This window comes from Arthrobacter sp. Y3222053, assembly GCF_059092805.1.
The window spans coordinates 1-226,349 of record NZ_JBNHIA010000004.1 but is presented as its reverse complement, the minus strand read 5'-3'; the positions used below and the strand labels follow the sequence as shown (position 1 = coordinate 226,349).

Here is a 226,349-nt window from a genome sequence, read left to right as displayed (position 1 = left end):
TGGTCGCGGTGAATACGCCCTTCTCCGGCTCGGTCTACGCACGTTTCTTCCTCAGCCCCGCCATCCGGGCGTTCTCCCCACGCAACCCGTATCTGCGCCGGCTCCAGTCGAGCCTGGAGGTGAACGAGCGGATCACCAGCGTCTACGCCTCCTTCGACCCGCATATTCCCGGCGGCAGCCGGCTCGACGGCGCGCACAACATCGTGCTGGAGTCCTCGGGACACTTCCGCCCGATCGGTGATCCGCGGCTGCACGCGATCGTCGCGCAGGAGCTGGCGGAGGCATAGCCGGTCCTTCCGCAGCGGCGGGGGGGTGCCCGGCGCGGGCCGCCGCCGGACACCCGGCGCGCTTAGGACGCGCCCCTGGCCAGTGCCTGCTCGACGGCGGACGCGGCGCCGTCCAGATACGGCTCGCCGTGCCCGGTCAGCAGGGTGGGTGCGCCGGTAGCGGCGAGCCGTTCCAGCGAGGCGAGGGCTTCGGTGCTGTCCGCCGTGGCGGCGCCCGACACGATCTGCGGACCGTGCCGTCCCGTGTACGGGTCCAGCGTCACCAGGGCGTCGCCGGTGATGAGCACTCCCCGGTCCGGGAAGTGCAGCGCCACGTGGCCCGCGGTGTGGCCCGGGGTATGCAGCAGCTCCGGAGCACCGGGCAGCGCCGCCGCCGCCGGCGCGTCCAGTGAATGGACGTCGGTCACGCCGCGCACCGTCAGGGCTCCGGCCAGCGTCATGGCGCCGAGCGTCCGCAGTGCGCCCGGATGCTGGACGGGATAGCGCAGGCGAGCATTCTCGTGCAGATAGCGGTAGGGGTGCGCGGCCAGGCGGCGGTCCGCGTCGTGGACGAGGATGGGGGTGCGGTACTCCCGGCGCAGTTTCGCCGCCGTACCCACATGGTCGAAATGCGCGTGGGTCAGGACCAGGGCGCGGACGGAGCCGGGGGAATAGCCCAGCCTCGTCAGCGCGCGCACCAGATGCGGCCACATGCCCGGCAGGCCGGCGTCCACCACCATCACGCCGCCGTCGTCCTCGACGAGGTAGCTGTTGACGTATGCGTGCTCAATCCGGTGGACTCCGTCGGCAACGCTGCGCTGGAACATGGTGCCTCCTGCTCTGTTGGGCGGGCGGTTCTGCCCCTATCGTAAGCATGCTGGCAATCCGGGCGGGAACCCGGCCGCCGCTGCCTGCCGCGCCCGGCATCAGCGCAGCCCGGCGCGGACACATTCCCCGGCGGCGGCGCGTGCCGGCCCTAGACTGCTCTGGTGCCCCGACTGCTAGCCGACCTGACCCCCGTCCGGGAGAGCCCGGAATACCGCCGCCTCTGGCTCGGCACCGCGCTGTCCGCCGTCGGCACCCAGCTGACCCTGACCGCCGTGAGCCTGGAGGTCTTCGCGCTCACCGGCTCCAGCCTCTATGTCGGCCTGCTCGGGTTCGTCGGGCTGGCGCCGCTGGTGCTGGCCGGTCTGTACGGCGGGTCCGTGGTGGATGCCTACGACCGGCGCAAGGTCGCGCTCGTTTCGGCGCTGGTGCTTTGGGGAACCACGATCGGCATCGCCGCGCAGGCCTGGCTGGGGCTGGGCAACGTCTGGCTGCTCTACGCGCTGGTGGCGGTCCATGCGGCCGCCGGCGGCATCAACCACCCGGCACGCAGCGCGATCATCCCGCACCTGGTCCGACCCGAACTGCTGCCGGCGGCAAACGCCCTGAACATGATCACCTTCGGCCTGGCCGCGGCCGTCGGCCCGCTGGCCGCCGGCGTGCTGGTCGGGTCCGTCGGATACGGCTGGACCTACACGATCGACGTGCTCACCTTCACCGCCGCAATGAACGCGCTGTACCGGCTGCGCGCCCTGCCGCCGGAGGGAGAAGTGAACCGGGCGGGTCTGCGGTCGGTCCTGGAGGGCCTGCGCTTCCTGGGCACCAGGCCCAACGTCCGCATGACCTTCCTGGTGGATCTGGCCGCCATGGTTCTGGCCAACCCCCGTGCGCTGCTGCCCGCCGTCGGGGCGGTGGTGCTCGGCGGCGGTGCGGAAACCGTCGGCCTGCTGCTGGCCGCCGCCGCCGTGGGTTCCGTCCTCGCCGGACTGTTCTCCGGGCCTCTCGGAGCGGTCAGGCGGCAGGGGGTTGCGGTCGCCTGGTCGATCACCGCCTGGGGCATGACCGTGGCCGCGTTCGGCGCTGTCGTCGTCCTGGCCGGGGCGCAGGACGGCCCGGCGCATCCCGGGTGGCTCTGGGCCGCCGCCGCCTGCATGGCGGCCGGCGGAGCGGCGGACTCCATCAGCGCGGTCTTCCGCACCACCATCCTGCAGTCGGCCACCCCGGACCACATGCGCGGACGGCTGCAGGGGGTGTTCGTCGTGGTCGTCGCGGGCGGGCCGCGGCTCGGGGACCTGGTGGCCGGGTTCGGCGCGACGGTGCTGGGGGAAGGCGGGGCGGCCGTCGCCGGAGGCCTGGCCTGCATCGGCGTCCTGCTGCTGCTCCTGCGCCTGCAGCCCGGCTTCGCGGCTTATGACGCCAGGCATCCGCTGCCCTGACCGGAACAGGGGGACGGTACAAAGCGTTGTACATGGTGGACCAATCCACCCCCCAGTTCAGACGCGGCGCCGACAGGGGTGCCGCATGGAAGGAAACGTGGCTACGTGCACCGTCATTTCAACGGCCTGAAGACCGCGGCGCTGTTCGGCGTGCTCTTCGCCGTCCTGCTCATCATCGGCGGGCTGCTCTCGAGCGGCACCGGCAACTCCGCCTTCATCTGGATCTTCCTGCTGATCGGCCTGGCCACCACCGCCTACAGCTACTGGAACAGCGACAAGCTGGCCATCCGCGCCATGCACGCCGTGCCGGTCACCGAGGCCCAAGCGCCGGAAATGTACCGGATTGTGCGCGAACTCTCCGCCAAGGCCGGGCAGCCCATGCCCCGCCTGTACGTTTCGCCGACCATGGCTCCCAACGCCTTCGCGACGGGACGGAACCCGCAGCACGCGGCGGTCTGCTGCACGCAGGGCATCCTCGCCCTGCTCAATGAGCGCGAGCTCCGCGGCGTGCTGGGCCATGAATTGATGCACGTCTACAACCGGGACATCCTCACCAGCTCCGTGGCGGCGGCCATCGCCGGCGTCATCACCTCGCTGGGCCAGTTCCTGCTCTTCTTCGGCGGCGGCGACCGGCGGAACGCGAATCCGCTGGCCACGATCGCCATGGCGCTGCTGGCCCCGCTGGCGGCGTCGCTGATCCAGATGGGCATCAGCCGCACCCGTGAGTACGACGCCGACGAGGACGGCGCGAAGCTGACCGACGATCCGCTGGCCCTGGCCTCCGCGCTGCGCAAGCTCGAAACCGGCACCCAGCGGGCGCCCCTGCCCAAGGAGGACCAGCGCCTGGCCAATGTCTCGCACCTGATGATCGCGAACCCGTTTCGGGCCGGCGTCCGGGGCCTGCTCTCCACCCACCCGCCCATGGATGACCGGGTCCGCCGCCTCGAGCGGATGGCCGGCCGTCCGCTGGGCTACTAGGAGCACGGCGTGCGCCTTATCCTGGTCCGTCACGGGCAGACGCCCTCGAATGTCCGCCGGCTGCTGGACACCGGTGCGCCGGGTCCCGGCCTGACCGACCTTGGCAGGGAGCAGGCCCGGGCCGTGCCCGCGGCGCTCGGTGAAGAGCCCGTGGACGGCCTCTTCGCGTCCAATCTGGTGCGCACCCAGCACACCGCGGCGCCGCTCGCCCGGGAACGGGACCTGTCCGTGGAGGTCGACCCCGGGCTGCGGGAGATCAGCGCCGGCTCGCTGGAGATGCGCGGCGACGATGCGGCTATCCGGGCCTACCTGGAGACGGTGTACGCCTGGGTCAGCGGCGATCTGGCAGCGCGGATGCCGGCGGGTCCCGACGGCGCCGAGACCCTGGGCCGCTTCGATGAGGCCGTCGACCGGATGCTGCGGGCCGGCCTGCGCTCGCCGGTGGTCTTCAGCCACGGAGCCATCATCCGCGCCTGGTCCACCGCCCGGGCAGGGAACGTGGCACCGGACTTCATCACCGCGAATCCGCTGAGCAACACCGGCATCGTGGTCCTGGAGCACGGCGGTTCCGGGTGGGAGCTGCTGACCTGGATGGGCGAGGCCGTCGGCGGCCGGGCGCTTCAGGACGACGGGGAGGACGGCCCCGCCGCCGAGGGCCTGGCCTCGTAGCCGGTCCGGGCGGGACGCTTCCGACAGCTGCAGACGACCGGTCGAACGACGACGGCGGTGCCTCCCGGGAAGGGGAGGCACCGCCGTCGCGCATCCGTTGCCGGGCCGTCGCGGCCCGCGGGATCAGCGCAGGTTCACGAACTGCAGGTCGACCTCGAGGTCTGAGCCCTTGAGCAGGGCCATGACGGCCTGCAGGTCGTCGCGCGACTTGGAGCTGACCCGCAGCTCATCGCCCTGGATCTGGGACTTGACGCCCTTGGGCCCTTCGTCGCGGATCAGCTTGTTGATCTTCTTCGCCGCGTCCTGGGCGATGCCCTCCTTGATGGAGGCCTCGATGCGGTACTCCTTGCCCGAGGCATAGGGCTCGCCCGCATCGAGCGACTTCAGGGAGATTCCGCGCTTGATCAGCTTGGACTCGAAGACATCCAGCACGGCCTTCACCCGGTCCTCGGAGTTGGCCTTCATCAGGATCTTCTCGCCGCTGAAGTCGATCTCCGCGCCGACGCCCTTGAAGTCGTACCGCTGGGCGATCTCCTTCTGGGCCTGGTTGAGGGCGTTGGCGACCTCCTGCTTGTCGACCTTGCTGACGACGTCGAACGATGACTCGCTTGCCATGGCTTCTCCTTCTGTACGTTCTTGCCTGCCTCCAGCGTACTGGCTGGGTCCCGGCCCATCACGGCCCGGTCCGTTTCACAGCCTGCGTTCAGGTTCTGTTGGGATTCGCTTAACCCTGGCGGGGCACTGTGGAGTCCGTGAGACAGAACACCTCCTTGAACCGCCACCGCCTTGACCGCTCCGCCGTCGACCCGCACCCGTTTCCCGCCCCCGCCCTCCGCTCCTTCCCGGTCCTCCACAGCGCTCTGATGCCCCCGGTGCGCCCGGCTCCCGACGCCGCCGAGCGGCTGGACGGCATCCGCCGGGACCTGGCCAACGCCGTCGCCTGGGGCACCGTCACCGAGGAGCAGGCCGCCGATTTCTACGCCCGGCTCCAGGCCCGGATCGCCCACGGGCACTAGGGTTTCGGAGCCCGATTTCGAAACTGGAGGATTGTTCTGTAAAGTTGTCTTGCCGCGTTGTTGCGGCAGGTCTTCTCAGAAGACGTTCGGCAGATTACCCGAGCGGCCAAAGGGGGCTGACTGTAAATCAGCTGGCACAGCCTACGGGGGTTCGAATCCCTCATCTGCCACCGAACGGAAGGGCCCGGAACCACTTGGTTCCGGGCCCTTCGCCTTTTTCCCCGCAACGCGGTCCAGCACGGCGGGAGCTTCACCGGAAAGCGAACAGCGGCAGACAGCAGGCTGACGGACCGCTAGCGTGGAGGGATGGCAACTATCGACATCACCGAGGCTAACTTCAACGAAACGGTCGAGGGCAACGACATCGTGTTCGTTGACTTCTGGGCGGACTGGTGCGGACCGTGCAAGCAGTTCGCTCCGGTCTACGACAAGGTCTCCGACGAGTACCAGGACATCGTCTTTGCGAAGGTGGACACCGAGGCCCAGCAGGGCCTCGCCGCGGCCGCGGGCATCACCTCGATCCCGACGCTGATGGCTTTCCGCGAGCAGGTCCTGGTCTTCTCCCAGCCCGGTGCGCTGAACGCCACCCAGTTCAGCGGCCTGGTGGAGGCCGTCAAGGGACTGGACATGAAGGCCGTCCACGAGCAGCTGGCCGCGCAGGAGCGCGAGGCGCAGGCCGGTTCCGACGCCGCCGGGCAGTCCTAGTCCGGCCCCGGCAGCCGCACCCCAAAGACCAGGCCGGAAGCCCTCCTGAAGGAGGGCTTCCGGCTCTTTTTGTGCCTCTGGTTCCAGCCCCGTTCAAGGAGTAGTGTTCCCGACACCACGGACGACGCCGCCTGCCGGCAGGCGCCGCCACAGGGCAGGCAGGGCAGGGACGCCTTGGACCCTCTGCCGCCTGTCACCCCACGGACAGGAGCAGGAGCGCACATGAGTTCAAATCGCGGAGTAGCGTACATCGAGCCGGGCGTGGTCGAGGTGCAGGACATCGATTATCCGGCCTTCGAGCTTCGGGACGGGCCCGGGGTGCACCCGGACAACGTGGGCAGGAAGCTGCCGCACGCCGCCATCCTCAAGGTGGTCACCACCAATATCTGCGGCTCCGACCAGCACATGGTCCGCGGCCGCACCACGGCACCGCCGAACCTGGTGCTCGGGCATGAAATCACCGGTGAGGTGGTGGAGACCGGCCCGGACGTCGAGTTCATCAAGGTGGGAGACCTGGTCTCGGTGCCGTTCAACATTTCCTGCGGGCGCTGCCGCAACTGCAAGGAGCGGAAGACCGGCATCTGCCTGAACGTGAATCCCGACCGCCCGGGCAGCGCCTACGGCTACGTGGACATGGGCGGATGGGTCGGCGGGCAGGCCGAGTACGCGCTGGTTCCCTACGCGGACTGGAACCTGCTGCGCTTTCCGGACAAGGACCAGGCCATGGAGAAGATCCTGGACCTGACCATGCTCTCCGACATTTTCCCGACCGGCTACCACGGCGCCGTCACCGCGGGTACCCGCGTCGGCTCCACCGTCTACATTGCCGGTGCCGGCCCGGTGGGACTGGCCGCCGCGGCGAGCGCCCAGCTGCTTGGCGCCGCCGTCGTGATCGTGGGAGACCTCAATGCGGACCGTCTCGCCCAGGCGCGCAGCTTCGGCTGCGAAACGGTGGATGTCTCGCAGGGGGATCCGCGGGAGCAGATTGAGCAGATCCTGGGCGTGCCGGAAGTGGACTGCGCGGTCGACGCCGTCGGTTTCGAGGCGCGCGGGCACGGAGCCGACGCCGCCCGGGAGGCCCCGGCGACGGTGCTTAACTCCCTCATGGACATCACGGCCGCCGGCGGAGCCCTGGGCATCCCCGGACTGTATGTCACCGGTGATCCCGGCGGAGTCGATGAAGCCGCCAAGGTCGGCTCGCTCTCGCTGAACCTGGGCACCGGATGGGCGAAGTCCCTGTCCTTCACCACCGGCCAGTGTCCGGTGATGAAGTACAACCGGGAGCTGATGATGGCGATCCTCAACGACAAGGTGCAGATTGCACAGGCCGTCGGTGCCACCCCCATCAGCCTCGACGACGCCCCGCAGGCCTACCGGGAGTTCGACTCCGGGGTGGCCCGGAAGTACGTGATCGATCCCAACGGCATGCTCAACGGAGCCGCGGGGTGAGCTGACCCGCAGGCCGGCACGGCAGGCACAGCCGGGCACAGTAAGCACCGCCAAACACAGTCAGGGTGGCGGGAGCACGTCCGCTCCCGCCGCCCTTTCCGGTCCGCCCGCCGTTTTGGCGCCTCCCCGCCCGTTATGCCCGGCTGCCCTTCTGCCTGCCCCGAGGCCAGCGGTACGCTCATTGGGCCCGAACAGCCCGGCCGACCGCCGCGGCGTTCGCCTGGGGCCCGTCCCAGGCACCATGACGCCTGCGGGCGGGCGCCCGGCCAAGGCCCAGCCGAAAGCGGGGAGCCATGGCAACTGAAAGCACATCGTTCCGACAGCAGCCAGGTCCGGCGGGAACCGCGCAAAGGCATCAGCGCACCCGCGGCGGGGCAGGCCCCCGATGAACGGCGGCGATACCGCCTGGGTGCTGATCTGCGCCGGGTTGGTGCTGTTCATGACTCCGGGCCTGGCCCTGTTCTACGGAGGCATGGTTCCGGTCCGCAACGTGCTGACCATGATGATGCAGAACATCATTCCGCTCGGCATCATCTCCGTGACCTGGGTACTGGTCGGGTACACCCTCGCCTTCAGCAACGAAGGGGACTCCGTCTTCGGCCGGTTCGACGCCTTCGCCCTGGTCGACGTCGACACTCCCGAATTCCACACCGTCACCGCGGGCGTCACGATTCCGGCGCTCGCCTTCGTGGCGTATCAGATGATGTTCGCCGTCATCACCCCGGCGCTGCTCACCGGTGCCACCGCAGGCCGGCTGAAGTTCGCCGGCTGGACCGTGTTCCTGGCGGCCTGGTCCATCCTGGTCTATCCGCAGGTCGCGCGCTGGCTGTGGCATCCCGACGGCTGGCTGGTCCGGCTCGGCGCCCAGGACTGGGCCGGAGGGATGGTGGTGCACGCCGCCGCGGGCGCCGCCGCGATTGCCGTCCTGCTGGTCGTCGGGCGGCGCCGCGGCTGGCCGAATCCGAAGACCTCGCCCAACAACCTGCCGCTGATGCTCGCCGGGGCCGGCATCCTCTGGTTCGGGTGGTTCGGGTTCAACGCCGGCGACGGGCTGCAGGCCAACGCCGTCGCCGCCCAGGCCCTGATGAACACCCATATTGCCGGAGCCGCCGCGATGCTGACCTGGCTGCTGGTGGAGCGGTTCACCAGCGGCCATTCCACCCTGGTGGGAGCGGCCTCGGGGGCCATCGCCGGACTGGCCACCATCACGCCCTGCGCCGGGTTCGTCAACACGGGCTCGGCCCTGATCATCGGCCTGATCGCCGGGTGCGTGTGCTGCTTCGCCGTCCGGGCCAAGCGGCGGCTGCACTACGACGACGCACTCGACGTCATCGCCGTGCACTTCGTGGGCGGCGTGCTCGGCTCCTTCCTCCTCGGCTTCTTTGCCGACAGCACCATCAACCCGGTCAGCGCGGACGGTCTGTTCGTCGGCGGAGGCGGGAGGCTGCTCTGGCACCAGGTGGTGGCCATCCTCTCCGTGGTGGCTTTCTCCTTTATCCTGAGCTGGATCATCGCCGCCCTGATCAGCCGCACCATGGGCCTGCGCGAACCGGGCCCGGAGCAGGACGACCTGGACCGTGTCCAGCAGGGCGCCTCCGGCTACGCCCTCAGCGGCATCCTGGCCCGCCCGACGACGAGCGGCCGCGGTGCGAAAGCCGACGGCGGGGCGCCGCCCGCCGACGTCGGCGCAGGAGGCAGCGACGGCACGCAGCATCCCGCCGCATCCGGCACCGGCAGGATGCAGCCCGCCCGGCCCGCGGGCACGGACGGCAGCGCAGGTGCGGCCGGAGGGGCGGGCAGGGGCGGCTCCGTCCGGGCACACGGCGACGCGCTGGACGTGCACCACCTGATCAGCGCCGTCGTCAACACCTCCCGCGTGGACGGACTGCGGGACGCGCTGCTGATGGCCGGCGCGCGGTCCGTTGAGCTCTCGGAAACCACCGTCTACACCGGCCGCATCCGCACCGAGCTCTTCCGGTCCGAGAAACGGACGCTGGACTTCGATGACCGGCTGCGGGTGCAGGCCGGGGTCGACGATGAGCACGAGGAGGCGGTGGTGGCTGTCCTCAAGCGCTTCGGGGCTGAGCCCCACACCATCCACCGCCTGGACGTCACCCCGTACTGAGCAGCGCTGTGGGACTGGCCCTCAGCGCCGGCGGTGGTCCTCGGGGGCGAGCTTCGGACCGTAGGCCTGCTTCCGGAAACCGCTGAGCATCAGCATCCGCACCACCCGCTGCCGGTGCCCGCGCCAGGGCTCGAGCAGGGCCAGCATGCCGGCGTCGTCCGTCCGGCGGCCGGTCAGCGCCGCCCCCACGAACTTGGCCAGGTGGAAATCGCCCACCGAGACGGTGTCCGGGGCGCCGTGCGTGCGCTGTACGGTCTCCGCCACGGTCCACGGGCCGATGCCCGGCACCGTACGCAGCCGGGCCTCGAGGTCGGCGCCCACGGGAGCCTCCGCCAACCGTTCCAGGCCCGACGCCGCGGCGCAGGCCCGCATGACGGCCCCGGAACGGGAGGAGTCGACGCCGGCGCGGTGCCACTCCCAGCTGGGTACGCGGCGCCAGCCGGCGGCGTCGGGCGCCACGCGCAGGTGCGCCGGCCCGGGGCCCGGGGCGGGCCGGCCGAACTTCGTCACCAGGTACCGCCAGGCGGAGTAGGCCTCCATCAGGGTGACCTTCTGCTCCAGGATCACCGGCACCAGCGTGTCCAGCATCCGCCCGCAGGCCGGCAGGCGCAGCCCGGGGTTCCGCCGCCGGGTCTCGGTGACCAGGCGGGGCAGCGTGGCGAGGAAGCCGGCGTCGTCGAAGCCGGACCAGTCGTCGTCGGCACCCAGCAGCCGCGGCACGCGGGCCAGGGCAGCCTCCGCTCCCGGGCCCCAGGCGGACGCCCGGACCAGCACCGGCCCGGCGGCGGGCCCGGTGCGCGGGGAGGCAGCGCCGGAGGATGGAAGGACGGCCAGGCGCAGGGTCGCGTCGCCGTCGGCGGTGGCGAACGCCAGCCAGGCTTCGCCCGCCCCCACAAGAGTGGTGGGGTCCCGCCGCCCGTGGGCCAGCGGGGCCAGGGAAGCACCCAGGCTGTAGGGGCCCGGCAGCTCAACGAGGGCGGACAGACCGGTCCCCGAGGCAGGCAGCGCAGACACCGGCAGGGACATGGCTTCATCCTTTCACGGGACACCCCCGTCAAGCCGCGTCGTCCGGGCTCCGCCGGGTGTGGCGTTCGCTACCGGCGGCGGCCATTGCTACGCCGGATGCCGCCGAGGCTGACCCCGGGCAGCGGCTGCCAGTAACGTGGAGCCCATGAAGTATGCCAACACCGTCCTGGACCTGATCGGCAACACCCCGCTGGTGAAGCTCAACCACGTCACGGAGGGCATCGACGCCACCGTGCTCGTGAAGCTGGAGTACCTGAACCCGGGCGGCTCCATCAAGGACCGCATCGCCGTGAAGATGATCGAGGAGGCCGAGAAGCAGGGCAGGCTGCAGCCCGGCGGCACCGTCATCGAACCGACCAGCGGCAACACCGGCGTCGGGCTGGCCCTGGTCGCCCAGCAGAAGGGCTACAAGACCATCTTTGTCACCCCCGACAAGGTGGGCGTCGAGAAGCGGGACGTGCTGCGCGCCTACGGCGCCGACGTCGTCGTCACCCCCACCGCCGTCGCACCGGACAGCCCCGAGTCCTACTACGGCGTCTCGGACCGGCTGGTGCGGGAAACCCCCGGCGGCTTCAAGCCCGACCAGTTCTCCAACCCGGCCGCCCCGGCCAGCCACTATGAGAGCACCGGCCCGGAGATCTGGCAGGACACCGACGGGCGGATCACCCACTTCGTCGCCGGCGCCGGCACCGGCGGCACCATCACCGGCACCGGTCGGTACCTCAAGGACATCTCCGCCGACCGCGCCTCCGGTCCGGTGCGGATCATCGCCGCCGATCCCGAGGGCTCGGTCTACTCCGGCGGCACCGGACGCCCCTACTTCGTCGAGGGCGTCGGCGAGGACATGTGGCCGGACAACTACGATCCCTCCGTGCCGGATGAGGTGATCGCCGTGAACGACGCCGAGTCCTTCGCCATGACCCGCCGTCTGGCCCGCGAGGAAGGCCTGCTCGTCGGCGGCTCCTCCGGCATGGCCGTGGTGGCCGGCCTCCGCGCGGCGCGGGACCTGGGCCCGGACGACGTCATGGTGATCGTGCTGCCGGACAGCGGCCGCGGCTACATGGGCAAGATCTTCAACGACGGCTGGATGCGCTCCTACGGTTTCCTCGGCCGGGAAGAGGACGGCACCGTGGTGGCCGACGTGCTCGCCGGCGACGGCGGCGCGCCGGAGCTGCCCTGGCTCAGCCCTGAGACGACCGTCCGCGACGCGATTGCCCGCCTGGCCAAGGAATCCCTGCCCGCACTGCCGGTGCTGGCGGCCGAGCCTCCCGTCCGCACCGGCGAAGTCCGCGGGGCGGTGACTGAGCGCAGCCTCACCGACAAGCTGTTCCGCGGCGAGGCTGCAGCCTCCGACCCGGTTGCGCTCCACCTGGACCCCGCCCTGCCCGTGATCGGCGCCTCGGCCCCCGTGGCCGCCGCCGTCGAGGCCCTTGCCGACGCCGATGCTGTCCTGGTGATGCGCGACGGCGAGACGCTGGGAATACTGGCGCGCCGCGATCTGCTTGCCTTCCTGGGCGCCTGAGCAGGGACCGCCGAAGAGACTTCCAACCGCACCAGCCGGGAGCACCCGGAAAGGAGCACCATGACCAACGGCTTCAACACCCGCGCCATCCACGCCGGCCAGGCCCCCGACCCGAGCACCGGCGCCGTCATTCCGCCGCTGTACCAGAGCACCACGTACGCGCAGGACGGCATCGGCGGACTGCGCAACGGATACGAGTACGGCCGCGGCACCAACCCCACCCGCGACGCCCTGCAGGAACAGCTGGCTGCCCTGGAGGGCGGCGCCCACGCCTTCTCGTTCAGCTCCGGCCTCGCCGCCGAGGACGCCCTGATCCGGGCGCTGCTGGCGCCGGGGGACCACATCGTGCTCGGCAACGACGCGTACGGCGGCACCTACCGGCTGATCGACCGGGTGCTCTCCGGCTGGGGCATCACCAATGCCGCCGTCGACATGGCCGATATGGAGGCGCTCACCGCCGCCATCGCGGCCGGCAACACCAAGATGGTGTGGCTGGAGACCCCGTCGAACCCGATGATGAAGATCTCCGACATCGCCGCCGTCGCGCAGGCCGCGCACGACGCCGGTGCCTGGCTGGTCGTCGACAACACCTTCGCCTCGCCGTACCTGCAGCAGCCGCTGGCCCTGGGCGCGGACATCGTGGTGCACTCCACCACCAAGTACATCGGGGGGCACTCCGACGCCGTCGGCGGTGCGGTCATCCTCAACGACGACGCCGCCGCAGAGAAGATCGGCTTCATCCAGTTCGCGGTCGGGGCGGTTTCGGCTCCGATGGAGGCCTGGTTGACCACCCGCGGCCTGAAGACCCTGGGCGTGCGCATGGACCGGCACTCCGCCAACGCGATGGCGGTGGCCCGCTGGCTGAAGGAGCACCCCGCCGTCGAGTCCGTCCTGTACCCGGGGCTGGAGGACCATCCCGGCCACGAGCTGGCCAGGGCCCAGATGAAGGACTTCGGGGGCATGGTCTCCGTGGCGTTCAAGGGCGGGGAGGCGGCGGCGCGCACCGTGGCCGAAGCGACCCGGGTGTTCACCCTGGCCGAGTCGCTGGGCGGCGTCGAGTCGCTGATGAATTACCCGTCCGAAATGACCCACGCCTCGGTCAAGGGCACCGAACTGGCCGTGCCCGAGAACCTCATCCGGCTCTCCGTGGGCATCGAAGACGTGGAGGACCTGATCGCCGACCTGGACCAGGCCCTCGGGCAGCTCCAGGCGGGCTGAGCCGGCGGGCCGGCCCGTTTCGCGCGGAACGGCACGGCGGCCGGCGGGGCAACCGCCGGCCGCCGTGCCGTTTAAGGGGCTGCCCCGGCCGCCGTCAGCGCGGGGGAAGGGGGCGGCCGCGGCGCCGCGGCGGGCGCGGGTCGGTGGTCCGCAGGTGGCGCACGCTCTCCGGAAGCCAGAGCAGCGCCGCGCAGGCCAGGAGCAGCACGCCCAGCGCGGCGAGCGACGCGCCGCGGAACAGCAGGGGAACCCCGAGAAGGACGCCGAGGCTGGTCAGGGTCTCCCGCCCGCTGCGCTGGCTGCGGCGCAGCTGCAGGGCTCCCCAGGCGGCCACCAGTCCCAGGACCAGGCTGAGGACCCCAAGGCTCATCAGCCCGGGGCCGTCGTCGCCGCCGGTCCGTGCGGACAGGATGAAGGAGACCCCGACGGCGCCCAGCAGCAGAGCGGACAGCAGCCACCCGGTGCAGGCGAGGCGGAGGGTTCGTGGCAGGGGAGGACGCGGCGCTTTCATCTCCTCCAACCTACCCGGGCGGCGCTGTTTGCGGGCCCGGGGGTCCTCGGCATGGAGAGCCGCCGGTAGACTGGTCGTCGCGGCCCGTCGGGCGGCACCAAAGCGAAGGCAGGAGGGCCGCGTGGCAGCAGTCGGCGGATCCCGCGGCGTGGCCATGCTTGCGCTGACCGCGGCGGCTGCCCTCTCAGCCACCGGCCTGGTCTGGCTCGGATACCTGGCGGCACCCGCGGACGGCTTGGACTTCCGGGTCTACCTGCTGGGCGGGCAGAGCGTCATCGACGCACGGGGCGAGCTGTACACCCGCTCCATCCCCAACGGCGAGAACCCGCCGCTGATGTTCACCTATCCGCCGTTCGCCGCCCTGGTCTTCGCCCTCCTGGCGCCTTTCGGCGACTCGCTCGGCTTCCTGCTCTTCCGCATCCTTTCCTACCTCCTCACCTTCCTCGCCGCGGTCTGGCTGACCGGCTGGCTCGCCGGGCGGCGGAGCCCGCTGCAGGTGCTGGCGCATCCGTGGCTGCGACCTGCCGCAATCTTCGGCTTCGGACTGCTGGCAGCCCTCGGCCCGTGGCGGGAGACCATCGCATTCGGCCAGATCAACATCCTGCTCTTCATGCTGATCCTCGGGGACAACCTTTCCCGCCGCCCCGGCCGGCCCACCGGGCTGCTCACCGGCATCGCCGCCGGCATCAAACTGACCCCGCTTGTCTTCGGCCTCTACTACCTGCTCCGGGGTGATTGGCGGGGCCTGCGCAACATGGCGGTCGGGTTCCTGGCCACCTTCGCCCTCGGTTTCCTGGTGCTCCCGCGCGAGTCACGCACCTACTGGGGTGAGCTGCTGCCCGAAACCGAGCGGATCGGCGGCCCCGGATACGTGGACAATCTGTCCCTGCGCGGGGCCATCGCGCACATCGCCGGTCCGGACTTTCCAGGCACCGGCGTGTGGCTCGTCTTGGCGGCGGCTGCCCTGGCGGCGGTCGCGGTCCTGATCCGCCGCGCGGACGTCGCGGGCCGGCCCATGACGGCCCTGGCGGGGACGGCGCTGCTGATGCTCCTTGTCTCCCCGGTCTCCTGGTCCCACCACTGGGTCTGGGTGGCGCTGCTGGGCGCGGTCCTGCTGCGCGACCTGATGGACCTGCCCGCCGGCCACCGGCGCCTGCGCGGCGCCGGGGCCGCCCTGCTCGCCGCAGGCGCCGTCATCTTCTACCTGTCGCCCAAGAAGACCGCGCTGCTGCTGGGCGCGCAGGACCTGGACGCCCAGCAGCCGCAGCTGTGGCTGATCGCGGCGAGCCTGGGGGTGTTCTGGGGCGTGTCCGTGCTGGCCTGGCTGCTGTGCGCCTACCAGCGCAGACGCCGTTGGAACCGACGGCCCGTGTACCTGCCCGGCGCCGCCGTCGAAGGCGCGCAGCCGGGAGTGCGGGAAAGCCGGTCATAAGCCGGTGCAGGCCGCGCGGCCTCGTCTAGGATGGGCACCATGACCGCCGGAACCGTGCTGGCCGTGTGCCGCGTCCATCAGCTGCATCCCACCCGGGACACCGTGGGAGTGACCGCCATCGACAAGCGCCCGGTGGACGGCCCGGTCCAGGTCTACGACCTGGGCCTCACCGGCGACGTCCAGGTCAGCCGCCGGCACCACGGCGGCGAGACGAAGGCGGTCTACGCGTACAGCCAGGCCGACGCCGAATACTGGGCCGCGGAACTGGGCCGGGAGATCCCGCCTGGGCTGTTCGGCGAGAATCTGCGTCTGGCCGGCATTGACGCCTCCAACGCACTGGTGGGGGAGCGGTGGCGGATCGGCGGGGCAGTGGAACTGGAGGTCACCGGCCCGCGTACCCCCTGCCGGAACTTCCAGGATCGGATGGGAGAGCCGCGTTTCACCGCCCGGTTCACCCGCGCCGCCCGCACCGGCGCCTATCTGCGGGTGCTGAAGACCGGGCCCGTCGCCGCCGGAGACGCCGTCGAGGTCCTCTCGAAGCCCGGGCACGGCGTCAGCATCGCGCAGGTCTTCCGCGGTCCGGACGAAGACCAGATCCAGGCGCTGTTCGACGCCCAGGCCGCCGGCCTGAAGCTCGCCCCGGAGCTGGTGCGCAGCCTGCGTCGGGCATCTCGGCGCCATGCCGCCGCGCCCGGCGTGGAACCCGCGGCTGAACCGGCGGGCCTGAAGCGGGCCTGAGTCGCCGGCTGTGCCCAAGCTCACCGGCCCGGTGGACCGGCTCCGGCCGTACATGGCGTACACTTGAAACATCCCCCACTCCGGTATCCCTGTTTTTCCGCCAGTACCGGCGGAGCGTTGTGTTGGGGCCCGCATCCTTTTTGCGGGCAGATTCATCTCCTGGGGAAGGCCGGCAAAGAAATCGCCACACCGGCTGCGCGCACAACCCAGTGCCTTCGGCCACCAGCTGTGGCGGAAAGTCCTGCCTGGGATTGGAACAGCGCCGGACTTGCGTCCTGCAGCCACCGTGCTGCCCGGTTCCATCCCCGTGAGGAATAATCTCCGTGCCTGAGAGCATCAACGAAAACCTGCCCGAAACCGCCTCCCTCGAGGCCGAGTCCGGTGCCGCCGTCGACGACGCGCAGCCGGAAGCGGACAGCACTCCCCGCTTCACCGACTTCAACCTGGATGCCCGCGTCCTGGCCGCCCTGACCGACGTCGGCTACGAGAAGCCCTCGCCGATCCAGGCCGCCACCATTCCGGTGCTGCTCGAAGGCCGCGACGTCGTCGGCCTGGCCCAGACCGGCACCGGCAAGACCGCCGCCTTCGCCGTCCCGGCCCTGTCCCGCCTGGCCGAACTGGCCGAGGTCAACGGCCCCAGCCGCGACACCCAGGTCCTGGTCCTCGCCCCGACCCGCGAGCTTGCCCTGCAGGTTGCCGAAGCCTTCACCTCCTACGCAAAGCACATGGAGGACTTCACCGTCCTGCCCGTCTACGGCGGCTCCCCCTACGGCCCGCAGCTGGCCGGCCTGCGCCGCGGCGCCCAGGTCGTCGTCGGCACGCCGGGCCGCGTGATCGACCACATCGCCAAGGGTTCCCTGGACCTGTCCAACCTGCAGTACGTGGTCCTGGACGAGGCCGACGAGATGTTGCGCATGGGCTTTGCCGACGACGTGGAGCAGATCCTCTCCTCCACCCCGGACGAGAAGCAGGTGGCCCTGTTCTCGGCCACCATGCCCGGCGCCATCCGCAAGATCGCCAAGCAGTACCTGAAGAACCCTGCGGAGATCACGGTCAAGTCCTCGGTCACCACCGGCTCCAACATCCGCCAGCGCTACGTGCAGGTCATGGGCCCGCACAAGCTCGACGCGATGACCCGCATCTTCGAAGCTGAGCAGTTCGACGGCGTCATCGCCTTCGTCCGCACCAAGATGGCCACCGAGGACCTCGCCGACAAGCTCAAGGCCCGCGGCTACAAGGCCGCCGCGATCAACGGCGACATCCCGCAGGCCCAGCGCGAGCGGACCGTGGAGGCCCTGCGCGACGGCAAGATCGACATCCTGGTCGCCACCGACGTCGCCGCCCGCGGCCTCGACGTCGAGCGCATCTCCCTGGTTGTGAACTACGACATCCCGCACGACACCGAGTCCTACGTGCACCGCATCGGCCGTACCGGCCGCGCCGGCCGCACCGGCGACGCGATCCTGTTCATGACCCCGCGCGAGAAGTACCTGCTGCGGGCCATCGAGAAGGCCACCCGCCAGCCGGTGGAGCACATGCCGCTGCCGTCCGTTGACGTGGTGAACAACAAGCGTCTGGCCAAGTTCGCCGAGCGGATCACCGAGACCATCGCCTCGCAGGACCTGACCGTCTTCCGCGACCTCGTCAACAGCTACGTGGCCGACAACGCCGAGGTCACCGCCGAGGAAGTCGCTGCAGCCCTGGCCCTGATGGCCCAGAACGGCCGCCCGCTGCTGCTCGAGGAACTGCCGCAGGCTCCGGCCCGCCAGCGTGACCGCGCCGACGGCAAGCGGGACAGCTTCAACTCCCGCGGCCCGTCCCGCACCCTGACCGAGGGCAACGCGACCTACCGGATCGCCGTCGGACGCCGCAACCGTGTCATGCCGGGCTCCATCGTCGGCGCCATTGCCAACGAGGGCGGCCTGTCCGCCGCGCAGATCGGCGGCATCGACATCCGCTCGGACCACAGCCTGGTGGAGCTGCCCGCGGACCTGTCCCAGGACCAGCTGCGCGCTCTGTCCCGTACCCGGATCGGCGGCGAGCTGATCCACCTGGAACTGGACAAGGGACGCCGTCCTGTCCGTGACCGTGACGGCGGCGCGCCCCGCGGCGGCGGCTACAAGAAGCGCGACGGCGAGCGGTCCTTCGGTGACCGCGGCAGCGACCGTCCGCAGCGCAAGCGCTTCGACGGCGACCGCGGCGGCAACAAGTTCGCCCGCAAGCCCCGCTACCAGGACTGAGCACAGGCCGGGCCCAGCCGGCCGGCCACACGTGGACATGAGAAAGGCCCCCGCCGTCCGGCGGGGGCCTTTCCCCATGCGGCGCCCGGCCCGTATGCGGCCGGTCGGGGCTCGGCCTGCCGCCGGGTCAGACCCGGCCGGCGGTACGGGCGTGCTCGGCCGTCGAACGCAGCATCAGCACGTCCATCACCACCGCGGCCAGGTCCTTCAGGGTTGCCTCCTGCTCACCGGTCAGGCTGCGTGCCCGCCGGTCCATCACACACAGGGTGCCCACGGCACGGCCCTCGGCATCCCGGAGCGGGACGCCGGCGTAAAAGCCGAACCCGGGGGAGCTGCGCACCAGCTCGTCGTCGCAGGTACGGGGATCGTTCTGCACATCGTCGACGATGAACGGGCCGTCCTGCCTGACGGTCACCGGGCACAGCGAGGATTCAAGGGGAGCCGGGCCCCGGGTGGCTCCGGTACCGGCAATGGTCCACACCTTGTCCCGCCCCACCATGGAGACCGCTGCCACCGGCACGTTGAGCAGCCGGGCAGTGAGCGAGGTGAGCCTGTCCAGGGTGGGATCCTCACCGCGGTCAATGACGTCGAGATTGCCCAGCGCCTGCAGGCGGTCCTGCTCCTCCGCGGAGGCCGGGTCTTCAGCCCGCCGTCGGCCGCGGCCCGCGGACGCCATGTCCGACAACACCTCGGACGCGTCATGCGCGCTGGTACGATCCGACGGGTCCAGCGCGGTCATTGCACGCAGCAGCTGCGCCCAGTCGGGATCGAGCCAATCGGGAATCTCGGGGGACCGGAACAGCCGGGAGAGGGCGCTTTCCAGCGCGGGGCCGGGAAAAGCCCGCTCGCCCGTCAGGCACTGCAGCAGCACCAAACCCAGCGAATACACGTCGCTCTGCGGGCCGGCCGCTTCCCCGCGGGCCTGCTCGGGGCTCATGAACCCTGCAGTGCCGGTGAACGGGCCCTTTTGGGGATGGGGTTCCCCGGCCAGCTGGGCCACACCGAAATCGGTGAGCTTGGCCCTCAGCCGGGACTCGTCGTCCCGGTAGTCGAAAAGCAGGATGTTGGCCGGTTTGATGTCCCGATGCACGATGGAGCTGCGGTGCATGTAGTCCAGTCCAATGGCCAAGTCGTAGCCCAGCAGCGCCACCTGCCGGCTCGGCAGCCGCCCCTGGGACAGCCGGCGGCTCAGATCCGGGCCCTGCACGAGCTCCATGGCCAGCCACACGATGGAGGTCCCTGAAGGAGAGACATCGGTTCCGGCATCGAACAGCGTAATCAGGCTGTGGTGGCTCAGCCGGGCCAGGACCTTGGCCTCCGCCTCATCGCTGCGGCGCTGCTCCTCGGTGCGGGCCGTGGAGGCAATCAGCTTGACGGCGACCTCGCGGTCCAGGAACTCATCAACCGCTCGGTGTACCGCACCCATGGAACCCGAACCGATGCGCCCCACAAGCCGATATCGTCCGCCCAGGACGGTGCCGGCCCCCATGTGCCTTGGCATTTGTGCCCCACACTCCCGTCATCCCCGAACCCCGTCCGGGGCTCGGCGGGGACGCTGTTGTCCCCTCTTCTGGAGTTTACGCCGTACGTCTCGTCGGGAAGCCGGAAAAACGCCCGCTGACAAGGAGAAATCGTGTGTTCAGTCACATCCGGCAGGATTTGGCTGCTTCGATTCGCGCAGCGGAAAAACTGCTGGTAGAGTCTTATGTCGTTGCCCCGGTAGGGGGCGATGCCCCGATAGCTCAGTGGTAGAGCGCCATCTTGGTAAGATGGAGGTCCCGGGATCGATTCCCGGTCGGGGCTCTCAAGAGAGCGCCCGCGTGGCCAAGGATGCAGAAACAGCATAGGCCTTGCGCGCGGGTTTTCCTCATTCTTGGCGGTGTAGCTCAGTTGGTTAGAGCGCACGACTCATAATCGTGAGGTCGGGAGATCGAGCCTCCCCACCGCTACGGACAAACCCCCGGGAAACCGGGGGTTTTTTCGTTAACCGGTGCTTCCGGACCCGCTGGGTACAGCCAGTGCAGCCATGACTCCAGCCGACCCCGACCCGCCCCCGCCGGCGGTTTTTCGGTAGTGTGGGAAGGTCGTTAATCGCCTGGGGGAGCGTAGGGGGCGTGCGGCATGCATCTGCATGCGTGCGCCCCGCGTCCAGCCAATCGCCGAATCCCCGGAACGAAAGACACAGACATGCGCGAGACCAGCCCCGAGTCCGATGCTGCCCACGAGCCGCTGACCAGGCGCCGCCGACGTGAGGCGGAAGGGTCGGAGGGAATGGATTTCAGTCCACGGGAAGACCAGGCCGTCCCCGAATATCCCGCCGACGAGCAATCGTGGCGTGCGCCCGCCTTTGCCCTCGCAGACACCCCCGATGCCCTCGGCCTCTACGACGGCATTGGAGGAGAGGCGGGCCACGCACCTGCCGCCGGCCCCTCCGTCACCGCGCCGGTGCCCCCTCGGCAGCCGCCGGCCGCCCCGATGCCCGGTGCCGCTGACCTGCCTGAGCCGTCGGCCGCCCCGGTGTCGGTGGCTGCTGACCGGCCCGAACCGCCGGCCGGCCGTGGGCAGGCCGCTGAATGGACGGATCTGCAGCAGGGGTGGTCCGAAACCGCCGCCGCTGAGCTGCCGGCGACCCGGCGGGAAGCCCGCCGTCGTGCCTCCTTCCTCGATACCCAGGCCCCCACGCCGCCCGCGGCCCGCGGCCTTCGCGGAGTGCTGGCCGGGCTGGGGCTGAAGCTCGGCCCCTCGCAGGCGGAGCTGGAGGAGCGGCACGACACCTCGGTCGTCAGCAGGCACTGGCCCGGACCCCGTACCATCTCCGTTGTCAACGGCAAGGGCGGCGCCAACAAGACGCCCACCACCGTGATGCTGGCCGCGGTGTTCGCCCGCAACGGCGGCGGTCCCGTGCTCGCCTGGGACAACAACGAAACCCGGGGCACCCTGGGCTGGCGCACCGAACAGGGCCCGCACGATAGCACCGTCATGGACCTGCTGCCGCAGACCGGGGAGCTGCTCTCGCCGTCGGCCCAGTCCGCGCTGCTGGCCCGGTTCGTGCACCATCAGACGGAGGACAAGTTCGACGTCCTGCGCTCCAAGCCCGATGTGCTGGCCTCAGAGCAGAAAATCACTGCGGCGGACTTCGACGCCCTCCACGAAGTGGCCTCGAAGTACTTCCGGCTGAACATCATCGACTCCGGAAACGATGAAAGCGCCGAACGGTGGCTGCGGATGATCGACCACACCGATCAGCTGGTCATCGCCACGACCACCATGGAGGAACACGCCGAGGCCGGAGCGCTCCTGCTCGAGGCGCTGCAGGCCAGGGGCGGGCACTACGCCATGCTCGCGGAGCAGTCCGTGGTCATCGTCAGCCAGGCGGACCGGAACGGGGGAACCGCGCAGGCCGACGGCGTCGCCGCCGGATTCGGTCCGCTGGCACGTGCGGCAGTGACCATCCCGTATGACCCGGCGCTGCGCAAGGGGCAGATCCGATGGTCCGGCCTGCATCCACGCACCCGCCGGGCCTGGCTTGCCGCAGCGGCGGCCGTCGCAGAGGGCCTGTAGCCTCCCGGCAGCCTGCTCGCCAGGGCGGAAGAAGGGCAGCCTGCAGGGAGACATCAGCTTGCTTACTATTGGTGTTTTTTCCTAGGGTAGGAAGCGGAAGGGGCCGCAGCGGCCCCGGCCGCCCCACCGGGCGGCATCCATCGTGGAACGGAGGAAAACATGGCTAAGCATGATATTTCCGGCAAGAAGGTCGCCTTCCTGCTCACTGACGGCGTGGAGCAGGTCGAACTCACCAGCCCCTGGGAAGCGGTGAAGGACGCCGGCGGGCAGCCCGTCCTGGTCTCGCCCAAGGAGGGCACCGTCCAGGGCTTCGAAGGCACCGAGAAGGGCGACACCTTCACCGTGGATCTCCAGGTCTCCGCCGCGGACGCCTCCGACTTCGACGCCCTGGTCCTGCCCGGCGGCGTCGTCAACGCCGACTACCTCCGCGTGGACAAGGACGCCCAGGCCTTCGCCCGGGCCTTCTTTGAACAGCACAAGCCGGTGGCCTCCATCTGCCACGGCCCCTGGCTGCTCATCGACGCCGACGTGGTCAAGGGCCGCGACCTCACCTCCTACCACACGCTGGCCACCGACCTGAGGAACGCCGGTGCCAACTGGAGCGACGAGGAAGTGGTCGTGGACGCCGGGTTCGTCACCAGCCGCAACCCCGATGACCTGCCGGCCTTCAACGACAAGCTCCTTGAGGAGATCGCCGAAGGCGAGCATGAGGCCCAGCACGCCTGATCAGGCCCAGGACTAAGGCGGGGTAGCGTGGAAAGCGCTGCCCCGCTTTTCCTTGCCCGCCCCGCCGGGGCGCCGGGGCCGCCGGAACAGGAAACACACCATGGCAGAGCCTGCAGCGGGTGCCGAGCCGGGATCCGCCGGCGGGGGTTCCCCTGCCGGGCTCGGCGGAACCGGCACCGACCGCCGTTTTCTCTGCTCCGGCCCGGCCTGGCGGTCAGGCCGGCCGGTGCTGGCACTGCACACACCCGACGGCCGGCCGGCCCCGCTGCCCCTGGCGCCGGACAGCGCGCTGGGCTGGCGGGTGCTGGCGGAGGACACCCGCTGGTGCCTGGGCTGGTGGTCGGTGACCGACGTCGACAGCCGCCGCCATCATCCCTGTCCCGCCCAGCGTCCCGCGGAGAGTGGGTACGCCTGCGCCGGGTGCGCCGACCGTGACGAGGTCCGCCCACAGCATGACAGCCACCGCAGCGGACGCATGGGCGCCGGCCTGCGCCGCTACCTCGCCCAGCCGCACTGGCTGTACGTCGCAACCTTCGCCGACGGCACGACCAAGATCGGCACCGCTTCCGACACCAGTCGGCATCACCGGCTGGTCGAGCAGGGGGCCCTGCACGCACGGTACGTAGCCCGCGCCCGCGACGGACTGGTGGTCCGGGTCCTGGAGGATGCGGTCAGCGCCGCCCTCGGGCTGCCGCAGGCGGCGCGCTCCGCGGCGAAGGCGGCGGCCCTGGCCGCGTTCCCGTCCCCGGCCGACCTGCCCGGCGCCGATGGGCAGGGCGGGCCGGCGGAGGCCGACGACGGGCTGGCCCGGATCAACGCGCAGGCAGCCGAACGGGTGCGGTCCGTCCTCGGGGACGTCGCCGTGGACGGTTTCGCTGTGGTGGGCCGGCGCTGGGAACGGCCGCCCGCCTTTGCGCAGTTCCTGGCCGGGCTGCCGGCTCCGGTCTATCCGCTGGACCCGGCTGCGGGGGAGCACGGCGTCCGCGTGCTGGCGGTGCTCGGGCCGACGCTGCTTGCCGCCGTACCGCCGACGGGGGAGAGATTCCTCATCGATCTGGCGCGGCTCAGGGGCAGGCGGCTGCAGTTGGGCGGCTACTCCGCCGTGCTGCCGGCACGGCAGCCGACCCTCTTCGAGGCACCCGGGCTTTGAAGCCCGCCGCCGGCTCCACGGTAAGCTGAAACCATGCTCAACACCCCGTGGGAAGCCGGTTCGCCGCTGTACCGAAAAATCGTGATCGCCGCGCTGATCCTCTCCGGAGCCGGTGTGCTGCTGGTGGTCCTCGGAGCGTTCACCGGCTCCCAGGCCCTGATGTACACGGCGCTGCCGTTCATCGTGCTCGGCATGGCCGCGCACCTGGGCGGCCTCGCCGTCCGGGCCCGCGACGCCCGCCGCCGGGTGGGAGCGCTGACCAAGGACGCACCGAAGAAGGGCCGGCCATGAGCATCAACCCCGAGCTGCAGGGACGCAGCTACCCGGCCATCGGGCCGTACCAGGTCTCCCGGGAGAAGATCCGCGAGTTCGCCCGCGCCGTGCAGGCCGCACACCCGGCCCACTTCGACCCCGCGGAGGCAGCCAAGCTCGGCTACGCAGACGTCGTGGCACCGCCCACGTTCGCGGTGTTGATCGCCCAGCAGGCCGACGCCGAACTGGTCCGGGACCCGGAGGCGGGCATCGACTTCAGCCGGGTGGTGCACGCCGACCAGCGGTTCACGCACCATCGGCCGATCGTCGCCGGCGACGACATCTTCGCCGAACTGCACGTCGACGGCGTCCGCGCCATGGGCGCCGGCGCCCTGATCACCACCCGCGCGGAGCTGTCCGACGCCGCCGGGCAGCGTGTTGCCACCACCGTCTCATCCATCCTCGTCCGCGGAGAGGGGCAGTAAGCCATGGCACCCGCACTCGACACCCTGGCCGTCGGCGACAGCATCGGCAGCCGGACGATCTCCGTCTCCCGCGCCGACCTCGTCCGCTACGCCGGCGCATCCGGCGACTTCAACCCCATTCACTGGCATGAGGGCTTCGCCCGCTCCGTGGAGCTGCCCGGCGTGATCGCGCACGGCATGTTCACCATGGGCGCCGCCGTCCAGCTGGTCACCGACTGGGCGCAGGACCCGGGCGCCGTCGTCGACTACCAGACACGCTTCACCCGCCCGGTGGTCGTGGCCGACACGCCCTCGGATCCGTCCGCGCCCGGCGCGCAGATCGAAGTCGGCGGGACGGTGGGAGCGCTCGACGCCGACGCCGGCACCGCCCGCATCGACCTCACCGTCACCTTCGAGGGCCAGAAGGTCCTGATGAAGTCGCAGGCCCTGGTCCGCCTCCCGTGAGCACCGGTACGTCCCTGAAGCTGTCCGGACTGACCACCTCACGGGTGGGCGGCCCTGCCCGCCGCTGGTTCGAGGCCGAGACGGAGGAGGAGCTGATCGTCGCGGTCCGTGCCGCCGACGAGGCTGGCGAACCGCTGCTGGTGATCGGCGGCGGCTCCAACCTGGTCATCTCCGACGAAGGTTTCGACGGCGCCGTCGTCCACATTGCCACCCGCGGCCGGGAGCTGCGCGAAAAGCGTGACGGCACCGTAGTCCTACACGCCCAGGCAGGCGAACCCTGGGACGCACTGGTCGCCTCCACCCTGTCCGAGGGCTGGGCCGGGCTTGAGGCGCTGTCCGGCATTCCCGGACTGGCCGGCGCCACCCCCGTGCAGAACGTGGGAGCCTACGGCGCCGACGTCTCCCAGAGCATCACCGAGGTGCGCGTGTGGGACCGGGCGGAGCGTCAGATCCACGTGTTCTCCAACGCCGACCTCGAGTTCGGGTACCGCACCTCGCTGCTCAAGCGGACCACCACCGACGGGACCCCACGGTATGTGGTGCTCAGCGTCGATTTCCAGCTGCACCGCGGGCCGCTGGGAGCGGCGGTGCGTTACGCCGAACTGGCCCGCGTGCTGGGAGTGGAGCCGGGGCAACCGGCTCCGGCCGACGACATCCGTGAGGCGGTGCTCGAACTCCGGGCCGGAAAGGGCATGGTGCTGGACGCCCGGGACCCTGACACCTGGAGCACCGGCTCGTTCTTCACCAACCCCATCGTCGACGCCGCGGCGGCGGCCGCCCTGCCTGCGGAGGCGCCGCGCTGGCCCGCCGCCGACGGGCAGGTCAAGCTCAGCGCCGCCTGGCTGATCGACCGGGCCGGGTTCGGGAAGGGCTTCGGCCTGCCCGGCACGGAAGGGGAGCAGCTGGCCGGCGGCCGCGCGTCCCTGTCCACCCGGCACACCCTCGCCGTGACCAACCGGGGCACCGCCACGGCCCGGGACCTGCTGGCCGTGGCCGGAGCCGTGGCCGACGGCGTGGAGGACGCCTTCGGGATCCGGCTGCGCCCCGAACCGCTGCTCATCGGCTGCTCGCTGCCTGGGCGCAGCTGACCTACGCGGTCCCCGGCGCGGGTTGCACTGCGGTCCGACGCCCGCCCGAGGGCGGATGGTTGGCAGCGGTCCGGGCCGGGGATGGCCAGGTCCTGCCTGGGATGATCAGCGGGCGCGGCCGCCGTGCCGAGGGGCGGCTGACCGGCGTCGGCGGCTGAGCCACCCGGAAGCGACGGCTCCTGCAAAGACAATCAGTCCGGACAGCAGCGCAGGCAGCAGCCGGCTTCCTTCAGGGCTGGCAACCAGCCAAGCTGAGGTTCCTGCCAATGCCAGCAGGCCTGCGGCGAGCAGCAGAATCATTGCCTTCACATCGTCCCCCGGTACGCGTTCAGCAGGTGCCGGCGGGTCCGGCTCCTGCCGACAGTCTATGCGACACAGCTGCTGTCCCGGGGAAACCTTCACCGTCGGCAGGGAACGCGAAAGCCCGCCGCTGCAGTGCAGCGGCGGGCTTTCGCGTTTGCGGCGTCGGGCCGCCCGGCGAAAGGGGCCTACAGGGTGCCGGTGGCGATCCGCAGCATGCGGCGCAGCGGCTCTGCGGCGCCCCAAAGCAGCTGGTCACCGATGGTGAAGGCGCTGATGTACTCCGGGCCCATCTCCAGCTTGCGGATGCGGCCCACGGGAATGTCCAGCGTGCCCGTGACGGCGACCGGGGTCAGCTGCTCCATGGTCGCCTCCTTGGTGTTCGGCACTACCTTGGCCCACTGATTGTCGGCGTCGATGATCCGTTCGATCTCGGCGATGCTCAGGTCTTCGGTGAGCTTGAGGGTCAGTGCCTGGGAATGCGAACGCATCGCACCGATCCGCACGCACAGCCCGTCGAAGGGAATGCGTGAGTCGGAGCCGCGGCCGAGGATCTTGTTGGTCTCAACTCCGCCCTTCCATTCCTCCTTGGACTGGCCGTTGCCCAGGTCCGCGTCGATCCACGGGATCACGGAACCGGCCAGCGGCACGCCGAACTGCGAGGCGTCCATGGCCGGATCCTTCTGCTGGGCCAGCACCGCGCGGTCTATCTCCAGGATGGCCGACGCCGGGTCGGCCAGGTTCGCGGCGACGGCGGAGTTGAGCGCACCGAACTGGTTGAGCAGCTCGCGCATGTGCCGGGCGCCGCCGCCGGAGGCGGCCTGGTAGGTCATGGAGGTGCCCCACTCGACCAGGCCGTTGCGGAACAGGCCGCCCAGGCCCATCAGCATGCAGGAGACGGTGCAGTTGCCGCCCACGAAGTTCTTCACTCCCGAGGCCAGCCCGGCGTCGATCACGTCGCGGTTGACCGGGTCAAGCACGATGATCGCGCTGTCGTCCATCCGCAGCGTGGAGGCGGCGTCGATCCACAGCCCGTCCCAGCCGGCGTCGCGCAGCTTGGGGAACACCTCGGCGGTGTAGTCACCGCCCTGGGCGGTGACGATGATCGGCAGCTTCGCCAGCGTCTCGATATCGTAGGCGTCCTGCAGGGGGCCCGCACCGTCGGCGAAGGCCGGCGCTGCGCCGCCGGCGTTGGAGGTGGAGAAGAACACCGGGTTGATGCGGTCGAAGTCGCCTTCGTCCTGCATGCGCTGCATGAGGACGGAACCGACCATGCCCCGCCAGCCGACGAAGCCTGCGGTGGGCACGGAGGAAGCTGCAGAAGTCATGCGGACCATTCTAGGCCAGCGGCCCGCATCCGGTCTGTGGGTTACGTCTCCGTACGCTGCGGGCAGAGGACCGGCGGGGTTACGCCGCCCGGCCGGACTGGCTATCCGGCGGCGTCCTGCCCGGCCCTGGTCCACAGGGCGAACCGGTAGTTCAGGCCGTTCGCGGAGGTGTGCCAGCCGCTGGCGGGATTGACGCCGACGAAGGTCCAGTCCGGGCCCAGCCGCGGGGCGAAGGTGTCGCCTTCGGCGGTGGTGTCGATGACGGTGACGACGGCGACGTGCGCCAGCGTGGCCGTCTCCTCGAAGAGGGCGGCACCGCCGATGAGCCAGATTTCGTCGCCGCCGGGGCTCTGCCAGGCGGTGTCCAGCGCCTTGTCCACGGAGTCGACGACGACGGCGCGCCCGTCCAGTTCCTCCCCGAGGGTCGGGGAGGAGGAGACCACGATGTTGGTCCGCCCCGGCAGCGGCCGGTACTGCTCGGGGAAGGACTCCCAGGTGCGCCGGCCCATGATCACGGGGTGGCCCTCGGTCACGGCCTTGAAGTGGGCGAGGTCCTCGGGCAGGTGCCAGGGCATGCCGCCGCCGGCGCCGATGACGCCGTCGGCGGTCTGCGCCCAGATCATGCCGATGACGGGGGAGGGCACCGGCCCGCCGGTGCGGGCGAGGGCATCGGTCAGGGTGAAGTCGGCTGCCTGGTCCCCGGCGGGCACGGGAAAGAAACGTGTGGGTTCAGTGGGCACGGATAGTCCTTTCAGACCGCGATGGGGGCCTTGATGCCGGGGTGGTGCCGGTAGTCGAGGACGTCGAAGTCCTCCAGCCGGTAGTCGAAGATGCTCTCCGGGCGCCGGGCCAGGCGCAGCTGCGGATAGGGGAACGGCTCCCGGGTCAGCTGCTCGTGGACCTGGTCCATGTGGTTGTCGTAGATGTGCACGTCGCCGCCGGTCCACACGAACTCGCCGGGCTCCAGGCCGGTCTGCTGGGCCACCATCAGGGTGAGCAGGGCGTAGGAGGCGATGTTGAACGGCACGCCCAGGAAGAGGTCCGCGGAGCGCTGGTAGAGCTGGCAGGAGAGCCGCCCGTCGGCGACGTAGAACTGGAACATGGCGTGGCACGGCGGCAGCGCCATGTTGTCCACTTCGGCCGGGTTCCAGGCGGTGACGATGTGCCGGCGCGAGTCGGGGTTGGTCTTGAGGCCGTCGATGAGCTTGGCGATCTGGTCGATCTGCCCGCCGTCGGGGGTGGGCCAGGAGCGCCACTGCACGCCGTAGACCGGGCCGAGCTCGCCGTCGTCGTCGGCCCACTCGTCCCAGATGGTCACGCCGCGCTCCTGCAGCCAGCGGACGTTGGAGTCTCCGCGCAGGAACCAGAGCAGCTCCAGGGCCACGGACTTGAAGTGCACGCGCTTGGTGGTGATCAGCGGGAAGGACTCCGCGAGGTCAAAGCGCATCTGCCGGCCGAACACGCTGCGGGTGCCGGTGCCGGTGCGGTCCGACTTCTGCGTTCCGTTCGCCAACACGTCGCGCAGCAGGTCTTCGTACGGGGTAGGAATGCTCACCCCGACAGTCTAGTTCAGGAAGCTGGAGGGCTGCCGGGGGCCTGCCGGCGTCCGGGCAGCCCCCGTCCGTTCAGTCGTCGAAGGCCCGGTACTGCTCCAGGGAAAGCACCAGGGACGTGTCGCGCCGGCTGACCTGGCAGATGACCGCCTCGCCGGGCGCCAGATAGGGGTCCTTCTTCGGCAGCTGCCCGGCCATGTCCGCGGGCATGTGCCCGGCCAGGACCTCAAAGACCAGCGGCAGCACCGGGCGGTGCGTGCACAGCACCACCGGCTTGCCCTTATCGAACAGGCCCTCGACGGCGGCCCGGGCCTTGCCCGGTTTGCGCCGGGCATTGTGCTCGGTCACCGCGTCCACGGTCTTGAACCGCGGGTTCTCGGCCTTCACGTAGGGGCGCACCGTCTGCACGCAGCGCACCCACGGGCTGGTCAGCACCCGTCCGGGCCGCCAGGCCAGCAGCAGCCGCGATACGGCCTTCGCCTGGCGCAGCCCGGTGGCCACCAGCGGCCGGTCGCCTTCGGCCCGTGACCAGGCGGAGCGCGGCTTGGCCTTGGCGTGGCGCACGATGATCAGCGGAAAGGTGTCCAGCCGGCCGGCGTCGAACGCCTGGACGAGGGCATCGAGCGGTTCCCGGTCGGTCGGGTTCGTGAGCAGGGTCCGGGCGGTTCCCGGATCCTGCCAGCGCGCCTCATCCACTTCTTTGCCGTCCGGTTCGGGCCGTCCGCGCTCAACCTTGGCCGCCCAGTAGTGCACCACCTTCAACCCCGAACCCACGAGGTAGCGGGTCGAGGGCAGGGGGACCCCCAGCCGGATCTGCAGGCCCACTTCCTCCCGCACCTCGCGCACGGCGCACTCGGGGGTGGTCTCGCCGGCGTCGAGCTTGCCCTTGGGCCAGGACCAGTCGTCATATCGGGGACGGTGGATGAGCAGCACCTGCAGCGCCCCGTCCCGGACCCGCCAGCAGAGCGCACCTGCGGCCACGACCTTCGGCTCCCCGCCGAGGGGCTCCGGACCGTCAGCGGGCATCGAAGCCACCGGGACGTCGTCCGCAATTGGTCCTGCGTGCGGCGGGGACTGCGGCGCCGCCCCGGGCGCGGCGGCGCCCGTATCCGGCTGCTGCCGGGGCTCGACGGTCACCGGCGGCTTCCGGTGCGCTGCCGGGAATGCTGCGCCAGCAGCCAGGACTGGACGTCGCTGAGCGGAGTGCCGTCGGGATCCTTGTGGTGCCGGGTCCAGATGCCCTTTTCGTCCAGGTGCCAGCTGGAGGTGCCCGGATCCAGGTACCGGTCCATCAGCTCGATCAGCTCGTCGATGTCCTCCTTCGCGCGCAGCTGCACCAGCGCCTCCACCCGGCGGTCCAGGTTGCGGTGCATCATGTCCGCGGAGCCGATGTACACCACCGGATCTCCGCCGTTCGCAAAGGCGAAGACCCGGGAATGCTCCAGGAACCGGCCGAGGATGGAGCGCACGGTGATGTTCTCGCTCAGGCCGGGCACGCCGGGACGCACCGAGCAGATGCCGCGGACGATGACGTCCACCTTCACCCCCGCCTGCGAGGCGCGGTAGAGGGAATCGATGATCGCCTCATCGACCATGGAGTTGACCTTGATGATCACCCGGGCGTCGAGGCCGGCCTTCCGGTTCGCGATCTCGCGTTCAATCCGGTCAATGAGTCCCGAGCGCACGGAGCGCGGCGCCACCAGCAGGCGCTTGAACGTCGACTTCGGCGCGTATCCGGAGAGCTGGTTGAACAGCTTCGTCAGGTCCTCGCCGACCTGCTCGTTGGCGGTCAGCAGGCCCAGGTCCTCGTAGTACCGGGCCGTGCGGGGGTGGTAGTTGCCGGTGCCGATGTGGCAGTAGCGGCGCAGCCCGTCCACTTCCTGGCGGACCACCAGGGAGAGCTTGCAGTGCGTCTTCAGGCCGACGATGCCGTACACCACGTGCACCCCGGCCTGCTCCAGCTTGCGGGCCCAGGAGATGTTCGCCTGCTCGTCAAAGCGGGCCTTGATCTCCACCAGGGCCAGGACCTGCTTGCCGGCCTCCGCTGCGTCGATCAGCGCATCAACGATGGGGGAATCGCCGGAGGTGCGGTAGAGGGTCTGCTTGATGGCCTGCACCCGCGGGTCCGCGGCGGCCTGCTCCAGGAAGGCCTGCACCGACGTTGAGAACGAATCGTAGGGATGGTGCAGCAGGATGTCGCGGCGGCGCATCGCGGCGAATACGTTCGCCGGCTTTGAGGTCTCCGATTCCTTCAGGTGCGTGCTGGTGTGCGGCACGTGCTTGGGGTAGTGCAGGTCCGCCCGGTCGATGTCGCTGATCCGGGAGAGCCCGCGGAGGTCCAGCGGCGCCGGCAGCGCGTAGACCTCATCCTCCTCCACGCCGAGCTCGCGGACCAGCAGCTCGCGGATGCTCGGGTTGATGTCGGTGGTAACTTCCAGGCGCACGGGCGGGCCGAAGCGGCGCCGCAGCAGCTCCTTCTCGAGGGCCTGCAGGAGGTTCTCGGCGTCGTCCTCCTCCACCTCCAGGTCCTCGTTGCGGGTGACCCGGAAGGTGTGGTGCTCGACGACGTCCATGCCGGGGAAGAGCTGGTCCAGGTGCTCGGCGATCACGTCCTCCAGCGGAATGAACCGCGCGGTGCGTCCGGCCACGTTGCCGGCGCGGGCGCCGTCGACCGACACCAGCCGGGGCAGCTGGTCCGGCACCTTCACCCGGGCGAAGAACTCCTTGCCGCTGACCGGATTGCGCACCACCACGGCCAGGTTCAGCGAGAGCCCGGAGATATAGGGGAACGGGTGGGCCGGATCCACTGCCAGCGGCGTCAGGATGGGGAACACCTTGGAGGCGAACTGCCGGTGCAGATACGCCTTGGACGCGTCGTCGAGTTCGTCCCAGCTGACCAGGTAGATCTGCTCGCGGGCCAGGGCGGGACGGATCTGCTTGGCGAACACGTCGGCGTGCCGCTGCTGCAGCCGGTACCCGGCCTCCATGATTTCCTCCAGCTGTTCCACCGGGCTCAGCCCGGCGGCGGAGGGAACGGCCAGTCCGGTGGCGACGCGCCGCTTCAGCCCGGCGACCCGCACCATGAAGAACTCGTCCAGGTTGGACGCGAAGATCGACAGGAAATTGACACGCTCCAGCAGGTACAGGTCCGGATCCTCGGCGAGCTCGAGCACCCGGGCGTTGAAATGCAGCCAGCTGATCTCGCGGTCGAGGAACCGCTCAGGGGTGATGTCCCCGCTGGGCAGCAGGGCCGGCCCGAAGTCGGGCAGGTCGATGCGGTCCTGGGTGGCACGCGGCGCTGACATCGCATCGGCCGAGCCGAAGCCCGACCGCGCGTCTGCGGCGATATCGGAGTCCATCTTTTCTCCTGACTGCTGGGGGCATGGCCGGCACGGCCCGGTGCGCGGAGGCCCGGGCCGCCGGCCCTCACCTCAACATTACAAGCGACACGGCTCCGGGAAGGGTTGCTGCTTCGCGTACATCACGTCGACGTCCCAGCGCACGAACCCGAGGCGCCGGTACAGGGCGACGGCGGGTGCATTGTCGGCGTCGACGTACAGCATGATCGACTCCAGTCCCGCCCGGTGCAGGTGGTCGATCCCGGCCAGCGTCAGCGCCTTCCCGAGTCCCGTTCCCTGGGCCTCGGGCACCACTCCCACCACATACACCTCGCCGACGTCGGGATGTCCGGCGGAGCCTGCGTGCACCTTGGTCCAATGGAAGCCGAGCAGCGCGCCGTCGTCCTCCCGCACGGCCAGCAGGAAGCCGGCCGGGTCGAACCAGTCCTCGGCCATGCGGGCGTCCAGATCCGCGCGGGTGAGGCTGCCCTGCTCCGGGTGGTGTGCAAATGCGGCGGCATTGGCGGCCAGCCAGGCCTCCTCGTCGCGGCCGGGCTCGAAGGCGCGCAGGGCTGTCGCGGGCGGCAGGACCGGCGCGGGCAGCGGTTCGTCCAGGGAAGACCGGGTCAGGCGCATCTTCCACAGTTCGCGGACCGGAGCGTAGCCGAACCGTGCGGCCAGCTGTCCGGCCGCCTCATGGTTTCCGTGGGACCAGGCCTGGGGGGCCGCCCCGGTCGCCAGCACGGCCGAGGCGAGAGCGGTTCCGGCGCCCTGGCTCCGGTAGGCCGGGTGCACGGCCAGCTCCGCCACGGCCGGGCCGTCCCCGCCGGGGACGAGGACGGCGGCGCCGGCCAAAGGCGCGCCGGAGGGCCGTACACCGTCGTCGGGGCGGCAGACGAACAGGTGCCCCGGGAAGCCGGGCGAGCGCAGGTCCAGCAGGGTCTGCTCGGAGAAGGGCGGGTTTCCGTCCGCCTCCCGTGACTCCTCCGCCAGCCGAAGCACCTCCTGCAGGAGCTCGGGCGCGGGCGCTCCGGCGGATTCCTCCACCGGCCAGTTGGTCAGATCATTGGTGGCAGTCGGCTCGCTCATTGCAGCAGCCTAGCGCGGGCGGCGTTGGAGGCGACAGGCCGCCGGGCAGCGGCGGGATCAGCCCTTGGCGTCGCGGCCGGCGCTGCTCACCGGATCCTCCGTCAGGCGCGGCCGGGCGAACCGGTAGCCGACGTTGCGCACGGTGCCGATCAGGTTCTCATGGTCCGGGCCCAGCTTGGCGCGCAGCCGCCGCACGTGCACGTCCACGGTGCGCGTGCCGCCGTAGTAGTCATAGCCCCAGACCTCGTGCAGCAGCTGGTCCCGGGTGAAGACCCTGCCCGGGTGCTGGGCCAGGTACTTCAGGAGCTCGAACTCCTTGTAGGTGAGGTTCAGCGCCGAGCCGTTGACGCGGGCCGTGTACGAGGCCTCGTCAATGACGACCCCGGAGGCATGGATCTCGGTACCGGTGTCGTTCGCGGCGGCGGTGGCACGGGCGATGAGCAGCCGGAGCCGGGCTTCCAGCTCCGCAGGGCCGGCGCTGTCAAGGATCACGTCGTCGGCCTGCCAGTTCGCCGCCACGGCAGCCATGCCGCCTTCGGTGAGCACCAGCATCAGCGGGGTGCTCAGGCCGGTGGCCTTGAGCAGCTGGGTGAGGGAACGCGCCCCGACAAGGTCGCGGCGGGCATCGACGAGGACGGCGTCGCAGGGATCGGTATCCAGCAGCGCAGTGGGCTCCGCGGGCACCACGTGCACCTGGTGGTTGAGCAGTTCCAGGGCGGGCAGGACTTCGACGGACGGGCCGGAACCGTTGGTCAAGAGCAGTATGTGCGACATAGGTCCTCCAAGAGTCGGGGCGCACATCGTCGGGCACTGTCTGAGCCCGGTCCTCGCCGGCCTGAGAGTGGTTGAAAGTATACCCACGCCCGGCCGGACGCCCCGTAGCTTTCGACCCATCCGCGTCATAAGGCAGGATGGCTAGGGTGAAATACTGGAGCCTGGCACTGGGGACGGCCGCTGCCCTCGTCGCGGTCGTTGCCGCATCCTTCTGGAATGAATGGGCGGTGGCAGGCGTCAGCGCCGCCGCCGCGGCCGCCGTCGGGCTGGCCTGGCCGCATCTGCTCGACATTCCCGCCCGGAAGAGCCAGGGCGCCGCCCTGGCCCTCGTCGGAGCCGGTTCCGTCGCCGGGGCGGCGTTCGCTCCGCCCACCTCGCTGATGTCCTGGATGCCGGCCGCCGCCGCCGTCGGAGTCGGCGCGATCTTCCTGATCCAGCTGCTGCGCGGCACCGGGCAGGCGCACCGGCTGGAATCGACCATCGGAGCCGTCTCCGGGGCCCTCGTCGTTGTCCTGGGCTCCGGCTGGGTCGCCCTGGACCGGCTGCCGCACCTGGCCGACGGCGAACCGCTGGCCGCCGTCACCGGCGCCGCCGGAGCGCTGGTGGCCCTCGCGGCGGCCATGATCCCCCTTCCGGACCGGATGCTGGCTCCGCTGGGGGTGCTCGCCGGGGCCATCGCCTCCGGGCTGGCCGCGGTCCTGCTGGATTCCTCCGTGCTGCTGCCCTGCGCGGTTATCGGCGCGGTGGGCGCAGCGGTCATCATGGCGGTGCGCCGGCTCGTGCTGTCCCGGGACGAAGCGCTGAACCTGGGCGGCAAGGTGGCCGTCGCCCTCGGACCGGTGCTGGTGCTGGGTGCGGGCACCTACTTCCTGGGCCGGCTGCTGCTGCCCTGACCCCCGCACTCCCGGGACCACCCCGGGACCTGCACTCTCCTGCGGGCGCGTGTCACAGGCAACGGATCCGCTCCAACTCCACGCTAGGATGTAGGCATGTCGCTTCTTGCTCTCGAAATCTTCTTCATCGTCCTGCTGGGTCTCGCCGGCCTGGGTATGGCCGGCTTCGCCGGGCTCGTCATCTCCCGGCTGTACAAGGGACAGAAGTAACCTTCTTCCCCTGCGCCCCGCCTGCGGGCCGGACAACCGCATAACGGCGCCTGCGCGGCGCGAATGACCGAAGGGACGGATCAGCAATGCCCATGGAAATCCCCACCGATCTGACGCCCGAACTGGTTCCCCTGTCCTGGCTGCTGGGCACCTGGGAGGGTGCCGGGCGCCTGGGAGAAGGCGAAGCCGACTCCGAGCACTTCGGACAGCGGGTGACGTTCACCCAGAACGGGCTGCCGTACCTGCAGTACACCGCCGAAAGCTGGCTCACTGACGAGGAGGGTACCTTCCTGCGTCCGCTGGCCGTGGAGACCGGATTCTGGGCGCTGGACCGTCCGCTCAACGAGGCCGACGCCGGCCCGGGCCTGGTGCCCGGAGACATCGTCCCGGCGCTGCGCAGCGCCGACGAGGTCGAAGCCCTGCGCAACGAGAACGGCGGGTTCGACATCACCGCCACGATCGTTCACCCCGGCGGCATAGCCGAGCTGTACTACGGGCAGATCAAGGGCCCGCAGATCCAGCTCACCACCGACCTGGTGATGCGCGGGCAGAACTCCAAGGAGTACTCGGCCGCGACCCGCATCTTCGGCCTGGTCAACGGAGACCTGTACTGGCGCTGGGACACCGCCGCCGAAGGCGCGTCCCTGAAGGCGCACGCCTCCGCCATCCTGAAGAAGCAGGCCTGAGCCGGGATTACCCGGACGGTGCGATGCGTTGGACCTGTCATGACGTACTCCAGCCCCCTGCTCTCCCGCCCCGGCGCCGTTGAGGCCTCCGGCGCCGACGCCGGCGTCGCGGCCCACTACGGCCGCCCCCTGCCCGAACAGCGTGCCCTGGCGGCAGGGCAGGCCGTGGTCGACCTGTCCCACCTCGGCGTGGTGACCGTGACCGGTCCCGACCGGCTCAGCTGGCTGCATACGCTTTCCTCCCAGCAGCTCACCGGCCTGGCTCCCGGGACCTCCACCGAACTGCTGCTGCTCAGCGTCCAGGGCCGCATCGATTACCAAGCGCGGGTGCTCGACGACGGCGAGCGGACCTGGCTGATCGTCGAACCGCACCTCGCGGCGCCGCTTGCGGCGTGGCTGGAGTCCATGAAGTTCATGCTCCGCGTGGAGGTCGCCGATGTGTCGGCACAGTGGGCCGTCCTGGGCAGCACCGTTCAGGTGCCCGCCTGGTCGGATGGTCTGATGTGGGCGGATCCCTGGCCCCGGGTCGCCCCGGGCGGTTGGGCCTACACCGCGGTGGCGGAGGAATCCCATCCCGGCCACGAGCGCAGCTGGCACGAGTATCTGGTGCCGGCGGACGGGCTGGAGAGCGCGGTGGAGGCCTCCGGACTTCCGCTGGCCGGCAGCATGGCCGCGGAGGCGCTTCGGATCGCCGCGTGGCGGCCCCGGCAGGGACTCGACACCGATGAAAAGACCATTCCGCACGAGCTGGACCTGCTCCGCACGGCGGTCCATCTGTCCAAGGGCTGCTACAAGGGGCAGGAGACCGTGGCCCGCGTCCACAACCTCGGCCACCCGCCGCGGCGGCTGGTGTTCCTGCAGCTGGACGGTTCGCTGCACACCCTTCCCGCCGCAGGCAGCGAGGTCGTGGCCGGCGGGCGCACCGTCGGCCGGGTGACCAGCGCCGCCCAGCACTACGAGATGGGCGCTGTGGCGCTGGCCGTGGTCAAGCGGTCCACCGATCCGGCGGTCACGCTCCAGGTGCGTGACGGTGAGGAGATCTACGCCGCCGCCCAGGAACTGATTGTCGCTCCCGACGCCGGGCAGGTGGTCGGACGCCCCGCCGGGCTGCTGCGCGGGGTCCGCACGCCGCGCTGACCGTCGTGCGAAACTGGTAACCGCAGAGACAGCAGCCGGCCCGGACGGGGCGGTACGCGGAAACCGTGCCGCCGGAACGGCGCGGTGAGGAGAGGACCGATCAATGAGTGAGCATCCGGACACCGGGGCCCAGGCCCCCGCCGGCGGCCCGAACGAAGATGAGCAGATGCTGGAGCTGGCGGCACGCCTGTTCGATGCCGCACGTGCCGGCCATGCCTCGGTTCTGGTGCCCTACCTCGACGCCGGTGTTCCGGTGAACCTCACCAGCTCGACCGGTGACACCCTGCTGATGCTCGCCGCGTACCACGGCCATGCGCCGCTGGTGGAGCTGCTGCTGCGCCGCGGCGCCGATCCGGACACCCTCAACGACCGGGGCCAGTCGCCCCTGGCCGGAGCGGTGTTCAAGGGGTACTCGGAGGTCGTGGAGGTCCTGGTCGCCGCCGGCGCGGACCCCGACGCCGGCACGCCCTCCGCCCGCGAGGCGGCCGCGTTCTTCAACCGCCCGGACCTGGCGGCCCTGCTGGGCTCCGGCCCGGCAGAGCAGGCCTAGGCTGCCGGCAGGGCGACCGAGGCGCGCAGTCCGGCCGCTATGAATCCGCTGCTGACGGCCGTGCGTGCGGCGCCCACATTTCCGGATTCCACCCGCCACTGAGGGATCAGGCCCGCCGCCATGGCATCTTCCACAGCCACCGCGCTGATGTAGCTGCCCAGTCCGCGGCGGCGTACGGCCGGCGCCGTCAGGACGGACATGTCGGCCAGGATCCCCTCGCTGAGCGAATAGCCGGCCCCGGACAGGACCCGTTCCTCCCCGGCGGAGTCGTCGACCAGGGTGAACACCGAGTCCCGCGCGCTCAGCCCGGCCTCGGAAACGTCGTCGGGCGGGCAGAGCCGCTCAAGCGCGCCCACCAGCAGGGGATCCTCGCCCACCGCGTAGTCCTCGGCGGGGAACAGGGTGGGAAACGTGTCTGCGAAATACAGCAGCTCGGTGCCCAGCGCCCGGCCGCCCACGTCGTGAGAAAGCCGCATGAGGGTGGAGCCGCGGGTCAGTTCCGACAGGGATTTGGACCGGACGTACTCCGCGGCCCACTCCGGCCCGCAGAATACCTCCCGCCCGAACAGGCGGACGAAGGAAAGCCGCCGCGGTTCGGCGGTGACGTGGTAGATGCGCTCGTTCGCGTCGGCATCAGCGAGGGCACCGTCATCGAGGCCGAGGCCCCGGGACCATGCCAGCTGGATGATGGCGATTGTTCCCGGATCAAGATCCATAGGTGCCAACCTACACCCGCAGGCCGTCCGTCACGGGAAACCCACAGGGTGCGCGGCCTACCCGAAAAGGATTGCGGCTTCCTCGTAGCGGGACTGCGGAACCCGCTTGAGGTTGCCCAGTGCCTTCTCAAAGCCGACGTTGACGATGTTGGTTCCACTGAGCGAAACCATGGTGCCCCACAGCCCCTGCATCACCGAATCCACCGAGGCCATGCCCAGCCTGGTCGCGAGCACCCGGTCGTAGGCCGTGGGAACCCCGCCGCGCTGGATGTGGCCGAGCACGGTGGCGCGGGTCTCGATGCCGGTCCGGGCTTCGATTTCCGGCGCCAGCAGCTCGCCGATGCCGCCGAGCCGCGGGCGGCCGAAGCTGTCCAGGCCGCGCTCGGAGTGCGGGGTTTCCATGTCGGTGGTGACGAAGCCCTCCGCCACGACCACCAGCGGCGCACGGCCGCGGGCCCAGGCCTCGTTGACCCACTGCGCCACCTGGTCCAGGCTCGCGGGATGCTCGGGAATGAGGATGGCGTGCGCACCGGCCGCCATCCCGGAATGCAGGGCAATCCAGCCGACGTGGCGGCCCATCACCTCGGCAACCATGCAGCGGTGATGGGACTCGCCGGTGGTGCGCAGCCGGTCGCAGGCCTCCGTGGCGATCTGCACCGCGGTGTCGAAGCCGAAGGTGTAATCGGTGGCGTCGAGGTCGTTGTCCACCGTCTTGGGCACGCCGACAATCTGCAGGCCGGCATCGGTCAGGCGCTGCGCGGCCGCGAGCGTGCCTTCACCGCCGATCGCGATGATCGCGTCGATGCCCAGCCGGGCCAGGGTCGCCTTGATGTTCTCCGGCCCGCCGTTGGGGCCTTCAAAGGGGTTGGTGCGCGAGGTGCCGAGGATGGTACCGCCCTGCTTCGAGATGCCGCGCACCATCTGGCGGGGCAGATCCATGACATCACCGTCGACGACGCCGCGCCAGCCGTCGCGGAACCCGACGAACTCAACGCCGTCGTACTCTTTGATGCCTTTGAGCACCGCGCCGCGGATCACCGCGTTGAGGCCGGGGCAGTCGCCGCCGCTGGTCAGAATCCCGATCTTCATACTGCACACCCCTGCTGTCGTAAGCGCCGGACTTCCCGCCATTCTAGCCACGGGAACGGCGGGAAGGACTCAGGCGGCGCCGGTGCGACGGATCCGGAGCCTAATGACCCGGGCCGGGGCGCGTCGTGCGGCCCACGATGCTTTCCAAGAGGATCCGGCCGTCATACCTGGGCAGCAGCAGCCAGGCCACCAGGTACGTTCCCACTCCGATGAACGGCAGCAGGAAGCTGAGCAGCACACCGACCCGGACCAGGGCCACATCCCATCTGAAGTAGGCAGCTATACCGGCGCAGACGCCCCCGAGCCAGCCCCGACCGCGGCGGATGGGGGAGCGGCGGAGGAAATTGAAGAAGCTGTCCATGGCGGCGAAGTTCCTAACTGCGGCCGCAGCCGCGTTCGTCTTAACGGTTCCGGGCCGGGCGGCCGCGGTCCGGTGTGCTGCCGGAGCGTCAGCTCCGGCGGTTCACAGCTGTCAGCAGCCCGCCGACCACCAGTGCGGTACCCGCACCGATGGTCAGGCCCAACGCCACAAGCCCGGCGTCCAGCTGCACATCGGCCACCCGCACGGCCAGCAGGAGGGAGGCCAGCGAAATCAGGACCAGGCCCCAGACTATTGTGCCCACGCGCATCGGCCGGCGCTCCCCGACAGGCCCGTTCCCGGGCTGCAGTCCGGCGCTTTCGGGTCCGGCACCCGGCACGTGCTCCGGATCGGGGAGGAAGCCCCCGCTGTCGCTGTTCATGCTGCTGCTCATCGGTTGATCCCGCTTTCATTCGTGGTGACCAGGACGTTGCTGACGATGCCCTGGACTTCAATGACCAGCCGGCTGCCCTCTTCTTCGGCATTGAGCCGCTTCTCCTCGCCGCCGGTCCAGATGCCGGCGGAGGTCTGCTGTGAGCCGCCTTCTTCAAGGGAGACGTTTCCGAGCACCATCTCCGAGCGGACACTCACCGGCACGTCGTCGGGCACGAGGATGGCCACGTCACCGGCGGCCACGGACACCGGCACGGTGACCGTGCCGTCCCGCAGCTCATCCGTCAGGCCGGTGAGGTCCAGATTGCCCTGTGCTGCGGCCACGGTGTAGCCGTCGGCGGCCCTGCCGACGGAGTCCACGGTCCAGGTCGACTGGTTGGCCACCACGACATTTGAGTGGAGCAGGTTTCCGCCTGCGGCCGCGGCGCCGGCCAGGGCCAGGACCGCCAGGACTCCGGACGGGCCCGAGGACCGCCCGAGGCAGCCCAGCACGACGATCCCCAGGCCCAGGACCCCGGCTGCCGCCGCGAGGGCGGTGGCAGCCGGCTCCTCGAACATCAGCGAGCCGGTGTAGTCCAGGGCGAGCAGGACGCCTGCCGTCAGCAGGCCGGACCCGAGCAGGAGCATGGTCCACCCCGCCGGCGGAGTGGACGAGCAGGTTTCCGAAGCGGGTTCGCTCGCCGCCGGACCGTAGGCTGCTCCCCAGCCGTCGCGACCGTTCCGGGTGCCGGCGTCGCCTGCGGCCCCGTGGCCGTAGGACCCCGTTCCGTAGCCGCCGGTTCCGTTGGCCGCCGCCCCGTAGGAGCCCGCCCCGTAGCCGTCGGCTCCGCCCGGGCTGGCCGGAGCGGCGTCGGCGGCGGAAGCAGCGGTCCCGGCGGGAAGCCCGGGCAGGGCATGGCCGGCAGCAGAGGCATCCGGGCCGGTTCTCCCGTGCTGGTCCACGCGCCCGCCCTCGGGGGCAGCAAAGTCGTTCGGCGGCCGGTCGCCGCCGGCTTCACCCGGACGGCGGTTCCGGGTGGAGAGCCAGTACACCAGCACAATGACGCCGGCGATCCAGAAGACCCCCCAGTAGGCGCCGGACAGCCAGCCGTCCCGGGCCCAGAAGGAGATCCCCGGACCGCCCAGGCCCAGCACCGAGAACACGAGGGCACCGGTCATGCCTGCGCTCCAGCGACCGGCGGCCGCCTCCTCGACCTGGATCCGTCCGTCCGGTTCGGGAAGCAGGGCCCAGGCCACGCCGTAGGCCAGCAGCCCGACGCCGAAGAGTCCGAACACGATGAACAGCCCGCGGACCAGGGCGGGGTCAAGGCCGGTCCGGACGGCGATACCCTCGGCGACGCCGGCGATCCACCGGTTCTCCGAACGCACGACGCCGAGCCCGCGCAGCCAGGCGAAGAAGGCGCCGGCCGGCGGCCGACCGGGGGAGCCGGCGGGGCGGCCGCCTGCCGGGGAAGGGGAGTCGTGGGTGCCGGCTGCTCCCGGCACGGAGGATTCGTTCATGGATACCAGTCAACCGGGCGCGGATGTCCGGCGCATCGGGGATGTCCCTGAGACCGTCCCTGAACCTGCCCTGAACGTTCGGCAAAGAACCGGCGAAACCGCATTCCGGGGCGCGGCGCGTGCTTGGATGGAGACGTGAAAGCTCCCCTCGTCCGTCCTTCCCGTGCCCCCGTGGCCGGAGTCTGCGCCGGGTTGGCCGCCCATCTCGGCTGGGAGCCGGGCCTGGTGCGCGCAGGCATGGTGGCGCTGACCCTGGCCGGCGGCGCCGGAGCGGTCCTGTACGCCTGGCTGTGGGTGAGCGTTCCGACGGCCGAGGAGTCGGCGGCGGGCGCCGGCCGCAATCCGCGCAGCGTGGCGGAGAACTTCGCCCGTTATCTCCAGCAGGCCGGCAGCGGATCGGCGGGCCGCCGGACGGCGGCCCTCGGGAACCGGGATGTCCTCATCGGAGCGGCGCTGCTGCTGCTGGCCGGGGCCGTCATCGCCCAGCGCTTCGGGGCAGGCATCGACCTGGGCATGCTGGTCCCGGTCGCGGCGGTTGCGGGCGGCGCGGTGCTCGCCTGGTCCCAGCTTGATGCCAGCCGCCGGGCCGAACTGGTCCAGGGCGCCGGCGCCAACCGGGCCGCAGGACTCGTCCGGCTGCTCCTCGGGCTGCTGCTGGCCATCTTCGGCCTGCTGCTGATCGTGGCCGGCTCCATGACCTGGGACGTGCTGGCGGCGGGAATGCTGGCCTCCCTGGCCGTGGTTGCCGGGGCGGCCCTGGTGCTGGCTCCGTGGGCCGTGAAGTACTGGCGGGAACTGCAGCGGGAACGGTCCGGGCGGATCCGCGAGGCGGAACGGGCGGAAATCGCCGCGCATCTGCATGACTCCGTGCTGCAGACCCTGGCCCTGATCCAGAACCGGGCCGGCTCGGAGGCCGAGGTGACCAGGCTGGCCCGCGCGCAGGAACGCGAACTGCGGCAATGGCTCTACGCGGACCGCAGCCGCACCGCAGGACGGCTGGCCGACGTCCTCGGCACCATTGCGGCCGAGGTCGAGGATGCGTACGGGCACCCGGTGGAAGTGATCGCTGTGGGGGAGGAAGCGCCCGGCACCGACACCGGTGCGCTGGCCCAGGCCGCCCGTGCCGCCCTGCTCAACGCCGCGCAGCACGCGGGCGGGCCGATCTCCGTCTACCTGGAGTGCGGGCCGGAGACGCTGGAGGTCTTCATCCGGGACCGGGGCACCGGGTTCGATCCGGACACCGTTCCGGAGGACCGCCTCGGCGTCCGTGAATCGATCGTGGGCCGGATGCGGCGCCATGGCGGCCAGGCGAGGATCAGGAGCGGGGCGGAAGGCACCGAGGTCCACCTCAGCCAGCCGGTCACGGTCCCGCCGCCGGACCCTGCACAGGGCCAGCCTCCGTCGGACCCGGGACAGGGCCGGCGGCCGGCGCCCGACGGCGGGACAGCCGCAGGGCGGCCTGCGGCAGGCGGATTTCGAACCGGTACGACGACGGAGGACAAGTGAACACGGGGGAACCGATCAGCGTGGTGGTCGTCGACGACCATGCCATTTTCCGCTCCGGCCTGCGGGCGGACCTGGACGGGCGGGTCCGGGTGGTGGGTGAGGCGGACACCGTTGAGTCGGCGGTCGCGGCCATCCGCACCGCCCGGCCCCGGGTGGTGCTGCTGGATGTGCATCTGCCCGGCGGGTCGGGCGGCGGCGGCGCCGAGGTGATCGCCGGCTGCTCCGACCTCCTGCCCGCCACCCGATTCCTGGCGCTCAGCGTGTCCGATGCGGCGGAGGACGTCGTCACGGTCATCCGGGCCGGCGCCCGCGGCTACGTAACCAAGACCGTGTCCGGAGCCGAGATCTCCGATGCCGTGGCCAGGGTCGCCGAGGGCGACGCTGTCTTTTCGCCGCGCCTGGCGGGCTTCGTGCTCGATGCCTTCGGCACGGCCCCTGCCCCCGCGGCGGCCTCCGACGATGAGCTGGACCGGCTCTCGGCCCGCGAGCTGGAAGTGATGCGGCTGATCGCCCGGGGCTACAGCTACAAGGAGACCGCCAAAGAACTGTTCATCTCCGTCAAGACGGTCGAAACGCATGTCTCCGCCGTCCTGCGCAAGCTCCAGCTCTCCTCGCGCCACGAGCTCACCCGATGGGCGGCCGCCCGGCGGCTGCTCTGACCCGGGCCGGGGCCTGTCCCCGGAGGGCAGGCAGCACAAAGCCCCGGTCCGCCTCAACGGCCGGGGCTTTGTGCTGCTGCGGGGCTGTTCGAAGCTGCGGGACTACCGGCCGCGGCCGAGGTAGTCCTGCAGCCGCTGCATGCCCGTCGCCAGGTCGTCGTCGCCGAGGGCGTAGGACAGCCGCAGGAAACCGGACGGGCCGAACGCCTCACCCGGTACGACGGCGACCTCTGCCTCGTCCAGGATCAGCGCCGCCAGTTCGGCCGAGGTCTGCGGACGCACCGGGCCCGCAGCGGCCGGAAATTCACGGCCGAGCAGCCCGCGCACGTCGGGATAGGCGTAGAACGCGCCCTGCGGAACGGGGCAGTCCACGCCGTCGATGCTGTTCAGGGCCGTCACCATCGCCCGGCGCCGGCGGTCGAAGGCAAGCTTCATCTCCTCCACCTCGGTCAGCGGCCCGGAGACGGCGGCCAGCGCCGCCATCTGGGACACGTTGGAGACGTTCGAGGACAGGTGCGACTGGAGGTTGGTCGCTGCCTTGACGACGTCGTTCGCGGCGATCATCCAACCGACCCGCCAGCCGGTCATTGCATACGTCTTGGCGACGCCGTTGAGCACCACGACCTTGTCGCCCAGCTCGGGGGAGCGGGTGGCGATGGAGGTGAACGGCACGCCGTCGTACGTCAGGTGCTCATAGATTTCGTCCGTGATCACCCACAGCCCGTGGTCGGCGGCCCACATGCCGATCTCGGCAACCTGGTCGGGAGGATAGACGGCACCGGTGGGGTTCGAGGGGGAGACGAACAGCAGGACCTTGGTGCGGTCGGTGCGGGCCTGGTCAAGCTGCTCCACGGTGACCATGTAGCCCTGCTCGGGGCCGGCGAAGACCTCGACGGGAACGCCGCCAGCCAGCCGGATGGCCTCCGGGTAGGTGGTCCAGTAGGGGGTGGGGACGAGGACCTCGTCACCCGGGTCCAGCAGCGTCGCGAACGCCTCGTAGACAGCCTGCTTGCCCCCGTTGGTGACCAGCACCTGCGACGGATCCACCTCGTAACCGGAGTCCCGGCGGGTCTTTTCGGCAATGGCCTGCTTCAGCTCCGGCAGGCCCCCGGCGGGGGAGTACCGGTGGAAGCGGGCTTCCCGGGCGGCGGCGACGGCCGCCTCCACGATGTAGCCGGGGGTGGGGAAATCCGGCTCTCCCGCTCCGAAGCCGATCACGGGGCGCCCGGCGGCCTTCAGCGCCTTGGCCTTGGCGTCCACGGCCAGGGTGGCGGATTCGGTGATGGCGGCGATGCGCTGTGAGATGCGCCCGGTGGATGGCATTGCGTTCCCGTCTGTGCTGGAGCAGGTACTTGGTGGTGCGGTTCCGGACAGGGGTCCGGGCCGGTTCCAGCTTAGGACTGTGCGGCGGCGCACACCACTCGCAGGGCGGGCGACGGCGCCCCCGGGCGCCACAAACCGGTGCCTGCGGGGAGGCCGGTTCGACGTGGCGGGAAAAAGTGCGTAAAGTGGATGAGCGGTGCGAAAGACACCCACTGACCTGTGCCCGCAGGACAGGCGAAACCGGGGTAATCCGCCCGGTTCGCCGAACGGCAGGTGCAGGCGGTAGAGTGGTTTCCTCCAAAGGGTAGTGGCGCAATTGGTAGCGCAGCGGTCTCCAAAACCGCAGGTTGCAGGTTCGAGTCCTGTCTGCCCTGCGCACGGCTGTCGACGAGGCAGCATTCGCAGTCCAACATGCAGCAGCAGTCATCAGCGCTCGTGCTGGGGCTGTGAACCGACACAGAGTGAGGCGGAAGGTGACCGAAACGGCTGCCAGCAGCTCGAAGGGGCGCCCCTCCAGAGAGCCCGGGAAGCGGGGCTTCTTCGCGTCGATCGCACTCTTCCTGCGCCAGGTCATCGCTGAACTGAAGAAGGTCGTTACGCCGACCCGCGCGGAACTGCTGCGGTACACGCTCGTCGTCCTGGCCTTCGTGGTCGTCATGATGCTCATCGTGACGGCACTGGACTTTGTCTTTGGCACGGGGGCTCTGTGGATCTTCGGCTCGGGCGGCGGCGAAAGCTAGCCGACCCTGTCCGCCAGGCCCGGAGAGACGCCCGAGGCCCTGAGCTGGTGACAAATTCGGAGCTCTGAAGCAGAAAGCAGGAATCTACGTGTCCGAGCAGGAACTCGAAGCACAGACGAACGAGGGCCACGCCGGCCTTGACGCCGAGCCCGAGGTGGCCGCCGCCATCGACGAGGCCGCCGCGGGCGACACCGCCGAGGAGACCGTCGTCGACGCGACCGGCGAGGACGCCGAGGATCAGGCCGACGCCGGCGAACCGGACGAGGGTGGGGACGCCGAGACGGCCGCCGAGCCCGAGGAAGAGGATCCCGCCGTCGCCTTCAAGGCGAAGCTCCGCCGCCAGGAGGGTGACTGGTACGTCATCCACTCCTACGCCGGCTACGAAAACCGCGTGAAGGCCAACCTCGAAACCCGCATCCAGACCCTGGACATGGAAGAGCAGATCTTCGAAATCCAGGTCCCGATGGAGGAAGTCGTCGAGATCAAGAACACCACGCGCAAGATCGTAAACCGGGTGCGCATCCCGGGTTACGTCCTGGTCCGCATGGAGCTCACCGACGAGTCCTGGGGCGTCGTCCGCCACACGCCCGGCGTCACCGGCTTCGTGGGCAACGCCCACAACCCGGTCCCGCTGAGCCTCAACGAGGTGTTCTCCATGCTGGAGCACACCATCGCCAAGCCGAAGGCTGAGGCAGGCAAGGCCGCCGCAAAGGCCCAGGCCAGCGCCGTGACCGTCGACTTCGAGGTCGGCGAGTCCGTCACGGTCAACGACGGACCGTTCGAGACCCTCCCCGCTACGATCTCGGAGATCAAGCCGGAGTCCCAGCAGCTGGTGGTCCTCGTGACCATCTTCGAGCGTGAGACCCCAGTGACCCTGTCCTTCAGCCAGGTCACCAAGATCCAGTAGCCGAAGACTTCGCCGCCCGAGGGAGTGCTTTACCCGCGGGCGGCGTTCGGCCGCCGCGCCACGGCGGCCACCAACCCGGCCGGACGCTCCTGTCCTCCGGGAACAAAATGAAGAGAAGGACCCTTTCATGGCCCCCAAGAAAAAGGTCACCGGCCTCATCAAGCTGCAGATCCAGGCAGGCGCCGCCAACCCGGCTCCTCCGATCGGTCCTGCGCTTGGCCAGCACGGTGTCAACATCATGGAGTTCTGCAAGGCGTACAACGCCGCCACGGAATCCCAGCGCGGAAACGTCATCCCGGTGGAGATCACGGTCTACGAGGACCGCTCGTTCACCTTCATCACCAAGACCCCGCCGGCCGCTGAGCTGATCAAGAAGGCTGCGGGCGTTGCGAAGGGCTCCGCCACTCCGCACACCGTCAAGGTCGCCAAGCTGACCCAGGCGCAGGTCGACGAGATCGCCGCCACCAAGATGGAAGATCTGAACGCCAACGATGTCCAGGCCGCGGCCAAGATCATCGCCGGCACCGCCCGTTCCATGGGCATCACCGTCGAGGGCTAGTACCCCTCCGCCGCTTCCGCGGCAACCGTCCGCCCCCAAGCGGACATCAACCGAAACGCCGCCGCAGGGCGGCACGTGGCAGGGCCCGGCGCGGTCCGACAGACCACAACTGCACAAGGAGAATAAGCAGATGGCAAAGCGCAGCAAAGCATATGAAGCGGCTGTGGCCAAGATCGATGCGGACAAGCTGTACGCACCGGCCGAGGCCGTAGCCCTGGCGAAGGAAACCAACCCTTCGAAGACCGACGCCACCGTCGAGGTCGCCTTCCGCCTGGGCGTCGACCCCCGCAAGGCCGACCAGATGATCCGCGGCACGGTCAACCTGCCCAACGGCACCGGCAAGACCGCCCGCGTCCTGGTCTTCGCCACCGGCGAGAAGGCTGAAGCGGCCCTGGCCGCCGGCGCCGACTTCGTGGGCTCCGACGACATGATCGAGAAGGTCGCGGCCGGCTGGACCGACTTCGACGCCGCCGTCGCCACCCCGGACATGATGGGCAAGGTCGGCCGCCTGGGCCGCGTGCTCGGCCCGCGTAACCTGATGCCGAACCCGAAGACCGGCACGGTGACCCCCAACGTCGCCAAGGCTGTCTCCGACATCAAGGGCGGCAAGATCGACTTCCGCGTCGACAAGCACTCGAACCTGCACTTCATCATCGGCAAGACCTCGTTCGACGCCCAGAAGCTGGCCGAGAACTACGCCGCCGCCCTGGAGGAAGTGCTCCGCCTGAAGCCGTCCGCGGCCAAGGGACGCTACATCCAGAAGGCCACCGTGACCACCACCTTCGGCCCCGGCATCTCCGTGGACCCGAGCGTGACCAAGGTCCTCGCCGACGCTTAGTCCGGCTGCCGGATCCTGCATCCGGCTCCGCCTGAAGGCGGCCGCAGCATTCGCTGCGGCCGCCTTTTTGCTGCCCCCGGCTCCCTGGGGCAGGATGTGGGCCATGACACAGCTTCCCATCGCCGTCGAGGCCCTGCCCATCCCGCGATCTCTGGACGACGCCGGCCCGGCCGCCGCGGATTTCGCTGCGGCCGTCGCCCTGGTCAACGAGTCGATGCGGCATCTGTGGGGCAGCAGCGACTTCGATGAGTCGGTGCGGACCCAGCTGGCAGCGCACCGGCCGAGCCCGATGCGTCGGCGCCTGCTCCTGGCGGCGCGCCACGGGGACGCCATCGTGGGGGTCGCGACGGCACGGCTGCCGCTGCTGGACAACACCCGGTCGGCCTACGTGCACGTCACGGTGTCGCCGCGGGCCCGCCGGTCCGGAGTGGGCCGCAGGCTGTACGCAGCCATCGAGGAGGCGGTGAAGGCCGAGGGCAGGACCACGCTCCTGGCGGAGACCGAACACCCCGGTCGGCGGCCCGTCCCGGCAGGAGGTCCGGCCCCCGCGGCCGGAGCCGCCGCACCGGCTGATGCAGCCGCGGGCCTGACGCCCGCAAGTGCGGCCGGATCCGTTCCCCGGGACGCGGCAGCGGGCTTCGCGCTGGCCGCCGGGTTCGGTCTCGAGCAGGTGGAACGGGTCAGCAGGCTGGACCTGGCCGGCGGCCGGCCGACACGCGCACAGCTCGAAGCCGCGGTCGCCGAAGCAGGTTCCGACTATGCCGTGGAGTTCTGGCAGGGCGCCTGCCCCGAGGAAACCGTTGCCGGTTACGCCTATTTGAAGCAGCGGATGAGCACCGATGCTCCGATGGCCGACCTGGACCTGGAGGAGGAACAGTGGGATGCAGCCCGGGTCCGGGAGGGGGAGCGCAGAATCGCGGCGATGGGCGCCCGCGAGCTGGTCAGCGCGGTCCGGCACCTGCCGTCGGGAACTCTGGTGGGACACACGGTGCTGATGGTCTTTGACGCCGTCCCGGCTGCCGCCTTCCAGGACGACACGCTGGTGCTGCGCGGGCACCGCGGCCACCGGCTGGGAACCGTGCTCAAGGCAGCCAACCTGCTGCGCCTGGACGAGGAGCTCCCGGCCGTGGAGCGGATCTGGACCTGGAACGCCGTCGAGAACCGGCACATGCTGGACATCAATGAAGCGCTCGGCTTCCGGGCCGTCGGTGCCTCCGGGGAATGGCAGAAGGTGCTCCGCCGCTGACCCGGGTCCGGCCCGCAGGTGGGCGAACCCGTCCCGCACCCGGCGGATTTGTCCCGGCAGAGGATCTCCCGTAGTCTGGATCTACCAAAGACCGTCGGTCGATGCTGTTCACACCCCCTTCGCAAAAGCCAGCCTGGCCGCTGCGCGGGATACACGGGATGGACAGGATCCGAAAGTCCCCGCACCGGGGCGGCCTGCGCAGGTGAACGAAGGAAGCTTTCCGGCATGCCGTGCATGCCCTCCGGCGCCCCGTGCATCTGCCCGGGGCGTTTCTTATGTTCGGGACCCGATCCACCGGCACCAATTCCCCGGAAGGAGGGTTATGGCAACGCCAACCAAGGTGTCAGCCGTCGAGGAAATCGCCAGCGATTTCAAGGACTCGACCGCTGCTGTCCTAACCGAATACCGCGGGCTCTCCGTTGCACAGCTCAAGGAGCTGCGTCGTTCGCTCGGCCAGGACACCAAGTACTCGGTCGTGAAGAACACCCTGACCGGCATTGCAGCCAAGGAAGCCGGCATCGACGCGTTCGACGGCCAGCTGTCCGGCCCCACTGCAATCGCCTTCATCAAGGGTGACGCAGTTGCTGCCGCCAAGAGCCTCACGGACTTTGCCAAGGCAAACCCGCAGCTGATCATCAAGACCGGTCTCTTCGAGGGCAAGGCCCTCGACGCCTCCGGTGTTGCTGAACTGGCTGCGCTCGAGTCCCGCGAGTTCCAGCTCGCCCGGGTGGCCGGTGTCCTCAAGGCACCGATGTCCGCTCTGGCCCGCACCATGGACGCTCTGCGCCTGAAGCTCGAGGAAGAGGGCGGCGCCGCCGCTGCTCCCGCTGCGGAAGAGGCCCCGGCCGCCGCAGAAGAAGCTCCGGCTGCCGAAGCCGCCACCGAAGAGTAAGCACTCTTCTTTTCAAACTCCCGGTGCTGAGCACCACTTACTAGGAAGGACGCCACACCATGGCGAAGCTCACCAACGAAGAGCTCCTCGAAGCTTTCAAGGAAATGACCATCATCGAGCTCTCCGACTTCGTTAAGGTCTTCGAGGAGACCTTCGACGTCACCGCCGCCGCCGTTGCCGTTGCCGGCCCGGCTGCCGGTGGCGGAGATGCCGCTGCCGCTGAGGAGAAGTCCGAGTTCGACGTCGTCCTCGAAGCCGCCGGCGACAAGAAGATCGCCGTCATCAAGGAGGTCCGCGCGCTGACTTCCCTGGGTCTGAAGGAAGCCAAGGACCTGGTCGACTCCGCTCCGAAGGCCGTGCTGGAAGGCGCGAACAAGGAGACCGCCGACAAGGCCAAGGAAGCCCTCGAGGCCGCCGGCGCCACCGTCACCCTCAAGTAGTTTCCTGCCGGTCCGCCGGCAGCTGCTTACGGGAAAGACCCCGCTCCCGATGGGAGCGGGGTCTTTCCCGTTTAACCTGCTGTGAAACCTGCCTGGGCCGCAGCCGGCTCGGTGATGTCCGTGACGACGGCGCCCAGGGCCCGCAGCAGGTCATCAGCGGCCACGAACAGGTTCACGCCGTGGGCGCCCGCTCCCATCGAGACGCGGCGGCCGCGGATCCGCTCGTCGGCGTACACCGGCCAGGTGCGGCTGCTGCCCAGGGGAGTGATGGTGCCGCGCTCATATCCGGTCGCCTCGAGCGCGAGCGCGGGTGAAGGCATTGACAGCTTGCTGACGCCGACGGCGGCGCGCAGCTTCGGCCAGGAGATCTGCCGGTCCCCGGGGACGAGGGCGAACAGGTATTCACCCTCGCTGCGGCGTACCACCAGCGACTTCACGACATCGGCGGCTGTGATGCCGAGCAGTGCGGCAGCTTCCGGCAGGCTTGCCGCCGGCGGCCGGACGACGAACTCGACATCGAGCCCGGCGTCGTGGACGGCGCGGACCACCCTCGGGTTCGCCGCCAGCGGCCCCGGCGGGGTGTGCGGTCCGTCCGGCCCGTGCGTCGCCTGCGTCGCCTGCGGAGCCATCGGAGCGCCGGGAGCGCCTGAAGCATCCTTACCGGAAGCCTCCGCGCCGCCCGGTGCCCGGCCGGCGGGGGTGCTCACTCTCCGTCGCGGTAGAGCAGCAGCGCCTCACCCTGGCCGCCGCCGCCGCAGAGCGAGACGCCGGCGCGGCCCGAACCGCGCCGGAACAGTTCGTGGGCGGCATGGAGGGCAAGGCGGGCACCGGAGGCACCGATCGGATGGCCCAGCGCAATGGCGCCGCCATGGATGTTGCACCGGTCCAGGTCGATGCCCAGTTCGTTCAGGGACTGCACTGCCACCGCGCCGAAGGCTTCGTTGATCTCAATGAAATCGAGGTCGGACGTCGTCCAGCCTGCGCGCTCCAGCGCCTGGAACAGTGCGTTGGACGGCTGCGAGTGGAGCGTGTTGTCGGGCCCGGCAACCTGGCCCGGGAGGCCGACGGAGGCGAGGACCTGCAGGCCGTGCGCGTCGGCGTATTCCCGGGTCGCCAGCACCAGCGCGCTGGCACCGTCGGACAGGGGCGAGGAGTTGCCGGCCGTGATCGTGCCCTCCGGATCGAAGGCGGGGCGCAGGGACGCCAGCGTATCCACCGTGGTGTTCGGCCGCACGCCCTCGTCGGTGGAGAGCACCAGCGGCTCGCCGCGGCGCTGCGGCACGGTCAGGGGCACGATTTCGACGTCGAAGACTCCCGCGGCCGCGGCGGCGGCGGCGCGCTGATGCGATGCCGCTGCGACCTCGTCCTGTTCCAGCCGCTTGATCGCGAGCCGGGTGTTGCCGCGCTCGGTGGAGACGCCCATGGAGTCGCCGTCGAACGCATCCGTCAGGCCGTCGTGCGCCACGGAGTCGAGCACCGAGATGTTGCCGTAGTTCCAGCCCTGGCGCGAGCCGGGGAGCAGGTGCGGGCCCCGGGTCATGGACTCCTGGCCGCCGGCGACCACGACCGTGGCTTCGCCGCCGCGGATCAGGCGGGCGGCGTCGATCACCGCAGCCAGCCCGGAAAGGCAGACCTTGTTGACGGTCACAGCGGGCACATTCCAGCCGATGCCCGCAGCCAGGGAGGCCTGCCGGGCCGGATTCTGCCCGCAGCCGGCCTGCACCACGTGCCCCATGATGACGGAATCGACGTCGGCGGCCGGAACCCCGGCACGCTCCAGGGCGCCGGAAATCGCGAAGGAACCCAGCTCGACGGCGGTGAACGCAGCGAGCTGCCCCTTCAGCCGGCCCTGCGGGGTGCGTGCCCCGCCGACGATGACCACTTCAGGCGTCGCGGGTCCTGTGCCCTGCGGGGGAATACTCATGTGCGTCGAATCACTTTCGTCGTCGAAACGGATGCTGCCCCTTAGAGTACAGGCGCGCCCGACGATGGGGGAGTGGTTTCCCGGAGGGTGGGCGACGCCGGATGAGGCCGATCAGGGCGGCGACGGCGGACGGCGGCGATGGGTAGTGCTCCCGGTATCGCCGCCGGGCGGTCCGCCGGCCGGGTTATCCCCGGAAACGCCGGAAATGAGGCGCCCGAGCGGAATCTGGGGTACTCTGTCTGTTGTCCGGTGCGTCAGCGGTGCGTCCGGCAGGTCGGTGCAAGCCGGCAGTTCGAAGCGAACATCCCGCAGCTCCCCGGCAGCGCGCCGCGGCAGTACTGTCCTTCCCGGTCACCGTCCGGGACCGGCTCCTTGCAGAGGGAAGCCCGGAGACAGGAACCCGGCGCAGCAACGAGGTTGAGCGCACCGGGATCGCGGGACCGGGTAGACTTCTGTGCCCGAAAAGCCTATAGTAGGTATTTGCTTCCCTCTGTTAACCTTCAGCCTTCATATAGCGGTGGGCTTTGTTCCGCCGGTCCGTTGCCGGCCGGCGCCATGCGTGCGGACTCTGTCCGCAGCGGGCAGGGGGAGAAGCGCGAAACACGCCTGAAGGTCTGTGGAAGGATCCCTCTTGGTCGCCTCGAGCACCTCTAATATTTCAACCGCTAGCAATGCCGGGAACATCGGCTCCCGGATTTCATTCGCCAAGATTCACGAACCGCTGGACGTTCCCAATCTTCTGGCCCTGCAGACGGACAGCTTCGACTGGCTCGTCGGCAACGAGCGCTGGAAGGCGCGGGTTGCCAAGGCCCAGGAAACCGGTGAGCAGGGTGTCGCCACCACCTCCGGACTCGCGGACATCTTCGAGGAAATCTCCCCGATCGAAGACTTCCAGGGCACCATGTCCCTGAGCTTCTCGGAGCCGGAGTTCGCCGATCCGAAGTACACGATGGCCGAGTGCAAGGACCGCGACGCGACCTACTCAGCCCCGCTGTACGTCAAGGCCGAGTTCATGAACAACAACACGGGCGAGATCAAGCAGCAGACCGTGTTCATGGGCGACTTCCCGCTGATGACCGACAAGGGAACCTTCGTCATCAACGGCACCGAGCGCGTCGTCGTGTCGCAGCTGGTGCGTTCCCCGGGCGCCTACTTCGAGCGCGCCGCGGACAAGACCAGCGACAAGGACATCTACACCGCGAAGATCATTCCTTCCCGCGGTGCCTGGTTCGAGCTGGAGATCGACAAGCGCGACCAGGTCGGCGTCCGCCTCGACCGCAAGCGCAAGCAGTCCGTCACCGTGCTGCTCAAGGCCCTGGGCTGGACCGAAGGCCAGATCCTGGAGACCTTCGGCGAGTACGACTCCATCCGCGCCACGCTGGAGAAGGACACCACCGAAACCCGCGAGGATGCCCTGCTGGACATCTACCGCAAGCTGCGCCCGGGAGAGCCGCCGACGGTCGAGGCCGCGCAGGCGCTGCTGGAGAACCTCTACTTCAACCCGAAGCGCTACGACCTGGCCAAGGTCGGCCGGTACAAGATCAACCGCAAGCTCGGCGTCGACAAGCCGATCGATGCTCCGGAGTCCTCGGTGCTCGACACCGACGACATCGTCGCGATGATCAAGTTCCTGGTCGCGCTGCACGCCGGTGAGAAGACCATCCCGGGCAAGCGTGACGGCGAGGACGTCGAAATCCGCGTCGAGGTCGACGACATCGACCACTTCGGCAACCGCCGCATCCGCGCCGTGGGCGAGCTGATCGAGAACCAGATCCGCACCGGCCTGAGCCGCATGGAGCGCGTGGTCCGCGAACGCATGACCACCCAGGACGTCGAGGCCATCACGCCGCAGACCCTGATCAACATCCGCCCGGTCGTGGCCGCGATCAAGGAGTTCTTCGGAACCTCCCAGCTCTCGCAGTTCATGGACCAGAACAACCCGCTGGCCGGGCTGACGCACAAGCGCCGCCTGTCCGCGCTGGGCCCGGGCGGCCTGTCCCGCGACCGCGCCGGCATGGAGGTCCGTGACGTCCACCCGTCGCACTACGGCCGCATGTGCCCCATCGAAACCCCTGAAGGCCCGAACATCGGCCTGATCGGTTCGCTGGCCTCCTACGGGCGGATCAACGCGTTCGGCTTCATCGAGACCCCGTACCGCAAGGTCGTCGACGGCGTCGTCACCGATCAGGTGGACTACCTGACCGCCGACGACGAGGTGGAGCGCACCATCGCCCAGGCGAACGCCCCGCTGCGCGCCGACAACCACTTCGAAGAGGACCTGGTCCTCGTCCGTGCCCGCGGCGGATCCGGCGAGCCCGTGCTCGTCGAGCCCAACGAGGTCGAGTACATGGACGTCTCCCCGCGCCAGATGGTGTCGGTGGCGACCGCCTTGATTCCGTTCCTCGAGCACGACGACGCCAACCGCGCCCTCATGGGTGCGAACATGCAGCGCCAGGCCGTGCCGCTGCTCCGTTCCGAGCGTCCCGTCGTGGGCACCGGCATGGAGAAGTACGCCGCGGTTGACGCCGGCGACTCCGTCGTGGCCGCCAAGCCCGGCGTCGTCACCGAGGTCTCCGCCGACCTGGTGACCGTGCTGAACGACGACGGCACCGAGACCAGCTACCCGATCATGAAGTTCGCGCGCTCCAACCAGGGCAACGCGTACAACCAGCGGGTGCTCGTCTCCGAGGGCCAGCGTGTCGAGGTCAACAGCATCATCGCCGACGGACCCTCCACCGACCAGGGCGAACTGGCGCTGGGCAAGAACCTGCTCGTCGCGTTCATGTCCTGGGAAGGCCACAACTACGAGGATGCGATCATCCTCTCCCAGCGCATGGTCTCCGACGACGTCCTCACCTCGATCCACATCGAGGAGCACGAGGTCGACGCCCGCGACACCAAGCTGGGCGCCGAGGAAATCACCCGCGACATCCCCAACGTGTCCGAGGAGGTGCTCTCGCAGCTCGATGAGCGCGGCATCATCCACATCGGCGCCGAGGTTGAAGCCGGCGACATCCTGGTCGGCCGTGTCACCCCGAAGGGCGAAACGGAACTGACCCCGGAGGAGCGCCTGCTGCGCGCGATCTTCGGCGAGAAGTCCCGCGAAGTCCGCGACACTTCCCTGAAGGTTCCGCACGGCGAGTCCGGAACTGTCATCGGCGTGCGCATCTTCGACCGCGACAACGACGACGAGCTGCCCCCGGGCGTGAACCAGCTGGTGCGCGTCTACGTTGCCCACAAGCGCAAGATCACCGACGGCGACAAGCTGGCCGGCCGCCACGGCAACAAGGGCGTCATCTCCAAGATCCTCCCGATCGAGGACATGCCGTTCCTGGAAGACGGCACCCCCGTCGACGTCGTCCTGAACCCGCTGGGTGTTCCGGGCCGCATGAACGTCGGCCAGGTCCTGGAGATCCACCTGGGCTGGGCCGCCAAGCAGGGCTGGAAGATCGAGGGCGACCCCGAGTGGGCCCGCGCGCTGACCAACCTGCCGCGCGAAACCGGTCCGACCACCGTCGCGACCCCGGTCTTCGACGGCGCCAGCGAGCACGAGATCACCGGCCTGCTGGATTCGACCAACGTGACCCGCGACGGGGACCGCCTGATCGACGCCTCCGGCAAGGCACGCCTGTTCGACGGCCGCTCCGGCCAGCCGTTCCCGGAGCCGGTCTCCGTGGGCTACATGTACATCCTGAAGCTCCACCACCTGGTGGACGACAAGATCCACGCCCGCTCCACCGGCCCGTACTCGATGATCACCCAGCAGCCGCTGGGCGGTAAGGCGCAGTTCGGCGGCCAGCGCTTCGGTGAAATGGAAGTCTGGGCCCTGGAGGCGTACGGCGCCGCCTACACCCTGCAGGAACTGCTCACCATCAAGTCCGATGACATCCACGGCCGCGTCAAGGTCTACGAGGCCATCGTCAAGGGCGAGAACATCCCGGAGCCGGGCGTTCCGGAATCGTTCAAGGTGCTCATCAAGGAAATGCAGTCGCTGTGCCTGAACGTCGAGGTCCTCTCGACCGAAGGCAACACGATTGAAATGCGTGACTCGGATGAAGAAGTCTTCCGGGCCGCGGAGGAACTGGGCATCGATCTGTCCCGCGCAGAGCCCAGCTCCGTCGAAGAGGTTTAGCAGGAGCGGCAGGCCCGGGTTGAACGCCCGGGCCTGCCACCGGCCCCGAAGGGGCTTGGAGGAAGGCGGCTTTAATATTTCCCGCGAGCTCTGCGAGCGCGGAAATGTCGTTGCCGCCGTTCCAAGCCCCGCAGGGGCCGCCCGAAACCTCTTCCGCACCCGAGACATTCAGATTTAGAGAACAAGAGAGAACAGGGACCCATGTCCAACGATTCCACGTTCGGCCTCATGCGCATCGGCCTGGCCACTGCGGACGAAATCCGCAACTGGTCTTACGGCGAGGTGAAGAAGCCCGAGACCATCAACTACCGCACCCTGAAGCCGGAGAAGGACGGTCTTTTCTGCGAAAAGATCTTCGGCCCCTCCCGCGACTGGGAATGCTACTGCGGCAAGTACAAGCGTGTCCGCTTCAAGGGCATCATCTGTGAGCGCTGCGGCGTCGAGGTCACCCGTGCCAAGGTCCGCCGCGAGCGGATGGGCCACATCGAGCTCGCTGCTCCCGTCACGCACATCTGGTACTTCAAGGGCGTGCCGTCGCGCCTGGGCTACCTGCTGGACCTGGCCCCGAAGGACCTGGAGAAGGTCATCTACTTCGCGGCCTACATGATCACCGGCGTCGACGAGGAGAACCGCCACGCCGAGCTGCCGAACCTGCAGGCCGAGCACGACCTGGAGCGCAAGCAGCTGGTGGACCAGCGCGACGCCGACATCGCCGCGATCGCCCGCGACCTCGAGGACGAGCTTGCCCGCCTCGAGGGCGAAGGCGCCAAGGCCGCCGACAAGAAGAAGGCCCGCGACTCCGCCGACCGCCAGATGGCCAAGGTCCGCCGCGACGCCGACGCCAACATCGAGCGCCTCGAGCAGGTCTGGGACCGCTTCAAGAACCTCAAGGTCGGCGACCTCGAGGGCGATGAGGGCCTGTACCGCGAACTGCGGGACCGCTACGGCCTGTACTTCGACGGTGCAATGGGCGCCGAGGCCATCAAGAAGCGCCTGGAGGACTTCGACCTGCAGGCAGAGGCCGACTCGCTGCGCGAGATCATCCAGAACGGCAAGGGCCAGCGCAAGACCCGCGCGCTGAAGCGCCTGAAGGTCGTCAACGCGTTCCTGACCACCACCAACAGCCCGCTGGGCATGGTGCTCGACGCCGTTCCGGTGATCCCGCCGGAACTGCGCCCGATGGTCCAGCTCGACGGCGGCCGCTTCGCGACCTCCGACCTGAACGACCTGTACCGCCGCGTCATCAACCGCAACAACCGCCTGAAGCGCCTGCTGGATCTCGGTGCCCCCGAGATCATCGTGAACAACGAAAAGCGCATGCTGCAGGAAGCCGTTGACTCGCTGTTCGACAACGGCCGCCGCGGCCGCCCGGTCACCGGGCCGGGCAACCGTCCGCTGAAGTCGCTGTCCGACATGCTCAAGGGCAAGCAGGGCCGCTTCCGCCAGAACCTGCTGGGCAAGCGCGTCGACTACTCGGGCCGTTCGGTCATCGTCGTCGGCCCGCAGCTGAAGCTGCACCAGTGCGGCCTGCCGAAGCAGATGGCGCTGGAGCTGTTCAAGCCGTTCGTGATGAAGCGCCTGGTTGACCTCAACCACGCCCAGAACATCAAGAGCGCCAAGCGCATGGTCGAGCGTTTCCGCCCGCAGGTCTGGGACGTGCTGGAAGAGATCATCACCGAACACCCGGTGCTGCTCAACCGTGCACCCACCCTGCACCGCCTGGGCATCCAGGCGTTCGAGCCGCAGCTGGTCGAAGGCAAGGCCCTCCAGCTGCACCCGCTCGTCTGCGGCGCGTTCAACGCCGACTTCGACGGTGACCAGATGGCCGTGCACCTGCCGCTGAGCCCCGAGGCCCAGGCCGAGGCCCGCATCCTGATGCTGTCCTCGAACAACATCCTGAAGCCCTCGGACGGCCGTCCGGTGACCCTGCCCTCGCAGGACATGATCATCGGCCTGCACCACCTCACCACCAAGCGCGAGGGTGCAGCCGGCGAAGGCCGCGTCTTCACCTCCCCGGCCGAGGCCATGATGGCCTTCGACCTGGGCGAGCTGGACCTGAACGCCGTCGTGAAGATGCGGATCGAAGGCTTCGTGCCCAGCGCGGACCAGCCCGCTCCGGAGGGGTGGACCGAGGGTGAGCCGGCGCTGATCGAGACCTCCCTCGGGCAGGTCATCTTCAACCAGACCCTGCCCGTGGACTACCCGTGGGTGGAGAAGGTTGCCGACAAGGGCCAGCTCTCCGCGATCGTCAACGACCTGGCCGAGCGCTACCCGAAGGTCGTCACCGCGGCAACGCTGGACAACCTGAAGGACGCCGGCTTCTACTGGGCCACCCGCTCCGGCGTGACCGTGGCCATCTCCGATATCGCCGCCCCGATCGACAAGCCCGCCATCATGGCCGGCTACGAGACGCAGGCCGCGAAGGTGGAGAGCCAGTACGGCAAGGGCCTGATCGCTGAAGACGAGCGCCGCCAGGAGCTCATCGACATCTGGAACAAGGCGACCAACGAGGTTGCCGCGGCCATGCGCGCCAACATGCCCACGGGCAACAACATCAACCGCATGGTCTCCTCCGGTGCACGAGGCAACTGGCTGCAGGTCCGGCAGATCGCCGGTATCCGCGGCCTGGTGGCCAACCCGAAGGGCGAGATCATCCCGCGTCCGATCAAGTCCTCCTACCGTGAGGGCCTGTCGGTGCTGGAGTACTTCATCGCCACCCACGGTGCCCGCAAGGGCCTGGCCGATACCGCTCTGCGTACCGCCAACTCGGGTTACCTGACCCGTCGTCTGGTGGACGTGTCCCAGGACGTCATCGTCCGTGAAGAGGACTGCGGTACCGAGCGCGGCCTGAACGTCACCATCGCGGTGCCGGACGCCAACGGCGAGCTGCAGCTGCACGAAGAGGTCGAGAACTCGGCCTACGCCCGGACGCTGGCGGCCGACGTCGTCGACGCCTCGGGCACCGTGCTGGCCAAGGCGGGCGACGATGTCGGAGACGTGCTGATCGGCAAGCTGTTCGAGGCCGGCATCACCGACATCAAGATCCGCTCCGTGCTGACCTGCGAGTCCGCCGTCGGAACCTGCGCGCTGTGCTACGGCCGTTCGCTGGCCACCGGCAAGACGGTGGACATCGGTGAAGCCGTGGGCATCATCGCCGCGCAGTCCATCGGCGAGCCCGGTACCCAGCTGACCATGCGTACCTTCCACACGGGCGGCATCGCCTCCGCGGAAGACATCACCCAGGGTCTGCCCCGTATCCAGGAGCTCTTCGAAGCCCGTACCCCGAAGGGTGTGGCTCCGATTTCGGAGGTCGCCGGACGGGTCACCATCGAGGAGACCGACCGCCAGCTGCGCGTCATCATCACTCCCGATGACGGCTCCGAGGAGATCGCCTACCCGGTCCTGCGCCGTGCCCGCCTCCTGGTCGCCGACGGCGACCACGTCGAGGTCGGCCAGCAGCTGGTCACCGGTGCGGTGGATCCGAAGCAGATCCTGCGCATCCTCGGCCCGCGCAAGGCCCAGGAGTTCCTGGTGGACGAGGTCCAGCGCGTGTACCGCAGCCAGGGCGTCGGCATCCACGACAAGCACGTGGAGGTCATTGTCCGGCAGATGCTGCGCCGCGTGACCGTGATCGAGTCCGGTGACTCCGAGCTGCTTCCGGGCGAGCTCGCCGAGCGCCGCCGGTTCGAGAGCGAGAACCGCCGCGTGGTGTCCGAGGGCCTGCGGCCGGCTTCCGGCCGTCCCGAGCTCATGGGCATCACCAAGGCCTCGCTGGCCACCGAGTCCTGGCTCTCCGCGGCCTCCTTCCAGGAGACCACCCGGGTCCTCACCCAGGCAGCGATGGAAGGCAAGTCCGACCCGCTGCTGGGCCTGAAGGAGAACGTGATCATCGGCAAGCTGATCCCGGCCGGCACCGGCCTGCCGCGGTACACCGAGGTCACGGTCGAGCCGACCGAGGAAGCGAAGGCCAGCCTGTTCACCGGCCCGAGCGCCTTCAGCGACTTCGACTACGCCGGAGTCGACGGCGGCCTCAGCCCCGAGTTCCACGCCATCCCGCTGGATGACTACGACATGGGCAGCGAGTTCCGCTAAACCCCGCAGGTCCGAAGGGCCCCGCCTCCCCGCACCGGGGGAGCGGGGCCCTTCGGCCGTTGTGAAAGACTTATCGGCATGGCCAATTCACCATCCGGGGAGTCAATGACCACCCGGATCGTCCGGATCATCAGCGCCTTCGACGCCGGCCACCCCGCCCTGCCGGTGGCCGCCCTGGCCCGCCGCGCCGGCCTGCCGCTGTCCACGGCGCATCGGCTCGTCCGCGAACTCACCGGCCACCAGCTGCTGCAGCGCGACGCGGACGGGCAGGTGCGCCTGGGCCTGCGGCTCTGGGAACTGGCCAACCGCAGCTCCGCCGCCGCGGACCTGAAGCAGGTGGCACAGCCCTTCATGGAGGACATCCAGGCGGTGGTGCGCCAGCACACCCAGCTGTCGGTGCTGCAGGACGGCGAGGTGCTGTTCATCGAGCGGCTCTCCAGCCGCGGGTCGGTGCTCAACCAGGCGAAGGTGGCCGGCCGCCTGCCGGTGCACATCTCATCCTCGGGCATGGTCCTGATGGCCCATTCGCCCCGCCATGTCCAGGAAGCCTACCTGGAGCGCAGCACGGAGCAGCCCGACCCGTTCCCCGCAGCCGAGGACCTGCGGCGGCAGTGGGGCGAGATCCGGCGCAGCGGCTTTGCAGCCCTGCCCGGGACGGTGATCGCCGAGACCACGGGAATCGCGGTTCCGGTCTTTGGGCGCCAGGGGAGCGCAGCGGCGGCGCTTGGGGTGGTGGTGCCGACCGGGCGCGAGAACATCGCCGCCACGGTTCCGGCACTCATGACCGCCGCACGGGGCATTTCCCGCGCCCTGGGGGTGCACACCGGTGCGGCGGGGCCCCACCATGCCGGGCAGGCCGCCTCCTCGCCTCAGCCGTCGTCATGAGGCGTGCGTCATCTCAATGAATGAGAACCGCCTGTGTATGCGGCTGTGCAGCCCATCACACTGGAGGCAGACCTTTCCCCTCTTTCAAGGAGTTCCCGCATGGGCGAGAAGCGCACCGTCCTCAGGACCAAAGTCGGCATCGTGGGCGGCGGCCCCGCCGGCCTCATGCTCTCCCACCTGCTCGGCCGGGCCGGCATCGAGAGCATCGTCGTCGAAAAGCGCGATCATGAGACCATCCGCACCACCCACCGCGCCGGCATCCTCGAGCACGGCTCGGTCCGCATGCTCACCGAGGGTGGCGTCAGTGACCGCGTGCTCCGGGACGGGTACCGGCACGACGGCATCGACCTGCGCTTCAGCGGTGAAAGCCACCGCGTGGACTTCCAGGAGCTGGTGGGCGAGTCGGTCTGGCTGTACCCGCAGAACGAGGTCTTCGTCGACCTTGCCGCGGCCCGGGAGCGCGACGGCGGCGACGTGCGGTACGCCGTCACCGGCACGGAGGTGCTGGACCAGGCCACGGACCGCCCGAAGATCCGCTTCACCGACGCCGACGGCGCGGACTACGAGGTCCACTGCGACATCCTCGTCGGCGCCGACGGGTCGCAGGGCATCTGCCGCCGCTCGATTCCCGCCGATCTGCGCAACGACCACTTCATCGAATACCCGTTCGCCTGGTTCGGCATCCTGACCGAAGCTCCGCCGAGCGCCCCCGAGCTGATCTACGCCAACTCCGACCATGGCTTCGCGCTGATCAGCCAGCGCAGCGACACGGTCCAGCGGATGTACTTCCAGTCCGATCCGAACGAGAATCCGGACGACTGGAGCGAGGACCGGATCTGGGATGAGCTGCAGCGCCGGGTCGACGGACCGGACGGCTTCGAGCTCAAGCGCGGCCCGATCTTCGACAAGACCGTGCTCAGGTTCCGCAGCTACGTCTGTGAGCCGATGTGCTACGGCAACATGTTCCTGGCCGGCGACGCCGGGCACACCGTGCCGCCCACCGGCGCCAAGGGCCTGAACCTCGCCCTGGCCGACGTGTCCGTGCTCTTCCAAGCGATCGAGTCCTTCTACGCCTCCGGTTCCCGGGACCTGCTGGAGGGCTACAGCGACAAGGCCCTGCAGCGCGTGTGGCGCGCCCAGAACTTCTCCTACTGGATGACCTCCATGCTCCACACCCGCCCCGACGCCTCCGCCTTCGAGCGCCGCCGCGCCCTCGGCGAGCTGAGCGGCGTAGTCGCCTCCCGGCACGGACAGGCTTACCTCGCGGAGGCCTACACCGGCTGGCCGCACGCCTGACCGGCGCGGCACAGCAGCCTTGTAACCTTCGATGTTCGCTTAGTGAACATCTGTACTCAAAGTGAACGCGGGTGTACTGTTAGGGAACCCGCCTGGAACCCGGCAGGACGCGACGAAGCGTCCGAAGAGGAAAGGAAGCACCACCATGGAGAACGACCCCATGGACGTCAGCGGCGAGATGGCCGATGACCTGTTCCGGAACAGCCACGTCGTGGAGGGACCGGACTCGGCCCAGGCCTCCCAGGACGAGATTTCCGCCGAGATCGGCCAGCTGCACTCCGCCTACCGCAAGGGCGTGGAGGACGGCGCGGCGGAGGAGACCCAGCCGCGGCTGGACTTCCGGCCGTACCGCAGCTCCATCCTGCGCCACCCCACCAAGGACCCGCACCACACCGACCCCGAGACCATCGAGCTGTGGTCTCCGGCCTTCGGGCACCAGGACGTGCATCCGCTGGAAGCGGACCTCACCATCCAGCACAACGGCGAACCGCTGGGCGAGCGCATCATCGTGCGCGGGCGGGTGCTCGACGGCGACGGCCGCCCGGTCAGCGGCCAGCTGATCGAGGTCTGGCAGGCCAACTCCGCCGGCCGCTACATCCACAAGCGCGACCAGCACCCGGCTCCGATCGATCCGAACTTCACCGGCGTGGGCCGCGCCATCACCGGTGCGGACGGCTCCTACGAGTTCACCACGATCAAGCCCGGGCCCTACCCGTGGAAGAACCACTACAACGCCTGGCGCCCGGCGCACATCCATTTCTCGCTGTTCGGCACCGACTTCACCCAGCGCATGATCACCCAGATGTATTTCCCGGGCGATCCGCTCTTCGCCCTGGACCCCATCTACCAGTCGATTACCGATCAGAAGGCGCGCGACCGCCTCGTGGCCACCTACGACCACAACATCACTTCGCATGAGTGGGCCACCGGCTACAACTGGGACATCGTGCTCACCGGCAGCAACCGCACCTGGATGGAAGAAGAGGACGCAGAGTAATGAGCGAAAAACTCGTGGCCACCCCGGGCCAGACGATCGGCCCCTTCTACGGATATGCGCTGCCCTTCGACAAGGGCGGTGAGCTGCTCGCTCCCGGCCTGCCCGGCGCCATCCGTCTCCAGGGCACCGTCCGCGACGGCGCCGGCGAGGTCGTCCCCGACGCCCTGCTGGAAATCTGGCAGCCGGACGCCGAGGGCAACATTCCGCAGCGCACCGGTTCGCTGGTCCGCGACGGCTACACCTTCACCGGCTGGGGCCGGGTTCCGGTGGACAACACCGGAAACTACACCTTCACCACGGTGAATCCGGGCCCGGTCCGCGAGGGCGCCGCCCCGTTCATCTCGCTGCTCGTCTTTGCCCGCGGCCTGCTCAACAAGCTGCACACGCGCATCTACCTGCCCGAGGACGAGGCCGCCCTGGCCGCCGACCCGCTGCTGTCCTCGCTGCCCGAGGAACGCCGCCGTACCCTGATCGCCACCCGTGAAGCCGACGGCGGCCTGCGGTTCGACATCTTCCTCCAGGGGGAGAACGAGACCGTCTTCCTGGCCTACCCGGGAGCCTGACCATGGCGCCCGCCGAGAGCGCAGACCACGGATTGCTGTCCCCGGCCTGGGCCGGAACCGAGGCGGCCGCCCTGACGTCCGACGTCCGGGTCCTGCAGGCGATGCTCGACGTCGAGCGCACCTGGCTGCAGGTCCTGGCCTCGGCGGGCCTGATCGACTCCGGGATACCGGAGCAGGCCGCCGACGCCTTCCGGGCCGAAAGCTACGATGTCGCCGACATCGCGGCCCGCGCCCAGGGCGGCGGCAACCCGGTGATCCCGATGCTGGCGGACCTGCGTGCCATGCTGCGGCGCGAGGCCCCGGCGGCCGCGGCAGCCGTGCACCGGGCGGCCACCAGCCAGGACATCCTCGACACCGCCCTGATGGTGATGTCGGCGCAGGCCCTGGACGCGCTGCAGTCCGACGTCGCCCGGGCCGCCGACGCCCTCGCCGCTCTGGCACGGGAACATGCCGCCACGCTCAGTGTCGCCCGCACCCTGACACAGCACTCGCTGCCCTCCACTTTCGGGCTCAAGGCCGCGCAGTGGCTGCACGGGCTCGGCCAGGCCGCCGAAGCGCTTGCCGCCGCACGCGCGGAACTGCCGCTGCAGTGGGGCGGTGCCTCCGGCACCATGGCCGCCCTGCGCAGCACGGTCGACGCCGCCGCAGGGAACGGCCGGCCGGTCCCCGGGCCGGTCGAGTTGGCCGCCGACCTGGCGTCCCGGCTCGGCCTCGCCGCCCCGGCCGCCCCCTGGCAGACCAACCGGCTGCCCGTCACCCGCCTGGGCGGGGCCCTGCAGGAGCTGCTGGCAGCGGCCGGCCGCATCGCCAACGACGTCCTGCTGCTCAGCCGACCCGAGGTGGGGGAGGTGTCGGAGCCGCGCGCCGCCGGACGCGGCGGCAGCTCCGCCATGCCGCAGAAACAGAACCCGGTGCTGTCCGTGCTGATCCGCAGCGCGGCGCTGGCCGCCCCCGGGTACGGCGCCCAGCTGCAGCTGGCCGCCGCCGCAGCCGACGACGAACGCCCCTCCGGATCCTGGCACGTGGAGTGGCAGGCGCTGCGCTCCCTCCTGCGCCTGGCCGGGGGAGCGGCCGCCAAGCTGGCCGAGCTGGCCGAGGGACTCGAAGTGGACCGCGCCCGGATCGCCTCCAACCTCGCCGCGGCCGGCCCGCTGGTCGTCAGCGAGAAACTGATGCTCACCGTCGCTCCGCTGCTCGACGACGGCACGCCGGGCCGCGGCAAGGCCCTCATCCAGGACGCGGTGAACCGCTCCCTGGCCGGCGAGGGCGCCTTCGCGCAGCTGCTGCGCAAGGCAGTGCCCGCCGACGTGCTCTCCGACGATGAGCTCGAAAGCGCACTGGACCCGGCCAACTACACAGGGGAAGCGCATGCCCTGATCGAGAGCATCGTGACCGCCTACCCCGGAAGGAAGGACCACGCATGAGCGTGCCCCAGATCAAGGCCACCCGGCTCGCCGACGCCGGCCCGGCCGCCCCCGTCGTCATCGCCGGACCGTCGCTGGGCACCTCCGCCGCGGCCCTCTGGTCCCGTGCGGCCGCCGGTCTGGCCGGCTTCACCGTCATCGGCTGGGACCTGCCCGGCCACGGCGCCGCTCCGGCGGCCGCCGAGGGCTTTACCATGGCCGAGCTGGCCGACGCCGTCGCCGGCTTCGTCCGCGCCGCCCGTGAGGCCGGCGACATCGCGGCCGACGTTCCCCTGCATTACGCCGGGGTCTCGATCGGCGGGGCAACCGGCCTGCAGCTGGGCGTGGACCACCCCGGCCTCTTCGACTCCCTGGCGATCATCTGCTCCGGCGCGAAGATCGGCGAGCCGGAGGCCTGGCGGGAGCGCGCGGCCACCGTCAGCGGCCAGGGCACCCCGGCGGTGCTGGTCGGCTCGGCGCAGCGCTGGTTCGCCCCCGGATTCATTGAGCGGGAGCCCGAGGCCTCGGCCCGCCTGCTGCACAGCCTGCAGGACGCCGACCGCTTCTCCTACGCCTTCTGCTGCGAAGCGCTGGCGGACTACGACGTCCGGGAACGGCTGCCACAGATCACCGTGCCCGTGCTCGCCCTGGCCGGCGCCGAGGACCAGGCCACCCCGCCGTCCTCCTCGTCGTTCATCGCCGACGGCGTGGCTGACGGGCGCGCCGTCGTCGTCGCCGACGCCGCGCACCTTGTGCCGGCCGAGAAGCCCGCCGAGGCGGCCCGGCTGCTTACCGACTTCTTCACCGCGACCGAAGGGACCGCACGACCGTGACCACCCAGCCCGACGCCTCCAAGAGCCAGCAGCAGGTCTACGACGAGGGCATGGCCGTGCGCCGCGAGGTGCTCGGCGACGCGCACGTGGACCGCGCCAACGCCGGCAAGGACGCCTTCACCGAGGACTTCCAGGACATGATCACCCGGTATGCGTGGGGAACCATCTGGACCCGCCCGGGACTGCCGCGCACCATGCGCAGCGCGATCACGCTGACCGCCCTCATCGCCCACGGGCACCTCGAGGAACTGGCGATGCACGTCCGCGCGGCGCTGCGCAACGGCCTGAGCCGGGACGAGATCAAGGAAGTCCTGCTGCAGTCGGCCATCTACTGCTCAGTGCCCTCGGCCAACTCGGCGTTCAAGACCGCCCAGCGGGTTTTCGCCGAGATCGACGCCGAGGCCGACGCAGCCGACAGCCGCCCGGCGGGCTGAACTCCCGTCCCGACTCCGACCCCCGACATTCAGTGCGCCGGCAGGCGCAGCAATCCTGTAAGGAGCAAGGTGAACCAGGCCTACATCTACGACGCGGTGCGCACGCCCTTCGGCCGCTTCGGCGGCGCCCTCGCCTCCGTGCGACCCGACGACCTCGCCGCCCAGGTGGTGCGGGCCAGCGTCCAGCGGGCCCCCGGGCTCGATCCCGAACGCGTTGACGAAGTGATCTTCGGCAACGCCAACGGCGCCGGCGAGGAGAACCGCAACGTCGCGCGCATGGCGACGCTGCTGGCCGGGCTGCCCGTCTCGGTGCCCGGCACCACGGTCAACCGCCTGTGCGGCTCTTCCCTCGACGCTGCGATCATCGCCTCCCGGCAGATCAACACCGGCGAGGCGGACCTCATGCTGGTCGGCGGCGTCGAATCCATGAGCCGCGCCCCCTGGGTGCTGCCCAAGACCGAAAAGCCCTACCCGGCCGGGGACCAGACCCTGGCCTCCACCACCCTGGGCTGGCGCCTGGTCAACCCCAAGATGCCCGCCGAGTGGACCGTGTCCCTCGGTGAAGCCACGGAGCAGCTGCGCGAGAGGCACGGCATCACCCGTGAACGGCAGGACGAGTTCGCCGCCCGCTCCCACGAACTGGCCGCCAAGGCCTGGGACGATGGCCGTTACGCGGACCTGACGATCGCCGTCGAGGGCGTCGCCCTGGACCGGGACGAGAGCATCCGGCCCGGTTCCACCGTGGAAAAGCTGGCCACCCTGAAGACAGTCTTCCGCCCCGTCGCGGACGGCCCCTCCGGCGGCACCGTGACGGCGGGCAACGCATCACCGCTGAACGACGGCGCCTCCGCCGCCTGGCTGGGCAGCGAAGCCGCCGAAGAGCTCCTGGGCCTGGCGCCGCTGGCGCGGATCGCCGGACGCGGCGCGGCCGCCAACGAACCGCAGTTCTTCGGCTACGCCCCGGTGGAAGCCGCCAACCTCGCCCTGAAGCGCGCCGGCATCGGCTGGGGCGACGTCGGCGCCGTCGAACTGAACGAGGCCTTCGCGGCCCAGTCGCTGGCTTGCCTGGATGCCTGGGACATCGACCCTGGGATCGTCAACGCCTGGGGCGGCGCCGTGGCCGTCGGCCATCCCCTGGGCGCATCGGGCACCCGCATCCTCGGCACGCTCGCCCGCCGCCTGCAGGCCTCCGGCGAACGCTGGGGCGTGGCCGCCATCTGCATCGGCGTCGGCCAGGGCCTGGCCGTCGTCCTCGAAAACACCCGGACCCGGTAGGAGAGATCACGTGCTGAACATCGTCCAGGACGCCGACGAAGCCGTCGCATCCATCCACGACGGGGCCACCGTCATGATCGGCGGCTTCGGCCGGGCCGGCCAGCCGGTGGAACTCATCGAGGCGCTGCTGCGCCGGGGGGCCACTGACCTGACGGTCGTGAACAACAACGCCGGCAACGGCGAGGAGGGACTGGCAGCGCTCATCGGCGCCGGCCGGGTGAAGAAGATCATCTGCTCCTTCCCCCGCCAGTCCGACTCGCACATCTTCGACGCGAAGTTCCGCGCCGGCGAGATCGAGCTCGAACTGGTGCCCCAGGGCAACCTGGCCGAGCGCATCCGCGCCGCAGGCGCCGGCATCGGCGGCTTCTTCACCCCCACCGCCTACGGCACCCCGCTGGCGGAGGGCAAGGAGACCCGGATCATCGACGGCCGCGGCTACGTCTTCGAAACCCCGCTCCACGCGGACTTCGCCCTGGTCAAGGCACTGAAGGCCGACACCGCCGGCAACCTGCTCTACCGGAAGACAGCCCGGAACTTCGGGCCGATCATGGCCGCCGCGGCGAAGAACGCCATCGTGCAGGTCAAGGACATCGTCGAGGTCGGCGGCATCGACCCCGAAACGGTGGCCACCCCCGGCATCTACGTCAACACGCTCGTGAAGGTGGCCTCGGAAAAGGCGCCGGCAGCGGCATGAGCAACGGAAACGGAACCCCGACAGTGACTGAAACCAGCACCGCCGCAGGCGAACGCCTCGGCCGCAACGAACTGGCCGAACTGGTGGCCCGGGACATCGCTCCCGGTTCCTTCGTCAACCTCGGGATCGGACAGCCGACCCTGGTCTCGAACTACCTGCAGCCGGAGCAGAACGTCACCCTGCACACCGAGAACGGCATGCTCGGCATGGGCCGGGAGGCCCGCGGCGAGGAGATCGACGGCGACCTGATCAACGCCGGCAAGATCCCCGTTACCGAAAACCCGGGAGCCTCCTACTTCCACCACGCCGACTCCTTCGCCATCATGCGCGGCGGCCACCTGGATGTCTGCGTCCTCGGCGCGTTCCAGGTCTCCGCCGCCGGCGACCTGGCGAACTGGCACACCGGCGCACCCGACGCGATTCCCGCCGTCGGGGGAGCGATGGACCTGGCCACCGGTGCCAAGGAGGTCTACGTGATGATGTCCCTGTTCGCCAAGGACGGCTCCGCCAAGCTGGTTCCGGAGTGCACGTATCCGCTGACGGGACTGGGCTGCGTGACGCGCGTCTACACTAATGAGGCGGTGTTCCTCATCACCGCTGACGGCGTCAGGGTCCGGGAGACCTACGGCATGTCCTTCGAAGAGCTCGCCGAGCGCATGGACGTGCCGCTGCTGCCGCCGTCCGCAGGCTAGCCCGCCAGGGCACATCACCTAGGGAGAGCAGTGCGGGAAATCATCGCGGACGGAGCCGACGGGTCCGGGGCCGGGGGCGCGCCGGCTCCCGTCGGCGCCAGCGACCACTTTGTCCAGTCGCTGGCCCGCGGGCTCGCCGTGATCCGGGCGTTCGACGCCGAGCACGTGCGCATGAGCCTGAGCGAGGTGGCCCGGCGGACCGGCCTCACCCGCGCCACCGCCCGCCGCTTCCTGCTCACCCTCACCGAGCTCGGCTACGTCCGCACCGACGGGCGCAGCTTCGAGCTCACCGCGCTGGTTCTGCAGCTGGGCTACGCCTACCTTTCCGGGCAGAGCCTGCCGCAGCTGGCCCAGCCGCTGCTGGAGGACCTCTCCCGGGAGATCCACGAATCCACGTCCGCCTCCGTCCTGGACGGCAACGAGATCGTCTACGTGGCGCGGATCCACACCCGGCGTCTGATGACCGTGGGCATCGCCGTCGGCACCCGGTTCCCCGCCTACGCCACGTCGATGGGCCGGGTGCTGCTGGCCGGCCTGCCGGAGGAGAAGCTCGAACGGTACATCGCCGACGTCGAGCTGGCGCCCCTGACCGAGCGGACCATCACGGATCCGCAGCGGCTGCGCGAGGAGATCGCCAAGGTGCGGGAGCGCGGCTGGGCCGTCGTGGACCAAGAGCTGGAAATCGGGCTGCGCTCGGTGGCGGTGCCGATCTTCAGCCCCACCGGAGCGGTGGTGGCGGCGCTGAACACCTCCATGCAGGCGACCATGGGCCTCGGCGCCCCCGGCCTTGACGAGGCGGCGGACCGGGTGCTGCCGCATCTGCAGGCGGCGTCGGCTAAGATTACCGCTGCGCTGGCGGCCCGATCCTGAGCGGAACGTGACGTTGATCTTCCGGCCACCCCTCGGCGCGGATGCGTGGTAGACTGAAAGCCAATTGTTTGTGTGGCAGTGGATGAAGGCCGCTTGGGAACCTCCGGGTTCATGGGCGGGGCCTGTTTCCGGGTTGCGGGGTTCTTGCGCAACGGATGCCACACTTTTGCACGCCTACGGTCGCTTTCGGCGCGAGTTCCGGAACTTTTCGGGGCAATGCGGCAATGGAACGCCTCCCCGGTTGCCCGGCAGCGGGGCGGGGCAAGCAGAGATTTATCTCGAGAAAAAACGGAGAACTAACCAGTGCCTACAATTCAGCAGCTGGTCCGAAAGGGCCGCTCACCCAAGGTCGCAAAGACCAAGGCTCCCGCGCTCAAGGGCTCCCCGATGCGCCGTGGCGTCTGCACCCGTGTCTACACCACCACCCCCAAGAAGCCGAACTCCGCGCTGCGCAAGGTTGCCCGCGTCCGCCTCAACGGCGGCGTGGAAGTCACCGCGTACATCCCCGGCGTCGGTCACAACCTGCAGGAACACTCCATCGTGCTGGTGCGCGGCGGCCGTGTGAAGGACCTGCCCGGTGTCCGCTACAAGATCGTCCGTGGTGCCCTTGACACCCAGGGTGTGAAGAACCGCAAGCAGGCTCGCAGCCGCTACGGCGCGAAGATGGAGAAGAAGTAATATGCCCCGCAAGGGTCCGGCCCCCAAGCGGCCGCTCGTACAGGATCCCGTTTACGGCTCCCCGCTGGTCACTCAGCTGATCAACAAGGTGCTCGTCGACGGCAAGAAGTCCACCGCTGAGCGCATCGTTTACGGTGCCCTCGCCGGTGCCCAGGAGAAGACCGGGCAGGACCCGGTTGCCGCCCTGAAGAAGGCCATGGACAACATCAAGCCGAGCCTTGAGGTCAAGTCCCGCCGCGTCGGCGGCGCCACCTACCAGGTTCCGGTTGAGGTCAAGCCGGGCCGCTCCACCGCGCTGGCGCTGCGCTGGCTGGTCGGTTACGCCAAGGCCCGTCGCGAGAAGACGATGACCGAGCGTCTGCGCAACGAAATCCTCGACGCCTCCAACGGTCTTGGTGCTGCTGTGAAGCGCCGTGAGGACACCCACAAGATGGCTGAGTCCAACAAGGCCTTCGCCCACTACCGCTGGTAATAAGCCTGGCAGTGGACGTTTGATTCGGATGGCCCTGCTTCCCGCCTCGGGCGGGCAGCAGGGCCACAACCGGATCAGCGCCCGGCAGGCCAACCAAAAAAGGGAGAAACCGTGGCACTGGACGTGCTTACCGACCTGAACAAGGTCCGCAACATCGGCATCATGGCGCACATCGATGCCGGCAAGACCACCACTACCGAGCGCATCCTGTTCTACACGGGCGTCAACCACAAGATCGGTGAGACCCACGACGGTGCGTCCACGATGGACTGGATGGCGCAGGAGCAGGAGCGGGGTATCACCATTACCTCCGCAGCCACCACCTGCTACTGGGATAACAACCAGATCAACATCATCGATACCCCGGGCCACGTCGACTTCACCGTCGAGGTCGAGCGCTCCCTGCGCGTGCTCGACGGCGCCGTCGCGGTCTTCGATGGCAAGGAAGGCGTGGAGCCGCAGTCCGAGACTGTGTGGCGCCAGGCTGACAAGTACAACGTCCCGCGTATCTGCTTCGTCAACAAGATGGACAAGCTGGGCGCTGACTTCTACTTCACCGTCGACACCATCATCAACCGCCTGGGTGCCAAGCCGCTGGTCCTCCAGCTGCCGATCGGCTCCGAGAGCGAGTTCGAGGGCGTCGTCGACCTGCTCGAAATGCGTGCGCTCACCTGGCGCGGCGACGCCAAGGGCGACGTCACCATGGGTGCAAAGTACGAAGTCGAGCCGATTCCCGCAGACCTGCAGGAAAAGGCCGAAGAGTACCGCGCCATGCTCGTCGAGACCGTGGCCGAGGCCAGCGAAGAGCTGATGGAGAAGTACCTGGAGGGTGAGGAGCTCACCCTCGAGGAACTGAAGGCCGGCATCCGCAAGCTGACCGTCAACTCCGAGGTCTACCCGGTGCTGTGCGGCTCCGCGTTCAAGAACCGCGGCGTGCAGCCGATGCTTGACGCCGTCGTCGCCTACCTGCCGAGCCCGCTCGACGTTCCGAACATCAAGGGCCACGACGTCCGCGACGAAGAGGTCATCCTCGAGCGCAGCGCCGACGCCGATGCCCCGTTCTCCGCGCTGGCGTTCAAGGTCGTGACCCACCCGTTCTTCGGGCGTCTGACCTACATTCGCGTCTACTCCGGCAAGGCTGCTTCCGGTGCCCAGGTCATGAACTCGACCAAGCAGAAGAAGGAGCGCATCGGAAAGCTCTTCCAGATGCACGCCAACAAGGAGAACCCGGTGGAGGAAATCACCACCGGTCACATCTACGCGGCGATCGGCCTGAAGGACACCACCACCGGTGACACCCTGTGCGATCCGGCGAACCCCATCGTCCTCGAGTCGATGAGCTTCCCGGAGCCGGTTATCCGCGTGGCCATCGAGCCGAAGACCAAGGGTGACCAGGAGAAGCTCTCCGTGGCCATCCAGAAGCTCTCGGAAGAGGACCCGACGTTCACCGTCGAACTCGACGAGGACACCGGCCAGACCATCATCGCCGGCATGGGCGAGCTCCACCTGGACATCCTGGTGGACCGCATGCGCCGCGAGTTCAAGGTCGAAGCCAACGTGGGCAAGCCGCAGGTCGCGTACCGCGAGACCATCCGCCGCACGGTGGACAAGTACGACTACACCCACAAGAAGCAGACCGGTGGTTCCGGCCAGTTCGCAAAGGTGCAGATCGCACTGGCGCCGCTGGACACCTCCGAGGGCACCTTCTACGAGTTCGAGAACAAGGTCACCGGTGGCCGCGTTCCGCGCGAGTACATCCCCTCGGTGGATCAGGGCATCCAGTCGGCGCTGTCCGACGGCGTGCTCGCGGGCTACCCGGTGGTCGGCATCAAGGCGACGCTGCTTGACGGCGCCTACCACGACGTCGACTCCTCGGAAATGGCGTTCAAGATCGCTGGCCGCCAGGCCTTCAAGGAAGCTGCCCGCATGGCCAGCCCCGTGCTGCTTGAGCCCATGATGGATGTCGAAGTCCGCACTCCCGAGGAGTACATGGGCGAGGTCATCGGCGATATCAACTCCCGCCGTGGCCAGATGCAGTCCATGGAGGACGCTTCCGGCGTGAAGGTCATCCGTGCGCTGGTTCCGCTGTCCGGCATGTTCGGCTACATCGGCGACCTGCGGTCCAAGACCCAGGGCCGTGCGGTGTACTCGATGCAGTTCAGCACCTACGCGGAGGTCCCGAAGGCTGTCGCCGACGAGATCATCCAGAAGACGCGCGGCGAGTAAATAAACCCCGGCGGCGGTTCCCGCGGACCGCCGCCGCGTGCAGCCGGTTCCGGCCTTCGGGCCGGGACCGGCGGCACAGCCAGACTGAGGCGGCCCAGCCAGGCTGCTGGCAGCCGGCAATTTCAAATAAACATCAGCCCCCGAGTAGACTTACATCAGTTTCAGCTGCGAAAAGCGTGGCTGGAGACCGAGTCTTCTAACCTTTCTAGGAGGAACCCGTGGCGAAGGCAAAGTTCGAGCGGACTAAGCCGCACGTCAACATCGGCACCATCGGTCACGTTGACCATGGCAAGACGACGCTGACCGCTGCCATTTCCAAGGTGCTTGCTGACAAGTACCCCGACCTGAACGAGCAGCGCGACTTCGCGGCCATCGACTCCGCTCCGGAAGAGCGCCAGCGCGGCATTACCATCAACATCTCGCACATCGAGTACCAGACCGAGAAGCGCCACTACGCGCACGTTGATGCTCCCGGCCACGCCGACTACATCAAGAACATGATCACCGGTGCCGCCCAGATGGACGGCGCGATCCTCGTGGTTGCCGCTACCGACGGCCCGATGGCTCAGACCCGTGAGCACGTTCTGCTGGCCCGCCAGGTTGGTGTCCCCTACCTGCTGGTCGCACTGAACAAGTCCGACATGGTTGAGGACGAGGAACTCCTCGACCTCGTGGAGATGGAAGTCCGTGAGCTGCTCAGCTCCCAGGACTTCGACGGCGACAACGCTCCCGTCGTGCGCGTCTCCGGCCTGAAGGCTCTGGAAGGCGACCCCAAGTGGGTTGCTTCCGTCGAGGAGCTCATGGAAGCCGTTGACAACAACGTGCCGGACCCCGTCCGCGACAAGGACAAGCCGTTCCTGATGCCGATCGAGGACGTCTTCACGATCACCGGTCGTGGCACCGTCGTCACCGGCCGCGCCGAGCGCGGTACCCTGGCCATCAACTCCGAGGTCGAGATCGTCGGCATCCGTCCGGTCCAGAAGACCACGGTTACCGGTATCGAGATGTTCCACAAGCAGCTCGACGAGGCCTGGGCCGGCGAGAACTGTGGCCTGCTGCTCCGCGGCATCAAGCGCGAAGACGTCGAGCGTGGCCAGGTTGTGGTGAAGCCGGGTTCCATCACCCCGCACACCAACTTCGAGGCCAACGTCTACATCCTCTCCAAGGATGAAGGCGGCCGCCACAACCCGTTCTACTCGAACTACCGCCCGCAGTTCTACTTCCGCACCACCGACGTGACCGGCGTCATCACCCTCCCCGAGGGCACTGAAATGGTCATGCCGGGCGATAACACTGAGATGACCGTTGAGCTCATCCAGCCCATCGCCATGGAAGAGGGCCTGGGCTTCGCTATCCGTGAAGGCGGCCGCACCGTTGGTTCGGGCCGTGTCACCAAGATCATCAAGTAATTTGATGCATCTGTAGGGATACCGGATAACGGTTTTCCCGGAAGGCTCCTGCTGCTTCGTGCAGCGGGAGCCTTTCGCTTTTAAGGGCCGGTCGTGGGGTGGTTGTGCACAGGCGGGGCGCCTCGGGGACGTCACAGAGCGGACCCGACCCTAGGATGGGGGGCGTCGGTTCACCTGGAGAGAGCAGTGTCACATGGGGGTCATCCTGTTCCTTGCCGCGCTCGGCGGAGTCTTCGCGCTGGGCATGGCCGTCGGCCGGTCGCGCGAACGGCGCCGGACCGCGGGAGCGCTGCCAACCGCGGCACGCGCCTACGATGAGGGCTTCCACGCCGGATACCTGGCGGCAAGGCAGGACGCGGGAAGGCAGGACAGCCCCGTCCGGTACCCGGACCAGCGGGCGGCAGGGCAGAGCGCCGCCGCCTGGCCGGGCAGTGCCACACCGGACCCCGCCGCCGGGCGGGCTGACTCGCCGCCTTCCTCGCTGACGGCCGCAGAAGGTCCGCCGCTGCCGCCTCCGGGCACGGCAGCGGGGGAAGAGGGGCCCGCCGTGCAGGTCCCGCCCGTCGGCCGGCCGGGACCCCTCCCGGTTTTCCCTGCTGGCCAAGTACAGCTATCGGCCCCGGTACAGCCTCCGGGCCTGGTACAGCCTTTGGTTCCCGGACAGCCATTGGCTTCCGGCGAGCCTTCGGTCCCGGTGCAGCCGCCGGGCGAGATGCAGTCATTGGCTCCCGCACAGCCGTCGGCTCCCGGGCAGCCGTTGGTCCCCGGGCAGCTCCCGGGGAACTTCCTGTTCGGCCTTGGCCAGATGGGGGCCGGCGGCCGGCAGGAGGACGACGAGCCTTCCCCGGAGGAGCTGCAGGCCCGAAAACGGCGCCGCGACCTGCGCAACATCAACATCACCCTTTATACGGCCAGCCTGCTCCTCGTCGCCGCGGCGGGACTTTTCATCGGTACGGCGGTGCCGGAGCCGGCGCGCTTTGGCGGCGTGCTGCTGGCCACGGGGCTGTTCTACGCAGCCGGCCTGCTGGTCCATGCCCGCAGCAAACGCCTGCGGCCGGCCGCGACGGCGTTCACCGGTACCGGCCTTGCCCTGATCCCCGTTACCGGGGTGGCCCTTTACAGCTTCGTGGTTCCCGACGGGCCGGTGGCGTGGCTGCTGACTTCCGCCGCGGGGACAGTGACGTTCGCCTACGCGGCCGCCAAACTCGACAGCAGGGTGGTTGCCTACCTGGGCGTCACGTTCCTGCTGTCCACCGGGCTCGCGTTCGGCGCGGCACTCCGCGGCGGCCTGATCTGGTATTTCCTGCTCACCGTTGTCCTTGCCACGCTCATCAGCCTCGCCGCGGTCCGTCGTCCCCGCTGGGTCCACCGGCTCTATCTAGAGGCGTTCGTGGCCTCCCACCGCTTCCTGGTGCCGGCGGTCGCCGTGGGCGTGGTCCTGACCGCCGGAGAAACCGGCAGGTGGCCCTTTGCCCTGGTCTTCCTGGCCTTCGCCGCCTACTACGCGGTGCAGCTAGCCACGGGTCCGGCCGCAGAGCACCGCGTCAACGGGTATGCGCTGAGGGCCGCGCTGACGGTCGCCGCCGCGGCGTTGGCCTATGCAGCCACCGCCGAACCGCCTGCAGCGGCCGCCGCCGTCGTCGGTGCGTCGGCAGGGCAGCTGCTCCTGGTGCTTCGCAGGCCTGAAAGCTATCCCGGCTCAGCAGTTCCCTTCCCCGCCCGATGGTATGGCAATGCGCTGGCCAGGCAGGGTAGCGGGAACCTTGCCGGGGCTGCGGTGCGGGCAGACGCAGGGGTGCTGCTGGCGGCGTCGGTTCTCGCGCTGATCCTGCTGGCGGCCTGGGCGGCGGGGGATACCCGGCCATGGTTCGTACCCGTGTTCGTCGTCTGTGCCGGGCTCCTGCAGGGGCTCTTCCTCGCCGCCGGGAAATTCGGCACTGGATTCGAACGGGCCGCCCTGGCGGTGCCGCTGGTGGCGCTGTTGCCCAGGCTGGCTGCGCCCGACACCGGTACGCTGTGGGGCGGGATATGGGCATTGGCGGTGCTGTGCGCCTGGTACGCAGCAGCAGCCATCCGCACACAGGCAGCGGAGGCTGCCCCCGTCCTTCTGGCACGTGCGGCAGGTGTTCTCCTGGCACCGCTCACGGTGTTTGCGTTGCTGGAGCCGGCACCGGAAGCGGGTGAATACGCCCTCGGTGCGGGTGCTGCCGCCGCACTGGCCGTCCTGCTGACGGCGGCCGGCCGGGTCGCCGTCGGACGCACTGAGCACTATGCCGCCCCGGCGACAGCGGCGGCGGGCTTCCTCGCCGCACTGCTGGCGTGGGTCGTCCGCGCGGCGGAATACCCGCAGGCCACAGTCAGCGGAGTGCTCCTGTGGGTCCTGGCCGGCGTGGGCATCGCCGCGTCCCTCCTGCTCACCGTCCGCCGGGGAACCAACGAGGGCATGCACCTGCTGATCGTCGGAACGGTCCTGGCGCCGGCCGGGCTCGTGACGGCGGCACTGATCGGCGGCGGCATCCTGGGGTGGGGCGGCTACACTCTGCTGACCGCGGCCGGGCTCCTGTACTTCGCCGTGATGGCCGTGCGGGCCGCGGAGGCAGAACAGCGCGGCGTCTACCTGCTGGTGTCACAGCTGCTGCTGGCACTGACCGTCGTGCTCGCAGCAGGCTGGCGGCACGCTGAACCCGGTGTGCTCTACCTCGCGGGCACCCTGACGCTCGTCCTGGCGCAGGGCATCCGGACCCGTCTGGACGCCACCGGCCGGTTCGGCCTGCCGGAGCCGCCCCGCTGGGCCAGCGCCGCGCTGCTTCTGCTGGCTGCCGCCGTCGGCGTCTTCGATGGCCGGGTGGGGGAGCAGCATGCTGTCGCTCTTGCGGTCCTGGCCGTGGGCTCGCCGGTTGCATGGGAGCTGTTCGCGCGGCTGAGACGGGGACGTGGCTCGGGCGAGTGGACCGACGCCGACCTGTATATCTTCAGCGCAGCCGGCGGCCTCGCCCTGATGCTGCCCGTGCTGGGGCAGTCCATCGACCGGAACGTCACGCTGGCCCTCATCTGGGCCTGGCTCGCCGGGAACCTTGCGGTTGCGGGATCCTGCCGGTCGCGGAGGCCGGAACTGCTGGCCCCCGCCGGGTTCATCTGGTCCGCCCTGGCCGGCGTGGGCGTGCTGGGGGTCCGCGGGTACCTGCTGCTGTCCGCCGCGGCCCTGCTGTGGTTCGGCTGGCGCAGCCTCGCACCGGGTCCCCTCCGGGGCATCCAGCTGCTGACCGCCCAGGCCCTGGCGGCGGTAACGGCAGGACTGGCCGCCTCGGAGGCCGGCGGCGGTCCGGGGGCAGTGTTCGTCACGGCGGCCGCTGTCACGGCGGCCCTGCACCTGGCACGCGAGCTGTTCTTCTCCCGCCTGGCCGCCCTGGGGGCGGCGCAGTCCGCCCGATGGGTGATGCTGCTGCTGCTCCTGGTTCTTCCGCTGATCTTCAGTACTGTTCCGGAGGCCGAGGCGGGGGACCTGCGCGTGCTGATCTTCCTCGCAGCGGGCGCAGCAGCCGCAACCCAGATGAGCGCCGCCGTCCGCGTGGCCGGAACGCTTCGCACGCCGGAAGTTGGCGCCCCGGATGCACCGCCGGCCGGCGGGCACGCTCCCGGGCCCGAACCGCGCAGGGCATCCGCGGGCGCCGGCGCCGTGTACACCGCTGCTGCGGCCGCGGCTGCGGGCTGGGCGGCGGTCGGCACGGACCGCTGGTTCCGCTTTGGGGACACGGGCCCTTCTGTGGCCCTGTTGTGGAGTGTGCTTGCCGTGGGAACGCTGGCCGCCGCTGTGCTCTGGCGGTCTGCGGAGCCGGCGCGTGGAGACGGGGCCGTGCCCGGCAGCACCGCTCGATCTGCCGGCTCCGCCGGTATCCTCGGCGGTTCGGACGCCGCCGCGTCGCAGCCTGCAGGGGGATCCGGCGCCCCCGACGGTATCGGCGGAGGAACGCGTGGATACGGTCCGGGCGGATCCTTCCGGAGTCTTGCCGCGGCATGGGGAACAGTGATGGGAGCCGCCGGGTTCCCGGCCGCCGCCGCAGGCGGAGCCGGCCTCCTGGGACTGCGCGGCTATGAACTCCTGGTCGGGGTGGCGCTCACGTACTGCCTGGCCTACATCACGGTCTCCGGGCCACGCTTCCGCGCACTGCATGGCCTTGGCGTGCAGGGACTCGCGGTCCTGCTGGCCGGGCTGGCGGCCGCCGACCTTTTCGCTGCCGAAGCCGGCGTCGGCCGGGAAGCCGGGGACGGTGGAGCGGTGTGGCTCGGTGCCGGTGCCCTGGCAGCGACGCTGCAGGTCCTGCGCGTCGTCTTCCAGCCACGGCTCCGATCCGCGCATCTGGCAGCCGGCGGCGTCCAGCATGCGGCGGAGTACGCAACCTACGCACTCCTGGCAGCGCTGCCGCTCGTCTACCAGGCTGCCGCTGCCGGGCAGGCCCGCCGCGACACGACCGCTGCCTTGGTCCTGCTCCTGGTCCTGACCGCAGGAGTCGGGGCACTGCGCGGCAGGAGCGTCGGCGGACTTGTCACAGCACTGGCAGCGGCCCCGGCCGTACCTCTGCTGCTGGCCGGCTTCCCGCCCCTGGCCAATTCTGATCTGCTGCCGAAGCCTGTCCCGGGGTGGGCGGCCGCTCTCCTCTTGGCCGGATTGACTGCGGCGGTGCTGCGCGGACATGTGGTCTGCGTCGAATCCCGACGGGCAGGCGCTGTGCCCGGTGCCGCCGCACGCGCCGCACATGCCCCCGGCGCCGGCACGGCGTATCTGGCCGCAGCCTGCCTGTACCCCCTCCTCACCGTGCTGCCGGCGCTCCGCGACTCCGATCCGCTGCCGACGGCGATCGGCGCAGGTGCCGTGGCCGCGGTGCTGCTGACGGTGTCCTTCACCGCACGGCTGCCGTGGCTGGCAGCAGGCTTCGTCGCCGCCGTCTGCTGCAGCGGGGCGGCATTCTTCGCCTGGTTCCGGACCGACCTGCTGCAGGCCCGGGTACAACCGGACACCGCGCTGCTCTGGCAGGCCTGGATCGCGGCCCTGGTCCTCGCCGCCGCACGCCTGCTGCTGTCCCTGCGCGGAGATAACCCGGAGAACGCCCTGCGCGCACGGATCACCGGTGCTGCCGGCTCACCGCTGCTTGCCGCGGCCGGAACCGCGGCCATGGCCGGCTACGGCAGCAGCGCCGTCGTCGGGTCCTTCACCCTGATGGTGGCACTGGCGGCAGCCGTGGCCGAGGTGCCGTCCCACCGCCGCGAAGCCGCGGCGGAGGCCGCCGTCTTCCCGGCGGCGCTCGCCGTAGAGCGGATCCTCTGGTTCTTCCTCGGCGTCGATTGGTTCTGGTCCCTCCAGTACTGGGTCCTCATCCTGGCGCTGCTCGCAGCCTGGGAGCTTCGCCGCGGCAGGGGCAGGCGGGGGAGCGGCTTCCTGGTGGCGGCCGGCACCATACTGTCCGGCGCGGGACTCATCACCGTGGTGGACGGCGATACCGACAGGCAGCTGTGGGCGCTGCTGGGACATGCCGGGCTGCTCGTTTTTGGCCTGCTGAATGCGCGGCGCCTGTTCGCGGTCTGGGGTGCGGCCGGCATCGCCCTGGCCGTGCTGTGGTACCTCCGCGGCTACACCTTCGTGCTGCTGGCGCTGCTGGCGGTCACACTGATCGCGCTGGCGGTGTGGCGGCTCGTACGTGTACGGAGCGACGGACCCGACGAGCCGGGCAGCCGGGGCGGCGATGGTCCGCCGCCGCCTGCGCCGGAACACGGCCCGTTCGCTGCGGCGGACCCGCGGATGCACGCGTCCGGTTCGTGGTCCGCGCAGCAGCGGAAGCAGGATGAACCGGGGCCGCCGTGGCATCGGCCGGCGCAAACGGGACAGTCCGGGCAGGGGCCGTTCGCTGTCCCTGACCATGGCGGTGCCCCTGACCATGGCGGTGCCCCTGACCAAGGCGGTGCCTCGGACCGAGGGAATGCGCCCGACCGATGGAATGCGCCCGGCCAGGGGAGCCCGTCCGGCTTAGGCAGCGCGTCCGGACCGTGGGCGCCACCGGGGGAGGGGAGCAGCGGAGGGCGGCGAAGCTGACAATGTGCCGGGTCCACGGCGGCTCCGGTTCCGGTAGGCTCGCTGCATGGAATTGTTGATAGTCCTTGGCGCCGCTGCCGCCGTCGCCGGCGGCGCGGTGTGGGTGCGCCGGAACTTCCGCGGCGAGATCGACCGCGCCAAGCGCATCAGGCGCGCCAGGCGCGGCGACGGCAGGTAAGCAGCGCATGGCGTGCCGGCGGCGCCATCACCCTGGCCTGCATGGCTCCACAGCGCTGGACGGCTTCGCTGCGCCGGACCGATCCTCTGCGCTGCGCGGCTCCGCCGGCCCGCAGCCCGGAGCGACGGCACGGCCCGCACCGCAGTTCGATCCGGCTCGGCGGCTGCGCTAGACTGGACAGCGCGCCGCATCCTGTGCGGCGCGGGAAAAACTGCACCCGTCAACGACGGTGCACATATCAACGGGACACTTCTTCGGCCCGGTGCCCAACGGCACCGAACCGGGCGGGCGGAGAGGCCGATTGGCCATCCGTGCCGGTTTCTGGCACACTGGAGAAGTTGTTCAAGCGCTTTTGTGCCCGCACGTGCCCTCAGATCGACTTCGGATGCACGTGATGAGATCTAGTCCCGGCCGGGATAATGCCCGGCGCAGGGTCGGGTCCTTCAGGGGAAGAGCCCAAATATAACCCGCCCCCATTCTTGCCGGGCGCCGGTTTCGGACCGGCGACACGCCCGAGCGCGGGGGTCGGAGCCTCGGCAGGGTGAGGAACCCGGATTTATCCGGATTCAGTCTGTCGGAGGGGTGCCGGGTCCGCCAGGACGCCGGGCACGACAACTGTACAGAGCAAGACTCGAAGAAAGAGGCACGACGCCATGGCGGGACAAAAAATCCGCATCCGGCTGAAGTCGTACGACCACGAGGTCATCGACGTATCAGCCCGGAAGATCGTTGAGACGGTCACGCGTGCAGGCGCAACGGTGGTAGGCCCGGTGCCGCTGCCCACGGAGAAGAACGTTTACGTTGTCATCCGTTCGCCGCACAAGTACAAGGACAGCCGCGAGCACTTCGAAATGCGCACGCACAAGCGTCTGATCGACATTATTGACCCCACGCCGAAGGCCGTTGACTCGCTGATGCGTCTTGACCTGCCCGCAGACGTGAACATCGAAATCAAGCTGTAGGGGAGGAGAGGATACATATGTCTACTTCGCTTACACGCCAGGTCAAGGGCCTGCTGGGCACCAAGCTGGGCATGACCCAGGTCTGGGACGAGAACAACAAGCTCATCCCGGTCACCGTGGTCCAGGCTGACTCCAACGTCATCACGCAGCTGCGCAACGCAGACAAGGACGGCTACACCGCAGTGCAGATCGGCTACGGCCAGATCGACCCGCGCAAGGTGACCAAGCCGCTCGCCGGCCACTTCGAAAAGGCAGGCGTGACCCCGCGCCGCCACGTCGTCGAGCTGCGCACCGCTGACGCCGACTCCTACGAGCTGGGCCAGGAACTCTCCGTCGAGATGTTCGAAGCCGGCCAGAAGGTCGACGTCGTCGGTACCTCCAAGGGCAAGGGCTTTGCCGGTGTCATGAAGCGTCACGGCTTCTCCGGCGTCGGTGCCTCCCACGGTGCCCACAAGAACCACCGCAAGCCCGGCTCCATCGGCGGTGCCTCCACCCCCGGCCGCGTCTTCAAGGGTCTTCGGATGGCCGGCCGCATGGGCGCCGTCCGTCACACCACCATGAACCTCACGGTTCACGGTGTGGATGCCGAGAAGTCGCTGCTGCTGATCAAGGGCGCCGTCCCCGGTGCCCGCGGCCAGGTCGTCCTCGTACGCAGCGCCGTGAAGGGAGCTTAGTCTCATGGCAAACGTAACCACTGTCGAATTCCCCGCGGAGATCTTCGACGTCCAGACCAACGTCCCGCTGCTGCACCAGGTTGTCGTGGCCCAGCTGGCCGCTGCACGCCAGGGTACGCACAAGACCAAGACCCGCGCCGAGGTTTCGGGCGCCGGCCGCAAGCCCTTCAAGCAGAAGGGCACCGGCCGTGCCCGCCAGGGCTCCATCCGGGCCCCGCACATGACCGGCGGCGGCGTCGTCCACGGTCCCGTGCCGCGTGACTACAGCCAGCGCACCCCCAAGAAGATGAAGGCCGCCGCCCTGCGCGGAGCCCTCTCGGACCGGGCACGCAACGGCCGTATCCACGTCCTCGAGTCCCTGGTCTCCGGCGAGAAGCCGTCCACCAAGGATGCACTGGGCGCCCTGCGCTCGGTTTCCGACCGCAAGAACCTGCTCGTTGTCATCGAGCGCGCCAACGACGTTGCCGCACTGTCCGTGCGCAACCTCGCCGAGGTCCACGTGATCTATGTAGATCAGCTGAACACCTACGACGTGCTTGTTTCCGACGATGTGGTCTTCACCAAGGCTGCCTACGACGAGTTCGTCGGCAAGAACACTGTCAAGGAGGACGCCAAGTGAGCGCGACCACCGGCAAGGATCCGCGCGACGTCGTCATTGCACCCGTCGTCTCGGAAAAGAGCTACGGCCTGATCGACGAAGGTAAGTACACCTTCCTGGTCGACCCCCGCTCGAACAAGACCGAGATCAAGCTGGCCGTGGAGAAGATTTTCTCCGTCAAGGTCGACTCGATCAACACCATCAACCGTGCAGGGAAGCGCAAGCGGACCAAGTTCGGATGGGGACAGCGCAAGAACACCAAGCGCGCGATTGTCACCCTGAAGGAAGGCACGATCGACATCTTCGGCGGTCCGCTCAGCTAGGGCGGAGACCACTTTAACGAGGAATAAATAATGGGAATCCGTAAGTACAAGCCGACTACCCCGGGCCGTCGCGGCTCGAGCGTAGCCGACTTCATTGAAATCACGCGGTCGACGCCGGAGAAGTCCCTGGTGCGTCCGCTGCCCAAGAGCGGCGGCCGGAACAACACCGGTAAGATCACGACCCGTCACAAGGGCGGTGGCCACAAGCGCCAGTACCGCGTGATCGACTTCCGCCGGCATGACAAGGACGGCGTTGCCGCCCGCGTCGCCGAGATCGAGTACGATCCGAACCGCACCGCGCGCATTGCGCTGCTGCACTACGTTGATGGCACCAAGCGTTACATCCTGGCTCCGAGCAAGCTCAAGCAGGGCGACCAGATTGAGGCCGGTGCAGGCGCCGACATCAAGCCGGGCAACAACCTGCCGCTGCGCAACATCCCGCTGGGTACCGTGATCCACGCTGTGGAGCTGCGTCCGGGCGGCGGTGCCAAGATGGCCCGCTCTGCAGGCGCCTCCGTGCAGCTGGTCGCCAAGGAAGGCCGCTTCGCGCAGCTTCGCCTGCCCTCGGGTGAAATCCGCAACGTGGACATCCGCTGCCGCGCCACCGTTGGAGAGGTCGGCAACGCCGAGCAGTCCAACATCAACTGGGGCAAGGCCGGCCGTATGCGCTGGAAGGGCGTCCGCCCGACCGTCCGTGGCGTTGCCATGAACCCGGTCGACCACCCGCACGGTGGTGGCGAAGGCAAGACCTCCGGTGGCCGTCACCCGGTCAACCCGAACGGCAAGCCCGAAGGCCGTACCCGGCGCCCCAATAAAGAGAGCGACAAGCTTATTGTGCGTCGCCGTCGTTCCGGCAAGAACAAGCGATAGGAGCCTGGGAACATGCCACGCAGCCTGAAGAAAGGCCCCTTCGTCGACCAGCACCTCTTCGTGAAGGTGCAGGCCGAAAATGAGAAGGGCACCAAGAACGTCATCAAGACGTGGTCCCGTCGCTCGATGATCGTCCCCGACATGATCGGGCACACGATTGCCGTGCATGACGGACGCAAGCACATTCCGGTGTTTGTCACCGAGTCGATGGTCGGGCACAAGCTCGGCGAGTTCGCTCTGACGCGGACCTTCCGCGGCCATGTGAAGGACGACCGCAAGGGCAAGCGCCGCTAGGCGCCGCTCTTTCGGCAGAAGACGAGAGAAGGAAAGCAATGGAAGCCAAGGCAATTGCGCGCCATATCCGCGTAACGCCTATGAAGGCCCGGCGCGTCGTCAACCTTGTTCGTGGCAAGCAGGCGAATGAGGCTCTGGCAATTCTGAAGTTTGCCCCGCAGGCAGCTTCGGAGCCGGTCTACAAGGTGGTCGCGTCGGCCATGGCCAACGCCCGGGTCCTCGCGGACCGCGACGGCGTGGCCTTCGACGAGTCCGACCTCTACATCAGCGAGGCATTCGTTGACGAGGGTCCGACCATGAAGCGGTTCCAGCCGCGTGCCCAGGGCCGCGCGTACCGCATCAACAAGCGCACCAGCCACGTCACCGTGGTTGTTGCCACCCCCCAGAACGAGGAGGAACGCTAAGTGGGACAGAAGGTAAACCCGCACGGGTTCCGACTCGGCATCACCACGGACCACGTCTCGCACTGGTTCGCCGACAGCAACAAGCCGGGCCAGCGCTACAAGGACTTCGTCCGCGAAGACGTGAAGATCCGCCAGCTCATGTCCACGGGCATGGACCGCGCCGGCATCGCCAAGGTTGAGATCGAGCGCACCCGCGACCGTGTCCGCGTGGACATCCACACGGCACGTCCGGGCATCGTCATCGGCCGCCGCGGCGCCGAGGCCGACCGCATCCGCGGCGAGCTCGAGAAGCTCACCGGCAAGCAGGTCCAGCTGAACATCCTCGAGGTCCGCAACCCGGAGATCGAGGCCCAGCTGGTCGCCCAGGGTGTTGCAGAGCAGCTTTCCTCCCGCGTGGCCTTCCGCCGCGCGATGAAGAAGGCCATCCAGTCCGCGCAGCGCGCCGGCGCCAAGGGTATCCGTATCCAGTGCTCCGGCCGTCTGGGCGGCGCCGAAATGAGCCGTTCCGAGTTCTACCGCGAAGGCCGTGTGCCCCTGCACACCCTGCGTGCGAACATCGACTACGGCTTCTTCGAGGCGAAGACCACCTTCGGCCGCATCGGCGTGAAGGTCTGGATCTACAAGGGCGACATCACGTCCAAGGAACTGGCTGCCCAGCAGGCCGCCGCCCCGTCCCGCGGCCGCACCGGCGACCGTCCGGGCCGCAGCGGCGGTGGCGAGCGTCGCCGTCGCAACGACCGCGGTGACCGTGCCGGAGCGCCTGCCGCAGAGGCTTCGGCCGCTGCGCCTGCCGCAGAAGGAGGACAGGCTTAAATGCTTATCCCACGTCGAGTCAAGTACCGCAAGCAGCACCACCCGGGTCGTTCCGGCGCTGCGACCGGCGGCACCCAGGTCAGCTTCGGTGAGTGGGGCATCCAGGCCCTGACCCCTGCCTACGTCACGAACCGGCAGATCGAAGCGGCCCGTATCGCCATGACCCGTCACATCAAGCGTGGCGGCAAGGTCTGGATCAACATCTACCCGGACCGTCCGCTGACCAAGAAGCCTGCCGAAACCCGTATGGGTTCCGGTAAGGGTTCGCCGGAGTGGTGGGTTGCAAACGTCAAGCCGGGGCGGGTTCTGTTCGAACTCTCCGGCGTCAATGAAGAGGTAGCTCGCGAGGCCCTGCGCCTGGCAATCCACAAGCTGCCGCTGAAGGCACGCATCGTGCGTCGCGAGGGTGGTGAATAGTCATGGCAGTTGGATCCAAGGATCTGGCCGTTGAGCAGCTGGATGGTTTCGATCGGGACCGTCTCGTGGAGGAACTCCGCAAGGCCAAGGAGGAACTGTTCAACCTCCGCTTCCAGTCGGCCACCGGCCAGCTGGAAAGCCACGGGCGCCTGAAGGCCGTCAAGCGCGACATCGCCCGCATCTACACGGTGCTGCGCGAGCGCGAGCTCGGCATTCGTCCCGAGGTTGCCGCCCCCGTCGAGGAGGCAGCGACCGAGAAGGCTTCGAAGAAGTCCAAGAAGAAGGCCGCCGAGTCCGAAGCTCCCGCGGAGGATGATGCCAAGTGAGCGAAAACATGAATGAGGCAGCAGTGACCACTGACGCAAACGGCGCCGATACCCGCGGGTACCGGAAGACCGCACGCGGCTACGTCGTCTCCGACAAGATGGACAAGACCATCGTCGTCGAGGTCGAGGACCGCGTGAAGCACGCGCTGTACGGCAAGGTTATCCGCCGCACCGAGAAGCGGAAGGCGCACGACGAGCAGAACTCTGCCGGCGTCGGCGACCTCGTGCTGATCGCCGAGACCCGGCCGCTGTCCGCCACCAAGCGGTGGCGCCTGGTCGAGATCATCGAGAAGGCCAAGTAACCAAGCAGTACCAGGACCGGCCGGCCCGCCGCCGGATCCGCTGCGGGGAGCCCCGCTCCCCGCAGCGGACGAAGGCGGCACCGTCCACACCGCGTCAGGGCCCCGGCCGCGAACTCATCCGTGATTTCGCTTCCGGGGCCCTTTCGCGGTACACTTGAAATCTTGTCTGTGCGGTGCGGAAGTGTGCCCAGTTTAGGGTGCCGGGCTTCCTCACCGCCGCTACGACAAAAGCCCGATAATCTTGTTCAGCCTTCCTTCCCGTGCCCGCGTGCCGGAGGGGCGCTGAGTACCAGTATTACGGGGTCCACCCATATCCGTTCCGCAAGGCTCAGCAATGAGAACCGGCGCGACGACAGGAGTAATAAGTGATTCAGCAGGAGTCGCGACTGAAGGTCGCCGACAACACGGGGGCCAAGGAAATCTTGACCATCCGCGTTCTCGGTGGTTCCGGCCGTCGCTACGCAGGCATTGGCGACACCATCGTTGCCACCGTCAAGGATGCAATCCCGGGCGGCAACGTCAAGAAGGGCGACGTGGTCAAGGCCGTCATCGTCCGCACGAAGAAGGAACGCCGCCGCCAGGACGGTTCCTACATCAAGTTCGATGAGAACGCAGCAGTGATCCTGAAGAACGACGGCGACCCCCGCGGTACCCGTATCTTCGGCCCGGTCGGCCGCGAGCTTCGTGACAAGAAGTTCATGAAGATCATTTCGCTGGCTCCGGAGGTGCTGTAGTCCATGGCAAAGATCAAGAAGGGTGACCTGGTTCAGGTCATCACCGGCGCAAAGGCTGAGCGCGGCGGCGACCGCGGCAAGCAGGGCAAGGTCCTGAAGGTCTTCCCGGAGACCAACCGCGTGCTGGTCGAAGGCATCAACCGGATCACCAAGCACACCAAGGTGGGCCAGTCCTCCCGCGGGTCCAAGACCGGCGGCATCGAGGTCATGGAAGCCCCCATCCACGTCTCCAACGTCGCGATCGTCGACCCCGAGACCAAGAAGCCGACCCGCGTCGGCTACCGCATCGAGACCCAGACCCGCGAGGACGGCACCGAGCGTACCGTCCGGATCCGCGTCTCCAAGGCCACCGGGAAGGACATCTAATGACTGAGACTGTCACCAGGACCGTTCCCCGTCTGAAGGCCCGCTACGCTGCGGAAATCAAGCAGGCGCTGCAGGACGAGTTCAACTACGCGAACGTCAACCAGGTTCCGCGCCTGGTCAAGGTTGTCGTGAACATGGGCGTCGGCGACGCCGCCAAGGACTCCAAGCTGATCGACGGCGCCGTCCGCGACCTGACCCAGATCACGGGCCAGAAGCCGCAGATCACCAAGGCCCGCAAGTCCATCGCGCAGTTCAAGCTGCGTGAAGGCATGCCGATCGGTGCGCACGCAACTCTGCGCGGCGACCGCATGTGGGAGTTCGTCGACCGCCTGGTCACCCTGGCCCTGCCCCGTATCCGCGACTTCCGCGGCCTGAACGGCAAGCAGTTCGACGGCAACGGCAACTACACGTTCGGCCTGACCGAACAGTCGATGTTCCACGAGATCGACCAGGACAAGATCGATCGCGTGCGGGGCATGGACATCACCGTGGTTACCACCGCCAAGACCGACGACGAGGGCCGCGCCCTGCTGCGCAACCTCGGCTTCCCGTTCAAATCCGAAGATTAATTACTACGTATCAGGTCTGAAGGACCACCCCCGGCACATACCGGGGCAGTCCCGCAGGAAACCGATACGAGGGAGGGCCAGAGCCCAATGACTATGACAGATCCTGTCGCAGACATGCTTACGCGTCTGCGCAATGCAAACTCGGCATACCACGATTCCGTGTCCATGCCTTACAGCAAGCTCAAGGCACGCGTTGCCGACATCCTCAAGGCCGAAGGCTACATCGCCGGCTGGAAGGAAGAAGAGGGAGAGGGCGGCTTCAAGAAGCTGACCCTGGACCTCAAGTTCGGTCCGAACCGTGAGCGCTCCATCGCAGGTGTCCGCCGCATCTCCAAGCCCGGCCTGCGCGTCTACGCCAAGTCCACCAACCTGCCGCACGTGCTGGGTGGCCTGGGCATCGCAATCCTGTCGACGTCGTCAGGTCTCCTGACCGACCGCCAGGCCGCCAAGAAGGGTGTGGGTGGGGAAGTCCTCGCCTACGTCTGGTAGCAGGGAAGGGGAAAGAAAAATGTCACGTATTGGACGTCTGCCCATCCCGGTTCCTGCCGGAGTCGATATCGCCATCAACGGCAACGTTGTGACCGTCAAGGGCGCCAAGGGCGAGCTGAGCCACACTGTGCCCAGCCCGATCACGGTTTCCCAGGAAGACGGCACGCTTACCGTTGCCCGCCCGAACGACGAGCGCGAATCCCGCTCCCTCCACGGCCTGACCCGCACCCTGATCGCCAACATGATCACCGGTGTGACCGAAGGCTTCAAGAAGGACCTGGAGATCGTCGGTACCGGTTACCGCGTGCTGGCCAAGGGTTCGGACCTCGAGTTCGCCCTGGGTTACAGCCACCCGGTCAACGTGAAGGCCCCCGAGGGCATCACCCTGACCGTCAACGGCCCCACCAAGATCACGGTGTCCGGCATCGACAAGCAGCTGGTCGGCGAGGTTTCCGCCAACATCCGCAAGCTGCGCAAGCCCGACCCGTACAAGGGCAAGGGCATCCGTTACGCCGGCGAGATTGTCCGCCGCAAGGTCGGAAAGGCTGGTAAGTAATCATGGCGATCAGCATCAACAAGAAGCGGACCAACAAGAGCAAGTCCGCAGCCCGTACCCGGCGCCAGCTGCGTATCCGCAAGCGTATTGCGGGTACCCCGGCACGTCCGCGCCTGGTCGTGAACCGTTCCGCACGCCACATCTTCGTCCAGGTTGTCGACGACACCAAGGGCGTCACCGTGGCTTCCGCCTCCACCATGGAAGCGGACCTGCGGGCCATGGAGGCCGACAAGACCGCGAAGGCCCGCCGCGTCGGCGAGCTCGTGGCCGAGCGTTCCAAGGCTGCCGGCATTGAAGCGGTCGTCTTCGACCGTGGCGGCAACCGCTACCACGGCCGCATCGCGGCTGTTGCAGACGGCGCACGTGAAGGTGGGCTGGCACTGTGACCGAGGTTAACAAGGAAAAGGAAAATCAGGTGACTGAAGCTACAGCTGCTGAGGCAACTGAGTCCAAGGACGCCGCAGCCCCCAGCACCGATGACCGCCGCGGCGGTCGCCGGGACGGCCAGCGCAACGAGCGCGGCGGCCGTGGTGACCGCGGCGGCCGTGGCGGCCGTGACGGCGGACGCGGCGATGACAAGGACAAGTTCATCGAGCGTGTCGTGACCATCAACCGCGTCGCCAAGGTCGTCAAGGGCGGTCGTCGCTTCAGCTTCACCGCCCTGGTGGTTGTCGGCGACGGCAACGGCCTGGTCGGCGTCGGCTACGGCAAGGCCAAGGAAGTTCCCTCGGCCATCGCCAAGGCCGTGGAAGAGGCCAAGAAGTCCTTCTTCCGCGTCCCGCGCATCGGCAGCACCATCCCGCACCTGGTGCAGGGTGAGGCAGCCGCCGGCGTCGTGCTCCTGCGTCCGGCTTCCCCGGGTACCGGTGTTATCGCCGGCGGTCCGGTCCGCGCCATCCTCGAGTGCGCCGGTATCCACGACGTTCTGTCCAAGTCGCTGGGTTCCTCCAACGCGATCAACATCGTGCAGGCCACGGTTGCCGCGCTGAAGGGCCTCGAAGAGCCGCAGGCCGTGGCTGCCCGCCGCGGACTGCCGCTGGACGAGGTTGCCTCGGCGGCGATGATTCGCAACATGCAGAAGGCTGGTGCCTGATGACTACTCCCAAGCGCGTTGCCGTCAGCTCGGCACAGCTGCACATCACTCAGATCAAGTCCGCCATTGGCGGCAAGCAGAACCAGCGCGACACGCTGCGTTCACTGGGCCTGAAGCACATCGGCGACTCCGTCGTCCGTACCGCGGATGCAGTGACCGTCGGCATGATCTCCACGGTTCCGCACCTCGTGAAGGTTGAGGAGGCGAAGTAACATGGCCGAACAGAACGAACAGCAGAAGACGCTGAAGGTCCACCACCTGCGCCCGGCTCCCGGCTCGCGCACGGCGAAGACCCGTGTCGGCCGTGGTGAAGGCTCCAAGGGCAAGACCGCAGGCCGCGGTACCAAGGGCACCGCAGCGCGGTACCAGGTCAAGGCCGGCTTCGCGGGCGGGCAGCTGCCGCTGCACATGCGCCTGCCGAAGCTGCGCGGCTTCAAGAACCCGTTCAAGGTGACCTACCAGGTGGTGAACCTGGACCGCATCTCGGAGCTCTTCCCCGAGGGCGGCCAGGTCACCGTCGAGGCCCTGGCCGAGAAGGGTGCGGTCCGCCGCAACCAGCCGGTCAAGGTTCTGGGCACCGGCGACATCACGGTCAAGGTTGAGGTTACGGCCAACGCCTTCTCCGCAAGCGCGGTCGAGAAGATCGCTGCCGCCGGCGGGTCCACGACCACCCTGTAGCAGCCTTGGCAGACGGCATCCGGGGCGCCCGCCGCGCACTGCGCGGCGGGAAGCCCCCGGAAGCCGGCGCCGAAGCGTCAACGCTGAACTCCCGGCAGGACCCGAACGGGCCCGGCCGGGAGTTCGGCGCGTTAAGGCACCAATCCGGCGGGCGGCCCGTTAACGCAACAGGCAGCCACACCGGTTAGACTCTCACTGTCACCAGTCCGATCGGACTATTTCTTACCTCAGGAGGACGCTTGCTCAGCGCTATTGGCCGGGCCTTCCGGACGCCAGATCTGCGACGCAAGCTGTTGTTTACGCTGGGAATCATCACCCTTTACCGGATGGGTACGTTTATCCCGGCGCCGGGCGTCGACTACGGCAATGTTCAGCAGTGCCTCGCACTCGGCGCCACCACCGGCGGCCTGTACGAGTTCGTTAACCTCTTCAGCGGCGGCGCACTGCTCCAGGTGTCGGTCTTTGCGCTGGGCATCATGCCCTACATCACCGCGAGCATCATCGTGCAGCTGCTGCGTGTGGTGATTCCCCGGTTCCAGGCCCTGCATGAGGAAGGCCAGCAGGGGCAGGCCAGGCTGACGCAGTACACCCGGTACCTGACGATCGCACTGGGCCTGCTGAACGCGACGACCGTGGTGTCGCTGGCCCGCTCGGGTGCGCTGTTCAACAACCAGTGCTCGCTGGACATCATCCCGGACGACAGCCTGATCATGGTCCTGCTGATCATCATCACGCTCACGGCAGGCACCGGCCTGATCATGTGGATGGGCGAGCTGGTCACTGAGAAGGGTGTCGGCAACGGCATCTCGCTGCTGATCTTCACCTCCATCGCCGCCTCCTTCCCGAGCTCCCTCGGTGCGATCCTGACCTCGCAGGGGTGGACCGTCTTCCTCGGCGTGCTGGCGATCGGCGTCCTCGTCGTCGCCCTGGTCATTTTCGTCGAGCAGTCCCAGCGCCGTGTTCCCGTGCAGTACGCGAAGCGCATGATCGGCCGCCGCACCGTGGGCGGTACGAACACCTACATTCCGATCAAGGTGAACATGGCCGGCGTGATCCCCGTCATCTTCGCCTCCTCGATGCTCTACCTGCCGGCGCTGGTGGCCCAGTTCAACACCCCGGCCGACGGCACTCCGCCGGAATGGGTCGTGTGGATCAACAACTACTTCGTCACCGGCGACCACCCGCTCTACATGGCGGTGTACTTCCTGCTGATTGTCTTCTTCACCTACTTCTACGTCTCCATCACCTTCAACCCGGAGGAAGTCTCGGAGAACATGAAGAAGTACGGCGGCTTCATCCCGGGCATCCGGGCCGGCCGTCCCACCGCCGAATACCTGCAGTACGTGCTGTCCCGCATTACCCTGCCCGGCGCTCTCTACCTGGGCATTGTTGCCCTCATCCCGCTGATCGCCCTGGTGCTCGTCGGAGCCAACCAGAACTTCCCGTTCGGCGGGACCTCGATCCTCATCATGGTTGGTGTGGGCCTCGAGACGGTCAAACAAATCGACGCACAGCTTCAGCAGCGTCACTACGAAGGGTTACTGCGATGACACGCCTGCTTATTATTGGACCTCCCGGCGCCGGCAAAGGCACTCAGGCCGCCAGGATCTCCGAGCGGCTCGGAGTCAGCGCGATCTCCACCGGCGACATCTTCCGGTACAACGTGAAGGAACTGACCCCGCTGGGCCTGGAGGCCAAGAAGTACATCGACGCCGGCAACTTCGTGCCGGACTCGGTCACCAACAACATGGTCCGTGACCGGCTGGCCAACGACGACGTCGTCGACGGCTTCCTGCTGGACGGATACCCGCGCACCACCGCCCAGGTGGAGGAGCTGGACCGCATCCTCGCGGAGAGCGGGCAGAAGCTCGACGCCGTCCTCCAGCTGACCGCCGACGACGAGGAGCTCGTGCAGCGTCTGCTGCGCCGGGCCGAGATCGAAGGCCGCGCCGACGACAACGAAGACGTCATCCGCCACCGGCTGGACCTGTACAAGAAGGAGACGGCGGACGTCGTCGCCCGCTACCAGGACCGCGGCATCGTCACCCAGGTGGACGGGCTCGGAGACATCGACGAGGTCACCGAGCGCATCATGGCCGCGCTCAGCGACCTCCGGTAACCGGGAGGTGCTGCGCGCTCGGCGCGCAGCACCTCAGCAAGCTCAGCTCGACAGTAAGCAGGAGAAATTTGGGCCAGCCCAAAATCCAGTACAAGACCAATGCGCAGATGCGCACCATGCGGGAGGCGGGGCTCGTGCTGAGCCGCGCGCTTGACGCCGCCTGCGCGGCAGCGGTTCCCGGTGCACGGACCCGCGACCTCGACGCAGTGTTCGCCGGCGTCCTCAAGGAGGCCGGCGCCACCTCGAACTTCCTCGGCTACCACGGCTTTCCGGCGACGATCTGCACCTCGGTCAACGAAGAGGTCGTGCACGGCATCCCGGGGGACAAGATCCTGGCGGACGGAGACATCATCTCCATTGACGGCGGCGCCGTCGTGGACGGCTGGCATGCCGATTCCGCGCGGACCGTCATTGTGGGAGAAGCGGACCCGGCGGACCGGCGCCTCTCCGACGTCACCGAAGAGGCGATGTGGCGCGGCATCGCGGCTGCGGCGAAGGGCCGCTTCGTAGGGGACATCGGCAACGCCATCGACGATTACGTCTCCGGCGTGCCGGGGGAGAAGCTGGGCATCCTCGAGGACTATGTCGGTCACGGCATCGGTTCCGAGATGCACCAGGCACCGGACGTGCTGAACTACCGCACCGGCCACCGCGGCCCGAAGCTGAAGCCCGGCATGTGCCTGGCGATCGAGCCGATGCTGGTGCGCGGCGACATCGAGACCGCGGTGCTGGAGGACGAATGGACCGTCATCACCGTGGACGGCAGCCGCTCCTGCCAGTGGGAGCACTCGGTGGCGATCCACGAGAAGGGAATCTGGGTGCTGACCGCGCCCGACGGCGGAGCGTCGCGGCTTGAACCCCTCGGCGTGACGCCGGTGCCGATCCCGTAGCGGGACGCCGCCCGTCTGCGGGCCGCAAACGGACTGACGGAAAACCCGGATCGCCATCGGCGTCCGGGTTTTCCGCGTTCCGGGGCCGGCGGTGTGACGGCAGGTTCGGGAGATGCGGACGGCGGCGGGCCGTGTCCGGACCGGCTGCCGTGCCGCTGCCGGCGGAGATTTAACTTTCCCGGGCCCTTGGAGTACAGTTATCTGTTGGTTGTCTCTACACCCGTGCCCAATTTCCACCTCGGTGGGGGCCTGGTTGGGGACCATCAAACCCGAAAACCGTCCTCCCCGCCAAACGGAGGACACAGACGTTAGCGGAGGATATGGCCAAGAAAGACGGCGTCATTGAGATTGAGGGCTCGGTCAACGAAGCCCTGCCCAACGCGATGTTCCGCGTTGAGCTGGCGAACGGGCACATTGTGCTTGCCCACATCTCGGGAAAGATGCGTCAACACTACATTCGCATCCTCCCCGGAGACCGCGTTGTAGTGGAGCTTAGCCCTTACGACCTCACCCGAGGTCGCATCGTTTACCGCTACAAGTAAATCCTGCAACCACGCAAAGGAACGCCATGAAGGTTCAGCCGAGCGTCAAGCAGATCTGCGATAAGTGCAAGGTGATCCGCCGTAACGGGCGGGTCATGGTGATCTGCGAGAACCCGCGCCACAAGCAGCGCCAGGGCTAAGAACCCGCTGATCCGGGAGCTTCGGCCCCGGTCAACGGGTCCCGTGAGGGACGCCCACGCGTAGTAATCGAATAACAGGCAGTGCAGCGTCGGTACGCGTGACGCACACCCCCGGTACGGAGGCCGGGGACCTGGCAACAGGGAATGCGCTGCTCCAGACCTCCGGAGCAACAAGAGGAGAACCGCCATATGGCACGTCTCGCCGGCGTAGACATTCCCCGCGAAAAGCGGGTAGTGATCGCGCTTACCTACATCTACGGCGTGGGCAAGACCCGTGCAGAGCAGACCCTCGCGGAAACCGGCATCAGCCCGGACACCCGCGTCAAGGATCTCACCGACGCTGAGCTCGTTCAGCTGCGTGACTACATTGAGGGCAACTTCAAGGTCGAGGGTGACCTCCGCCGTGAGGTGGCCGCCGACATCCGCCGCAAGGTGGAGATCGGCAGCTACCAGGGCATCCGCCACCGCCGCGGCATGCCCGTGCACGGCCAGCGCACGAAGACCAACGCCCGTACCCGCAAGGGTCCGAAGCGCACCGTTGCCGGTAAGAAGAAGGCCGGCCGCTAACAGCGGCTGACGCCGGGCCCTTCCGGGGCCACCCCAAAACCAAACTCTTTGTAGGAGAAGTAATGCCCCCTAAGACTCGTGGAGCGGTGCGCAAGCCGCGTCGCAAGGATAAGAAGAATGTTGCGCTGGGCCAGGCGCACATCAAGAGCACGTTCAACAACACCATTGTTTCCATCACGGACCCGTCCGGCGACGTCATCGCCTGGGCTTCCTCCGGTGAGGTTGGATTCAAGGGTTCGCGCAAGTCGACTCCGTTCGCCGCTCAGATGGCTGCCGAGACCGCTGCGAAGCGTGCACAGGAGCACGGCGTCCGCAAGGTCGACGTCTTCGTGAAGGGTCCGGGCTCCGGCCGCGAGACCGCCATCCGTTCGCTGCAGGCCACCGGCCTGGAGGTCGGGTCCATCCAGGATGTGACCCCGAGCGCGCACAACGGCTGCCGTCCCCCGAAGCGCCGCCGCGTCTAATCGGCTTTCCGGCTGACCGGTCCGGACGAACCACCCTGGTGCCGCTGCCGCCTTTGGCGGCCGCGGCACCGGTGGGTGGATCCTCCAGGAGGCCGGCGACGGGATCCAGCCGTCCAAGACGCCCGCGGGAGACCCCGTCGTCGTCGTTTCCACCAATTGTGCTGCGTCATATAGCGGACGCTCGCTGAAAGGAAATGCAAGTGCTCATTGCACAGCGCCCCACCCTCACTGAAGAAGTCGTAGCCGACAACCGGTCCCGGTTCATCATCGAACCGCTGGAGCCCGGCTTCGGCTACACCCTCGGCAACTCGCTCCGCCGCACGCTGCTGTCCTCCATTCCCGGTGCTGCGGTAACCAGCATCCGGATCGACGGCGTGCTGCATGAGTTCACCACGGTCCCCGGTGTGAAGGAGGATGTCACTGAGATCATCCTGAACATCAAGAACCTGTCGGTGTCCTCCGAGCACGACGAGCCCGTGGTCGCCTACCTGCGCAAGCAGGGCCCCGGCGTCGTCACCGCTGCGGACATCGCTCCGCCGGCCGGTGTCGAATTCCACAACCCGGATCTGCACATCGCCACCCTGAACTCGAAGGGCAAGTTCGAGCTCGAACTGACCATCGAGCGCGGGCGCGGCTACGTTTCCGCGGCCCAGAACAAGTCCGGCGACCAGGAGATCGGCCGCATCCCGGTCGACTCCATCTACTCGCCGGTGCTGAAGGTGACCTTCCGCGTGGAGGCCACCCGTGTTGAGCAGCGCACCGACTTCGACCGCCTGATCGTCGATGTCGAAACCAAGGATGCCATTGCCCCGCGCGACGCCGTCGCGTCCGCAGGCACCACCCTGGTTGAACTGTTCGGCCTGGCCCGCGAACTGAACACCGCAGCCGAGGGCATCGAGATCGGCCCCAGCCCCACCGACGCCGCGCTTGCGGCCGACATGGCGCTGCCGATCGAGGACCTCGAGCTGACCGTGCGTTCCTACAACTGCCTCAAGCGTGAGGGCATCCACACCGTGGGTGAACTCGTCGCCCGCTCCGAGGCTGACCTGATGGACATCCGCAACTTCGGCGCGAAGTCCATCGACGAGGTGAAGGCGAAGCTGGTTGAACTGGGCCTGTCCCTGAAGGATTCCCCTCCCGGGTTCGACCTGGCAGCCCGTGCCGCAGCCATTGACGAGGACGAGACCGAGTTCTCGGACGACGAGCTCTAACTAGCAAATTTCTGCCGTCCGGCTTTCTCCAGAGCCGTCGGCACCGTTTGAGGAGAAAATGTAATGCCTACACCCACCAAGGGTAAGCGCCTCGGAGGCAGCCCGGCCCACCAGCGCCTGATGCTGGCGAACCTGGCTTCGCAGCTGTTCGAGCACAAGCGGATCACCACCACGGTGACCAAGGCCAAGCGCCTGAGCCCGTACGCCGAGCGCCTGATCACCTTCGCCAAGCGCGGAGACCTGGCTGCCCGCCGCCGCGTGCTGACCATGATCACCGACAAGGGGATCGTGCACGAGCTGTTCACCGAGATCGCTCCGGCCGTCGCCAACCGCGAGGGCGGCTACACCCGCATCACCAAGATCGGCAACCGCCAGGGCGACAACGCGCCCATGGCCGTGATCGAACTGGTGCTGGAGCCGGTTTCCGCCAAGCAGGCCGTGGTTGCCGAGGCATCGGCCGCCGCTGCCGCCGCCGCTCCGGCCGCCGAGTCGGCCGAGTCCGCTGATTCCCCCGAGTCCGCTGACTCGCCGGAGTCCGCAGACAGCGCCGATTCGGCTGAGTCTGCTGACGAGGCGCCGGAGACCGCTCAGGCCGACGTCGAGGCCAAGCAGGCCGCGCAGGAGTCCGCTGCTGCTGCTGCAACCGAGGCTGCAGTCAACAACGCGCCCAACGCGCAGCCGGACCCCCGTCAGTCCTACTGACCTCTGCTGCTGCGCTCCCGCCCCCGGCGGAACCGCGTAGCATGGTAGTCATGACGATCGAAGGACCCGCCGCTCCCCATGGGGACGGCGGGTCTCTTCGTATCCGGCTTGACCTGGCCTACGACGGCGCCGCGTTCTCGGGGTGGGCCGCGCAGCCGGGCCTGAGGACCGTCCAGGGCACCCTTGAGGACTCGCTTGCCGTACTGCTCCGCCGGCCCGTGCGCCTCACGGTCGCCGGGCGTACGGATGCCGGTGTCCACGCCCGCGGGCAGGTGGCGCACCTGGACCTGGCACCTGACGAGTGGGAAGGCCTGACGCGGGGGCACGAGCTCGACCCCGAACACGCAATGCTGCGCCGGCTGCGCGGGGTGCTGAACCGGGAGCTCACCATGCCGCTGCGGGAGTCCGGCATGCCCCGGCGGATGGCCGAAGCCATGGCCGGAGCGATCCATGTGTTCTCCGCCCGTCCGGCCCCGGCCGGATTCGACGCCCGTTTTTCCGCCCTGTGGCGGCGCTACAGCTACCGGATTGCCGACCGGCTGCAGGACCAGGACCCGCTGACACGCGGCATCACCCTCTGGCACCGCAGCAAACTGGACGTGGACCGCATGAACGAAGGCGCCGCCGCCGTGCTGGGCGTCCACGACTTCCTGTCCTTCTGCAAGCCGCGCCTCGGCGCCACCACCATCCGCGAGCTGCAGGCCTTCGGCTTCGCCCGCGGAGCCGACGGGGTGATCACTGCGTCGCTGCGCGCAGACGCCTTCTGCCACAGCATGGTCCGCTCCCTGATCGGCGCAGCGCTCAGGGTCGGATCGGGGGAGCGGGCCCCGACATGGCTGGCCGAGAGGCTCTTTGCCCAGGTCCGCGACTCGAAGTCGCTGCTGGCCCCGCCCCACCCGCTGGTGCTGGAAGAGGTGCGGTACCCCGACGACGACGGCCTGCGGGCCCGTGCCGACCGCACCCGTGCGCTGCGCGACAGCGCGGCGCTGTCCGGGCCCTTTTGACCTGACCGGGCCGAGCGGCTATCGTTTATAGTCGTTGTGCGTGTCCTACCTCGATAGGTCTATGCCCACGGGAGCGGCTTAAGTTGCAGAGCCACCTGGCCCCGGGGAATAGTCGAGAAACTTTGGACCACTGGTACGAGCAGTCCTCACCTGACACTCCGGTAGCGCATAGATGAAGCTGCGAAGCACATGGCTTGCCATGTGCAGCCACCTAAGAAGAAGAAACGAAGGCAAAAAACGTGCGTACGTACACCCCGAAGCCCGGCGACATCAACCGCCAGTGGCACGTCATTGACGCCACCGACGTTGTCCTGGGTCGTCTTGCCAGCCAGACCGCAACACTGCTGCGCGGAAAGCACAAGCCGACCTTTGCTCCCCACATGGACATGGGCGATTTCGTCATCATCATCAACGCAGAGAAGGTCGCCCTGACCGGCGCCAAGCTCGAGCAGAAGCGCGCTTACCGCCACTCCGGTTTCCCGGGCGGTCTCTCCTCCGTCAACTATGCCGAGCTGCTCGCGAAGAACCCGGTTCGCGCCGTCGAGAAGGCGATCCGCGGCATGCTCCCCAAGAACTCCCTGGCTGCCCAGCAGATGGGCAAGCTGAAGGTCTACGCAGGTGCCGAGCACCCGCACGCTGCCCAGCAGCCGAAGACCTTCGAAATCACCCAGGTCGCTCAGTAGTTCCGGCCCGTTAGCTAAGAAAAGAATTCAAGGAGAATCGTGGCTCAGAACGAAGAGCTCAATGAAAGCACCGAGGAGCTCACCAGCTACACCTCGGAAACCCCGGCGGAGTCCACTGTGGCTGTCGCCGAGCGTCCCGCGCTGACCGTTGCCGGTTCCGCCGTTGGTCGCCGTAAGGAAGCCATCGCCCGCGTGCGCGTTGTCCCCGGCTCCGGCCAGTGGAACATCAACGGCCGCGAGCTGTCGGACTACTTCCCGAACAAGCTGCACCAGCAGGAAGTCGCCGAGCCCTTCAAGGTCCTGGAGCTTGAAGGCGCCTACGACGTCATCGCCCGCATCCACGGCGGCGGCCCCTCCGGCCAGGCCGGTGCGCTGCGCCTGGGCATTGCCCGCTCGCTGAACGAGATCGACCGCGAGAACAACCGCCCGACCCTGAAGAAGGCCGGCTTCCTGACTCGTGACGCCCGCGTCATCGAGCGCAAGAAGGCAGGCCTCAAGAAGGCCCGCAAGGCTCCGCAGTACTCCAAGCGCTAAAAAGCGCCTTCCCAAGATGCATTCGCTGGGGCGAATGCATCTTGGGGCCCGCGGCGCTTTTTGGCGCTTGGCTCCACAAGCGCTGATTCAGCGCTTGGGTCCACAAGCGCCCTTCGGCGCCTGGGTCCACAAGCGCCCTTCGGCGCCGCACAGCAACAGCCCCCGCTGCAGAGCGGGGGCTGTTGCTGTTTAAGGCGCCGTCCGGCAGACCGAGGGCCCGGGTAGGCGCCGCACGGCGGCGTCTCCCTCCGCTTCGGTGTGGCTCCCTCCGCTTTGTCCGTAGCCTCCGCTTCAGGCCGGAGGGATTGAACGAAGCGGAGGGAAAGAGCGCAAACCGGAGGGCTGACCCAAAAGTGGAGGGTGGCTCCGGTCGAAATGGGTGCGCTGAGCAGTCGCCGGGGCCCCCTGCATGGGATCAATGGTCAGAGCCGGACGCGCCGTACACCGGCGTCGGGTTAGGGAGGCCCAGTGCGCCGGATACCCTGCACAGGAGGGAAATCACCTGCCCTGCGGGCCCGCTGCGGGCCTTCGATTTCACGATCGGGGGTATACCGGTGGCAGAATAGCCCGGTAAGCCTGCCGCCTGCGGCCCCTCATTGAGGTGAAAAAGCGTGTCTTAGGATTGTGTGCGATGAGCAGATTGTTTGGAACAGACGGCGTGCGGGGCCTCGCGAACGGCCTGATTACCGCGGAGGTCGCGCTCAGCCTGGCCCAGGCCGCCGCCGTCGTCCTCGGCCACCGCCGCTCCGACGGCCGCCGCCCCACCGCCGTCGTCGCACGCGATCCGCGCATCAGCGGAGACTTCATCTCCGCAGCGGTGGAAGCCGGCCTCGCCAGCTCGGGCGTCGACGTCCACGACGCCGGCGTGCTGCCCACCCCCGCGGCCGCCTTCCTGGTGGCGGACCTCGGCGCCGACTTCGGCGTCATGATCTCCGCCAGCCACAACGCCGCCCCGGACAACGGCATCAAGTTCCTGGCCCGCGGCGGACAGAAGCTCGACGACGCCCTCGAGGATGAGATCGAGCTGGAGATGAGCCAGCCGTCGCTGCGTCCCACGGGCGCCGAGGTAGGCCGGATCAACCGGTTCGCGGACGCCGAAGACCGCTACGTGCTCCACCTGCTGCAGACCCTGCCGAACCGGCTCGACGGCCTCAAGGTGGTCCTGGACTGCGCGCACGGCGCCGCCAGCGGCTGCTCACCGCAGGTCTTCGCCGACGCCGGCGCCCAGGTCGTGGTGATCGGCGCCGATCCGGACGGCATCAACATCAACGACGGGTACGGCTCCACGCACCTGGGCCCGCTCCAGGCCGCCGTGGTGGAACACGGAGCGGACCTGGGCATCGCCCACGACGGCGACGCCGACCGCTGCCTGGCCGTCGACCATGAGGGCAACATGGTGGACGGCGACCAGATCATGGCCATCATGGCCACCGCCTTCAAGGCCGCCGGAAAGCTGAAGGACGACGCCCTCGTCGCCACCGTGATGAGCAACCTGGGCCTCAAGCTCGCCCTGCGCGAAGCCGGCATCTCCCTGCGCGAAACCGCCGTCGGAGACCGGTACGTGCTCGAGGCGATGCGCGAAGGCGGGTACAGCCTCGGCGGCGAGCAGTCCGGCCACGTCATCTTCTCGGAGTACGCCACCACGGGCGACGGCGTCCTGACCGGCCTCCAGCTGGCGGCCCAGGTCGCCCGCACCGGCCGGCCGCTGAAGCAGCTGGCCACCGTGATGAACAAGCTGCCGCAGGTCCTCATCAACGTGCGCGGCGTCGACAAGGCCGGCGTCAGCACCAATGAAGCGGTCAGCCGGGCAGTGGAAGCCGCGCAGGCGCAGCTGGGGGAGACCGGGCGCGTCCTGCTCCGTCCCTCCGGAACCGAGCCGGTGGTCCGCGTCATGGTAGAGGCCGCGGACATGGACACGGCTTCGGCCGTCGCAGGCCGGTTGGCCGAGACCGTGGAGACCCACCTGTCGCTGAAGCCCACTGAGGGTGCCGCGGTCTAAGCCGAACCCCTTCCGCTCCGCAGGCGTACCGGCCGGCAGCCTACGTCTTGCGCAGGAGCATCCTGGTCACCGAATGATTGGCGTCCTTGGATAGGACCAGCTGCGCCCGGCCCCGGGTGGGCAGCACATTGGTGACCAGGTTCGGCTCGTTGATCCGCTTCCAGATCCCCAGGGCCGTTTCGCGCGCTTCCTCGTCGCTCAGATCGGCGTAGCGGTGGAAGTAGGACGCCGGATCGGCGAAGGCCCCGCTGCGCAGCTTCTGGAACCTGCGCACGTACCATTCCTCGATGTAGGTGGTGCGGGCGTCCACGTAGATCGAGAAGTCGAAGAAGTCGCTCAGGGCGAGACCGGCCCGCCCATCGGCGCGGACCCGGGCCGGGGCCAGCACGTTCAGCCCCTCCACAATGAGGACGTCGGGGCGGCGCACGACGATCTCCTCGCCGGGAACGATGTCGTAGGTCAGGTGCGAGTACTTGGGGGCACGGACCTCGTCGGCCCCGCTCTTGACCGCACTCACGAAGCGCAGCAGCGCCCGGCGGTCGTAGGACTCCGGAAAGCCCTTGCGCTGCATCAGGCCACGGCGCTCCAGCTCGGCGTTGGGGTAGAGGAAGCCGTCGGTGGTGACCAGTTCGACGTTGGGGGTCTCCGGCCAGCGGCGTAGCATCTCCCGCAGCACGCGCGCCGTCGTCGATTTTCCAACAGCCACCGAGCCGGCGACGCCGATCACGAACGGCGTGCGGCTGGTTTTTTCGCCCAGGAAGGTGGTGGTGGCGTTGTGCAGCTCGCCGGCCGCCGCGACGTAAAGGTTCAGCAGGCGGGAGAGGGGAAGGTAGACCTCGCGGATCTCCTCGAGGCTGAGCTCGTCGCCGATGCCGCGCAGCCGGACAATGTCCTCCTGGTTCAGCGGGGACTTGATCTCGTTCGCGAGGCGCGCCCAGGTGCTCCTGTCGAGCTCGACAAAGGGTGTGAAGTTGCCCTCAGACCCGTTGGACGGCAGCGGCCGGGGCAATGGTTCACTCACCCTGTGCATTCTGCCCTGCCGGGCCCGTCAATCCCAAACACGCGTCAAACATATCCGGAGCACGGGAAATGCCGCGGCTGTGACCGTGCGGGCCTGCCGTGCACGGGGGCGGGCGCGGCTGCCGGTACGCTTAGGGCTATGTGTGGAATTGTTGGATATACCGGCCGCCCCGGCGCGGCAGCGGAGCTGCGCGAAGCCGGCTCCCACAGTGCCCTCGACGTCGTCATGGAGGGCCTGCGGCGGCTTGAATACCGCGGCTATGACTCCGCCGGCGTCGCCGTCCTGACCGAAGACGGCGTCCAGAGCCGCAAGAAGTCCGGCAAGCTGGCGAACCTGGCGGCGGTCCTGGAAGCGGACCCGCTGCCCGTCGCGGCCACCGGCATCGGGCACACCCGCTGGGCCACCCACGGCGGCCCGACCGACGAGAACGCCCACCCGCACCTGGCCGACGGCGGACGCCTGGCCGTGATCCACAACGGCATCATCGAGAACTTCGCCGAGATCAAGGCGGAGCTGCTGCAGGCGGGCGCGGAGTTCCTGAGCGAAACCGACACCGAAGTTGCAGCCGTGCTGCTCGGCACCCTCTTCCGCGGCGAGGCCGGGGGAGACCTGCGCCGGGCCATGCAGCTGGCGTGCCAGCGCCTTGAGGGTGCCTTCACCCTCCTCGCCGTCCACGCCGACGCCCCGGACATGGTCGTCGCCGCCCGCCGGAACTCGCCGCTCGTCGTCGGGCTCGGCGAGAACGAGAACTTCCTCGGCTCCGATGTTTCCGGCTTCATCGACTTCACCCGGCGCGCCGTCGAGCTCGGCCAGGACCAGATCGTCACCATCACCCCCGAGACGATGGAGATCACCGACTTCTTTGGCGGGCCCGCCGAAGGCACCGAGTTCGAGGTGAACTGGGATGCCAAGGCTGCGGAAAAGGGCGGCTACGGCTCCTTCATGGAGAAGGAGATCAACGACCAGCCGCAGGCCGTGGGCGACACCCTGCTCGGCCGTTCCGACTCCGAGGGACGCCTCACGCTCGATGAGCTGCGCGTCGATCCCGAGGCGTTGAAGTCGATCAACAAGATCATGGTCCTCGCCTGCGGCACTTCCGCGTACGCCGGCCAGGTCGCCAAGTACACCATCGAGCACTGGTGCAGGATTCCGGTCGAGGTCGAGCTCAGCCACGAGTTCCGTTACCGCGATCCGATCGTCGACGCCAACACGCTGATCGTGGCCATCAGCCAGTCCGGCGAAACGATGGACACCCTGATGGCGGTCCGCTACGCCAAGGAGCAGGGCGCGAAGGTCCTGGCCATCTGCAACACGCACGGCTCCACCATTCCGCGCGAATCCGATGCGGTGCTCTACACCCACGCCGGCCCGGAAATCGCCGTGGCCTCCACCAAGGCGTTCCTGGCGCAGATCACCGCCGCCTATCTGCTCGGCCTGTACCTGGCCCAGCTGCGCGGCAACAAGTTCCAGGGCGAAATTAAGGACATCCTGGCCGACCTCGCCGCGATTCCCGGCAAGATCCAGCAGGTCCTCGACGGCTCCGGCCAGGTCCGCGAACTCGCCGAAATGATGGCCGACACGCGCTCGGTGCTGTTCCTAGGCCGCCACGTCGGTTTCCCGATCGCTATGGAGGGTGCGCTGAAGCTCAAGGAGCTGGCGTACATCCACGCCGAGGGCTTTGCCGCCGGCGAGCTGAAGCACGGCCCGATCGCCCTGATCGAGGAGGGCCAGCCGGTGTTCGTGGTGGTTCCGTCCCCGCGCGGCCGGAACTCGCTGCACGCCAAGGTGGTCTCCAACATCCAGGAGATCCGTGCCCGCGGCGCCCGCACCATTGTGATCGCCGAAGAGGGCGACGACGCCGTCAAGGACTACGCGGAGCACGTGTTCTACGTGCCGGAGGCCGCGCCGCTGCTCGCGCCGCTGCTGACCGTCGTCCCGCTGCAGATCTTCGCCTGTGCCCTCGCCACGGCGAAGGGCTACGACGTCGACCAGCCGCGCAACCTGGCCAAGTCCGTCACCGTCGAGTAGCCCGGTGATCGTCGGGATCGGCGTCGACGTCGTCGACGTGCCGCGGTTCGGCCGCCAGCTGGAACGCACGCCCGGGCTGCGCGCCCGGCTGTTCACTCCCGCCGAGCGGGAGCTGAACCTGCGTTCCCTGGCGGCCCGGTTCGCCGCCAAGGAAGCGGTCGCGAAGGCGCTCGGCGCGCCGGCCGGCATGAACTGGCAGGACTGCCAAGTCGGCATCGACGGCGCCGGCGCCCCCTTCGTGCAGGCCAGCGGGACCGTCGCTGCCGCGGCCGAGGAACGCGGCGTGCGGCGCTGGCACCTCTCGCTCAGCCACGACGGGGACGTCGCCACCGCGATGGTGGTCGCCGAAGACTGAGGCGGCGGGACGGTACTAGGCTGGTCGACATGATCAGCGCGTACTCCGGAACCGCCGTCCGTGCCGCCGAGGAGCCGCTGCTGCGCCAAGGCCTGGGACCGGTGCTGATGCAGCGGGCCGCCCACGGGCTGTATACGGCCGCAGCCCGACAGCTGCGCAGCCGCCGGGGCAGGGTCTACGGGGCCGGCGTCACGGTGCTGGCCGGTGCCGGCAACAACGGCGGCGACGCTCTCTACGCCGGCGCCCGGCTGGCTGCCCGCGGTGCCTCCGTTATCGCTCTGCTGTTCGCCGAGCGGGCCCACCCGGAGGCGTTGGCGGAGTTGGTCCGGTGCGGCGGCACCGTCCGGACCGTTTCGGATGCGCGGAGCGCCGCCGGGCTCTGCCGTTCCGCTGACCTGGTCCTCGACGGCCTGCTCGGCACCGGCGGCAGGGGCGGGCTCCGCGGCCCGGCGGCCGAGGTTGCCGAGGCCCTCGTTCCCGCCCGTGAAAGCCAGGGGACGGGCCCCTTTCTCCTGGCCACGGACCTGCCCAGCGGCATCGACGCAGACACCGGAGCCGCTGCGGGCCCGCACATCCGGGCCGATGCCACCGTGACCTTCGGCGCCTGGAAGACCGGGCTGATGGCCGGCCCCGGCGCCGCCGCGGCCGGCAGCGTCGAATGCGTCGACATCGGCCTCGGCCCGCACCTGGGGGAGCCCGAACTGCGCCGGCTGGAAGCCGCCGACGTCGCCGCGGCCCTCTACCGGCCCCGCGCCACCGACCATAAGTACACCCGCGGCGTCCTCGGCGTCGCCGCCGGCTCGGCCACCTATCCGGGAGCCGCCGTGCTGGCCGTCGGCGCCGCCCTGGCCACCGGCGTCGGCATGGTCCGCTACCTCGGCGCGCCCGACGTCGCCCGGCTGATCAACATCGCCCATCCGGAGGCGGTCTGCAGTGGGGGCCGGGTGGATGAGACCCACGTCCAGGCCTGGCTGGCCGGCCCGGGGGCCGGAACCGATGAGGAGCAGCGGCTGCGGGCCCGCGCCGCCATGGCCGCGGGCCTGCCCGCCGTCATCGACGCCGACGCCCTCTCCGAAGTGCATCCGGGACTGGGCGCGCAGACCGTACTCACCCCGCATGCCGGGGAACTTGCACGCCTGCTCGGCACCCTGGGCGAGTCGGTGGACCGTGCCCGGATCGAGGAGGATCCGTTGTCCTGGGCCCGGCGGGCGGCCGGACTGACCGGAGCCACCGTTTTGCTGAAAGGCTGGGCCACCCTCGCGGTCGGCCCGGACGGCACCGCCTACAGCCAGGCCGACGCCACCGCCGGGCTCGCCACGGCCGGCAGCGGGGACACCCTAGCCGGGATCCTCGGCGCCCTGCTGGCCACCGACCACACCGCCCCGGACGAGCGGACTCCCGACCACTACGCCCGCCTGGCCGCAGCCGCCGCCAGCCTGCACGGGCTCGCCGGATCCCGGGCCGCCCGCAGGGGGCCCGTCGAGCCGTCGAAACTGCCGGCGGAGATCCGTTCGGTGGTGGCCGAGCTCACCACCGGGGACGGCTCCGGCCGGGGTAAGGTGTGAAACTAAGCAGGCATACTAAATTGGTGTCCTGCACACCACCGACGTCAGGAGCACAGATGGAAGTTTGGCCGGGTGATGCCTATCCGTTGGGCGCGACCTATGACGGGCACGGCACCAACTTCGCCCTCTACAGCGAGGCCGCCGAATCGGTGACCCTCTGCCTGTTCGACGACGAGGGCAGGGAGGAGCAGATCCGCCTGCACGAAGTCGACGGGTATGTCTGGCACTGCTACCTGCCCAACGTCATCCCCGGGCAGAAGTACGGCTTCCGGGTGGACGGCCCCTACGATCCGGCCAACGGCTGCCGCTGCAACCCGAACAAGCTGCTGCTGGATCCCTATGCCAAGGCCGTGGCCGGTGAAATCGACTGGGACCAGGCGCTGTTCGGCTACAACTTCGGCGACGAGGACTCCCGCAACGACGAGGATTCCGCCGCCCACATGATGCTCGGCGTCGTCGTCAATCCCTTCTTCGACTGGGACGGGGACCGGCTGCCGCGCATTCCGTACCACAAGTCGGTCATCTACGAGGCCCACGTCAAGGGCCTGACCATGCTGCACCCGGAGGTTCCCGAGGCCGAGCGCGGCACCTATGCCGGCATCGCGCATCCGGCCGTCATCGAACACCTGCAGAAACTCGGCGTCACGGCGATCGAACTGATGCCCGTGCACCAGTTCGTCAACGACTCCACGCTGCAGGAGAAGGGCCTGTCCAACTACTGGGGCTACAACACCATCGGCTTCTTCGCCCCGCACAACAAGTACAGCGCCACCGGCGACGCCGGGCAGCAGGTGCAGGAGTTCAAGGCCATGGTCCGCGCCCTGCACCGGGCCGGAATCGAAGTGATCCTCGACGTCGTCTACAACCACACAGCCGAGGGCAACCACCTGGGCCCCACCCTGTCCTTCCGTGGCATCGACAACAAGTCGTACTACCGCCTGGTCGAGGACGACCAGCGGTACTACATGGACTACACCGGCACCGGAAACTCGCTGAATGTGCGGACCCCGCATTCGCTGCAGCTGATCATGGACTCGCTGCGCTACTGGGTCACCGAAATGCACGTGGACGGGTTCCGGTTCGACCTCGCCTCAACCCTGGCCCGCGAGTTCTACGACGTCGACCGGCTCTCCAGCTTCTTCGAACTCGTCCAGCAGGACCCGGTGGTTTCCCAGGTCAAGCTGATCGCCGAGCCCTGGGACATCGGTCCCGGCGGCTACCAGGTCGGCAACTTCCCGCCCCTGTGGACGGAATGGAACGGCAAGTTCCGCGACACCGTGCGGGACTTCTGGCGCGGCGAGCCCTCCACCCTGGGCGAGTTCGCCTCCCGGATCACCGGCTCCGCGGACCTCTACGAGTCCTCCGCCCGCCGCCCGGTCGCGTCGATCAACTTCGTCACCGCGCACGACGGGTTCACCCTGCGTGACCTGGTGTCCTACAACGAGAAGCACAACGAGGCCAACGGCGAGGACAACAACGACGGCGAGTCCCACAACCGCTCCTGGAACTGCGGCGTCGAGGGCCCCACGGACGACCCGACGGTGCTCTCGCTGCGGGCCCGGCAGCAGCGGAACTTCCTCGCCACCCTGCTGCTGTCCCAGGGCGTGCCCATGCTGCTGCACGGCGATGAACTGGGCCGCACCCAGCACGGCAACAACAACACGTACGCCCAGGACTCCGAGCTCACCTGGGTCAACTGGGACGCCATGGACACCCCGCTGGTGGAATTCACCGCCGCCGTGAACCGGCTGCGCGCCGAGCACCCCACCTTCCGCCGCCGGCGTTTCTTCGACGGCCGTCCGGTGCGCCGCGGCGAGGGCGAAGTCCTGCCGGACATCGCCTGGCTGCGCGAGGACGGAACCCCCATGGAACCGGAGGACTGGGACGCCCAGCTCAGCCGCTCCCTCGGTGTCTTCCTCAACGGCCAGGGCATCCCCGGCCGCGACGAGCGCGGCCAGCGGATCGTCGACGCGAATTTCCTGCTCTACTTCAACGCCGACGACGACACGGTGAAGTTCACCGTCCCGGGCAAGGAGTACGGTCCGCTCTGGGACCGGGTCATCGACACGGCCGGCGGATACGAGACCGAGGAGACGGTCGCCCCGGACTCGCCGCTGAACGTTGCCGCCAAGTCCCTGGTCATCCTCCGCGCCCATCCCGAGGAGGAAGAGGACCACGACCACTCAGTGGCCGCGTCCCTCGCCGTCCTCGCAGCGGCGGACGAAGCAGCCGCCGACGCGGCCGCGGACACCGCCGTGGAAGAGGGCGACGCGTGAGGACACCGGTCTCCACTTACCGCCTGCAGATCACGCCGTCCTTCACCCTCCACGACGCCGCCGCCCTGGTACCGTACCTGGCGGACCTCGGCGCGGACTGGGTCTACCTGTCGCCGATCCTGACCGCGGAGCCCGGCTCCGACCACGGCTACGACGTCGTCGATCCGTCGGCCGTCGACCCCGCCCGCGGCGGAGCCGAGGGCCTGCGCGCGCTGTCCGAGGCGGCGCATGCAGCCGGGCTCGGCGTGCTGGTGGACATCGTGCCCAATCACATGGGCGTGGCGACGCCGCGCGCCAACGCCTGGTGGTGGTCGCTGCTGCGGGAGGGGCCCGGCTCCCCGTATGCGTCCGCGTTCGATATCGATTGGGACGCCGCCGGCGGCCGTATCCGCCTGCCGGTGCTCGGCGACGGGGACGATGAGCTGGCGAACCTCCAGCTGGTCGACGGCACGCTGCGCTACTACGACCACGTCTTCCCGGTCGCAGAGGGCACGGCCGACGACGGGGCCGGCGCCCGCGAGGTGCACGGCCGCCAGCACTACGAGCTGGTCAGCTGGCGGCGGGCCGACAGTGAGCTGAACTACCGCCGGTTCTTCGGCGTCAACACGCTCGCCGGAATCCGCGTTGAGGAGCCCGAGGTCTTCGAGCAGGCGCATGCCGAGGTCCGCCGCTGGTTCGAGGCCGGGCTGGTGGACGGGCTGCGGATCGACCACCCGGACGGCCTTGCCGACCCCGGCGGCTACCTTGAGCAGCTGCAGAAGCTGACCGGCGGCGCCTACGTCCTGGTGGAGAAGATCCTCGAGCCCGGCGAAGTCCTTCCGGACGGCTGGGAAACGGCGGGCACCACCGGCTACGACGCCCTGGCCGCCGTCGACCGCCTCTTCGTCGATCCCGCCGCGGAACAGGCGCTGACCGCCGTCGCGCCCGCCCGGGACTACCGCCGGATGATCCACGACACCAAGCGCGCCATCGCCGACGGGATGCTCAACTCGGAGGTGCAGCGCCTGGTGCGCCTGCTGCCGCCGGACACCGGCCTCGACCCGGCGACCGCCGCGGACGCGCTCGCCGAGCTGCTCGCCTGCTTCCCGGTCTACCGCAGCTACCTGCCCGACGGCGCCGCGTACCTCGCCGAGGCCGTGGACCTGGCCATGGTGCACCGCCCGGACCTGGCCCCCGCACTGGAGGCCCTGCACCCGCTGCTGAACCCCGCGCTCGCAGGAGGAACCGGCCCGCTTCCCGAGCTGCCCGTCCGGTTCCAGCAGACCAGCGGCATGGTCATGGCCAAGGGCGTGGAGGACACCGCGTTCTACCGGTACAGCAGGCTGGTCTCCCTGAACGAAGTCGGCGCCGATCCGTCCGTCTTCGCCCTGGACCCCTTCGACCTGCACCTGGAGCTGCTCCGGCGCCAGCGCGAACGTCCGGCGGCGATGACCACGCTCACCACGCACGACACCAAGCGCAGCGAGGACACCCGCGCCCGGATCAGCGTCCTGTCCGAACTGCCCGGCGACTGGGCCGCGGCCTTCGCCCGGCTGCAGGAGGCAGCGCCGATCCCCGACGCTCCGTTCGCCAACCTGCTCTGGCAGTCGCTGCTGGGAGCCTGGCCGCTGTCGCGCGAACGCGCCCACGCCTATGCGGAGAAAGCCGCACGGGAGGCCGGCAGCTCAACCACCTGGACCGACGTCGACCAGGCGTTCGAAGACGCCATGCACGCCGCCGTCGACGCCGCGTTCGACGACCCGAGGGTCCGTGGGGAACTCGAACGCCTGGACGCGCGGATCACCGCCGCCGGCTGGTCCAATTCCCTGTCCGCGAAGCTGCTGCAGCTGGCGATGCCGGGCGTGCCCGACGTCTACCAGGGCACCGAGTACTGGGACCGCTCGCTGGTGGACCCGGACAACCGGCGGCCGGTGGACTATGCGGAGCGAGCCCGGACGCTCGCCGCCCTGGCGGACGGAGCGGCCCCCGCGCCCGACGCCGACGGGCGGGCCAAGCTGCTGCTGACCTCCCGGGCGCTCCAGCTGCGCCGGGCCCGGCCCGAACTGTTCACCGGTTACGCCGCGGTGCCTGCCCGGGGCGCGGCCGCCGACCACGTCTTCGCCTTCGACCGCGGCGGCGCAGTCGCTGCCGTGACGCGGCTGCCGGTCGGCCTGGCGGCTGCAGGCGGCTGGGGCGACACCGTGCTGCAGCTGCCGGCCGGCAGCTGGCGCGAGGTGGTGACCGGGGCACTGCACGAGTCCGACGGGACCATCGCCGTGCAGGACCTGTTCAGCACGTATCCGGCCGCTCTGCTCGTACGGGAGGACAACTGATGCGCACCGACTTCACGGTCTGGGCTCCGGACGCCGACACCATGACGCTGCTGGCGGACGGCCGCAGGCTGCCCATGAGCCGCGGGGAGGGCGGCTGGTGGCATGTCCAGCACGCCCAGCTGACCGAGGACATCGACTACGGCTACCTGATCAACGGCGCCGACACGCCCGTTCCGGACCCGCGGTCCCGACGGCAGCCGGAGGGCGTGCACGGGCTCTCCCGCACCTTCGACCCGGCGGCCTACCAATGGCACGACGCCGGCTGGCGCTCGCCGGGACTCGACGGGCAGGCCATCTACGAGCTGCACGTGGGCACCTTCACCCCCGAAGGCACCTTGGACGCCGCCGCCGGGAAACTGCCCTACCTGCGGGACCTGGGCGTGCAGTACATCGAGCTGCTGCCCGTGAACGCCTTCAACGGCACCCACAACTGGGGTTACGACGGCGTCCTCTGGTACGCGGTCCAGGAGACCTACGGCGGGCCGGAGGCCTACCAGCGGTTCGTGGACGCCGCGCATCAGGCCGGTCTGGGCGTCATCCAGGACGTCGTCTACAACCACCTCGGGCCGAGCGGCAACTATCTGCCCATGTTCGGCCCCTACCTCTCGCAGGGAAAGTCGAACACCTGGGGAGATTCGATCAACCTCGACGGACCGCTCTCCGACGACGTCCGCCGCTACATCCTGGACAATGTGGCCATGTGGTTCCGCGACTACCATGTCGACGGGCTGCGGCTGGACGCCGTGCACGCGCTGCATGACGAGCGGGCGGTGCACATCCTCGAGGAGATGGCGGCCGAAACGGACCGGCTGGCCGCGGAGCTGGACAAGCCGCTGTTCCTCATCGCCGAGTCGGACCTGAACAACCCCCGCCTGATCACCGGACGGGACCGGGGCGGCTACGGGCTGGCCGGGCAGTGGTCGGACGACTTCCATCACGCCGCCCACAGCAACCTCACGGGGGAGACCATCGGCTACTACGCCGACTTTGGCTCCCTCGGTGCGCTGGCCAAGGTGCTGGAGAAAGGGTTCTACCACGACGGGACCTTCTCCTCCTTCCGGGAGCGCAGCCACGGCCGGCCGCTGGACCCGGACGCGAACACAGCCCGCCAGCTGGTGACGTTCATCCAGGACCACGACCAGGTGGGCAACCGTGCGGCCGGAGACCGGCTCAGCCCGGCGCTGGGATATGACCGCCTCGCGCTCGGCGCGGTGCTGTACCTGACCGGCCCCTTCACGCCCATGCTGTTCATGGGGGAGGAGTTCGGCGCCTCCACGCCATGGCAGTTCTTCACCTCCCACCCCGAGCCGGAGCTGGGCAGGGCCACCGCGGAGGGCCGGCTGAAGGAATTCGAGAAGATGGGCTGGGACCCGGAGACGGTGCCCAACCCGCAGGACCCGGAGACCTTCCGGCGCTCCAAGCTCGACTGGAACGAAGCCGGGCAGGGCGACCATGCCCGGCTGCTGGACCTGTACCGCCGGCTGCTGCAGCTGCGGCGGTCCCTCCCCGAACTGACGGACCCGGACCTGCGGCACACCGGCGTCGAGTACGACGAGGATCAGGGGTGGCTGGTGGTCCGGCGCGGCGACGTGGGGATCGTGCTCAACTTCGCCGACACTGAACGGCTCGTTCCGGTCCCGGCCGGTGCGCCGGGCGGGGGCGGGGTCCTGCTGGAGACCGTGCCGGCCGCGGTGTCCGCCGAGGGGATCAGGCTGCCGCCGCACGGAGCCGCCGTGCTGCGCCTGGCGGGCGAAGGCTGACACGCGCAGGAGAAGCTGAGCCGGCGGCGGTTCAGCTCCGTCGCTGCCGCCGCACCGCGGCGGCGGCGACGGCAGCCGCCGGGAGCAGGGCAGCCAGGGTGTTTCGCCGCGCCGTCCGTGCCCGTCCATGCCAGCCGCCGTCGACCGAGCCCGCGGCATCGGCGGCAGCGGGCCCGTAAAGGGAGCCGGGTGACGGCGCGGCCGGCTCGCGGCGGGAGAGCTGGCCGCGGTCCACCTGCACCGCCATGAAGGCCTCCACGGGGCGCGGCATGAGCCGATGCTGCGCAACCAGCGAGCGGCCGATCAGCCCCACGACCGCCTCCGGGCGGGGGCGGCCGAGCAGGCGGACGATCTGCCGGGCCACGGCGTCGGCCGTGTACACCGGCGGCATCGCCAGGGCACGCCGTCCGCTGTAGTTGGCGCCGTGCTGGAAGAACGGCGTGTCGATGGTCGGCGGCAGGACCGTGCAGACATGGATGTTCCGTGCCCGGGCCAGCCGCAGCTCCGAGCGGAGGCTGACGCCCAGCGCCCGGACCGCGGCCTTGGACATGGAGTAGGGCGCGGTGTAGGGCTGGGGCACTTCACCCACGATCGAGGCCACGTTGATCACCGTGCCGGCCCCCTGCGCGCCCATCTGTTCCAGCGCCTGCCGGCAGCCGTACACATACCCCATGACGTTGACGTCCAGAACCCGCCGGACATCAGCCAGGGGTGTCTGCAGGAAGGGCGCGAAGGAGCCCACGGCGGCATTGTTGATCCAGACATCGATCCGGCCGAATTCCTCCCGGGCGCGCTCGGCGAGGGCACGGACGGCGCGCTCATCGGCAACGTCGGTGGGCACGGCAAGGCTTCGCACCCCGTGCCGGCGGCACTGCGCCGCCACCTCCTCCAGCGCCTCACCGCGGCGGGCGGCCAGGACGACGTCGGCCCCCCGGCGGGCCAGGCGGAGGGCCGTGGCCCTGCCGATGCCGCTGGAGGCTCCGGTCACGACGGCGACTGATCCACGGATCTTCACGGCTGGCTCCTGTTCGTGCCCGGGGCGGGCGGAGAGGTGATGGCTGGCGGGGAGGCGGCGGCGTCGGGCCGACGGCGGCGGGCGCGGGAGCTGCGGCGCTACAGGATCGGGTTGCCGCCGGTGACGGCGATGCGGGCACCTGACATGTAGCTGCCGTCGTCGGAGGCCAGCAGGACGTAGGCCGGGGCGAGCTCAGCCGGTTGGCCCGGACGGCCCAGCGGAACATCGGAACCGAAGCTCTCCACCTTCTCGGGCGGCATGGTGGACGGGATCAGCGGAGTCCAGATCGGGCCCGGCGCGACGCTGTTCACCCGGATGCCGCGCCCGCCGAGCAGCTGCGCCAGGCTGGCGGAGAGGTTGGCGATAGCCGCCTTCGTCGCCGAGTACGGGGCCAGGGTGGGCACCGGGTTGTCCGAGTTGACGGAGGAGCTGCCGATGATCGAGGACCCGGGGCCCATGTGCGGCAGGGCCGCCTTGATCAGGTAGAACATCGCATTGATGTTGACCTTGAAGGTGTATTCCCACTCCTCATCGGAGATCTCCTCCAGGGTGGGCCGGTCCATCTGGAAGGCGGCGTTGTGCACCAGCACGTCGATGCGGCCGAATTCCTGCACCGCGGTGTCGATGACCTTGCGGCACTGGGCGGCGGTGTCGAGGTCGCCGGGCACCAGGACGGCCTTCTGCCCGGCCTCCTCCACCAGGCGGGCGGTGTTGCGCGCGTCGTCGTCCTCGTTGAGGTAGGAGATCAGCACATCGGCCCCCTCGCGGGCGAAGGCGATCGCCACCGCACGGCCGATGCCGCTGTCGGCGCCGGTGATCACGGCCTTCTTGCCCTTGAGCTTGCCGGACCCGCGGTAGCTCTGCTCACCGCAGTCGGGGACCGGCTCCATTTTCGACTGGATACCGGGAACGTCCTGTTGCTGCGCCGGCTGGCTCATTGTGGTCCTTCCTGTCGGGGTAACACGGTAACTCCACAAACCTAAGCAGGCTTAGTAGTTTTCGGCAAGGCGCAGGCCCTTGTCCCGCGGCCGGGCGACCGTCGGCCCGTGCTCGGCTCGCCCCGGCGACACGCGCACTGACGGGCCGCCGGCTCCGGGTGGCAGGATAGGGCCCATGACATATGTTGCTGCCGACAACCGATATGAATCCATGCCCTATCGACGGGTGGGCCGCAGCGGGCTCCAGCTGCCCGCGGTCTCCCTGGGCCTCTGGCACAACTTTGGCGATGACCGGGAGTTCGAGACCCAGCGGCAGATCCTGCGACGGGCCTTCGACCTGGGCGTGACCCACTTCGACCTCGCCAACAACTACGGACCGCCCTACGGCTCCGCCGAGACGAACTTCGGCCGGCACCTGCGCGACGATTTCCGCCCCTACCGGGACCAGCTGGTGATCTCCACCAAGGCCGGATACGACATGTGGCCCGGGCCCTACGGCAACTGGGGCTCGCGCAAGTACCTGCTCTCCAGCCTGGACCAGTCACTGGAACGGATGGGCCTGGACTACGTCGACATCTTCTACAGCCACCGGCCGGACCCGGACACGCCCCTGGAGGAGACCATGGGTGCGCTGGACACCGCTGTCCGCTCCGGGCGGGCGCTCTACGCCGGCATTTCCTCCTACTCCCCGGAAAAGACCCTGGAAGCGGCGCGGATCCTGCGCGGGATGGGTACCCCGCTGCTGATCCACCAGCCCTCCTACTCGATGTTCAACCGGTGGGTGGAGCAGGGCGATCCCAACCTCTTCGCGGCCCTGGACGAAGCGGGCGCCGGATCGATCGCGTTCTCGCCGCTGGCCCAGGGCCTGCTCACCGGCAGGTACCTGAACGGTGTGCCGGAGGGGTCCCGGGCGTCGGCCGGAAAGTCGCTGGACCCCGGGATGATCACCGATGAAAACCTCGCCCGGGTGCGTGCGCTCAACGAAATCGCCGAGTCGCGGGGCCAGACCCTGGCGCAGATGGCCATCGCCTGGGTGCTGCGCCCCCAGGCCGCCGGCGGGCAGGTCACTTCGGCGCTGATCGGGGCATCCTCGGTGCGGCAGCTGGAGGACAGCCTCGCCGCCGTGCAGAAGCTGCAGTTCAGCGACGAGGAACTGCGCCGCATCGACGAGCACGCCGTCGACGCCGGCATCAACCTGTGGGCGAAGGCCCTCGACGCATGAGCGACGCGGCGCATCCGCAGCCGGACACCCTGCAGGTGCGCCGCGCCGTCGACGGCGACTGGCCCGGGATCTGGGCCGTGATGGAACCGATCGTCCGCGCGGGGGAGACCTACTGCTGGGACCGGGACATGGATGAGGGCACCGCCCGCGGCGAATGGATGGAGCCGGCCCCGGCCGCGGTGTACGTCGCGGTGGACGGGGACGGAACAGTGGTGGGCACCGCCCTGCTGCACCCCAACCGGTCCGGCCCCGGCGACCACGTGGCCAACGCCTCCTTCATGACGCATGCCGCCCACGGCGGCCGGGGCATCGCCCGCAGGCTGGCCGGGCATGTCCTCGCCGAGGCCCGGGCCCAGGGCTATACGGCAATGCAGTTCAACGCCGTCGTCGAGGCCAACCGGCGCGCCGTCGCCCTCTGGCAGTCGCTGGGCTTCCGCATCCTGGCCACGGTGCCCGAGGCCTTCCGGCATCCGACCGAAGGCCTGACCGGACTGCACATCATGTACCGTGCGCTGGAGCCGGAAGCGGCCGGTCCGGGCGAATAGCCCGGCGGCGGGTGGAACAATGGAGGGCGTGAACTACCTGGAAACCGCTCCCGCCTCCGAACGCCGGGCCATCGTCGACCTGGCCGCCATCCGGCACAACGTGCACCGTTTCGCCGAGATCGCCAGCCCTGCCCGCATCATGGCGGTGGTCAAGGCCGACGCCTACGGCCACGGGGCGGTGCCCGTCGCACAGGCCGCACTCGCCGCCGGCGCGGCCTGGCTGGGAACCGCGCACATCTCCGAGGCCCTGGAGCTGCGCAGCGCCGGCATCACTGCTCCCGTGCTCGCCTGGCTGCACACCGTCGAGAGCGACTTCTCCGCCGGCATCAGCGCGGACATCGACCTCGGCATCTCCGGATGGGAGCTGGAGTCCGTGGTGGCGGCCGCCCGCTCGCTGGAAATGCCCGCCCGGGTGCACCTGAAAATCGACACCGGCCTGGGCCGCAACGGCTGCCCGCCCGACCTCTGGGAGGCCTTCGTCGGCCGCGCCCTGGCCTACCAGGAGGAGGGGCTGCTGCGCGTCGTCGGGATCTTCTCGCACTTCGCCGTGGCGGACGAGCCGGACCGGCCCGAGACCGATGAACAGCTGGACGCGTTCCGCACCGCCGTCGCCGTGGCGGAGGACGCCGGGGTGGACGTGGAGGTGCGCCACATCGCCAACACCCCCGCCGTCCTGGCCCGGCCCGACACCCACTTCGACCTGGTCCGCGTGGGCCTGGGCCTCTACGGACTGTCGCCGTTCCCGGGACAGACCTCGGCGGAGCTGGGCCTGCGCCCGGCGATGACGCTGGCGACCACCGTGGCCAACTGCAAGGAGGTGCCGGCCGGCCAGGGCGTGTCCTACGGCTTCCGCTACCGGACCCCGGAGGCGACCACGCTGGCCCTGATACCGGTGGGCTACGGCGACGGCATTCCGCGCACGGCCGCCGGAGGCGTGGTCAGCATCGACGGCACCGTCCACGAAGTGGTGGGACGGATTGCCATGGACCAGATGGTCGTCGATCTGGGGACCACCGGCATCGCCGGCACCGAACGGACCCTCATCGGCCGTGAAGCGGTGCTGTTCGGGGGGCCGGGCCACCCGAGCGTCGACGCATGGGCTGAGGCCGCCGGCACCATCAACTACGAGATCATCACCCGCATCGGCTCCCGGGTGACCCGCGTGCACATCGACAGCGAGCAGGCCGCCCGGCAGGACGCCGACGCGGGCGCGTCCTCGCTGTCCGCCGACACCCCTGCCAACGTGGCCGTCTCCGCGCCGGACGCGGACGGCCCGCAGGAGATCTCCGCCGACACCGCCGCGGCAGGCAACCGGTGACGGGCGGCGGGTTCCCGGCATGGGAACGGGAGTACCGGACCGCCGGGGCGGACGCCACACGCAGCTTCGCCGAACGCCTCGCCGGCTTCCTCGGGCGTGGAGACCTGCTCCTGCTCACCGGTGAGCTCGGCGCCGGCAAGACCACCTTCACCCAGGGGCTGGGCAGGGGGCTGGGGGTGCGTCCGGGCATCATTTCGCCCACCTTCGTCCTCGTCCGCCAGCACCCGAACCTGGGCGACGGTCCCGACCTGGTGCACGTCGACGCCTACCGCCTGGGCTCTGAGGGGGAGATCGACGACATCGACCTCGAGTCCACCATGGACCGTGCGGTGACGGTCGTGGAGTGGGGACGCGGGCTCGTGGAGCACCTGGCCGAGAGCAGGCTCGAAGTGGTCCTGCTGCGTGCCGTCGGCGGCGACGGCGCGCCCGGCGGCAGCGACGCCGGCCTGGACTTCTCCGCCGATGACGACGACGAGGAGCGGGTCATCCGGATCGCCGGCTACGGGCCGCGCTGGGAACAGGCGCCGGACCTGGACTGACTGCGGCCCCCGGGGACGGACGATCCCGGCGGCCCGCCGCTCCGTGCCGGGCCCGGAGCCGGGGGACGTAAAATAGGCACCGTGCTGATTCTCTGCCTCGATACCTCCGCCATTGCAAGCGCCGCGCTGCTGACCGGGGAGGGAGAGATCCTGGCCGAGTTCGCGACCGAGGACACCCGCAGCCATGCCGAGGTGCTCGCCCCGGCCATCCGCGACCTGCTCGCCGCAAGCGGTACCGCGCCGGCCGAGCTCGACGCGCTGGTCGTCGGCGTCGGCCCCGGCCCCTTCACCGGGCTCCGGGCGGGAATCGCCACCGCCCGCACCCTCGCATTCGCCTGGGGCAAGCCGCTGCACGGAATGATGAGCCTTGACGCGCTGGCCTTCGACGCGGCGCTGGACGCGTGGCGCTCCGGCGTCGACGAGTTCCTGGTGGCCACCGACGCCCGCCGCCGCGAGGTCTACTGGGCCCGCTACCGGAGCACCGGCGGCACCGCCCATCTGATCGACGGCCCGCACGTGGGCGCCGCCGGAGAACTGCCGCAGCTGCCGGCCTACGGCGCCGGTGCCGGCCTCTACAACGGGGTGCTGCCCGCCGTCCCGGCCTTCGCCGCCGCCCAGCCCACCGCCGCCGCCCTGGGCCGGGCCGCCGTCGTGCCGCTGACCCGGGGCCTGCCGCTGCCCGAGCCCGCGCCCCTCTACCTGCGTGAATCCGATGCCAAGGTTCCCGGGCCCCGGAAGCGCGCGCTGTGAGTGCGTCCCTGCGCCCCATGACCGCCGCGGACCTGCCGGAGGTGCACCGGCTGGAAACCGCGCTGTTCCCCGTCGACGCCTGGCCGCTGCAGATGTTCCGGGATGAACTCGCCCACGCCGACACCCGCGCCTACTACGTGGCCGAGGACGGGGACGGGCGGATCATCGGCTACGCCGGGCTGATGTGCGTGCTGCCCATCGCCGACGTGCAGACCATCGCCGTCGTGCCGGAACGGGAGGGCGCCGGCGTCGGCTCGCGCCTGCTGACACTGCTCATCGAGGAAGCGCGCCGGCGGGGTGCGGCGGACGTGCTGCTCGAGGTGCGCCGCGACAACCCCCGTGCCCAGCGCCTGTACCAATGGTTCGGCTTCCGGCAGATCCACGTCCGGCCGCGCTATTACCGCGACGGCGTGGACGCGCTGATCATGCAGCTGCCGCTCCACGAGTGGCAGGGCCCGCCCGCCCGCCGCGGCGCGGACCCCGCCGAACCCCATGGACCCCTCACCGAAAAGGACCCCTCATGAACCGCACCGAACCGCTGGTGCTCGGCATCGAATCCTCCTGCGACGAGACGGGCGTGGGCATCGTCCGGGGAGAAACGCTGCTGACCAACACGGTCTCGTCCTCCATGGAGGAGCATGTACGGTTCGGCGGCGTGATCCCCGAGATCGCCTCGCGCGCCCACCTGGAGGCCTTCATTCCCACGCTGCAGGCCGCCCTCGACGAGGCGGGCGTGACCCTGGCGGACCTTGACGCCATCGCCGTGACCTCCGGACCGGGGCTGTCCGGGGCCCTGATGGTGGGCGTGGCCGCCGCGAAGGCCCTGGCGGTGGCCACCGGCAAGCCGCTGTACGCCATCAACCACCTGGTCGCGCACGTGGGAGTCGGGGTGCTCGACGGCGGGGCGCTGCCGGAGAACCTCGGCGCCCTCCTGGTTTCCGGCGGGCACACCGAAATCCTGCGGGTGCGCTCGCTGGCCTCCGACGTCGAGCTGCTCGGCTCCACCATTGACGACGCCGCCGGGGAGGCCTACGACAAGGTGGCCCGCATCCTGGGCCTTGGCTACCCGGGCGGACCGGTCATCGACAAACTGGCGCGGGAGGGAAACCCGACGGCGATCCGCTTCCCGCGCGGCCTCACCCAGCCCAAGTACATGGGGACGGCCCAGGAGCCGGGCCCGCACCGGTACGACTGGTCCTTCTCCGGCCTGAAGACCGCCGTCGCCCGCTGCGTGGAGCAGTACGAGGCCGCCGGCGAACCGCTGCCGGTGGCCGATATCGCCGCGTCCTTCCAGGAGGCCGTGGTCGACGTGATCACCGCGAAGGCGGTGCTGGCCTGCAGCGAGCACGGCATCACGCATCTGCTGCTCGGCGGGGGAGTGGCGGCCAACTCCCGCCTGCGCGCCCTGGCCGAAGAGCGCTGCGCGGCGGCCGGCATCAAGCTGCGGGTCCCGCCGATCAGCCTGTGCACCGACAACGGGGCGATGATCGCCGCGCTGGGCGCCCAGGTGGTGACGGCCGGGGTGCAGCCAAGCGACCTGGGCTTCGCTCCGGACCCGTCGCAGCCGGTGTCGCAGATCAGCCTCTGAGCACTTCTGGACGGTACTTCCCCGGACAGCCGCCCGCTTTGGGAGCGCCGGTAACGCTAGGCTTCGCCGCGCAGCTGCCGGACGTTGTCCCGGACGACGGCGCGCAGGTCCCCGCCGTTCTCTTCGGCGGCGCGGCGCTGGCGCTGGTAGCCGGCGCCGCGCTCGATGATGCGCGCCACGTCGGCCAGTTCCTGCGGGCAGCCGAGCTTGTCCGCGACCGGTGCCAGCCGCGGAAGGACGTCCTCGAGCAGATGGTCGGTGACCAGCTTTTCGTTGCCCGCCGCGTCGAGGATGATGATGGCGTCCAGCCCGTACCGGGCCGCCCGCCACTTGTTTTCCTGCACGTGCCAGGGCGGCATGGTGGGAATGCTGCCGCCGTTGTCCAGGATGGTGGAGAACTCATCGACCAGGCACTGAGTCAGTGCGGCGACGGCGCCGACCTCCTCCAGGGTCGCCAGGCCGTCACAGACGCGCATCTCGATGGTGCCCAGGCCCGGCACGGGGCGGATATCCCAGCGGATCTCGCTGATCGCGTCGATGACCCCGGTGGTGAACATGTCCTGCACGTAGCCCTCGTACTCGGACCAGGTGCGGAACTGGAACGGCAGCCCGGCGGTGGGCAGCTGCTGGAACATCAGCGCCCGCTGCGAGGCGTATCCGGTGTCTTCGCCGCCCCAGAACGGGGAGGAGGCGGACAGGGCCTGGAAGTGCGGGAAATAGTTGACCAGACCGTCCAGGACCGGAAGCGCCTTGTCCCGGGAGTCCAGGCCCACATGCACGTGCACGCCGTAGATGAGCATCTGCTGGCCCCACCACTGCGTGCGGTCGATCAGCTTTGCGTAGCGTTCCTTGTCCGTGACCGGCTGGGAGCGCGGGGCCGCGAACGGGTGCGTTCCGGCGCAGAAGAGCTCAACTCCCATGGGATCGGTGACCCGCCGGACGGCGGCCATGGAGCGGGCCAGGTCCGCCTTCGCTTCGGCAACGGTGGTGCAGACGCCGGTGACCAGTTCGACGGTGTTTTCCAGCAGCTCCTGCTTGACCTGGGGATGTTCGCTGCCCGGTTCCAGGCCGGCGTCGGCGCACAGCCGCGCCAGGACCTCGTCGGCCACGGAGACCAGTCCGCCGTCGGCGCGGTCCACCAGCGCCAGCTCCCATTCCACGCCCAGGGTCGACTGCGCGGACGCGGCGAACTCTATTTCCACAAATGTCTCCCGGCTGCTCGGTGGTTGGATCCGGTGACCGGTGCTGCTGTGAGCCCGGAAGAACCGGTTTCAATCCTATCGGCGGCCGGGGCACTGCCGATCCACCTCCCGTAAGGCCGGGCAGGAGGCGGCGGCCGCCATAATGGTCAGATGCCGATCCTGAACAAAGACATGGTCCTGTGCATCTCGCTGGCAGCCCGGCCCAGCAACATCGGAACCAGGTTCCACAACTACCTGTACGAAAAACTCGGCCTGAACTACGTCTACAAGGCCTTCGCCCCGGCGAACCTCGGGCAGGCGATTGCCGGAGTGCGCGGGCTGCCGATCCGGGGCTGCGCGGTGTCCATGCCGTACAAGGAGGAGGTCATTGCGCTGGTGGACCGCATGGACCCCTCCGCGCAGGCGATCGATTCGGTCAACACGATCGTCAATGACGACGGCGTGCTGACCGCGTACAACACGGATTACCTGGCGGTTGCCCGGCTGCTGGCCGAACACGGGGTGCCGACGTCGTCCTCCGTCCTGCTCCGCGGCTCCGGCGGCATGGCCAAGGCGGTGGCCGCCGCCCTGCGGGACGCCGGGTTCAGCCGGGTGACCATCCTGGCACGCAACCCGAAGACCGGTCCGGCGCTCGCGGAACGGTACGGCTTCACCTGGGCCGCCGACGGTGCAGGATTGACCGCCGATCTGCTGATCAACGTCACCCCGCTGGGCATGGCCGGAGCCGACGAGGACGTCCAGTCGTTCAGCGACGAGGCGGTCGCCGCAGCGGCCACGGTGTTCGACGTGGTCGCCCTGCCCGCCGAAACGCCGCTGATCAGGGCAGCGCGGGCTGCCGGCAAACCGGTGATCACCGGCGCCGAGGTCATCGCAGGCCAGGCGGAGGAACAGTTCGTGCTCTACACCGGGGTCCGGCCCGCACCCGAACTCGTGCGTGAAGCCGGCGAGTTCTCACGGGCCTGACCGCGTACGGCAGCGGGAGAACAGACAGGAACCCAACGGACAGAGAGGGCGGAGCGATGACGGACCGGGACTGGACCGAGTCTGAGTGGACGGAGATGCAGATGCAGGAGATGCGCGAGCACGTGATCCTGCGCCTGATGGGACGGCAGCCGATCTGGATGCGGCCGGACGTCATCACGCCCGACCTCGACGCGGCGGACGCCTGGCCGGAACTTTGTGCTGACCTTTCCGAGGACGCACGGCGTGCGGTCCGCGAGGCCTACGCCGGATCCAGCCTGGCAGCGCGCGGCCTGGGGCGCCCGGCGCCCACGCGGACTATGGTTGCTGAGCTCGCTGCCGAGGCCCGGGAGCGGGTGGCCGGAGACGACAGCTGGCCCTCTCCCGGCAACCGGCGCAGATGACCGCCGCAGCTCCCGCTTTCCCCTAAGCCGAGGGCAGCGGCTCGACGACGATCGCGACCCGCTCCTCGCCGATCCGGGTCAGCACCAGCGTCGCCTTGTTCGGGCCCTTGGCCCCGCCGGACAGCAGCTGCCGGCGCAGCTCCTCGGGCGTCACGGACATGCCGCGCTTCTTGATGTCCAGCACCCCGATGCCTTCCTCCCGCACCCAGGCCTTCAGCGACCGCACGTTGTAGGGACGCACGTGGTCGATCCGGTACCCGCGCGCGAACGGCGAATACATGGCTTCGGGCGCCGCAATGTAGGCGATCTGATCATCCAGCAGGTGCCCGCCCAGGGCGCGGGCGACGTCGGCCACCAGTCCGGCGCGGATCACCGCGCCGTCCGGCTCGTACAGGAACCCCTCGGCCGGCCCGGTCTCCACGTCCTGGGCTGCGGGGTCGTAGTCCACCTGGCTGGTCAGCTCGGCCGCGCCGCCGTCGCTGATGACCAGCGCGGCCCGCCGTACGCCCTCGCGCGCCAGGGTGTTGAACCACAGCGTGGCTTCGGTGACGTCGCCGTCCACCGACACCCACTGGGCCTCGCAGCCGGCCGGCAACGACTCGTGCGGAATGCCCGGCCCCATCTTTACGCCCACCGGCATGCCGGTGTCCGCGAGCCGCTCCACGAAGGACAGCGGCGGGGAAAACGCCTCGGGGTCGAAGATCCGCCGGGTGCCCGACGACGAGGTGGACCGGCGCGCCGGATCCATCCACACGCCGTCGAACCCCGAGACGTCGAAGTGCTCCGCATCGCCCTGGACCACTTTCGCGTTGGGCCAGGGCATCAGGTTGATGGTCGCGGCCGCGGCGGTGATTTCGTCGAGCTCGACGGCGGTGACCTGCCGGTCCAGGGTGGCCAGGGCCAGCGAGTCGGCGCCGATGCCGCAGCCCAGGTCCGCCACCTTCTGCAGGCCGGCCTGCTGGAAACGCTGCGCGTGCAGCGCGGCGACGTTCAGCCGGGTGGCCTGCTCCAGGCCGGGAGCGGTGAAAAGCATGTGCTCGGCGAACGGACCGAACTTGGCCCGGGCCTTCATGCGCAGCTTCGCCTGGGTCAGCACCGCCGCCACCAGCTCGGGGGAGTGCCCGGCCCGGCGCAGGTCGGTGTTCAGCTTCAGGGACTCGGACTCCAGATAGGGGCCGAGCGAGTTGAGCAGTTCCCATCCCTCCGGGGTCAGGACATGGGCGAGGGAAGTATCGGGCATGCCTACAAGCCTAGTGGCTGCCGGAGCGGCCCGGGCGTGCGGCGGCCCTCGGAGCGGGTGCCCCGGGCGCACGGGTTCGATAGGTTGGGGCCATGAGCAACCTTGCCGCTGATCCCCTTGACGTCCTGCGCCGGCGCACCAGCGCCAAGTGGCGCACCTACTCCGAGGATGTGCTGCCGCTGTTCGTGGCGGAAATGGACTTTCCGCTGGCGCCGGCGGTCAGCGCCGCGATGATCGGCCGGATCGAAGCCTCCGACGTCGGCTACGTCTCCGGTCCCGGTCCGGTGGGACCTGCCTTTGCCGGGTTCGCGGCGCGCCGGTGGGGCTGGCAGGTGGACCCGGCGGATGTGCGCACCACCACCGATGTCAGCGTCGCCATCGTCGAGGCCCTCCGGCAGGCCGTGCGCCCGGGCGGGGAAGTGGTCATCACGCCGCCGGTCTATCCGCCGTTCTTCGAACTGCCGGTCGAGGCCGGGGCCGTGGTGCGCGAGGTGCCGCTGCTTGACGGCCCGGACGGCTGGTCGCTGGACCTGGCCGGGCTGGAGGCGGCCTTTGCCGACGACGGTGTCGAGGCGTTCCTGCTGTGCAACCCGCACAACCCGCTGGGCCTGGTGCACGACCGGCACACCCTGGCACGGGTGGCGGACCTGGCCGGGCGGTACGGGGTGCGGGTGGTCAGTGACGAGATCCACGCCCCGCTCGTGTACCGGCCGAGCGAGTTCACGCCGTTCCTCTCGGTGTCCGACGCCGCCCGGGCGGTGGGTGTGTGCGTCACCGCTGCGAGCAAGGGCTGGAACATCGCCGGGGCCAAATGTGCCCTGATGATTGCCTCCGATGACCGCACCCGGCTGCTGCTGGATGCGATGCCGGCCGAGGTCGGCTTCCGGACCAGCATCCTTGGCCTGGCCGGGACCACGGCCGCCTACACCGACGCCGATCCCTGGCTGGATGATGTCCTGGCGGCACTGGACGCGAACCGGAGGCTGCTGGCCGACCTGCTGGCCGCGGAACTGCCGCAGGTCCGGTATCGGATTCCCGACGCCGGCTACCTGGCCTGGCTGGATTTCCGTGGCCTGGGCTGGGGCGAGGACCCGGCCGGAACCGCGCTGGAGCAGGCGCAGGTGGCGCTGGAATCCGGGCTGAAGTTCGGCTCGGAAGGCACCGGGCGGGCCCGGCTCAACTTCGGCTGCTCGCCGGAGGTGCTTCAGGAGGCGCTGCGCCGGCTGGCGGCGGTCCCGGCGTCGGGAGCCTGACTCAGGACGGGTTCCACCCGGCCGGGCGGCCGCTACGCGAAGTAGACGCCGATCCGGTTGCCCTCGATGTCCTCGATGCGGATGTCGATCTCGTAGATGTCCTGCAGCACCTCGGGCCGCATGATCTGCTCCGGCGTGCCCTGGTGCAGCAGGCGTCCGTCGGCCATGGCGATGATGTTGTCGGAGTAGCAGGACGCGAAGTTGATGTCGTGGATGACCAGCACCACGGTCTTGCCGAAGTCGTCGGCCAGGCGGCGCAGCAGGCGCATCATCTCCACCGAGTGCTTCATGTCCAGGTTGTTCAGCGGCTCGTCCAGGAGCAGGTAGTCGGTGTCCTGGGCCAGCACCATGGCGATGAAGGCGCGCTGGCGCTGGCCGCCGGACAGCTCGTCGACGAACTTGTCGGCCAGCGCGGTCAGGTCCAGGTACTCCATGGCCCGCTCGATGTGGCCCTTGTCCTCCAGCGTCGGCCGGCCGCCGTTGTGCGGGTAGCGGCCGAAACCGACCAGGTCCCGCACGGTCAGGCGCACGGTCAGCTGGTTGTCCTGGCGCAGGATGGCCATGCGGCGGGCCAGGTCGCGTCCGGGGGTGGCGACGACGTCGAGCCCGTCCACGGAGACCGATCCCGCGTCCAGCGGCAGCAGGCGGCTGATCATGGACAGTAGCGTGGACTTGCCGGCCCCGTTGGGGCCGATGATCGAGGTGATGCCGCCGTCGGCGATGGAGCAGGTGACCTCGTCCACCACGGTCTGCGTTCCGTACCGCTTGGTAACGCCGGAGACCTGGATCATTTGATGGAGCCTTTCAGCAGCAGGAGGATGAAGACGATTCCTCCGACGAATTCGATGATGATGCTGAGCGCGGTGTCGAAGGCGAACACCTGCTCGAGGACCAGCTGGCCGCCGACGAGGGCGATGATGCCCAGGAAGACGGCGATGGGCAGCACGGCGGCGTGCCGGAAGCGGGAGCACAGCTGGTAGGCCAGCGAGGCGATCAGCAGGCCGAAGAACGTGATCGGCCCGACCAGCGCGGTGGACACGGCCACCAGCACCGAGCAGATCAGCAGTGTCCTGGTGACGGCGCTGCGGTGTTCCACGCCCAGGTTGATGGCTGTTTCACGGCCCAGGGAAAGGACGTCGAACTGGTGGCGCATCCGCCAGGCGACCACGGACACGGCGGCGACGGCGACGATCGAGACGCCCAGCAGGGTGGGGTTGACCCGGTTGAAGCTGGCGAAGAACAGGTCCTGCAGGATGATGAACTCGCTGGGGTCGATCAGCCGCTGCAGCAGCGAGTTGAAGCCGCGGAACATGGTGCCGAAGACGATGCCCACCAGCAGCATCAGGTGCAGGCTGCGCCCGCCGCCGGTGAACAGCCAGCGGTAGAGCAGGAACGAGAAGCCGACCATGAGGGCGATCTCGAGGAGGAAGCGGACGGACTCGGGGGCGGAGAGCAGCGCCTGCCCGCCGAGGGCGAAGACGAGGACCGTCTGGATCAGCAGGTACAGGGCGTCGAAGCCCATGATCGACGGTGTCAGGATCCGGTTGCCGGTCACGGTCTGGAACAGCACGGTGGACACGGCCACGGCGTAGGCCACCAGGATCATGGTGCCGACCTTGATCGCGCGCCGGGGCAGGACGTATCCGAGGTTGCCGCGCAGGTCGATGGTCATGAACAGCAGCACCAGGACGGCGGCGGCGATGCCGAGGATGAGGATCCAGGTCCGCGGGGAGACGGAGCGGACCGGCTTGCGCCGGGTCGCCGTCATGGCCTGGGGCAGCGGGGAAACCGCCGAGTCGGGGGAGGGCTTAGCCACGGGCGGAGCGCTTTCGCAGGAGCAGGTACAGGAACAGGGCGCTGCCCAGGGCGGAGACGATGACGCCCACCGGGATTTCGTAGGGGAAGCGGATGGTGCGGCTGATGATGTCGCAGAGCAGCACGAATCCGGCTCCGAAGACGGCGACCCAGGGCACGGCGCGGCGCACGTTGTCGCCGATCATCAAGGACACGAGGTTCGGCACGATCAGGCCGAGGAAGGGAATGGAACCGACCGATACGACGACGACGGCGCTGATCAGGGACACGATGACCAGGCCCAGGCGCATCACCTGGTTGTAGTTCAGACCGAGGTTGGTGGTGAACTCCTGGCCCATGCCGGCCACCGTGAAGCGGTTGGCGGCCAGGTAGCCGACGAGGGTCAGGGCGGCCACGATCCAGAGCAGTTCGTAGCGGCCGCGCAGCACGCCGGAGAAGTCGCCGATGGTCCAGCTGTTGAGGGTCTGCAGCAGGTCCCAGCGGTAGGCGAAGAAGGTCGTGACCGCGGCGATCACGCCGCCGAGCATGATGCCGACCAGGGGCACCAGCAGGGTGTTGCGCAGCGGGATTCGGCGCAGCACGAGCAGGAACAGGGCGGTGCCGGCCATGGCGAAGACGGAGGCGACGCCCATCTTGAGGAACAGGGACGCACCGGGAAGCAGCACCGTGACGACCAGGATGCCCAGGGAGGCGGACTCCACCGTGCCGACGGTCGAGGGCTCCACGAACTTGTTGCGGGCCATCAGCTGCATGATCAGCCCGGCCACGCTCAGCGCCATGCCCGCCAGTACCACGGCCAGGGTCCGGGGGAGGCGGGAGATCCAGAACATGTCCCATGCATGGGCGTCCCCGGCGAGCAGTGCGCCCAGCGAGACATCGGAGACGCCGATGAACATGCTGGCTACGGCCAGCGCCAGGACGGCGAGCCCGGACACGGCAAGGGCCCCGGCCTGGGTAAAGCGGCGGGGCCTGGGCGGTTCTCCGGCCGGTGCCGGAGTCGGGGGAGCGGTGAGCGCTGCGGTCATGTCACGATCCGTGGGAAGTGCCGCGGTTCCGGCCCGGCCGGGCCGGAACCGCGGGAGCGGGGGTGCTAGGAAATGGCTTCCAGGATGGTGTCGACCTGGGACTGCACGTTGTTCAGCCCGTAGCCGACCAGGTACCAGCTGGAGGAATCCAGCATGGTGATCTTCCCGTTCTTCGCGGCGTTGGTGCCCTTCACCAGTTCGTTGTCGAGCACGGCGGAGGCTGCCTCGCCGGCCTGGCCGACGGCGGCGTCGCGGTCGATCACGAACAGGTGGTCCGGGTTGGTGTCGGCGATGTACTCGAAGGACACGGCCTCGCCGTGCTTGCCGTCCGAAGCGATGTCCGCAGCGGTCTGGACGCCCAGCACATCGTGGATCAGGCCGAAGCGGGAGCCGGCGCCGTAAGCGGTCATCTCGCCGCCGCTGGTCATCACGATCAGGCCGGTGCCGGCGTCGGCAGCTGCCGCCTTGGTCTCTTCGACGGACTCGTCCAGGGCGGCCAGGGCCTCGGCGGCTTCCTCTTCCTTGTCGAAGATCTGGCCGAGGATCTCGGTGTTCTCCTCGAAGGAGGCCCACGGGTCCTCGTTCGAGACGCTGAGGTTGATGGTCGGGGCGATCTTGCTGAGCTCCTCGTAGGAGTCGGCGACGCGGCCGGACATGATGATCAGGTCCGGAGCGCCTGCGCTGATGGCCTCGAAGTCCGGCTCCTTCATGCTGCCGATCTTCTCGTATTCCTCGCCGTCGTACTTGGACAGGCTCCCGGGGAAGTTGGCGGCCGGAACGCCGTCCACCTCGACGCCGAGGGCGTCCAGGGTGTCCAGGGCGCCCAGGTCGAAGGCGTAGACGGTCTCGGGGTTCACGGGAACCTCGGTGGTGCCCTGCTCGTGCTCGACGGAGATGGTCGACGGCGTTGTCGACGATGCCTCGGCGTCGGCGGACGCGCTCTCGGTGGAGCAGGCGCTCAGGGCCAGCAGGGACACGAGGGCGGTGCCGGCCAGCAGGCGGGACTTGGCGATCATGGGGGCTCCGTGGATCTCAGGGTGACTTACCGCCGGTGCGGAGAATAGGTCACGCAAATGTTTGCTAATTGGTGCGCGCAGTTGAAAGCTACATGGGTTAGGCAAGGCTAAGCAACTTTCAGTCCCACTCTGTGACACCGGCGTCTTCCGGCTTGACGGAGGCCCGCTTGATGTGCGCTCCGAAGGGGTGCCGCCGTTGCTGGCACTCTGCTTGACCGAGTGCTAACCAGTGCATAAAGTCTCAACTAGCACTCCCGCTGTGCGGGTGCTAATTCCGTAAGGGAAGCGCCAACCGGCACCGCGACGACGGCCAGCGCCAACTTTCGGTCCACAGTCCGTTAGCAGAACTACGCAAAGGAGAGCCCGAGTGTCGGTCTCTATCAAGCCCCTTGAGGATCGTATTGTTGTCCGTCCGCTCGAAGCCGAGCAGACCACCGCTTCCGGCCTGGTGATCCCGGATACCGCGAAGGAGAAGCCCCAGGAGGGGCAGGTCGTCGCGGTTGGACCGGGCCGTGTCGATGACAACGGCAACCGCGTCCCCGTCGATGTTGCCGAGGGCGACGTCGTCATCTACTCCAAGTACGGCGGAACCGAGGTCAAGCACGGCGGCGAGGAGTACCTCATCCTTTCCGCCCGCGACGTCCTCGCTGTCGTCACCAAGTAGTTCCACGGGAGAACCCCGGCCCGATGCGGCCGGGGTTTTCTGACGCAGTTCTCGGAAGGGACACATATGTCTAAGCAGTTGGAGTTCAACGACTCCGCCCGGCGCTCTCTGGAAGCCGGCGTCGACAAGCTGGCCAACACCGTCAAGGTGACCCTGGGCCCGCGCGGCCGCAATGTGGTGCTCGCCAAGACCTGGGGCGCCCCCACCATCACCAATGACGGCGTGACCATCGCCCGCGAGGTGGAGCTGGAGGATCCGTACGAGAACCTCGGCGCCCAGCTGGCGAAGGAAGTCGCGACCAAGACCAACGACGTCGCCGGCGACGGCACCACCACCGCCACCGTGCTCGCACAGGCCCTGGTCAAGGAAGGCCTGCGCAACGTGGCCGCCGGCGCCGCCCCGGGCGCGCTGAAGCGCGGCATCGAGGTGTCCGTGGACGCCGTCGCCAACCGCCTGCTGGAGAACGCCAAGGCCGTCGAAGGCAACCAGGTTGCCCACGTCGCCGCCATCTCGGCACAGAGCATGGAGATCGGCGAGCTGCTGGCCCAGGCCTTCGAGAAGGTCGGCCAGGAAGGCGTCATCACCATCGAGGAATCCTCCTCGACCCAGACCGACCTGGTCGTCACCGAGGGTATGCAGTTCGACAAGGGCTACCTGTCCCCGCACTTCGTCACCGACCCGGAGCGCCAGGAAGCCGTCCTCGAGGACGCGCTCATCCTCATCAACTCCGGCAAGATCTCCTCCGTGGCGGAGTTCCTGCCGCTGCTGGAGAAGGTCCTGCAGGCCGGCAAGCCGCTGTTCATCATCGCCGAGGACGTCGACGGCGAAGCGCTCTCCACCCTCGTGGTCAACAAGCTGCGCGGCACCCTGAACGTCGTGGCCGTCAAGGCCCCGGGCTTCGGAGACCGCCGCAAGGCCATGATGCAGGACATCGCCGTGCTGACCGGCGCCCAGGTCGTGTCCCCGGACCTCGGCCTGAAGCTCGACGCCGTCGGCCTTGAGGTGCTGGGCTCCGCCCGCCGCGTGACCGTCACCAAGGACACCACCACCATCGTCGACGGCGCCGGATCCGAAGCCGACGTCGCCGAGCGGGTCGCCCAGATCCGCGCCGAGGTGGAGCGCACCGACTCCGACTGGGACCGCGAGAAGCTGCAGGAACGCCTGGCCAAGCTCTCCGGCGGCGTCGGCGTCATCCGCGTGGGTGCCGCCACCGAGGTGGAGCTGAAGGAAAAGAAGCACCGCATCGAAGATGCCGTGTCCTCCACCCGCGCCGCCCTCGAAGAAGGCATCGTCGCCGGCGGCGGTTCCGCCCTGGTGCACGCCGCGAAGGCCCTCGACACCGATCCGGAGGTGGCCAAGCTGGAAGGCGACGCCGCCACCGCCGTCGGCCTGGTCCGCCGCGCGCTGGCCCAGCCGCTGCGCTGGATCGCCGAGAACGCCGGGGCCGAAGGCATGGTCGTGGTCTCCAAGGTCGGCGACCTGGAGGTCAACAACGGCTTCAACGCCGCGACCGGCGAATACGGCAACATGATCGACGCCGGCGTCATCGACCCGGTGAAGGTCACCCGCTCGGCGCTGCGCAACGCGGCCTCGATCGCGGCCCTGGTGCTGACCACCGAAGCCCTCGTCGTGGAGAAGCCCTCCGACGACGCGGACGATCACGGCCACCAGCACTAAGCAACACCGCTGAAGAGGAAGTCCCCGCCCGGCAGCCGCCGGGCGGGGACTTTTTCGTCCTCAGGCCGCGGTTCCGGTGCCTGTGACGGCGCTCTCGGTCCCTCCGCACCGGGGGCCGATTTGCACCACGCCGATAAACTCGTGAGGTTGTCCACCGACCGAAAGGGACCCCTCCGTGTCCGCATCCCGGCTCCAGGCGCCAGCCCGGCCTGCCTCCGGCAATCCCGACGCGGCACCCCGCAGCGTGTACCGACCGGAGGTGCAGGGCCTCCGGGCCCTGGCCGTCGTCCTGGTGGTGCTCTACCACGTCTGGCTCGGCCGGGTCTCCGGCGGGGTGGACATCTTCCTGCTGATCTCCGCATTCCTGCTCACCGGATCCTTCGCCCGCCGGCTTGAGGCCGGCCGCCCGCTGGAGCTGGCCCGGTACTGGGCCCGCGCGTTCAAGCGCCTGGTACCGGCGGCCGGCCTGGTCCTGCTGGCGGTGCTGGCGGGTGCGGCGCTGCTGCTGCCGGTCAGCACCTGGAGCGGCCTGTTCCGGCAGGGCTGGGCGTCACTGCTGTACGTCCAGAACTGGGTCCTGGCCAACAGCGCCGTCGACTACTACGAACGGGACAACAGCACCGCCAGCCCGCTGCAGCACTTCTGGTCCCTGTCGGTGCAGGGCCAGGTCTTCGTCCTGTGGCCGCTGCTGTTCGCCGCGGCGGCGTTCGCCGTGCGCCGGTTCGGGCTGCGCCCCCGGCCGCTGCTGGTTGCGGTGTTCGGAGCCGTGTTTGCCGCTTCGCTCGCCTTCTCGGTCCAGCAGACGGCGACCAACCAGGCCTACGCCTACTTCGATACCCGGACCCGGCTGTGGGAGTTCGCGCTGGGTTCGCTCCTGGCGCTGCTGCTGCCGTATCTGCGCCTGCCGGCCGCAGTGCGCGGAGCCATGGCCTGGATCGGCCTGGCCGCGATGCTCAGCTGCGGCCTCCTCCTGCAGGTCCAGCAGCAGTTCCCGGGATGGATCGCCCTGTGGCCCCTGCTGGCGGCCGCCCTGATCATTGCCGCAGGACACACAGGCCTGCGCTGGGGAGCCGATCGGCTCCTGGCCTGGGCGCCGCTGGTGAAGCTGGGGGACAACTCCTATGCGCTGTACCTGTGGCACTGGCCGCTGCTGGTGTTCTGGCTCGCCTGGAGCAACCAGCCGAGGGCTGGGCTGGCGGACGGCGCGGTGATCATCGCGGCCTCCCTGGTACTGGCCCTGCTGACCACCCGGCTGGTGGAGCGCCCCCTGCGCGGCTGGCACTGGTCCGAGGCCACCACTCGGCGCAGCGCCGTCGTCACCGCCGCGTGCGCCGCCCTCGTGGCCCTGCCGCTGGCCGGTGCCCAGGCGAAGGCCCACGCGGACGCCCGCCAGCTGCAGCAGCAGAGCATCGCGGACAATCCCGGAGCCCGGGTGCTGGACCCGGACTTCGAACACGCCGGCTCCACCCAGGCACTGGTCAAGCCCGCAGCCGCCAACCTGGACAGCGAATGGGCCCGCTTCGACGGCCCCTGCCCCACGGACATCGCCCCGGCGGAGGACTCCGTGCTCGACGGGCACTGCCAGCAGATCGGCGCCGCCGAGGGAGCCGAAAAGACCATCCTGGTCCTGGGTGACTCGCACGCCATGCAGTGGTCCGCCGCGCTGCGGCCCGCGGCGCTGGCCAACGACTGGCACGTCGTCGCCATCCTGAAGATGGGATGCCGCTACGGCGCCGAGGACCCCGAACGCTCCGCGGAGTGCAACGCGCACAACGCCGCGGCCCGGGACTTTGTGCTCGAACGCAGGCCCGACGCCGTGTACACGGTGGCCTCCGTCACCCGCGAATCCAGTCCGGACGAGATCCTGGCCGGCGGCTACGAGGACGGTGTCCGCCCGTTCACCGAGGCCGGGATCACGGTCCTGGCGATGCGGGACAATCCGCGGTTCGAGTTCGACATGTTCAAGTGCCTCGAAGCCAACGACCTCGACGTCCAAGCCTGCCGGGTGCCGCGCAGCGGGCTGCTCGCCGACGTGTCACCGCTCGAGGACCTGCCCGGGCGGATTCCCGGCGTCAAGGTGCTTGACATGACCGACCAGCTCTGCACGGCGGAGGAGTGCCCCGGCATCATCGGCAACGTCGCCGTCTACATGGACCACGACCACGTCACCCGCACCTATGCCGAGAGCACCGCCGAAGTGTTCGCCGAGCGGGTCCGCGCCGCCACCGGCTGGGAGGCGGAGGCGCCGGAAGCCGTCCTGCCGGATTCCCTGCAGGAATAGGGAGGGCCGCCGGATCGTTCTAGGATGGAAAGAAGCCCGTTTATAACGGCCACATCCCCTCCCGGTCCGTCGCGAAAGAGGCGCAGCTTTGTCCCAGCAGTCCCCAGAACATGACCCGTTCGGCTTCGTCGGCCTGACCTATGACGACGTCCTCCTGCTGCCCGGCTTCACGGACGTCATTCCGTCCGAGGCGGACACCAGCTCCCGGCTGACCCGGCGCATCACCGTCCAGACCCCGCTGATCTCCGCGGCCATGGACACCGTCACCGAGTCCCGGATGGCCATCGCCATGGCCCGCCAGGGCGGCCTGGGCGTGATCCACCGCAACCTGTCCATCGAGGACCAGGCCGAGCACGTGGACCGCGTCAAGCGCAGCGAATCCGGCATGATCACCAATCCGGTGACCGTCTCCCCGGACGCCACCCTGCAGGAACTGGACGACCTGTGCGCCCACTTCCGCGTCTCCGGGCTGCCGGTCACCGACGACGAGAAGCGCCTGCTGGGCATCGTCACCAACCGCGACACCCGCTTCATCCCGCGCTCCGACTATCCGCTGCGCAAGGTCGCCGAAGTGATGACGCCGATGCCGCTGATCACCGGACGGGTCGGCATCACGCCCGAAGAGACCATGGAGCTGCTGGACAAGCACCGCATCGAGAAGCTGCCGCTGGTCGATGACGCCGGCCGGCTGCAGGGCCTGATCACGGTCAAGGACTTCGACAAGGCCGAGCAGTATCCGCTGGCCACCAAGGACGATGAGGGCCGCCTGCGTGTCGGCGCCGCCGTCGGGTTCTTCGGTGACGGGTACGAGCGGGCCATGGCCCTGGTCGAGGCCGGCGTGGACGTGCTGGTCGTGGACACCGCCAACGGCCACAGCTCCGGCGTGCTGGATATGATCGCCCGGCTGAAGAAGGATCCCGCCGCCGCCCACGTCGACGTCATCGGCGGGCAGGCCGCGACCCGCGAGGGCGCCCAGGCGCTGATCGACGCGGGCGCCGACGCCATCAAGGTCGGCGTGGGCCCCGGCTCGATCTGCACCACCCGCGTCGTCGCCGGCGTCGGCGTTCCCCAGGTGACCGCCATCTACGAGGCCGCCCGCGCCGCGATTCCGGCCGGCGTGCCGGTCATCGCCGACGGCGGCCTGCAGTACTCAGGAGACATCGGCAAGGCCATCGTCGCCGGCGCCGACACCGTGATGCTCGGGTCCCTGCTCGCCGGCTCCGCCGAGAGCCCCGGCGAACTGGTGCTGGTGCAGGGCAAGCAGTTCAAGGCGTACCGCGGCATGGGCTCCCTGGGCGCCATGCAGACCCGCGGCCGGAACACCTCCTACTCCAAGGACCGCTACTTCCAGGCCGACGTGCCCAGCGACGAAAAGCTGATCCCTGAGGGCATTGAAGGCCAGGTGCCCTATCGCGGCCCGCTGTCCGCCGTCGCGCACCAGCTGGTCGGCGGCCTGCGCCAGACCATGTTCTACACCGGCGCGCACACGATCCCCGAGCTGAAGGCCAAGGGCAAGTTCGTCCGGATCACCTCCGCGGGCCTGCGGGAGTCCCACCCGCACGACATCACCATGACCGTGGAGGCGCCGAACTACGGCACCAAGCGCTCCTAGCGCCCGCACTAAGCGCATCAAGGCGCCGCCCGCACTGCGGGCGGCGCCTTCGTGGCAATAAGACCCTCTCCCTGTGAGCGTGGACGCGCTTTCCCGGCGGGCGGGCAGGTGACTGGGATAACCTAGAGGCGTGAGTACTGAGATTGAGATCGGCCGTGGCAAGCGCGGGCGCAGAGCCTTTTCCCTGGACGACGTTGCGATCGTCCCCTCCCGCCGGACCCGCGACCCGCAGGACGTGTCCATCGACTGGCAGATCGACGCCTACCGCTTCGACATGCCGGTGATCGGCGCGCCGATGGACTCGGTCATGTCCCCCGCCACCGCGATCGCCCTGGGCCGCCTCGGCGGGCTCGGCGTGCTCAACCTCGAAGGCCTTTGGACCCGGTACGAGGACCCCCAGCCGGTCCTCGACGAAATTGCGCAGCTGAAGGGGGACAACTTCAACCCCCAGGCCACCCGCCGGCTCCAGGAAATCTATGCGGCGCCCATCCAGGCCGAGCTGATCACCTCCCGGCTCGCCGAGATCCGCGAAGCCGGCGTCACCGTGGCCGGGTCCCTCACCCCGCAGCGCACCCAGGAGTTCTACAAGACCGTCCTGGCCGCCGGCGTCGACGTCTTCGTCATCCGCGGCACCACGGTCTCGGCCGAGCACGTGTCCAAGAACGTGGAGCCGCTGAACCTGAAGCAGTTCATCTACGAGCTCGATGTCCCGGTCATCGTCGGCGGCGCCGCCGGCTACACCCCGGCCCTGCACCTGATGCGCACCGGCGCCGCCGGTGTCCTGGTCGGGTTCGGCGGGGGAGCGACCACCACCACCCGCCGCGCCCTGGGCATCCACGCGCCCATGGCCACCGCCATCTCCGACATCGCCGAAGCGCGGCGGGACTACATGGACGAGTCCGGCGGCCGTTACGTCCACGTCATTGCCGACGGCGGCATGGGCACCAGCGGCGACATTATCAAGGCCATCGCCATGGGCGCCGACGCCGTGATGCTCGGCTCCGCGCTGGCCCGCGCCGACGAGGCCCCCGGCCACGGCTGGCACTGGGGCCAGGAGGCCCACCACAGCGAGCTGCCGCGCGGCGACCGGGTGCACCTGGACACCGTCGGACCCCTGAAGGAAGTCCTCTGGGGCCCCTCGCACCACACCAACGGAACGTCGAACCTGATGGGCGCGCTGCGGCGCGCCATGGCCACCACCGGGTACTCGGACCTGAAGGCCTTCCAGCGCATCGAGGTCCTGGTCTCGCCCTATCTGTACAGCAGTTGATTTCCTACAGTTGACGCACCTGCGTCAGACCGAGGGGTCCGGACCACACGCCCGGAGCCGAAGGAGGAAGCCTTGACCAGCACCACAGATGCACTGAGCCCGGCCTACCGCGAGGAGGCGATGGCCCGGCTGCGGGCCACGGCTGAACCCGGGAACGCCCTGGACGTCCTGATCGTCGGCGGCGGCGTCGTCGGCGCCGGCGCCGCCCTGGACGCGGTGACCCGCGGCCTGAACGTGGGAATGGTCGAGGCGAGGGACTGGGCCTCGGGCACCTCCTCCCGCTCGTCCAAGCTGATCCACGGCGGCCTGCGCTACCTGGAGATGCTCGACTTCGCCCTCGTGCAGGAGGCGCTGAAGGAACGCGGCCTGCTCCTGCAGCGGATCGCCCCGCACCTGGTCAAGCCGGTGCCGTTCCTCTACCCGCTGACCCGCCGATTCGTGGAACGGCCGTATGTGGGCGCGGGCATCATGCTCTACGACACCATGGGCATCACCTCGGGCAACTCCCGTGGCGTCCCCGCGCACAAGCACCTCAGCCGGCGCGGGACGCTGCGGGCGGCGCCCAGCCTCAAGGACGACGCCATGGTCGGCTCGATCCGCTACTACGACGGCCAGGTCGACGACGCACGGTACGTGGCTACCATGGTGCGCACCGCCGCCCACTACGGGACGGCGGCAGTGAACCGGCTCGCCGTCGTGGACTTCCTGCGCGAGGGCGAACGCGTGGTCGGCGCCCGCGTGCGGGAGACCGAAACCGGCGAGGAATTCGACATTTTTGCCAAGCAGGTGGTCAATGCCACGGGCGTCTGGACGGACGAGACCCAGGCGATGGTCACCGACCGCGGCCAACTGAAGGTTCGTGCCTCCAAGGGCGTGCACCTGGTGGTGCCGCGCGACCGGTTCCAGTCCACGGTGGGACTGATTTTGAGGACCGAGAAGTCGGTGCTGTTCGTCATCCCCTGGGGGCGGCACTGGATTATCGGCACCACCGACACCGACTGGAACCTCGACAAAGCGCACCCCGCCGCCACCTCCGCAGACATCGACTACATCCTTGAGCACGTGAACCTGGTGCTGAAGACGCCGCTCACCCGGGAGGACGTCGAGGGCGTCTATGCCGGCCTGCGGCCGCTGCTCGCCGGAGAGAACGACTCGACCGCCAAGCTCTCCCGCGAGCATGTGGTCGCGCACCCGGTGCCGGGACTCGTCGTCGTCGCCGGCGGCAAATGGACCACCTACCGGGTGATGGCCAAGGACGCCGTGGACGAGGCGGCCCGGGCGATGGACGAGCGGGTTCCGGAAAGCTGCACTCAGACCATCCCGCTGCTGGGGGCCACCGGGTACAAGGCGGCCTGGAACCGGCGACACCGGCTCGCCGAGGAATACGGGGTGCACGTGGCCCGCGTGGAGCACCTGCTCAACCGCTACGGGTCCCTGGCCGTGGAGGTCCTGGACCTCATCCGCGCCGACCCCGCGCTGGGGGAACCGCTGCCCGGCGCCGACGACTATCTTGGCGCCGAGGTGGTCTACGCGACCACGCATGAGGGCGCCCGGCATGTCGAGGACGTGCTGGCCCGCCGCACCCGGATCTCCATTGAATCCTGGGACCGCGGCGTCGCCGCCGCACCCGTGGTGGCAGGGCTGATGGCTCCGGCGCTGGGCTGGGACGAGGCCAGGATCGAGAACGAGACCCTGCACTACCTGGCCCGGGTCGAGGCCGAGCGGCGCAGCCAGGAACAGCCCGACGACAAGTCCGCGGATGCCGCCCGGCTGGCCGCCGAGGACATCGTTCCCACGGTCTGACCGGTGCGGATGGACAGCGGGCTGCAGCTGGGGGCCGGCGACACGGTGCTCACCGAGCCGGGATTCGTGCTGCTGGACATGGTGGCCGCGGACCGGTATGACGCCGCGGCGCAGCTGGCCGAACTGCTCTACCGTGGCGGCCGGCTGCGCAGCCTGCCCGAATTCCTCGAGCAGGTCCAGGCCCGGGAACACCAGCTGGCCACCGGCCTGCCGGGCGGAATCGGGCTGCCGCATGCGCGCAGCGATCAGGTCACGGCCGCCTCCATCGCCGTCGGCGTGACGAAGTACGGCCACAGCCTCGACTTCGGCGCCGCCGACGGGCCCGCCACCGTGGTGCTGCTCATCGCCACCCCGGCCGGATCGTTCTCGGAGCACCTGGAGGTCCTGGCGACCCTGGCGCGGTCCCTGTACCGGCCCGCTTTCCGCGAATCGCTGCGCCGGGCGCAGGACAGTGGAGTGATCGCGGAGCTGATCAACTCCTCCGTGGTCTTCTTCGACCATTGACCGCCCATTGGGTTTTCTACAAGGGTTCGAAGTACGGTTAATCCCGTGCTGAGAACTGCTTTGAAGCCGCGCTGGATCGCCGCGCTCGTCTTCGCCCTCGCCCTGTCGTGGGTGTTCGTGCTGCTGAGCCAGTGGCAGTTCTCGACCGCGGAAAGCGAGCCGCCGCCCCCCGCCGCGGACACCGAAAACGTCCGTCCCCTGACCGAGGCCTTCACGCCCGCCACCGACCTGATGGGTACGGAGGCGGACCGGATGGTCACCTTCACCGGTGCCTTCGACGACGGCCGCACCGTGCTGGTCGAGGAGCGCCTGCAGGGCGACGAGACCGGATGGTGGGTCGTCACGCCGATGTCGGTGGACGGTGCGCCGGGCGGAGAGTGGATTCCGGTGGTCCGCGGCTGGATTGCCGACCCGCAGGACGCCGAGCCGGCCCCCGAAGGGGAAGTGACCGTCGTCGGGCGCCTGCTGCCCCCCGAAGCGCCCGAGCCGCGGCAGCCCGACGGCAGCGACACCGTGCCCACGCTCTCCCCTGCGGAACTGGCGAACCGGTGGGACCTGCCCCTGTACGCCGCGTTCGTGCCCGCCCATGAAACCCTGGACGCCGCCGGCGGACCCGTCAACACCGGCACCATGGAGCCCGTGGTGATCGGCCCGCAGCCCCAGGAGACCAGCATCAACTGGATGAACGTCTTCTACGCCGTCGAATGGGTCATCTTCGCCGGCTTCTCGGTCTTCCTGTGGTGGCGGCTCGTGGCCGACGACCACCGCCGCGCCCTCGAGGACGCAGAGGACGAGGAGGACTGGGAGGACGAGGAAGACCCGGCCGACGGGGAGGACCGGGCAGGCAACGAGCCCCGCGAACCGGGTGAAGAGCCGGTTTCGGGCCCCTTGCCGGCCCGCGAACCCTGACCCCGCCCCGCCGCCCGCCCGAAGGAACAGTGAGGAACGCAGTGACCGATCAAGCCCCCGCCCGCAAACCCCGGCCCAAGAAGCGCCGGTTCGGCGGCACCCACGCCCAGATCCGCTCCGCGCTGGGCTTCTACAAGGTCTTCTCCTACATCACCGGCATCTTCCTGCTGCTGCTGGTCATCGAGATGATCATGAAGTACGCACTGGAGATTCCCGCGCCGATGGTCGGTTCGCTGAACCTCTACACCGGCGTCCTCATCGCCCACGGCTGGCTCTACGTGGTCTACCTGATCGCCGACTTCCGGCTCTGGCAGCTGATGCGCTGGCCGTTCTCGAAGTTCGTCCTGATCGCGCTCGGCGGCGTCGTGCCCTTCCTGTCCTTCATCGTGGAGGCCCGCATCCACAAGCAGGTCCTGGCCGAGCTCGAAGCGCATCCCGAGGCCGCCTCCCGCTACTGAACCGGCGGCCCGGCCGTCCTGCCCGGAGGCGGGCAGGACGCGATGTGCCAGCGGGGGCGGGCGCCGACTATCCTTGGAACCGTGACTGATTCCGCCCCCACCGATCCCATCGAAGAGCGGCCCGTGCTCGTGGTGGACTACGGCGCCCAGTACGCGCAGCTGATTGCCCGGCGCGTGCGGGAAGCCGATGTCTACTCCGAAGTCGTGCCGCACACCTATTCCACCGAGCAGCTGCTGGAGAAGAACCCGGCTGCCATCATCCTCTCCGGCGGGCCTTCCAGCGTCTACGCCGAAGACGCCCCGCAGGTGGACGGCAAGCTGTTCGAGGCAGGGGTGCCGGTCTTCGGCATCTGCTACGGCTTCCAGGCCATGGCCGCGGCCCTTGGCGGCAAGGTCGCGAAGACCGGCCTGCGCGAATACGGCTCCACCGACGCGATGGTCGCCGGCGACGCCCGCTCCATCCTCGAAGGCACCCCCGAGCACCAGAACACCTGGATGAGCCACGGCGACAGCGTGCAGGAGGCCCCGGAGGGCTTCGAAGTCCTGGCCAGCACGGCCGGCGCCCCGGTGGCCGCGTTCGCCAATGAGGAAAAGAAGCTCTACGGGGTGCAGTGGCACCCCGAGGTCAAGCACTCCGCCTACGGGCAGCAGGTGCTGGAGAACTTCCTGTTCAAGGGCGCCAAGCTGGACCGCAGCTGGACCACCGGCAACATCGTCGAGGAACAGGTCGAGCGGATCCGCGCCCAGGTGGGCTCCTCCCGGGTCATCTGCGGGCTGTCCGGCGGCGTTGACTCCGCCGTCGCCGCCGCGCTGGTGCAGCGCGCCGTCGGCGACCAGCTGACCTGCGTGTTCGTCGACCATGGACTGCTGCGCGAAGGTGAGGCCGAGCAGGTCGAGCGCGACTTCGTCGCCGCCACCGGCGTCAACCTCTACGTCGCCAACGAGCAGGAACGCTTCCTCTCCGCCCTGGCCGGGGTCACCGACCCGGAGACCAAGCGCAAGATCATCGGGCGCGAGTTCATCCGTTCCTTCGAGGAAGCCGAACGGGCGATCATGGCCCAGGCTGAAGCCGAAGGCGAGCCGATCCGCTTCCTGGTCCAGGGCACGCTCTATCCCGACGTCGTCGAATCCGGCGGGGGCGAGGGCGCAGCCAACATCAAGAGCCACCACAACGTGGGCGGGCTGCCCGAGGACATGCAGTTCGAACTCGTCGAACCGCTGCGCCTGCTGTTCAAAGACGAGGTTCGCGCCGTCGGCCGCGAGCTCGGCCTGCCCGCCGAAATCGTCGGCCGCCAGCCGTTCCCGGGCCCGGGCCTGGGCATCCGCATCATCGGCGAGGTGACCCGCGAGCGGCTCGACCTGCTGCGCCGGGCCGACGCCATCGCCCGCGCCGAGCTGACCGCTGCCGGCCTGGACGACGACGTGTGGCAGATGCCCGTCGTCCTGCTCGCCGATGTGCGCAGCGTGGGCGTGCAGGGTGACGGTCGGACCTACGGCCACCCGATCGTGCTCCGCCCCGTCTCCAGCGAAGACGCGATGACCGCGGACTGGTCGCGGCTGCCGTATGACCTGCTGGCCCGCATCTCCAACCGGATCACCAACGAAGTGGACGGCGTGAACCGCGTGGTGCTGGACGTGACCAGCAAGCCGCCGGGAACCATCGAATGGGAGTAAAAGCGGGAAACTGAGCACAGTTTCTCCTGCGGGGGACGGCCGATCCGGCCGCCCCCCGCGTTGCTTCCCCGCCCAGGCCAGGGGAAGCGATAGCGTTAAACCCATGCCAATCTGGTCGAGATCGTCGCGCGCAAGTGCAGAAAAGAGGGCAGGAGTGCCTGAGGAGAACACCGGGGACGCTGCGTCTGACTTCCTGCTGCCCTGGCTGGCACAGCTGGGACACCCCAGCGGACCGGACACCCTGCTGCGGTTCGTGCCCTCGCCCAGCAACAGCATCGACCTGACCCACGCACACCCGTCGGGGCTGGCGCAGCTGCTCGCCGGCCGGCGGACCCGCCTCTCGACCCTGCTGCGCGACCCGGAACAGTACCGGGCCGCGATGCGCGCCGCCCGGCTGCTGCGCGCGAAGATCTACGAGCTCGGCACCGACCGGGGCATCGACGTCGGCTACATGGCCGCCGGAACGGCCTCCTGGCGCTACGCCGCCGACGACGCGCTCCGGCCCGAATCGCTGACCGCCCCGGTGCTGCTGACCCCCGTCTCCCTGACCGTGCACGCCTCCCAGGACGACTACGAGTTCCAGCTGACCGGCAAGGCCATGCTCAACCCGGCCTTCGTCCGCCACCTCCACCGTGAGCAGGGCCTTGACATCGACGCCGGCAACTTGGCCCGGCTGGCCTACAGCACCGCACGGTTCGATCCGCATCCGGTGCTCGAGCGGCTGCGCACCCTGACCGAGGGCGTGCGGAGCATCAACATTGAACACAAGCTGCTGGTCTCCACCTTCGCCGACCTCGCGGACCCGGCCGACGACCCCGCCCTGAACCCCGCCCATCCCGTGCTCCGGGCGCTGATCGATACCGCCACCGGGTCCGCCGGCGAGCCCGCCCAGGCCCGCGTGCCCGACCTGCCGCCGCTGGATGAACGCGATCCGGCCGATGAGCTGCTGATCCTCGACGCCGACCCGGCCCAGCAGGAGGTCCTGGACCTGGTGGCCGACGGGCAGTCTCTCGTGGTCTCCGCCCCGCCCGGAACCGGGCAGACCCAGACCGCGCTGAACGCCGTCGCCCGGCTGGTGGCCGACGGCAAATCCGTGCTCCTCGTCGCCGAACGCCGCGGCACGCTGAACCAGTTCGTCCAGCAGCTGGACTCCCTGCAGCTGGGTTCCCTGGTGCTGCAGCTCGGCGGCGGGCTCAGCGAGGAGCAGCTGAAAGACCAGCTGGTGCGCGCCGTCGTTCGCAACGAGAAGGCCACGGAACCGAACCTGGCCAGCCTGCACAAGGTGCTCACCGAAAACCGCCACCAGCTGCGCGACCACGTCAAGTCGCTGCACAACGTGCGCCGCCGCTGGGGCTGCTCCCCGTACCAGGCCATGCAGTCCCTTGCGGAGCTGACCAGCATGAACCCCGCTCCGGCGACCACCGTGCGCCTGAAGCGCAGCGTCCTGGACAGCATCACCGACCGCACCGAACTCACCGGTCGGCTGCGCCGGGCCGCCGAGCTGGGCAGCTTCAGCCGGGCAGCCACCACCAGCCCCTGGTTCGGCGCGAAGCTGCTCAACCGCAAGGAGACCGAGGAGGCGCACCGCCTGGCGCTCTCCCTCGCCGAGGAGCTGCCGCAGCTGCGAGCCAAGGTGCAGGAGGTGGCCGGGCATTCGCAGATCCGCCTCGGCGAGACGTTCGCGCAGTGGGGCGAGCAGCTGGAACTGCTGGTCGCCGTGCGTGAAAGCCTGGACAAGTTCACCGCCGACATCTTCGACCGCCCCGTCACCGACCTGATCTCGGCGACGGCCTCCTCATCCTGGCGCCGGGAACACGGCGTCGACATGACCTCGATGACCCGCTCGCGGCTGCGCCGGGTGGCCAAGGAGTACATCCGCCCCGGCGTCCACATTTCCGACCTGCACGCCTCACTGGTCCAGGTCCAGCAGCAGCGCGCCACCTGGGCCCGCTACGCGACCACCCAGCGGCATCCCTCGGTGCCCACCGGACTGGCGGACCTGAACGCCGACTACCGCCGCATTAAGACCGAGCTGGACCAGCTGACCGGAATTCTCTCCGGCACCCCGGACCGGCCCGACCTCGCCGGCCTGCCCCTCGACGACCTGGAGAAGCGCCTGACCGCCCTCTCGGACGACCGGCAGACGCTTGAAACCCTGCCGGAGCGGACCCTGCTGCTCGATGAGATGCGGGCCCAGGGGCTCGGCGAACTGCTCGATGACCTCGAGGCCCGGGAAGTGCCGGCACGGCAGGTCGGCTATGAGCTGGAACTGGCCTGGTGGCAGTCCGCGCTCGAGGCCATGATCAGCGGAGACGACTACCTCGCCATGTCCGACGGCGACAGCCTGCGCCGGCTTGAGGCCGAGTACCGGCTGGCGGACAACGCCCACATCGCCTCCGGCGCCGGACGCCTGCGCTGGGACCTGGCCCGCCGCTGGCAGGACGCCCTGGAAGCCGACCCGTCCGCCGCCGGCGAGCTCCGCCGGATGCTCAAGGAAGGGCCGCTGACGCTCTCCGGGCTGGCCGCACTGCCGGAGGCGCTGGTGTCCTCGCTCATTCCGGTCTGGGCGATCAGCCCGCACCTGGTGCCGCGCGTGGTTCCGGCCGACCGGACCTTCGACGCCGTCATCGTCCTTGACGCCGAGTCCACCAGCCTGCCGGCCGCAGTCCCCGCCCTGGCCCGGGCGGAACAGGTGGTCGCCTTCGGCGACGGCGAGCTCGGCGCCCCGGTTCCCTTCACCATCGGGGTGGACAGCCCCCAGCCCGGCCCCGGCAGCGACGACACCAGCGTCTTCGAGGCCCTCGCCGGGGTGCTGCCGGTGCGCCGGCTCACCACCGTCTACCGGGCCGTGGACCGCGCCCTGGTGGAAATGATCGGCGGCGAGTTCTACGGCGGGCGGCTGAGCATGATTCCGCGCGGCAGCGAAGTCACCGCAGGCGACCGCGGCGTCGTCGTGGAGTACCTGCCCGACGGTACCGGCATGCCCAGCGCCGACCATGAGGGTGTCGAATCCGTTGCCGCCGAGGTGAACCGCGTGGTTGACCTGGTCTTCGACCACGTGCGGCGCCGCCCGCACCAGTCGCTGGCCGTCATCACCGCCACTCCGCGGCATGCGGCCCGGGTTGCCGAAGCGATCCGGCTGCAGATGGCGAACTTCCCGTGGTCCTCCTCGTTCTTCTCCCCGGGCCCGGAGTCCTTCCGGGTGGTACCCGTGGAACGGGCGGCAGGCATGGTCCGTGACTGCGTCATCTTCTCGCTGGGATTCGGGCGCACCCCGCACGGCAGGGCCCTGCACAGCTTCGGTCCGCTGTCCGCGCCGAACGGCCGCGGCCTGTTCGTCACCGCGATGAGCCGGGCGCGGAACCGCCTGCACGTGCTCACCTGCTTCCGCCCGGAGGACCTGGACCGCAGCCGGCTCGGCTTCGGTGCCCTCGACTTCTACGAGCTGATCAGCCGCGAACTCGACCGCCCCGAAGGGATCAGGCCCGAGCCGCCCACCGGGCGCAGCCGCATCACCGAGGACGACCCGCTCGTGGCGGACCTGGTCGAGCGGCTGCGCGTCCGTGGAGCGAGCGTCTGGGATCACTACGGTGAAATCGACATCGTGGCCACGACGGACCAGGCGGGGGAGGACGCCGTTCCGCTCGCCATCGAGTCCGACGGCACCGACCGCTACCGCCGGATGACCGTGCGCGAGCGCAGCCGCCTGCGGCCGCAGATGCTGGAGCGCCAGGGCTGGCGTTACCTGCCGCTGTGGACCATTGAAGTGTTCTCCGATCCGGCGGCCTGCGCCGACCTCGTGGGCAGCTACCTGGGCCTCGGTCCGGCTCCGGACGCAGCCGGCCTTCAGGCCGCGCCTTCCACGGCAGGCCAGCCCGCGGCGGATGCGGGCGCCTCCGCCAACGGTGCGGCCGCGCCGGGCGCTGGAACTGCGGGCGGTTTCGTATCCGTTGTTCCCCATGGCAGCACCCGGTTCCGTGTACGCGGAACCAGGGATACGGGGGAGACGGCGGCCGCGGACCAGCAGGAAGAGGAACATGACGGACAGCAGGCAGCAGGCTCCAAGTAACGGCCGCTCCGGCGGCGCCCCGGCACGGCAGCAGCCGGCCGGGGAGGCCGCGCCGGAGAACGCAGTGCTCGAGAATGCAGTGCCCGAAAACGCGGAGCACAAGAATCCAGTTCCTGAGAACGTTGCGGCGCCGGACCTGTCCGATCAGGGCGCGGCGCCCGCGGCGGTGCGGCGCCGCCGCGGACATCGACGCGTCAGCACCGGCGGTGCGGCGGCGTCGCCCGGCGCCGCGTTCAACCTCAAGGCAACCGAAGACGAGCCGGCCGCATGGGGCGACAAGGGCGAGGACCGGGAATCCTGGCTCAAGGCCCAGCGCCCGCCGCACTGGGGCTGAACGCGGGCACCGGGAACAGGGCCTGCCCTCCGTTTGTGGCGTCATGGCCTACCCGCCTCCCGTGAGCACCAGGGACAGGCCGCCCTCCCGGGAAGCCGAGGAGAGCTCAGCGGCCTGAGGCCCCGGAACAGCGAGCACCACCAGGCCTTCGTCAGCTTCGCTCCAGGGACCCCCGGGCAGGCCCGCAGAAGACCCTTCCGCCCCGCCGGTCCACAGAACGGGCAGCCCCCGCCCGATGGTCCGGGCCCCGGGCTCGGCGTCGAAGCCCGGTTCCCCGCTCACCACCACGTCCACCAGCTCCCCGGGATGCAGCAGTCGGACAGCGGCGGGGTCGTCCGGCCGAACCGTGACGGCTGCCGTGCCCGGCGGTGAACCCTGAAGGAGGCCGGGACCCAGCAGCACGGTTTCAGACAGGGGCATTCCGGCGGGAAGAGGATGGGCCAGCCGCCGCCCCGTGACGGAGGCGGGATCGGTGACGGCACCGGGCGGGACGGCTTCGGCCGGGATCCGCAGGGAATCAAGCTGGGCCGGCTCGAGCAGGCTGCCCGCCGCGAGGTCCTGGCGGGCGGTCACCACCGTGCTGTAGTCGTGGCCTGCAGGAACCAGGGACTGGACAGCTACGCCCGCAGCGAGGCAGAAAAACAGGGCAGCGGCGCGACGGCGGTTCCGCAGCAGGAACCGGTGCAGGCGCCCCCGCGGGGCCGTGCCGGAGACGGTACGCGAGGAGGGGCCGGCTGCAGGACGGGAGGAACCGAAAACAACCATGCCGCGAGCCTGTCGGGGCCCGCGGCATGGAGGAAGCGGCCGGTGATGGTCCGGGGACGGCGCCCCGGGCCGGGCTGCTTGTGGAGGAGCGGAGGTATCAGCTGCCGGAGGCGGAGGCCGCCGCGGGCGCAGGAGAGGACTTTGCTTCCGTGGAACCGGACCCTGACGAGGTGCCCGCCCCGGAGGATGCGCCGGCGGACGAAGCGGGGCTGTCCGATGTGGCAGCGGGGAGGGAGCTCTTGCCCTCGCGGGAATCCGTCCGGTAGAAACCGGAGCCCTTGAAGACCACACCCACGCTGTTGAACTTCTTGCGCAGGGTGCCGCCGCATTCGGGGCACTCGGTCAGGGAGCTGTCGGAGAACGACTGCTGGATGTCAAAGGCGTGGCCGCAGTCCTTGCAGGCGTATGCGTAGGTAGGCACTGTTTTCCTCCTGGATGCGAATCAGGACGTCCCTCGGGCCGCCGCCCTGCGGCACCCGCTGGCACTCGTGGGCTTCGAGTGCTAACTATACACCCGGCGCACGCCCAGTTCCCGCCAGCCCGACGGCGTCAGGGCCGCCGCAACCGGGGCATCCAACCCCGTGACCGGGAAGCTTCCGGGGGCAAGGACCTCGTGGTCGTAAAGCACTGTGGCCACCGGAACAGCCGGAGGCAGGGACGCCAGGAATCTGTCGTAGTAGCCGCCGCCCTTTCCGAGCCGCCCGCCGGCGGTGTCCACGGCCAGGCCCGGGGTGAGCACCGCCGCCAGCGGCAGCCGGTCTGCGGACACGCCGGGCGCCTTCGGCTCAGCAACGGCGGCGTACCGGCTTCGCCCGATCGGTGTATCCGGCCGCCACCGGGCCCAGCTCAGCCGGTAGCCGGGCTCACAGATCGGCAGGACGACGCGGCGTCCGCCGGCATGCAGGGCCTGCAGCAGCGGCAGCGTGGGCGGCTCCGATCCCACGGACAGGTACGCGGCGACCGTTCCGCCTTCCGGAACGAGTTCAGCGATGGCCGCCGCCCCGCCGTCGGCCAGCGCCCGGCCGGCGGCTGCCCTTTCGTCGGCGCTCAGGGCACGACGTCGGAGCAGCAGTTCGGCGCGGACCTGATCCTTGGAGTGCATGGGCCTATTCTGCCCCGCCGGACAAGGTTTTTTGGTCCAATCCAAGGGATTCTATGTACGCTTACGCTCATGACTTCTCGACCTGTGAACAAAGCCGTCATCCCGGTAGCCGGTCTGGGCACCCGCTTCCTGCCCGCCACGAAGGCCATGCCCAAGGAGATGCTGCCGGTGGTTGACAAGCCGGCCATCCAGTACGTGGTCGAGGAGGCCGTCAACTCCGGGATGCCGGACATCCTGATGATCACCGGCCGCAACAAGCGCTCCCTTGAGGACCACTTCGACCGGGTCCCGTTCATTGAGCAGACCCTCGAAGATAAGGGCGACACAGACAAGCTCGCCATGGTCCGTGCCTCCTCCGACCTGGGTGAAATCCACTACCTCCGCCAGGGCGATCCCAAGGGCCTGGGCCACGCGGTGCTGCGTGCGCGCCAGCACGTCGGCAACGAACCGTTCGCGGTGCTGCTCGGGGATGACCTGATCGACGCCCGCGAGGACCTGCTCGAGCAGATGGTGGCGGTGCAGGCCCGCACCGGCGGCTCCGTCATCGCCCTGATCGAGGTCGATCCGGAACAGATCAGCTCCTACGGCTGCGCGGACATCTCCGTGGTCGAAGGCGAGGACTACGTCCGCGTCAACAAGCTGGTGGAAAAGCCGGCAGCCGACGAGGCGCCGTCGAACCTCGCCGTCATCGGCCGCTACGTCCTGCACCCCGCCGTGTTCGACGTGCTGGAGGAGACCGGCCCGGGCCGCGGCGGCGAAATCCAGCTCACCGATGCGCTCCAGACGCTGGCCGCCGCCGAAGGGGAGGGCGCCGGAGTCTACGGCGTCGTCTTCCGCGGCCGTCGCTACGACACCGGCGACAAGCTCAGCTACCTCAAGGCCGTGGTCACGCTGGCCTCCGAGCGTGAGGACCTGGGCCCCGAGCTGCGCGAGTGGCTCAAGGACTTCACCGCCGACACCGAAGCCTAGCGCCGTGGGGTGGCCCGGCCTGCGGTCGCTGACGCTGGAGCACGGTGACGTGCTGCTGCGGCCGATCCGCTACCGCGACCGCTCCGAATGGACACAGCTGCGGGCACGCAACGCCGCCTGGCTGGGGCCGTGGGATGCCACGGACCCCCGGCCCGGCGGCGTTGCGCCCAGCTACGGGCAGATGGTCCAGGCACTGCGCGCGCAGGCCCGGGAGCACACGGGCCTGCCCCTGGTCATCACCGATCGCCAGGGCGGGCCCGGCGCGCGTCCGGCGCTCATCGGCCAGCTCAACGTCTCCTCGATCGTCTGGGGGTCGGCCCGCACGGCCACCCTGGGCTACTGGGTGGACCGGGACCGGGCCGGCCGCGGTATCGTCCCCACCGCCGTCGCCCTCGCCACCGACTACTGCTTCGGGGAGCTGGGCCTGCACCGGATGGAGATCAACATCCGGCCGGAAAACGCCCCCAGCCTGCGGGTGGTGCAGAAGCTGGGCTTCCGTGACGAGGGCCTGCGGCAGCGCTTCCTGCACATCGACGGCCGCTGGTGCGATCACCGCTCCTTCGCGCTCACCGCCGAGGAGGTCCCCAACGGCCTGCTGTCCCGCCTGCAGGCCGGATCCGGAGCGGGCTGAACGCGACACACCGCATCGAATGCGGACCCGGCCCCGGCTTAGCTCATACGGTCATAGTGTGGATTTTTCCCTGAACAGCTCCCTGGTCCTGGCGCTTGCCGTGGGCCTGTGGCTGCTCTGGGTGGCTCCCTACCTGCTCGGCGGCCGGTCATCTGCCTCCGGGAGTTCCGTCGACGGTGGACGCAGGCCTACGGCCCCCCGGCGCCCGGACGTTCACCATCGCACCGTCCCGCCTACTCAACCCGCACCGCCACGGTCCTCCCAGGGGAACACCATGAACCACGCCTCCGAACGCAGCGGACAGACCACCCGCCCCTCCAACGCCGCACCCGCGCTGCGCATCCGCTACGGCCGTCTGGCCCTGGCACTTGCCGGCCTCGCGGCACTCGTGGCGGTGCCGGTCACCGTTGTCCTCCTTGTGGCCGGGGCGGCGCCCTGGTGGTCTCCGGCGGCTGCAGTCGGGCTCCTGGCCGCCGACGTCGCGGCCCTGCGCCTGCTCGCGGTCCGGGACCGACGGCGTCGCGTGCAGCGGGCGTTCCGCTATGCCATGGCCGCCCAGCCGCCGGCCGCCCCCTCCGCGGCGCCGGAACCGTCCCCGAAGCCGGTTACCGAGCCGGCAGAGCCGTTCGACGCCGAGCTGCATGAAGAACCGCCGGCCCCCAGGCTGTCCGCCGAGGAGCTGCGGGCGGCAGCCCTCGCCGAAGCGGTCCGCTCCGGCACCCTGGCCCCGCGGCCGGCCGAAACACCCTGGCAGCCGGTCGAGCTGCCCCGTCCCACCTACGTCGACGCGCCTCGGGCCGACCGGCCGGAGCCGGCGCCGCTGAACCTGCCCGAGGAACCCCGCCCCACCACCCGAACCAGCCTGCGCGCGCCTGCAGCAGCCGGCGGTGCAGCAGATACCGCCTCTGCCGACCTGCCCGGCTCGGATAATCGGCAGGAGCCGTCGCCGATGACGGGCATCCTGAACCTCGACGACGTCCTCCAGCGCCGCCGCGCCTGACCCGGGCTCTGCGCGGCCCGTGGAGGAAACGTCCGCCTCAGGCCGCGAGGCCGCCCTGGTCGAGCTGCTGCAGGCACCGGAAATGGAGCCTGCGTTGGCGCAGCTGCTGCGCCCGCTGCGGCTGCGGCTCAAGGACTGGCGGCACCTGCGCACCCATCATCGGCCCCGTGCCGGTGCAAGCGCCGTCTACCGCCTGCAGGCGCAGGCCCGCGACGGGCAGCTGCTGTCCCTCCACGCCGTTGCCACCACCGCCGCCGCCGACGGGCCGGGAACCGTCACTGCGCGGGTGGCGGCCACGCAGCTGCGGCTGTGGCTGCATCCCCGTGACCCGCAGCTGCCGGACCTGCCATGGGCCACCAGCGCGGCGGCGGTGGGCCGGGACCTGTTCGACGGTGCCCTGCCGGTCCTGGAAACCCTTGCCTACCGGCCGCTGCGCCGGGCCGTGATCCGCGCCGCCGACGCCGACAGGGTCCGCTACCTCAAGGTGCTCCCGGCCGCGGCCGCGCTGAGGACCAGGCACGTGCTGCTGCAGGAAGCCGGGCTGCCCGTTCCGGCACTGGTCGAAGGAGGCCCGCCGGCCACCGTCGCCACTGACCAGGCACCCGGGAACCCAATGGTCCGCCCGCTGATCACGGGATCGGGCCTGGACCCGCTGCAGCTGCCGGCCCTGCTCGACCGGCTGCCCTCCGGTGTGCTGAAGCTGCGGGCGCGGCCGGCCTGGAGTGAGCGTGTGCTGGACTATGCGCGTGCCGCGTCGGTGGCCCTGCCCGAGGCGCAGGCCCGCATCCGCAACCTGGCGGAGGCCGCCGCGCGGCGGGCGGCAGCCTCCGACGCCGGGCCCGTCGTGCCGGTCCACGGAGACTTCCACCCCGGCAACCTCTTGATCCGGGACGGACAAATCACCGGCCTGCTTGACCTCGATGCCGTCGGGCCCGGACACCGGGTGGACGACCTTGCCTGCTTCTTGGGGCACGCCGCGGTCCTGGCCGCCGTGAACCCGCACCGCCCTGAGGCGGCGGCCGAAACCGCCCGTTTCCGGTCCGCGTTCGAAACCGTCGTCGACCCGGAGGCACTCGCGGCCCGCGCCGCCGCCGTCGCGCTCACCCTGGTGGCCGGAGCCCGCGGGCGGGCCTTCCGCCCCCGTGTCCGCGAAGCGGAACTGCGGCTGGCCGCCGCTGAGGCGCTGCTGCACCGGCGGCTGCCGGGGGAGCCCTGAGCCGCGGCCCCACGTAGGGTGGAACCCATGCACCAACCTCGCTTTGACGCCGCTGCCGAAGACGCCGTCGGCCTGGACATCGGCGGGAGCAAGACCCACGCCGTCCTCATCCGCGGCGGCCGGGTTGTCGCCCAGGCCGTCGCCGGCAGCGCCAACGTCCAGAACGTCACCGTCGCCGACGCCGAAGACGCCCTCGCCGACGTGTTCCGACAGCTGGAAGCACGCGGCGTGGCACGGGTGGTGGCAGGGGCCGGCGGCATCGACACCGAGGAGGACGCCGCCGCGCTGACCGCGCTGATCCGGCGCGCCGCGCCCGAAGCCCGGGTCGACGCCGTCCATGACACCCGGCTCATCCTCGCCGCCGGCCGGGCCTCCGCGGGCATCGCCGTCATTGCCGGCACTGGTTCCGCGGCATGGGGCGTGAACGCCGCTGGCGCCCAGGCCCGCAGCGGCGGCTGGGGATACCTGCTCGGAGATGAGGGAAGCGCCTACTGGACGGCCCGCGAGGCGGTCCGGCACACCCTGCACCGGCACGACCTGGGCCTGCCCGCCGACAGTCTTGGCGAAGCAATCCTTCAGGGCTGCGGGGCGCAGCGGCCCGAGCAGCTGATTGCGCTCTTCCACTCCGCGGCGGGCCGGCGCTGGTGGGCGGCACGTGCGCCCCTGGTGTTCGACGCCGCTGCGGCAGGCAGCACAGCCGCCGCCCGCATTGTCGAACGCGCGGCCTATGACCTCACCGAGCTGGCGGCCGACGTCGCCGGGGGGCTGGGGCTGCCCGGTCCCGTGGTGGTCGGTGGCGGGCTGGGGGTCCACCAACCGCTGCTGCAGGAGAAGCTGCGCAGCCGGATGGCCCGCCGCGGCCTGGAGCAGGTGCGTTTCCTGAACCGGGACCCCGTGCACGGGGTGCTGTTCCTCCTTGGCCTGGAATCGGAGGCCGCGGCATGAGCGGCGGCTTCGATGTCCGGGTGGGCGCCTACGCGGTCATCGTGCGCGACGGCCGCATCCTGCTGGCGCACTGGAACCAGGGCGGACACAGCGGCTGGACACTGCCCGGCGGCGGCCTGGAGCTGCTGGAGGACGCGCCCACCGCGGCCGTGCGGGAGGTCTTCGAGGAGACCGGCTACCACGTCCGGCTGGGCGGCCTGCTGGGCGTGGACAGCCACTTCATTCCGCCCGAGCGCCGGATGCACGGCACCCGGACACTGCACGGGCTGCGGGTCATCTACCGGGCCGAGATCGTCGGCGGCAGCCTCACGACGGAGGTGGACGGCACCACCGACGGGGCTGCCTGGTTCGACCTGGCCGATGTGCCCGCGCTGGACACCGTCAGCCTGGTCGACGTCGGGCTGCGGCTCCATGCCGCCGGCCCGGTCGGCCCGGTCGACCGTTGACCGGGCTGACCGGTGATCCAGGGCATGCGCTGGACGCGGTTTTGCCCGTGAAATACGTTAAACGCAGGCCGGGCACCGGCCTGCCCGCACGTCCCGCCACCGAGAGGGCCCTGCCATGACCGCACCGAGCCCCGCCGGGACCCCGGAGCCGATGATCCGGTTCCGCGGCGTCACCAAGACCTATTCCGGCTCCGCCGCTCCCGCCGTCGAGAACCTCACGCTGGACGTGCCCCGCGGCAGCATCACCGTCTTCGTCGGTCCGTCGGGCTGCGGCAAGACCACCTCGCTGCGCATGATCAACCGGATGGTCGAGCCCAGCAGCGGAACCATCACCGTGGACGGGCAGGACGTCACCGCCGTGCCGGCTGCCACCCTGCGCCGTTCCATGGGCTATGTCATGCAGTCCTCTGGCCTGCTGCCGCACCGCACGGTCCTGGACAACATCGGCACCGTGCCCCGCCTCAACGGCGCCTCCCGCGCCGCCGCCCGGCAGCGGGCCGCGGAGCTGCTCGCCACCGTGGGGCTCGACGCCGATCTGGGCCGCCGTTACCCCGCCCAGCTTTCCGGCGGCCAGCAGCAGCGGGTGGGCGTGGCACGGGCGCTCGCAGCCGACCCGCCGGTGCTGCTCATGGACGAACCGTTCAGCGCCGTGGACCCGGTGGTCCGCGCCGAACTGCAGGACGAGCTGCTGCGCCTGCAGCGGGAACTGGCCAAGACCATCGTGTTCGTCACCCACGACATCGACGAGGCCACCCTGCTCGGAGACCGCGTGGCGGTCTTTGCCGAGGGCGGCCGGCTGGCCCAGTACGCCCCGCCGGAGGAACTGCTGCGGGCCCCGCGCGATGAGTTCGTGGCGGCGTTCGTGGGCCGGGACCGCGGGTTCCGGCACCTGTCCTTCCAGGACGGCGGCGCCGTCCGGCTGCACGGGGTCCAGACCCTCGACCCCGCCCAGCTCGCCGACCCGCGGGTGGCGGTGCACGACGGCTGGGCCCTGGCGGTCGACGCCGACCGCCGTCCGCTGGGCTGGGTGCCTGCTGCGGCCCGCGGGCAGGTCACCGATCCGGAGCACCTGGTGCCCGGCGGATCCATCTACCCGGTGGGGGAGAGCCTGCGCCGGGCCCTCGACGCGGCCCTGTCCTCGCCGTCGGGTCTGGGCGTGGCCGTGGACCGGACGGGCGCCGTCGTCGGCTGCATCCGGCCCGCAGAGGTGCTGGAGCTGATCGAGCGGGCGCGGATGCGCCGCGGCCGGGCCCGGCACGGGACGGCGGTCTGACATGCAGTGGGCGCTGGAGAACTCCGACATGCTGCTGCGCCTGACCGGCCTGCACCTGTTCCAGGCCGTGGTGCCGCTGGTCCTGGGCGTGCTGATCGCGGTGCCCCTGGCCTGGCTCGCGCGCAGCCGCCGCAGCGTGGGCGGGGCGCTCATGGCCGGCTCGGCGATCATGTACACGGTGCCCTCGCTGGCGCTGTTCGTGCTGCTGCCGGTGCTGCTGGGCACGAAGATCCTGGACATCACCAACGTGATCGTTGCCCTGACCCTGTACGCGGTGGCGTTGCTGGTCCGCTCCACGGTCGACGCGCTGAACTCCGTGGACAACGACGTCCGGCAGGCCGCCACCGCCATGGGCTACCGGCCGCTGCGGCGCTTCCTGGCCGTGGACCTGCCGCTCTCGCTGCCGGTACTGATCGCGGGCCTGCGAGTCATCTCGGTCAGCAACATGTCGCTGGTCAGCGTCGGTTCGCTGCTGGGCATTGAAAGCCTGGGCCGGCTGTTCATGGACGGGCTGTTCCGCAGCTTCCCGACCGAGATCGCCGTCGGCATCGTGCTGATCCTGGCGCTGGCCCTGCTCCTGGACCTGCTGCTGGTCGGCCTGCAGCGGCTGCTCACCCCGTGGACGCGGCTGGGGCGGGCCGGCACCGCGACCCTGGCGGCCCGGGTGCGGGCGGGAGCGGCCTGATGGACTACTCAAGCAACAACGTCCTCGTGCAGATGGCCGAGTGGCTCACCGCCGCCGAGAACTGGAGCGGAGACCGCGGCATCCCGGCCCGGGTCGCCGAACACCTGGGCTACTCCGCGCTCGCCGTCCTGCTCGCCGCCGTCGTCGCGGTGCCGCTGGGACTGTACGTCGGACACACCGGCCGCGGGCGGGTGCTGATCATTTCCGGGGCCGGGCTGCTGCGCGCCCTGCCCACGCTCGGCCTGGTCTTCCTGTTCGTGCTGCTCTGGGGACTGGGCCTGATGCCGCCCGTCTGGGCGCTGGTGCTGCTTGCCGTCCCGCCGCTGCTGACCGGCGTCTACGCCGGGATCTCCTCAGTGGACCCCCGGCTGGTCGACGCCGCCCGGGCGATGGGCATGACGGAGCTGCAGATCCTGTTCCGGGTCGAACTGCCCAACGGGCTGCGCGTCATCATGGGCGGAGTGCGGGCGGCGGCCCTGCAGGTCACCGCCACGGTGGCCGTGGTGGCCTTCATCAGCCTCGGCGGCCTGGGCGTCTTCCTGGTCGAAGGAACCCAGCTGCGCGACAACGGCCGCCTCTTCGGCGGCGCCCTGCTGATCGCGGTGACCGCCGTCGCCGTCGACGCCGTGCTGGCCCTGGGCCAGCGCCTGACCATTTCACCCGGCCTGCGGACTCCACGCCGCACCCCGACCCCGTCCGCTACCCCCGCGGCCGGCTTCCAAGGAGGAAACCCATGAACAACCCCTTCCACCGGCGCGGCAGCCGCACCCGCCTGCGTGCCGGCCTCGGCGCCACCGGCGTGCTTACCGCCGCCGCGCTGGTCCTGTCCGGCTGCGGCGCCAACGACGACCCCCAGGCCGAGGAGACCACCACCTCCGCACCCGCGTCCGGCGAGCTGGTGGTCGGCTCCGCGGACTTCCCGGAAAGCCAGGTCATCGCGGAGATCTACGCCGGAGCCCTGAACAGCGCCGGGCTCACCGCGACCACCCGGCCCAACATCGGCTCCCGCGAGATCTACTACCGGGCGCTCGAGGACGGCTCGGTGCAGATCCTGCCCGAATACAGCGGCAACCTGCTGCTGTTCGCGGATCCGGAAGCCACCGCCGAATCCGCCGGCGAAATCATGGACGCACTGCCCGAGGCGCTGGAGCAGGAATCCCCGGATGCGAACATCGCCGTCCTGGAACCGGCCGAGGCCGAGAGCAAGGACGCCATGGTCGTCACCCAGGCGACGGCCGAGAAGTACGGGCTGGAGAGCATCGAGGACATGGCCGAGGTCTGCGACCAACTCACCATCGGCGCGCCCACCACCTTCCAGGAACGTGCCTACGGACTGCCCGGGCTGCTGGAGAAGTACGGGTGCGAGCCCGCAGGGTTCGAAGCGATCAACGACGGCGGCGGGGAGGCGACGCTGCAGGCGCTGCTGACCGACCGGATCCAGGTGGCCGACATCTACACCACCACCCCGTCGATCGAGGAGAACGGACTGGTGGTCCTTGAGGACCCGGAGAACAACTTCATCGCCCAGCAGGTGCTGCCGCTGGTGAACCTCGACGCGGTGAACGACCAGGCCCGCGAGGTGCTCAACAACGTGTCCTCCATGCTCACCACCGAGGACCTGATCGAGCTGAACCAGGCCGTCAGCGGCGACCGCAAGGAAGATCCGAAGACCGCCGCCGAGCGCTGGCTGAAGGAAAAAGGCCTGATGGAGTAGGGGCACCCTTCCATCGCCTGCGGGCCGGGCCGGGCCACGGTGCGGCCCGGCCAGCCGGCCCGGCGGACGCCGTAACCGCGTCCGCCGGGCTGGGGCTTTCGGAAAGCGCTGTGGCATCCTAAGGAAATGGCAGAATTCAAGCAGTCCCAGAAGCTCCACAACGTGCTGTATGACATCCGTGGACCGCTGCTGGACGCGGCCCAGCAGATGGAGGCTGCCGGCCACCGCATCCTGAAGCTGAACATCGGCAACCCGGCGCCGTTCGGCTTCGAGGCGCCCGAGGCGATCCTCGTGGACATGATGCGCCACCTGCCCAAGGCCCAGGGCTACAGCGATTCCCGCGGCATCTTCTCCGCCCGCACCGCCGTCGTGCAGTACTACCAAAGCCGGGGCATCCAGAACATCGACGTCGACGACGTCTACCTCGGCAACGGCGTCAGCGAACTGATCACCATGTCCATGCAGGCGCTGCTGGACAACGGCGACGAGATCCTCGTCCCCGCCCCGGACTACCCGCTGTGGACCGCGTCCGTGTCCCTGGCCGGCGGCACCGCCGTGCACTACCTCTGCGACGAGGACAACCACTGGTGGCCGGACCTCGAGGACATGGCCTCGAAGATCACCGACCGCACCAAGGGCATCGTCCTGATCAACCCGAACAACCCCACCGGTGCGGTGTACCCGGAGAGCGTTCTGCGCCGGATCGTGGACCTGGCCCGGGAACGGGACCTGATCATCTTCGCCGACGAGATCTACGAAAAGATCCTCTACGACGAGGCCGTGCACGTGAACGCCGCCGCCATCACCGGCGACGACGTGCTGTGCCTGACCTTCAGCGGCCTGTCCAAGGCCTACCGGATCGCCGGCTACCGCTCCGGCTGGATGGCCATTTCCGGGCCCAAGCGCCAGGCCGCGAACTACATCGAAGGGATCAACCTGCTGGCGAACATGCGCCTGTGCGCGAACGTGCCGGCGCAGCACGCCATCCAGACCGCGCTCGGCGGCTACCAGAGCATCAACGACCTGATCCTGCCCGGCGGGCGGCTGCGGGCGCAGCGGGACATGGCGCACAAGCTGCTTAACGACATTCCGGGCGTCAGCTGCGAGCTGGCCCAGGGCGCGCTCTACCTGTTCCCGAAGCTGGATCCGGAGGTCTATCCGATCAAGGACGACGAGCAGTTCGCGCTCGAGCTGCTCCGCCAGCAGAAGATCCTCGTTTCGGTGGGCACGGCGTTCAACTGGATCCGTCCGGACCACTTCCGCATGGTGACCCTGCCGAACGTGGAGGACATCGAAGAGGCGATCGGCCGCCTGGCCGAGTTCCTCTCCACCTACAAGCCCTGACGCCAGGAATTCTGCACGCAGACGGCGGCGGCACCCTTCGGGGCGCCGCCGCCGTCTGCGTGTGTGCAGGCTGCGGGCGAGCCGGCGCCGCCGGGGGAACCGCGCGGGGTGTGGCTACTCGGCGGTGCGCTCGCGGGCGGCGTCGAGCCGGCGCCGCGCACCCTCCAGCCAGGCCTCGCAGCGGTTGGCGAGCTGCTCGCCGCGCTCCCAGAGGGCCAGGGACTCCTCGAGGCTGGCTCCGCCGGTTTCCAGGCGGGTGACCACGGTGACGAGCTCGTCGCGGGCCTGCTCGTAGCTCATGGCTTCGATGTCGGCGGGCAGGGCGGGGGTTTCATTCATGGTGGGATCCTGTCGTGACGGGTGGAATATCAGTTGCCGCGGGCGACGGCGCCGAACTCGCCCTCGGCCACGCGGATGCGAAGCTCGGCCTCGCCGGGCACGGCGTCCGCCTGCCGGACGACGCTGCCGTCAGCCAGCTGGACGACGGCGTAGCCGCGGTCGAGGGTTTTCTGCGGAGAGAGGGCCCGCACCTGGGCGCGCAGGTGGTTGATCCGGTCGGCGTCGCGCCGGATCTCCGCCGTCATGGCCGTGGTGGCCCGCCCGCGCAGCCGCTCGATGTCATCGGCCCGGCCCTGGATGGTGACGTGCGGAGAGGCCAGCACCGGGCGGGAACGGATGTGCTGCAGCCGTTCCCGTTCGCGGCCGACCATGACGTCGAGGATGCGCCGCATCTGCGCCCGGGCATGGCCGATCCGCTGCAGCTCCTCGCCGACGTCGGGCACCACGCGCTTGGCGGCGTCGGTGGGGGTGGAGGCGCGCAGGTCCGCCACGTAGTCCAGCAGCGGGCGGTCCGCCTCGTGGCCGATGGCGCTGACCACCGGGGTGGAGGCCGCCGAGACGGCGCGGACGAGCTCCTCGTTGCTGAACGGCAGCAGGTCCTCCAGCGAGCCGCCGCCGCGGGCGATGACGATGACGTCGACCTCGGCCATGGCGTCCAGCTCGGCCAGCGCCCGGCTCACCTCGGCGACGGCGCTGACGCCCTGCACCGCCACCTCTCGGACCTCGAAGGCGACCGCCGGCCAGCGCAGCGCGGCGTTGCGCATCACGTCCTTCATGGCATCGGAGTTGCGGCCGGTGATCAGCCCGATCCGGCCCGGCAGCAGCGGCAGCGGCAGCTTCCGGGAGTCGTCGAACAGGCCCTCGGCCGCCAGGGCCTGGCGGAGCCGTTCGATCCGGGCGAGCAGGTCGCCCAGGCCCACGGGGCGGATGTCGCGGGTCTGCATGGACAGGCGGCCGGTCTTCATCCAGAAGTCCGGCTTGATGCAGGCCACCACGCGGGCACCGCGTTCCAGGGGCAGCTCCAGCCGGTTCATCACCGTGCTCCACACGGTCAGCGACAGCGATACCTCGGCGTCGACGTCGCGCAGGGTGATGTAGCTGGCGTTGGCCCGCCGGTTCAGCTCAATGACCTGCCCTTCCACCCACGCCGCGGGGGCCCGGTCCAGGTAGGACTTGAGGTTGCGGGAGAGCAGGGCCAGCGGCCAGGGGTTGTCCGGCGACGTTTCCGCCGCCGTCGCGGGAAGGGTGGTCCGCTGCGGCGCTGCCGCGGCATCGACACCGATCTCCTCGTCGTACATGCGTCTGCTCCCTTGGTTCCGGCCTGCAGTTCCGGCCTGCGTCTCCCGCTCGGGCCCGATGCGCCGGTTCCGGCCCGATGCGCGGGTGTTCGGGCCCGGCGGCCCGGGGTGGGCCTCGTTAATGTCTACCAGCTGCCACCCCCGCCGGCGGCATCCTCCGCGCCCGTTGTGGAGGGGCACACACGGGCCGGCGCCGGCGTGCGGCAGACTGGGGAAGGTGCCGCCGGACCCGGCGGAAGAGCGACACAGATGGGAGTGTGGATGCGCGGGCTGCTTTCGGGGCTGCTGGTGCTGGCCTCGCTGGTGCTGGGAACCGCGGCGTTCTCCGCCGCATGGCTGGAGCGGAACGTCGTGGCGGCCGAAGGGTTCGCCGAGCTGGGTGAGCCGCTGGGCCGTGACCCCGGCTTCCAGGCTGAACTCCGCGAGGCGCTGGCTCAGCAGGCAGCGGACTCCGCGAACGTGCCGGGACCGCTGGCCGGGCTGGTGGCTCCGGCCGTGGAGCGGGTGCTGCAGGGGCTGCAGGAAGCGCCCGGCTACGGTGAGGCCTGGACGGGATCCTTGGCAGCCTCGCATCAGCGGACCTTCTCCGCCGACGACGCCGGCCCTGCCCCGGCGGTGCTGGACCTGTCCCCGCTCGCTCGGCTGGCGACGGAGCGGATCGGCGAGGACCTCGGCGTCCCGCTGCCGGAGCCCGGAGACGTGGTGGTCGACGTCGGCCCCGCCACGGACTGGCCGGCGCGCATCGCCGCGGTCGCCGGCACCTGGCCCGCGCTCGCCGTCGGCGCCGGCCTGGCCGCGCTGCTGGCCCTGGCGGTGGCCCGACGCCGCGGGGCGGCGCTGGCTTGGCTGGGGGCCGGCGTCGTGGTGGTAGGAGCGGTGCTTTGGTTTGCCGCCGGTGCGGTGCCGTCACTGGCCGCCGATCAGGCCGGGGCCAGCCCGGTGGCGTCCGCCTTCGCGGCGGGGCTGGCCGAGCAGGCCGCGGCGGCGGTGCATGGCTGGCTGATTCCGGCCCTGCTCGGCGGCGGCATCCTGCTGGTCCTCGGGCTGCTGGGCATGGCCCTGGCCCCGCGCCGCCGCTGAGCGCGGAAGGCGGTGCGCTCTGAGCGGAAGAACACATCCCCGTTCGACCTGCCCCCGCACCCAGCCGATAGCATAGGGACCATGACCAGCACAGCAGTCTCCGTGCCCATGCCCACCGTCCCGAGGCGCCGACGCAGCCCCGAGGACGTGGCTGCGGCTGCCTCCGTGGCCGGCCCCCGCCGGGTCCTGCTGGCAGCACCGCGCGGTTACTGCGCGGGCGTGGACCGGGCCGTGATCGCCGTCGAGAAGGCGCTGGAGGCCTACGGCCCGCCGGTGTACGTGCGCAAGCAGATCGTGCACAACCTCCACGTGGTGCAGACCTTGGAGGAGAAGGGCGCGATCTTCGTGGAGGAGACCGAGGAGGTGCCCGAGGGCGCCCTGGTGGTCTTTTCCGCGCACGGTGTCTCACCCGCCGTCGTGCAGTCCGCCGAGGACCGCGGGCTGCGCACCATCGACGCCACCTGCCCGCTGGTGACCAAGGTGCACCGCGAGGCCGTGCGCTTCGCCCGCGACGACTTCGACATCCTGCTGATCGGCCACGAGGGCCACGAGGAAGTCGAGGGTACCTACGGCGAGGCCCCCGAGCACATGCAGATCGTCAACGGGCCCGAAGACGTGGACAAGGTCACCGTGCGGGATCCGGAGAAGGTCATCTGGCTGTCGCAGACCACCCTGTCCGTGGACGAGACCATGCTGACGGTCAACAAGCTGCGCGAGCGCTTCCCGTCGCTGCAGGATCCGCCCAGCGATGACATCTGCTATGCGACCTCCAACAGGCAGACCGCGGTGAAGAAGATCGCCCCGCAGGCGGACCTGGTGATCGTGGTCGGCTCCTCCAACTCCTCCAACTCGGTGCGCCTGGTCGAGGTGGCCCTGGAGTACGGCGCCAAGGCCGCCTACCGGGTGGACTTCGCCAACCAGGTGGACGAGTCCTGGTTCGAGGGCGTTGCCACCGTGGGTGTCACCTCCGGTGCGTCCGTGCCGGAGAACCTGGTCCAGGACGTCATGCGCCTGCTCGCCGAGTACGGCTACGGCGACGTCGAGGAAGTGGTCACTGCGCAGGAGGACATCATGTTCTCGTTGCCCAAGGAACTGCGCGCCACGCTGAAGGCGATGGGGGACAACTCCCGCGGCCTGGGCGGCCGGCGCAGCAACGTCAGCTGAGCCCCTGAACCGAGGGCCCGACGGCGGCTCTCCGGCACCTGGCCGGCGGGCCGCCGTCGTGCTTTTAGGCTGTGGAGCCACCCCCGGTATCATTGGCTAACGTGGCTCTTACAATCGGCATCGTCGGCCTGCCCAACGTCGGCAAATCAACCCTGTTCAACGCGCTGACCCGCAACAACGTGCTCGCGGCGAACTATCCGTTCGCGACGATCGAGCCGAATGTCGGCGTCGTGTCGCTGCCGGATCCGCGGCTGGCCAAGCTGGCGGAGATCTTCGGCTCCGCACGCATCCTGCCGGCCACCGTGTCCTTCGTGGACATTGCCGGCATCGTGAAGGGCGCCTCCGAGGGGGAGGGGCTGGGCAACCAGTTCCTGGCCAACATCCGCGAGGCCGAGGCGATCGCCCAGGTCATCCGCGTCTTCGATGATCCCGACGTCGTTCATGTGGACGGCAAGGTCGATCCGCGCTCCGACATGGAGACCATCAACACCGAGCTGATCCTCGCCGACCTGCAGACGCTGGAGAAGGCCATTCCGCGCGTCGAGAAGGAAGTGAAGATCAAGAAGCGCGACGCCGCGCAGCTGGCCGCCATGCAGGCCGCGCAGGCCGTGCTGGAGCGCGGTGACACGATCTTCGCCTCGGTGGAGAAGGACAAGCTGGACATGGACCAGCTGCGCGAGCTGAGCCTGCTCACCGCCAAGCCGTTCATCTACGTGTTCAACGTCGATGACGCCGTGCTGGGCAACCCGGACCGCCAGGCCGAGCTGCGCGAACTGGTCGCTCCCGCCGACTGCATCTTCCTGGATGCCAAGCTCGAGGCCGACCTCGTGGAGCTGGACGAGGAGGAGGCCCGCGAGATGCTGGAGATGAACGGGCAGACCGAATCCGGCCTGGACCAGCTGGCCCGGGTCGGCTTCCACACCCTGGGCCTGCAGACCTACCTCACCGCCGGCCCCAAGGAAACCCGCGCCTGGACCATCCGCCAGGGCGCAACCGCCCCGGAGGCTGCCGGTGTGATCCACTCCGATTTCCAGCGCGGTTTCATCAAGGCCGAGGTCGTGTCCTTCGACGACCTGGTCGATGCCGGCTCCATGGCGGAGGCCAAGTCCCGCGGCAAGGTCCGGATAGAAGGCAAGGACTACGTGATGGTCGACGGCGACGTGGTGGAGTTCCGCTTCAACGTTTAGTTCAATCTCTTGATGCAGTGGAAATGCCGCCCTACGTGAAAACGTATTAGGGCGGCATTTCTTGTAGGTGGAGCGAGGGGTTTAGTGTCCAGCCCTCGTAGATTTTGTTCGTTACCGCCCTTGGGTCTTGAACGGATGGGCGACACAGGCGTCGGTTTAGTGCGTGAGACCGTCGATAAGTCTCCTGCAGTAATTTCCCGCTAGGGACTTGTCTTTTTGCCTATATAGACAGCCGCTGGGTATTTATCACAAATCGAAGGAGGCGAGCGGCGGAGCTTACGACGAGGGCGCGGCTGTCGATAAGTCTGCGTAGGCGACACTGCCGACACAGCCCTCTAAACGCGTAGCGGACGGTGGATTCGAGGAAGACAAAGGAGCTCCACAATGGCAGACCCGTTTAGGGTTGCGGACTATTTTTCGCAGGTTATCAAGCGCGGCCAGTTGGAAGCGGTGACCTTCAAGGACTCTTCCATATACGTGGCGGTGACTCGAGAGCAGCTCGCCGCAGGTTCCTTGAGCGTTGAGGATACCGCGACACTGTTCTCCCACCACAAGGAGGAAGTACACGGCCTCCGCCCTGCGCCGAAAGGTGCACCCAGCGCCGAGCAAACCGCTGCGACAGAGCCGCTCCAGGACGCGCCAATCTCTGTGGTGGTATCACTGGTTTCGCAGTCGGCCGAGAACGGGACAGCACAAAACGGCCTCCTGCTGTTAGAGGGAAAGTTGTTCCGAGATGGCCGGCTGGAGCCGGAACTCAAAACGGCGTCTTCTCCGTGGATACCGGCGGAACGCCTGGAATCCCCTTCGATTACCGGGGAAAAGCTAACGATTGGATCCCTGAGTGACTATTGGAAGTATGCACGTTCGGTGCTCGGAGCCGGCATCTCCCAGACAGTGTCCTTTGCTGATGCGATGAAGCTGGCGACACGGTTGTTTGAGGACGTCGCGGGGGACACCGTTGAGGAATTCGCAGCGAAGCATGGTCCGGGCGAAGGTGCGATCCAGTACGAGCTGTGCTATGTCCAGAACGCCGACCGGATTAATGCCGCGGGTTGGCTTCTGAAGGTCTACGACTTCCTCAGCAGGCAAAAGAAGATGCCTGCGCCGGTGGAGCGGCTGTCCAAGGGGTGGGGGAGCGGGAAGCTTCACGAGACAGAAATACATGCGGGTGAGGGGCTTTACGCGGCCGCACTGAACTCATGCGGGTCGATGAGCGACGGATTTCCACTGACGGATTCGCAGCGCCGTGCGGTGCATGCGTTCCTCGACGGGGCCGGCAGCGAGGTCACTGCCGTCAGCGGCCCGCCCGGCACTGGCAAGACGACGATGCTGCAGGCAGTCGTGGCTAACCTAATGACACGCCGTGCGCTGGAACAGGGGGCGCCGCCTGTCATCGTGGGTACGTCCACCAACAATCAGGCCGTCACCAACATCATCTCCTCGTTCGATTCCGTCACGAAGGCCGAGCCCGGTCCGCTGGACTTCCGTTGGTTGCCGCAGGAGGAGAACGGCCACGCCCGTGCCGGAAAATCGCTGCAGTCACTGGCGGTCTACTGCCCCCCGCAGAAGAAACTAACCGACGCGAAAAAGAAGTTCCTGGTCGAGCAAAAGGATAAGAGCCAGACGTACTCCGTTTACAGCAGCGACGCCTACGTTGCGGAGGCGAAAGATTGCTTCGCGATGAGCTTCCATGCCTATTTCGGCGAAATCACTGACATCCCCGAGTTGCCGCAGCTGATTCATAATGCGCTGATAAAGCTGGACGAGTATCGCATCAACCTGATCGAGACCATGTCGTCCCAGGGGCAGTCAGACGATTACGTCTCCCTGTGCAACGAGGTGGAGGCATCTCCTCTTCTCCGAGCGATCAGCCACGTGACGGAGTTGAAGTACTGCACCAGCCTGGAACAGCTCGATCAAAAGCTCGACGTGACCCTGCGGTATGCGGAGTTCTGGTTGGCTGTGCACTATTTCGAGGCGCAATGGCTCCTCGCCGACTTCATCAAACAAGACGACCGGCGGCAGACTAACAGGGGCGTCATGGAGCGCTACTGGCGGCAAGCTGCGGCCCTCACGCCTTGCTTCGTGATGACCATCTATCAGGTGCCAAAGTACTTCGAGCTCTATATGGGCCCAAGAGAGCCCAGCCATTTCGACGTCGGCCGCATTGACCTGCTCATCGTTGACGAGGCGGGCCAGGTGGATACCCCACTTGGCTTTCCGGTTTTCGCGCTGGCGAAACGTGCTCTTGTTGTAGGCGATGAGAAGCAGCTGGCACCGATATGGTCCATCGATGAACAGACGGACAGCGAAGTGGCGCAGGGTGCAGGCATTCCCCTGCAGGAGTGGTCAGAGGACCTGCGGGAACATGGTCTGACGTGCTCGGCAAAGTCAAGCCTGATGCGCGCGGCGAGCCACGCCTCGAGTTGGAACTATGGCACGGGGTCTCCGGGGCTGTTCCTCGCGGAGCATTTCCGGTGCCATCCGGACATCATCGGATTCTGCAACACTCTGCTGTACGACGGGATGCTGCAGGCTAAACGTCCTTCCAGCTCCTCGAAACTCGACGGTGAGTCCGTCGCTTTCCAGTGGACCGATGTGCCGGGATCGCATGATTCCCGGCACGGATCCAGCCGCAGGAACCAGAACGAGGCGGAGGCTATCGCCGCATGGATCGTGGAGAACTACGCGCATTACTTTGCTATTTACTCCTCCACGGAGCCCGACGCGAACAAGCGGGTAAGCGAGGATTCCGTGATCGCCGTCGTGACTCCGTTTAGCGCCCAGGCCCGGCTGATCACCGCGGAACTCAGGAAAGCAGCGAAGGCAGTGGACGCCTCGACTGGTCTGCCGGATAAGTTGTGGAAAAAAGTCACAGTGGGTACGGCGCACCGTCTGCAAGGGGCGGAGCGCCCCATTGTCCTCTTCTCTGCCGTGTACGGGCAGGACAGCGGGCAGGCTACGTTCATCGACCAGAACCCTGAGCTGATGAACGTGGCGGTCTCCCGTGCGAAAGACCTCTTTATCGTATTCGCCGCGGCGAACCGATGGAACAACGGAAAAGTGTTTGGCGTGATGTCGAGGTTCGCGCAGCGGCCCAATGCGGTCCCTGGCCTTCGTGAGGACCCCCTAATCAGCGTGGAGGAAGGATGGACCGCCTCGACTCCCACCACCCTCGTAGCCGGGCCCTCACAGACCGTGCGGCGGACCCGGGCGCTGGAGTCGCGTGCTGCCGCGGTGTCGTTGACTGTCGTTTTGAAGGGCTGGCGCGAGGCAGGCGAGCTTCGTGACGAGGACGCCGGCATGAAAACCTCAGCTCTCAACGCGCGGCTCAGTGAAGCAGGGGTCCTCATCGGTGAGCCAGGCGCATGGGAGCCATCGAAGCTCGCTCGCGCACTGGGTGTGGTGGTTGAACAGCGGCATAACGCCCGGGGTGAGCACTACGAGTCCATCGAGTACACGCCGCAAATGCAGGAGTTGTTGCTCGGGCTCTACCGCGAAGGGAAGCTCTGATCGTCGGCCGACCCGTCCGCTGTCCGGGCGTCCTATCAGGAGAGGGGGCCTGCGTATCGACCCCAAGGGGTCCGCAAGATTCTGGTGATGCCCTAGATGGCTCATTGCTCAAGGCCCGGGATGTTGCTTTCATCCCGGGCCTTTTCTGTCTGTGCTGCTTGGCTGATGGGATAGGGAGGTTTTACGTGCGCAGCGGATTCTGCCTCATGAGAGGGTCTGCGCGTCCGCACTATTGCGACGGTCCTCACAAAACGCGGCCTGGGCAACCAATGGAGAAGTGGAGAAGATCTACGAGTATGCTCCCGTTTGGAGTCGGCTGAGCTGCAGAAGGCCTTGCTGGAGGGAATGAACAGTGCCCGTTTTCAGGAGACGTCTGAGGCTCCTCGCGGCCGCTTCGGCTGTGCTCACGACGGCAATGGTGTTGGCCGGCTGCGCTGAGCAGAAGTCGGACACTTCAATGTCGGGGAAGAACACCCCCGAAGAGACAATCAGCGCCCGCGAGGGTCGGGATCGGGTGGTTGAGCTTGTTTTCAATACCGCCGAACAGCTCGATGTCACCGGGTGGTGGCCCCGCAACGGCGTTGCGGGGGCGCAGGAGTGCGCGCCCGAAAGCAGCCTTGGGCGGGGGGATGCCACTGCCAGTTACAGCTATGACCGCTGGGCTCCCCAGGGGACTGACCATGTTGGGGACGCCAAACGCGTCGCCGACTATTGGCAGTCCCTGGGCATGAGCGTACGCACCGTAAATCCGACAACCCACCCGACCGTCTTCGCAGAGGGCGGCCCCGTCCTCCGGGCTGTATTCGATACTGATGCACCTGAGAAGTCATACAGTATTAGCGCTATTGCCCCCTGCTCGCCGGGTGACGCCTTTACCTTGAATGAGGAGGATGAAGCGGAGCGGGACCAAGGCAAAGTACTCCCCGGAGACGAAGGCCTCGTCCTTCAGGAAGAGCCCCCGCAGTAACTCCGCGAAGCAATCCCAGCCTGCCCCGGCGCTAAGCGCTGGCCGTCCGCCGAACAGTTCTCATTCGCTGTGGAGCAGGGGTTATTCGGTTGCGGAACGTGGTGGAGTCCCGCTTGAACGTCTAGATCAGGGCTGAGCCCGATAGATCCGCTCCCGTGCCTGCCTGGGAGCGGTCTTTTTATCGGGTGACGGGCGGGCGGCTGGGATCGCCGGCCCGGTGGTGGTCGGGGTCATTACCCTCCGTCTCGTTCATTGGTGCCCGTCAGGCCGTACCTGGAGGGTTGCTTGCCCGGAGACCTGTGCGTGTACTCTCAATTTAGTATTGTGACTACAGGGGGTTTGAGTGGTTCGAGCGGAGAACGGGACACTTGCGGGGGTTCTGGAAGGCAAGAAGCAGTACCAAATCCCGCTTTACCAACGTGTGTACTCGTGGCGCAAAAAACAGCTCGACCAGCTTTGGTCGGACGTCGTCGAATTGGGGCGGGCCTTAGCCGACGATCCAAAAGCTTCGCACTTTATCGGTTCGCTCGTGCTGGCTAGCAGTCCAGATTTTGGCGCCGTCGGCGTTAACAAGTTTTTGGTCGTTGATGGCCAGCAGCGTCTGACCACGCTGACTCTGCTTCTCGCAGCGCTTCGGGATCATTTGATCGAAACTGGAGATTCCGAGCGGGCGAGCGGCATCGATGCACAGTATCTAATCAATGTCTTTGACGCCGGTAAACCGTTAAAAGTCCTGCCGACTCAAGCGGATCGGGAAGCCTACAGTGCGGTCCTAAACCGTGCTCCCCAAGCCGGTGGGCAGGACCTGGTCGGTGACGCCTACCGGTTCTTCCGCGCGAAGATCGCGGCGACCGACGATCCGGATGACCCACACGACCTGGAGTTGCTCGAGGCTGCTGTCGTACGCGGTCTGGCGCTCGTCGTAGTCACGGCGGAACCCTCCGACAACGCGCACCGGATCTTCGAGTCCCTAAACAACACTGGCCTTAGGTTGACGCAGAGTGATCTCCTTAAGAACTATCTGTTCATGAGGCTTGGTGACCGTGCGGAGGCTGTCTACCAGAACATCTGGCTTCCCCTTGAGCGAAAGCTAGATTCTGACAGCCTAGAGCTGTTGTTTTGGCTCGACCTGGCCCAGCGCGACGAGCGGGCGAAGCAATCTGACACGTACGTCGGTCAGCAGCGACGACTCGATCGGTTCAGGACTGTTGACGACGTTGAAGCCGAGGTTATTCGCATAGCCAAGCTCGGTGACGTCCTGGCCACGATTCTCGAGCCCACTGGGGAGAAACACGAGGAAATTAGCCGCCGCCTCGCCAGAATAAAGGCTTGGGGCTCGACGACGGCTTATCCCGTGGTTATGCAAATTCTCGCGAGACGAGCTGCTGGCACCGCTTCTGACGCCGAAGCTGCGCGCGCGCTTAGCTACCTGGAGTCATACTTCGTGCGGCGCATCATCATCGGACGTGCCACAGCAAATCTAAATCGCACGCTCCTCCAAGCTGTGGGAGCGATCAGTAGCGCGGAGCACGTCGACGTGGCATTGCGCGAATACCTGTCCCAAGGCCGCAAGCACTTCGCGACCGACGCCCAGGTTCGTGAATCTACGCGGACAGTTCCCTTCTACTGGCAGGGACGCGGTGCGCAGAAAAAGCTCATCCTTCAGTGGTTGGAGGAGGCGTACCGCCCCAAGGAAATTGTCGACATTGACCCTTCGCACCTAACGATCGAGCACGTGCTTCCCCAGACGATGTCGGTGTCAGTGAGAGAGGCGTTTGCCGCGGGGCTAGATGCCGATGCCGATGTAAACTACGAGCACGAGAGGGTGCTTCACACTCTGGGCAACCTCACGCTCAGCGGGTATAACAGCGAACTCAGCAACAAGCCCTTCGAGGAGAAGCGGGAACTGCTCTCGAAGAGCGGTATCTATATGAACCAGACGATCGCCGCCCACCAGAGTTGGGGTGCTGCTGAGATCAATAGGCGCAGCGCGGAATTGGCTGAAAAGATCATTGAACTCTGGCCTGGCCCCGACGAAAGCGTCGTTGCTGGCGACCCCGAACCCTCAGCATTTCGCAGCCACGTTGCCTCGATCCTCGCCGAGATTCCGGCGGGACGCTGGACGTCTTACGGGGACGTTGCCATCGTTGCTAATACTTGGGCGCAACCGCTAGCTGCGGTAATCACGAACTTTCCCATGTCCAACGCATGGCGAGTTTTACAGGGCGGGGGGACGATCTCCCCTGGTTTTAGATGGACTGAGCCCGATCGATTCGACGACCCTCGGACCGTGCTGGAGGCGGAAGGCCTTCGTTTCGACGTCGAAGGCCGTGCCGATCCCGACCAGTTCATGGGTGCCGAAGAGCTTGCAGCCGCAGCCGGACTAGATCTTGACGTTGCAGCGATTGCCAGTCGCCGCAAAAGTACCTCCGTCCAGTCCAATGCCGGCGGCGAAAGCGCTCTGAAGAAGGCCCGGCTGGAATTCTTCATGCGGGTACGGGACCACGGTCTGGTCAATGCGCCTAGCATTGATGGTTGGCGGAAACCTTCGTCGAAGAACTATTTCGATGTGCTCGGGTACGATTGCGGGCAGCTCACCCTACTGGTTAACACCAAAAAGAAGCTCGTAACGACACATTTTTGGATCAACAATGACAAGGGCCTCTATGCGAGGTTGCTGGCGCAGCGTGACGCGATAGAAGCTGATCTCGGGTTCAGCCTAGAGTGGAGCAGCACGCCCGGTCGGAAAGCTTCAAAACTTGCGATTAGTCGTCCCGGCGACTTCCTCGACACGACTCAGGCGCAGGAACTCGTCGAGTGGCTTGTGGACAAGGCCGATGCGTTCGCTCGGGTTCTGCCGGGGTACCTCCTATAGAAGAACGCTAGAGAGCGCCTCCGAACTTCTGTGGACAGACAACTGATGCAGGCCGCCTGTCGGTCGATGCTCTTTGTTCCGTGATATCCGGGTGATTGTCCAGAAACTCGGTCAGCCATTGCGGATCCTGCCCGTCGCCTCGACCCTCGAGTCTTGGCCCGCCGGAACAATTGATCTTCGTGGTCGCGCATGGTGACTGTGCGGCCGCGTCCGACAGAATCGGACCTGAAAAGTCGGGCGGCGTCAGCCCGCCGGCGAGGAGAGTGGAAGGCGAAGGGAGCAGCCGTGATCGGGATCCTCAACCACCTCGTCGACGAGATCGAACGGTGTCTGGGCGAGGGTCCGGGCGGCGATGTCGACATCGATGCGCTCGCCGCAGCGGCGGGCACCACCGGCTATCACCTGCGGCGGATGTTCTCGTCCCTGGCCGGCATGCCGATCTCCGCGTATGTACGACGGCGGCGCATGACGCTTGCGGCGGCCGACGTCATTGGCGATGAGGACCTGCTCACCATCGCCGTGCGCTACGGATACGGCTCCACCGAAGCCTTTGGGCGCGCGTTCCGTGCCGTGCACGGAGCGAGCCACGGCGACGTCCGCCGGACCGGCGGCCCCCTTCACAGCCAGCCGCTGCTCAGGTTCCGTCTGACCGTCGAAGGGAGCACCCCCATGGATGCCCGCATCATCAACCGCCCCGCCTTCCGCCTGATCGGCCACGCCGCCCGCGTGCCCCTTCTCCATGAGGGAATCAACCCGCACATCCAGCAGCTCATCGCCTCTCTGCCCGCCTCCGAGCACGACCGCCTCAAGCAGCTCGGCAACACCGATCCGTCGGGCCTGCTCCAGGTCAGCGCCGACGTCGACCCCGACTACGTCGAAGGCAGCGAGCTGACGTACCTGCACGGCGTGGCGGTCGACGCCGACACTCCGGTGCCGCCCGGCGTGGATGTCATCGCCGTGGACGCGGGGGAGTGGGTGGTCTTCCGCACCGCCGGTTCGCACCCGGCCGCGCTGCAGGAGGCCTACGCGCGGTCCGCCACGGAGTGGTTCCCGTCGAATCCGTTCCGGCTCCGCCCCGGGCCGTCGATCGTCTCGGTGCTCGACCATGCCCCGGACTTCACGACGGCGACCTGCGAGCTCCGGTTTCCGATCGAGCGCGCCTGAACGGACACGGGGGAGCCTTAGCTATCCGGCGCGGGTCCAGGCTCGGTAGGCCTCCGCGAGCTGGGCCCGCACCTCCGGGGCCGCCTCGCGGATGGGTGCCGCCTGAGGTCGGGTGATGGTGGCCAGAGCCACGATCACGTCCAGGCCGCGCAGGCCGCCCCGCACCGCCTTGGCGTCCTGAAGCACCGCCAGCAGCTCATCGAGGGCGTCCAGGGCCGGCTGCTGAATCCGGGCAAGCGGCGAGGCCGCGTCCGATCCGCCACCCCGGGCCACGTTCGAACCGGGCCGTGCCTGCACGCCGAGTCCGTCCGTCAGCGCCCCCAGCTCCAGGTCCAGCAGCCGGGTGAGCAGTGTTTCCCAGGCCGCAGCCGGATCCTCGACGGCCTCCGTCTGGGCCGCCGCGACGGCGTCGAGGATCTGCTGCACCATGTCGTCCACTACCGCAGCGATCAGGTCCTCACGGCTCGGGAAGTTCCGGTACAAGGTCGCGATGCCGACACCGCTCGCGGCGGCAATCGCCTCCAGGGCAACGTCACCGCCGCGCTCGGCGAAAATGTGCCGGGCCTGGGTGATGATCACCTCCCGGCGTCGCGCGGCGTCCGCCCTCATGTCGGCTCCCTTCGGTTCCCCCAAGTCTAACCGGAGAGAATCCATCCGGTAGGATGTGGAGGAATTTCCTCCACTAAACCTGAAAGCCCGCATGTCTGCTCCCAGCATCACCCCCGGCACCCCATCGACAACCCCCGCGCCGTCCGGCCCGGCCAAGCCCTCCCGCGGAAAGCCGGTGGTCATCTGGGCCGGCCTCACCGTCGGGCTCTCCGCGATCCTCCTCGCCCTGTTGATGCTGTTCATCTCGCCCTCCCTGCTCTCCGGCCCCCGGGACCTGCAGGTCGGCATCGTGGGAGGAACCGAACAGGCGGAGCGGGCGGCCCAGCTGCTCGACGACCAGGCCCCGGGAGCGTTCGAGGCGAGGACCTATGCGGACGCCGCGGAGCTGCAGCAGGGCATCGAAGTGCGCGACGTCGTCGGCGGGTTCGATCTGTCCGGGCCGGACGTGTCCGTCTATGTGGCCAGCGCCGGCTCCACCGCTATTTCCGGGGCCGTCAGCAACGCCGGTGCCGTGCTGGCCGGCAGCAGCGGCGCCCCGGCCCAGGTCATCGACGTCGTGCCGCTGCCGGCGCATGATCCCACCGGCGTCGGCATCGGCGGCCTGGCCTTCCCGCTGGTCTTCGGCGGCATCGTGCCGGCCGTTGCGTTCAGTTCAATGCTGGCCGGCCGGCGCGGCTGGATCCTCGGCGGGCTGTTCGGATTCTCTGCCGCCGGCGGGCTCGTCGTCGCGGCCGTCCTGAAGTTCGTCTTCGGCAGCATCGACGGGCCGGTTCTGCCGGTGGCGGCAAGCGTCGGACTTGGCATCGCCGCGCTGGCCCTGCCGCTCGCCGGGCTCAAGGAAGTCTTCGGCACCAAGGGCTTCACCGTGGCCGCCATGTCGATGATGTTCGTCGGCAACCCGTTCGCCGGGATCGCCGCCGGCGCCCAGTGGCTGCCCGCGGGCGTGGCGGTCATCGGCCAGCTGCTCCCGCCGGGCGCGGCGGGCACGCTCGTCCGCGCGGTGGCCTACTTCGACGGCGCCGGCGGCCTCGCAGCCGGAATCACCCTCGGCGGATGGGCTCTCCTGGGCCTGCTGCTGTGGTTCATCGCGCCCCGCCTCAAGGGTGCGGCACAGTAACCGGCACCAGCCCGGGCCGCCGGAACGGCTAGCTGCTGATGCCGACGGCCTGGCCGATGGCCGCGTCGTCGGTCAGCGCCCGCAGCATGAACGCGGCGAGGTCACGCCGCGGAATCGAACCGCCCAGCTTCCCGCCGTCGCCCACCACATGTGCCCGCACGGAGCCGGTCGGCTCCTTGTCGTTGAGGCCGGTGGGCCGGACGATGGTCCAGTCCAGGCCGGAGCCGGTCACCGCGGCCTCCTGCTCGTTGTGGTCGGCCAGCGGCTTCGCCAGCACGGCCTTGGTGATGAACCCCAGCGGGCCGGGCAGCTGGGAACCGGAATCTCCGGCGCCGAGCGAGGACTGCACCAAGAGCCGGCGCACGCCCTGCTCCTGCATCGCCGTGATCACCGCCCGCGTGACGGCGGCCCGCTGATGGGCCACACCCTTGGCCCCGCCCACGGTGACGACGACGGCGTCGGCCCCTGCCACGGCACGCGCGGCAGCGGCCGGGTCCGTCGCATCGCCGGCGACCGCCTGAACGCCTTCCGGAGCGCGTCCGCTGCGGGACAGGACGGTGACTTCATGCCCGGCGGCCACCGCCAGCGAGGCCAGCTGTGCGCCGGTGCCCTGGGAGCCGCCGACAATGGTGATCTTCACGGGAGCCTCGTTTTCTGGCAGGGGCCGGATGCGCGTCCATTCTATCGACGGTCGGCCCGGGACGGCGGGTTCCGCAGGGGGTCGACGCCGGCCGGGGCCTAGCTGTCGTCCTGCCCGTCCTCCCGGACGTACCGGTCACCGAAGCGCCGCGGAGAGAACTCGACCGTCCACCCGGGGCCGCGGCGCCCGGCCTCCATCAGCTTCATCTCCCGCTCGGCCACCAGTTCATCGAAGGTCCGCGATGTCTGCGTCTCGAGCTCCTCCGCCTGGCGCAGCACGGCGGTGCGCACGTCCTCTGGCAGCTCCGGCGCCGCTGCCCGTACCTCCCGGATCAGGGACCGGGCCGCCGCTGCGGCTTCCCGGTGCTGCAGATAGGCTTCCCACATCCCGTGCTCGGCCGCGTGGAAGGCCTCCCCGGCCTCCCGCAGCGCGGCCGCGCGGTCCACCCCGTCGCCGCTGCCGGCCGGAACGGCAGATGAGCCGCCCGGGAGCCCTGGAGCCGCAGCGCGGCGCCGAGCGTCCCGTCGAAAAAGTCCCATGCCAGACAGGATAGGAGGCCTGCCCGTGAACCCGGTCATCAAGACGCTCGCCGCCCGCCTTGCCGCCGACCTGCCCCGAGGGCGCAGGGCGCCGCTGGGAGACGGCGTCGACGGCGGCTACCGGGCGGCGTCGTACGATCCCGCAGCCGACGCCGTACGTCCGGCGGAGCGACGGCAGGCACCGGAGGACGCCGTCGTCCTGGTCGAGGGGATGTTCCTGCACCGCGACGGCCTGCATGGCCGCTGGAACTTCTCGGTCTTCCTGGACGTGCCCTTCACCGAGACGGCGCGCCGGATGGCACTGCGCGACGGCACGCACCCGGATCCGGAGCATCCCACGATGCGCCGCTACGTCCAGGGGCAGCGCCTCTACCTGCAGGCTGCGGATCCGCGGAGCCGGGCCGACGTCGTCATCAGCGACACCGGTGCGGAGGGCGGCGCCCTAGGGGCCGCACCCCGCAGCTTTCCACCCGGCGCCGCCCCGTTGTCTAATGCTGGAAGTCCAACGCAAGGAGACCGATGATCCGGGCCCGTCTGTCCACCACGCTCGCCGCCGCAGCCACGGCAGCCGTCCTGCTGCTGGCCGGGTGCAGCGATCCGGAGCCCGACGCCGGGCCCGCCCCCGAGCCTTCGCGCACGCTCGGCGGATCCGTCGCCGTCGCCGAGGCCAACGACTTCACCTCCTTCAACCCGCAGTCGGTCTCCGGCAACAACGTGGCCAACGCCCGGATCGCCTACGCCACGCACTCCGGCTTCAACTACGTGGACAACAACCTGGACATCGTGAAGCTGGAGGACTTCGGCCGCTACGAGAAGACCTCAGACGACCCGCTGACGGTCAGGTACACCGTCAACGAGGGCGTGCAGTGGTCTGACGGCGAACCCGTCGACGCCGACGACATGATGCTCGCCTGGGCGGCCTTCTCGGGCTGGTTCGACGACGGCGGCACCCGGTACTTCGACTTCGCCGGCTCCACCGACGCCCTGGCCGCCACGGACCTGCCGGAAATCAGCGACGACAACCGCAGCATCACCCTGACCTGGTCCGAGCCCTACGCCGACTGGGAGACCGCGTTCGGTTCGCTCACCGACTGGGGCGGCATCGGCATGCCCGCGCACATCGTCGCGCGCGAAGCCGGGCTCGCCGACGACGAGGCCCTGACCCGGCTGATCCGCGAAACGCCGCGGGGGAGCGGGGAAGACGAGGAGCTGCGCGCCGTCGCCGATTTCTGGAACACCGGCTTCAGCGTCGACAGACTGCCCGCGGATCCCTCGCTGTACCTGTCCAACGGCCCGTTCATCGTCCAGTCCATGGCCGACGACGGCACGCTCACCCTGGTGCGCAACGACGACTACGACTGGGGCCCGGAACCGGCACTGGACGAGATCACCGTCCACTTCATCGCGGATCCGGCCGCCCAGGTGGAGGCGCTGCGCAGCGGCGAGGTGGACATCGTCTCGCCGCTGCCGGACAGCGGGACGGTGAGCGCCCTGCAGGCACTGGACAACGTGACCGTGCAGCAGGGATACCAGCTCAGCTACGACCACCTGGACCTAAAGTTCAACGGCGTGTTCGCGGACCGCAGCGTGCGGGAGGCGTTCCTGCTGACCGTGCCGCGCACCGCGATCGTCGAGGCCGTGCTCGGCGGGCTCGACCCCGCCGCCCGCCCCCTGGACTCACAGGTGTTCCTGCCCGACCAGCCCGGCTACGAGGCCGCAGCCGCCGAGAACGGCTCCGACGAATTCGCTGAACCGGATCTGGACCTGGCCCGCGGGCTGCTCGACGGTGACACCCCCGAGGTGCGCATCCTGTACAACGCCGACAACCCGAACCGGGCCGAGGCCTTCCGGCTCATCGCCGACTCCGCGGCGGAGGCCGGCTTCCAGATGGTCGACGGCGGGCTGCCGGGGGACCGGTGGGCCCAGGCCCTGGAGGAGGGGGACTACGACGCCGCGCTCTTCGGCTGGACCTCCACCGGCGTCGGCACCGCCGCGGTCGCGCAGGTCTTCGGCACCGGCTCGCCGTCGAACTACAACGGTTTCTCCAGCGCCGCCGCAGACGGGCTGATGGACAAGCTGCGCCTGACCGGCGACGCCGAGGAGCAGGAAGCACTGCAGATCGAGATCGATGCGCTGATCTGGGAGGCACGCTACGGGCTGCCGCTGTTCCAGATGCCGGGCGTCGACGCCTTCGCCGACACCGTGCGGAACGTGGAGTACATGCCGAATGAGCTGGGGCCGTGGTGGAACCTCTGGGATTGGAATGTGTCGTCCTGATCTCATTTCGGGCTCCCGGGGAACCCCGTCCAGAGCCCGATGCGTTCGTCAAGAGTGCCGTAACAGGGCGTCACTTGGCGCTTTGTCGATGGAGTAGGCCGAATCGTTATGAGCATGCCCCGGTGGCTATAATTCCTAGCAAGGGGGCGCATAGTTTACGGGTTGGGCGGGTTCCCGGGAAGAGCCCATGCCAAAACATGCACCTCCCCGGGTCGCACGGGTCACTCCCGAGGCTTATGCTTGTGTGCTTGTGAGTCGGCTCACCCCAGAAGGGCAGCCGAATTGGCCGGTTTTCAGACGCCGGCACCTACAGAATCTAGGAGGCGGAATGCGCTTCACACGCACTTCCAAACTGCTCAGCGTCGCGGCAGTGACCGCTCTGGCCCTGAGCGCCTGCGGCGGCGGCGGCGACGCTGAATCCGGCGCGGAGAACACCGCCGGGGGCGGCGCCATCATCACCGCCAACGGCACCGAGCCGCAGAACCCCCTGCTGCCCGCCAACACCAACGAGGTTGGCGGCGGCCGCATCATGGACCTGCTCTTCGAGGGCCTCGTGAGCTATGACGCCAACGGCGCCACGGTCAACGAACTGGCCGAGTCCATCGACACCGAAGACTCGCAGACCTACACGATCAAGATCAAGGAAGGCCAGACCTTCACCAACGGCGAGGCGGTTACCGCCGAGTCCTTCGTGAACGCCTGGAACTTCGGCGCAGCCGCCAAGAACGCTCAGCTGAACTCCTACTTCTTCGAGCCGATCCAGGGCTACGAGGAGGTCAGCGCGGAGGGCGCCACCGTCGAGACCATGAGCGGCCTGGAGGTTGTCGATGAGACCACCTTCAAGGTCACCCTGAACCAGCCGGAGTCCGACTTCCCGCTGCGCCTGGGCTACACCGCCTACTTCCCGCTGCCCGCCGAGGCGCTGGAGGATCCGGCTGCCTTCGGTGAAAGCCCCGTCGGCAACGGCCCCTACATGCTCGCCGAGGAAGACGCCTGGCAGCACGAGGTGCAGATCGACCTGGTCGCCAACCCCGACTACGAGGGCAGCCGCGAGCCGCAGAACGACGGCGTGACCTTCAAGTTCTACTCCTCCTTCGATTCCGCCTACGCGGATCTGCTGGCGGACAACCTGGACATCCTGGACACCATGCCCAACAGCGCGCTCCAGACGTTCAAGACCGACCTGGGCGAGGGCCGCTACTCCGAGAAGGCGTACGCGGGCAACCAGACGCTGACCCTGCCGACCTACATGGAGGAGTTCTCGGGCGAAGCCGGGCAGCTGCGCCGCCAGGCCATCTCCATGGCGATCAACCGGGAGGAGATCACCGACGTGATCTTCCAGGGTTCGCGCGAGCCGGCCGTCGACTTCACCGCTCCGGTGATCGAGGGCTTCAGCGACGAGATCCCCGGCAACGAGGTCCTCGAGTACAACCCGGAAAAGGCGAAGGAGCTGTGGGAGCAGGCCGACGCCATCTCTCCGTGGCCCGCTGACCAGGCTCTGACCATCGGCTACAACGCCGACGCGAACCACAAGGAGTGGGTCGACGCCGTCGCCAACAGCCTGAAGAACACCCTGGGCATCAACGCCGAAGGCAAGCCGTACGCCACCTTCAAGGAGCTGCGCGCCGACGCCACCGCCAAGACCCTGACCGGCGCCATCCGCACCGGCTGGCAGGCGGACTACCCGTCGCTGTACAACTTCCTCGGCCCGATCTACGGCACCGGTGCCGGCTCGAACGACGCAGTCTACGAGAACCCCGAGTTTGACCAGCTGCTGAAGGACGGCCTGGCCGCCGGCACCCCCGAAGAGGGCGCCAAGGTCATGAACCAGGCACAGGAAATCCTGCTGCAGGACCTGCCCGTGGTGCCGCTGTGGTACCAGGTGGCGCAGTCCGGCTGGAGCAGCGCCGTGGACAACGTGGAGACCGGCTGGAACGGCGTGCCGATCTACTACAACGTCACCAAGTAACCAGTTTCCATTTCGACGCGACCGGGGCCCGGCCAGGCGGCCGGGCCCCGGCCTGCATCAGGGTTTGACCCAAGAAATACAGGTTTGCAAATGCCAACAACGCACCCCCCCAAGCAGCCAGGAGGCCACCCCTAATGGCGCGCTATGTCCTCCGTCGCTTCCTGCAGATGATTCCGGTCTTCTTTGGGGCGACCTTCCTCGTCTACTTCCTGGTGTTCTCCCTCCCCGGAGACCCCATTGCGGCGCTGTTCGGTGACAAGCCTGTCAACGAAGCGGTCGCCGCCCAGCTGCGGGCCCAGTACAACCTGGACCAGCCGTTCATCGTGCAGTACCTGCTGTTCCTGAAGAACCTGGTCACCTTCGACCTCGGCACCGACTTCTCCGGCCGTCCCCTGGCGGATGTGCTCGCCCAGATCTTCCCCGTCACCGTCCGCCTGGCCGTGCTGGCCCTGCTGTTCGAAGCCGTCTTCGGCATCGTCTTCGGCCTGATCGCCGGCCTGCGCAAGGGCAAGTGGTTCGACGCCACCGTCCTGGTCGCCTCGCTGATCGTGATCGCCATCCCGGTCTTCGTCCTGGGCTTCCTGCTGCAGTTCGTCTTCGGCGTCCAATTGGCCTGGACCTCGCCGACCGTCGGCGGAGACGCGAGCTGGGGCAACCTGATACTTCCGGCCTCCGTGCTCGGCCTGGCCTCGTTCGCCTATGTGCTGCGCCTGACGCGCACCTCCGTGATCGAGAACATGAACGCGGACTATGTCCGCACCGCCACCGCGAAGGGCCTGTCCCGCCCGCGCGTGGTCACCGTCCACATCCTCCGCAACTCCCTGATTCCGGTGGTCACCTTCCTGGGCGCCGACCTCGGCGCCCTGATGGGCGGCGCGATCGTCACCGAAGGCATCTTCAATGTCCCCGGTGTCGGCCAGAAGCTGTACCAGGCCGTCGTCCGCGGTGAGGGACCGACCATCGTTGCCATCGTGAGCGTGCTGGTCCTGGTCTACGTGATCGCGAACCTGCTCGTGGACCTCCTGTACGCCTGGCTTGATCCGAGGATCCGTTATGCATAAAGACACCGCCCCCTCCGACATCGAACACTTCGTGGCGCCGCTGGACGAGACTCCCGTCTCGGCCACCGACAGCGTCAAGGAGGACTCCCAGCCCCTGAGCCTGTGGGCCGAGGCCTGGCGGAACCTGCGCCGGCAGCCGCTGTTCATCATCTCCGCGGTCCTGATCCTGCTGGTGATTGCCGTAGCGGCGTTCCCCAACCTGTTCTCGTCCATCGACCCGTCCTCCGAGCAGTGCCTGCTCGCCAACTCCAACGGCGGCGCGGTCTCCGGGCATCCGCTCGGCTTCACCAACCAGGGCTGCGACGTGTACGCCCGCATCATCTACGGCGCCCGCGCCTCGGTCACCGTCGGGCTGCTGACCACCATCTGTGTGGTCATCCTCGGCGGCATCCTCGGCGCCCTGGCCGGCTACTACGGCGGCTGGCTGGACGCCGTCATCGCCCGCCTGGGCGACATCTTCTTCGCCCTGCCGCTGATCCTCGGCGCGATCATCATCATGCAGCTGCCGGCCTTCCGGGAGAACCGCAACGTGTGGACGGTCGTGGTCACCCTGGTGATCTTCGGCTGGCCGCAGATCGCCCGCATCACCCGCGGCGCCGTCATCTCGGTGCGCAACGCCGACTTCGTGGTGGCTTCCCAGGCGCTGGGCGTCTCGCGCTTCAAGGCCCTGCTCAAGCACGTGATTCCGAACGCCATGGCGCCGGTGATCGTCATCGCCACGATCTCGCTGGGTACCTTCATCGTGGCCGAGGCCACCCTGTCGTTCCTGGGCATCGGCCTGCCGCCGAGCGTCATGTCCTGGGGCAATGACATCTCCTCCGCCCAGCCCTACCTCCGGGTCAACCCGGCGGCACTGCTGTGGCCGGCCGCGGCCCTGTCCCTGACCGTGCTGAGCTTCATCATGCTCGGCGACGCCGTCCGTGACGCCCTCGATCCGAAAGCGCGGAAACGATGACCGAAGCAAAGCAGGCAGCCGCTCCGCTGCTGGAAATCCGGGACCTGGCGATCACCTTCGCCACCTCCGGCGGCGACGTCAAAGCCGTCAAGAATGCCCACCTGTCCGTCATGCCGGGCGAGACCGTGGCGATCGTGGGGGAGTCCGGCTCGGGCAAGTCCACGACCGCCCTCGCGGCAATCGGCCTGCTGCCCGGCAACGGCAAGGTCAGCGGCGGGCAGATCCTGTTCGACGGCGAGGACATCACCAACGCCAGCGCCAAGCGGATCGTCGAGCTGCGCGGCAGCTCGATCGGCATGGTGCCGCAGGACCCGATGTCCAACCTGAACCCGGTCTGGAAGATCGGTTTCCAGGTCAAGGAGACGCTGCGCGCGAACGGGCTGCCGCACGCCCCCGCCGACGTGGCCAAGGTCCTGTCCCAGGCCGGGCTGCCGGACGCCGAGTCCCGTGCCCGCCAGTACCCGCACGAGTTCTCCGGCGGCATGCGCCAGCGCGCCCTGATCGCCATCGGCCTGTCCTGCCGCCCGCGCCTGCTCATCGCCGATGAGCCGACGTCGGCGCTGGACGTGACCGTGCAGCGGCAGATCCTGGACCACCTGGAAACGCTGACCACCGAGCTGGGCACCGCCGTGCTGCTGATCACCCACGACCTCGGCCTGGCCGCCGAGCGCGCCCAGAAGGTGGTGGTGATGTACAAGGGCCAGGTGGTGGAGTCCGGCCCGGCACTGGAGATCCTCACCAACCCGCAGCATCCCTACACCCGCAAGCTGGTCGAATCCGCGCCGTCGCTGGCGTCCAAGCGGATCGACACGGCCAAGGCGATGGGCATCGAGTCCGAGGAACTGCTCACCTCCGAGGTGGATGCGGCCAAGGCCGACGACGTCATCGAGGTGCGCAACCTGACTAAGGTCTTCAAGCTCCGCAAGGGCCTGGGCCGGTCGGTGGACTTCACCGCCGTCGACGACGTTTCCTTCAGCATCAAGCGCGGGACGACGACGGCGGTGGTCGGCGAGTCCGGTTCCGGCAAGTCCACGGTGGCCCGGATGGTCCTGAACCTGGAAACGCCCACCTCGGGCAGCATCCTGTTCAACGGCACGGACATGACGACGCTGGACAAGAAGCGGCTGTTCGAATTCCGCCGCCGGGTCCAGCCGATCTTCCAGGACCCGTACGGCTCGCTGGATCCGATGTACAACATCTTCCGCACCATCGAGGAGCCGCTGCGCGTCCACGGCATCGGCGACGCCAAGAGCCGGGAGAAGAAGGTCCGTGAGCTGCTCGACCAGGTGGCGCTGCCGTCGTCGGCCATGCGCCGGTTCCCGAATGAGCTGTCCGGCGGCCAGCGCCAGCGCGTGGCGATTGCCCGCGCCCTGGCCCTGGATCCGGAGGTCGTGATCTGTGACGAGGCGGTCTCCGCCCTCGACGTGCTGGTGCAGGCCCAGATCCTGAACCTGCTCGCCGAGCTGCAGGCCGAGCTGGGCCTGAGCTACCTGTTCATCACCCACGACCTCGCCGTGGTGCGGCAGATCGCGGACAACGTCTGCGTGATGCAGAAGGGCCGCGTGGTCGAGACCGGCACCACGGACGACGTGTTCGACGCCCCGCAGCAGGGGTACACCAAGGCGCTGCTGGCCGCCATTCCCGGCGCCGGCCTGATGCTGCCGCCCGAGGTGGCCTAGCCGCCCGGACGGGCGCGCCGGGCGCCGACGGGCGTCGTTGCGGGCGCGGAGGAGACCGAGTACGGTAGCCTCCGCGCCCTCGGCATATCCGCCGTCGGGTGGCTCCGTTAGGTGCGCTGGACGCTGGGTACTACAATGGCAGGGTGCCTGCTGACGGCGGGTACCGGCGGGCAGCTGTGCCGGCCGCCGCGCAGGGCGCCATGGCGCAGGCGCCGCAGCTGGCAGCGGTCACGGCATAACGGCCGGGCCGCCCGGCGCCTTTCGAATGAACCTCTAGGAATTGAGTCCTCACGCATGTCAGAAACCAACACGGCTGTTAACAGCGCGGTGCGAAGCGACCTTCGCAACGTCGCGATCGTGGCCCACGTCGACCACGGCAAGACGACGCTCGTCGACGCGATGCTGAAACAGACCAACTCGTTCGCCGCCCACGGCGAGGTCGAAGAACGCGTGATGGACTCCGGGGACCTCGAGCGCGAAAAGGGGATTACGATCCTCGCCAAGAACACCACGGTGTTCTACAACGGCCCCGCCTCCAACGGCGAGACCATCACCATCAACGTCATCGACACCCCCGGCCACGCCGACTTCGGCGGTGAGGTCGAGCGCGGCCTGTCGATGGTCGACGGTGTCGTCCTGCTCGTGGACGCCTCCGAGGGTCCGCTGCCGCAGACTCGCTTCGTGCTGCGCAAGGCGCTGGCAGCCAAGCTGCCCGTGGTGCTGCTGGTCAACAAGACCGACCGCCCCGACGCCCGCATTGACGAAGTCGTCGGCGAAGCCATGGACCTGCTGCTGGGCCTGGCCAGCGACCTGGCCGACGAGGTGCCGGACCTGGACCTGGATTCGGTCCTCAACGTGCCGGTCGTCTACGCCGCCGCCCGTGTCGGCGCCGCCTCGCTGGAGCAGCCGGCCGACGGCTCCGCACCGGCCAACGACAACCTGGAACCGCTGTTCCAGACCATCATCGAGCACATCCCCGCGCCGACCTACGACCCGAACGGGGTCCTGCAGGCGCACGTGACCAACCTCGATGCCTCGCCGTTCCTGGGCCGCCTGGCCCTGCTGCGCATCTTCAACGGCACCCTGCGCAAGGGCCAGCAGGTGGCCTGGGCCCGCCACGACGGGACCATCAAGCCGGTCAAGATCACCGAGCTGCTGGCCACCAAGGCCCTTGAGCGCGTGCCGGCCGAGTCCGCCGGACCGGGTGAGATCGTCGCCGTCGCCGGCATCGAGGACATCACCATCGGTGAGACCCTGACCGACATCGATGATCCGCGGCCGCTGCCGCTGATTACCGTGGACGATCCCGCGATCTCCATGACCATCGGCATCAACACCTCGCCGCTGGCCGGCAAGGTCAAGGGCGCGAAGGTCACCGCCCGGCAGGTCAAGGACCGCCTGGACAAGGAACTGATCGGCAACGTGTCCCTGCGCGTGCTGCCCACCGAGCGTCCCGATGCGTGGGAGGTGCAGGGCCGCGGCGAGCTGGCGCTGGCCATCCTCGTCGAGCAGATGCGCCGCGAAGGCTTCGAGCTGACCGTCGGCAAGCCGCAGGTGGTCACCAAGACCATCGACGGCAAGCTGCACGAGCCGATCGAGCAGATGACCATCGACGTACCCGAGGAGTACCTCGGTGCGGTCACCCAGCTGATGGCAGCCCGCAAGGGCCGGATGACCAACATGTCCAACCACGGCACCGGCTGGGTGCGCATGGAGTTCACCGTTCCGGCGCGTGGCCTGATCGGCTTCCGGACCCGGTTCCTGACGGAAACCCGCGGTTCCGGCATCGCGTCCTCCTACGCCGGCGGCTACGAGCCGTGGGCCGGCCCGATCGAGTACCGCACCAACGGCTCGATGGTCGCGGACCGCGCCGGCGTCGTCACCCCCTTCGCCATGATCAACCTGCAGGAGCGCGGTTCCTTCTTCGTGGAGCCGACCTCCGAGGTTTACGAGGGCATGATCGTGGGCGAGAACTCGCGCGCCGACGACATGGACGTGAACATCACCAAGGAAAAGAAGCTCACCAACATGCGTGCGGCTTCCTCGGACAGCTTCGAGAACCTCACCCCGCCGCGCAAGCTCACGCTTGAGGAGTCCCTCGAGTTTGCCCGCGAGGACGAGTGCGTCGAGGTCACTCCGGAAGCCATCCGCATCCGCAAGGTTGTGCTTGACGCCAACGAGCGCCTGAAGGCTGCTCGGGCCCGGGCGAAGGCATAACAACGGCCATGGAGCAGAACAGCCGGGAGGGCACGCTGCGGCGGGCCCTCCCGGTCTCCGTGCTGTTGGGGCTGGTGGCTGCGGTGATCGGGACTGCGCTGCACGGCAGGATCCTCTACCAGGAGGACGGGATGTCCGGGCTGCCGCTCGGTGCGTTCGCCGCCCTGGTGCTGAGCGGTGCCGCTGCGGTGTTTGCCGGGGTGCTCTACCGGCGGCCCGTGATGAGCGCTGTGACCGGTGCGGTCACGTACCTTGTCCTGGGCGCGTTCTCCATGGACATTCTTGGCGGTCCCCTCATCGTCACCGGCACCTCGTCGGACCAGACCCTGCCCATTACGGTGGCAGGGCAGATCTGGCTCTTCGGCCAGGCAGTCGCGACGCTCGCTGCTGTGGTGATCAGTGCGATGGTCCTGGGCCGCCAGCGCCGGGCCGATGCCCGTGCCGCGGCCGTTCCGGCTTGGCAGGGCGGATCGTCCCCGTCGGCGCAGGGCAGCGGGGACTCGCGCCCCTGACTCCGCGGTGTGCGATGAACCGCCGGTTCCTTTGGGAGCCGGCGGTTTCGCGTTTAAGCGGCGGTGGGGCGTTTCGATCACTCCTCCGTCGCTACTCGGGCAGGCTGACGAGGGCGGAGACGTAGCGGTGTCCCGTCGGCGTCGTCAGCTCGGTCCGGTTCAGTCTGCCGTCCCCGCCCTTCCCTTTCACGCCGGCCGAGTCACCGGAAGGGCCGGCCTTTGACCGATTGCCGAGAGGCGCTGTGCCCCCGGGCAGCGTGTCCATTGCCGTGCCGCTCCTGCTCCTCCAGCCGGGTGCCTGCTTGGCGTAGTTGCAGTTCTCGCAGAGTCCCTGGCCGTTGGAGGCCGTCGTGTGGCCGCCCTGTGCGTAGGGCTCGAGGTGGTCGATATGCCGGATGGGTGCCCCGCACCAGGGAGTGCGGCAGTGCTGGTCGCGGGTGGTGATGAAGCGGGCTAGACCGGGTGGAAAGGCGCGGGCGCGGGAATCCATGGCGATCAGCTCCCCGGTTCCGGGGGCGGTGTAAAGCCGTCGCAGCGTAAGGTCCGGGGAAGGCTGCTGACGGGGTCGTCCGCGGGCGGTTGTGGTGTCCGCCGGCTGCCCTGCAATTGTCGTTTCCGCTGTGGTCACGGCGGTGCCGCCGGGGTCCATTGGGCCGGTGGCGGCCGCGAGGGCGGACTCGACCGAGTCTCTAGCCCATGGGGCGGGCACGGTGTCGTAGCCGTGCAGCAGGGCCGGTTCGTTGTCTCCGTGGAGCAGGGCGCGGTCGGTGATGACCAGCTGGACCTCCATCCGGGGCGGTTGTGCGGGGTCCCTGCCGGTGATGCGTTCAATCAGCGTGTCCGCCATGACCTGGCCTCGGCTGCGGGGTTGTCCGCCGGAGCCAGCCGAGCCGCCCGCACCCGGGTCTGCCGAGACCCCCGCATCCGGATCGGCCGCAGCGCGGGTGCGGGCGGTGTCAGCGGCCCGGGAGAGGGCGGCGTAGACGGCGACGCCTTGGGCGACGGGCAGCAGGGCGGTGAGCCAGCACATGGTGTCCGGTGCCGGCCGCAGGGAAACGTAGCGTTCGGCCTCGGCCTTGCGTGAGCGGCGGACGACCGAGTGCGGGTCCAGCCGGTAGGTGTGGCGGCGCAGCTGCCCGATGAGCTGCCGGTCTCCGAGGCGTTCGACCTCGTTCAGGTTCCCGGCGACCAGCCGGTCCACCTCCGCCCGGTCAGCGGGTTCAAGGCAGGCGGTTTCGCGGGCGATCAGTGTTGCCCGCCATTCGCTGATCCGCCCGGCGGCCAGCCCGGCGAGCGTACAGGGCAGTTCCGTGACCAGGGCTTTGGCCAGTCCAAGGTGTCGTCCGCCGCGGGCGGGGGAGTCCCGGCGGGCCAGCGCGACCTGCGTCCCAACGCCCCGGCCCAGGTCCGCGCGCGGCACCCCGGCGGCTTCCTGGGCCTGCCGCTGCGAGATGTCCAGCCGGACGGCTGCCAGCGCCTGCCCGGCGGCGGCTGAGGCCTTCAAGTCCTCCAGCCCGCGCAGCACATCCACCAGCACCGCGTCAGGAACCGAGGCCCGGCCCAGCACCTCGATCAGCTCCGCCACGGCCTGCCCCGCGCAGGACATCAGCGCCTGGACACGCCCCGCACGGCGCTCAACAGGATCTGCATTGCCCTGAACTGGATCTGCGCTGCCCTGACCGCGCCCCGCACTGCCCTGACGAGCGCCCAGCAGACGGGCGGCCGCGGCCGCGTCCGTCTCCCGGGCCCCGCCGGACTCGCTTCCAGAGCCACGTGGGCCTGGCGCGGACAGGAGAGGGGATTGACTAAGGGGCGCCGCGTTCTCCTGCACACTGCTGCATTCCTCGAACATGTGTTCGAATCTATGGCGCTAACATCGTCATCACAAGGGCAGAAATGAGGCTGTGGACGCGTAGGCGTCAGAGAAACCCGCGTATCTCACCCGTACTGGAAGTCAGGAGGCGAGGGCGCCGTGGTATCACCGAGGCCGGCCAGCGGCCGGGTAGCGGCGTCTGGTCAGTGATTGGTGATTGGTGATCGGGGACCGGCGGTTTGTGGCCGGCAGGCACGGAAGGGAGCGACCGCCAAGGCTGCGCCGGCTCAGCGATCGCCGGGCTCCGAATAGGGCGACCGCAGGGCAATCAGTGGCCTTCCGGCTCCGAGCGAGGGCGACGTCGGGGGAGCGGAGGGGGCACGCGCCGGGCAGCTGCAACCGATGACAGCTCAATAGTGGCGACACCTCGTCGGGTCGTGAGGGAAACAGTGCGGCCGTCCGAGTCGCGCAGCTCCCCGACGGCATCGGTAAACCCGCCTTCAACGCGGTACCGAACTACGACCCGGGTGCCGATGGGGAGCGAGGACAGCATCTCCCTCGCGACGCCTCCGCCAGCCGGGCGGAAGCCGACCCCGCCGTCCGCCGCGTCGCTGGCGCCGCCGGCCGCCCCAACGCCGCCTTCGGCAGGCCAATCATCTTGAGTCTCAGGCACCGGACCATGGTACGCCCGCAGGTCCGGGCTGGGAGATAATGGGTCCTGACCACTAACGTGGGAGATGGGCGCCCCGTCCGGGCGATCGCAGATCAGGAAGGCAAGGGCAGTGACGTACGTAATTGCGCAGCCATGCGTGGATGTCAAAGACAAGGCATGTATCGAGGAGTGCCCGGTCGACTGCATCTACGAGGGTGAACGCTCCCTCTACATCCACCCCGACGAGTGCGTCGACTGCGGCGCCTGTGAACCGGTCTGCCCCGTCGAAGCCATCTACTACGAGGACGACGTGCCCGAGGAGTGGGCCGACTACTACAAGGCCAACGTCGAGTTCTTTGATGACCTGGGTTCGCCCGGTGGAGCGGCCAAGGTCGGCAACACCCACAAGGACCACCCGATCATTGCCGTCCTGCCGCCGCAGAACCAGGACGGATGAGCACCTCTGAGGCCCCGGGCTTCGGCCTGGACCTGCCCGAGTACCCCTGGGAGGCCATGGCGCCGTACGCCCGCCGGGCCGCGGAGCACCCCGACGGGGCGGTAAACCTGTCCATCGGAACCCCGGTGGACCCGACGCCGGAGCACATCCAGGCGGCGCTCAGCGCAGCCGCTGATGCGCCCGGCTACCCGACGACGCACGGTACCGCCGCCCTCCGGGAAGCGATCGCCGGCTGGTATGCCCGACGCCGCGGCACCCCCGGGCTGGATCCGGCGGACATCCTGCCCACGGTCGGGTCCAAGGAACTGGTCGCTTGGCTGCCGCTGCTGCTGGGGCTGGGCCCGGGCGACGTCGTCGTCCGCCCGGTCGTCGCCTACCCCACCTATGACATCGGAGCCCGGCTCGCCGGAGCCGAGGCCGTCGCGGCCGACAGCCTGGACGAGCTCGACCCCGCGGTCCGCAGCCGGGTCCGGCTGGTCTGGGTCAACTCGCCCGCCAACCCCACCGGGGCGGTCCGCAGCGCCGAATCGCTGCGCGCCCTGGTGGACTCGGCGCGCGCCCAGGGCGCCGTCGTCGCCTCCGATGAGTGCTATGCCGAACTCGGATGGGGCGAGTGGGACGAGTCCCGCGGCGGGCGGCGCGTCCCCGGCGTGCTGGAACCCGCGGTCAGCGGCGGGGACCTGTCCCTGCTGCTGTCGGTGTACTCGCTGAGCAAGCAGTCCAACCTCGCCGGCTACCGGGCCGCCTTCACCGCCGGCGACGGCGCGCTGATCGCCTCCCTGGTCAACAGCCGCAAGCACGCCGGAATGATTGTTCCGGCCCCCGTGCAGGCTGCCATGCAGGCCGCGCTCGACGACGACGCCCACGTGCAGACGCAGAAGGACCTGTACCGGGCTCGCCGTGAGGTCCTGGTGCCGGCGCTGGAGGCTTTCGGCCTGCGGATCTCCGACTCCGAGGCCGGCCTGTACCTGTGGGCCACCGCCGGTGAGGACACCTGGACCACCATCAAGCGGCTCGCCGAGCTGGGCATCGTCGCCGGGCCCGGCGTCTTCTACGGAGAGGCAGGGGCAGGTTATGTCCGTATCGCCCTCACCGCGGACGACGACGGCGTGGCCGCCGCAGCCCGCCGGCTCACCAACGCATCAGGCAGCTGAACGCCATGTTGCGCTTGGACAACAACCCGGCCGCTGATTAGTGGCCTGCGCTACTAAGCAGGTAGCGTTTTATCGAAACAGTTGGAGCGGAAACCGGTCTGCCGCCCGCCCGAGCGGGAACAGCGGCAGGGGTCCGTACACTCCAGAAGGAGACATAATTGACTGAGCGAGCAAGCGCGCGGCTTCTCTATGGGGAGGGCCCGGAGGACGGACTCGAGCTTCCCCGGATCGCCGCCGCCGAGGGCAACGACGGCCTGGACGTTTCCAAGCTGCTGAAGCAGACCGGCACCGTTACCTACGACCCCGGCTTCATGAACACGGCCGCGACGTCGTCGGCGATCACCTACATTGACGGCGACGAGGGAATCCTGCGCTACCGCGGCTACCCGATCGAGCAGCTGGCCAAGCACTCGAACTTCCTCGAGGTGTCCTACCTGCTGATCTACGGGGAACTGCCCACCGCCGCGGAACTGGAGTCGTTCGACCAGCGGATCCGTCGCCACACCCTGCTGCACGAGGACCTGAAGGGCTTCTTTGGCGGCTTCCCGCGCGACGCGCACCCGATGCCGGTGCTCTCCTCCGCGGTCAGCGCCCTGTCCACGTTCTACCAGGACGCACTGGATCCGTTCGATGAGGAGCAGGTGGAGCTGTCCACCATCCGCCTGATGGCGAAGCTGCCTGTCATCGCCGCCTACGCGCACAAGAAGAGCATCGGCCAGCCGCTGCTCTACCCGGACAACTCGCTGAACCTCGTCGAGAACTTCATGCGCCTGTCCTTCGGCTTCCCGGCCGAGCCGTATGAGATCGACCCCGAGCTGGTCAAGGCCCTGGACCTGCTGCTGATCCTGCACGCAGACCACGAGCAGAACTGCTCGACCTCGACGGTGCGCCTGGTCGGCAGCGCCAACGCGAACCTGTTCGCCTCCGTCTCCGCCGGTATCAACGCCCTCTTCGGCCCCGCCCACGGCGGCGCGAACGAAGCGGTGCTGAAGATGCTGCGCCAGATCCAGGCCGAGGGCATCAAGCCCGAGGACTACATGGAAAAGGTCAAGAACAAGGAGGACGGCGTCCGCCTCATGGGCTTCGGCCACCGGGTCTACAAGAACTACGACCCGCGCGCCAAGATCGTGAAGGCCACCGCACACGACGTGCTGGCCAAGCTCGGCGGCAACGACGAACTGCTGGACATCGCCATGCGCCTGGAGGAAAAGGCCCTGGCCGATGACTACTTCATCGAGCGCAAGCTGTACCCGAACGTCGACTTCTACACGGGCCTGATCTACAAGGCCATGGGCTTCCCCGAGAAGATGTTCACGGTGCTCTTCGCCATCGGCCGCCTGCCGGGCTGGATCGCCCAGTGGCGCGAAATGATGAAGGACCCGCAGACGAAGATCGGCCGTCCGCGCCAGCTCTACATCGGTGCCCCGGCCCGCGACTACCCGCTCGGCTAAGAGCCCGGCGTCGGCCGGTTCCCGGCACGCCAAACGGAAGGACCCCCGGACAATGTCCGGGGGTCCTTCCGCATCTGTGGCTGCCGCGGTGCGCGACGCCGGCCTGCGGCCCCGCCTGCGACGCCGGCCGCAGGCGGGCGAACGGCTAGGCGCCAGCGTAGCCCTGCGGGTTCTGTTCCTGCCAGCGCCAGTGGTCGCGGCACATGTCGTCGAGGCTGTGCTTGGCGCTCCAGCCGAGGTCGCGCTGCGCGGCGGTCGCGTCGGCGTAGCTGACGGCGGCGTCGCCCGGCCGGCGGTCGGTGAACTCGTAGGGGATCTCCTGCCCGGCGGCCTTGGAGAACGCCGCCAGCACCTCCAGCACCGATGAGCCGTTGCCGGTGCCCAGGTTCCACCGGTACACCCCGGCATGGCCGCTGACGTAGTCGAGGGCGGCCAGATGTCCTGCCGCGAGGTCCACCACGTGGATGTAGTCGCGCACGCCGGTGCCGTCGGGGGTGGAGTAGTCGTTGCCGAAGACCATGACCTTCTCCCGGCGGCCGACGGCGACCTGCGCGACGAACGGCAGCAGGTTGTTGGGCACGCCCGTGGGGTCTTCGCCGATCCGGCCGGACTCGTGGGCGCCCACCGGGTTGAAGTAGCGCAGCAGGGCCACGCGCCAACGGCCGTCGGCGGTGCCGAGGTCGGAGAGGATGTCCTCGATCTGCTCCTTGGTGCGCCCGTACGGGTTCACCGCGTCCATGGGCATGTCCTCGGTCAGCGGGACCTGCTCCGAGGCGCCGTACACGGTGGCGGAGGAGCTGAAGACGATGGTGCGCACATCGTGGCGGTCCATGCACTGCAGCAGGTTCAGCGTGCCGACCACGTTGTTGGTGTAGTAGTAGAGCGGCTTGGCGACCGATTCGCCCACGGCCTTCAGCCCGGCGAAATGGATGACCGCCTCGGGCCGGGACTGTGCAAACGCGGCCTCGAGCGCCTGCTCATCGAGCAGGTCGGCCTTGATGAAATCCAGGGACCGCCCGGAAAGCTCCTGGACCCGCCGCAGGGACTCCTCGCTGGAGTTGGCCAGGTTGTCCAGGACGGTCACGTCGTGCCCGGCCTCCAGGAGCGCCAGGGTCGTGTGGGAGCCGATGTACCCGGCGCCGCCGGTGACTAGAATTCGCATGGTTTCAGCGTAACCGACCCGCCGCCGTCGTCGCCGCTGTCACCGGCGCCCTCGAAGCGGCAGCCGCCGCGCGAACCCCGGGACCGGGGCTACTGCCCGGGTTCGGGTGCGGCGACCCCCGCCACAGCGATGGCCACCTCCGAGGCGGAGGCATCCGCCGGTTCCCAGGTGCCCGCGCCGCGCCGCCACTGCTGTCCGTCAAAGGAGACGGATTCGATGGACAGGGCCGCGGCGTTGGCGACGGCCCACTGCGCCACGGACCAGCCGAAGGTTCCCTCGGCCTCCACCAGCAGCACCGAGCCGAACACTTCCGCGTTCAGCGGGCCGTAGGCCGCCGTCGCCGAATCGAGGACGGCGTCGGGATTCCCGACGGCGGCGGCCGGGCCGAGCACACAGCTCAACGCTGCGGGGGACTGACCGGTCAGGGCGGACGCGAAGGCCCTGCCCTCGGACTCGTGGTCCGCATACGCGTCGGGATAGGCGGAGCGCTGGACCTCCTGCGCGGCGACCGTGATCGGCAGCTCCGTGTAACCGGGAACCTCCACGAGGGCGTTGTAGAAGGCGTTGGCGGCGTAGTACGGATCCATCACCTGCTCCGGGGTGCCCCAGCCGCTGGAGGGACGCTGCTGGAACAGGCCACGCGAATCGGGACCGGCCTCATCGCCGTAGTCCAGGTTCCGCAGCGAGGACTCCTGGATGGCGGTGGCAATGGCGATCGACGCCGCCCGCGGCGGAAGGCCCCGCTGAACGGAGACGGCCGCGATCAGCGCGGCGTATTCGGTCTGGGCGGGGGAGAAGGACCATCCGGCGCCGTCGACGGTGGCGGTGCACCGTTCCCGTACCGGGACCGCGCGGTCCCGGCCTCCGCTCAGCGAGGCCAGGGCCCAGATGCCGGCCGTGACCAGCGCCAGCACCAGGGCACCGACGAGCAGGCGGCGGCGCCGGAACACCGCTGCCTGCCCGCCGGCCATTGCCCGGTACCGGATCCGTGCCTAGTTGGCGTGCAGGTCGGCGTTGAGCTCGACGGTGCGCCCGTTGCGCGGCAGGGCCTGGACCGTGCCGGAGGAGGAGTCGCGGCGGAAGAGCAGGTTCGGCACGCCGGAGAGCTCCACCGCCTTCACGGTGCGCGGCTCGCCCTCCGGGTCCATAACCGTGACCCGGGTCCCGGCGGTCACATAGAGTCCGGCCTCGACCACGCAGTCGTCGCCGATGCTGATCCCGACGCCGGAGTTGGCGCCCAGGAGCACACGCTCCCCGATGCGGATCTTTTCCTTGCCGCCGCCGGAGAGGGTGCCCATGATGGAGGCGCCGCCGCCGACGTCGCTGCCGTCACCGACGACCACGCCGGCGGAGATGCGGCCTTCGACCATGGAGGTGCCCAAGGTGCCGGCGTTGAAGTTGACGAAGCCCTCGTGCATGACGGTGGTGCCCTCGGCGAGGTGGGCACCGAGCCGGACGCGGTCGGCGTCGGCGATCCGCACCCCGGTGGGCAGCACGTAATCGACCATGCGGGGGAACTTGTCCACGCCGTAGACGGTCACGGGGCCGCGGGAGCGCAGGTGCAGGCGGACGGCGTCGAAGCTCTCCGGCAGGCAGGGACCGTAGTTGGTCCACACGATGTTCGGCAGCTTGCCGAAGATGCCGTCGAGGTTCACGGTGTTGGGCTGGACGAGGCGGGCGGAGAGCAGGTGCAGGCGCAGGTAGGCGTCGGAGGTGTCAGCCGGGGCGGCGTCAAGGTCGATCTCGGTGTCGACCACGGTGCAGTGGACGCCGCGGATCCCGTCTGCGAGGGACGCGGCGGCGGCCTCCAGCTCGTCGCGGAAGGCGGAGTCGACGTCGAGGGCGCCGAGCGCCGGGCGCGGGTACCAAGTGTCGAGCACGGTGCCGTCGGCCGCCACGGTGGCCAGGCCAAGCCCGGACGCGTTGCGGGAGGGGGAGGCGGTAGAGGTGCTAAAAGTCATGGGCTCCACTTTACCGAGCGGTACTGTGGGACGGTGCGCACATTACCTCCCGCCCTCGACCTGACCGCCGATCCGGCCCTGCTGACCGCTGCGCTGGTGGACATTGAAAGCGTTTCCGGCAACGAAAAAGCCGTGGCCGACGCCGTCGAGGCGGCGCTGCGCTCCCTGCCGCACCTGAGCGTGGTGCGCGACGGCGACTCGATCATTGCCCGCACCGAGCTGGGACGGGCCGAACGGGTCCTGCTGGCCGGGCACCTTGACACGGTGCCGCTGCCCACGGTCCCCGGCTCGCGCGGCACCGTTCCCTCGCAGTGGGACGGCGACGTGCTCTACGGGCGGGGCACGGTGGATATGAAGGGCGGCGTCGCCGTGCAGCTCGCGCTCGCCGCTGAGCTGGCCGCACCCAGCCGGGACGTCACCTACGTCTTCTACGACCATGAGGAGGTCCAGGCCTCCCTCAGCGGACTGGGCCGGCTGGCCCGGCGCTGGCCCGAGCTGCTGGAGGCCGACTTCGCGATCCTGCTCGAACCGACGAACGGAACCGTCGAGGGCGGCTGCAACGGCACCATGCGTTTCCACGCCTCCACGACCGGCCGCGCGGCGCACTCCGCCCGCGCCTGGATGGGGGAGAACGCCATCCACGCCGCGGCGGAGATCCTGGTCCGGCTGCGCGACCATGAGCCGGCCACAGTGACCGTGGACGGCCTGGAGTACCGCGAGTCCCTGAACGCGGTGAAGATCATCGGCGGAACCGCCGGCAACGTCATCCCGGATTCGGCGACCGTGGAAATCAACTACCGGTTCGCCCCGGATAAGGACATCGACGCCGCGGAAGCCTATGTGCGCAACCTGCTCGAGGGGTTCGACCTGGTCCGCACCGACGCCGCCTCCGGCGCCCGGCCGGGCCTGCAGCACCCGGCGGCCGCCAGCTTTGTGGCAGCCGTGGGTGCCGAGCCGAAGCCCAAGTACGGATGGACCGACGTCGCGCGCTTCAGCGATATGGGCATCCCGGCGGTGAACTTCGGGCCCGGCGACGCACTGCTGGCGCACACCGACAACGAGCACGTGCACGCCGACGCGGTGCGGGCCTGCCACGCAGCGCTGCGCACCTGGCTGGGCTAGGTGTACTGAGACAGCTGGGCGCCGGAAACACACAAAGCGGGAGGACAGGCTGAGCCTGTCCTCCCGCTTTGTACATCAATGCCCGGGTGCGCGCTGCTAGCGCACCGGGGCCGGAACGCCTTCCGGATCCACGGCGGCGTCGGTCGCCAGGGCCTTGCCGGCGCGGGCGCCGAGGCGGCGGGAGAGCCGCTGGGCAGCGAAGGTGAGCAGCGCGTTGAGCAGGATGAAGATCGCCGCGGTGACCAGCAGCGCCGGCAGGATGTTGCCTTCACCCGAGGCCAGTCGGCGGGCGTAGGCCAGCAGGTCGGTGTAGCCGATGAAGGTGCCCAGCGCCGAGTCCTTCAGGATCACTACGAACTGGCTGAGCAGGGCCGGCAGCATGGCTACCAGCGCCTGCGGCACTTCGATGCTGCGCAGTGACTGGCCGCGGGTCATGCCGATGGCCAGTCCGGCCTCGCGCTGGCCCTTGGGCAGGCCGAAGACACCCGAGCGCACGAGCTCGGCGATCACCGAGCCGTTGTAGAGCGTCAGCGCCAGCACGACGGCGGTGAACGGCACGTTCTCCGGGTCCAGCGGGGTGGACTTGGAGAGGAACTGATAGAAGAAGATCATCATCAGCAGCACCGGAACGGCGCGGAAGAACTCGACCACGAGCCCGCAGATCCAGGCCACGGGCCTGAACGTGGACAGCCGGCCCAGGCCGAAGAGCAGCCCGAACACGATGGACGTGACGATCGCCAGGGCGGCTGCCTTCAGGGTGTCCAGCAGACCCGGCAGCATGAAGTACTGCCAGGTATGCCACTCAAGGAAAGGCGTCCACTTTGCGGCGTCGAACTGGCCCTTGTCGGCCAGCCCGTTGATGACCAGGGCCAGCAGGGCCAGGACGAACAGGGCACCGGCGATGTTGCCGATGAGGATCCGCCGCCGGGCCTTGGGGCCCGGGGCGTCGAACAGCACGCGCGCGCTCATCGGGCCACCGCCAGCTTCTTCGAGGCCCACGTGGTGAGTAGGCCGATGGGAATCACGATGATGACGAAGCCGATCGCGAAGGTGAGGAAGATCTGCGTCATCAGGTCGGGCCGGAACTCGATCATGATCTTCATCAGGCCGGAGGCTTCAGCGACCGACGCCGTGGCGGCGACCGTGGTGTTCTTCGCCAGGGCGATCAGGACGTTGCCCAGCGGGGCGATCGCACCGCGGAAAGCCTGCGGAAGGATGATCAGCCGTGCCGCGGGCAGGAACCCAAGGCCGATGGACCGTGCCGCTTCGGCCTGCCCGAGCGGTACGGTGTTGACGCCGCTGCGGATCGCTTCGCAGACAAACGCTGCGTGGTAGATGGTCAGCGACAGCACCGCGAGGCGGAAGAAGTTGACGTTGAAGTCCTGCGCGAGGCTGAACTGAAGCTGCGACCACAGGGCCAGGGTGCCGAAGACCATGATGATCGTCAGCGGGGTGTTGCGGAAAATATTCACGTAGGCCGCGCCGAACCACTGCAGGCTGGCGATCGGAGAAATGCGCATGAGCGCCAGGACGGTGCCGAGCAGCAGGGACCACAGGGCGGCCCAGAACGTCAGGCGGATGTTGACCCAGAAGGCCCCGACGACGTCGTAGTTCTCGAAGAGCGCGAGGAAACCTTCCATATGTCACCTCTTCCGTAGAGATAAAAGTGCGGAGCTCGGGGCAGGGCCGCGGCCCTGCCCCGAGCTTTGCCGCCGAGAACCCCGGCGGAGGCGTTTCAGTTAGGCGCAGGCGTCAGCGGCCGGCGGGTTCATTTCGGCGTTGTAGGTGTAGTCAGCGCCTTCGGTGTTCTTCTTGATGGCTTCTTCCCACGCACCGTCGTCCACCATCTTCTGGATGGCTGCGTTGATGTCCTCGCAGGTGACGATGCTGTCGGTCTTCTGGATGCCGACGCCGTACTTCTCCTCGGAGAAGGTGTTGCCCACGACCTTGAACTGGCCCTTGTTCGCGGCGGTGGAGGCCAGGCCGGCGAGGATGATGTCGTCGGTGGTCACGGCGTCAATCTGTCCGCCCTGCATGGCGGTCACGCACTCGGCGTAGGAGGGCTGCTCCATGAGGTTTGTCTCGGACGCCAGCGTGTCCTTGATCTTCTGCGCGGAGGTCGAATTGCCGACCGAGCACAGGTTCTTGCCGTTCAGATCCTCGGGGCCCTTAATGTCGTCGTTGTCGGCGCGGACCAGGAGGTCCTGGCCGGCCACGAAATACGGGCCGGCAAAGGCGACCTTCTCCTTGCGGGCATCGGTGATGGAGTAGGTCGCGAAGATCATGTCGACCTGGTCGTTCTCCAGCATGTTCTCGCGCTGCTGGGAAGGGGACTCGATCCACTCGATCTGGTCCTCGCCGTAGCCCAGCTCATTGGCCACGTAAGTGGCGACGTCGACGTCGAAGCCGGAGTAGGAGCCGCCCTCGTCGAAGCCCAGCCCCGGCTGGTCGAACTTGATGCCGATGCGGATGGTCTCGCCTCCGGAGCCCTCGGAGCCCTCGGCATTGCTGCCGGAGTCGCCGCCGCAGGCGGAAAGGGTCAGGGCGGCTGCGGCAGCCATGGCGGCCGCGGCGTAACGGGTCTTGCGCATGTTGTCTCCTTGCTTTCGGCCGGCCCGTGCGGACCGGCCTTGCCTCAAGGGGTTGCCCCCAATGTGTGAACCTGCAGCTCCGCCGGGACGGCGGCGGATCAGTGGGCGAGGATCTTGCCGAGGAAGTCCTTCGCCCGCTCGCTCTTCGGGTTCGTGAAGAACTCTTCGGGTGCGGCCTGCTCCACGATCTGCCCGTCGGCCATGAAGATGACCCGGTCGGCGGCCTTCCGGGCAAAGCCCATCTCGTGCGTGACGACGATCATCGTCATGCCCTCCCGGGCCAGCTCGACCATCGTGTCCAGGACCTCGTTGATCATTTCCGGGTCCAGGGCGCTGGTGGGCTCGTCGAACAGCATGACCTTCGGCTTCATGGCCAGGGCGCGGGCGATGGCGACGCGCTGCTGCTGGCCGCCGGACAGCTGGGCCGGCAGCTTTTCGGCCTGGTTGTCGACGCCCACCCGCTTCAGCAGGGCCATCGCCTGCTCCTTCGCCTCGGCCGGCTTGGCCTTCTTCACCTTGACCGGGCCGAGCGAGACGTTCTCGAGGATCGTCTTGTGCGCGAACAGGTTGAAGGACTGGAACACCATGCCGACGTCGGCGCGGAGCTTGGCCAGCGCACGGCCCTCGGCCGGAAGTTCCTTGCCGTCGATAAGGATTTCGCCGTCGTCGATGGTCTCCAGGCGGTTGATCGCGCGGCACAGCGTGGACTTGCCGGACCCGGACGGACCGATGACGACGACGACTTCACCCCGGGCGACCTCGAGGTTGATGTCCCGCAGCACATGCAGGTCGCCGAAGTGCTTGTTGACGTTCTTCAGCGAGACAAGGGGCGCATTGGGCGCGGACGTGGGTGTGTCACTGCTCATACGAGCAATCTAGTGGACGCGGGTACGTGTGCGGCGCAGATCACGTTCGGGGCGGAAAATTGTGACGCAAGAGAAACCAAAGCCGGGCCGGGGCGGGCCGGGCGCCGGCGCCTCCGGCAGTGGGGCGGCCCACAGGCAGCCGTTAGCCTAGGGGCATGGCGATAAGTAACGAAGACCGGCCGACCCGTGACCAGGCGCGGCGGCGGGGACCGGTGGAACTGCGACGCCGCGAGGCGCGCGCTCCGCAGTCCGATCGGTTCCTGCTCGACTCCCAGGACGGCGGAGGGTTCACCCATACCGACCCCTGGCGGGTCCTGCGGATCCAGAGTGAATTCGTTGAAGGCTTCGGCACCCTCTCCGAGCTGGGGCCCGCGGTCAGCGTCTTCGGTTCGGCCCGCACCCAGCCGGGCTCCCGCTGGTACCGCATGGGCGAGGAGGTGGGGCGCCTGCTGGCGGAGGCCGGACTGGCGGTGATCACCGGCGGCGGGCCGGGATCCATGGAGGCCGCCAACAAGGGCGCCGTCACCGGCGGCGGCACCTCGGTGGGGCTGGGCATCGAACTGCCGTTCGAGACCGGCCTGAATGAATGGGTGGACCTGGGCATCAACTTCCGTTACTTCTTCGTCCGGAAGACGATGTTCGTCAAGTACGCCCAGGGATTCATCGTGCTGCCGGGCGGCTTCGGCACGCTGGATGAGCTGTTTGAAGCCATGACGCTGGTCCAGACCCAGAAGGTCACCAGCTTCCCGATCGTGCTCATGGGCAGTTCCTTCTGGGGTCCGCTGCTCGACTGGGTGCGGAACACCCTCGAAGCCGAGGGGATGGTGTCTGTCTCCGACCTGTCCCTGCTGCACCTGGTGGATGATCCCGCCGAAGCGGTGCGGATCATCCTTGAGGACAGCGCCGGGCACCAGTCCCCCTGACCGCCCGGTGCGCTTCAGGGGGCGCCCGCGCGGATCTGGCACGATGGTCCGGTGACCTACTTCCTGCTCTTTGTCGCAGTCATCGTTGCCGGGGCGGTTGCCGTTCTGGCTGCGGGCCCGCGCCGTGCTGACCGGGCCGCCGGGGGTCCGTCCCGGGTCCAAAGGTTCGGGCGGGACGCCGTGCCGGCGCTCGCCGAGCCGGATCCGCGGCTGCCGGCCGTCCTGCTGCCCGCGCATCCGGCGGCCGCAGACGTCGCGGACCTGCGGTTCTCCGTGGCGTTCCGCGGCTATCGCATGGACCAGGTGGACGAAGTGCTGACCCGGCTGGCCGCCGCGCTCGCCGAACGCGACGAGCTGATCATCCGGCTGGGCGGGACACCCGATGCCCGTGTGGACAGCGCCCGGCATGGAACCGGCCGCCCGCGGCCCGGCGGGCAGGAGCAGGCATGAGCGACGCCGTTCCCGGCCCGGACGGGCGCCTGCGCTGCCCCTGGGCGGTCGGCCCCGAGGACTACACCGCCTACCACGACACGGAGTGGGGCCGGGAGGTCCGCGGCGAGGCGGCCCTGTTCGAGCGCCTGAGCCTTGAGGGTTTCCAGGCCGGACTGAGCTGGCTGACGATCCTGCGCAAGCGTGAGGCCTTCCGGGCGGCTTTCGCCGGATTCGAACCGGCCGACGTCGCTGCGTTCACCGCCGAGGACGTCGAGCGGCTGATGAACGAGTCCGGGATCGTGCGCAACCGCGCCAAGATCGAAGCGGTGATCGGCAATGCCCGGGCCCTGCTGGCCCTGCCGGCAAATGAGACCCTGGCCGGGCTGCTGCAGGCCCACCGCCCGCCGGCCCGGGCAGCAGCCCCGGCCCTGGCCGAGATTCCGGCCAGCACTCCTGAATCCACCGCCCTGGCGCGGGACCTGCGCCGGCGCGGTTTCCGGTTCGTCGGGCCCACGACGGCCTACGCGATGATGCAGGCCACCGGATACGTGAACGACCACGTCGCGGGATGCTGGGTGCGCGATGCCGGCTGAGGCTCCGACCCCGGTCCATCGGCTGATCGGCGGCGGTGTCCGTTCGGCGTCGGCGGCGTTCCTCCGCCTGCCCTGGTATCTGCAGGTCCTCGCCCTGTGGGCCGGCGCGCGCGCCTTCTCCGCCGGAGTCTTCCTCGCCGTCGCCGCCCGGCAGGGCGAGAACCCCTGGTGGGGGCCCTCGCCCGGGTACCTGGAGTTCATCGACATCTGGGACAGCGAGTGGTACCGGCGCATCCACGACGGCGGGTATCCCTCGGCGGTGCCCCGCGCCGCGGACGGCACCGCCATGGAGAACGAGTGGGCCTTCTACGCCCTGTTCCCGCTGGTGGTGCGGCTCCTCACCTCCCTGGGCCTGGGCTGGTCCGCTGCCGGCGCGCTGGTGGCGACGGCCTGCGGTTTCGGAGCGGCGCTGCTGATCTACCGGCTCTTTCGGCTGCGGGCCGGCCACGGCGACGCGCTGTGGGGCACCGCCCTGGTGGCGGTGCTGCCCGTTTCGCCCATCCTCCAGGTGCCGTACGCCGAGTCGCTGAACCTGCTGCTGCTGGCCGGCGCCCTCTACCTGCTGGTCAGCGGGAGGTACCTGGCGGCGCTGCCGGTCGTGGCCCTGATGTGTCTGTCCCGCCCGGTCGGCGTGCCGTTCGCGGCCGCCGTCGGCATCCTCTTCGTGCTCCGCTGGCTGCGTCGCGGGCGCACCCCCTTTCCCTGGCGGGACGCCTGGCGGCTGGGACTGCTCGCCGTTTTCTCCTGTGCCGCCGCGCTTGCCTGGCCGGTCATCGCGTGGCTGGGCACCGGGGACCTGCTGGCCTACACCGACACCGAGGCGGCCTGGCGGGGCGGAAACCTTGTCCCGTTCCGGCCCTGGCTGGACATGGCCGGCCTGCTCTTCGGCGGCGCCGGGCCGGCCGTGCTGGGGCTGCTGGTGGTGCTCGGGATCCTGGCGTTCACCAGCGCACCGGTCCGTCGGCTGGGCCCGGAGCTCGCCCTGTTCTGCGCGTGCTACGCCCTCTACCTGTTCGTGTTCCTGAACCCGCAGACCAGCACCTTCCGGCTGCTGCTGCCGCTGTTTCCGCTGGCGCTTGCCGTTGTCATGCTCAGTCCCTCCCGGGCCTACCGCTGGAGCCTGGCCGGGGCCTGCCTTGCGCTGCAGGTGGTGTGGGTGACCTGGCTGTGGCGTTTCACCGCGCTGCCCGGGGGCGGCGACTACCCGCCCTGATCCCCGCGCGGAAGGACGGCGCGGCAGGCCGGCACGCTGTGGCCCGCGACACACCAGATTTCGTCCGGCACGGTGATGTACGGAATAATGGAGTCAATCGCCGTGCTCCGAGCCCGGCGGCAGAAGATAACGGGTGACTCGGGGGAGCACCTTGAAAGGGGAACTTCGAACATGGCCGCGATGAAACCGCGTACGGGTGACGGACCGATGGAGGTCACCAAAGAAGGGCGCAGCCTGATCCTGCGCGTGCCCATCGACGGCGGCGGGCGGCTGGTGGTCGAGCTGAACGCCGAGGAAGCCGGCAAGCTGAAGGAATGCCTGCTGGGGGTCACGGGTTAGGCAGGCCCGGTACATGCAGCGCAGGACGAAGGGAACCACGGCCCGGGGCGCGGGAGGATCAGCGCGCCGGGCCGGCGACGCCGCATTGGCCGAAGTGACGGTGCTGCCCAGCCTGCATCCGTCCCGCAGCGGCCCGATGAGCGGCAGCGGGCTTGAGCCGCTGCCTGCCGAGGACGTGGATGTCCTCGCCGTCGCCGTCGCCCCTTCCCCGGATCCGGACCATGAGGAGGACGGCGACGGCGGCGCAGCGCGCCCGGTGCCCGAACCCCGCCTCGGCGCGGTCGAAGCCGCGGTGCGGTACGGCGCCGACGCCGCCGCCCGGGCCCTGGCCGCGGGCATGTCGGGCCGGGCCGGAGAGCTGCTGGTGATTGAACCGCCGCGGGGGAGGACCGACCTGCCCGCACGCCTGTTCCTGGTCGGGACAGGAGATGAGAGCCCGGCGGCGCTGCGCCGCGCAGGGGCTGCGCTGGCCCGCGCCACGCTCGGGGCCGGACGGATCCGCACCACCGTGGTCGACGGGCTTGAGCCGGACCGGCAGCGGGCCTTCGTGGAGGGCTTCCAGCTGGGCGGCTACCGGGTTCCCTCCGCCGCGGCGGCCGCCGGCCCGGAGATCGCCGAACGGCTGGAGGTCACCGGCCTGGACCCGGATGCCGCACAGCGCGCGGACGCCACGGCCCGGGCCGTGTGGCTGGCCCGCGACCTGACGAACACCCCGCCCAACACCGCCACGCCGGCCTGGCTGGCGGAGCAGGCGGAAGCGGCGGGCCTGGCAGCCGGCCTGGAGACCGAGGTCCTGGGCCCGGACGAGCTGCGCGCCCGCGGATTCGGCGGCCTGCTGGCCGTGGGGGCGGGCTCCGTCCATCCGCCCCGCCTGGCGCGCCTGAGCTACCGCCCGCAGCAGGCTGACGGCACCGAACTGCCCCACCTGGTGCTGGTGGGCAAGGGCATCAGCTTCGACTCCGGCGGCTTGTCGCTGAAGCCGCGCGACTCCATGATGAGCATGAAGACCGACATGGCCGGCGCCGCCGTCGCGCTGGCGGTGGTGCAGGCAGCCGCCGCACTGAGGCTCCCGGTCCGGATCACTTCGGTGCTGGCGCTGGCGGAGAACCTGCCCGGTGCGGACGCCTACCGGCCCGGCGACGTCGTCCGCACCTTCGACGGGACGACGGTGGAAATCGGGAACACCGATGCCGAGGGCCGGATCGTTCTCGCCGACGCGCTGGCCTGGGCCGCGCAGGAACTGGAACCGGACCTGCTCGTGGACATCGCCACGCTGACCGGAGCCGCCCAGCTGGGCCTGGGCAACCGGTACGGCGCGCTGTTCGGCAGTGAAAGCCATGTGCTCGACGCGCTTGTGGAAGCAGGGGAACGCTCCGGTGAACCGCTGTGGCCCCTGCCGCTGGTCCCCGAATACGCGGCGGTGCTGGACTCCGCCGTGGCCGATACCGGCCATGTCGCCCCGCCCGGGGCGAAGGTCGGCGGAGGGGCGATCATCGCCGCGCTGTTCCTGCAGAAATTCACAGGCGGGGCGCCGTGGGCACATCTGGATATCGCCGGTCCGGCGCGGGCCGGCGCGGATCAGGCCGAGAACCCCAAGGGGGCCACCGGCTTCGGGACCCGGGTCCTGCTGTCGTACCTGGAGACCCTCGCCGTGGGCCCGGGACAGCGGGGCCGGACGGACTGAGTCAGGCGGTCTTGACGGCGAGCAGCAGGCCGTCGCCCGTGGGCAGCAGCGCCGTGACCAGCCGGTCGTCCTCCCGCACGGCCCGCCCCACCTGGCGCATCACCGTTGTCGAGGCCTCCCGCACCGCCGGCTCGGCGACCCTGCCGTGGTCCAGCGCGTCGTTGACCACGAGCAGGCCGCCGCGCTTGAGCAGCCGGACGCCCTGGTCCACGTAACGTGGGAAGTTGGGCTTGTCGGCATCAATAAAGACCATGTCGTACGCGCCGTCGGTCAGCCGGGGCAGTACGTCCGCCGCGCGCCCGGAGATGGTCCGGGTCCGGTTGCCCGGAATGCCGGCCTCAGCGTAGGCCTCCCGCGCCGCCCGCAGGTGGTCGACGTCGACGTCAATGGTGGTCAGCACCGAGTTGCGGCCCAGTCCGCGAAGCAGGCACACCCCGGAGACCCCGGCGCCCGTGCCGACCTCCACCACGGTCTGCGCCTTGGAGGCCGCGGCCAGGACGGTCAGCGCCGCGCCCGTGCCGGTGGACACCGGCGCCACGCCGAACTCGTGGGAGCGTTCACGGGCGCGCAGCAGGACCTCATCCTCGACAGGCAGGGCCTCCGTGTAGGACCAGCTGGTCTGCTTATCGGCGCGCATCATCTTCACTTTCAGGCAGTTTCGGGAGGATCGGGAACGGTACAAAGTACAGCTCCAAGCTTACGGTGCGCGGACGCTCCCGGCCGCGCCGACGCACGCGGGGCCAGGAAGTCCTTGCCTTGAAAGGCCCGGCATGCTAACAGGCAACTCCCAGATTGTTGGTCCACCATGGACGGAGGAAATCTCACGTGGAAGCAGCCGGTTCGAGGGAGGACGATTGTGACTGTCACGCCTTCAGCGGGAGCCGTGCCGGGCACGGACCCGGGCTGGGTGCGCCCGAGCTGGGAGGAAGTCGTCCAGACGCACAGCTCCAAGGTCTACCGGCTGGCCTACCGCCTCACCGGCAACCGCCAGGACGCGGAGGACCTGACCCAGGAGGTCTTCGTACGCGTGTTCCGCTCGCTGGACCGGTTCCAGCCGGGCACCCTGGACGGCTGGCTGCACCGCATCACCACCAACCTCTTCCTGGACCAGGCCCGGCGCCGCAGCCGGATCCGCTTCGATGGGATGAGCGAAGACGCAGAAGCACGGCTGCCCAGCCAGGGCCCCGGACCGGAGCGCAGCTTCGAGTTCAACAACCTCGACGTCGATATCCAGCGTGCGCTGGAGGAGCTGCCCCCGGACTTCCGCGCCGCCGTCGTACTTTGCGACCTTGAAGGCCTGTCTTATGACGAGGTGGCCCGTGCCCTCGGCGTGAAGCTGGGCACCGTCCGCTCGCGCATCCACCGCGGCCGGAGCATGCTCAAGGACAAGCTGGCACACCGTGACCCGCAGCGCCGCTCCGCAGGCACCCGGCTGGCCCTGCCCCGGATCGCAGGAGCCAACTGATTCCATGCGCCATCCCACGCGACACCTGCGCGCGTTCGTGGACGACGAACTGCCGGATGGACGCCGCCTCGCCGTCCTGCGGCACCTGGAGCACTGCCCGTCCTGCCGCTCTGAGGTCGCCGAGGAACGGCGGCTGCGCAGCAGGCTGCGCGCGCTGAAAGTCCCGACTCCGGCCGCCGGACTGTCGGAAGGAATTCCTCCCGCGACGCCGGAGGCGCCGCGACAGGCTCCGGCCTCCGCCCGCGGAGCCCTGGCTGTCGCTGCCGGCCTCGGATTGGCCGGAGCGGCGGTGGTCGGCGGCGCCTACCTGGTGGGCAACAATGTGGGCGACGTCGCGGAGGGCCAGCGCGCCGGGCTGACGGCGGGCTGGGCACAGGCCAGCACCCAGCAGGAGCTTGGCCCGGACGCGCTCCAGGCGCTGCGGGCCAGCGGCTGGACCTGCCCCGAGCTGGGCGGACTTGGCCTGGAACTCGTTTCCGCGAAGGCCGTCGAAGTGGCCGGCCAGCCAGCGGTCGAACTGCAGCTGGAGGGCCGGGGCGAACGGATCACGGTATATGAGCAGCGGCCCGGTGCGCGCGGGGCAGGCGACGAAGCCGCCGTCAACGCGGTCAGCGGCCGTGCCGTGGGCGAGGACGGCTTTGTGCCGGACCCCGACTCGGTCGGTGCCCAGGTCTGGGAACATCCCGAGCAGCAGGAACTGGTGGTCCTGGCCTCGTCCAACGTCACCTACACCCTGAAATCGTCCCTTCCGGTCCGGAGCCTGCCCGAGGCCGTTCAGGAGCTGTCGCTCACCGAATCCGCGCGGCTGGTGCCGGCGAGCGGGGCGGAACAGGACATCCTGGAACGGATCCTGCGGGGCCTGCGCCTGTTCAGCGAACCGGGCGCTCCGTGAGCCCCGGCGCGGCGCCGACGGGCAACTGGCAGCGCCGACGAAGAAAGCGATAATCTGCAACAGTGTTAGGAATCAACCCCGGGGAGTTCCTCATCCTTGCCCTGCTGGCGGTGGCGATCCTCGGCCCCGAACGCCTGCCGGAGTACGCCTCCCAGCTGGCCCGCCTGGTGCGTGAACTGCGCCGGATGGCTACCGGCGCGCGCGAGCAGCTGCGCGAACAGGTCGGCCCAGAGATCGACGAGGTCGACTGGCGCAAGCTTGACCCGCGGCAATACGATCCCCGGCGCATCATCAAGGAAGCCCTGCTGGACGACGTCGAAGACGCTATCCGTCCGGCCTCGTCTCCGCTCCGCCCGGCCACCCGCACCGCCGTGGCGGGTACCAGGCCCGCCGCCGGCGCAGCAGCGGCACCGGCGGCAGCGGCCGCGGCGTCGGCAGCCATGGCACCGGTGCGGCGCATCGAGCGGCTGGAGCCGGGAACGCCGGCCCCGTTCGACACTGAGGCCACCTAGGAGCGGCTGAAGGTCAGCTGGGCGTGACGCCCAGGTTCAGGCCCGCAAGGCCCCGGGGGCGGCGGGCGAGCTGATCGGCAATACGGCGCAGCTCGGCGCCCGCCGCGGAATCCTCCTCCAGCACTGCGGGGGAGCCGGCGTCGCCGCCCTCGCGCAGCCGGACGTCCAGCGGAATGCTGCCCAGCAGGGGCACATCGGTGCCCAGTGCGGACGTCAGGCGGGCGGCCACCTGCCCGCCCCCGCCGGAACCGAACAGCTCCATCCGCTGGCCGTCGGGCAGCTGCAGCCAGGACATGTTCTCAATGACGCCGGAGACCTTCTGCCCGGTCTGCGCGGCAACGGTGCCGGCCCGTTCGGCGACCTCGGCGGCGGCGGCCTGCGGGGTGGTGACCACGAGGATCTCGGAACCCGGCAGCAGCTGCGCCACGGAAATGGCGATGTCGCCGGTGCCCGGCGGCAGGTCGAGGAAGAGCACGTCCAGGTCGCCGAAGAACACATCGGTGAGGAACTGCTCCAGCGCCCGGTGCAGCATCGGGCCGCGCCAGGCCACCGGCTGGTTCTCGGGCAGGAACATGCCGATGGAGATGGTCTTTACCCCGTAGGCGACCGGGGGCAGGATCATTTCGTCCACGCGGGTGGGCGGCTGCGTGATCCCCATCAGCCCGGGCACGGAGAAACCGTGCACATCCGCGTCGACGATGCCCACACGCAGCCCCAGCCGGGACATCGCCACCGCCAGGTTCACGGTCACGCTGGACTTGCCGACGCCGCCCTTGCCGCTGGCCACCGCATAGACGCGGGTCAGCGACCCGGGCCGGTTGAACGGCACGCCGCGCTCGGCGCCCGGCCCGCGCAGCTGCTCCTTGAGCCGGTTCCGCTGCTCGGGAGTCATGACGTCCATCTCCACGCGGACGTCCGTGATGCCCGGGAGTCCGGACACGGCGGCCTCGACGTCGCCGGTGATGGTCCCGCGCAGCGGGCATCCCGCCACCGTGAGCAGCACGCCGACGACGGCGGTGCCGTCGGGTTCGATGCGCACCTCCCGGACCATGCCCAGGTCGGTGATCGGGCGGCGCAGCTCCGGATCGAGGACCCCCGCCAGGGCGTGCCGGACGGCGGCTTCGGCGCCGCTCATCGGCTGCCCTCGCGGCCGCGGGAACGCCGGCCGCCGTCGTCGCGACCCTCGGCCTCGAGCAGTTCCTCCAGCAGGCCGCGGATCTCGGAGCGCACGTAGTCGCGGGTGGCGACCTCGCGCAGCGCGATCCGCAGCTCGGCGATCTCCCGGGTCAGGTATTCAGTGTCCAGCAGGTTCCGCTCGGCCCGCTCGCGGTCCTGGCGCATGGCGACGCGGTCGCGGTCGTCCTGCCGGTTCTGGGCCAGCAGCAGCAGCGGCGCCGCGTAGGACGCCTGCAGCGAGAGCATGAGGGTGAGCAGCGTGAAGCCGAGGGCCACCGAGTCGAAGCGCAGGGGTTCGGGACCCCACGTGTTCCAGAGCAGCCAGACCACACAGAACACCGTCATCCAGACCAGGAACTGCGGGGTGCCCATGAAGCGGGCGAACTTCTCCGTCGCCTGGCCGAAGGCGTCCGGGTTGGGGGAGAGCCTCGGCATCCAGCGGGTGCGGGCGGTGCGGGGCGTGTCCAGGCCCCGCGCGACGGACTTTCTCTTCTCAGCCATTGGTCCTTCCCTGCGGTCCCGCCGGAGCGTCATCGGCGGCCCGCCAGTCGTCGGGCAGCAGGTGGTCCAGGACATCGTCGACGGTCACCGCGCCGACCAGGCGGCCGCCGTCGTTCACCACCGGGAGCGAATTGAGGTTGTAGGTGGCCAGCATGCGCGAAACTTCGCTGATGCTGGCCGTGTCGAGGACGGCCTCGAGGTCGGTGTCGAGCATGTTGCCCAGGGCCTCCGGGGGAGCGGCCCGCAGCAGCTGCTGGATATGCACCACGCCGAGGTAGCGCCCGGTGGGAGTCTCCAGCGGGGGGCGGCAGACAAAGATGCAGGAGGCGAGGGCCGGAGTCAGCTCCTCCCGGCGCACGTGTGCCAGCGCCTCCGCAACGGTCGCCTCGGGAGGCAGGATCACCGGCACGGGAGTCATCAGCGACCCGGCGGTGTCCTCCTCATAGGAGAGCAGCCGGCGGACGTCGCGGGCGTCCTCCGGCTCCATCAGCTGCAGCAGCTCCTCCTTCTGCTCCTCGGGCAGCTCGTTGAGCAGGTCCGCGGCGTCGTCCGGGTCCATTTCCTCGAGCACGTCGGCAGCGCGCTCGACGTCGAGGGCCTGCAGGATCTGCACCTGGTCGTCGTCGGGCAGCTCCTGCAGGACATCGGCCAGGCGTTCATCCTGCAGCTCGGCGGCCACCTCGATACGGCGCTTGCCGCTCATCTCGTGCAGCGCCTCGGCGAAGTCGGCGGGCTTGAGGTCGTCGTGCTGGGCGACGAAGGCGGTCGCGGCCTGCGGGCCGGTGAGGTCCCAGTGCCAGGCGTCCTCCCAGTCGATGGTCAGCTCCTCACCGCGGCGGCGGCCGCGCAGCAGCCGGGGACCGTCCTGCAGCCGGCGCACGAAGAGCGCGGAGACGTGCCAGTCTCCGGCGCGGTTCTGCTCGATGGCAATGTCCTCGATCGCGGCCTCGCCGCTGCCGTCCTTGAGCACCACCCTGCGGTCGAAGAGCTCGGCGACGACCAGGGTCTCCGCGCCGCGCTGCTCGAACCGGCGCAGATTGACCAGCCCGGTGCAGATGATCTGCCCGGGATCCATGCTGGTGATCCGGGTGATGGGCACGAAGACCCGTTTTCGGCCCGGAACCTCGACGACGATCCCCACCGCCTGCGGCCGGCGGCCGGGGCCGCGGTCCAGCACCACGGCGTCGCGCAGCCGGCCCAGGCGGTCTCCGAGCGGGTCGAAGACGTCCAGGCCCAGCAGCCGGGCAACGAAGACGCGGGTCGGATTTGAGCTCACGCTATTAGGCTACTTTGAAGGCACCTCCAACGCCGTATCGCGGTCCCCGGGCACCGGGTACGCGTTCACTGCCAGCGATCGCGGCCCCCGCCAGGGCCGAAGTGCGAAAGAATGGACGAATGTCGAACCTATTTGCCGCCGGAAGTCCCCGCGACCAGGGCCGCAGCCTGCCTCGCGGAGAGGTTGTCGGCCGCTACACCGCCTATCTCGACGCCCAGAAGGCGGTGGACTACCTCGCGGACAGCAAGTTCGCCGTGCAGAACGTGTCCATTGTCGGCAACGACCTGAAGACCGTGGAGCGGGTGACCGGGCGGCTCAGCTACCCCCGGGTTGCGCTGTCGAGCGCGCTCACCGGCGCCTGGTTCGGCTTGTTCGTGGGCCTGGTCCTTTCGCTCTTCGGTGGTGCCCCCGCCCTCGGATCGCTGGGCCCGACCATCGCGCTCGGCGCGGTGTTCTGGCTGCTGTTTGGAGTCATCGGATACGCCCTGCAGCGCGGGCGCCGGGACTTCACCTCCACCAGCCAGGTGATCGCCACCAGCTATGACGTCATTGTCGCCCCCGAGGCCGCCGGGGAGGCACGCCGCCTGCTGGCGCAGCTGCCGATGGTCGGGCAGGCCGGCCATCCGGCGCCGCAGGGCCAGCAGCCGCACCAGCAGCCGCACCAGCAGCCGTACGGCCAGCCGGGGTACGGCCAGGGCCAACCGGGGCAGCCGCCGTACGGCCAGGGCCAGCCGCCGTACGGCCAGGGCCAGCCGCCGTACGGGCAGGGCCAGCCGCAGTACGGGCAGCCGGGCCAGCCCGGGCCCGCGCCCCAGGGGCAGCCGCAGGCTCCGGAACGTCCTGCCGGATGGCAGGATCCCTACGCAGCCTCCGGCCAGGGCGCACACGCAGCAGGCGCTGCCGAGGCACCGGCGCCCTCGGCCGGTGAAGCCCGCAAGGGCCGGTTCCCCGACCTGCCCGACGGCCGTCCGCGGTACGGGGTGCGCCTCGACGCGCAGGGCCGTCCCATCGGGCCGAACAGCGGGCAGCAGGCTGCCGCAGGGGCTCCGCAGGGAGCTGTCGACGATGCTCCCATGGGCGATGCCGCCGAGGATGCCTCCCGGGGCAGCGCCGCTGCGGACAGCGGGCAGGGACGGTCCGGCGGGGCCTCCTCGCCGGAGTACCCGCAGGACAGCCGCGCGGAGCAGCAGGCGCCCGAGGCGGGATCCCCGGAGGACAGCGGCGCGCAGCAGCGCTGACCGGGGGCCGGATCACCGAGCGCCCGGCTCCCGGAGCCAAGAAAAGAGGAGGGCCGCACCCCAACGGGTGCGGCCCTCCTCTTGTCCGGCGCAGACGGCCCGGTTCAGCGGGCCTGAAAGACGCTGCCCGGGCCCCTACTGGTCGGCGGCGTAGATCCCGGCCATCCAGTCCTCGACCTCGTCCGGAGTGCGGGGGAGGGCCGAACTGAGGTTCACGGGACCGTCGGCGGTGATCAGCACATCGTCCTCGATCCGGACGCCGATGCCCCGGTACTCCTCGGGAACGGTGAGGTCCTCCTCCTTGAAGTACAGACCCGGCTCGATGGTGAAGACCATTCCCTCGGTGATCGTCCCGTCCAGGTACAGGTCCCGGCGGGCCTGGGCGCAGTCATGCACGTCCAGGCCGAGGTGGTGGCTGGTGCCGTGCGGCATCCACCGGCGGTGCTGCTGGCCGGCATCGGACAGGGCCTCCTCCAGCGGTACCGGCAGCACGCCCCACTCCGCGAGGCGCTCGGCCAAGACGCGGACGGCCGCGGCGTGCACATCGCGGAACTTAGCCCCCGGGACCGCGGCGGCGAAACCGGCATCGGCGGCGTCAAGCACCGCCTGGTAGACCCGGCGCTGCACCTCGGTGTACCTGCCGTTGACCGGCAGGGTGCGGGTGATGTCGGCGGTGTACAGGCTCTCGGCCTCGACTCCCGCGTCCAGCAGCAGCAGCTCCCCGGCCCGGACCTGGCCGTTGTTCCGGATCCAGTGCAGCACGGTGGCGTTGTTTCCGGCGGCGGCGATGGTGTCGTAGCCGAGGTCGTTGCCTTCCTCGCGGGCCCGGGCGAAGAAGACGCCTTCCACGACGCGCTCACCGCGGGGATGGGTGATCGCGCGCGGCAGGGCCTTCACGACCTCGGTGAAGCCGTTGACGGTGGCCGCCACGGCCTCGCGCATCTGCTCGATCTCCCACTCGTCCTTCACCAACCGCAGCTCGGACAGCGCTTCGGCCAGCTCGTCATCGCGGGCGTCGAAGACGCCCAGGTCGAGGTTCTCGGGGTCGGGGGCGGTGTTGTAGCGGACCGTGTCGACCAGGGCGTCGACCATCTCGTCGACCTTGCGCAGCAGGCGCACGGAGATGCCGCCGAAGGCCGGCTCGCCGACGTTGCCGGCGATGGCGGTCTCGGCCTCGTCCAGGTGCCGGGTGGGCAGGTCCAGCAGGGCGCTGACCTCCGCCAGGTTCAGCCGGTCGCCGATCCAGAAGGAGCCGTAGCGCGCGTTGGAGTAGAACTCCTCGCTGTCGGTGCCGGCCAGCGGACGGAAGTAGAGGGTGGCGGTGTGGTTGCCGCCGTCGTCGCCCGTGCCCTCGGCCACCGGCTCCAGCACCAGCACGGCGTCCGGCTCGTGGTCCAGGCCGAGGCCGGTCATGTGCGCAAAGCCGGAGTGCGGGCGGAACCGGTAGTCGGTGTCGTTCGAGCGGACCTTCAGCGGGCCGGCGGGGATCACCAGGCGCTCGCCGGGGAAGCGGCGGGAGAGCGCGAGGCGGCGCTGCCGGGCGTAGCCGGCGACGGCGGCCCGCGGCGGCAGCTCGGCGCTGCGCTCGGCCCAGCCCGAGGCCATGAACTCCTTGAAGGCCTCGGAGGAGGGGCGCTGGGAACGGTTGTTCACGCGGTCGCCCAGCGGCTGCCCCTCGGACATCTCTTCGGTCTCGGCGGCGGTCGACGGCAGGGAAGTGGCTTCGTTGTTCACGCCTCCCATGCTCTCACCGGCCCGCGGCGCGGACAAACACCCCCGGGCCGGGCGGACGCGTAGATTGGGAGGGTGAACATCGATTTGCACACGCATTCCACGGTGTCCGACGGCACTGAATCCCCGGCCGACGTCGTCCGGGCAGCTGCACGGGCAGGCCTGTCCGCGCTGGCGCTGACGGACCACGACTCCACCGCCGGCTGGGCCGAGGCCGCCGACGCCGCCGGACGGGAACAGCTCACCCTCATACCCGGCATGGAGATCTCCTGCCGCACCGCCGAGGGCATCAGCGTGCACCTGCTCTCCTACCTGCACGATCCGGAGCACCCCGGCCTGCTCGAGGAGATCGCCCGGTCCCGCGCCGCCCGCGAGACCCGGGCCGAAGTCATGGTCCGCCGGCTTGCCGAGGACTTTCCCATCGACTGGGAGCTGGTGCAGGAGCATGTGGCACCCGGAGCCACGATCGGGCGGCCGCACATTGCCGACGCGCTGGTCAGTGCAGGAGTGGTGCCGAGCCGGTCGGCGGCGTTCGCCGGGATCCTCACCGCCCGCTCCCGGTACTTCGTTGCCCACTATGCGCCCGACCCGGCACGGGCGGTGGAACTGGTACGCGCCGCGGGCGGCGTGCCGGTCTTCGCCCATCCGGTGGCGACGGCGCGCGGCCGGGTGGTCGGTGAGCGCACCTACCGGGACATGATCGACGCCGGGCTGCTCGGCGTCGAGGTGGACCACCGCGACAATCCGGAGGAGGGCCGGGCCTTCCTCCGCACCCTGGCCCGCGAGCATTCGCTGCTGGTCACAGGTTCAAGCGACTACCACGGCACCGGAAAGCCGAACCGCCTGGGCGAGAACACCACGGCCCCGGCCGTCCTGGAGCGGATCCTGGAACTGGGGACGGGAAGCCGTCCCGTCCTGCCCTGAGGCGGACCCTTCCTGCCTAACCGGCAGGCAGGGCCTCCGGCAGGGGCGGGCGCGAGTCCCAGTCGACGACGTCGGCCTTGCCGGCCAGCCTGGCGGCCATGACCTCCACGGCCGCCGGATTCGAATCGACCAGCACGAAGCGTCGGTCCATCTTTGCAGCCACGGCGCCCAGGGTTCCGGAGCCGGCGAAGAAGTCCAGCACCCAATCACCAGGCCGGCTGCTGGCCGCAACCGCCCGGCGGATCAGGCCCTCGGGCTTCTGGGTCGGGTAGCCGGTCTTCTCCCGCCCGGTGGGGGAGACGATGGTGTGCCACCAGACGTCGGTGGGCAGCTTGCCGAGGGCCGCCTTCTCCGGGGTCACCAGGCCGGGGGCCATGTACGGCTCCCGGTCCACCTCGCTGTTGTCGAAGTGGTAGCGGTCGGGGTTCTTGACGTACACGAGGATGTTGTCGTGCTTGGCCGGCCACCGGTTCTTGGCCCGGCCGCCGTAGTCGTAGGCCCAGATGACCTCGTTCAGGAAACAGTCCCGGCCGAAAAGGGCATCAAGCATGACCTTCACGTAGTGCACTTCACGGTAGTCAAGGTGCACGTACAGCGTGCCGTCGTCGGCCAGCAGCCGCCAAGCTTCGGCGAGCCGGGGCTCCAGGAAGGCCCAGTAGTCCTCGAAGGCGTCGTCGTACTTGGTGAGCAGGCCCTTGACCGTGGAATAGCTGCGGCCCTTGAAGCCGGTGCGGTCACCCGTACCGTCGACGCTGCGGACCATGGTGGTCTGCTGGCGGCGCTGGACCCGCCCCGTGTTGAAGGGCGGGTCCACGTAGATCAGCGTGAAGGCACCGTCGGGCAGGCTCGGCAGGAAGTCCGCGTTGTCGGCGTGGACCACGAGCGAGCCGCCGTCGGGATCGAAAAGCGTTCCGCCCATGGGCCGGATCGGCTACTCGCCGGCGGGACGCTGCTGCACCACTTCGCCGTTGCGGCGGCGGGTGCGGCTGCGGCGGCGGCGGGGACGCTCGGTGCGGGCCTCGTCGGAAGCCGCGGGCGCCTCGGCGGGAGCGCCGTCGGCGGCTGCGGCGTCGGTGGCTGCGGCCCGCGGCGCACGCTCGCTGCGGCGGCCGCCGCGGTCACGGTCGGAGCTGCGGCCGCCGCGGTCACGGTCACCGCCGCGTCCGCCACGGTCACCGCCGCGGTCTCCGCCGCGCGACCGGGACTTGCCCGTCTCGCCCAGGTCCTCGATGCGCTCGGCGTCGATGCCGGCCAGCTTGCGCTTGGCGCGGGGCAGCCTGCCCTTGGTGCCGGCCGGGATGTCCAGGTCGGTGAACAGGTGGGGCGAGGAGGAGTAGGTTTCAACAGGCTCGGGCTGGTCCATGCCCAGCGCCTTGTTGATCAGGCCCCAGCGGGGCATATCCTCCCAGTCGACGAACGTGACGGCGGTACCCTTGTTGCCGGCGCGGCCGGTGCGGCCCACGCGGTGCAGGTAGGTCTTTTCGTCTTCCGGGCACTGGTAGTTGACGACATGGGTGACGTCGTCGACGTCGATGCCGCGGGCGGCGACGTCGGTGGCGACCAGGACGTCGACCTTCTCGTTGCGGAAGGCGCGCATGGCCTGCTCGCGGGCGCCCTGGCCGAGGTCGCCGTGCAGCGCGGCGGCGGCGAAGCCCCGGTCCACGAGTTCCTCGGTAACCTTGGCGGCGGTGCGCTTGGTCTTGGTGAAGATGATCGTGCGGCCGCGTCCGGTGGCCTGCAGCAGGCGGGCAACCACTTCGATCTTGTCGAGGTGGTGGGCACGGTAGACGACCTGGCGGATGTCCTTCTTGGTCAGCCCTTCGTCCAGCGGGTCGGCTGCACGGATGTGGGTCGGCTTGGTCATGTAGCGTCGGGCCATGGCCACGACCGGGCCGGGCATGGTGGCCGAGAAGAGCAGCGTCTGGCGGACCGCCGGCACCGCGCCCATCAGGGTTTCGACGTCGGGCAGGAAGCCGAGGTCGAGCATCTCATCGGCTTCGTCCAGGACCACGATGCGCACGTTCTTCAGGCTCAGGTGGCGCTTCTGGTAGAGGTCGATGAGCCGGCCCGGGGTGCCGACGACGATCTCGACGCCGGACTGGAGGGCCTCGATCTGCGGTTCGTAGGCGCGGCCGCCGTAGATGGTGGCGATGCGGGTGCCCTTGCGGCGCGACGCGGTCTCCAGGTCGCCCGCGACCTGGACGGCCAGCTCACGGGTGGGGGCCACGATCAGGGCCTGCGGGGCGCCCGGCGCCGGCAGCTGGTCCCAGCCGTCCTCGCCGGGGGAGATGACCCGCTGCAGGGCGGGGATGCCGAAGCCGAGGGTCTTGCCGGTGCCGGTCTTGGCCTGGCCGATGATGTCATGGCCGCCCAGGGCGACGGGAAGCGTCATGGCCTGGATCGGGAAGGGGTGCAGGATGCCCGCGTCCGCCAGGGACCCGACGATGTCGTCCCGGACTCCGTAGTCCGCGAACGTTGCCTCGGGGGCGACGGCCTCGTCGGCGGCGGCGAGGGTCTCCGTGACGTCAACCTGGTCATCGCTGTCCTCGGCGTGCAGGAGGCCGTCACCTTCAAGCTGGGAAATTTCAGTGTTCAATTACATACCGTTCCGTAAGGCGCCGGGGTCTCACGCTGGGCGACGGCCGGGGGCCGGGTCAGAGCGGACAACGCGCGGGCGCATCCAGTGGAAGCCGATCGCGGGCTAACAACTGCGGGCCGCGCGCCGGTGGCGGCGGCCGGAAAATCAAGATCGCGTAGGTATTGCGGGTCGGGGCGGCGTACGTGCCGGCGTGGGCCGGAATCGTAAGCCGCCGCCGTTCCTTATCCATGGGGATTAAAGAATCTGACGACCGGGCATCCGTGTACTACACCGCCAGTCTACCCGGTGCTCTCCCGCCCGCGAAAAGGAGCGGTTCTTGGGCGCGCCCGGCCCGAATCGGTAGGGTGGGATGCCGGTGCAGTCGAGCGTTACGGGGAGATCATCATGGCAGCAGGCGCCCGCCGCCGTGTCCGCCGCCGCAACCTGCCGCTGCTGGCGGCCGCAGTCCTCGCCGTGCCGGTGCTGGCGCCGCTTTCGCCGTGGCAGCCGCCCGCACACCCGACTCCGCCGCAGCCGGTGCTGCGCACGGTCCTGCCCCGGGACCAGCCCGTGACGTCGCGGCCGATCGTCGCCGCTCCGCCGGAGGGAACGGATCGGCAGGCGTGGAACGCCCTCATGGAGTTCCGTCGGGTCCAGGCCGCGTCGGGCAGTCCGCTGGGCCCGCCGACGTCGGACATCTCCTGCCCCGCGTCCCTGGGGGCCTGCTACCAGCGCTTCCGCGGAAATGTGGTGCTCTGGCACGGCCCCACCGGCGCACGGGCGCTTCGGCCGGAGGTGTTCGAGCTGTGGAGCCGACGGGGAGTCGAGAAGCTCGGCTACCCGGTCTCCGGCGAGTATCCGGCGGGAGAGGACCGGCGCACCGACTTCCAGCGCGGGGCGCTGGTGTGGGTGCCGCGGCTGCAGCGGGTCATGGAGTTCAATCCCGGGGTGGAACAGGCCGCCGTGGTGGTGGGGGATTCCCAGGCCGGCGACCGGACCTGGATCGGGCGCGGGCTCTCGCGGCTGGGCTATACCCCCGTGGTGCGGGGGGCCGGCGGAACCGGCTACCTCAATTCCTACGCCGGCATCGACCGGTATGAAACGGCCCTCGACAGCGGGCAGTGGCTGCTGCCCGCGGGCAACCCGCCGGTCGTCGTCCTCGAGGGCGGCGGAAACGACACCGCCTACCCGGACGCTGCCATCGTCCAGGCCGCCCGCACCATGGTCCGGGACCTGCGGCAGATCTACCCGTCGTCGAAGCTGGTCATGGTGGGGGTCATCGGAGACGGCAAGGGGCGTCGGGCCGCGGTGGACCGGCTGCTGTCCCGCGTCGCCGCGGAGGAAGGCGTGCCGTTCATCAGTCCGCAGGACTGGTGGAAGCGCCACAAGCTCAAGCTCGAGGATGGACGGCACCTGAGCGATTCGGGGCACGCAGCGGCGGCGCCGGTGTTCGCCCGTGAACTTTCAGCCGTGCTGGGCGGCTGAACCGGCGGCCGGGGCCGGCGGGAGAGGGAACGGGGTAGGGGCCGGAGCTAGAGGCGCAGTGCCCGGTCGAGGTCGGCCGCGTCGCGGCGGGCGCGGCGGGGACCGGCAACGGCGGCGGCTGCCACGGCGGCGAGGGCGCCCACCGCTATGGACACCGCCCAGGTGAGCCAGTGCAGCTCGGGATGCGAGCCCAGCCCGGCGATCCGGAGCCCGACCCAGCACAGACAGCAGGCGGCCAGGGAAACGCCGGGGGCCAGGAGGACGCCGTAGCGGCTGCGGCGCCGATCCGCGCCCCAAACGGCGAAGCCCGCCGCAAGAGCGGCGGGCACCATCACGATGAGTTCAACCACACCGTTCAAGGCTGTCGTCCGTTCAGAGGGCCCCGAAGCCGACGCGGCGGACTTCCTCGGCACCGATTTCCACGTAGCCGATGACGCCGGCGGGCACCAGGATCAGCCGGCCCTTCTCGTCCTTGAGGCGCAGCTCAGTGGAATTGTTCATGGCCGCGGCCACGAGGTCGGCGACCTCGTCGGCGCTCTGCCCGGACTCGAACGCGATTTCGCGGCCGACGTTCTGGATGCCGATCTTTACTTCCACGTGGTGCCTCCTAGTAATGCTGACAAAGCAGATGCTGGTTCGAAATCTACCCTAGGTTTCCTTCGGGAAACGGCTGATTCCGCGCCAAGCTAAACGGTAGACCAGCTCGCTGGCGGCCTCGATGTCGAGGTCCCCGCCGGTTTCCAGCCAGTAGCGGGCGCTGACCTGGGCCATGCCGGCCAGGGCGCGCCCCAGCAGCTGGGCCTCCGCCGGCGGAAGCTTGGTGTCCTCGGCGATGACGCCGGCGATGCTGTTGGCGAAGCGGGCGTTGAAGGCCTCGATCCTGGCGCTGACTTCCTGGTCGCTGGTCAGGTCGGACTCGAACACCAGCCGGTGGCCCTGGCTGTCCTGCGCGACGAAGCGGAAGTAGGCGCGCATGGTCTCCCGCACCCGCTCCCGGTTGTCGGTGGTGGAGGTCAGGGCCGTGGTGAGGAACCGGGTCAGCGTTTCAAGGTGGTCCTCCAGCAGGGCGAGGTAAAGCTCCCGCTTGCCGGGGAAATGCTGGTACAGCACCGGCTTGCTGACCCGGGCCGTATCGGCGATGTCGTCCATGGCCGCTCCGTGGAAGCCGTTGCTGACAAAGACTTCCTGGGCGGCGCGCATCAGCTGCCGGCGGCGCTCCTCGCGCGGCAGGCGGGTGGTCCTGCCGGCTGGCTGGTTGCTCACGGGTGGTGCTACCTCGTCTCCTGGTGCGGGCGCCCGACGCCCGCGGCATGAAAGACCAGTCTACCCGGGGCGGCTTTTCCGGACAGCGTGCCCGACACGGCGGCAGCGCCTAGATTGGTTCTCATGACTACCGTTGCCGCCCCGGATCTGCCCGCTCTGGTCGCCCCCGGGCCCGAGCTCACCCGTGAGGAGACCGTCCGCTACTCCCGGCACCTGATCCTGCCGGGGTTTGGGGTGCAGGCGCAGCGCCGGCTGAAAAACGCCCGTGTCCTGGTGATCGGCGCCGGCGGACTGGGCTCGCCGATCCTGCTGTATCTGGCCGCCGCCGGAGTCGGGCGGATCGGCATTGTCGACGACGACACGGTCGAGGAGTCGAACCTGCAGCGCCAGGTGGTGCACGGCATGGCGGATGTGGGGCGCACCAAGGCGGAGTCCGCGCGCGCCGCCGTCCTTGAGCTGAATCCGCTGGTCCAGGTCGACCTGCATACGGTGCGGCTGGGGGCGGACAACGCCCTGGACATCCTCGCCGGCTACGACCTGGTTCTGGACGGGGCGGACAACTTCGCCACCCGCTACCTGGTCAGCGACGCCGCGGAAATCCTGGGCCTGCCGTGCGTCTGGGGATCGATCCTGCGGTTTGACGGACAGGTCAGCGTCTTCTGGTCCGGGCACGGGCCCACCTACCGGGACCTGTACCCGCAGGCTCCGCCGCCCGGCGAGGTGCCCTCCTGCGCCGAGGGCGGGGTGCTTGGGGTGCTCTGCGCCCAGATCGGCTCGGTCATGGCCAACGAGGCGATCAAGTTGATCACCGGCACCGGCACCACCCTGCTGGGCCGGCTGCTGGTGTTCGATGCGCTGGAGATGAGCTGGCGGGAAATCCGGGTGCGGCGGGATCCGGCGAGGACCCCGGTCACGGAGCTGGCGGACTACGAAGCCTTCTGCGGAATCCCGCCGCAGCCGGCGGCGGATCTGCCGGCGGTGAGCGTGGAGCAGCTGGAGGCGCTGCTGGCCGACCGGGCAGCCGGGCGCGCGGACTTCGATCTGCTGGATGTGCGGGAACCGGACGAACGCGCCATTGTCAGCATCGACGGGGCTAGGCCGGCACCCCGGGCGACGCTGCTCTCGGGCCGGTTCCAGCCGGCCAGGGACCGCCGCATCTACGTGCACTGCAAGTCAGGGGCACGCTCGGCGGAGGTGGTGCGGCACCTGCTGGAGCAGGGCTACGGGCAGGTGTGGAACGTGAGCGGCGGCATCCTGGACTGGGTGCGGCGGATCGAACCTGAAAAGCCCGTCTACTAGCCGGCGTCCGGGCCGTACCCTTCGGCCGGACGGCCTAGGCCGTGCGCGGCTCCGCGGCCGGGTCATCGCCGGCCGGGGCGTGCTCGACGGGCCCGCGGGCGGGCGCGGGGGCGTCCTCGCCCACCGTGATGCCGTACAGGGTCTCGAGGGCGCGGACGTAGTCGTCCTGGCGGCCTTCGGCGGCCAGCTCACGTGCCCGGACCGCGGGCACGTGCAGCAGCTGCTTCACCATGCGGCGCATCGCGAATTCGACTTCCTGGGCGGCACCCGTGCACCCGTGCTGGGCGCGGACCTTCTCCAGCTCCGACTCAAGGACGTCCAGGGTGTGCCGGCGCAGGGCGACGATCGCGCCGCTCAGCTCGCGGCTGAGCTGGACCTGGTTGAAGTTGCGGGCCGCCTCGGTGACGATCTCGCCGGCCTGCTTCAGGGACTCGGCCTGCTCGGCGGGTGCGGCAAGCCGCACGGACTCGAGGGTGATGAGGTCGACGCCGTCCAGTTCGCGGACCGCGGGATCGAAGTCGTGCGTCAGGGCGAGGTCGATGATGACCAGCGGGCGGTCGGCTCCTGCCCGGACCCGGCGCACGTCGTCCACGCCGACGGGGGCGTCGCTGCCGCTGCAACCGACCACGACGTCCGCGGCGGCGAGGGCGGCGCCCAGCCCGGCGCGGGACAGCGGGGTGCCGCCGCGGGTGGCCGTGAAGGACTCCGCCCGGCCGGAGGAGGACCACACCGAGACATCGGTGCAGCCGCGCTCCTTGAGCAGGGCCATGGTGGCGCCGGCGTAGGCGCCGGTGCCGAAGACCACGACCTTCTTGGCCGACCAGTCAGGCTCCAGCGACAGGTCGGTGGCCAGGTCCAGCGCGACGGACACGATGGACAGGCCGCGGCTGCCGAGCGAGGTCAGCGCGCCCACGTCCTTGGCGGTGCGCGAGGCGGTCTGGAACAGCCGGGTCAGGGTGCCGCTGGCGGTGCCCTTCTCCTGTGCCTCAATCAGCGCCCGGCGGACCTGCCCGGCGATCTCACGCTCGCCGACGACGGCGGAATCCAGCCCGGCGCCGACGGCAAACAGGTGCTTGGGGACATCCTCGCCCGTGTTGGTGGTGAAGCAGCGGGACACCGTCTCCTTGGGCAGCCCGGAGCGGGCGCTGATTTCACCCACGACGGCGGCGCGCGCCGCCTCGGCGTCGTCGTCCGAACGCGTCTCGCAGTAGATCTCGTAGCGGTTGCAGGTGGCCAGGACGACTGCCCCGGAAACCAGCTGGCCGCTGGAATCGAGCAGCGCAGCCGGGACCTCGGAGGCGCCCGCGCTAAGCCGGGCGACGGTTTCCAGGTCGACGTCGGAATGAGTCGCAGTCAGGGAAAGAAGAGCCACAATGGCTTAATACTAGCCATCGAAGCGGCCATCGACGGCATCGGGGGCGTCGTCGACGGGTGATTTGGGACGCATCCGTGCCGTCCCGACCAGCAGGAGGGCGGCAGCCGGCCGCGCTGCGTGGAAGTAGGCTGTGGGCAGAAGTGACGGAACCGACCCGAGAGCACCAGGTGGCCCCCAGTGGCACAACGCAAGACCAACCGGAGGAACCGGCAGGGCGAGCAGACCCGTACGCAGCTCCTGGAGGAGACCATGCGCCTGGCTGCGGACCACGGCTACGAGGGCACCAAGCTGTCCATGGTGCGGCGGGCGACCGGGTTGTCCGCCAGTTCCATTTACTGGCACTTTTCGGATAAGGACCAGCTCATCGCCGCCGCGCTGGAACATGCGTTCCGCGTCCAGTCTGAGTCCACGCCCAACTGGCTTGATTCCCCCGCACGGCAGCCGCGGTGCGAGGACCTGTTCAACAAGCTCCTGGCCTTCCCCTCAACGGAAAGCGAGATGGATTACTGGCGGTTCGGCCTGCAGCTGGCCGTCGTCCGCCCGCCGGAGGAGTCACCGGCCCGGGCGCGTTTCCTGGAGATCCGCAGGCAGAGCGTCGGATGGCTCGGCCGGTGGTGGGAGCGGGGATTCCCCGGGGACATGGACCAGGGCCGGGACGCCGCGCTGCTCATGGGACACTTCACCGTCGCGCTTCGGGACGGTGCGTTCATCCGGCGGCGGCACGGGCAGCGGCCCCTCGACCAGCGCAGGGTGACCTGGCTGCTCGCCTGCTGCCTGGATGCGGCCGAGATCCGCCTGACGGAACTGGCCCGGACCGTGCGGCTTGACCGTGTCCCGCCGCCCGCGCCGGCGCAGCGGGAAGCGGAGGAGGGCCAGGGCCCGCGGGAGGTTTTCCTGCGGGCCGCCGAGGAGGCCGTCGCCGAGTACGGATACGGGGGCGTCACCGTTGCCAGGGTCTGCGAGAAGGCCGGGCTGCCGCCCAGCTCGCTGTACTGGTCCTTCAAGGACAAGGACGAGCTGATCAGCACCGTCGTGGCGGGGGCCTGCCGGCGCTGGGACGCAGCCCGCCCGACGCTGGCCCCCCGCCCGGAGGACGGGGACTGGTCCAAGGTGCTGGCCGTCCAGCTGCTGCGCACCATGGACAATCTGGCGGCGGAATCCGGGGTCCTGCGGCTGGGCCTGCTGCTCCTGCTGCAGCGGGCCGCCGTCGCCGAGGCCGACCGGCGGAACCTCGAGGCGGTCCTGCAGGACATGCAGGCCATGACGGCGCAGTGGTTCCGGACCGTGCTGTCCCCGGCCCTGGACGACGACGGGCGGGCCGAACTGGCCGACTACCTTGCGGAGTGCCTGTTCATCCTTTTGGAGGGCCTGCTGCTGAGCCGCCAGATCGGCGAACGCCAGTGGGACCCGGAACTGCTGGCCGATCTCATGGGCGCTGCCCTCTACGGGGCCGCCCTGCAGGCCGAACACAGCTGCGCCGTCCCGGCCGGCAGCGGGGCCGCGGCCGGGACGGCGGTCCCGAACGGCTAAAGCGGCCTAGGTGTAGCTCTTACGGAGGTTGTGAACGGCGTGGCAAGAGTTAAATAGGCGAGGGTCTCCGGTTCGATATGGGTTACCACACTCGTATCGTCCAACGGAGACCCTCGTGACCCACGCTAACGCACCCCTGACCGAAACCGGACGACTGCGACTGGCAAAACTCGTGGTCGAGTCGGGATGGCCGCTTCGCCGGGCTGCTGAGCGGTTCAGCTGCTCACCGGCTACAGCGAAGAAATGGGCCGACAGATACCGCACCCGAGGACCATCGGGGATGCACGACCTTTCCTCGCGGCCGTTGTCCTGCCCGCATCAAACGCCTGTGCGCACCGAGCGGCGGATCATCGCGCTCCGGTTCACCCAGCTCTGGGGACCGCACCGGATCGCCCACCACCTGCACCTGCCCCGGTCCACCGTTGAGAAGGTCCTGCGCCGGTACCGCATGCCCCGGCTCTCACACCTGGATCAGTCCACCGGGCTGCCGGTCCGCCGGCCCAAACCCGTCCGCTACGAACACCAGCACCCCGGGGATCTGGTGCACGTGGACATCAAGAAGCTCGGCCGTATTCCCGCCGGCGGCGGACACCGGATGCTCGGCCGGGCCACCGGGAAACGCAACAAGACCCGGACCGAGGCCAATCGCAGGCCCGGCTACGCCTACCTACACCACGCCGTGGATGACCA

215 protein-coding genes and 4 tRNA genes (1 of these 219 running past the window's edge) are annotated in these 226,349 nt (G+C 69.3%); 162 read left to right on the top strand and 57 right to left on the bottom strand.

Annotated features, from left to right (window positions below):
- Positions 1 to 287: the 3' end of an esterase/lipase family protein gene (locus AC5RUW_RS12390; RefSeq protein ID WP_494160969.1), read on the top strand. The gene continues 406 nt to the left of window position 1, outside the view; only the last 287 of its 693 coding nucleotides appear in the window; the start codon falls outside the window, past its left edge; it ends in the stop codon at positions 285 to 287.
- Between the two features lie 62 nt (positions 288 to 349).
- Here the strand turns inward: AC5RUW_RS12390 and AC5RUW_RS12385 are convergent, their stop codons facing one another.
- Positions 350 to 1,093, bottom strand: a complete 744-nt coding sequence (locus AC5RUW_RS12385) for an MBL fold metallo-hydrolase (RefSeq protein ID WP_494160968.1) — start codon at positions 1,091 to 1,093, stop codon at positions 350 to 352.
- 162 nt (positions 1,094 to 1,255) lie between these two features.
- On the opposite strand from AC5RUW_RS12385, the gene AC5RUW_RS12380 reads away from it, so the two are divergent.
- The 3 genes from AC5RUW_RS12380 (at position 1,256) to AC5RUW_RS12370 (ending at position 4,174) form a co-directional block, all read left to right on the top strand.
- Positions 1,256 to 2,527 (top strand): MFS transporter, encoded by a 1,272-nt coding sequence (locus AC5RUW_RS12380; RefSeq protein WP_494160967.1) that lies wholly within the window; start codon positions 1,256 to 1,258, stop codon positions 2,525 to 2,527.
- Between the two features lie 105 nt (positions 2,528 to 2,632).
- A complete protein-coding gene (gene htpX, locus AC5RUW_RS12375; protein ID WP_494160966.1) occupies positions 2,633 to 3,505 on the top strand; it encodes a zinc metalloprotease HtpX in 873 nt (290 codons plus the stop codon).
- 9 nt (positions 3,506 to 3,514) lie between these two features.
- Positions 3,515 to 4,174 (top strand): histidine phosphatase family protein, encoded by a 660-nt coding sequence (locus AC5RUW_RS12370; RefSeq protein WP_494160965.1) that lies wholly within the window; start codon positions 3,515 to 3,517, stop codon positions 4,172 to 4,174.
- Positions 4,175 to 4,297: 123 nt separating this feature from the next.
- Here the strand turns inward: AC5RUW_RS12370 and AC5RUW_RS12365 are convergent, their stop codons facing one another.
- Positions 4,298 to 4,789 carry a YajQ family cyclic di-GMP-binding protein gene (locus AC5RUW_RS12365; RefSeq protein ID WP_494160964.1) on the bottom strand — a complete coding sequence of 164 codons (492 nt, stop codon included), beginning with the start codon at positions 4,787 to 4,789 and terminating at the stop codon, positions 4,298 to 4,300.
- Positions 4,790 to 4,926: 137 nt separating this feature from the next.
- On the opposite strand from AC5RUW_RS12365, the gene AC5RUW_RS12360 reads away from it, so the two are divergent.
- From AC5RUW_RS12360 to amt, 5 genes are all read left to right on the top strand, one after another.
- Positions 4,927 to 5,190 (top strand): hypothetical protein, encoded by a 264-nt coding sequence (locus AC5RUW_RS12360; protein WP_494160963.1) that lies wholly within the window; start codon positions 4,927 to 4,929, stop codon positions 5,188 to 5,190.
- Positions 5,191 to 5,278: 88 nt separating this feature from the next.
- Positions 5,279 to 5,360, top strand: a tRNA-Tyr gene (locus AC5RUW_RS12355).
- 136 nt (positions 5,361 to 5,496) lie between these two features.
- Positions 5,497 to 5,895 (top strand): thioredoxin, encoded by a 399-nt coding sequence (trxA, locus tag AC5RUW_RS12350; RefSeq protein WP_494005677.1) that lies wholly within the window; start codon positions 5,497 to 5,499, stop codon positions 5,893 to 5,895.
- A 222-nt stretch (positions 5,896 to 6,117) separates the two neighbouring features.
- Positions 6,118 to 7,344 (top strand): formaldehyde dehydrogenase, glutathione-independent, encoded by a 1,227-nt coding sequence (fdhA, locus tag AC5RUW_RS12345; protein ID WP_494005676.1) that lies wholly within the window; start codon positions 6,118 to 6,120, stop codon positions 7,342 to 7,344.
- Positions 7,345 to 7,729: 385 nt separating this feature from the next.
- Entirely contained in the window at positions 7,730 to 9,469 is a 1,740-nt protein-coding gene (amt, locus tag AC5RUW_RS12340; protein WP_494160962.1) for an ammonium transporter, read from the top strand.
- Positions 9,470 to 9,490: 21 nt separating this feature from the next.
- On the opposite strand, the gene AC5RUW_RS12335 is transcribed toward amt, so the two are convergent.
- Complete coding sequence (locus AC5RUW_RS12335; protein WP_494160961.1) at positions 9,491 to 10,495, bottom strand: DNA-3-methyladenine glycosylase family protein; 1,005 nt, start codon at positions 10,493 to 10,495, stop codon at positions 9,491 to 9,493.
- Positions 10,496 to 10,640: 145 nt separating this feature from the next.
- Between AC5RUW_RS12335 and AC5RUW_RS12330 the strand changes: the two genes are divergently transcribed.
- Both AC5RUW_RS12330 and AC5RUW_RS12325 read left to right on the top strand, forming a co-directional pair.
- The gene (locus AC5RUW_RS12330; protein ID WP_494160960.1) at positions 10,641 to 12,017 is read left to right on the top strand and encodes a cystathionine beta-synthase; all 1,377 of its coding nucleotides are present in this window, start codon (positions 10,641 to 10,643) and stop codon (positions 12,015 to 12,017) included.
- 60 nt (positions 12,018 to 12,077) lie between these two features.
- Entirely contained in the window at positions 12,078 to 13,235 is a 1,158-nt protein-coding gene (locus AC5RUW_RS12325) for a cystathionine gamma-synthase (protein WP_494160959.1), read from the top strand.
- A gap of 94 nt (positions 13,236 to 13,329) precedes the next feature.
- Here the strand turns inward: AC5RUW_RS12325 and AC5RUW_RS12320 are convergent, their stop codons facing one another.
- Positions 13,330 to 13,746 carry a hypothetical protein gene (locus AC5RUW_RS12320; protein WP_494160958.1) on the bottom strand — a complete coding sequence of 139 codons (417 nt, stop codon included), beginning with the start codon at positions 13,744 to 13,746 and terminating at the stop codon, positions 13,330 to 13,332.
- A gap of 121 nt (positions 13,747 to 13,867) precedes the next feature.
- Here AC5RUW_RS12320 and AC5RUW_RS12315 point away from each other — a divergent pair, with 121 nt between their 5' ends.
- The 3 genes from AC5RUW_RS12315 to AC5RUW_RS12305 all read left to right on the top strand — a co-directional run bounded on the left by AC5RUW_RS12315 (position 13,868) and on the right by AC5RUW_RS12305 (position 18,156).
- Positions 13,868 to 15,178 carry a glycosyltransferase 87 family protein gene (locus tag AC5RUW_RS12315; protein WP_494160957.1) on the top strand — a complete coding sequence of 437 codons (1,311 nt, stop codon included), beginning with the start codon at positions 13,868 to 13,870 and terminating at the stop codon, positions 15,176 to 15,178.
- 39 nt (positions 15,179 to 15,217) lie between these two features.
- Entirely contained in the window at positions 15,218 to 15,916 is a 699-nt protein-coding gene (locus AC5RUW_RS12310; protein WP_494160956.1) for an MOSC domain-containing protein, read from the top strand.
- Positions 15,917 to 16,239: 323 nt separating this feature from the next.
- Positions 16,240 to 18,156, top strand: coding sequence for a DEAD/DEAH box helicase (locus AC5RUW_RS12305; RefSeq protein WP_494160955.1), 1,917 nt, complete (start codon positions 16,240 to 16,242; stop codon positions 18,154 to 18,156).
- Between the two features lie 127 nt (positions 18,157 to 18,283).
- On the opposite strand, the gene AC5RUW_RS12300 is transcribed toward AC5RUW_RS12305, so the two are convergent.
- Entirely contained in the window at positions 18,284 to 19,645 is a 1,362-nt protein-coding gene (locus tag AC5RUW_RS12300) for a protein kinase domain-containing protein (protein WP_494160954.1), read from the bottom strand.
- Between the two features lie 242 nt (positions 19,646 to 19,887).
- Here AC5RUW_RS12300 and AC5RUW_RS12295 point away from each other — a divergent pair.
- From AC5RUW_RS12295 to AC5RUW_RS12255, 9 genes are all read left to right on the top strand, one after another.
- Positions 19,888 to 19,959: transfer RNA gene (locus AC5RUW_RS12295), tRNA-Thr, on the top strand.
- Between the two features lie 72 nt (positions 19,960 to 20,031).
- Positions 20,032 to 20,105: transfer RNA gene (locus AC5RUW_RS12290), tRNA-Met, on the top strand.
- A 238-nt stretch (positions 20,106 to 20,343) separates the two neighbouring features.
- Positions 20,344 to 21,717: a MinD/ParA family ATP-binding protein gene (locus tag AC5RUW_RS12285; protein WP_494160953.1), complete on the top strand. Its 1,374-nt coding sequence runs from the start codon at positions 20,344 to 20,346 to the stop codon at positions 21,715 to 21,717.
- A gap of 159 nt (positions 21,718 to 21,876) precedes the next feature.
- Positions 21,877 to 22,443, top strand: coding sequence for a type 1 glutamine amidotransferase domain-containing protein (locus AC5RUW_RS12280; RefSeq protein WP_494160952.1), 567 nt, complete (start codon positions 21,877 to 21,879; stop codon positions 22,441 to 22,443).
- Positions 22,444 to 22,543: 100 nt separating this feature from the next.
- Positions 22,544 to 23,593, top strand: coding sequence for a DUF2797 domain-containing protein (locus AC5RUW_RS12275; protein WP_494160951.1), 1,050 nt, complete (start codon positions 22,544 to 22,546; stop codon positions 23,591 to 23,593).
- A gap of 33 nt (positions 23,594 to 23,626) precedes the next feature.
- Complete coding sequence (locus AC5RUW_RS12270) at positions 23,627 to 23,884, top strand: hypothetical protein (RefSeq protein WP_494005663.1); 258 nt, start codon at positions 23,627 to 23,629, stop codon at positions 23,882 to 23,884.
- Complete coding sequence (locus AC5RUW_RS12265; RefSeq protein WP_494160950.1) at positions 23,881 to 24,330, top strand: FAS1-like dehydratase domain-containing protein; 450 nt, start codon at positions 23,881 to 23,883, stop codon at positions 24,328 to 24,330. Before AC5RUW_RS12270 ends, AC5RUW_RS12265 begins: the two co-directional genes overlap by 4 nt.
- Before the next feature lie 3 nt (positions 24,331 to 24,333).
- A complete protein-coding gene (locus AC5RUW_RS12260) occupies positions 24,334 to 24,774 on the top strand; it encodes a MaoC family dehydratase (RefSeq protein WP_494160949.1) in 441 nt (146 codons plus the stop codon).
- Positions 24,771 to 25,862: a UDP-N-acetylmuramate dehydrogenase gene (locus tag AC5RUW_RS12255; RefSeq protein WP_494160948.1), complete on the top strand. Its 1,092-nt coding sequence runs from the start codon at positions 24,771 to 24,773 to the stop codon at positions 25,860 to 25,862. The genes AC5RUW_RS12260 and AC5RUW_RS12255 overlap by 4 nt, the downstream gene beginning before the upstream one ends.
- A gap of 488 nt (positions 25,863 to 26,350) precedes the next feature.
- Here the strand turns inward: AC5RUW_RS12255 and asd are convergent, their stop codons facing one another.
- The 7 genes from asd to AC5RUW_RS12220 form a co-directional block, all read right to left on the bottom strand.
- Positions 26,351 to 27,490, bottom strand: coding sequence for an aspartate-semialdehyde dehydrogenase (asd, locus tag AC5RUW_RS12250; RefSeq protein ID WP_494160947.1), 1,140 nt, complete (start codon positions 27,488 to 27,490; stop codon positions 26,351 to 26,353).
- Between the two features lie 101 nt (positions 27,491 to 27,591).
- Positions 27,592 to 28,230 (bottom strand): dihydrofolate reductase, encoded by a 639-nt coding sequence (locus tag AC5RUW_RS12245; RefSeq protein ID WP_494160946.1) that lies wholly within the window; start codon positions 28,228 to 28,230, stop codon positions 27,592 to 27,594.
- Between the two features lie 11 nt (positions 28,231 to 28,241).
- Positions 28,242 to 29,045, bottom strand: a complete 804-nt coding sequence (locus tag AC5RUW_RS12240; protein ID WP_494160945.1) for a thymidylate synthase — start codon at positions 29,043 to 29,045, stop codon at positions 28,242 to 28,244.
- Between the two features lie 70 nt (positions 29,046 to 29,115).
- Positions 29,116 to 30,069, bottom strand: a complete 954-nt coding sequence (locus AC5RUW_RS12235; protein WP_494161066.1) for an NUDIX hydrolase — start codon at positions 30,067 to 30,069, stop codon at positions 29,116 to 29,118.
- A 107-nt stretch (positions 30,070 to 30,176) separates the two neighbouring features.
- The gene (locus AC5RUW_RS12230) at positions 30,177 to 32,402 is read right to left on the bottom strand and encodes an RNA degradosome polyphosphate kinase (RefSeq protein WP_494160944.1); all 2,226 of its coding nucleotides are present in this window, start codon (positions 32,400 to 32,402) and stop codon (positions 30,177 to 30,179) included.
- A 78-nt stretch (positions 32,403 to 32,480) separates the two neighbouring features.
- Positions 32,481 to 33,470, bottom strand: a complete 990-nt coding sequence (gene mshD, locus AC5RUW_RS12225; RefSeq protein WP_494160943.1) for a mycothiol synthase — start codon at positions 33,468 to 33,470, stop codon at positions 32,481 to 32,483.
- 57 nt (positions 33,471 to 33,527) lie between these two features.
- Complete coding sequence (locus AC5RUW_RS12220) at positions 33,528 to 34,244, bottom strand: winged helix-turn-helix transcriptional regulator (RefSeq protein ID WP_494160942.1); 717 nt, start codon at positions 34,242 to 34,244, stop codon at positions 33,528 to 33,530.
- Between the two features lie 146 nt (positions 34,245 to 34,390).
- Between AC5RUW_RS12220 and AC5RUW_RS12215 the strand changes: the two genes are divergently transcribed.
- The 4 genes from AC5RUW_RS12215 to AC5RUW_RS12200 all read left to right on the top strand — a co-directional run bounded on the left by AC5RUW_RS12215 (position 34,391) and on the right by AC5RUW_RS12200 (position 37,720).
- Positions 34,391 to 35,137, top strand: a complete 747-nt coding sequence (locus AC5RUW_RS12215) for a hypothetical protein (RefSeq protein ID WP_494160941.1) — start codon at positions 34,391 to 34,393, stop codon at positions 35,135 to 35,137.
- Between the two features lie 296 nt (positions 35,138 to 35,433).
- Positions 35,434 to 36,033, top strand: coding sequence for a heme-binding beta-barrel domain-containing protein (locus AC5RUW_RS12210; RefSeq protein ID WP_494160940.1), 600 nt, complete (start codon positions 35,434 to 35,436; stop codon positions 36,031 to 36,033).
- Positions 36,034 to 36,072: 39 nt separating this feature from the next.
- The gene (gene ygfZ / locus AC5RUW_RS12205; RefSeq protein WP_494160939.1) at positions 36,073 to 37,170 is read left to right on the top strand and encodes a CAF17-like 4Fe-4S cluster assembly/insertion protein YgfZ; all 1,098 of its coding nucleotides are present in this window, start codon (positions 36,073 to 36,075) and stop codon (positions 37,168 to 37,170) included.
- 103 nt (positions 37,171 to 37,273) lie between these two features.
- On the top strand, positions 37,274 to 37,720 hold the full coding sequence (locus tag AC5RUW_RS12200; protein ID WP_494160938.1) for an ankyrin repeat domain-containing protein: 447 nt from the start codon (positions 37,274 to 37,276) through the stop codon (positions 37,718 to 37,720).
- Here AC5RUW_RS12200 and AC5RUW_RS12195 read toward each other — a convergent pair.
- The 5 genes from AC5RUW_RS12195 to AC5RUW_RS12175 form a co-directional block, all read right to left on the bottom strand.
- Entirely contained in the window at positions 37,717 to 38,436 is a 720-nt protein-coding gene (locus AC5RUW_RS12195; protein ID WP_494160937.1) for a GNAT family N-acetyltransferase, read from the bottom strand. The two genes, AC5RUW_RS12200 and AC5RUW_RS12195, sit on opposite strands and share 4 nt — an antisense overlap.
- A 57-nt stretch (positions 38,437 to 38,493) precedes the next feature.
- The gene (locus AC5RUW_RS12190) at positions 38,494 to 39,525 is read right to left on the bottom strand and encodes a 6-phosphofructokinase (protein WP_494160936.1); all 1,032 of its coding nucleotides are present in this window, start codon (positions 39,523 to 39,525) and stop codon (positions 38,494 to 38,496) included.
- 100 nt (positions 39,526 to 39,625) lie between these two features.
- Positions 39,626 to 39,886 (bottom strand): PspC domain-containing protein, encoded by a 261-nt coding sequence (locus AC5RUW_RS12185; protein WP_494160935.1) that lies wholly within the window; start codon positions 39,884 to 39,886, stop codon positions 39,626 to 39,628.
- An 88-nt stretch (positions 39,887 to 39,974) separates the two neighbouring features.
- Entirely contained in the window at positions 39,975 to 40,277 is a 303-nt protein-coding gene (locus AC5RUW_RS12180) for a hypothetical protein (RefSeq protein WP_494160934.1), read from the bottom strand.
- On the bottom strand, positions 40,274 to 41,776 hold the full coding sequence (locus AC5RUW_RS12175) for a PspC domain-containing protein (RefSeq protein ID WP_494160933.1): 1,503 nt from the start codon (positions 41,774 to 41,776) through the stop codon (positions 40,274 to 40,276). The genes AC5RUW_RS12180 and AC5RUW_RS12175 overlap by 4 nt, the downstream gene beginning before the upstream one ends.
- Positions 41,777 to 41,911: 135 nt before the next feature.
- On the opposite strand from AC5RUW_RS12175, the gene AC5RUW_RS12170 reads away from it, so the two are divergent.
- Together AC5RUW_RS12170 and AC5RUW_RS12165 are read left to right on the top strand one after the other, a co-directional pair.
- A complete protein-coding gene (locus tag AC5RUW_RS12170; RefSeq protein WP_494160932.1) occupies positions 41,912 to 43,282 on the top strand; it encodes an ATP-binding protein in 1,371 nt (456 codons plus the stop codon).
- Positions 43,279 to 43,941, top strand: coding sequence for a LuxR C-terminal-related transcriptional regulator (locus AC5RUW_RS12165; RefSeq protein WP_494160931.1), 663 nt, complete (start codon positions 43,279 to 43,281; stop codon positions 43,939 to 43,941). The genes AC5RUW_RS12170 and AC5RUW_RS12165 overlap by 4 nt, the downstream gene beginning before the upstream one ends.
- 102 nt (positions 43,942 to 44,043) lie before the next feature.
- Here the strand turns inward: AC5RUW_RS12165 and AC5RUW_RS12160 are convergent, their stop codons facing one another.
- On the bottom strand, positions 44,044 to 45,264 hold the full coding sequence (locus AC5RUW_RS12160) for a pyridoxal phosphate-dependent aminotransferase (RefSeq protein WP_494160930.1): 1,221 nt from the start codon (positions 45,262 to 45,264) through the stop codon (positions 44,044 to 44,046).
- Positions 45,265 to 45,565: 301 nt separating this feature from the next.
- On the opposite strand from AC5RUW_RS12160, the gene AC5RUW_RS12155 reads away from it, so the two are divergent.
- The 8 genes from AC5RUW_RS12155 to rplL all read left to right on the top strand — a co-directional run bounded on the left by AC5RUW_RS12155 (position 45,566) and on the right by rplL (position 50,886).
- Positions 45,566 to 45,638, top strand: a tRNA-Trp gene (locus AC5RUW_RS12155).
- A 99-nt stretch (positions 45,639 to 45,737) separates the two neighbouring features.
- Positions 45,738 to 46,004: a preprotein translocase subunit SecE gene (secE, locus tag AC5RUW_RS12150; RefSeq protein WP_494005637.1), complete on the top strand. Its 267-nt coding sequence runs from the start codon at positions 45,738 to 45,740 to the stop codon at positions 46,002 to 46,004.
- A gap of 88 nt (positions 46,005 to 46,092) precedes the next feature.
- Positions 46,093 to 46,911, top strand: coding sequence for a transcription termination/antitermination protein NusG (gene nusG, locus AC5RUW_RS12145; protein WP_494160929.1), 819 nt, complete (start codon positions 46,093 to 46,095; stop codon positions 46,909 to 46,911).
- Positions 46,912 to 47,038: 127 nt separating this feature from the next.
- Positions 47,039 to 47,470 carry a 50S ribosomal protein L11 gene (gene rplK / locus AC5RUW_RS12140; protein ID WP_494005635.1) on the top strand — a complete coding sequence of 144 codons (432 nt, stop codon included), beginning with the start codon at positions 47,039 to 47,041 and terminating at the stop codon, positions 47,468 to 47,470.
- Between the two features lie 130 nt (positions 47,471 to 47,600).
- Positions 47,601 to 48,308, top strand: coding sequence for a 50S ribosomal protein L1 (rplA, locus tag AC5RUW_RS12135; RefSeq protein WP_494160928.1), 708 nt, complete (start codon positions 47,601 to 47,603; stop codon positions 48,306 to 48,308).
- A gap of 103 nt (positions 48,309 to 48,411) precedes the next feature.
- Entirely contained in the window at positions 48,412 to 49,554 is a 1,143-nt protein-coding gene (locus tag AC5RUW_RS12130; protein ID WP_494160927.1) for a GNAT family N-acetyltransferase, read from the top strand.
- A gap of 322 nt (positions 49,555 to 49,876) precedes the next feature.
- On the top strand, positions 49,877 to 50,446 hold the full coding sequence (rplJ, locus tag AC5RUW_RS12125) for a 50S ribosomal protein L10 (protein WP_494160926.1): 570 nt from the start codon (positions 49,877 to 49,879) through the stop codon (positions 50,444 to 50,446).
- Between the two features lie 59 nt (positions 50,447 to 50,505).
- Positions 50,506 to 50,886, top strand: coding sequence for a 50S ribosomal protein L7/L12 (gene rplL / locus AC5RUW_RS12120; RefSeq protein ID WP_494160925.1), 381 nt, complete (start codon positions 50,506 to 50,508; stop codon positions 50,884 to 50,886).
- A 71-nt stretch (positions 50,887 to 50,957) separates the two neighbouring features.
- Here the strand turns inward: rplL and AC5RUW_RS12115 are convergent, their stop codons facing one another.
- Both AC5RUW_RS12115 and AC5RUW_RS12110 read right to left on the bottom strand, forming a co-directional pair.
- A complete protein-coding gene (locus AC5RUW_RS12115; protein ID WP_494161065.1) occupies positions 50,958 to 51,515 on the bottom strand; it encodes an aminoacyl-tRNA deacylase in 558 nt (185 codons plus the stop codon).
- Between the two features lie 74 nt (positions 51,516 to 51,589).
- Entirely contained in the window at positions 51,590 to 52,810 is a 1,221-nt protein-coding gene (locus AC5RUW_RS12110) for an acetyl-CoA C-acetyltransferase (protein ID WP_494160924.1), read from the bottom strand.
- A 631-nt stretch (positions 52,811 to 53,441) separates the two neighbouring features.
- Between AC5RUW_RS12110 and rpoB the strand changes: the two genes are divergently transcribed.
- From rpoB to glmM, 52 genes are all read left to right on the top strand, one after another.
- Positions 53,442 to 56,942, top strand: coding sequence for a DNA-directed RNA polymerase subunit beta (gene rpoB / locus AC5RUW_RS12105; protein WP_494005629.1), 3,501 nt, complete (start codon positions 53,442 to 53,444; stop codon positions 56,940 to 56,942).
- A gap of 201 nt (positions 56,943 to 57,143) precedes the next feature.
- On the top strand, positions 57,144 to 61,034 hold the full coding sequence (locus tag AC5RUW_RS12100) for a DNA-directed RNA polymerase subunit beta' (protein WP_494005628.1): 3,891 nt from the start codon (positions 57,144 to 57,146) through the stop codon (positions 61,032 to 61,034).
- A gap of 78 nt (positions 61,035 to 61,112) precedes the next feature.
- Positions 61,113 to 61,919 carry an IclR family transcriptional regulator gene (locus tag AC5RUW_RS12095; protein ID WP_494160923.1) on the top strand — a complete coding sequence of 269 codons (807 nt, stop codon included), beginning with the start codon at positions 61,113 to 61,115 and terminating at the stop codon, positions 61,917 to 61,919.
- A gap of 99 nt (positions 61,920 to 62,018) precedes the next feature.
- The gene (locus AC5RUW_RS12090) at positions 62,019 to 63,215 is read left to right on the top strand and encodes a 4-hydroxybenzoate 3-monooxygenase (RefSeq protein ID WP_494160922.1); all 1,197 of its coding nucleotides are present in this window, start codon (positions 62,019 to 62,021) and stop codon (positions 63,213 to 63,215) included.
- A 178-nt stretch (positions 63,216 to 63,393) separates the two neighbouring features.
- Entirely contained in the window at positions 63,394 to 64,212 is an 819-nt protein-coding gene (gene pcaH, locus AC5RUW_RS12085) for a protocatechuate 3,4-dioxygenase subunit beta (protein ID WP_494006606.1), read from the top strand.
- A complete protein-coding gene (gene pcaG, locus AC5RUW_RS12080; protein WP_494160921.1) occupies positions 64,212 to 64,775 on the top strand; it encodes a protocatechuate 3,4-dioxygenase subunit alpha in 564 nt (187 codons plus the stop codon). Before pcaH ends, pcaG begins: the two co-directional genes overlap by 1 nt.
- Before the next feature lie 2 nt (positions 64,776 to 64,777).
- Entirely contained in the window at positions 64,778 to 66,199 is a 1,422-nt protein-coding gene (locus tag AC5RUW_RS12075) for a lyase family protein (RefSeq protein WP_494160920.1), read from the top strand.
- Positions 66,196 to 67,011: an alpha/beta fold hydrolase gene (locus AC5RUW_RS12070; RefSeq protein WP_494160919.1), complete on the top strand. Its 816-nt coding sequence runs from the start codon at positions 66,196 to 66,198 to the stop codon at positions 67,009 to 67,011. The genes AC5RUW_RS12075 and AC5RUW_RS12070 overlap by 4 nt, the downstream gene beginning before the upstream one ends.
- The gene (gene pcaC, locus AC5RUW_RS12065) at positions 67,008 to 67,445 is read left to right on the top strand and encodes a 4-carboxymuconolactone decarboxylase (RefSeq protein ID WP_494160918.1); all 438 of its coding nucleotides are present in this window, start codon (positions 67,008 to 67,010) and stop codon (positions 67,443 to 67,445) included. Before AC5RUW_RS12070 ends, pcaC begins: the two co-directional genes overlap by 4 nt.
- Before the next feature lie 69 nt (positions 67,446 to 67,514).
- The gene (locus AC5RUW_RS12060) at positions 67,515 to 68,720 is read left to right on the top strand and encodes a thiolase family protein (RefSeq protein ID WP_494160917.1); all 1,206 of its coding nucleotides are present in this window, start codon (positions 67,515 to 67,517) and stop codon (positions 68,718 to 68,720) included.
- A gap of 10 nt (positions 68,721 to 68,730) precedes the next feature.
- A complete protein-coding gene (locus tag AC5RUW_RS12055) occupies positions 68,731 to 69,414 on the top strand; it encodes a 3-oxoacid CoA-transferase subunit A (RefSeq protein ID WP_494160916.1) in 684 nt (227 codons plus the stop codon).
- Complete coding sequence (locus tag AC5RUW_RS12050) at positions 69,411 to 70,106, top strand: 3-oxoacid CoA-transferase subunit B (protein ID WP_494160915.1); 696 nt, start codon at positions 69,411 to 69,413, stop codon at positions 70,104 to 70,106. Before AC5RUW_RS12055 ends, AC5RUW_RS12050 begins: the two co-directional genes overlap by 4 nt.
- Before the next feature lie 39 nt (positions 70,107 to 70,145).
- Positions 70,146 to 70,976 (top strand): IclR family transcriptional regulator domain-containing protein, encoded by an 831-nt coding sequence (locus AC5RUW_RS12045; RefSeq protein ID WP_494161064.1) that lies wholly within the window; start codon positions 70,146 to 70,148, stop codon positions 70,974 to 70,976.
- A gap of 303 nt (positions 70,977 to 71,279) precedes the next feature.
- Positions 71,280 to 71,654 (top strand): 30S ribosomal protein S12, encoded by a 375-nt coding sequence (rpsL, locus tag AC5RUW_RS12040; RefSeq protein ID WP_494005619.1) that lies wholly within the window; start codon positions 71,280 to 71,282, stop codon positions 71,652 to 71,654.
- A 1-nt stretch (position 71,655) separates the two neighbouring features.
- Positions 71,656 to 72,126 (top strand): 30S ribosomal protein S7, encoded by a 471-nt coding sequence (gene rpsG, locus AC5RUW_RS12035; protein ID WP_494005618.1) that lies wholly within the window; start codon positions 71,656 to 71,658, stop codon positions 72,124 to 72,126.
- 111 nt (positions 72,127 to 72,237) lie between these two features.
- Positions 72,238 to 74,352, top strand: coding sequence for an elongation factor G (gene fusA / locus AC5RUW_RS12030; RefSeq protein WP_494005617.1), 2,115 nt, complete (start codon positions 72,238 to 72,240; stop codon positions 74,350 to 74,352).
- 218 nt (positions 74,353 to 74,570) lie between these two features.
- Entirely contained in the window at positions 74,571 to 75,761 is a 1,191-nt protein-coding gene (gene tuf / locus AC5RUW_RS12025; protein ID WP_494005616.1) for an elongation factor Tu, read from the top strand.
- 721 nt (positions 75,762 to 76,482) lie between these two features.
- A complete protein-coding gene (locus tag AC5RUW_RS12020) occupies positions 76,483 to 81,846 on the top strand; it encodes a hypothetical protein (RefSeq protein ID WP_494160914.1) in 5,364 nt (1,787 codons plus the stop codon).
- 46 nt (positions 81,847 to 81,892) lie between these two features.
- Positions 81,893 to 82,024, top strand: a complete 132-nt coding sequence (locus tag AC5RUW_RS12015; RefSeq protein WP_494160913.1) for a hypothetical protein — start codon at positions 81,893 to 81,895, stop codon at positions 82,022 to 82,024.
- 653 nt (positions 82,025 to 82,677) lie between these two features.
- Positions 82,678 to 82,986 (top strand): 30S ribosomal protein S10, encoded by a 309-nt coding sequence (gene rpsJ, locus AC5RUW_RS12010; protein ID WP_146361073.1) that lies wholly within the window; start codon positions 82,678 to 82,680, stop codon positions 82,984 to 82,986.
- 17 nt (positions 82,987 to 83,003) lie between these two features.
- On the top strand, positions 83,004 to 83,660 hold the full coding sequence (gene rplC, locus AC5RUW_RS12005; RefSeq protein ID WP_494005613.1) for a 50S ribosomal protein L3: 657 nt from the start codon (positions 83,004 to 83,006) through the stop codon (positions 83,658 to 83,660).
- A gap of 4 nt (positions 83,661 to 83,664) precedes the next feature.
- Positions 83,665 to 84,279 (top strand): 50S ribosomal protein L4, encoded by a 615-nt coding sequence (gene rplD / locus AC5RUW_RS12000; protein WP_494005612.1) that lies wholly within the window; start codon positions 83,665 to 83,667, stop codon positions 84,277 to 84,279.
- Positions 84,276 to 84,581, top strand: a complete 306-nt coding sequence (rplW, locus tag AC5RUW_RS11995) for a 50S ribosomal protein L23 (RefSeq protein WP_494005611.1) — start codon at positions 84,276 to 84,278, stop codon at positions 84,579 to 84,581. Before rplD ends, rplW begins: the two co-directional genes overlap by 4 nt.
- Before the next feature lie 30 nt (positions 84,582 to 84,611).
- Entirely contained in the window at positions 84,612 to 85,451 is an 840-nt protein-coding gene (rplB, locus tag AC5RUW_RS11990) for a 50S ribosomal protein L2 (RefSeq protein WP_494005610.1), read from the top strand.
- Positions 85,452 to 85,463: 12 nt separating this feature from the next.
- Positions 85,464 to 85,745 (top strand): 30S ribosomal protein S19, encoded by a 282-nt coding sequence (gene rpsS / locus AC5RUW_RS11985; protein ID WP_494005609.1) that lies wholly within the window; start codon positions 85,464 to 85,466, stop codon positions 85,743 to 85,745.
- Positions 85,746 to 85,783: 38 nt separating this feature from the next.
- The gene (rplV, locus tag AC5RUW_RS11980) at positions 85,784 to 86,149 is read left to right on the top strand and encodes a 50S ribosomal protein L22 (RefSeq protein ID WP_494005608.1); all 366 of its coding nucleotides are present in this window, start codon (positions 85,784 to 85,786) and stop codon (positions 86,147 to 86,149) included.
- Positions 86,150 to 86,962, top strand: coding sequence for a 30S ribosomal protein S3 (rpsC, locus tag AC5RUW_RS11975; protein WP_494005607.1), 813 nt, complete (start codon positions 86,150 to 86,152; stop codon positions 86,960 to 86,962).
- The gene (gene rplP, locus AC5RUW_RS11970; protein ID WP_494005606.1) at positions 86,963 to 87,379 is read left to right on the top strand and encodes a 50S ribosomal protein L16; all 417 of its coding nucleotides are present in this window, start codon (positions 86,963 to 86,965) and stop codon (positions 87,377 to 87,379) included.
- Between the two features lie 2 nt (positions 87,380 to 87,381).
- A complete protein-coding gene (gene rpmC / locus AC5RUW_RS11965) occupies positions 87,382 to 87,705 on the top strand; it encodes a 50S ribosomal protein L29 (RefSeq protein WP_494005605.1) in 324 nt (107 codons plus the stop codon).
- Positions 87,706 to 87,713: 8 nt separating this feature from the next.
- Complete coding sequence (gene rpsQ, locus AC5RUW_RS11960; RefSeq protein WP_494006603.1) at positions 87,714 to 88,007, top strand: 30S ribosomal protein S17; 294 nt, start codon at positions 87,714 to 87,716, stop codon at positions 88,005 to 88,007.
- A gap of 365 nt (positions 88,008 to 88,372) precedes the next feature.
- Entirely contained in the window at positions 88,373 to 88,741 is a 369-nt protein-coding gene (gene rplN / locus AC5RUW_RS11955; RefSeq protein WP_055239356.1) for a 50S ribosomal protein L14, read from the top strand.
- A gap of 3 nt (positions 88,742 to 88,744) precedes the next feature.
- Positions 88,745 to 89,107: a 50S ribosomal protein L24 gene (gene rplX / locus AC5RUW_RS11950; RefSeq protein ID WP_494005604.1), complete on the top strand. Its 363-nt coding sequence runs from the start codon at positions 88,745 to 88,747 to the stop codon at positions 89,105 to 89,107.
- Positions 89,107 to 89,676, top strand: coding sequence for a 50S ribosomal protein L5 (rplE, locus tag AC5RUW_RS11945; protein ID WP_494005603.1), 570 nt, complete (start codon positions 89,107 to 89,109; stop codon positions 89,674 to 89,676). Before rplX ends, rplE begins: the two co-directional genes overlap by 1 nt.
- 87 nt (positions 89,677 to 89,763) lie before the next feature.
- Positions 89,764 to 90,165: a 30S ribosomal protein S8 gene (rpsH, locus tag AC5RUW_RS11940; RefSeq protein ID WP_494005602.1), complete on the top strand. Its 402-nt coding sequence runs from the start codon at positions 89,764 to 89,766 to the stop codon at positions 90,163 to 90,165.
- Positions 90,166 to 90,184: 19 nt separating this feature from the next.
- Positions 90,185 to 90,721 carry a 50S ribosomal protein L6 gene (gene rplF / locus AC5RUW_RS11935; RefSeq protein ID WP_494005601.1) on the top strand — a complete coding sequence of 179 codons (537 nt, stop codon included), beginning with the start codon at positions 90,185 to 90,187 and terminating at the stop codon, positions 90,719 to 90,721.
- A 2-nt stretch (positions 90,722 to 90,723) separates the two neighbouring features.
- Positions 90,724 to 91,107 carry a 50S ribosomal protein L18 gene (rplR, locus tag AC5RUW_RS11930; protein ID WP_494005600.1) on the top strand — a complete coding sequence of 128 codons (384 nt, stop codon included), beginning with the start codon at positions 90,724 to 90,726 and terminating at the stop codon, positions 91,105 to 91,107.
- 29 nt (positions 91,108 to 91,136) lie between these two features.
- Complete coding sequence (gene rpsE, locus AC5RUW_RS11925) at positions 91,137 to 91,814, top strand: 30S ribosomal protein S5 (RefSeq protein ID WP_494005599.1); 678 nt, start codon at positions 91,137 to 91,139, stop codon at positions 91,812 to 91,814.
- Positions 91,814 to 92,026, top strand: a complete 213-nt coding sequence (rpmD, locus tag AC5RUW_RS11920; protein ID WP_494005598.1) for a 50S ribosomal protein L30 — start codon at positions 91,814 to 91,816, stop codon at positions 92,024 to 92,026. The genes rpsE and rpmD overlap by 1 nt, the downstream gene beginning before the upstream one ends.
- 1 nt (position 92,027) lies before the next feature.
- A complete protein-coding gene (gene rplO / locus AC5RUW_RS11915; protein WP_494005597.1) occupies positions 92,028 to 92,492 on the top strand; it encodes a 50S ribosomal protein L15 in 465 nt (154 codons plus the stop codon).
- 239 nt (positions 92,493 to 92,731) lie between these two features.
- On the top strand, positions 92,732 to 94,042 hold the full coding sequence (secY, locus tag AC5RUW_RS11910) for a preprotein translocase subunit SecY (protein WP_494160912.1): 1,311 nt from the start codon (positions 92,732 to 92,734) through the stop codon (positions 94,040 to 94,042).
- Positions 94,039 to 94,611, top strand: a complete 573-nt coding sequence (locus tag AC5RUW_RS11905) for an adenylate kinase (RefSeq protein ID WP_494160911.1) — start codon at positions 94,039 to 94,041, stop codon at positions 94,609 to 94,611. Before secY ends, AC5RUW_RS11905 begins: the two co-directional genes overlap by 4 nt.
- Positions 94,612 to 94,679: 68 nt before the next feature.
- Entirely contained in the window at positions 94,680 to 95,501 is an 822-nt protein-coding gene (gene map, locus AC5RUW_RS11900; RefSeq protein ID WP_494160910.1) for a type I methionyl aminopeptidase, read from the top strand.
- Positions 95,502 to 95,821: 320 nt separating this feature from the next.
- A complete protein-coding gene (gene infA / locus AC5RUW_RS11895; RefSeq protein ID WP_055239372.1) occupies positions 95,822 to 96,043 on the top strand; it encodes a translation initiation factor IF-1 in 222 nt (73 codons plus the stop codon).
- 26 nt (positions 96,044 to 96,069) lie between these two features.
- The gene (rpmJ, locus tag AC5RUW_RS11890) at positions 96,070 to 96,183 is read left to right on the top strand and encodes a 50S ribosomal protein L36 (RefSeq protein WP_012397712.1); all 114 of its coding nucleotides are present in this window, start codon (positions 96,070 to 96,072) and stop codon (positions 96,181 to 96,183) included.
- Positions 96,184 to 96,372: 189 nt separating this feature from the next.
- Positions 96,373 to 96,750 (top strand): 30S ribosomal protein S13, encoded by a 378-nt coding sequence (gene rpsM, locus AC5RUW_RS11885; RefSeq protein WP_055239373.1) that lies wholly within the window; start codon positions 96,373 to 96,375, stop codon positions 96,748 to 96,750.
- A gap of 62 nt (positions 96,751 to 96,812) precedes the next feature.
- Positions 96,813 to 97,214 (top strand): 30S ribosomal protein S11, encoded by a 402-nt coding sequence (gene rpsK / locus AC5RUW_RS11880; protein ID WP_494005593.1) that lies wholly within the window; start codon positions 96,813 to 96,815, stop codon positions 97,212 to 97,214.
- A gap of 200 nt (positions 97,215 to 97,414) precedes the next feature.
- Positions 97,415 to 98,425: a DNA-directed RNA polymerase subunit alpha gene (locus AC5RUW_RS11875; protein ID WP_494005592.1), complete on the top strand. Its 1,011-nt coding sequence runs from the start codon at positions 97,415 to 97,417 to the stop codon at positions 98,423 to 98,425.
- 63 nt (positions 98,426 to 98,488) lie between these two features.
- On the top strand, positions 98,489 to 99,127 hold the full coding sequence (gene rplQ, locus AC5RUW_RS11870) for a 50S ribosomal protein L17 (RefSeq protein ID WP_494160909.1): 639 nt from the start codon (positions 98,489 to 98,491) through the stop codon (positions 99,125 to 99,127).
- Between the two features lie 50 nt (positions 99,128 to 99,177).
- Positions 99,178 to 100,131 carry a tRNA pseudouridine synthase A gene (locus tag AC5RUW_RS11865; protein ID WP_494160908.1) on the top strand — a complete coding sequence of 318 codons (954 nt, stop codon included), beginning with the start codon at positions 99,178 to 99,180 and terminating at the stop codon, positions 100,129 to 100,131.
- 239 nt (positions 100,132 to 100,370) lie between these two features.
- Positions 100,371 to 100,814 carry a 50S ribosomal protein L13 gene (gene rplM / locus AC5RUW_RS11860; RefSeq protein ID WP_494005589.1) on the top strand — a complete coding sequence of 148 codons (444 nt, stop codon included), beginning with the start codon at positions 100,371 to 100,373 and terminating at the stop codon, positions 100,812 to 100,814.
- Positions 100,815 to 100,853: 39 nt separating this feature from the next.
- On the top strand, positions 100,854 to 101,348 hold the full coding sequence (gene rpsI, locus AC5RUW_RS11855; protein ID WP_494005588.1) for a 30S ribosomal protein S9: 495 nt from the start codon (positions 100,854 to 100,856) through the stop codon (positions 101,346 to 101,348).
- 631 nt (positions 101,349 to 101,979) lie between these two features.
- A complete protein-coding gene (gene glmM / locus AC5RUW_RS11850) occupies positions 101,980 to 103,347 on the top strand; it encodes a phosphoglucosamine mutase (protein ID WP_494160907.1) in 1,368 nt (455 codons plus the stop codon).
- 40 nt (positions 103,348 to 103,387) lie between these two features.
- Here the strand turns inward: glmM and coaA are convergent, their stop codons facing one another.
- Positions 103,388 to 104,377, bottom strand: a complete 990-nt coding sequence (coaA, locus tag AC5RUW_RS11845; protein WP_494160906.1) for a type I pantothenate kinase — start codon at positions 104,375 to 104,377, stop codon at positions 103,388 to 103,390.
- 129 nt (positions 104,378 to 104,506) lie between these two features.
- On the opposite strand from coaA, the gene glmS reads away from it, so the two are divergent.
- Genes glmS through treZ form a run of 6 tightly spaced genes read left to right on the top strand, consistent with a single transcriptional unit; the run spans position 104,507 to position 114,664 of the window.
- Positions 104,507 to 106,396, top strand: coding sequence for a glutamine--fructose-6-phosphate transaminase (isomerizing) (gene glmS, locus AC5RUW_RS11840; RefSeq protein ID WP_494160905.1), 1,890 nt, complete (start codon positions 104,507 to 104,509; stop codon positions 106,394 to 106,396).
- A 4-nt stretch (positions 106,397 to 106,400) separates the two neighbouring features.
- Positions 106,401 to 106,751 (top strand): holo-ACP synthase, encoded by a 351-nt coding sequence (locus tag AC5RUW_RS11835; RefSeq protein WP_494160904.1) that lies wholly within the window; start codon positions 106,401 to 106,403, stop codon positions 106,749 to 106,751.
- Between the two features lie 29 nt (positions 106,752 to 106,780).
- Entirely contained in the window at positions 106,781 to 108,316 is a 1,536-nt protein-coding gene (locus AC5RUW_RS11830; RefSeq protein ID WP_494160903.1) for a bifunctional ADP-dependent NAD(P)H-hydrate dehydratase/NAD(P)H-hydrate epimerase, read from the top strand.
- Positions 108,317 to 108,372: 56 nt separating this feature from the next.
- Positions 108,373 to 110,592: a glycogen debranching protein GlgX gene (gene glgX / locus AC5RUW_RS11825; RefSeq protein WP_494160902.1), complete on the top strand. Its 2,220-nt coding sequence runs from the start codon at positions 108,373 to 108,375 to the stop codon at positions 110,590 to 110,592.
- Entirely contained in the window at positions 110,589 to 112,904 is a 2,316-nt protein-coding gene (treY, locus tag AC5RUW_RS11820) for a malto-oligosyltrehalose synthase (protein WP_494160901.1), read from the top strand. The genes glgX and treY overlap by 4 nt, the downstream gene beginning before the upstream one ends.
- A complete protein-coding gene (gene treZ / locus AC5RUW_RS11815; protein ID WP_494160900.1) occupies positions 112,904 to 114,664 on the top strand; it encodes a malto-oligosyltrehalose trehalohydrolase in 1,761 nt (586 codons plus the stop codon). Before treY ends, treZ begins: the two co-directional genes overlap by 1 nt.
- Before the next feature lie 31 nt (positions 114,665 to 114,695).
- On the opposite strand, the gene AC5RUW_RS11810 is transcribed toward treZ, so the two are convergent.
- The gene (locus AC5RUW_RS11810) at positions 114,696 to 115,679 is read right to left on the bottom strand and encodes an SDR family NAD(P)-dependent oxidoreductase (RefSeq protein WP_494160899.1); all 984 of its coding nucleotides are present in this window, start codon (positions 115,677 to 115,679) and stop codon (positions 114,696 to 114,698) included.
- Positions 115,680 to 115,777: 98 nt separating this feature from the next.
- Positions 115,778 to 116,617, bottom strand: a complete 840-nt coding sequence (locus AC5RUW_RS11805; RefSeq protein WP_494160898.1) for an SDR family oxidoreductase — start codon at positions 116,615 to 116,617, stop codon at positions 115,778 to 115,780.
- 175 nt (positions 116,618 to 116,792) lie between these two features.
- Between AC5RUW_RS11805 and mgrA the strand changes: the two genes are divergently transcribed.
- The 7 genes from mgrA (at position 116,793) to tsaD (ending at position 122,579) form a co-directional block, all read left to right on the top strand.
- Positions 116,793 to 117,839, top strand: coding sequence for an L-glyceraldehyde 3-phosphate reductase (gene mgrA, locus AC5RUW_RS11800; RefSeq protein ID WP_494160897.1), 1,047 nt, complete (start codon positions 116,793 to 116,795; stop codon positions 117,837 to 117,839).
- The gene (locus tag AC5RUW_RS11795; protein WP_494160896.1) at positions 117,836 to 118,384 is read left to right on the top strand and encodes a GNAT family N-acetyltransferase; all 549 of its coding nucleotides are present in this window, start codon (positions 117,836 to 117,838) and stop codon (positions 118,382 to 118,384) included. The genes mgrA and AC5RUW_RS11795 overlap by 4 nt, the downstream gene beginning before the upstream one ends.
- Positions 118,385 to 118,403: 19 nt before the next feature.
- Complete coding sequence (alr, locus tag AC5RUW_RS11790) at positions 118,404 to 119,702, top strand: alanine racemase (RefSeq protein ID WP_494160895.1); 1,299 nt, start codon at positions 118,404 to 118,406, stop codon at positions 119,700 to 119,702.
- Entirely contained in the window at positions 119,699 to 120,241 is a 543-nt protein-coding gene (tsaE, locus tag AC5RUW_RS11785) for a tRNA (adenosine(37)-N6)-threonylcarbamoyltransferase complex ATPase subunit type 1 TsaE (protein ID WP_494160894.1), read from the top strand. The genes alr and tsaE overlap by 4 nt, the downstream gene beginning before the upstream one ends.
- A gap of 81 nt (positions 120,242 to 120,322) precedes the next feature.
- Positions 120,323 to 120,991 carry a tRNA (adenosine(37)-N6)-threonylcarbamoyltransferase complex dimerization subunit type 1 TsaB gene (gene tsaB, locus AC5RUW_RS11780; RefSeq protein WP_494160893.1) on the top strand — a complete coding sequence of 223 codons (669 nt, stop codon included), beginning with the start codon at positions 120,323 to 120,325 and terminating at the stop codon, positions 120,989 to 120,991.
- A gap of 17 nt (positions 120,992 to 121,008) precedes the next feature.
- Positions 121,009 to 121,515 (top strand): ribosomal protein S18-alanine N-acetyltransferase, encoded by a 507-nt coding sequence (gene rimI / locus AC5RUW_RS11775; RefSeq protein WP_494161063.1) that lies wholly within the window; start codon positions 121,009 to 121,011, stop codon positions 121,513 to 121,515.
- A complete protein-coding gene (tsaD, locus tag AC5RUW_RS11770; RefSeq protein WP_494160892.1) occupies positions 121,512 to 122,579 on the top strand; it encodes a tRNA (adenosine(37)-N6)-threonylcarbamoyltransferase complex transferase subunit TsaD in 1,068 nt (355 codons plus the stop codon). The genes rimI and tsaD overlap by 4 nt, the downstream gene beginning before the upstream one ends.
- Before the next feature lie 56 nt (positions 122,580 to 122,635).
- On the opposite strand, the gene AC5RUW_RS11765 is transcribed toward tsaD, so the two are convergent.
- Positions 122,636 to 123,781: a glutamate--cysteine ligase gene (locus tag AC5RUW_RS11765; RefSeq protein ID WP_494160891.1), complete on the bottom strand. Its 1,146-nt coding sequence runs from the start codon at positions 123,779 to 123,781 to the stop codon at positions 122,636 to 122,638.
- A 150-nt stretch (positions 123,782 to 123,931) separates the two neighbouring features.
- On the opposite strand from AC5RUW_RS11765, the gene AC5RUW_RS11760 reads away from it, so the two are divergent.
- Both AC5RUW_RS11760 and AC5RUW_RS11755 read left to right on the top strand, forming a co-directional pair.
- Positions 123,932 to 124,744 carry a shikimate 5-dehydrogenase gene (locus tag AC5RUW_RS11760; protein WP_494160890.1) on the top strand — a complete coding sequence of 271 codons (813 nt, stop codon included), beginning with the start codon at positions 123,932 to 123,934 and terminating at the stop codon, positions 124,742 to 124,744.
- Positions 124,745 to 124,800: 56 nt separating this feature from the next.
- Positions 124,801 to 125,145: a hypothetical protein gene (locus AC5RUW_RS11755; protein WP_494160889.1), complete on the top strand. Its 345-nt coding sequence runs from the start codon at positions 124,801 to 124,803 to the stop codon at positions 125,143 to 125,145.
- A 22-nt stretch (positions 125,146 to 125,167) separates the two neighbouring features.
- Here the strand turns inward: AC5RUW_RS11755 and AC5RUW_RS11750 are convergent, their stop codons facing one another.
- Positions 125,168 to 126,385: a THUMP-like domain-containing protein gene (locus AC5RUW_RS11750; protein WP_494160888.1), complete on the bottom strand. Its 1,218-nt coding sequence runs from the start codon at positions 126,383 to 126,385 to the stop codon at positions 125,168 to 125,170.
- Between the two features lie 92 nt (positions 126,386 to 126,477).
- On the opposite strand from AC5RUW_RS11750, the gene AC5RUW_RS11745 reads away from it, so the two are divergent.
- On the top strand, positions 126,478 to 127,638 hold the full coding sequence (locus AC5RUW_RS11745) for a MalY/PatB family protein (RefSeq protein ID WP_494160887.1): 1,161 nt from the start codon (positions 126,478 to 126,480) through the stop codon (positions 127,636 to 127,638).
- A 32-nt stretch (positions 127,639 to 127,670) separates the two neighbouring features.
- On the opposite strand, the gene AC5RUW_RS11740 is transcribed toward AC5RUW_RS11745, so the two are convergent.
- The 4 genes from AC5RUW_RS11740 to AC5RUW_RS11725 form a co-directional block, all read right to left on the bottom strand.
- Positions 127,671 to 128,429 (bottom strand): iron ABC transporter ATP-binding protein, encoded by a 759-nt coding sequence (locus AC5RUW_RS11740; RefSeq protein WP_494160886.1) that lies wholly within the window; start codon positions 128,427 to 128,429, stop codon positions 127,671 to 127,673.
- Entirely contained in the window at positions 128,426 to 129,454 is a 1,029-nt protein-coding gene (locus AC5RUW_RS11735) for an iron chelate uptake ABC transporter family permease subunit (protein ID WP_494160885.1), read from the bottom strand. The genes AC5RUW_RS11740 and AC5RUW_RS11735 overlap by 4 nt, the downstream gene beginning before the upstream one ends.
- The gene (locus tag AC5RUW_RS11730; RefSeq protein ID WP_494160884.1) at positions 129,447 to 130,478 is read right to left on the bottom strand and encodes an ABC transporter permease; all 1,032 of its coding nucleotides are present in this window, start codon (positions 130,476 to 130,478) and stop codon (positions 129,447 to 129,449) included. The genes AC5RUW_RS11735 and AC5RUW_RS11730 overlap by 8 nt, the downstream gene beginning before the upstream one ends.
- Positions 130,479 to 130,543: 65 nt before the next feature.
- Positions 130,544 to 131,494: a siderophore ABC transporter substrate-binding protein gene (locus AC5RUW_RS11725; protein ID WP_494160883.1), complete on the bottom strand. Its 951-nt coding sequence runs from the start codon at positions 131,492 to 131,494 to the stop codon at positions 130,544 to 130,546.
- A 367-nt stretch (positions 131,495 to 131,861) separates the two neighbouring features.
- Between AC5RUW_RS11725 and groES the strand changes: the two genes are divergently transcribed.
- From groES to AC5RUW_RS11665, 12 genes are all read left to right on the top strand, one after another.
- Positions 131,862 to 132,158, top strand: a complete 297-nt coding sequence (groES, locus tag AC5RUW_RS11720; RefSeq protein WP_494005561.1) for a co-chaperone GroES — start codon at positions 131,862 to 131,864, stop codon at positions 132,156 to 132,158.
- A 66-nt stretch (positions 132,159 to 132,224) separates the two neighbouring features.
- Positions 132,225 to 133,835: a chaperonin GroEL gene (gene groL / locus AC5RUW_RS11715; protein ID WP_494005560.1), complete on the top strand. Its 1,611-nt coding sequence runs from the start codon at positions 132,225 to 132,227 to the stop codon at positions 133,833 to 133,835.
- 259 nt (positions 133,836 to 134,094) lie between these two features.
- Entirely contained in the window at positions 134,095 to 136,116 is a 2,022-nt protein-coding gene (locus AC5RUW_RS11710) for an acyltransferase family protein (protein ID WP_494160882.1), read from the top strand.
- Between the two features lie 88 nt (positions 136,117 to 136,204).
- Positions 136,205 to 137,728 (top strand): IMP dehydrogenase, encoded by a 1,524-nt coding sequence (gene guaB, locus AC5RUW_RS11705; RefSeq protein ID WP_494160881.1) that lies wholly within the window; start codon positions 136,205 to 136,207, stop codon positions 137,726 to 137,728.
- 130 nt (positions 137,729 to 137,858) lie between these two features.
- A complete protein-coding gene (locus AC5RUW_RS11700) occupies positions 137,859 to 138,998 on the top strand; it encodes a GuaB3 family IMP dehydrogenase-related protein (protein ID WP_494005557.1) in 1,140 nt (379 codons plus the stop codon).
- A 120-nt stretch (positions 138,999 to 139,118) separates the two neighbouring features.
- Positions 139,119 to 140,801 (top strand): glycerol-3-phosphate dehydrogenase/oxidase, encoded by a 1,683-nt coding sequence (locus AC5RUW_RS11695; RefSeq protein ID WP_494161062.1) that lies wholly within the window; start codon positions 139,119 to 139,121, stop codon positions 140,799 to 140,801.
- 9 nt (positions 140,802 to 140,810) lie between these two features.
- A complete protein-coding gene (locus AC5RUW_RS11690) occupies positions 140,811 to 141,305 on the top strand; it encodes a PTS sugar transporter subunit IIA (protein ID WP_494161061.1) in 495 nt (164 codons plus the stop codon).
- A 45-nt stretch (positions 141,306 to 141,350) separates the two neighbouring features.
- Complete coding sequence (locus AC5RUW_RS11685) at positions 141,351 to 142,214, top strand: SURF1 family protein (RefSeq protein ID WP_494160880.1); 864 nt, start codon at positions 141,351 to 141,353, stop codon at positions 142,212 to 142,214.
- A 41-nt stretch (positions 142,215 to 142,255) separates the two neighbouring features.
- Positions 142,256 to 142,672 (top strand): DUF3817 domain-containing protein, encoded by a 417-nt coding sequence (locus AC5RUW_RS11680; RefSeq protein WP_494160879.1) that lies wholly within the window; start codon positions 142,256 to 142,258, stop codon positions 142,670 to 142,672.
- 123 nt (positions 142,673 to 142,795) lie between these two features.
- Positions 142,796 to 144,346 (top strand): glutamine-hydrolyzing GMP synthase, encoded by a 1,551-nt coding sequence (gene guaA / locus AC5RUW_RS11675; protein WP_494161060.1) that lies wholly within the window; start codon positions 142,796 to 142,798, stop codon positions 144,344 to 144,346.
- 103 nt (positions 144,347 to 144,449) lie between these two features.
- Positions 144,450 to 148,415: an AAA family ATPase gene (locus AC5RUW_RS11670; protein ID WP_494160878.1), complete on the top strand. Its 3,966-nt coding sequence runs from the start codon at positions 144,450 to 144,452 to the stop codon at positions 148,413 to 148,415.
- Positions 148,384 to 148,749 carry a hypothetical protein gene (locus AC5RUW_RS11665; RefSeq protein WP_494160877.1) on the top strand — a complete coding sequence of 122 codons (366 nt, stop codon included), beginning with the start codon at positions 148,384 to 148,386 and terminating at the stop codon, positions 148,747 to 148,749. The genes AC5RUW_RS11670 and AC5RUW_RS11665 overlap by 32 nt, the downstream gene beginning before the upstream one ends.
- Positions 148,750 to 148,797: 48 nt before the next feature.
- Here the strand turns inward: AC5RUW_RS11665 and cpaB are convergent, their stop codons facing one another.
- From cpaB to AC5RUW_RS11650, 3 genes are all read right to left on the bottom strand, one after another.
- Positions 148,798 to 149,514 carry a Flp pilus assembly protein CpaB gene (gene cpaB / locus AC5RUW_RS11660; protein ID WP_494160876.1) on the bottom strand — a complete coding sequence of 239 codons (717 nt, stop codon included), beginning with the start codon at positions 149,512 to 149,514 and terminating at the stop codon, positions 148,798 to 148,800.
- Positions 149,515 to 149,611: 97 nt separating this feature from the next.
- Positions 149,612 to 149,935, bottom strand: coding sequence for an FmdB family zinc ribbon protein (locus AC5RUW_RS11655; RefSeq protein WP_494160875.1), 324 nt, complete (start codon positions 149,933 to 149,935; stop codon positions 149,612 to 149,614).
- 81 nt (positions 149,936 to 150,016) lie between these two features.
- A complete protein-coding gene (locus AC5RUW_RS11650) occupies positions 150,017 to 150,616 on the bottom strand; it encodes a 5-formyltetrahydrofolate cyclo-ligase (protein ID WP_494160874.1) in 600 nt (199 codons plus the stop codon).
- A 69-nt stretch (positions 150,617 to 150,685) separates the two neighbouring features.
- Between AC5RUW_RS11650 and galU the strand changes: the two genes are divergently transcribed.
- The 11 genes from galU to AC5RUW_RS11595 all read left to right on the top strand — a co-directional run bounded on the left by galU (position 150,686) and on the right by AC5RUW_RS11595 (position 160,839).
- Positions 150,686 to 151,585, top strand: a complete 900-nt coding sequence (gene galU / locus AC5RUW_RS11645) for a UTP--glucose-1-phosphate uridylyltransferase GalU (RefSeq protein WP_494160873.1) — start codon at positions 150,686 to 150,688, stop codon at positions 151,583 to 151,585.
- A 4-nt stretch (positions 151,586 to 151,589) separates the two neighbouring features.
- The gene (locus AC5RUW_RS11640) at positions 151,590 to 152,216 is read left to right on the top strand and encodes a GNAT family N-acetyltransferase (RefSeq protein WP_494160872.1); all 627 of its coding nucleotides are present in this window, start codon (positions 151,590 to 151,592) and stop codon (positions 152,214 to 152,216) included.
- A gap of 274 nt (positions 152,217 to 152,490) precedes the next feature.
- Entirely contained in the window at positions 152,491 to 153,216 is a 726-nt protein-coding gene (locus AC5RUW_RS11635; protein WP_494160871.1) for a hypothetical protein, read from the top strand.
- A gap of 19 nt (positions 153,217 to 153,235) precedes the next feature.
- Positions 153,236 to 154,432, top strand: a complete 1,197-nt coding sequence (locus AC5RUW_RS11630) for a phosphotransferase (protein WP_494160870.1) — start codon at positions 153,236 to 153,238, stop codon at positions 154,430 to 154,432.
- Positions 154,433 to 154,459: 27 nt separating this feature from the next.
- The gene (locus AC5RUW_RS11625; RefSeq protein ID WP_494160869.1) at positions 154,460 to 155,377 is read left to right on the top strand and encodes an N-acetylglucosamine kinase; all 918 of its coding nucleotides are present in this window, start codon (positions 154,460 to 154,462) and stop codon (positions 155,375 to 155,377) included.
- Positions 155,374 to 155,823: an NUDIX hydrolase gene (locus tag AC5RUW_RS11620; RefSeq protein ID WP_494160868.1), complete on the top strand. Its 450-nt coding sequence runs from the start codon at positions 155,374 to 155,376 to the stop codon at positions 155,821 to 155,823. The genes AC5RUW_RS11625 and AC5RUW_RS11620 overlap by 4 nt, the downstream gene beginning before the upstream one ends.
- Positions 155,824 to 155,974: 151 nt before the next feature.
- Positions 155,975 to 157,096, top strand: a complete 1,122-nt coding sequence (locus tag AC5RUW_RS11615; RefSeq protein WP_494161059.1) for an ABC transporter ATP-binding protein — start codon at positions 155,975 to 155,977, stop codon at positions 157,094 to 157,096.
- A 1-nt stretch (position 157,097) separates the two neighbouring features.
- Positions 157,098 to 157,781, top strand: a complete 684-nt coding sequence (locus tag AC5RUW_RS11610) for an ABC transporter permease (RefSeq protein ID WP_494005543.1) — start codon at positions 157,098 to 157,100, stop codon at positions 157,779 to 157,781.
- Positions 157,781 to 158,518, top strand: a complete 738-nt coding sequence (locus AC5RUW_RS11605; RefSeq protein ID WP_494160867.1) for an ABC transporter permease — start codon at positions 157,781 to 157,783, stop codon at positions 158,516 to 158,518. The genes AC5RUW_RS11610 and AC5RUW_RS11605 overlap by 1 nt, the downstream gene beginning before the upstream one ends.
- Entirely contained in the window at positions 158,515 to 159,495 is a 981-nt protein-coding gene (locus tag AC5RUW_RS11600; protein ID WP_494160866.1) for an ABC transporter substrate-binding protein, read from the top strand. Before AC5RUW_RS11605 ends, AC5RUW_RS11600 begins: the two co-directional genes overlap by 4 nt.
- A 126-nt stretch (positions 159,496 to 159,621) precedes the next feature.
- Positions 159,622 to 160,839, top strand: a complete 1,218-nt coding sequence (locus AC5RUW_RS11595) for a pyridoxal phosphate-dependent aminotransferase (protein WP_494160865.1) — start codon at positions 159,622 to 159,624, stop codon at positions 160,837 to 160,839.
- A 114-nt stretch (positions 160,840 to 160,953) separates the two neighbouring features.
- Here the strand turns inward: AC5RUW_RS11595 and AC5RUW_RS11590 are convergent, their stop codons facing one another.
- Together AC5RUW_RS11590 and xseA are read right to left on the bottom strand one after the other, a co-directional pair.
- Positions 160,954 to 161,178 (bottom strand): exodeoxyribonuclease VII small subunit, encoded by a 225-nt coding sequence (locus AC5RUW_RS11590; RefSeq protein WP_494160864.1) that lies wholly within the window; start codon positions 161,176 to 161,178, stop codon positions 160,954 to 160,956.
- Between the two features lie 29 nt (positions 161,179 to 161,207).
- Positions 161,208 to 162,476, bottom strand: coding sequence for an exodeoxyribonuclease VII large subunit (gene xseA / locus AC5RUW_RS11585; protein WP_494160863.1), 1,269 nt, complete (start codon positions 162,474 to 162,476; stop codon positions 161,208 to 161,210).
- Positions 162,477 to 162,737: 261 nt separating this feature from the next.
- Between xseA and AC5RUW_RS11580 the strand changes: the two genes are divergently transcribed.
- The 6 genes from AC5RUW_RS11580 to AC5RUW_RS11555 all read left to right on the top strand — a co-directional run bounded on the left by AC5RUW_RS11580 (position 162,738) and on the right by AC5RUW_RS11555 (position 174,426).
- Positions 162,738 to 163,556 carry a hypothetical protein gene (locus tag AC5RUW_RS11580; protein ID WP_494160862.1) on the top strand — a complete coding sequence of 273 codons (819 nt, stop codon included), beginning with the start codon at positions 162,738 to 162,740 and terminating at the stop codon, positions 163,554 to 163,556.
- An 81-nt stretch (positions 163,557 to 163,637) separates the two neighbouring features.
- Positions 163,638 to 164,720, top strand: a complete 1,083-nt coding sequence (locus tag AC5RUW_RS11575) for a 4-hydroxy-3-methylbut-2-enyl diphosphate reductase (protein ID WP_494160861.1) — start codon at positions 163,638 to 163,640, stop codon at positions 164,718 to 164,720.
- A 101-nt stretch (positions 164,721 to 164,821) separates the two neighbouring features.
- The gene (gene ychF, locus AC5RUW_RS11570; protein ID WP_494160860.1) at positions 164,822 to 165,907 is read left to right on the top strand and encodes a redox-regulated ATPase YchF; all 1,086 of its coding nucleotides are present in this window, start codon (positions 164,822 to 164,824) and stop codon (positions 165,905 to 165,907) included.
- A gap of 384 nt (positions 165,908 to 166,291) precedes the next feature.
- Entirely contained in the window at positions 166,292 to 169,420 is a 3,129-nt protein-coding gene (locus AC5RUW_RS11565; RefSeq protein WP_494160859.1) for a DEAD/DEAH box helicase, read from the top strand.
- A gap of 1,310 nt (positions 169,421 to 170,730) precedes the next feature.
- On the top strand, positions 170,731 to 173,262 hold the full coding sequence (locus AC5RUW_RS11560) for a DUF4268 domain-containing protein (protein WP_494160858.1): 2,532 nt from the start codon (positions 170,731 to 170,733) through the stop codon (positions 173,260 to 173,262).
- 285 nt (positions 173,263 to 173,547) lie between these two features.
- Positions 173,548 to 174,426, top strand: a complete 879-nt coding sequence (locus tag AC5RUW_RS11555; protein ID WP_494160857.1) for an AraC family transcriptional regulator — start codon at positions 173,548 to 173,550, stop codon at positions 174,424 to 174,426.
- Between the two features lie 21 nt (positions 174,427 to 174,447).
- Here AC5RUW_RS11555 and AC5RUW_RS11550 read toward each other — a convergent pair whose 3' ends face one another.
- The gene (locus AC5RUW_RS11550) at positions 174,448 to 175,035 is read right to left on the bottom strand and encodes a TetR/AcrR family transcriptional regulator (protein ID WP_494160856.1); all 588 of its coding nucleotides are present in this window, start codon (positions 175,033 to 175,035) and stop codon (positions 174,448 to 174,450) included.
- 91 nt (positions 175,036 to 175,126) lie between these two features.
- Between AC5RUW_RS11550 and AC5RUW_RS11545 the strand changes: the two genes are divergently transcribed.
- Positions 175,127 to 176,152: a hypothetical protein gene (locus AC5RUW_RS11545; RefSeq protein WP_494160855.1), complete on the top strand. Its 1,026-nt coding sequence runs from the start codon at positions 175,127 to 175,129 to the stop codon at positions 176,150 to 176,152.
- Between the two features lie 28 nt (positions 176,153 to 176,180).
- On the opposite strand, the gene AC5RUW_RS11540 is transcribed toward AC5RUW_RS11545, so the two are convergent.
- Together AC5RUW_RS11540 and AC5RUW_RS11535 are read right to left on the bottom strand one after the other, a co-directional pair.
- Positions 176,181 to 176,792, bottom strand: coding sequence for an NAD(P)-dependent oxidoreductase (locus AC5RUW_RS11540; RefSeq protein WP_494160854.1), 612 nt, complete (start codon positions 176,790 to 176,792; stop codon positions 176,181 to 176,183).
- A gap of 98 nt (positions 176,793 to 176,890) precedes the next feature.
- Positions 176,891 to 177,331, bottom strand: a complete 441-nt coding sequence (locus AC5RUW_RS11535; RefSeq protein WP_494160853.1) for a hypothetical protein — start codon at positions 177,329 to 177,331, stop codon at positions 176,891 to 176,893.
- A gap of 25 nt (positions 177,332 to 177,356) precedes the next feature.
- Between AC5RUW_RS11535 and AC5RUW_RS11530 the strand changes: the two genes are divergently transcribed.
- From AC5RUW_RS11530 to AC5RUW_RS11495, 8 genes are all read left to right on the top strand, one after another.
- Positions 177,357 to 177,854, top strand: coding sequence for a nucleoside/nucleotide kinase family protein (locus AC5RUW_RS11530; RefSeq protein ID WP_494160852.1), 498 nt, complete (start codon positions 177,357 to 177,359; stop codon positions 177,852 to 177,854).
- Positions 177,851 to 179,608: an ABC transporter family substrate-binding protein gene (locus tag AC5RUW_RS11525; RefSeq protein ID WP_494160851.1), complete on the top strand. Its 1,758-nt coding sequence runs from the start codon at positions 177,851 to 177,853 to the stop codon at positions 179,606 to 179,608. The genes AC5RUW_RS11530 and AC5RUW_RS11525 overlap by 4 nt, the downstream gene beginning before the upstream one ends.
- Before the next feature lie 328 nt (positions 179,609 to 179,936).
- The gene (locus AC5RUW_RS11520) at positions 179,937 to 181,577 is read left to right on the top strand and encodes a peptide ABC transporter substrate-binding protein (RefSeq protein ID WP_494160850.1); all 1,641 of its coding nucleotides are present in this window, start codon (positions 179,937 to 179,939) and stop codon (positions 181,575 to 181,577) included.
- A gap of 134 nt (positions 181,578 to 181,711) precedes the next feature.
- Positions 181,712 to 182,638, top strand: coding sequence for an ABC transporter permease (locus AC5RUW_RS11515; RefSeq protein WP_494005526.1), 927 nt, complete (start codon positions 181,712 to 181,714; stop codon positions 182,636 to 182,638).
- Complete coding sequence (locus tag AC5RUW_RS11510; RefSeq protein WP_494005525.1) at positions 182,631 to 183,593, top strand: ABC transporter permease; 963 nt, start codon at positions 182,631 to 182,633, stop codon at positions 183,591 to 183,593. The genes AC5RUW_RS11515 and AC5RUW_RS11510 overlap by 8 nt, the downstream gene beginning before the upstream one ends.
- Entirely contained in the window at positions 183,590 to 185,272 is a 1,683-nt protein-coding gene (locus AC5RUW_RS11505) for an ABC transporter ATP-binding protein (protein ID WP_494160849.1), read from the top strand. Before AC5RUW_RS11510 ends, AC5RUW_RS11505 begins: the two co-directional genes overlap by 4 nt.
- A 294-nt stretch (positions 185,273 to 185,566) precedes the next feature.
- Positions 185,567 to 187,489, top strand: coding sequence for a translational GTPase TypA (gene typA, locus AC5RUW_RS11500; protein ID WP_494160848.1), 1,923 nt, complete (start codon positions 185,567 to 185,569; stop codon positions 187,487 to 187,489).
- Between the two features lie 8 nt (positions 187,490 to 187,497).
- Positions 187,498 to 188,001, top strand: coding sequence for a hypothetical protein (locus AC5RUW_RS11495; protein WP_494160847.1), 504 nt, complete (start codon positions 187,498 to 187,500; stop codon positions 187,999 to 188,001).
- A gap of 91 nt (positions 188,002 to 188,092) precedes the next feature.
- Here the strand turns inward: AC5RUW_RS11495 and AC5RUW_RS11490 are convergent, their stop codons facing one another.
- Both AC5RUW_RS11490 and AC5RUW_RS11485 read right to left on the bottom strand, forming a co-directional pair.
- A complete protein-coding gene (locus AC5RUW_RS11490; RefSeq protein ID WP_494160846.1) occupies positions 188,093 to 189,607 on the bottom strand; it encodes an HNH endonuclease in 1,515 nt (504 codons plus the stop codon).
- A 535-nt stretch (positions 189,608 to 190,142) separates the two neighbouring features.
- Positions 190,143 to 190,367 (bottom strand): putative acetyltransferase, encoded by a 225-nt coding sequence (locus tag AC5RUW_RS11485; protein ID WP_494161058.1) that lies wholly within the window; start codon positions 190,365 to 190,367, stop codon positions 190,143 to 190,145.
- A 229-nt stretch (positions 190,368 to 190,596) separates the two neighbouring features.
- On the opposite strand from AC5RUW_RS11485, the gene fdxA reads away from it, so the two are divergent.
- From fdxA to AC5RUW_RS11470, 3 genes are all read left to right on the top strand, one after another.
- Positions 190,597 to 190,923, top strand: a complete 327-nt coding sequence (fdxA, locus tag AC5RUW_RS11480; protein ID WP_494005520.1) for a ferredoxin — start codon at positions 190,597 to 190,599, stop codon at positions 190,921 to 190,923.
- Positions 190,920 to 192,077 (top strand): succinyldiaminopimelate transaminase, encoded by a 1,158-nt coding sequence (dapC, locus tag AC5RUW_RS11475; RefSeq protein WP_494160845.1) that lies wholly within the window; start codon positions 190,920 to 190,922, stop codon positions 192,075 to 192,077. The genes fdxA and dapC overlap by 4 nt, the downstream gene beginning before the upstream one ends.
- 158 nt (positions 192,078 to 192,235) lie before the next feature.
- Entirely contained in the window at positions 192,236 to 193,528 is a 1,293-nt protein-coding gene (locus tag AC5RUW_RS11470; protein WP_494005518.1) for a citrate synthase, read from the top strand.
- A gap of 145 nt (positions 193,529 to 193,673) precedes the next feature.
- On the opposite strand, the gene galE is transcribed toward AC5RUW_RS11470, so the two are convergent.
- The 3 genes from galE to dapD all read right to left on the bottom strand — a co-directional run bounded on the left by galE (position 193,674) and on the right by dapD (position 196,651).
- Positions 193,674 to 194,690 (bottom strand): UDP-glucose 4-epimerase GalE, encoded by a 1,017-nt coding sequence (gene galE / locus AC5RUW_RS11465; protein WP_494160844.1) that lies wholly within the window; start codon positions 194,688 to 194,690, stop codon positions 193,674 to 193,676.
- An 89-nt stretch (positions 194,691 to 194,779) separates the two neighbouring features.
- Complete coding sequence (locus AC5RUW_RS11460) at positions 194,780 to 195,661, bottom strand: hypothetical protein (protein WP_494160843.1); 882 nt, start codon at positions 195,659 to 195,661, stop codon at positions 194,780 to 194,782.
- Positions 195,662 to 195,682: 21 nt separating this feature from the next.
- Entirely contained in the window at positions 195,683 to 196,651 is a 969-nt protein-coding gene (dapD, locus tag AC5RUW_RS11455; protein ID WP_494160842.1) for a 2,3,4,5-tetrahydropyridine-2,6-dicarboxylate N-succinyltransferase, read from the bottom strand.
- Positions 196,652 to 196,684: 33 nt separating this feature from the next.
- Here dapD and dapE point away from each other — a divergent pair, with 33 nt between their 5' ends.
- Positions 196,685 to 197,773: a succinyl-diaminopimelate desuccinylase gene (gene dapE, locus AC5RUW_RS11450; protein WP_494160841.1), complete on the top strand. Its 1,089-nt coding sequence runs from the start codon at positions 196,685 to 196,687 to the stop codon at positions 197,771 to 197,773.
- 96 nt (positions 197,774 to 197,869) lie between these two features.
- Here the strand turns inward: dapE and AC5RUW_RS11445 are convergent, their stop codons facing one another.
- From AC5RUW_RS11445 to AC5RUW_RS11430, 4 genes are all read right to left on the bottom strand, one after another.
- Entirely contained in the window at positions 197,870 to 198,742 is an 873-nt protein-coding gene (locus AC5RUW_RS11445; RefSeq protein WP_494160840.1) for an amino acid ABC transporter permease, read from the bottom strand.
- Complete coding sequence (locus AC5RUW_RS11440) at positions 198,739 to 199,413, bottom strand: amino acid ABC transporter permease (protein WP_494160839.1); 675 nt, start codon at positions 199,411 to 199,413, stop codon at positions 198,739 to 198,741. The genes AC5RUW_RS11445 and AC5RUW_RS11440 overlap by 4 nt, the downstream gene beginning before the upstream one ends.
- A gap of 99 nt (positions 199,414 to 199,512) precedes the next feature.
- Positions 199,513 to 200,364 (bottom strand): glutamate ABC transporter substrate-binding protein, encoded by an 852-nt coding sequence (locus tag AC5RUW_RS11435; RefSeq protein WP_494160838.1) that lies wholly within the window; start codon positions 200,362 to 200,364, stop codon positions 199,513 to 199,515.
- Positions 200,365 to 200,462: 98 nt separating this feature from the next.
- Positions 200,463 to 201,230 (bottom strand): amino acid ABC transporter ATP-binding protein, encoded by a 768-nt coding sequence (locus tag AC5RUW_RS11430; protein ID WP_494160837.1) that lies wholly within the window; start codon positions 201,228 to 201,230, stop codon positions 200,463 to 200,465.
- A gap of 155 nt (positions 201,231 to 201,385) precedes the next feature.
- Here AC5RUW_RS11430 and AC5RUW_RS11425 point away from each other — a divergent pair, with 155 nt between their 5' ends.
- The 6 genes from AC5RUW_RS11425 to AC5RUW_RS11400 all read left to right on the top strand — a co-directional run bounded on the left by AC5RUW_RS11425 (position 201,386) and on the right by AC5RUW_RS11400 (position 206,414).
- The gene (locus AC5RUW_RS11425) at positions 201,386 to 202,153 is read left to right on the top strand and encodes an LOG family protein (RefSeq protein WP_494160836.1); all 768 of its coding nucleotides are present in this window, start codon (positions 201,386 to 201,388) and stop codon (positions 202,151 to 202,153) included.
- A 51-nt stretch (positions 202,154 to 202,204) separates the two neighbouring features.
- Entirely contained in the window at positions 202,205 to 202,603 is a 399-nt protein-coding gene (locus AC5RUW_RS11420) for a DivIVA domain-containing protein (protein ID WP_494160835.1), read from the top strand.
- Entirely contained in the window at positions 202,600 to 203,178 is a 579-nt protein-coding gene (locus AC5RUW_RS11415) for a DNA-3-methyladenine glycosylase I (RefSeq protein ID WP_494160834.1), read from the top strand. Before AC5RUW_RS11420 ends, AC5RUW_RS11415 begins: the two co-directional genes overlap by 4 nt.
- The gene (locus AC5RUW_RS11410; protein ID WP_494160833.1) at positions 203,168 to 204,391 is read left to right on the top strand and encodes a hypothetical protein; all 1,224 of its coding nucleotides are present in this window, start codon (positions 203,168 to 203,170) and stop codon (positions 204,389 to 204,391) included. Before AC5RUW_RS11415 ends, AC5RUW_RS11410 begins: the two co-directional genes overlap by 11 nt.
- Positions 204,392 to 204,562: 171 nt before the next feature.
- Complete coding sequence (locus AC5RUW_RS11405; protein WP_083521353.1) at positions 204,563 to 204,730, top strand: DUF3117 domain-containing protein; 168 nt, start codon at positions 204,563 to 204,565, stop codon at positions 204,728 to 204,730.
- A gap of 13 nt (positions 204,731 to 204,743) precedes the next feature.
- Positions 204,744 to 206,414 carry a leucyl aminopeptidase family protein gene (locus AC5RUW_RS11400; RefSeq protein WP_494160832.1) on the top strand — a complete coding sequence of 557 codons (1,671 nt, stop codon included), beginning with the start codon at positions 204,744 to 204,746 and terminating at the stop codon, positions 206,412 to 206,414.
- A 1-nt stretch (position 206,415) separates the two neighbouring features.
- Here the strand turns inward: AC5RUW_RS11400 and AC5RUW_RS11395 are convergent, their stop codons facing one another.
- The gene (locus tag AC5RUW_RS11395; protein ID WP_494160831.1) at positions 206,416 to 207,051 is read right to left on the bottom strand and encodes an O-methyltransferase; all 636 of its coding nucleotides are present in this window, start codon (positions 207,049 to 207,051) and stop codon (positions 206,416 to 206,418) included.
- Between the two features lie 219 nt (positions 207,052 to 207,270).
- On the opposite strand from AC5RUW_RS11395, the gene sigE reads away from it, so the two are divergent.
- From sigE to AC5RUW_RS11380, 3 genes are all read left to right on the top strand, one after another.
- Complete coding sequence (gene sigE, locus AC5RUW_RS11390; protein WP_494160830.1) at positions 207,271 to 207,879, top strand: RNA polymerase sigma factor SigE; 609 nt, start codon at positions 207,271 to 207,273, stop codon at positions 207,877 to 207,879.
- A 4-nt stretch (positions 207,880 to 207,883) separates the two neighbouring features.
- Complete coding sequence (locus tag AC5RUW_RS11385; RefSeq protein ID WP_494160829.1) at positions 207,884 to 208,771, top strand: zf-HC2 domain-containing protein; 888 nt, start codon at positions 207,884 to 207,886, stop codon at positions 208,769 to 208,771.
- Between the two features lie 62 nt (positions 208,772 to 208,833).
- Complete coding sequence (locus AC5RUW_RS11380) at positions 208,834 to 209,283, top strand: twin-arginine translocase TatA/TatE family subunit (protein ID WP_494160828.1); 450 nt, start codon at positions 208,834 to 208,836, stop codon at positions 209,281 to 209,283.
- Positions 209,284 to 209,296: 13 nt separating this feature from the next.
- Here the strand turns inward: AC5RUW_RS11380 and AC5RUW_RS11375 are convergent, their stop codons facing one another.
- Genes AC5RUW_RS11375 through AC5RUW_RS11365 form a run of 3 tightly spaced genes read right to left on the bottom strand, consistent with a single transcriptional unit; the run spans position 209,297 to position 212,236 of the window.
- Entirely contained in the window at positions 209,297 to 210,418 is a 1,122-nt protein-coding gene (locus AC5RUW_RS11375) for an Mrp/NBP35 family ATP-binding protein (protein ID WP_494160827.1), read from the bottom strand.
- Entirely contained in the window at positions 210,415 to 210,960 is a 546-nt protein-coding gene (locus tag AC5RUW_RS11370) for a DUF1003 domain-containing protein (protein ID WP_494005492.1), read from the bottom strand. The genes AC5RUW_RS11375 and AC5RUW_RS11370 overlap by 4 nt, the downstream gene beginning before the upstream one ends.
- Positions 210,953 to 212,236: a magnesium transporter MgtE N-terminal domain-containing protein gene (locus AC5RUW_RS11365; RefSeq protein WP_494160826.1), complete on the bottom strand. Its 1,284-nt coding sequence runs from the start codon at positions 212,234 to 212,236 to the stop codon at positions 210,953 to 210,955. Before AC5RUW_RS11365 ends, AC5RUW_RS11370 begins: the two co-directional genes overlap by 8 nt.
- Before the next feature lie 119 nt (positions 212,237 to 212,355).
- Between AC5RUW_RS11365 and AC5RUW_RS11360 the strand changes: the two genes are divergently transcribed.
- Positions 212,356 to 213,474 (top strand): YflT domain-containing protein, encoded by a 1,119-nt coding sequence (locus tag AC5RUW_RS11360; RefSeq protein WP_494160825.1) that lies wholly within the window; start codon positions 212,356 to 212,358, stop codon positions 213,472 to 213,474.
- Positions 213,475 to 213,609: 135 nt separating this feature from the next.
- On the opposite strand, the gene AC5RUW_RS11355 is transcribed toward AC5RUW_RS11360, so the two are convergent.
- Positions 213,610 to 215,157 (bottom strand): aminopeptidase P family protein, encoded by a 1,548-nt coding sequence (locus AC5RUW_RS11355; protein WP_494161057.1) that lies wholly within the window; start codon positions 215,155 to 215,157, stop codon positions 213,610 to 213,612.
- 123 nt (positions 215,158 to 215,280) lie between these two features.
- On the opposite strand from AC5RUW_RS11355, the gene AC5RUW_RS11350 reads away from it, so the two are divergent.
- Entirely contained in the window at positions 215,281 to 216,129 is an 849-nt protein-coding gene (locus AC5RUW_RS11350; protein WP_494160824.1) for a PHP domain-containing protein, read from the top strand.
- Between the two features lie 16 nt (positions 216,130 to 216,145).
- On the opposite strand, the gene AC5RUW_RS11345 is transcribed toward AC5RUW_RS11350, so the two are convergent.
- Positions 216,146 to 217,048 carry a DNA-methyltransferase gene (locus AC5RUW_RS11345; RefSeq protein ID WP_494160823.1) on the bottom strand — a complete coding sequence of 301 codons (903 nt, stop codon included), beginning with the start codon at positions 217,046 to 217,048 and terminating at the stop codon, positions 216,146 to 216,148.
- 12 nt (positions 217,049 to 217,060) lie between these two features.
- Positions 217,061 to 218,713 (bottom strand): DEAD/DEAH box helicase, encoded by a 1,653-nt coding sequence (locus AC5RUW_RS11340; protein ID WP_494161056.1) that lies wholly within the window; start codon positions 218,711 to 218,713, stop codon positions 217,061 to 217,063.
- A gap of 399 nt (positions 218,714 to 219,112) precedes the next feature.
- Between AC5RUW_RS11340 and AC5RUW_RS11335 the strand changes: the two genes are divergently transcribed.
- Positions 219,113 to 220,192, top strand: a complete 1,080-nt coding sequence (locus AC5RUW_RS11335; protein WP_494160822.1) for an SGNH/GDSL hydrolase family protein — start codon at positions 219,113 to 219,115, stop codon at positions 220,190 to 220,192.
- A gap of 47 nt (positions 220,193 to 220,239) precedes the next feature.
- On the opposite strand, the gene AC5RUW_RS11330 is transcribed toward AC5RUW_RS11335, so the two are convergent.
- Genes AC5RUW_RS11330 through AC5RUW_RS11320 form a run of 3 tightly spaced genes read right to left on the bottom strand, consistent with a single transcriptional unit; the run spans position 220,240 to position 221,455 of the window.
- The gene (locus AC5RUW_RS11330) at positions 220,240 to 220,542 is read right to left on the bottom strand and encodes a hypothetical protein (protein ID WP_494160821.1); all 303 of its coding nucleotides are present in this window, start codon (positions 220,540 to 220,542) and stop codon (positions 220,240 to 220,242) included.
- Between the two features lie 22 nt (positions 220,543 to 220,564).
- Complete coding sequence (locus AC5RUW_RS11325; RefSeq protein ID WP_494005483.1) at positions 220,565 to 220,789, bottom strand: DUF3107 domain-containing protein; 225 nt, start codon at positions 220,787 to 220,789, stop codon at positions 220,565 to 220,567.
- A 51-nt stretch (positions 220,790 to 220,840) separates the two neighbouring features.
- Positions 220,841 to 221,455 (bottom strand): TetR/AcrR family transcriptional regulator, encoded by a 615-nt coding sequence (locus AC5RUW_RS11320; protein WP_494160820.1) that lies wholly within the window; start codon positions 221,453 to 221,455, stop codon positions 220,841 to 220,843.
- Positions 221,456 to 221,578: 123 nt separating this feature from the next.
- Here AC5RUW_RS11320 and moeB point away from each other — a divergent pair, with 123 nt between their 5' ends.
- Entirely contained in the window at positions 221,579 to 222,754 is a 1,176-nt protein-coding gene (gene moeB, locus AC5RUW_RS11315) for a molybdopterin-synthase adenylyltransferase MoeB (RefSeq protein ID WP_494160819.1), read from the top strand.
- A gap of 34 nt (positions 222,755 to 222,788) precedes the next feature.
- On the opposite strand, the gene AC5RUW_RS11310 is transcribed toward moeB, so the two are convergent.
- Entirely contained in the window at positions 222,789 to 224,126 is a 1,338-nt protein-coding gene (locus AC5RUW_RS11310) for a glutamyl-tRNA reductase (RefSeq protein WP_494160818.1), read from the bottom strand.
- A 180-nt stretch (positions 224,127 to 224,306) separates the two neighbouring features.
- On the opposite strand from AC5RUW_RS11310, the gene AC5RUW_RS11305 reads away from it, so the two are divergent.
- Together AC5RUW_RS11305 and AC5RUW_RS11300 are read left to right on the top strand one after the other, a co-directional pair.
- Positions 224,307 to 225,659, top strand: coding sequence for a TetR/AcrR family transcriptional regulator (locus AC5RUW_RS11305; RefSeq protein ID WP_494160817.1), 1,353 nt, complete (start codon positions 224,307 to 224,309; stop codon positions 225,657 to 225,659).
- A gap of 115 nt (positions 225,660 to 225,774) precedes the next feature.
- Positions 225,775 to 226,349, top strand: a 575-nt coding sequence (locus AC5RUW_RS11300; protein WP_494160816.1) for a helix-turn-helix domain-containing protein, incomplete at its 3' end; no start/stop codon positions are given.

Bases quoted from the DNA above. Each gene is read 5' to 3' on its own strand.
- AC5RUW_RS12310 (WP_494160956.1), top strand. From the start codon at position 15,218: ATGACCGCCGGAACCGTGCTGGCCGTGTGCCGCGTCCATCAGCTGCAT.
- ygfZ (WP_494160939.1), top strand. From the start codon at position 36,073: ATGACGTACTCCAGCCCCCTGCTCTCCCGCCCCGGCGCCGTTGAGGCC.
- AC5RUW_RS11865 (WP_494160908.1), top strand. From the start codon at position 99,178: ATGACGATCGAAGGACCCGCCGCTCCCCATGGGGACGGCGGGTCTCTT.
- AC5RUW_RS12115 (WP_494161065.1), bottom strand. From the start codon at position 51,515: ATGGCTCCGCAGGCGACGCAGGCGACGCACGGGCCGGACGGACCGCAC.
- AC5RUW_RS12235 (WP_494161066.1), bottom strand. From the start codon at position 30,069: ATGCCCGCTGACGGTCCGGAGCCCCTCGGCGGGGAGCCGAAGGTCGTG.
- AC5RUW_RS11405 (WP_083521353.1), top strand. From the start codon at position 204,563: ATGGCCGCGATGAAACCGCGTACGGGTGACGGACCGATGGAGGTCACC.
- AC5RUW_RS12335 (WP_494160961.1), bottom strand. From the start codon at position 10,495: ATGTCCCTGCCGGTGTCTGCGCTGCCTGCCTCGGGGACCGGTCTGTCC.
- AC5RUW_RS11650 (WP_494160874.1), bottom strand. From the start codon at position 150,616: ATGCACTCCAAGGATCAGGTCCGCGCCGAACTGCTGCTCCGACGTCGT.
- AC5RUW_RS11550 (WP_494160856.1), bottom strand. From the start codon at position 175,035: ATGAGGGCGGACGCCGCGCGACGCCGGGAGGTGATCATCACCCAGGCC.
- AC5RUW_RS11905 (WP_494160911.1), top strand. From the start codon at position 94,039: ATGACACGCCTGCTTATTATTGGACCTCCCGGCGCCGGCAAAGGCACT.
- AC5RUW_RS11485 (WP_494161058.1), bottom strand. From the start codon at position 190,367: ATGCTGTCCTCGCTCCCCATCGGCACCCGGGTCGTAGTTCGGTACCGC.
- rplB (WP_494005610.1), top strand. From the start codon at position 84,612: ATGGGAATCCGTAAGTACAAGCCGACTACCCCGGGCCGTCGCGGCTCG.
- AC5RUW_RS12210 (WP_494160940.1), top strand. From the start codon at position 35,434: ATGCCCATGGAAATCCCCACCGATCTGACGCCCGAACTGGTTCCCCTG.
- AC5RUW_RS11750 (WP_494160888.1), bottom strand. From the start codon at position 126,385: ATGCCCGATACTTCCCTCGCCCATGTCCTGACCCCGGAGGGATGGGAA.
- AC5RUW_RS12090 (WP_494160922.1), top strand. From the start codon at position 62,019: ATGGGCGAGAAGCGCACCGTCCTCAGGACCAAAGTCGGCATCGTGGGC.
- rplF (WP_494005601.1), top strand. From the start codon at position 90,185: ATGTCACGTATTGGACGTCTGCCCATCCCGGTTCCTGCCGGAGTCGAT.
- AC5RUW_RS12160 (WP_494160930.1), bottom strand. From the start codon at position 45,264: ATGCCATCCACCGGGCGCATCTCACAGCGCATCGCCGCCATCACCGAA.
- AC5RUW_RS11745 (WP_494160887.1), top strand. From the start codon at position 126,478: ATGAGCAACCTTGCCGCTGATCCCCTTGACGTCCTGCGCCGGCGCACC.
- AC5RUW_RS11490 (WP_494160846.1), bottom strand. From the start codon at position 189,607: ATGTCCTGCGCGGGGCAGGCCGTGGCGGAGCTGATCGAGGTGCTGGGC.
- AC5RUW_RS11755 (WP_494160889.1), top strand. From the start codon at position 124,801: ATGACGGACCGGGACTGGACCGAGTCTGAGTGGACGGAGATGCAGATG.
- rplE (WP_494005603.1), top strand. From the start codon at position 89,107: ATGACTGAGACTGTCACCAGGACCGTTCCCCGTCTGAAGGCCCGCTAC.
- amt (WP_494160962.1), top strand. From the start codon at position 7,730: ATGAACGGCGGCGATACCGCCTGGGTGCTGATCTGCGCCGGGTTGGTG.
- alr (WP_494160895.1), top strand. From the start codon at position 118,404: ATGGAGGGCGTGAACTACCTGGAAACCGCTCCCGCCTCCGAACGCCGG.
- rplA (WP_494160928.1), top strand. From the start codon at position 47,601: ATGGCAAAGCGCAGCAAAGCATATGAAGCGGCTGTGGCCAAGATCGAT.
- AC5RUW_RS11725 (WP_494160883.1), bottom strand. From the start codon at position 131,494: ATGATCGCCAAGTCCCGCCTGCTGGCCGGCACCGCCCTCGTGTCCCTG.
- AC5RUW_RS11335 (WP_494160822.1), top strand. From the start codon at position 219,113: ATGGCAGCAGGCGCCCGCCGCCGTGTCCGCCGCCGCAACCTGCCGCTG.
- trxA (WP_494005677.1), top strand. From the start codon at position 5,497: ATGGCAACTATCGACATCACCGAGGCTAACTTCAACGAAACGGTCGAG.
- AC5RUW_RS12195 (WP_494160937.1), bottom strand. From the start codon at position 38,436: ATGGATCTTGATCCGGGAACAATCGCCATCATCCAGCTGGCATGGTCC.
- AC5RUW_RS11670 (WP_494160878.1), top strand. From the start codon at position 144,450: ATGCCAATCTGGTCGAGATCGTCGCGCGCAAGTGCAGAAAAGAGGGCA.
- AC5RUW_RS11535 (WP_494160853.1), bottom strand. From the start codon at position 177,331: ATGGGACTTTTTCGACGGGACGCTCGGCGCCGCGCTGCGGCTCCAGGG.
- rplP (WP_494005606.1), top strand. From the start codon at position 86,963: ATGCTTATCCCACGTCGAGTCAAGTACCGCAAGCAGCACCACCCGGGT.
- pcaH (WP_494006606.1), top strand. From the start codon at position 63,394: ATGGCCGATGACCTGTTCCGGAACAGCCACGTCGTGGAGGGACCGGAC.
- glgX (WP_494160902.1), top strand. From the start codon at position 108,373: ATGGAAGTTTGGCCGGGTGATGCCTATCCGTTGGGCGCGACCTATGAC.
- AC5RUW_RS11375 (WP_494160827.1), bottom strand. From the start codon at position 210,418: ATGAGCGGCGCCGAAGCCGCCGTCCGGCACGCCCTGGCGGGGGTCCTC.
- mgrA (WP_494160897.1), top strand. From the start codon at position 116,793: ATGACATATGTTGCTGCCGACAACCGATATGAATCCATGCCCTATCGA.
- AC5RUW_RS11395 (WP_494160831.1), bottom strand. From the start codon at position 207,051: ATGCGCGCCGATAAGCAGACCAGCTGGTCCTACACGGAGGCCCTGCCT.
- AC5RUW_RS12130 (WP_494160927.1), top strand. From the start codon at position 48,412: ATGACACAGCTTCCCATCGCCGTCGAGGCCCTGCCCATCCCGCGATCT.
- galE (WP_494160844.1), bottom strand. From the start codon at position 194,690: ATGCGAATTCTAGTCACCGGCGGCGCCGGGTACATCGGCTCCCACACG.
- AC5RUW_RS12075 (WP_494160920.1), top strand. From the start codon at position 64,778: ATGGCGCCCGCCGAGAGCGCAGACCACGGATTGCTGTCCCCGGCCTGG.
- rplX (WP_494005604.1), top strand. From the start codon at position 88,745: ATGGCAAAGATCAAGAAGGGTGACCTGGTTCAGGTCATCACCGGCGCA.
- AC5RUW_RS11360 (WP_494160825.1), top strand. From the start codon at position 212,356: ATGTCGAACCTATTTGCCGCCGGAAGTCCCCGCGACCAGGGCCGCAGC.
- AC5RUW_RS11355 (WP_494161057.1), bottom strand. From the start codon at position 215,157: ATGTCCGAGGGGCAGCCGCTGGGCGACCGCGTGAACAACCGTTCCCAG.
- AC5RUW_RS11605 (WP_494160867.1), top strand. From the start codon at position 157,781: ATGGACTACTCAAGCAACAACGTCCTCGTGCAGATGGCCGAGTGGCTC.
- rpsJ (WP_146361073.1), top strand. From the start codon at position 82,678: ATGGCGGGACAAAAAATCCGCATCCGGCTGAAGTCGTACGACCACGAG.
- rimI (WP_494161063.1), top strand. From the start codon at position 121,009: ATGACCGCCGCGGACCTGCCGGAGGTGCACCGGCTGGAAACCGCGCTG.
- glmS (WP_494160905.1), top strand. From the start codon at position 104,507: ATGTGTGGAATTGTTGGATATACCGGCCGCCCCGGCGCGGCAGCGGAG.
- moeB (WP_494160819.1), top strand. From the start codon at position 221,579: ATGACTACCGTTGCCGCCCCGGATCTGCCCGCTCTGGTCGCCCCCGGG.
- rplV (WP_494005608.1), top strand. From the start codon at position 85,784: ATGGAAGCCAAGGCAATTGCGCGCCATATCCGCGTAACGCCTATGAAG.
- AC5RUW_RS11370 (WP_494005492.1), bottom strand. From the start codon at position 210,960: ATGGCTGAGAAGAGAAAGTCCGTCGCGCGGGGCCTGGACACGCCCCGC.
- rpsG (WP_494005618.1), top strand. From the start codon at position 71,656: ATGCCCCGCAAGGGTCCGGCCCCCAAGCGGCCGCTCGTACAGGATCCC.
- rpsH (WP_494005602.1), top strand. From the start codon at position 89,764: ATGACTATGACAGATCCTGTCGCAGACATGCTTACGCGTCTGCGCAAT.
- AC5RUW_RS12320 (WP_494160958.1), bottom strand. From the start codon at position 13,746: ATGAAAGCGCCGCGTCCTCCCCTGCCACGAACCCTCCGCCTCGCCTGC.
- AC5RUW_RS12190 (WP_494160936.1), bottom strand. From the start codon at position 39,525: ATGAAGATCGGGATTCTGACCAGCGGCGGCGACTGCCCCGGCCTCAAC.
- AC5RUW_RS12200 (WP_494160938.1), top strand. From the start codon at position 37,274: ATGAGTGAGCATCCGGACACCGGGGCCCAGGCCCCCGCCGGCGGCCCG.
- AC5RUW_RS11415 (WP_494160834.1), top strand. From the start codon at position 202,600: ATGAGCGACGCCGTTCCCGGCCCGGACGGGCGCCTGCGCTGCCCCTGG.
- xseA (WP_494160863.1), bottom strand. From the start codon at position 162,476: ATGTACGACGAGGAGATCGGTGTCGATGCCGCGGCAGCGCCGCAGCGG.
- mshD (WP_494160943.1), bottom strand. From the start codon at position 33,470: ATGAGCGAGCCGACTGCCACCAATGATCTGACCAACTGGCCGGTGGAG.
- AC5RUW_RS12095 (WP_494160923.1), top strand. From the start codon at position 61,113: ATGGCCAATTCACCATCCGGGGAGTCAATGACCACCCGGATCGTCCGG.
- AC5RUW_RS11445 (WP_494160840.1), bottom strand. From the start codon at position 198,742: ATGAGCGCGCGCGTGCTGTTCGACGCCCCGGGCCCCAAGGCCCGGCGG.
- AC5RUW_RS12265 (WP_494160950.1), top strand. From the start codon at position 23,881: ATGAGCATCAACCCCGAGCTGCAGGGACGCAGCTACCCGGCCATCGGG.
- AC5RUW_RS11635 (WP_494160871.1), top strand. From the start codon at position 152,491: ATGAACCACGCCTCCGAACGCAGCGGACAGACCACCCGCCCCTCCAAC.
- rplL (WP_494160925.1), top strand. From the start codon at position 50,506: ATGGCGAAGCTCACCAACGAAGAGCTCCTCGAAGCTTTCAAGGAAATG.
- AC5RUW_RS12175 (WP_494160933.1), bottom strand. From the start codon at position 41,776: ATGAACGAATCCTCCGTGCCGGGAGCAGCCGGCACCCACGACTCCCCT.
- typA (WP_494160848.1), top strand. From the start codon at position 185,567: ATGTCAGAAACCAACACGGCTGTTAACAGCGCGGTGCGAAGCGACCTT.
- AC5RUW_RS12275 (WP_494160951.1), top strand. From the start codon at position 22,544: ATGGCAGAGCCTGCAGCGGGTGCCGAGCCGGGATCCGCCGGCGGGGGT.
- groL (WP_494005560.1), top strand. From the start codon at position 132,225: ATGTCTAAGCAGTTGGAGTTCAACGACTCCGCCCGGCGCTCTCTGGAA.
- rplR (WP_494005600.1), top strand. From the start codon at position 90,724: ATGGCGATCAGCATCAACAAGAAGCGGACCAACAAGAGCAAGTCCGCA.
- AC5RUW_RS11545 (WP_494160855.1), top strand. From the start codon at position 175,127: ATGTCTGCTCCCAGCATCACCCCCGGCACCCCATCGACAACCCCCGCG.
- rplC (WP_494005613.1), top strand. From the start codon at position 83,004: ATGTCTACTTCGCTTACACGCCAGGTCAAGGGCCTGCTGGGCACCAAG.
- glmM (WP_494160907.1), top strand. From the start codon at position 101,980: ATGAGCAGATTGTTTGGAACAGACGGCGTGCGGGGCCTCGCGAACGGC.
- AC5RUW_RS12300 (WP_494160954.1), bottom strand. From the start codon at position 19,645: ATGGGGGCCGGCACCGTCCTGGGCGGACGATATCGGCTTGTGGGGCGC.
- AC5RUW_RS11575 (WP_494160861.1), top strand. From the start codon at position 163,638: ATGACCAGCACAGCAGTCTCCGTGCCCATGCCCACCGTCCCGAGGCGC.
- AC5RUW_RS12070 (WP_494160919.1), top strand. From the start codon at position 66,196: ATGAGCGTGCCCCAGATCAAGGCCACCCGGCTCGCCGACGCCGGCCCG.
- dapD (WP_494160842.1), bottom strand. From the start codon at position 196,651: ATGACTTTTAGCACCTCTACCGCCTCCCCCTCCCGCAACGCGTCCGGG.
- AC5RUW_RS11425 (WP_494160836.1), top strand. From the start codon at position 201,386: ATGGCGATAAGTAACGAAGACCGGCCGACCCGTGACCAGGCGCGGCGG.
- rplQ (WP_494160909.1), top strand. From the start codon at position 98,489: ATGCCTACACCCACCAAGGGTAAGCGCCTCGGAGGCAGCCCGGCCCAC.
- treZ (WP_494160900.1), top strand. From the start codon at position 112,904: ATGCGCACCGACTTCACGGTCTGGGCTCCGGACGCCGACACCATGACG.
- AC5RUW_RS11690 (WP_494161061.1), top strand. From the start codon at position 140,811: ATGGACAGCGGGCTGCAGCTGGGGGCCGGCGACACGGTGCTCACCGAG.
- AC5RUW_RS11615 (WP_494161059.1), top strand. From the start codon at position 155,975: ATGATCCGGTTCCGCGGCGTCACCAAGACCTATTCCGGCTCCGCCGCT.
- AC5RUW_RS11610 (WP_494005543.1), top strand. From the start codon at position 157,098: ATGCAGTGGGCGCTGGAGAACTCCGACATGCTGCTGCGCCTGACCGGC.
- rpsM (WP_055239373.1), top strand. From the start codon at position 96,373: ATGGCACGTCTCGCCGGCGTAGACATTCCCCGCGAAAAGCGGGTAGTG.
- AC5RUW_RS11525 (WP_494160851.1), top strand. From the start codon at position 177,851: ATGATCCGGGCCCGTCTGTCCACCACGCTCGCCGCCGCAGCCACGGCA.
- AC5RUW_RS11435 (WP_494160838.1), bottom strand. From the start codon at position 200,364: ATGCGCAAGACCCGTTACGCCGCGGCCGCCATGGCTGCCGCAGCCGCC.
- AC5RUW_RS12100 (WP_494005628.1), top strand. From the start codon at position 57,144: ATGTCCAACGATTCCACGTTCGGCCTCATGCGCATCGGCCTGGCCACT.
- AC5RUW_RS11520 (WP_494160850.1), top strand. From the start codon at position 179,937: ATGCGCTTCACACGCACTTCCAAACTGCTCAGCGTCGCGGCAGTGACC.
- AC5RUW_RS11830 (WP_494160903.1), top strand. From the start codon at position 106,781: ATGATCAGCGCGTACTCCGGAACCGCCGTCCGTGCCGCCGAGGAGCCG.
- AC5RUW_RS11695 (WP_494161062.1), top strand. From the start codon at position 139,119: ATGGCCCGGCTGCGGGCCACGGCTGAACCCGGGAACGCCCTGGACGTC.
- AC5RUW_RS11495 (WP_494160847.1), top strand. From the start codon at position 187,498: ATGGAGCAGAACAGCCGGGAGGGCACGCTGCGGCGGGCCCTCCCGGTC.
- AC5RUW_RS12110 (WP_494160924.1), bottom strand. From the start codon at position 52,810: ATGAGTATTCCCCCGCAGGGCACAGGACCCGCGACGCCTGAAGTGGTC.
- AC5RUW_RS12325 (WP_494160959.1), top strand. From the start codon at position 12,078: ATGACCAACGGCTTCAACACCCGCGCCATCCACGCCGGCCAGGCCCCC.
- AC5RUW_RS12365 (WP_494160964.1), bottom strand. From the start codon at position 4,789: ATGGCAAGCGAGTCATCGTTCGACGTCGTCAGCAAGGTCGACAAGCAG.
- AC5RUW_RS11600 (WP_494160866.1), top strand. From the start codon at position 158,515: ATGAACAACCCCTTCCACCGGCGCGGCAGCCGCACCCGCCTGCGTGCC.
- AC5RUW_RS11805 (WP_494160898.1), bottom strand. From the start codon at position 116,617: ATGAGCCAGCCGGCGCAGCAACAGGACGTTCCCGGTATCCAGTCGAAA.
- pcaG (WP_494160921.1), top strand. From the start codon at position 64,212: ATGAGCGAAAAACTCGTGGCCACCCCGGGCCAGACGATCGGCCCCTTC.
- infA (WP_055239372.1), top strand. From the start codon at position 95,822: ATGGCCAAGAAAGACGGCGTCATTGAGATTGAGGGCTCGGTCAACGAA.
- AC5RUW_RS12270 (WP_494005663.1), top strand. From the start codon at position 23,627: ATGCTCAACACCCCGTGGGAAGCCGGTTCGCCGCTGTACCGAAAAATC.
- AC5RUW_RS11385 (WP_494160829.1), top strand. From the start codon at position 207,884: ATGCGCCATCCCACGCGACACCTGCGCGCGTTCGTGGACGACGAACTG.
- AC5RUW_RS11760 (WP_494160890.1), top strand. From the start codon at position 123,932: ATGCCGATCCTGAACAAAGACATGGTCCTGTGCATCTCGCTGGCAGCC.
- AC5RUW_RS12330 (WP_494160960.1), top strand. From the start codon at position 10,641: ATGAAGTATGCCAACACCGTCCTGGACCTGATCGGCAACACCCCGCTG.
- AC5RUW_RS11595 (WP_494160865.1), top strand. From the start codon at position 159,622: ATGGCAGAATTCAAGCAGTCCCAGAAGCTCCACAACGTGCTGTATGAC.
- AC5RUW_RS11460 (WP_494160843.1), bottom strand. From the start codon at position 195,661: ATGGCCGGCGGGCAGGCAGCGGTGTTCCGGCGCCGCCGCCTGCTCGTC.
- AC5RUW_RS12260 (WP_494160949.1), top strand. From the start codon at position 24,334: ATGGCACCCGCACTCGACACCCTGGCCGTCGGCGACAGCATCGGCAGC.
- AC5RUW_RS11410 (WP_494160833.1), top strand. From the start codon at position 203,168: ATGCCGGCTGAGGCTCCGACCCCGGTCCATCGGCTGATCGGCGGCGGT.
- rplJ (WP_494160926.1), top strand. From the start codon at position 49,877: ATGGCAACGCCAACCAAGGTGTCAGCCGTCGAGGAAATCGCCAGCGAT.
- galU (WP_494160873.1), top strand. From the start codon at position 150,686: ATGACTTCTCGACCTGTGAACAAAGCCGTCATCCCGGTAGCCGGTCTG.
- AC5RUW_RS11440 (WP_494160839.1), bottom strand. From the start codon at position 199,413: ATGGAAGGTTTCCTCGCGCTCTTCGAGAACTACGACGTCGTCGGGGCC.
- AC5RUW_RS11430 (WP_494160837.1), bottom strand. From the start codon at position 201,230: ATGAGCAGTGACACACCCACGTCCGCGCCCAATGCGCCCCTTGTCTCG.
- AC5RUW_RS11590 (WP_494160864.1), bottom strand. From the start codon at position 161,178: ATGAATGAAACCCCCGCCCTGCCCGCCGACATCGAAGCCATGAGCTAC.
- rplD (WP_494005612.1), top strand. From the start codon at position 83,665: ATGGCAAACGTAACCACTGTCGAATTCCCCGCGGAGATCTTCGACGTC.
- AC5RUW_RS11345 (WP_494160823.1), bottom strand. From the start codon at position 217,048: ATGGGCGGAACGCTTTTCGATCCCGACGGCGGCTCGCTCGTGGTCCAC.
- AC5RUW_RS12180 (WP_494160934.1), bottom strand. From the start codon at position 40,277: ATGAGCAGCAGCATGAACAGCGACAGCGGGGGCTTCCTCCCCGATCCG.
- dapC (WP_494160845.1), top strand. From the start codon at position 190,920: ATGAGCACCTCTGAGGCCCCGGGCTTCGGCCTGGACCTGCCCGAGTAC.
- rpmJ (WP_012397712.1), top strand. From the start codon at position 96,070: ATGAAGGTTCAGCCGAGCGTCAAGCAGATCTGCGATAAGTGCAAGGTG.
- tsaD (WP_494160892.1), top strand. From the start codon at position 121,512: ATGAACCGCACCGAACCGCTGGTGCTCGGCATCGAATCCTCCTGCGAC.
- AC5RUW_RS12230 (WP_494160944.1), bottom strand. From the start codon at position 32,402: ATGGACTCCGATATCGCCGCAGACGCGCGGTCGGGCTTCGGCTCGGCC.
- AC5RUW_RS12385 (WP_494160968.1), bottom strand. From the start codon at position 1,093: ATGTTCCAGCGCAGCGTTGCCGACGGAGTCCACCGGATTGAGCACGCA.
- AC5RUW_RS11505 (WP_494160849.1), top strand. From the start codon at position 183,590: ATGACCGAAGCAAAGCAGGCAGCCGCTCCGCTGCTGGAAATCCGGGAC.
- AC5RUW_RS11400 (WP_494160832.1), top strand. From the start codon at position 204,744: ATGCAGCGCAGGACGAAGGGAACCACGGCCCGGGGCGCGGGAGGATCA.
- cpaB (WP_494160876.1), bottom strand. From the start codon at position 149,514: ATGGTTGTTTTCGGTTCCTCCCGTCCTGCAGCCGGCCCCTCCTCGCGT.
- AC5RUW_RS11620 (WP_494160868.1), top strand. From the start codon at position 155,374: ATGAGCGGCGGCTTCGATGTCCGGGTGGGCGCCTACGCGGTCATCGTG.
- rplK (WP_494005635.1), top strand. From the start codon at position 47,039: ATGGCCCCCAAGAAAAAGGTCACCGGCCTCATCAAGCTGCAGATCCAG.
- coaA (WP_494160906.1), bottom strand. From the start codon at position 104,377: ATGCACAGGGTGAGTGAACCATTGCCCCGGCCGCTGCCGTCCAACGGG.
- rpmD (WP_494005598.1), top strand. From the start codon at position 91,814: ATGACTACTCCCAAGCGCGTTGCCGTCAGCTCGGCACAGCTGCACATC.
- rpsQ (WP_494006603.1), top strand. From the start codon at position 87,714: ATGAATGAGGCAGCAGTGACCACTGACGCAAACGGCGCCGATACCCGC.
- AC5RUW_RS11730 (WP_494160884.1), bottom strand. From the start codon at position 130,478: ATGACCGCAGCGCTCACCGCTCCCCCGACTCCGGCACCGGCCGGAGAA.
- AC5RUW_RS11510 (WP_494005525.1), top strand. From the start codon at position 182,631: ATGCATAAAGACACCGCCCCCTCCGACATCGAACACTTCGTGGCGCCG.
- AC5RUW_RS11565 (WP_494160859.1), top strand. From the start codon at position 166,292: ATGGCAGACCCGTTTAGGGTTGCGGACTATTTTTCGCAGGTTATCAAG.
- rplO (WP_494005597.1), top strand. From the start codon at position 92,028: ATGGCCGAACAGAACGAACAGCAGAAGACGCTGAAGGTCCACCACCTG.
- AC5RUW_RS12285 (WP_494160953.1), top strand. From the start codon at position 20,344: ATGCGCGAGACCAGCCCCGAGTCCGATGCTGCCCACGAGCCGCTGACC.
- fdhA (WP_494005676.1), top strand. From the start codon at position 6,118: ATGAGTTCAAATCGCGGAGTAGCGTACATCGAGCCGGGCGTGGTCGAG.
- AC5RUW_RS11580 (WP_494160862.1), top strand. From the start codon at position 162,738: ATGCGCGGGCTGCTTTCGGGGCTGCTGGTGCTGGCCTCGCTGGTGCTG.
- AC5RUW_RS12015 (WP_494160913.1), top strand. From the start codon at position 81,893: ATGGAATTGTTGATAGTCCTTGGCGCCGCTGCCGCCGTCGCCGGCGGC.
- AC5RUW_RS11740 (WP_494160886.1), bottom strand. From the start codon at position 128,429: ATGATCCAGGTCTCCGGCGTTACCAAGCGGTACGGAACGCAGACCGTG.
- AC5RUW_RS11665 (WP_494160877.1), top strand. From the start codon at position 148,384: ATGACGGACAGCAGGCAGCAGGCTCCAAGTAACGGCCGCTCCGGCGGC.
- rpsS (WP_494005609.1), top strand. From the start codon at position 85,464: ATGCCACGCAGCCTGAAGAAAGGCCCCTTCGTCGACCAGCACCTCTTC.
- AC5RUW_RS11625 (WP_494160869.1), top strand. From the start codon at position 154,460: ATGCACCAACCTCGCTTTGACGCCGCTGCCGAAGACGCCGTCGGCCTG.
- AC5RUW_RS11515 (WP_494005526.1), top strand. From the start codon at position 181,712: ATGGCGCGCTATGTCCTCCGTCGCTTCCTGCAGATGATTCCGGTCTTC.
- AC5RUW_RS12050 (WP_494160915.1), top strand. From the start codon at position 69,411: ATGAGCAACGGAAACGGAACCCCGACAGTGACTGAAACCAGCACCGCC.
- rpsK (WP_494005593.1), top strand. From the start codon at position 96,813: ATGCCCCCTAAGACTCGTGGAGCGGTGCGCAAGCCGCGTCGCAAGGAT.
- AC5RUW_RS12220 (WP_494160942.1), bottom strand. From the start codon at position 34,244: ATGTCGCACATACTGCTCTTGACCAACGGTTCCGGCCCGTCCGTCGAA.
- AC5RUW_RS12280 (WP_494160952.1), top strand. From the start codon at position 21,877: ATGGCTAAGCATGATATTTCCGGCAAGAAGGTCGCCTTCCTGCTCACT.
- rpmC (WP_494005605.1), top strand. From the start codon at position 87,382: ATGGCAGTTGGATCCAAGGATCTGGCCGTTGAGCAGCTGGATGGTTTC.
- AC5RUW_RS11795 (WP_494160896.1), top strand. From the start codon at position 117,836: ATGAGCGACGCGGCGCATCCGCAGCCGGACACCCTGCAGGTGCGCCGC.
- asd (WP_494160947.1), bottom strand. From the start codon at position 27,490: ATGACTTCTGCAGCTTCCTCCGTGCCCACCGCAGGCTTCGTCGGCTGG.
- AC5RUW_RS12185 (WP_494160935.1), bottom strand. From the start codon at position 39,886: ATGGACAGCTTCTTCAATTTCCTCCGCCGCTCCCCCATCCGCCGCGGT.